Below are 230,686 nucleotides of genomic sequence, written 5' to 3'. Positions count from 1 at the left end.
CTTTGTCTGCCAACATGCTCAGGGCTTGCGAAATCCGGTATTCGTGGGTTTTGTGTAGCGCGGGTTCGTTGGTGATGATACCGCTGGCTTTGAGCTGACGGTCGACCAGGCTCTGCAGATTGCCCATATGCGGCTTGACCGCGAGCCCGAGGATAAAGAACAGGACGGCGAAAATCATGAGCCTGCCCATGTTGATGAACCAGTCGGCATGGTAGAAGCCCGCGATGGTCTCGCGCAGCGCGTTGATGGAGTAGGTGAACGGGAAGTAGGGGTACATGTCGCGGAAGAATTTCGGCATCATTTCGATGGGGTACATGCCCGACGAGCCCGGGATCTGAACGATGACCAGCGCCACGCACAGCGCCTTGCCGACATGCATGAACGAAGTCGAGAGCGCGTAGGTGATACTGACGTATACCATTGAGGCGAGCATTGCGGTGATGATGAAAATCGGCACGTTGTGACATTGCACGCCGATGACCAACTCTCCGAGCACGGTGACGATGGCTTGCACTGAGGCGATCAGTGCGAAAAGAATCCAGCGCCCCCAATAGCGCTGGCCCGGTGTGGGTTCGTTTTCCAGTCCTTCGTCGTCCACCTCCAGCTTCATCAGCACCACCAGCATGAACGCGCCGACCCACAGCGTCAGGTTCGTGAACAGCGGTGCCATGCCGGAACCGTACGTGGTGACCGGATAGACCACTTTCGTGTCGAGAACGGTGGGCGAGAGCATGAAATCCGCGATTTTCGCCGCATCGAGCTTGCCGTTGCCGCCCACGGATTTCGCCAGGATTCCGGAGCTACCGAGCGCGGAGGAGCTGGAAAGAGCCGTGACGTCGGTGGTGAGCGTGGAAAGATGGCTTTGCAGGTTCGCCAGACCTTTGTCGGTGCCGGCAAGGGCTTTGGCCGCCGTGGCGGCGTCTTGGTCAAGCTGGTCCAGCACGAGCGTGGATTGCGTAATCAACGAGCCTTGCGAAGCGAGGTTGGCCGAAGATGTGGCGGCCACCGTCGAAAGGCCGTTGAGGCCGTTGTTCAGCTGAGGCAACGCACCGGTTGCGATGGTTTTTCTGGCGCTCGCAACGTTACCCAACGCCGATTGCGTGGAAGTGTTGATACCATTGGCCGCGGAGACGGTGTTGGAAACCGTCGCGCCGAGATGTTTGCTGGAATTGAGGTCGTTCAAGGCGTTGATGGAATCGCCGAGGCGCTGGTTCTGCGCCTTGAGGTCGGCGACCACGCTTGAACTTCCCGGCACTCCTGCCGCCTCCAAGCGGCTGATAAGACTGCCGGTGTCCTTGTTGATCTGCTGAGCCGTCGACAGTGCCGAACCCACGTCTCCATTGGCTTTCGTGAGCCCTGCCGCGACCGAGTTGATGGCGATATTGGCGTTCGCGCTAGCCTGTGAAAGCAGACTGGAGCTTTGGTCGAGGGTACCGCCGGCGTTGTTGCTGAAATCATTGAGGGCGTTTTGCGTATTGCCGATTGCGGAGGAGACGTCCTTGAGCTGTCTGGAGGTCTGTGCGCCGGCCTTCTGCGTTTTGTCAAGCGTGCTCCGGGCGGTCTTCGTCTTGTCGGGAACGTCGTTGAGGGTCGTCGTCAAATCGGCGATATTGTCGCGTATCTCGGTGACGGATTGCTGTGCCTTGTTGAGGTCGGCGAGGGTGCTGGCGGTGGCTGTATCGGCTTTGGCATTGATATCGGTATCGGTTTTGTTGACAATGCCGGAGACCACTTTGCTTACGGTGGAAACGAAGGTCTCGTTGACCTGGCTGTCGACCGTCGAAGCACCGGTGTCCGTCATGCGGCTGGCCAGCGCGTTGGCCTTTTCGTTGACATAATATTCCAGTGTCGGACGTGCGTTGCGCCCCTCGATGACGCCGGCGACACGGTCGCTAAAGTCTTTCGGGATGACGATGGAGGCGTAGCTTTCCCCGGATTGAACGCGTTGCATGGCCTCGTGTTGGTCGGCGAATTTCCAGCCAAGTTGCTTGTTGCCCTTGAGCTGGCGGACGATCTGGTCGCCCATATTCATCTTTCCGATGGCTTTGGAGTCGGTGCCGCGGTCGTTGTTGACCACGACCACCTTGATGCCGTTCGTGTTGCCGTAGGGGTTCCAGAACCCGGCGATATTGAACCATGCGTAGAGCGGGGGAATGAAGATGAGCCCGAAAAGGACCACCCATGCGGCCGGCACGCGCAACAGGCGCACGATGTCGCGTCGCACGATGGCCAGCACATTGCTCATAGCGGGCTCCTTGAAAGTTGATGACGATTCGGATGCAGGTTTCTGTTTTCTACTGCCGACGGTTGTTGTTATATCTGCCGGTTTTGAACGGGATGAGTTACCGCATCCGATGTATCACCCTATTCGGCCCCCGGAATCTTCTGTCATGAGCGCAATGTGCGTGAATACTGGCAGGATTATTCGGCGGCCAGGGCGATGTCGAGCAGCTGCCGGACGGCGGTGCTCAGATTGGTGATGTGGTGCTTCTTCATATAGGTTTTGAGCGCGTTCTTGCGTGCGCTGTCGAGCCGCACGCGGATCACGCTGTCGGCGCGCGTTTTCCCCACGGCCAGCGGCCGCCCTGGGCGACGGTGGTCGGTGACGGTGTTGATGATACGGTTGCTCAGATTCACTCGTGCGGTCAGCAGCGGATGGCCCGGATAGCGGACTTTGGCGTGACGTAGCTGCTCGTCGGTGTAGCCGCGTTCTGCCTCCTCGGCAGCAGCCCGCAAGTCTGCTGCCACGTCTGGTGGAAAGTCGTCAAAATCAAGTATTCCGTCTTTCATAATTGTCCTTTCTCAAGTCCAGAGATGTACTTCTTCCGCATTGGCATAGCATGTATGATGGCTTCTCCGCCTTTTACCATCATTGTTATCACTTCCAATGGTCGGCCGATGGTGTCAAATCCTAAGTACAATTTTCTGGCTGGACTTTCTTTTGGATCTATTACCATATTCGGGTGTTCAAAAACATGACGCATGTCTTCTTCGCTCACGCCGTGCTTAAAAGCTGAGCGAAGCGGAAATACTTGAATATTGTACCACATAAATCCATCGGATGCTTCTGGACTATTTTCATCGTTTTCAAAAGACACGTCGCTCCTTTCTGTAGACGGGTTTCGGTTCTTGCCTGCATTCGTCGCGGGCCGCTGGTGCGTCAAGCAAACCAAGAACGGTTCTTGAAAGCAAATGGAAAAGAGAGAAATGTGGATAAGGGGATAAGTGGCTGGCTTATCGACGGAATTGTGGACAACATGGTGTATTGGCGCATGGCATTGGAACGTCAAAAGCGGGCACCGACAATATATCGATGCTCGCTTTGCCTTGGAGATTGCGGGAAACTTGGTGAGGCAAACTGCCGTTATGATGTCGTGTTCGGTCTTGGAATAATGCGGCGCTTCGTTTGGTTGCGGGCGCTGCGGCGAGTAGCCTTGTAGAGAATAGGCGATGGCTGTTTGTTGAACGAGATGAGGGGAGCGGGGCGATGAAAGCTGCTTCCGATAGTTTCGATAATTCTGGCAATGTCGGTAATTCCGGTAATTCTGGCAACTCCGATACCGAACGTGTGAACCGATCGACCACAATGCCCGTTTCGCGAGATGCTCGGGGCAAGTCGCCGAAAGCACTTGGCAAGGTCGCCGGTTCCGCCGCGGGTGCTGTGGTGCATTCGGCCACCAGAGCTGCCGAAGGGGTGCGTGGCGCCTCGCATAATCTGGCAAATCAGGCGAGTCAGCACCTGACGCTTATCGGTCGGATTTACGGCGTGCTCGTGCTATTTACCGGATTGGTGGGTGTGCCCTACGTCGGCTTTGCGATTTTCGATAGTGTCCGTGAGCTTCTTGCCGGCAGACTTCAGGTCGATGCGCTGGACCTGACGTTCCTGCTCACTTGTGCACAGGCCGTCGTCTCGCTGGTCAACGCCGCCGCCCTCATCGTGTTCGGCGTCATGCTGCTGCGCAATATGCGCAAACATGCGGCGCAATGGGCCTACGTGTTGATGGGGCTGACCGTGGCTCAGGGCATGCTTTCGTTGGCATTGCAGGGGCTTGGAATCGGTGTCGGGCTTTCGCTGGTTCAGATCGCGATTCTGGTGGCGCTCGCCATCGCGCTCGACCCGGCGCTGATCGGCGAACGTGCGGTGCAGCGCAAACTCAAACGGATGGACGAGCGTGACGAGTACTTTGAAGCCAAAGGCTCTGGCATGCTCGGCCGTGACCCGAGCGGCAAAGGCTACGTCGAACTCAATGTTTTCAACGTGTTCTGGCTTTTCGTGGTCGGTTGCGTCGGCGGGCTGATTGTCGAGGAAATCTACCATCTCATCTTCTTCAACGAGTGGCAGGATCGTGCGGGATTGATTTGGGGGCCGTTCTCGCCGATTTACGGCTTCGGGGTTGTGGTGCTGACGATGTGCCTGAACCGCCTCTGGCACGCCAACGCCGTCCTGATTTTCTTCTCCAGCGCGATTATCGGCGGGCTGTTCGAGGCGTTCGTGGCGTGGTTCATGCAGATTGCGTTCGGCATCATCGCGTGGAACTATTCGAACGACTGGCTGCCGCTTTTTGGCGGGAAGACCAGCGGCAAGTACATGGTTTTCTGGGGGTTGGCGGGCCTGATCTGGTTGCGCGAACTGCTGCCGAGGATCTTGAAATTCATCAATCTCATCCCGTGGAAGTGGCGTTACGCGCTGACGGCCGTTGCGCTGGTATTCATGCTTATCGACATTGCGGTCACGCTGATGGCGCTGGACAGCTGGTATGGCCGTATCGCCGGCCTGCCGCAGACCTCGCCGGTCGCCCGCTTCTTCGGCGAACATTTTGGCGACTCGGTGATGCAGCAGCGTTTCCAGACCATGAGCATCAACCCGAAGTGGTCCGGTAGGGCGTAAGCTTTTTCCGTTCCCGTCCTTGGTTGCGCTGATTCCCTGGTGTTGCCATATTTGATTCGCTGATGCGATTGCAGCGGCCTAAATACGGTATTTTTTCAGTATTTGTATGTTCAAATTGGTTTAAGACTACGTTGGCAGCTTCAACATGCGGAACCTTACTTACGGCGTTGAACCGGTAATAAGTTGACACAGACAAAAGAAAGCCATATGATGCTGTTTTGACACGCGTCAGTGACGCGCGTCAATAGAAATCGCGTGACGCAATACTTTCGCGACAATGAAGTTGGAAGGAGATTCAATGACGGACGAACATGGAAGTTCAACAAGCTCGACAGCGGTCCGCAGCGGAGACGACGGGCCTGCGACGATGAGCCCTTGGCTGTGGCTCATCTACCCCATCGCCAACGGTGCGATGTTCATGGTGTGGGGCGGCGTGATGCAGGTGCTGCTCGGCAAACAGGTGGCGGCCATCGTGCCGGGGGCGGCCGCTTCCGCCGCGGCACTTGGAACGGTGACCTCGATCGCCTCGATTTCGAGCGTGATATCCCAGCCGGTGGTCGGTTGGCTTTCGGACCATACGAAGGTGAAGTTCCTCGGGCGTCGTAATGTATGGATTTTCGGCGCCGGCATCGTGGGCGTGATCGGCCTGATGCTCCAATCGCAGATTCATTCGACGCTGCTGCTCACGATTTCCTGGGCGGCGATGATGTGGCCTCTGAACTCGGTGCAGGCCGCGTTGACCACCGTGCTTCCCAAGCGTGTTCCGGTGAAGAACCGCGGATTCATGTCCGGCCTGCTCGGCAGCACCAACATGGTCGGTTCCTTTATCGGTGTCGCCTTGGCTGGATTGTCGCCGAAGGTCTTCAACGGTTATGTGTTCATCTGCGCCATCTTCCTGGCGATCACGCAGATTTTCGCATGGACCACCAAGGATATCTCGGTGCCGACGGCGAGCGTGAAAACCGACAAGAAAGCCGTCAAGGGCGGCAAACTGCTCCCCGGATTCAAGGAGGCTCGCAACTATTGGTGGACCTTCATCGCTCGTTTCTTCATGGTTTTCGGCTATTTCGTGATCATGTCGTTCCAGCTTTATATTCTTCGTGACCACATCGGCATCGGCGACATCAACAAGGCTTCGGCCTTCATGGTCTCTTTGACCGGATTCTCGACGGTCCTGGGAGTAATAGCGTCCGCGCTTGGCGGGTTCATCGCTGATAAAGTGGGCCATCTTGCGCTGTTCGTCGGCGCTTCGACGTTGATCATGGTGCCTGGCGGCTTTGTGTATTGGCTCGTCCCCAGCAAGACCGGCGCATGGATTGCGACCGCCTTCATCGGTTTGGGATATGGCTCGTATATGGCCGTCGACCAAGCGCTGACCAGCCGCGTGCTCCCCAACGTCGCCAACGCCGGACGTGATTTGGGCATCATGAATATCGCCAATGCCGGTCCGCAGGTCATGGCTCCGGCCGTGACGGGTGCGATCGTAGGTGCGACCGGCAGCTACACCTGGCCGTTTGTCCTGATGATTGTCTTCTGCATTTTGGCCGCTATCACCATTTGTTTCGTCAAGGGCCTTAAGTGACGGACTTTCGTTCGCTTTCACCAGACGATTTCATGAGGAAGGAACATGATGAAACGTATACCCTACAATGACGATTGGCTGTTCGCGCCGCTCGGCTCGATTTTTGAATCCGCCGGAGACCAGAACAAGCAGCGGGTGACATTGCCGCATGACGCCATGCTTGCCGGTGGCCGTTCGAAGGACGGCTCGGACGGCTCGTCCGTCGGCTATTTCTCGTCGGGGGCCTGGCAGTATAAGAAGTCGTTCGAAGTGCCTGAGCAGTGGGCCGACAAACGCGTCGTTTTCGAATTCGAAGGCGTTTATCGAGATGCGATGGTATATATCAACGGCGCATATGCCGGGCAGCATTCCTACGGGTATTCGCGTTTCTACATTCCCGCAAACCCCTATCTCGACTATGGACAGACGAATACCATCACCGTCGAGTGCCGTGCCCATCGGGACTCGCGCTGGTATTCGGGCGCCGGAATGATTCGTCCGGTCAACCTTCTCGTCGGCGACCTCGTTCATATCACCGCTGTCGGCCCGCGCGTCACGCCGTCTGTTTGCGGCGGCGACGGCACCGTCGAAGTCGATACCGATGTGGTCAACGATTCGGTGACGACCCGGACCGTGACGTTGGAGACCTCCATACTGTCCGCGGACGGCAAGGTGTGCAACACGGAACGCACCAAGGCGACCATTCTCGCCGGCGAAACGGCGGGTGTGCACCAGCGCCTTTATGTGGCTGATCCTGCGCTGTGGGATGTGGAGCATCCGAACCTGTATCGGCTGGAAGCCAAGGTCCTTGAAGAGGATGCCGCGCTCGACGAGACGTCGGCCGAGTTCGGGTTCCGCACCCTCGAACTCGACCCGCGCCACGGCCTGCGCATCAACGGGCAGCCGGTGAAGCTGCGCGGTGCCTGCGTGCACCCCGATAGCGGGATTCTGGGCGCCGCGACGTTCGACGCCGCGGAGGAGCGGCGTGTACGTCTGCTCAAAGCCGCCGGTTTCAATGCCATTCGTTCCTCGCATAACCCGCTGTCCCGTGCCATGCTCGAAGCGGCCGATCGGGTCGGCATGCTGGTGATGGACGAGACGTTCGACATGTGGCATTACAGCAAAAACGCCGATGACTACTCCGGTCGTTTCGAGGCGAATTGGCGGCAAGACACGGATGCCATGGTCGTTCGCGACTATAACCATCCGAGCGTCATCCTCTATTCGGTCGGCAACGAGATCCTGGAGAGCGGCGATCGTTTCGGCGCACGTCAGGCAAGATTGCTGGCGGACGAGGTTCGCAGCCTTGACTCCACGCGTTTCGTGACCTCCGCCATCAACGGTGCCATGGCCGCCCGTGACGAGCTGATGAGGATTGTCGCACAATCCGGCAGCGAGAAGCAGGGATTCAACGCGATTCTTTCCACCGACGACGCCACCAACGAGCTGATGGGCCGTCCCGAGGTCGGTGCGGTGATAGAGGAGACCGCCGGCGCGTTGGATGTGGTCGGCCTCAACTATGGGGAGCTCCGCTATCAGAAGGACCACAAGACGCATCCGAACCGTATTTTTGTCGGCTCGGAAACCTTCCCGTCGAAAATCGACAGGCTGTGGGCCTTGGTCAGCGAGTTGCCGTATGTCTTGGGCGATTTCACGTGGACCGGCTGGGATTACTTGGGTGAGACGGGACTCGGCAATCCCAAGTATCCCGGCGAAGAGGCGCCGTTCGCGGCACCGTATCCGGCCTTGACGGGCAATTGCGGCGACATCGACATCATCGGTGTCCGGCAGCCGATTTCGTATTATCGCGAGATTGTTTTCGGGCTGCGCAAAGCTCCTTATATCGCCGTCGAAGACCCCGCTCACGCCGAAAATCCGGCCGTGCCGCAAGGTTGGTCGTGGTCGGACGCGAAAGCCTCTTGGAATTGGGATATCGCGGAGAACACCCCGGTGACCGTCGAGGTGTACGCCGATGCGGACGAGGTGGCGCTCGTCCTCAACGGCGAGGAAAAGGCGCGGGCCAGCGTGGGTGAGGAGAGGAACTATATGGCGAAAGCCGTGATTCCCTACCTGCCGGGAACGCTGAGCGCGATTTCTTACCGTAACGGCGAAAAAGTCGGTGAGACGCAGCTGAAGACCACGGGCAAGCCGGCTGAAGTGCGGCTTTCCGCCTTCGCGCCGGAGCATCGGGAACTTGCCGACGACATCAAGCTGGTCGAAATCTCCGTGCTCGATGCCGATGGGCAGGTCTGCCAAGACGCTGACCTTCACATTTCGGTATCCGTGTTCGACGGGACACTGCAAGGCTTGGGCACCGGCCGGAGCGTGACCGAGGAATCCTTCCTCGCCGATAGCTGCACCACCTATGAAGGCAGGGCTTTGGCGGCTGTAAGGCCGGGCGAGGGCGATTGCCGGATTGCGGTGTCCGCGCCGGGTGTGCCTGAGGCGACGCTGGATCTATCGTGATGCGGCGTTAATCGGAGTTCAATCGAAACCCAATCGAAGCCCCGGTTTTCAAGGCAACTTGAAAGGTGCTTTCGAGCTGATATGCAAGGTATCGGCTTGGAAGCGCCTTTTGGTTTACGCGAGTCCGCTTTTCGTCGTGCCGCGGGTGATGACCGTGAGATTCGGATTCTTGCAGGTCGTGTAATCGCCGGAATTCTCGGGAATCGAAAGAAGTGTGTCGATCAGAGGCAATATCTCGCCTTTGGTGGCAATCGTGCTCAATTGGGGATCGGTCTGCAGCGCGATCGTGGTGTTGTCGACGCCGATGATGGCGAAATCGTCCGGTGCGCTGAGCCCGATCAGATGCCCGGCGCCCAGCATCGCCGCGGCGGTATCGTCGTTATAGCAAGCGATGCCGGCATGTTTTTTCAGCGACCGCATGATGTCGATGTTCAGGTCTGATTGCGGGTTGACGGTGACGGTAACCGGTTTTGGCAACCCCAGCTCGTCGCATTTCGCGAAGAAGCCGGCCTGGCGAGCCTTTTGTATGACGTCGTTTTCTGCGGTGGAGAGGCGCGCATACACCAATTGCGTGATGCCGCACGCGCTGAGATGCTCGGCCTGCAGCTGCCCGATACGCCAGTTCATGCCGCCTTTGCGTGAGGTTTCGGCGGCGACGTCCACGAACGGTGTCTTGGCTTTCTTCAGTACTTTTCTCTGTGCAGGCGTCAAGTGGGTCTCCGCGAGGAAAAGGCGCGGACGCACGGTCTGGACGGTGTATTCCAAATCTTTGGCCGACACCGCGGGAGGCATCATCAGCAATGTCTGCGATTCCTTGGAAAGCCGCTGGGCCAATTGCGACATCATCGCCATGAATTCCACGTTCGGGGAAAGAGGAATGAGCGTCAGAATGACGTTGCTGGATCCGCGTGCCAAGGTCTGTGCCGCAGCGACCGGGCGATATCCGAGATCCTTGGCCGTCTTCTTCACCAATTTGCGGGTTTTTTCGGTGAACTGCTCGCCTTTCCCGTTCAGGATGTAGCTTACGGTCGTTCGCGAGACTCCTGCAGCACGCGCAACGTCGGTACTGGTTACTGTCATGCTGTCCTTTTCGCGAATCGGTGTTTTTCTCAAGTTTATATTACTTCACAGCAAAGAGGACGACGCATAAGACGGCAGTGGCCCGGTCGTGCGCAATCCCCGCTGTAGTCACTCAGAAGTCCCAGTCGTCGTCGTTCGTTTCTTCGGCGGTGTTGGCCGCGGTGGCGCCGGTCGAAGACGAAGGCGAAGTGGCGGCGGTGCCCGTGGAGTTGATGCCGGTGCCGGCGAACAGACTGCCGGATTTGAGCGCAGACATCACGGATTCCATATCGTTGAGCTCGTCGGTGACGGCCGGGTTCGGCTGGCTGATCTCGGCGGGGAACAGGGCGGGATATCCCAAGTAGGAGAGTGCCTTGTTGGCGTTGTAGCTCAGGAACTTCTCGATGTCGTCGTCGAGGCCGAGGTCGGCGTATGGCAAGGTGTAGCTGTAGTCCTCTTCGGCGAAATAGAGGTTGTTGGCCAGGTCGTAAACGTATTGGCGCATATTCTCGCGGGTGCTGTCGTCGAGTTGCTCGAGCTTACGCTGGTAAACGGAGCCGAGGTACGAGCTGGAAGTGACGATATCGCGGTTGATCAGGCGGATGATATCGGCGGATTTCGTCATTGCCCCTCGGCTGGAAAGCCACATCGGCAGGTAGAAGCTGGATTCCACCAGCAGAGCCTCTGCCAACACGGCCGCCGCGAGCCGTTTGAGCGCGCCGAGGTCGGGGGTACTCCCAGCGCCGGAATTGTCGTTGTTAACACTTGAAGAATCTGAAGCCGAAGAGTTTGGTGTCGCAATCTCGTCCGGTGACGAGATGCCCAGCGAATTGGCGGGAGTGCCCGCGTTTTGGTTTGATTGCTCCGCTGCGCCGGAAACAGTGACGTTTGGAATATTCAAATCAGTTGCATATACATCATTGAGCAGTTGCAGCTTTGCCTGCATCGATTCATTCTGCTCGGTCCAGGCAAATGGGGATTGCGTGTCGTTGTTGTCGCTGCTATTGCCGTCGTTATTGCCGAGCGCCGCGATCAGCGCCGAATAAGCTTTCGTATGGATGGATTCGCCGAATGCGATGGCGGTCAAAACGGCCTGCCCGATACCGGTGTGGTCGCTGCCTTTGCCGGCGTCGGTGCTCAGAACGCTCGTCGCGCCGCTGGCCTGTAGCGATTCGACTGCGGCAAGGCCCGCGAAAATGCGGCTCAGCGCAACCCGCTGAGCATCGCCCAGCCCGCGAATATCCTTGGTGTCGTCAGCCAGCGAAACCTGTTCCGGCGTCCACAGGTTCGCGGTCATGGCGTTGAAGGCGTCGCGGTCCGCGTCGGCGTTGGCGCCGGCGAGATTCCAGTTCATAGCGGTGAAGGGCATGGATGTTCCTTACATAGATCAACAAAAGGGGTTCTGCCTTCTAGATTACCGAGGCCCGCTCCCGTATTCGCTGAGCGAAAGATGCAAGAGATGATGTCCGTAGAATAGTGCAGAAATCCTTTTCGAAAATCCTTTTCGGAAATGCGTCAAGTACTCCCGAAACTGTTCCGATCATTTATGAAAGTCTCTTTCGGAATTGTTCTGGAAATGCCTCAAAATCCTTCTACGGACTTGCGAAACTGTTTCAGAATGTTTCAGAAACGATACCAACGCTTCGCATTGTCAACGAACAGCGCGTCTTGTTCGGGTTCGGAAAGCGTTTCGACGCAGCGTGCGAAGCCGTGCACGATGTCACCGTAGGTGCCGTGCAGCTTGTCGACGGGGAAATTCGAGCCGAACATGACGTGATCGGTGCCGAAAGCGTCGAGAATCGTATAGACGATGGGTTTGATGCTTTCCAAGGTCCAGCGGTGGTCGAGCGAGGCCAGCGCCGAGATCTTTATGGCGCAATTATCGCGCTGTGCCAGATTTCGCAGCCCTTTGCTCCACAGCTGCCATCCGGCAAGGTCCCGGTCGGCCCACATACCGGCGTGGTCGATGATGAACAGTGTCTCTGGATTGGCGTCGATGACCTCGCAGGCGCGCGCGAATTGGGTGGGGTAAAGCTGCATGTCGAAACTCATGCCGTATTTTTTGAGCAGCGCGAGTCCCTTGAGCCATTGCGGGTCGTCCATATAGGATTTGTCGACATAGGCATAGAGCGGATGCGGATGGATGTTGAGGTTTTGCCGCACGCCGCGTACGTCGGCGAACGTGGCTTCGCGCTCCAAAAGGCTTTCGATATCGGGGTCGCTCAGGTCGCCGCCGCCGATGATTCTGATTGGCCAGGCCGAGCGTGCGGCCATGGCCTCCACCGCCTCGATCTCGGCGATGGAGTCGTCGGCGTTCGCCTGGATGTGGACCGCGCCTTTCAGCTCTATCGGCGTGCCTTCGGCTTCCTGGGCCAGCTTGTCGGCAGTGAAGTCGCCCATGGTAAACAGCGGGTCCCACGGCCCCTCGAATGTCGCGGGTTTCGAGGGATTGAACCACGAGTAGAGCGAGGCTTTCATCAAGTGGACGTGTGTGTCGATAAAGGGCCGGGGCTTGGTGGCCTGCGCTCGCGTCTCCGGAATGATCGTCGTCAGACGGTCCGTCACGGTTTCGCTGAAAACCGCAGGTTCACCCGCTGGCTCCGGATTTTTTGAGTTGTCGCGTTCATATGAAGTGTTCATTTGACGTCACCCTTGACATGAAAATTGTATTAAATAATAAGGGCCATCGTATTGCTGTTTGCCGAATACGGCCAACGTGCCGATATCGTTGGGAACGTGGCTGCCGTTTCTCTGGTGACCAAGTGGGTGTCAGCTTGTCCTGATTGGACTTTGCCGGAATCAGGACAAGCTGACAGCCGAGTATCTCACAATACGGAACGGGTGTCGTTCTCGTAGGAGTTGCGGCCCTGCCCGGTCGCCGCGGTGGTGCCGCCGTCGACGGGCACGACCAGGCCGGTCAGGTATGCGGCGTCGTCGGAGGCGAGGAACAGCGCGATTCCGGCGCAATCCTCGGGCCGTCCGGTGCGCCCAAGCGCCACGCGCTGCGTGTAGGGCGCCACGCGCTCGGGGTCGCTCCACACTTCTTTGTTGATGTCGGTTTCGATGAAGCCGGGCGCGAAAGCGTTGATGCGCACGCCTTTGGCTCCGTAGTCGAGGGCCACGCAGCGCACGAAGCCGTTCATGGCGTGCTTGGTGGAGTTGTAGGCGGTCTGCCCCCAGTCGCCGTACAGGCCGGAAACGGAGGTGTCGACCACGATGTTGCCGTGCGATTTGATCAGGTGCGGCAAGGCTTCCTTGGTCAGGTAGAAGAGGCCGTCGAGGTTGACGGAGAAGAGCTTGTGCCAGACTTCGTCGGAGACGTGCTCCACCTCGCCGCCCTCGAAGATGCCCGCGTTGGAGACGACCACGTCGAGGTGGCCGAATTCGTCGACGACGGATTGCACGAGTTCCTTGACCTGCGCGTGGTCGGAAACGTCGGTGATGTGGATATGTCCGTTTTTGTAGCCTTTTACGGTGTCTTCGAGCGGATCTTTGCGCAGGCCCACGGCCACTACGGTGGCGCCGTTGTCGAGGAACCCTTGCGTGACGGCCTTGCCGATGCCGGTGCCGCCGCCGGTGACGATGACGACTTTGCCATTGAAATCGTAAGAATTGCTGGTCATGAACACTCCTTCGTTGCTTGACGATGCCGGACTTTCGCGGGCGACGGCTGCCGAGCGCAATCGAGGTGCGCAAAAATCCTGTATATATCCTATTTCACCATATTTGGAACGATGTTTCATATATAGGGACAAATATATGCGCGCGATAATCTGGATATCGGCACTGTTTTTTCTTTAACGGAGAGGAATCGCTATGACATTGGCACCATCATTGAAGATGCCCACGATTACCGCGATCCGCGCCTATTCCATGGGTGGGGCTGCGGCCAAGGTCCACGGGCAGGGCGGCGGAGACTATCACGACCAAGGGCCCGGCCATTGGATCGACGACCACATCGCCACGCCGATGAGCAAATACCCCGAATACGAGCAGTCCCGGCAGAGCTTTGGCCTCAACGTATTGGGCACGCTGGTGGTCGAGGTCGAGGCCAGCGACGGCACCACGGGCTTCGCGATTTCCACGGCCGGGGCCATCGGCTGCTTCATCGTCGAGCATCACCTTTCGCGCTTCGTGGAAGGCAAGCGCGTCGACCAGATCAAGCTGATCCACGACCAGATGCTCAACGCCACGCTCTTCTATTCCGGTGGCGGCGGCGTGGTGATCAACACCGTCTCCTGCGTCGATCTGGCGCTGTGGGACCTCTACGGCAAGGTCCTGAAGATGCCGGTCTACAAGCTGCTCGGCGGCGCGGTACGCGACGAGATCCACTTCTATGCCACGGGTGCACGGCCCGATTTGGCCCAGAAAATGGGCTTCATCGGCGGCAAGATGCCGACCCACTGGAGCTCGGCGTTCGGTGACGAGGGTATTGAAAAAGACATTGCGACGCTCGCCGATATGCGCGAGAAGGTCGGCGACAATTTCTGGCTGATGTATGACTGCTGGATGAGCATGGACGTCAATTACGCCACCAAGTTCGCCCACGCGGCCGCGCCGTACAAGCTCAAGTGGATGGAGGAATGCTTCCCCGCCAGCCAGATCGATTCCTACCGCGAGTTGAAGCGCGTGATGCCGGCGGGCATGCTGATGACCACCGGCGAGCACACCGGCACGCTCGAAGGCTTCAAGGAGCTCTCCGACGCGGGTGTCGACATCCTGCAGCCCGATGTCGGTTGGTGCGGCGGCGTCACGTCGCTGTGCGAAATCGCGGCGGTCGCCAAGGCCCACGGCCAGCTGGTCGTGCCTCACGGCTCGTCCGTCTATTCGCACCACGCCGTGATCACTTTCACCAACACCCCGTTCAGCGAGATGCTGATGACGGCTCCGAAGGCCGACCATATCCGTCCGCAGTTCGACCCGATTTTGATCGGCGAGCCGGTGCCTCATGATGGCATCATCACCGCCGAGGAATTGGACAAGCCCGGTTTCGGTGTCGAACTCAACCGCGACTGCCCGCTCGAGCGTCCGTTCAAGCATTAATCGAATCGTGCCAGCCCATGGCTGCCAAAGATATCGCGCGTATCGCCGTGGTTTCTTTCGGCGGCCATGGGTTTGTGCGAATGGAGAGAAGGAACATCATGGCTACACAGCAATTGAAACATAATCCGTTCAAGGCGGCGATCCGTCAGCCCGGCCCCAAGCAGCTCAAAGGTCTGTGGGTCGCGATGGGATCCCCCACGTCGGCGGAGATCGCCGCGGGCATCGGTTACGACTGGATACTCATCGACGGCGAGCATGGCCCGAACGACCTGACGACGATCGAGGCACAGCTTCGCGCCTGCCAGGGTTACGATACCCCGGCGATTGTGCGTCCGGCGGCGGCCGACCCGGTGCGCATCAAGCAGGTGCTCGACATCGGTGCTCAGTCGCTGTTGATCCCGATGGTCAACAACCGTGAGCAGGCCGAGCTGATGGTCAAGGCCGTCAACTACGCGCCCAAGGGCATCCGCGGCGTCGGCGGTTCCATCGCACGTTCCGGGCGTTGGGGCATGATCCCGAACTACATGCGTGACGCGGCCAGCGAGATCTGCCTGATCGTACAGGTCGAATCGCGCGAGGCGCTCGGCAATATCGAAGAGATCGCCAGCGTTGAGGGCATCGACGGCGTCTTCATCGGACCCGCCGACCTTTCGGCTTCGCTCGGCCATCCCGACGACGCCGCCGCCATCAGCGACGAGGTCCATCACGCCTTTGACGTCATCAAGGCACATGGCAAGGCCGTCGGCTCGCTCGCCTTCGACGCGCCCACCGCCAAGCAGTATTTCGCGTGGGGTGCCGATTTCGTGGCGGTTGCCGGCGATACCGACGTCTATGTGCACGGTCTTGACGCCGCGCTCGCGCAATACAAGTAATGCAACTACGGACGGGCGACTATCGTGGACTCTATGAACGAAGGAACCACGAACGTGCGTGGTGCCCAGACGCTGATCAACGGCATCGCGGTGCTCAAAGCCGTCGCCGCGGGGTCGCGCACACTGCGTGAGCTGACCGAGGCCACCGGGCTGAGCCGGAGCACCACGCATCGCTTGATTCAGGCGCTGCGTGGAGAGCGCATGCTGCGCGACAACGTCGACGGCAGCCTGGCGCTCGGCCCCGCCCTGATCGAGCTCGGCTTCCAGGCGCGCGAGGACACGTCGATCAGCGCCGTCGCCCGTCCGTATTTGCTCGACCTTTCCGACGCCACCCGCGACACCATCCACCTCGCCGTCGAGGACGATGGCGAGACGCTGTATCTCGACAAGGTCAACGGCACACGTTCCGTCGAGATTCGTTCGTGGCCGGGCTGCCGGATGCCGCTGACCTACACGGGCATCGGCAAAGCGCTTCTGCTCGACCAGAGAGACCGTTGGGAGAAGCAGTATATCGACGATCGCAAGCGCATGGAACGCCAGCCGGAGCACAATTATTCCGGGGCGAAGGCCTTCGCCAACGCGATGGCACGCTATGCCAAACGCGGGGTGGCCTACGATCTCGAGGAAAACGAGCCGGGCGTGCGCTGCGTGGCCGCGCCGGTGCGCGACGAATCCGGCACAATCGTATGTGCGATTTCCGTCTCGAGTTTCAAGACCTTCATGCCCTTCGAACGCATGCGCGAGGTCGGCCCGTTGGTGGCCGATGCCGCCGCCTCGATTTCCGCCGAGCTTGGTTGGGCGGGCAAGAAGGGCTAGAGAGGCATCCGACTTGCTTTGCAGGTTGATGTGGTTGCGCCTGGATTGGGGCTCGATTAAGGCTCAGCCAAGCCGAATCCAGCCATACCGAATCGGGATGTACCGAATTGAGATAAACCAAATTGGGCCGCACCAACAGACATTGTGTGGTGATTTGGCGCGACCCGGTTTATCGGTTCGATCCGCGTGGATGGGGATCGGCGTGCCTACTCTATGGCGTTGGCTTTGATGATGCGCCGGTATTCCAGCGCCGAATCCTTCCAGATACGTTCCTGGGTGTCGTAATCGACACGGATGATGCCGAAACGCTTGGTATAACCCAGCGCCCATTCAAAGTTGTCGAGCAGCGACCATGTGAAATATCCGGTGACGCTGGCGCCGGCGTCGATGGCTTCGGCGACGGCCTTCAGATGCGCCCGCATATAAGCCACGCGCTGCGGGTCGTGCACGATCTTGCCGTGTGGGGCCGAGGGGTCGGCCGTAACCGCATCGTCCCAGGCGGAACCGTTTTCGGTAATCATCAGCTCGATGTCGGGGAACCGCTTTCCCAAATCGATAAGCGTTCGCTTGAGCGCCGCCGGCTCCTGATTCCAGCCCATCGCGGTCAATTCGCCTTCGGGGGGCAGGACCTCGACGTCCTCCTGTGCGGGCATGGCGTTCCTTGCGGTTTCGGTTTCGGGATTTTGGCGGCGCCTGACGTGCTTGGTCGAATAATAGTTCAGTCCCAAGGCCGCAATCGGCTGATGGATCGTTTCCAGATCGCCGTCCTCGACGAAGCCCCAATCGGTGATGTCTTTGGTCGCTTCGGCGATTTCCGGATTGTAGCGTCCCTCCAGCATCGGTTCGAGGAACACCTCGTTGGCGATGAGGTCCATCCGTTTTTTCGCGGCGATATCCTCCGGTGCTTGGCTTTGTGCGATATCGACGGAAAGATTGAGTGTCACCGACACCCGCGTATCGTCCCCCAATTGCTCGTGTATGGTTTTGGCGGCCAGCCCATGGGCAAGATTGAGGTGATGAACGGCTTTCAAAGCCTGTTCGTAATCTTGGATTCCCGGGGCGTGCACACCGCTGCCGTAGCCGAGGTATGCGGAGCACCACGGCTCGTTCAGCGTCGTCCACGTATCGACTTGCGTGCCGAACGCATCGGCCAGACAGCCGACATAATCGGCGAAGCGCAACGCGGTATCGCGCCTCGCCCAGCCTCCCTTGTCCTGCAGGTATTGCGGAAGATCCCAGTGATAAAGCGTCACCACGGGCTTGATGTCGGCCTTGCGCAAGGTTTCGAGGAGACGACGGTAATGGTCGATGCCGGCAAGGTTGACCGTTCCGTCTTCGGTGACGATACGTGGCCAGGCGATTGAAAGACGGTAGGCTGTGACCCCGAGTCGCTTCATCAGATCGATGTCCTCGGGGTATCGGTGGTATTCATCGCAGGCGTTGCGCCCCGAAGAGCCGTCGGCGATGGTGCCTGGTCGCTGGCAGAACGTGTCCCAGATGGAGGGCACGCGCCCGTCTTCCTCTGAAGCTCCTTCGACTTGGTAGGACGCCGTTGCGACGCCCCAGGTAAAGTTGTTCGGGAATGTGAAAGCCATGATGCTCCTTGCTGCTGTGTACTGCTGTGTACTGATGCGCTGTTGTGCTGCTGTTGTGCTGCTGTTGTACAGCTACTGTGCCGCTGTCCGGTTTTGTTCCGATATCACCGAGACCGGAATTCGTTTGGGAAGCGGAATGAATATAGTGAACGTCGGTCCCACCACACTTCCTGGGGCCGACGTTCGTTGTATCGTGTCATCTGATGATGAATCGCCTGATGGCTACTTCACTTTCTTGATGAACATGATGATGATTGCTCCGATCATCACACCGGCGATCGCAATCGGGAAGAGGATTGCGTAGCTGTTGGTCGCCACGATGATGGCGCTGACGATAACAGGCGCGATGACCTGGCCCAAGGTATTGGCGAGGTTGAGGATGCCCAGATCCTTGCCAGCCTCATCGCCGCTGGGCAGGACGTCGACGTTCAGCGCCTGATCGACGGCCTTGTACATGCCGTATCCGAAGTTGCCGACGAGCGCGTAGGCCAGCATGCCTTCCTTGGTCGGGAAGAACCACGGGATGGCAAGGCCGACGGCGATGATTGCGGAGCCGATGAACACCAGGATCTTACGCCTGTGCAGCTTGTCGGAAAGCGGGCCGGAGACCAGCGACATGATGATCTGGACCACCATGGCCAGCGCCGCCATCTGCGAAAGCACGCTTGCGGAAACGGTTTTGCTCATATGGCAGTACTTCTGCAGGATATAGAGCTGGTAGCCGCCGATCATCTGCCAACCGAGAATGAACATGAGCCTGCCGCAGAGGGCCAGATAGAAGTCGCGGCAGTTCTTGGTGGGCGGGATGAAGGCTTTGGCGATTTCGGAGAAGTGCAGCTTTTCCGCGTTTCCGGTGCTCTTTGAGGAAAGTTCACGCGGCCAGGCGAGGACTGCGGCCACGCCGGCGAAGATGAACAACGCGACGCCGAGCGTGAAGCCGGTGCCCATGTTGGAGATGAATTTGGCTCCGACGAAGGTACCGAGCGATGAGCCGACGAGATCCGCGCCGCCGTAGAATGCCGAGAAGGTGCCTCGCACGTTTTCGGGAATGCGGTCGGAGAGCACGGCGATTGCCGGGGCGATCATGCAGTTGACGCCGATCTGGACGATGGACCAGCCGGCGACGATGCCGAACAGGGTTGTGCTGGTGGCGGTAATCGCATATCCGCCGCCGGCGATGAACCCACCGACGATGACCCACGGTGTACGTTTGCCGAATCGTGAACGCGTCACGTCGCTGAATGCGCCGAAAACGATATTGGAGACCAGTGCGAACACGCAGCCCACCGAATTCATGGTGCCGAGAATCACCTCGGGCACGCCGATATTCAGTTCGCTGAATCGCTGGGGAAGGAGCACGGCGGAGCCGGCGGTTCCTGCTGTCATCCACAGCAGGCCGAACAGGACGAAGCCGATGCCGAATCGAATCTTGGCTTTCATGTCCAAAGGCTTGCCGGTGTCGGGTGCGAGATTGCTGAGATTCTTTACGGCAACGGTTGCGGTTGCAGCGCCGTCTGTCGTAATCTGGCCTTCATCCGTATCCGGACGAGGCTCGTCATTGAGTTCCATGGTTCTTCCTTTTCTTTGTTGTACCGCTGTAAGGCCCAGATATGTTGCTTTCGTGAGACCTTGACAATTTGGTCGGGGTCCTGTCTGCGCTTCGATTGCGTCAGACGTGACCTGTAGCGTGTGCAGGCGTTGAAACGATACGGTCTCGACGCCTGCACGGGATTGATTTACAGATTGATGGTCAGCCGATGGTGGCCGGCCTTCAGCTCGCAAGGCTCATGGTTGGCCAGTTCCACCGTGCCGGTGGCTCCGACAGGAACCGTGACGTCCATTTCCAGCGTGGTTCCCGCAGCGTTTTCCTCGCCTTGCGCGTCGACCAGTTTCCAGGAAACCGCGGCACGGCCGAACGGCGTGATATGCGAGGTGGAGGCGTGGGTGATGCCGCCACCCATATGCGGGGCGATGCGGAAACGCTTCCAGCCGGCGTCGATGGCTTCGAGGCCGCCGATATGCGAATGCATCCATGTGGCCACCGAGCCCAGCGCGTAATGGTTGAACGAGGTCATGCCTCCCGGGTTGAGCGTGCCGTCGGGTTCCATCGAATCCCAGCGTTCCCACGTCGTGGTGGCTCCGATCTTCACCTGATAGAGCCAGCTCGGGCACTCGGTGGATTCCAGCAGGGAGAAGGCCTCCTCGTCGTGTCCGGTCATGCTCAGCGCAGGAAGGACGAACGGGGTGCCGGCGAAACCGGTGCTCACCTTGCCGCCCGAATCGCGCACGAGCTCGGCCAGCCTGTTGCCGGCCTTCACCCGCCGCACGTCATCGTCGTCCAGCAGGCCGAAGGCGATGGAGAGCGCATAGGCGCATTGCGTGTCGCTGGTCATGGTGCCGTCCATGTTGCTGAACCGGTCGATGAACCCGCGGCGCACGTGTCGGTAGAGCTCGCCGAAGCGTTTGGCGTCGTCGTCCTTGCCTAGGATCTGCGCCATCCGGGTGACCTGGCTGCAGCTGCGGGCGAAGTAGGCGGTGGCCACCAGCTCCTTCTGCGTCATGGCCAGGGACGGGCGGTCCGGCGGGGCGCTCGGGTCGAGCCAATCGCCAAGCTGTCCCAGGACGAATTCGGGCCTGCGGTCCCAGACGCCGTCGGGGGAAAGATAGCCTGCGACCTCGTCGACCCAGTCATGGCTCAGGTCGTAGTTCTCGCGCAGGATCTCGGCGTCGCCGCTGTCCCGGTAAAGCGCCCACGGCACCGCGACCGCCGCATCTCCCCATTCGGAAATGGCCGTCGGATGCGACCAACCTCCCAGCGGCACGAACGGCACGTAGTAGGGGACGGTGCCCCACTTGACCTGTTCGGTTCTTAGGTCGTGCAGCCAGTTGTTCAGGAACGCCTGAACATCATACAAATACGTCGCGGTGGGGGAGAAGAGGCAGATGTCGCCGGTCCAGCCGAGCCGCTCGTCGCGCTGCGGGCAGTCGGTGGGGATGCTCATGAAGTTCGAGCGCATCGACCAGACGATATTGTGGTGCAGCTTGTTGAGCATCTCGTTGGAAGTCTCCAGCTCGCCGGTGCGTTTGAGCTCGGAGTGATAGACGCGGCAATCCATATCGTCCGCGCTCAGCTCGCCGGGCCAGCCGTCGATCTGGACGTAGCGGAAGCCGTGCATCACGAAGCGGGGTTCCCACCAGGCGTTCTGGCCGTTGGAAGTGTAGGAGTCCAGCTGCTGGCCGCGGCGCAGGGTGCGGGTGGCGATGGAGCCGTCGGGTTCCAGCACCTCGACATGGTGCAATGTGACGGTGTCGCCGGACGCGAGGTCATGCAAGTGCAGGCGGATACGTGCGGAACAGTTCTGGCCAAAGTCGACCAGCCAACTGCGCTCGCCGATCTTCTTGACGGACACCGGCTCGTGCTTTTCCTGCGGACGAATCGAGAGGATCTCGGGATTCTCGATCTTCGCTGGGTCGCAGAACGATTCGGCGACCGGCTTCCAGGCGCTGTCGTCGAAACCGTAGGTCGACCATCCGGGCTGCTCGAGACGGGCGTCATAGCATTCGCCTTCGTACATGTCGGAGCTGACGATGGGGCCGAGCGTGGCTTTCCACTGCCTGTCCCACGAATTGGAGCAGATCTTTTCGGTGGTGCCGTCGGCGTATTCGACTTCAAGCTGCGCCAGGACCCCGATACGGTCCCCGTAATAATTGGCATAGCCGCCGTCGAAGCCGATGCGCCCGCGATACCATCCGTCGCCCAGCCAGAAGCCCATGGCGTTGCCGCCGGCGTTGAGCTTGTCGGTCACGTCGTAGGTCCAGCAGGGAATGCGCTTTTCGTACTGCGTCCAGCCCGGGGTCAGCGCGTCCTCGCTGACCTTGCGGCCGTTGATTTCCGCTTCGACGAGTCCCAAGGCCGACAGATAGAGGCGGGCGCTCGTGGGCTTTTCGCGCAGGGTGACATCGGTGCGCACCAGCGGCAGATGGCGGTGGTCGGTTTCGGCTTCGGGCCAGGAAGGTCCGACGTAATCGGCGACATGCTCGGATTCGCGTAGGAGGCCGATCTCGAAGTGCAGCTCGTCGCTCGGCTTACCCAGCGGTGCATGCTGCGAGGAGACGACCTGAACGGTGGCGCTCACCCGCTCCCGCGACACCAGCTGGTTGAATTGCCAAGGCACCAAGACGCTTTGCTTCGCCGGCAGGTACGTGCTTTCGTCGACGGGTTTGCCCCCCGGCACGCGGCGGCGAATCTTCAGAAGAATCTGCGCGCCCTGTGGCGGTTTGTGGTCGTAAACCCAGCTCATTCTCGGCGCGGGAATGCCGATGCCCATCACGTCGCCGGGAAAGTGCTCGATGGTGAGGTCGAGGACGTCGTACCCAACGGCTGCGGCCGTGGGGTCGAGCGTCAGGGTCGTCCCGTCTGTTGATGATGTTGCGTTGTGATTGTCCATTGATGATCCTTCCTTGGGTTCAACGGTCGTAAAGCCTTCGTGTGTCTCCGCTGAAGCGACGTGGCGATGGTCGCTGTCCCTACGACAGAGGCAGATTTCCGTTTATTTCGGCGCTGTCAATAGACGGAAATGAACCGAATACTTAAATAGTAAGACTAGTTTTTGAAATTTTCAAACAATCGTCCCTATATTTGAAATTTCAAAAAAGTAGACAACGTCGATACGGCGACGGTAATAAGATACAGATATCATTCGTTCAACGGTAGAGGGAATCCTGGTGGTCACTACGAAAAGAGTCAGTATTTCGGATATCGCGCGTATCGCCGACGTGTCCATCGGCACGGTATCGAATTATTTGAATTATCCGGATCGGGTGTCGCCGGCGTTGAGCAAGCGGGTTTCCGCGGTGATCGCGGAGCTGGGTTACGAGCCCCGCAAGCCTCCCAGATTGCATATGCAAGGAAGCGGACAGGCCGAGCGTTCCGGTGTCGCTTCATCGTTGGTCGGCTTTGTGATGACGGATATCGAGCACTCGCTGTTCACCCATATTTTCGAAGGTATTCAGGAAGTGTGCGAAGACCGGAATATGCAGGTCCTCGGAGCCAACGCTTTCTCGGACAAAGACAGGCAAAGTGATCTGATCGAGACCTTCATCAGGCTTGACGTCAGCGGCATTCTGTTGAGCACAGTCACCGACCCCGTTGAGGATATCGCCAAGGTTCGGCACGCGCATAAGCCCATAGTGCTGCTTGACCACAGTTCGCCTACGGGGGCGTGCGCCGTTTGCTCGGTGATGGAAAACAACGTGTCGGTAGGGCAATTGGCCGCTCAGGAGCTGATTGAGACGGGCTGCAAAAAGATTCTCTTCGCGGCGCATCTTTTTGACTATGAGTCCATACAGAATCGTCAGCTCGGCGTGCAGCGGGCGGTTGAAGCGGCGAAGTCGGCTGTTCAGTTTTCCACGTTTGATGCGGGTGGACTGCTTTTTGAAGATGGGTATCAGTTGGGTTCGCAGATCAGCGACATGCCTGCCGACGAACGGCCGGATGGGATTGTGACCGGCGGTGACGCGTTGGCTGCCGGGCTTATTGAAAATTTCACTGAACGTGGGATTCAAGTTCCGGATGACATCAGTATCGTCGGTTGCGAAGGCATACGCTTGCCGATGCGTTCCAGAATGCCTTTGACTGTTGTCAATGCCCCGGCCAACGATATGGGCGAGCAGGCCATGACGCATCTTATCGACGAATTGGAAAATCCGGAGACCCACGTTCATATGACCACGTTGGTGGATCCGAAGCTGGTGCGCCGCGCCTCGACCAGACCGAACCCGAACGCGAGCAAGTGAGGGGATTTGCCGTGGTTATTGCCGGCGAGGCATGAAGCCCGAAGCCAGGAAAATTTGTAGGATTATAAGGTAAACGAAACCCGCCGAGACCTCTGTGATCTCGACGGGTTTCTGTGTTTTCTTGCATTGAGATTCGCGCTGACTATGTATCAGTGCGAACGCGGCTTAGAGCATGCAGCTGACGCAGCCCTCGACCTCGGTGCCCTCAAGCGCCTGCTGGCGGATGCGGATGTAGTAGAGGGTCTTGATGCCCTTGCGCCAGGCGTAGATCTGCGCCTTGTTGAGCTCGCGGGTGGTCACGCCGGCGGGGAAGAAGAGCGTGAGGCTCAGGCCTTGGTCGACGTGCTGAGTGGCCTCGGCGTAGGTGTCGACGATCTTCTTCCAGCCGATCTCGTAGGCGTCTTGGAAGTACTCGAGGTTGTCGTTGGTCATGTACGGCGCCGGGTAATAGACGCGGCCGACCTTGCCTTCCTTGCGGATCTCGATCTTCGAGGCGATCGGATGGATCGAGGAGGTGGAGTGGTTGATGTAGGAGATCGAACCGGTCGGCGGGACGGCCTGCAGGTAGGCGTTGTAGATGCCGTCCTTCAGGATCTCGTCGCGCAGGGCCTCCCAATCGGCGACGGTCGGGATGTGGATGCCGAAGCGCTCGAAGAGGTCCTTGACCGTCTGGGTCTTGGGTGCCAGCGTCCGGCTGCCGTCGGTGTACTTGTCGAAGTAGTTGCCCGCTCCCGCTGCCTTGGCGTAGTCGGACTTCTCGAAGCCGACGAAGGCGTGCTTGCGCTCGACGGCGATGGCGTGGCTGGCCTTGTAGGCGTTGTAGGCCACGGTCATGAAGTACATGTCGGTGAAGTCCAGCGCCTCTTCGGAGCCGTAGAACATATGCTCGCGGGCGAGGAAGCCGTGCAGGTTCATCTGGCCCAAGCCGATGGCGTGGCTCTCCTCGTTGCCGCGCTTGATGGACGGCACGGAGTCGACGTGGGTTTGGTCGGAGACGCTGGTGAGCGCGCGAATCGCGGTCTGCACCGGATCGGCCAGGCCGCCGTCCATCGCCTTCGCGATGTTCAAGGAGCCGAGGTTGCAGGAGATGTCCTTGCCGACGTGGTCGTAGCTCAGGTCGTCGTTGTAGGTCGAGGGCTCCTGCACCTGCAGGATCTCGGAGCAGAGGTTCGACATCGTCACACGGCCGTCGATCGGGTTGGCCTTGTTGACCGTGTCCTCGAAGAGGATGTAGGGGTAACCGGACTCGAACTGCACCTCGCCCAAGGTCATGAAGAACTCACGGGCGTCGATGTAGGTCTTGTGGATGCGGTCATCGTTGAGCATTTCGTCATACTTTTCGGTGACGGAAATATCTGCAAACGGCTTGCCATAGACGCGCTCGACGTCGTAGGGGGAGAAGAGGGCCATCTTCTCCTTGCGCTTGGCCAGCTCGAAGGTGATGTCGGGGATCACGACGCCCAGGGAGAGCGATTTGATGCGGGTCTTCTCGTCGGCGTTCTCGCGCTTGGTGTCGAGGAAGCGCAGGATATCGGGGTGGTGCGCGTTGAGGTACACCGCGCCGGCGCCCTGACGCGCGCCGAGCTGGTTGGCGTAGGAGAAGGAGTCCTCCAAAAGCTTCATGACCGGCACGACACCGCTGGACTGGTGCTCGATGTGCTTGATCGGGGCGCCCTGCTCACGCAGGTTGGTCAGCAGCAGGGCCACGCCGCCGCCGCGCTTCGAGAGCTGCAGGGCGGAGTTGATGCCGCGGGAGATGGACTCCATGTTGTCCTCGATGCGCACGAGGAAGCAGGAGACGGGCTCGCCGCGCTGGGCCTTGCCCAGGTTGAGGAAGGTCGGGGTGGCGGGCTGGAAGCGGCCGGAGAGGATCTCGTCGACGTACTTGACGGCGGCCTTCTCGTCGCCGTCGGCCAGCTCGAGCGCCACGGCGGCGCAGCGCTGCGGGAAGTCCTCGAGGTACTGCTTGCCGTCGAAGGTCTTCAGCGCGTAGGAACGATAGAACTTGAAAGCGCCCAGGAAAGTCTCGAACTCGAAGCCGAAGTCCTCGACGTGCTTGTAGAAGGAGTCGAGGAACTCGGGGGTGTACTTGTCGAAGACAGCCTGCTCGTAATAAAGGTTGTCCTCGAGGTACTTGAGGCGCTCGGCGGTGGAGCCGAACTGCTTGGTGTTCTGCGCGACGTGGGAGTTGACGTAGGCGCGCTCGGCTTCCTTGTCCTTGCCGAACTGGATCTTGCCGTCCTCGTCGTAAAGGTTGAGCATGGCGTTGAGCGAATGGTAATCATGCTCCGGATCGAAACCGGTGTCTTCGACGGTGTTGTCCATGCTCAGCGCGGAATCGTTGAGTCCCATAGTGTTCCTATCTTCTTGGATCGTCGTGAAACGGCGATGGTATTCGGTGTCAAATTCAATTTTTATGGCCGCCATTCCAAGTAACGGAAGGGATGGCGGCGCAAAACTTTTATCACTGCTTAAGGCTGTGGCTGCGGCTGCGGTGTTATCGCCGCTTTATTGCTGCTGCTGGCCTTGCCCGCTCTGCCTGTTCTTCGCGTCGAGGAAGAAGTCGCGGATGCCCTCGCGCACCTGACGCTGGTCGTCCGGGGTGCCCAAAAGCTCGAAATTATACATGAACGGCACGTGGCATTTCTTGGAGATGATGTCGCCGGCGGCGCAGAAGGCCGTGGCGAAGTTTCTGTTGCCCGAGGAAATGACCCCGCGGATGAAACTGCGGTTCTTGTGCCCGTTCAGGAACTTGCGAATCTGCGGAAGCAGGGCCTTGGCGATGTTGCCGCCGCCGTAGGTCGGCACGATCAGGACGTACGGTTCGCGTACCTGCAGCGGTGCCTCTTTTGGACGCAGCGGAATGCGATAGACGTTGATGCCCTCGTCGGGGAAACCGCAGCTTTCAATGAAGCGCGCGGTGTTGTTCGAAACCGACGAGAAATAGACCACGGCGCCGATATGCTCGCCTTTGGCCTTGGCTTCCGGCTCGCTGGGCGTGACGCATTCGTCGTCGTACGGCTCGGTTGCTGCGTTCGCGGTTCCTGTGACGGGTTCTGCGTGTGTGGTGGCGTCATCGATACTCGCGTCCGCCATCGTCGCCTTCTCTCTATGTTCTGTGTGGTTGGTCTGGTTGGTCCGGTCCATCGTCGAACTAGGCGAGAACGGTCTGTTGGGTCTTAGCGTCGGCGGAGATCTTGACTGCGCCAGCTGCGAGCTGCTTGATGAGGTCTGGGCGGTAGCCGCTCCAGGAGGCGTCGGGCGTGATGACGACGGGTGCCTGACGGAAGCCGGCCTGGGTGATCTGCTCAAGGGTGGAGGGGTTTTCGGTCAGGTCGACGGTCTCGAACGCAATGCCCTGGCGCTTGAGCTGGCGCTTGGTCGCCTCGCACTGCGGGCAGCGTGGTTTGGTGAAAACGGTAACGGTCATCGTAACCTCCGAATCGATGTCTTGTAAGCTTTCAAGTGACCAGACTACATGGATGTAGTTCCAAACTGAACCCCAACTTCTAGTAGCGTGTCGTTAGAAAAACCACTAGATATAGTGCTTTGACAATAAACGCAAGGGTTGTGCGATAGTGATCTTACGGGTGTCGAATTTGCGGTGTGCGATATGTCACAAAATTGGGTATTTTGTCCCCAATGTCGCCTTTGAAATGTGGATAAAAGTGGACAATTCGGTGGATTAACAACGCGCTAGGATTTGACCCTGTTGTTTCGTCTGGGGGTTTGGTCGATTTACTCTTGTTCCGTTTCAATCCATTCCGGTGCGATGGAATCGGCGATGGTCATGAATTCCGTCGCGCCCACGATGGCATGGTCGAGTTTGCAGATCATCATGATGGCAGCTTCCTGGGCTTTCGCGGGTAATAGCGCGACGCAGGCAAACCAATCCTGGGTTGGAGTGGCGAATGTGTATTGAAGCATGCCGATTTCTAAATTTGCGTCACCGTCAGGAATCGGACGTGTTGCGATTTCGGCGTTACGGACCATGGGAAGGCTGCGCATGGCGGTGCGGTAATACTCGTCCAATCGTTTGTCGAGACCGTTCCCGGGCCATGGTCTGTCGAATATGATGCCCGAGATATAGGCGGTGTCGCGGAATCTGAATAGCGCGCCGTGCGCCATCCACGAGACGATCGGATCAGGTTCCTTGTTGCCGTCGTCGCTGTCGTTGGTTTGATTGGCTCGTGGAATGCCGCTGGTGTTCCAACGCACATAATTGTCCGGGATCTCAATGGTCGCAGCGCCATCGAAGATGGTCTCTTTTCTCATGGTTCTCCTAAATTGTGGTTTTGGGTGCGGGCGACAGCAGGTTGCGTTAGTCGCCGAAGGTGTTCATGTCGGGGTTGATGTTTTGCGAGGCTTTGAAGTGCCCGACTTGTTGGCTGGTGTGGCTGTTGCGTATGGTGATGTCCATGTCCCATGGGCCGGTGTGGCCTGTCATGTAAAATTTGGAACCATAACCGATAGGCACAAGTAGGAAGATACCGGAGCTGGATTTGGGGCTGAGATGCCTGTCGGTCCATACGGTCATGGCGGTTCCGTCTTGGTTGATCTGGTAGCGGTAGTCGGGATTGCTTTTTCGGAAAGTTCGTTCCCCGTTTGCAATCCATTCGTTGTTCTTTTTAATTTTGGTTTGTCGTTGTTTTTCTGTGGTGATAATGATGACGTCGCCGTTTTTGGTGGCGTAAGCGTCGGTGAAGTCTCCTGAGTCCTTGAGGTCTTTGGCTGCTTTGCGGGATCCGCGCGCGTCATTGCTGTATCCGAAGCTACGCATGGATTGTGCTGGGTAGGTGATTTTCTCGGTCTTGGGTTGTGGCTTCGGAGCGGGTGTTGTGTCGGTTTTGGGTGTGGTGCCGCATGCGGTGGCGAAGAGCATGGTGAGGAGGGCCATCAGGAGCGTGGTGGCTGCCCGCAGGCGGCTCTTTTGTTGTGGGTGACGTGGTGCCATGGAGTTTGCTCCTTTCAGAATGCGGGGACGGGAAGTGGAATGAATGGCGGAATGAATGGTGGAATTACTGGAGCGGGCGTGCGACCGGGAACTGGTTCACGCACAGGCTGTCGTTGCCAATCAGGCAGATGCAGGACTGGGACTTTTACAGGGGCTTGCACCGGCTGCGGTTTGCGGAAGTGGTGCCAATGTGTATTTTTGGTCGCTTTGAGTCCTAACTCAGTGGAGACGGTGCCGCTTTCTACGGATTGTGAAACGCCGGCTGATATGGAGATTGATCTGTGGCTAGGATCAAATGTTCGTGAGTATTTCTGTGTTTTCCCATTATGTTGTCTAGTGGCATTCCGTGTGATGCTTCCATCTTTATTGAAAACGGGAGGTGCCATTTTCCACTCTCCGTATCCCTGCTGCTTCAACTGCGGATTGTCGGGCTGCTTGTTGGTTGTTGAATTCGTTGAATTGGCTCGTTACGTGGGTTTTGAGCGTGCGTAAGCCCGACAGGCGTCGACGCATTCGTTCGCAGTCGGCGTTGAGTTGGGCCGTTTTACGGTCAAGCCTTGCGATTGTTGTGCGAATGGTATCGGAGTAAGGCATTCAACTCCCTTGTTAATACACCGGGTTTTTGTTATCATTATATGATAGCTGTGATAAAAAAATGTTGTCTAGTATCGCCATTGAGTGGTTCGTAATGTTTATTCCGTTTGTGTTGAGACGGCCATGAGGCGGCTGCTGGCCGAGGACATCAAAGGCTCCTTCGCGTAAGTGGGTCGCTGTCGGTGAGGACTATTGGCGACTTCCGACCTGTGCTTCCTGCGTCATTTGTCGTCGCGCAGCTGTTCGACGATGGCGCGTGTGGATTGGATGATGTCGCGGATGGTGGCGGTTTGGGTCTTTTCGCCTTGATGCTCTTTGCCGTTGAGCAGTCGCATGCCGCTGGTGACCAACCCCTCGGTGAGGGCGATGCCAACCTGCGGCCTGGTGGATCGCAGCTGCTTCCACGCGGCGGTCATGGGCGCATTGACGCGTTGGTGGAGGCTGGGCTGGTTGGGCTCAAGGGAGGGCGTGCCGGAAGTCTGGATTGAATGGCCGCAGAAGATGTCGGTCGCCGAAGTCGCTTTTTCGTCTGCTTTGTTTGCCGTGTTGTTGTCCGAGGTGTCGGGATTGTCGTCGCTGTCAGCGCTCTTGGATTTCGTGCTCGGCCCCGGCTTTGTTTCCGGGTTTTCGTTGTTTTCGGCCTTGCGCCCGTCGTCGTCACGTCCCTGCCAAAGATCTTTGTCGTCGCGATAGGTCTCGGCGTCGCTCAACGGTATCTGCGTCATCCAATCATGACCCTGCAAAATGGACTGTTCGAGATTGATCTTGACCCACTGCACGATGATTTCCGCGGGATCGGTGACGCCGCCCAGCCCCTTTTCCAGCGCCGCGACCCACTGCGGCATATGCCTTGCCATGAGCTGACGGCGCAGGTCCTTCATGTCTTTGACGTATCGATAGATCGAGTTGCGGGCGATGCCGGCCCCGCGGCTGACGTTGGCTGGTGTGAGGGCTTCGCCGCCCTGCTCGCGCATGATTTTTTCCGCCGAATCGAGCAGCGCGTTCATGGTGTGACGGCGATGTTCCTCAAGATTGGCCTCATTGATGCGTGGCATATCGTCCTCTCGTTTTTCTGTAGCGTTGCTGCTGGCGGCATCGTTATATTCCATATTATCGGGGCACCTTGTCCGCACTGCGTTACCCCTTGGTTTCTGGGCTTCCGGCTAAAACGAGGCTGCGGATTTGCGCGGCGTGCGGTCAAGGCGTATAGTCGCTCGAGGTTTGCGACATAGTGTCGCAAAAATACGCATCTACTGATGATTTGTCATAATAGTCATGTCGCATACCGGCACTGGCAGTAGGGGAAGATTACTGATGACTCAACAAGATAACGGGAAGGTCCGCAGTCCGAAGGACGCGGTCGCCGCCGCCAAGCCGCCGTGGAACGCGCTGTGGGTGCTGGCGCTCGCGCTGGCGATGATCGTGCTCGACGGCTCCATCGTCAACGTCTCCATTCCGGTGATGATCCGCGAGATCGGCCTGAACCTGACCGATGCGCAGTGGGTTACCTCGCTGTACAACATCATTCTCGCTGCGCTGCTGCTGCCGTTCGGCAAGCTCGGAGATATGAAGGGACGTAAGCTCACGCTGCAGGTCGGCGTGGTCGTCTTCGTCACCGGTTCGGTTCTGGCCGCCTCGTCCAACGGGGCAACGCTCCTGCTGAGCGCCCGTGCGGTGCAGGCCGTCGGCGGTGCGCTGGTGATGCCGTCGACGCTTTCCATCGTTTCGGCCTCGTTCCGGGGCAAGAACCGTGCCATCGCCTTCGGTGTCTGGGGTTCGGTGATGAGCGCGGCCGCGGCCATCGGCCCGTTCCTCTGTGGCCTCTTTACCCAGACCATCGGCTGGCGCTGGATCTTCCTCGTCAACGTGCCGCTGGGTGTCATCGTCTTCATCTCGGCCATCTTCTTCGTGCCGAAAACCGGCGGCAAGGCCGGAGCCTCCGCGCTCGGTGCCGCCGCACAGAAACTGGCCGCGTCCGATTCCTCCAAGTCTGCCGCCAAACCCGACGGCTTCGACCCGCTGGGCGTCGTGCTTTCCGCGTTGGGTTCCGCCTTCCTGCTTTTCGGCCTGATTGAAGGTCAGACCTACGGCTGGTGGCACCCCAAGGGCGACTTTGCCGTGTTCGGCTTCAAGTGGGGCGCGAGCTGGCCGGTTTCGGTCATCCCGATCTGCATCGTGCTCGGCGTCGTCTTCTTCGCGCTCTTCATCTACACCGAAAACAGCCGCGCCCGCCGTGCACTGCCGGTGATGCTTGACCTGTCGCTCTTTAAAATCCCGACCTTCGCCATGGGCAACATCGCCGCGGGCGCGATTCAGGCCGGCGAATTCGTGATCATGTTCGTGTTGCCGCTCTACCTTATTAATGTGCGTGGCCTCGATATGATCCCGACCGGTGCGCTTTTGGCTGTCATGGGCCTCGGCGCCATCGTCTCCGGCGGTCTCGCGCGTCCGGTCACCGCGAAAATCGGTGCGCCGCACACCGTGCAGCTCGGCCTGATCGTCGAGATTTTGAGCGTGGTCATCTTGATGGCGATGATGCGGCCGGGCCTGCCGGTCGCATGGATGCTCGTGCCGTTCGTGCTCTACGGTCTTGGACTCGGCTTTGCCGCCGCCCAACTCACCAGCCTTGTACTTTCCGAAGTGCCCGTAGCCCAGTCGGGAGAAGGGTCCGCGACGCAGTCGACCATCCGTCAGCTCGGCACCGGCATCGGTGCGGCGCTCGCCGGCCTGGTGCTTTCGGTGATGGTTACGAATATCGCGCCGTCCGCGCTTTCCGGCGTACGCGGGTTGCCTTCACAGTTGGTTTCCGGCCTCACCAAGTCGCTCGACGCCTCGGCAGGCTCAGCCATCGTCGGCATCCGCGCCCAGGGCACCCACGGCAAGCTCGGTGCCCTCGGCCCGCAGGTGGTCGACGCGATGACCTCCGCCTTCACCCGCGCCGGCCAATGGACGCTGGTTGCCGCCATCGTCCTGCTCGCCATCGGCCTGATCGCCTCGGTCTGGGTCGCCCGTGCCGCTAAGCGTGACAAAGTGAAGTAGAGACAAGCAGAACAAATCGTCTGAAAACGGGGCATTGAAACACAAAGTGGCCGGCCATGGCCGTTCTGTTTTTCATGCCCCGCTTTAGGTCTTGGACGTCATATGTTGTGGTGTGGGCGCGGGAAATGATATTGAGCTGAGTTTTTTCAATTAAAGCAGGCGCACGATGAAACCAAAGGTGGTCTGTCGCGTAACTCGTCAGTCAAAGTAAATACGCTGGTAGCGCAGAGAGTTGTGCTGCAGGCTGATTCCTGCGGTCTTGTTTCGTGGTGTCGAAAATCGTTGCGCGGCTGGTGTGATGACGGCTGGCGAGTAATCTCGGTATGCCGAAAAGGCTGCTATTGCGCCAAATACCGTTCGAAAATATCGATATGGTCGTATCAATTAGACACGCTCGCCGAAACCTCTGATTTTCAGGTATGACAAACGTCACAGCGAATCGGCTTGCGCTGATGCGGCATCAACCGATAACCTGCCAATGAAAAGAAATTTAGGCCGTCGTAAGTCTGTGGCCGGTATTGCGTCAAGGGCGATTTTCGCTCGCGCGATACCGGCCTTTTGCATTCCCTGTGAGGTTAAAGCGGCCAGAATACGCATTCCCGTTGGGTTCCATCTCGGTGTCATATGGCATTTGCCGGCTCGCTGTCGGCGTCGAACGGATTTGAACCCGACGAACTTCGCAACGGCAAGGCGCAAAGCCGGTTCCAGCACGTATTCTGGCGCATGATTCCAAGCGCAACAAGACGGCTCCACCCTCTAACTCGCAAAGGATTGCCATGTCTTCTGTTGTCTATGCAATGCATCGCGCTGAATCCGCCGACGCCGGCGAGCAGACGCGGCCGGGGCGTCCGTCGAAGCGCGACGTGACGCTCGTCTTCATCGGCCTGATGGTCACCATGCTCATGTCTTCATTGAGCCAGACCGTGCTCTCCACCGCTATGCCGACCATCGTCGGCGACCTCGGCGGCGTCGACCGCATGACCTGGGTCATCACGGGCTATGGGCTCGCGCTCACCGTGATGATGCCGGTCTATGGCCGCATCAGCGACCTCTTCGGCCGCAAGCCGCTGCTCTTGATCGCCATCGCGCTGTTCATGTGCGGTTCCGCCGTGGGCGGTCTGGCCGGCAGCATGAACCTGTTGGTCACCGCCCGCGTCATCCAGGGTCTTGGCGGCGGCGGCCTTATGATCCTCTCCCAGTCCGCCATTGCCGACGTGGTGCCCGCCCGTGAGCGCGGCAAGTACATGGGCGTGATGGGCGCGGTCTTCGCGGTTTCCTCGGTGGCCGGCCCCCTGATCGGCGGCTGGCTCACCAGCGGCCCGGGCTGGCGCTGGGCCTTCTGGATCAACCTTCCGCTGGGCGTCCTGGCGCTCGCGGCGGTGTCCGTCTTCCTGCATCTGCCGAAGCCAAGCCGTGAAAATCAGTCCCATATCGATTACTTTGGCATGGCCCTGATTGCCGCGATCACCGTCATCGTCGTGCTGGTCTGCACCAACGCCAGCAAGCCGCACACCTGGAACTGGGCCGAGGTCATCGTCTCGCTCGCCGTGCTGATCGCCGCTTTCATCGCCGTGGAGCTCAAGGTCAAGGAACCGGTTATGCCGATGAATCTCTTCCGCAACTCCAACTTCGACGTCGCCACGCTCGGCGCCCTCTTAATCGGCGTGGCCATGTTCGGCGTGCTGAGCTACCTGCCGACCTATATCCAGATGACCACCGGCGTCACCGCCACCCAGGCCGGCCTGCTGATGTCGCCGATGATGGCCTCCGTGCTCGTCACCTCGATCGCGTCCGGCGCCCTCGTTTCCAAGACGGGCAAGTACAAGGTCTTCCCGATCGTCGGCACCTCCATCATGGCGGTTGGCTTGGTGCTGCTCTCCACGCTGAAGCCGGATTCGCCGATCTGGATGCTCTGCCTCTACACGGTGGTCTTCGGCTTGGGTTTGGGCCTCGGCCAGCAGATTCTCATGCTCATCGTGCAGGATGCCTTCCCGGCCTCCATCGTCGGCACCGCGACCGCCTCGTTCAACTACTTCAAGCAGGTCGGCGCCACCATCGGCACGGCCATCGTCGGCGGCATCTTCACCTCGAGGCTTACCGGTTTCGTGCACGATAATCTCGCGACCGCGATGGCTCACATGGCCGCTGCTGGTGCCGCTGGCTCGGCGACCGCCGGCGCAGGTGCTGCCGGTGCTGCTGGTGCGGGTTCGGCCAAGGGCCTGGCCGCCATGCAAGGTGCCGCTTCGCACCTGAGTGCCAGCAACCTCACCCCGAGCGGTGTCAACGCTCTGCCCGACATGCTGCGCACCCCGATCGTCGATGCTTACAACAGCGCGTTGCTGCCCATCTTCCTGTGGATGGTCCCGTTCATGGTCGCCGCTGTGCTTGTCTTCTTCTTCGTGCGCCAAAAGGAGCTCTCCACCACCATCGAGCGGTGATCCGGACGATATAGGTCAGCGACGCTCGCACTTTGGCGTGGTTGCAAAACCGGTTTTCGCGGTATTCCGCCGATTCGCCTTTTGTAACCACGCTAAAGTGCGAGCGTGCAATGTCAATTAACCTGCTCTGCCGATTTTTCTTAAGGATTGTCGGCAGGGTTTCGTATCTTGGCCTATCGCCATTGCATAATGTGGGTTCTAACTTTGTTACAGGTAACAGGAAAACTGATGCAGATTGACTAATAGAACTTATGCAAATTGATCAATAGAGTTGATGACAATTGTAAAATTTGAGAGCTGAATGGCATATATCGCAACGGTTTAGCGATATTTACTGGATTCAAGTGGATTTTGATTTCCACGTTTTTAAAAATAACATTGTTGTTGTTTGTTTTTCGGAGAAATCCTATACTTGTGAATGAATTGACCCCGGAGTTTCATGATGTTTCGCATGAGTGACTTTCACGGGGCCTTGCACTTGCTAGTATAGAATGTATGACGGATGAAACGCAAATTACGCTCATGGATTTGCGTCGCTGGTTCTCTGCTGAGCGGATGCGACGCTACGAAGACGCTGCGTTGGATCCGGTGGCCTTGTACGTGTGGAATACGCGTCTGTCGAAGGCTTATCTTGAAGATATTGCTCATGTTGAAGTGTTGCTGCGCAACTTTATCTCTCGGAGGTTGGCCAAAGCGTGTGGCCAATCAAATTGGTATGACGCTGCGGCCTACTTTGGTTTCGACTACGAGTTTCAGAAAGCGGTAGGTCGAGTCAAACGACGTATTGGTTATGACGGGCATGAAGTCACTGCGAATAGAGTGGTTGCTGGTTTGTCTTTAGATTCGTGGCGTTTTCTACTGGTTCGCAAATTGGAGCCTACAGTTTGGAAAGCATTGCGTGATCCAGCAAATGGTGGGATGCCGTATTATCGTTCTCGGCGCCGCAAGGAATTTGAGATTCATGTTATGCGTTTACTTGCTATGCGTAATCGGTGTAGTCATCAAGAGCCCCTAGTCAGCGCCAATGTCAAGACTGAGAACGTCTATCTTGACGAGCAATATACAAATGTCATATGGCTTGCGAACGTGATTGATCCGAAGGCGGCTCGTTGGATTCAGCAGAAGTCGCGTGTCGCCGAGTTGCGCCGTGGCCGTCCAAGTTGTGCATGACTCTCGTTTATGAAATGAGTTTAGAATTGCTGCTTTTAGTACGGAAGATGTGTATGGTTCTGAAATCGTTGGAATTCCGCCATGTCAAAGACTTTTGGCAGGGATTTTTCGCGTTCTGGCTTGGAGTGTCCGGCCACGGCGGGTTACCTTGAAATCGTCGGAATGATTGCCGGCGGATCGGCTGAACTCACTCAATGTTCATGAGTGATTCTGCGGTTGCTCACGTCTGTTGCGCTTGGATTCTGTAAGCTGAAGATAGATAGTTTGCAGAATTCCGCGCAGATTGTGCAGTCGCTTGGTGAACAAATGATTTGGGGCGGTTCGGTGATGGTTTCTGCTTCAAACGGGAAAGGCGGGGTAATGGCGGTTGAGATGCGGCTGGGCGGTCAGATTCGCGAGCATCGTGAGGCGATGGGTCTGTCGCAGGATGATCTGGCTGGCAGGATCTTTGTTTCGCGTCAGACGGTTTCGAACTGGGAGACCGGCCGCACCTACCCGGACGTGCAGAACCTCCTGCTGCTCGGCAATCTTTTCGGCATCACACTGGACGAACTGGTCAAAGGAGATGTGGAAACTATGAACGAAGAAATCAAGCGCAACGGCACACGCATACTGACGCTGTTCATTGTGGGGTGCGTGTTTATCGCGGCGGGGCTCGTGATGACGGTGCTGATGGTCGTCAAAGGCCAAGGCCCTGCCCAGGCATGGCGATGGTTCGCGCCCATTAGCATGGTGCTCTATTTGTGCGGCCTTATTGCGGTCGGCTGGTGCTACAAGTTGCAACGTGATATCGATGTGCTGACATATAAGGAGCTGCGCCAATATCTGGCGGGGGATGAGGTCGATCGTTCGTCGCGCAAGGGCAAGCCGCTAAGTACCAAGCAGATTGTTGTCATTGCGATTATTTGCGCTTTCGTCGGCGCCGTAATGGGTCTGTTCTCGTACAAGTTTCTGTGATTGTGCACTCGCACTAACTCTTGGCTGCCAAAGATAATATGTACGTATTCGCCTCTCTCTTTTGGTAACCATGGGTTAGTGTAAGTTAACCTTTGCCAATAAGGAGAAATAATTCGTGATTTGACGGCTTGCGCGAGAATAGTCAACGTCGACCAAGATTGTTATTCGGAATCATTTTATGCCTTATAAGTTATCAAATCCTTGAAATTTCAGCGTTTTACAGCTATAGAATCCCTGATTTCAAAAAGTTGAGCCAAAAAGACTCAAGTTTTTTCGGAAAATCGGGAATATAATTTGAGATTAAAAGTTGAGTGTAGTAGGCTCAGGTTTTGGAAGCGTAACAGGTGCGAACCTGGATGCGGGCCGCGAGCGACGAAACGAACGTCGCGCCGCGACGCCGGACCCGAGCGAACAGATGTGAAACGTAACGAATAAGGAGAAACGAATATGGGACGTGCAGTAGGTATTGATCTGGGTACCACAAACTCTTGCATCGCAACGCTCGAAGGCGGCGAGCCCACGGTCATCGTGAACGCCGAGGGCGCTCGCACCACCCCGTCGGTGGTCGCGTTCAGCAAGTCCGGCGAGATTCTCGTCGGCGAGGTCGCCAAGCGTCAGGCCGTGACCAACGTCGATCGCACCATTAGCTCGGTCAAGCGCCACATGGGCACCGACTGGTCGGTGGATATCGACGGCAAGAAGTGGACTCCGCAGGAGATTTCCGCGCAGGTGCTGATGAAGCTCAAGCGCGATGCCGAGGCTTACTTGGGCGAGCCGGTGACCGATGCGGTCATCACCTGCCCTGCATACTTCAACGACGCACAGCGTCAGGCCACCAAGGACGCGGGCAAGATCGCGGGCCTGAACGTGCTGCGTATCATCAACGAGCCGACGGCTGCGGCTCTGGCTTACGGCCTTGAAAAGGGCAAGGAAGACGAGCGCATCCTGGTCTTCGACCTTGGCGGCGGCACTTTCGATGTGTCCCTGCTGGAGATCGGCAAGGATGACGACGGCTTCGCCACCATTCAGGTGCAGGCCACGAACGGCGACAACAAGCTCGGCGGCGACGATTGGGATCAGAAGATCATCGATTGGCTCGTCGGCGAAGTCAAGAACAAGTACGGCGTCGACCTGTCCAAGGACAAGATCGCGCTGCAGCGCCTGAAGGAAGCCGCTGAGCAGGCCAAGAAGGAGCTCTCCAGCTCCACCGAGACCTCGATCTCGATGCAGTATCTGGCCATGACCCCCGACGGCACGCCTGTCCACCTGGATGAGACGCTGACCCGTGCACACTTCGAGGAAATGACTTCCGATCTGCTCGGCCGTTGCCGCACGCCGTTCAACAACGTGCTGCACGATGCGAATATCTCGGTCTCCGACATCGACCATGTGGTCCTCGTCGGCGGCTCGACCCGTATGCCCGCCGTGAAGGAACTCGTGAAGGAGCTCACCGGTGGCAAGGCAGCGAGCCAGTCCGTCAACCCGGATGAGGTCGTGGCGGTCGGCGCCGCGGTGCAGTCCGGCGTCATCAAGGGCGACCGCAAGGACGTCCTGCTGATTGACGTCACCCCGCTTTCGCTGGGCATCGAAACCAAGGGCGGCATCATGACCAAGCTCATCGACCGCAACACCGCCATCCCGACCAAGCGCAGCGAGGTCTTCTCCACGGCCGAGGACAACCAGCCCTCCGTGCTGATTCAGGTCTATCAGGGTGAGCGCGAGTTCGCCCGTGATAACAAGCCTTTGGGCACCTTCGAGCTGACCGGCATCGCTCCGGCTCCTCGTGGCGTCCCGCAGATCGAGGTCACCTTCGATATCGACGCGAACGGCATCGTGCACGTCTCCGCCAAGGACAAGGGCACCGGCAAGGAGCAGTCCATGACCATTACCGGCGGATCCGCCCTCCCCAAGGACGAGATCGACCGCATGGTCAAGGAAGCCGAAGCCCACGAGGCCGACGACAAGAAGCGCAAGGAAGACGCCGAGACCCGCAACACCGCCGAATCCTTCGCCTACTCGATGGAGAAGATGGTCAACGACAACAAGGCCAAGCTCTCCGATGACGTGGTCAAGGAAGTCACCGACGATGTCAACGCTTTGAAGGAAGCGCTGAAGGGCGACGACATCGACAAGATCAAGTCCGCTCAGGAGAAGCTGACCACTTCCTCGCAGAAGATCGGTCAGGCGCTCTATGCGCAGCAGGGTGCCGAAGGTGCCGCTGGTGCCGCAGGTGCTGGCGCTGCTGCGGGCGCTGCCGGCGCGGCTGGCTCCAGCTCGTCCTCGTCCGATGACGACGACGTGGTGGACGCCGAAGTCGTGGACGATGACGACGACAAGAAGGACAACAAGTAATCGTGTCCGGGTTCGATAAGGACGACTATCTGAAGGATCTGCCGGATCCCGACGACGCATGGCTCAGCCGTTTGGCTGGGTTCGATGCGTCGGACGCGGGATTCGGCGGTCCGGCGGATGGGGCCGGTCCGGGCGAACCCGAGCGTACTCACGCCGGAACGACCGGCGAAAAGGCGGGTGAAACAATGAGCTCCGAACAGTCGAATAGCAAGGCCGACGACGAAGCGAAGCAGGATCCACAGGATACTGCCGCCTCAGCTGCCAAGAACGACAATACGAACGTGAACGACGGTTCCGCGCAAACGGCTGCCAGCCAGTCTACTGACAATGGTCAAGCCAGCGCCGCCAACGGTGCAACCGAAAGCGATAACGCAAACGGCGATGCAGATAAGTCGGATAAGACCGGTAGTGCTGACGATGCAACCGATGGCAAGAGCGACAAGGATGGCGAGAACACGCTGACCCCGCTCGGACAGGCGAAGAAGGAGGCCGCGGATTATCTCGAGGCGCTCCAACGCGAGCGTGCCGAGTTCGTCAACTTCCGTAACCGTTCCAAGAAAGAGCAGGAGATCTTCCGCCAGCACGGCATCATCGACGTGTTGACCGCGTTGCTCCCGGCACTCGACGATATTGACCGCATCCGTGAGCATAGCGATATGGACGATTCGTTCACCGCCGTGGCCAACAAGATCGACAAGACGTTCGAGAAGTTCGGCGTGGAGAAGTTCGGCAAGAAGGGCGAGACCTTCGATCCGACCAAGCACGAGGCGATACTTCACAAACCGGATGCCGACGCGACCGAAGAGACTGTGGACACCGTCGTAGAGGCGGGCTATCGCATCGGCGACCGCGTGATTCGGGCCGCCCGTGTGGTGGTGGCTTCCCCCAAGGCCTAGCGGGTTTGAGGCAACGATGTAATGCGACAAGTGCGATTCCCCGCGTGGCCGGAGGGTCGCACTTATCGTTTGGTGAGGTCGTTGCAGACAATGTACCGGCTCAGGGCCCGAAAAGGAGGGCAATGATATGGCTGAAAATGAATGGCTAGATAAAGATTTTTACAAGGTGCTCGGCGTCTCCAAGGACGCGACGAGCGAGGAGATTACCAAGGCGTACCGCAAGCTTGCGCGCAAGTACCATCCCGATCTCAACAAAACCAAAGAGGCCGAGGAGAAGTTCAAGGACATCTCGGAGGCTTACGATGTGCTCAACAACGCCGACCAGCGGCGCAAGTATGACGCGATCCGCCAGTTCGCGGGAGGCGGCGCACGGTTCGCCGGCGGGAGCGGACAAGGCGGATTCGGTGGCGGTGCCTCCGACTTCTCCGACATCTTCGGCTCGATGTTCGGCGGCGGTGCGGGCGGCCCCGGCGGGGTTCGCTTCTCCACCTCCGGTGGCGGTCCGACCAACCTCAACGACATCTTCTCGATGTTCGGTAATGCTGCCGGCCAGGGTGCCGGCGGTTACGCGGGCTCGGGCATGCCCTACGGCGCGGGCGGCGGGTCGAGCACCTACCGCGAACCGCAGCGTCCGGTGCGCGGCGAGGACCGCAACTCGAAGATTACGCTGACCTTCCGTCAGGCTGTGAAGGGCGCGACCGTTTCGCTCAAGGCAGGCGGACGTAAGTTCAAGACCCACATTCCGGCCGGCGTCAAGGAAGGCCAGAAGATTCGGCTCCCTGGCAAGGGTAAGCTCGGTTCCAACGGCGGGTCCGCAGGTGATATGTACCTGCAGATTCATGTGAAGAACGACACGAAATTCAGCCTCGATGGCAACGATATCGTGATGCCGCTTCCGGTCACCATCGGTGAAGCGGTGGCTGGTGCCCGCGTCAAGGCGCTGGACTTCGACGGCAACGAGGTCACGTTCCGTGTGCCGGCGGGCACATCGAGCGGTGCCGAGGTGCGTGTCGGCGGCAAGGGTGTTCCTGGCCGTGATGGTGACTTGGTCGGACGCGTCGAAATCCGCGTGCCGAGCAGGCCCAGCATGGCGCAGAAGCACGATGCCAAGGAATTCGACAGAAATTCCGGCGAGTTCATCGACGAGGTGGCCAAAGAACGCGAATGATTCGCGTCGCGTAGGCACGAAAAGCGTAAAGGCCGGGTAAGGGAGTAATGGTATTCGGCTTTGAACGTTGTGGTAATTGGTTTGGCGGTTGGCCCGTTGTGGGTCGGCCGCCAAACCTGATAATAAAAAACCGAGTCAACGGTTAGATATGAACGAGTCGTTGGTCTGGTACGGATGCCGGTTGCGATATGTTTTGACATATCGTTTTGGCAGGTGGCGATAATCGTCGTCTCGCCGAGGTCTGGCGTTGGGTTGTCTGATTGGTCTATTCGCGACCGTCTGGAAAGTTTGCGGGTAGGCCAATCAAGCAGTTTTGAGTTGGATAGGCAATGCGTATGGTATTGATGGATATTGAAGTCAATGCCATACGGAATGAATAAAGTGGTAGACAAAGATGAGCGGAGGTGAATGCGATGGCCCGGATAACTCAAGAAGTGCGGGCGCTGTACGGGTTGTGCGCCGTTGCGTTGGTCGAGCACCGTGCCGATCTGGACGGTGCCGATGACGTCGGGTTTGATATCGACCTGCCCGTCTTCAGCGTCGGTCGTGCCGCGCAGCTGGCGGACATCCACCCCCAAACTCTGCGCCAATACGACCGTCAAGGGCTCATCGTCCCGCAGCGTACGGAAGGTGGCGCCCGCCGCTATTCCCTGCGCGATGTGCACAAGCTCGCCGAGGCCCAGCAGATGAGCCAGGAAGACGGCATCAACCTCGCCGGCATCTCGCGGATTCTTGAGCTGCAGGAGGAGAACCGCCAGTTGCGGCGCGAGGTGAAGCGTCTCGAACGCCCGCGCGGTTCCAGCATTTTCGCGGCCGATTCCGACGGCGACATCACCGAGATCCAGCGCTCGCGTCAGGCTCGTCGCTGGCGTCACGACGTTCAAGCCCGTACCCGCGAGCTTCCGGGGCGGCCGTATTATGCCAACGATGCCACCAGCGATGCCACCAATCCATATGCGTCAGGTGCGCAATCGGATGAAGCCGGATCCGGATCCGTTGCGTCGCAAGAGCAACCGACCCACAAGCCTCGCCACGCCGCGAAGCCTGATGGCGAGCCGTATGCCGACCCGTTCGTCGACCCTCGTTCGCTGGTCGTCTGGGGCCACTATTTCGACTGAGTGATTCCGTGGATTCCGTGAAGAGGTTCTTCGAGCGGTTGTAGACGAGGCTTCGGCATAGTAACCGAAACCGGCCAGTTTGGTCTTTTCTGCCGTATTTTGGCCTGTGTGATTGTGTAATAGGTTGCGTAATGAGCTGGGTAATGGGTGATATGGCTAAAGCGAGTGCTTATGGCATGATAGAGATATACAAAATATAAGACGATGCTGATAGCATGTATCACAGTTATGTATGTATAAATCAGTCGGCATAAACGGATAGAACAAGGTGGCATTTTCATTGGCTTTGCGGCAACAACATGATGGGGCGAGTTCAGACCGAATGCTGAAGGCCGTGCTGTGGGATATGGACGGCACGTTGATCGACTCGGAGCCTTACTGGCATGCCGTCGAGATGGACATCGCCCGAGAACACGGCGGCTACTGGAGCGAGGATATCGGCTGGACCTGCTCGGGCAAGCCGGTTCCGCAGGTCGCGCAACTGATGGTCGACAAAGGCACGCAATTGCCGGCCAGTGAAGTGGCGCGGTTGATGATCGAAGGCGTGGCGCGCAAGGAAGCGGAACATATGCCTTGGATCGCAGGGGTCGAAGATGTGCTGCGCTCGCTGATTGCCGCCGGAATTCCGTCGGTTCTGGTCACGGCATCGCCGCGGCGCATGGCCGAGAATCTGGTGCGTCAGGCACCCGTTGGCGCGTTCGTCGGCTATGTATGCAGCGACGACGATCTGCCGAAAAAGCCTAACCCCGCGCCGTATCTTGCCGCCGCAAAGGTCGTGGGCATTGAGGTTCCGGAAGAGATACTCGCAGTCAACGGGATGGAGGCTCGGTCTGGCAGCGACACCGATAGTGACAATGGTGCTTCAAATCGTGTATCGGATTCCGACAGTATCGGCAAATTCGGTAATCAGAGCGATTCCGCTGCTGAGCGTTCAGCAGGATCTACGGGTGATACGCGCTTGGTTGCTTTCCGCCAGGAAATGGCAAAGTGCATCGCCATTGAGGATTCGATGACCGGTATCGAGGCGGCCGTCGCCTCGGGCGCGACGACCATCGCCCAAATGGGCTTCATCAAGACGGACACGTCCGCCGGCCCCCAGTTCGCCTCCCTCAACAGTTACGACGGTCTCACCGCCGAAATTCTCGAAGAATACGTCGAGCAGCGCCTCGCAACTATAAAGCAATAAAGTTTCGGCGCCCCCCCTGAAAACCCTTGTAGACACTGGCAAACTGGCAAGAAAAAGGGCTTCTGGGGAAATCCCGAAAACCCTAAGAGTGGAGCTGATGGTAATCGCATAATCTGTTGATATTTCAACGATTACCGGTCTTATTGAATTCTTGTGTACCTGTATGTGTACCTAAAACGTATTTTCGGGGTCTGAAAGTCGTCAGTGCGGTTGCTACGGCATCTCCTGCTCGGCTTGTTGAAGACGTTCATATACCGGTTTAACGAGTGCGCGCTGATTGCTGTGCGATGATAAGAATGATTCGACTTTGCTCAGGTTGGTACGGAAGAGCAATGCTTGCTCCGGTGTGACTGCATCGAGTTTGCTGTGCTCTGCAAGCGTATTGTCGATGAGTTTGGTGGTATCGCCATTCGACGGTTGACCCGTCAATAAAATATTCCCGTCTCGATCGACGATATCTATATTGTCTACACATCCGGTGGCAGCAAGCTGACGTAGGGTTTGCGGAATGAGACGTATAGCCTCATCGTGAGCTTCCGGTCTGGTCCAACGTCCGTTCCCGGTTTCTTCGACCTGGCCGATGTATCTCGTGATGATGCCCATGAGCGACAGGGCTTGGGGCACGGCTAGTGCGACGAGTTTCGTCCTGTAACCTGAATCGTGAAAAGCCTTCAATGTGGGGATATTCGCCTGCGCGTGCCTGAATGTGGTCTCAACGATAGTATCAGCGTGCCGATTCATCAGGTAGCCGAGGCTCATCTCTACCCAAGTATTGACAGCGGGCTGTGTCAGCTCAGGCATTTTTGTCGGTTGCCGGCGCAGGATGTCATAATAGTCGGGGTGAAACACACGAAGGTCATCGCCATTGACTTCCGTCGCGCCCGTACGCTGACCAATAATCGCTATAGCTTTGGTCTTTCCTGCTCCGGGTTGTGCTCCGACCATATACAGCGTAGGAGCGCCTTCAGTCTCGGGCTCGCCGAGTTTGAACGGGATGATTTGTGAAGTGAAAATATGCTGGAGCTGACTGGCTGTCAGCATATATGCGCTCAACGTGTAGAAGCGACGACCCGACTATCGGTATGTCGCGTCGTAGTCAGCGGATGAATCGAATGATCCTTTTGCACTTGGATCAATGTGCTCTGCTCTTTGGCGAGGCTTGCGAACTGGCTGGTAGCGGTAAGGATTGTTTGTTGATCGTTTGGATTGATGTTCTTGACCAATGAATAGACAGCGGAAATCCTGCTTTTCAGCGAGTCTTGTTGTTGCAGGTCGCTGGTATGGTTCAGCCGGTACAGGTACGTGCCCACGAGCTTGTTGGACGTTTCGCGCATGACGTCGTAGATCATGGGATCGCTTGTCGTGCTCATAGTGCCTGCTGCCTTTCTGCTGATAGGAGTTCTCAAAATCTGTATAACAGACTTTACCATGTATTGTTCCCTGTGAGGGTAATAAATTTCGTTTTTCGACGGATTTGAACCATTGGCAGAGCGATTCTCAAGCACTGTATTGGGCATACATTTGCAAAAAAATCTCCGAGAAATCCCGGAAACCTTGCTTGTGGAGCTGATGGTAATCGAAACCACGACCTCTTCGATGCGAACGAAGCGCTCTACCAACTGAGCTACAGCCCCATGCCTTTGAGTTCGTCACTCAAGACAACGTTACATATTCTAGTACAACCCGGTCCCAAGTACAATTCGGCGGGTTGTGAGCGAAACTTCGGATGGGGCGAAAGTGATAAATGATGGTAATTTCTTGAATGCGAATTGCAATAACCTTTATGTGAGCGGTAACATAGGTGCTGTAAATTGGAAATGTAACAATAATACGGTCGGTCACCGGTGACGCGAATAGGTGCGTCTGAGGTGATTGCGGTTGAAAGGAATAGCAATGACTACATTAGACGATTTCGGACCCGAGGTTCGTGCCGAAGTCAAGCAGGTGCGCGAGGTCGTCGCCACCCTGCATGAGCAGCTCTTGAAGTGGAACCTTGTGGTATGGACTGCGGGCAACGTCTCCCAGCGCCTGCGCACTGCCGATCTGATGGTGATCAAGCCCTCCGGAATGCGCTATGAGAGCCTGACGCCGGAATCGATGGTGGTCTGCGATCTGAACGGCGACCCGGTCGACGGCCTGGCTGCGCCGAGCTCCGACACCAAGTCCCACGCCTATATCTATCGCAATATGCCTGACGTCTATGGCGTCGTGCACACTCACTCCACCTATGCGACCGCCTGGGCGGCCACCGGCCAGAACATTCCGTGCGGCCTGACGATGATGGGCGACGAGTTCGGCGGCCCAGTTCCGGTCGGCCCGTTCAAGCTCATCGGCAGCGAGGCCATCGGCGAGGGCGTGGTCGAGACGCTCAAGAAGTACCCGCATTCGCCGGCTGTTCTGATGCAGAACCACGGTCCGTTCACCATCGGCAAGGACGCTGAGGCCGCCGTCAAGGCTGCCGCGATGACCGAAGAGGTGGCGCACACCATGTGGGCCGCCAAGCAGCTCGGCGATATCATCCCGATTGCGCAGGAAGACATCGATAAGCTTAACGACCGCTACCAGAACGTCTACGGCCAGCACTGACGACACGGAGCGTCAAAAGGCCCCCAGAAGACTCGATGTACTTTTGTACACCTTCGCCTTCCGGGGGCCTTTTGCCTCACGCGTGTCGTCAGTGCTGGCCCGGGGAACTGTGTGGGGTTTCGACGTACCAGCAGTACGCCTTCGTCGACGGTAATGTGATGTCGTACGCGTATTTTCCGAGTGAAATGTTTAAGGCCCTCGGAAGACTCGATGTACTTTTGTACACCTTCGCCTTCTGGGGGGGGGCTTGCCTCACGCATATTTTCCGGGTGTTGCTGTTGGTGAAACGTCGTAAGCATTGGTAACAAGAAATAGCAATTGGGCGCTCCCCGAGTATTCAGGGAGCGCCCAATCGGCTTTTCGGCTGTCATCTATCGCCCGTGATTGGTCAGGCGGCCGACGGCAGCCGAAAAATCACATGTCCTCGACGACCAGATAGGTCATGTCGAGCGGACCGTGGACGCCGACGACCAGGACCATCTCGATATCGCCGGTCGACGAAGTGCCGGTGATGAAGTTGAGGTTCGAGGTCTTGATCTCGCCGGACTTGATGCGTGGCTCATAATAGTCCATCGCCTGGCGGGTTCTCGCCACGATCCTCGACTTGCGGATGATGCTCAGATAATGCACCGGCAGGAAGTGGAAGGCGCGGCCCTGGCCCGGAGTGGTCGGCGCGGTGATGGTGCAGGATTCGGCGCACAGGAAATCGGCGAAACCGATGGCCGCCTCCGAGTGGTTCGCCGTGTCGATGTTGGCCTTGCGGCCGGCACCCGGCACCCAGAACGACGGTTTCGGGTCAAGCCCGTCGCGCCAATCCTCGAGTCCGAAGGCTTTGTAGTTCTCGTCGTAGGTGGGCAGCATGAGCTTGCCGTCGGCCTTGGCCGCGATGAACTTGTCGAGCGCGGCGGGCAGTCCGGCCTTGTCGGTCGTCTGGAAATCGACGTGGACGGCAGGCGCGTTTTTGCGGGCGATCTCGAGCAGCTCGTCGACGCTGTGGCCCGAAAGTGTGCTTTCGGGAAGGTCGTTGACCGGCTCAAGAGGATGATCTTTGAGCTGGTGGCGCGGGCGTCCGCTTTTCTCGGCGAGATAGTTGAGGAATGTCTCACGATCGGTCATGATGTTCAGTCCTTCTTCCCATTGTCGGCGGAATTTGCAGCGGCTTCGGTTTTTGCCGGAGCGATACCATGGCGCACAGCGTTCTCATGGCTCGTGTGGCTGTCGTGGTCGGCGTAATGGCCGACTCCGGCCTCCTCGATGGAGCCGAGCGCCACGGGAACGGTCGCGTCGCTCAATGGCGTGGCCTGCTCGTGGCCGACCTTGCGCGCGGAAACGCTGTTGTCATAAGCGCCGAAAGCCTTGGGAGCGTTCGGGTTCTTGGCGAGGACGCCAGCCTGGGCCTTGCGGAAGGCTTCCTCACCGCCGGCTTCGGCGATCTGCGACTTCTTGCGTTTGTTATACCAGGTGCGGAAGTTCTTGGAGTGCGCCGGCGGTTCCGGCAGATCGCGGACCTTGGTCCACCCGCCGAAGACGAACGGCATCCATTCCTCATGCTTGCCGTTCTCGTCGAGGTTCTTGGCGGTGTCCGGCACGCGCGAACCCGTGGCTGGGTCCTTGATGCCCTTCTTGGCGATGGTGTTCATCGCAACGTGGTCGAAGGTCAGCGCGGTGCGGAAGAGCGAGGAATGACCGGTACCAATGCCGACGACCTTCATCACGGTGTCGGCGATCAGGTCGCCCATATGCTTGTCGTTCATCATGACTTCGCGATGCTTTAAGAGCAGCTCGTGCAGCGGAATCTTGACGGGGCAGGTCGCGGTGCAGGCCGAGCAGAGGCTGCAGGCATACGGCAGATCGTGGAATTCCGCGTAGTCGCCTTGCAGCAGCGGGGAGAGCACGGCACCGATCGGTCCCGGATAGATGGAGCCATAACCCTTGCCGCCGATGTTGCGGTAAATCGGGCAGACGTTGAGGCAGGAGGCGCAGCGGATGCACTGCAGGATCGGCTCGAACTCGGTGCCGAGCGCGTTGGAACGCCCGTTGTCGACGATGACCACGTAGAAGTCCTCGGGGCCGTCGGCCTCGTCGGGAAGCTTGGGGGAGACGAAGCTGCAATACGAGGTGAGCTTCGTACCTACTGCGGAGCGCACGAGCATGTTGTCCATCGTCTCGGCCTCTTTCAGGGTCGGTACGAGCCTTTCCATACCCATGACGACGACCTGCGTGGGCGCGATGGCCATGGAGAGGTCGGCGTTGCCTTCGTTGGTGACGATGTTGACCATGCCTTGGTCGGCGACGGCGAAGTTGCAGCCGGTGATGGACATGTCGGATTCAAGGAAGCGTTCACGCAGCACCTTGCGGGAGAACCGCGCCTCATGCTGTGGGTCGTTGTCGCCCTTGTAACCAAGCTTTTGGAAGAGCTTCTGCACCTGGTCGCGGTTCTTGTGCAGCGCCGGGAAGACGAGGTGGGAAGGTTCGTCCCAATCGTCGAGTTCCAAAATGAACTCGGCCAGATCGGTTTCGGTGACCTTGACGCCGTCGATTTTCAGCAGTGCCTTGTCGAGTCCGATCTCGGAGGTGACCATGGACTTCGGCTTGACGATGTTGTGCGCCTTCTTTTTCTTGACCAGATCGGTGATGAAGTCACGTGCCTCGACATCGGTCTGTGCGAAGAAGACATGGCCGCCGTGCTTTTCGACGTTGTCGGAAAATTCCTCAAGATAGTCGGGCAGATATCGAATGACCTGCTGGCGGATCTGCTCGCTCAGATCGCGCCATCCCTCCCAGTTGCCGAGTTCGGCACGAGCGGTCTCGCGCTTGACCCACTGCGCATCCTGTGCGTTGGAGATGGCGCGGTGTGCGAATTTGTCTGTCGTGCTCTGGTGAACACGGTTGACGAAGTTTTTGTCGCCATATTGCAGCATCGTGCCGGTAGATTTTCCGGTGCGCTTGAACATGGTGTCATCCATTTGTGTGGTGCTCATACCAGAGCCTCCTCATGTGCGTTGGAATGCTGCAAAGTCTGTTCGTCGATGGCCTTGCGTTCGGCTGCGTCGACGTACTTCACGCGGCTCATGTCGACATTGCTGTTGAGCACTTCCGCCAGATGCATGATGGTGATCTTTTTGCCGAGCCTATTGAAACGGCCGCCGATGTTCATCAGGCAACCTGGGTCGCAGGAAATCAGGACCTCGGCTCCGGTGCTTTCGACGTCTGAGACCTTCTCGTTGACCATTTCCTGGGAAACCGAAGGCACTTTCATGGAGAACATGCCGCCGAAACCGCAGCAGTTCTCGATATGCGGAAGTTCCTTGACTTTGAGGCCCTTGACGTGGTCCATAAGAATATAAGGGCTCTCGCGCTCGCCGAGTAGACGGGTCATATGGCAGGAACGGTGGTAGGTGGCCACGGCGTCGAGTTCCGCGCCGGCGTCGAGCACGCCGAGCACGCGATAGAGGAACTGCGAGAACTCGTAGGTCTTGTTGGCCATTTCGTGGGCCTTGGCCTTGTATTCGTCGTCGCCGGCGGGCAGGTGGAACTGCAGCTCCTTCAACATATTGACGCAGGAACCGGCGGGGCCGACGATGTAATCGGCGTCGACGCTCATCAGGGCATCGATCTCGTTGTGCATCACCTTCGTGGATTCTTTGACGTATCCGCTGTTGAACGTAATTTGCCCGCAGCAGATTTGCTGCATCGGCATGTAAGTTTCGCAGCCGAACCTTTCAAGAACTTCGACCATGGCTTTCCCGACATTGGGAAATATCAGATCGACCAGGCAGGTGGAGAAAATCACTACCTTCATCTTTACTCCTTCAAGTTGGCCTTGAGATGTTATTGCTGTCAGGCTTTTGTCGATGGCTTCTTTGCGTGAACATCTAACGTTTCATTCTCCATCAAAATTAGCCTTCAATATATAACGATATATGTCTGAAATCACGAAAAGCCGAAAAAGAGCATAAAAAAGAATTTGTCAATGTGATATTCCTCACATTTTATGGTTGGGCTAGCGTTTTTTTCGAGATTTTGTTGCAACAAAGAGGGTAATAATGCTTGAAAATAGAAGATTGATCAATCTCTGAAAGGATGGTTTGCTGAGATGCTTTTCTAGGATTAATTGGTTGTATTTATCTATAGAATTGTTCTTTGCCTCACATTATTGAGGTTGGTCCAAGGTATTTCTTCAATCTTTGTTGGCAAATCAATGAGTGTTGCCCAGACGGTAATAACGTTTGACATCTATTTTATGAAATAGAAATTATCGGAATTGAACTTTAGATAGAGACTCTAGTATGCTTTTGCTCGTGATTCGTTTCACGCGGGAATGATGGACGACCGGAGCCCGAAGAAACGAGTGCGCGCGAGCCTGGCTGACTTCAGTCGGCGGATTCGCTTTCTTCAAGCGTTGCGTCAGCGCTCTCTTTGATGCCGTCGTTGGAGTCGCTTCCATTGTTTTTCTTGCCGAATTTGGCCTTCGCAAGCCCGATGATCGTGGGAAGAAGCGAAATAACGAGAATGGCGATGATGACCAGCTCGAAATTGTCCTGAACGATGGGGATGCCGCCGAAGAAGTAGCCGAGCAGGGTGAACAGCGTCGACCAAGTGAAGCCGCCGAGCATCGAGAACGGGGTGAACCTGCGCCAGCGCATGCCGGAAAGTCCGGAAATGAACGGCATAAACGTGCGGATGAACGGGAAGAAGCGGCCGAGGAAGACCGCGAGCGGGCCCCACTTGTCGATCATCGCTTCGGTTTTGGCGAGGCGTTCGGGGGTCATGGCCTTGACCTTGCCGCTTTCGATGATCTTGCGTCCGAAGAAATGGCCGATGAAGTAGTTGCACTGGTCGCCTACAATCGGCGCGATCCAGACCACCGGCAGCAGCGCGAACAAGGGAAGCGCGGATTTGCCGGTCACGGCGTCCGGGGCGGCGAAGAAACCGGCCGCGAACAGCAGGGAGTCGCCTGGAAGGAACGGGAAGAAGACCACGCCGGTTTCGATGAAGACAATAAGGAAGATGAAGCCCAGGGTGGGAGCCACGCCCATCGAGATCCAGCCGGCGATGATGGTTCGAGGGTCTTTCAGAAGCTCAATGAGGAAGTGAATGAAACCCATGGTGTCCCGTCTGTCGTCTTGATATGCGTCTGCGCAGCACTATGTATTACTGGCGCTGCCTGCGGAACACAACGTTACCAGCAGTAGTGCCGCCTGCCCCGTGATTGGCTGAACTGTCCAGCGAACCTGCACAACCGCACGCTGTTGTTGGGTTTGCGCAGGTTCGCTGATACCGCTAAAGACGTGCTCCGCGTTCGCGATATTCCAAGGAACCGGTAGGACCGACGATGCTAAAGGAACCGTTGCGATAGGTGAGCTTGGTGGTGGCTGTGTTTTCCTGGTTCGTCAGATCCGCATCGTGGTCGGTCGCCCACAAAAATTCACGGATGCTGTGGCCGGAGCTGACGACGAGGACGTTGTGCTGGTGCTTCTCGACGGCGGTATCGGCGATTTTGGTGAGCGCTCTGGTCATGCGATCCTGTATTTGCGTGGAGAATTCGGCCCGTACGCTCTGATCGATCGGAGACGAGCATAGGTCAAGCTGATCCAGCTGCGCGATTGCGTCCTGCAGGTCGAGGTGGGCCTTCATCCCCCGATCGGCGAAAACCGCTTCCTGCGTCTTGTAACCCATGTGGACCGCAGCGGCCTTGAACGTGTCTGTGGCGTTTCGTCCCTCGAAGCTACCGAAATTGGCCTCGCGCAGGTCGGGATCGACATGAATCTCGACATCCTCGTTCCCCGATTCGTCAAGAGCGCCCCGTGCCGTGGCGTAATGGCGTGACAAATTGCCGGCGTACGCGGCGTCGAATTTGATCCCCCTCAGCCCGCGTCCGAAATTGCGGATGATCTCGTAGCCTTCTTCGGTGATCGGGAAATCGGACCAGCCTTGCATGATGTCCATGACATTGGAGGTCGTCTGCGTGTGCCTGGCGAGATAAATGGTCACGGTTTCCGTTCCGTCGGTTTGTTGATTGCTCATGACTTCCTTGCCTTTCGCTTCTCGTCGTAGAAAGTTTCTGCCCGCTTATGTGTTGAGGATGGACAGCGGCATAAACGTGATGGTGTCGCCGCTATTGCTCTCCAAGCGAATAATATCCGATATGTGCGATGACAACTTTGAAAGCGCACATCGAAGCGAGCGGAATTTGACTTTCTCCTTCCGAGGGTATACCTTGTTTGTAGTTGAAACGTTTCGATAAATATCGTATCGTTTCCTAGAGACTTGATGAAGAGCGGCGAGGAGGTCGGCGATGACTGGGATCAAAGACGTGGCCAAAGCCGCGGGCGTTTCCGTTTCCACGGTCTCCTATGTGCTCTCGGGCAAGCGCTCGATTTCTTCAAAAACCACCGATGCGGTCTTGGCTGCGATAGACAAGCTGGGCTATGTTCCCAATGCCAGTGCAAGAAAGTTGCGTGGAGAACCGAATCGTATCATCGCCATCGCTCCTGGCTGTCGCGAGGCAAAGCGGCCCAGGATCAGTGTCTATTTCATGCAGATGGCGTTGAAGGCCAAGGAACGTGGGTATGATGTCCTGTTGCTTACAGGTGAAAATCCCGTTAACGATATCCGTCGTGTCACGCAAAGCGGCATAGCGGATGGCGTCGTACTGCTCGATGTGGATGAATACGACAAGCGTGCCTTATACGCCAAAAGTTTCGGGAAGCCATGTGTCGCTATCGGTTATCCCGTGGATCACGATGATTGCGCATGCGTCGATATCGATTTCGCGCAGATGGGGCGTTTGGTGGCGCGCAAGTTGCATGATTACGGCCATAAGCGCGTATCGTTTCTTCGCAGCATTGAAAATCTGGACATGCCGATTTCAGGTTACCGGCTCCTGTTCAGGCGTTCTTTCCTGGACAGCGCCAAGGATTTTGGCATTGAGGTCAATGAGCCGGCGTTGACCAATTACAAGACTTTCAATCCCCGTCAATTCGTAGACGAGTGCTTGCTGGGGAAGAACGGTTCGACCGCGATTGTCAATCAGTCGGATTCGATCATCCTCAACAAAGTATTGGATGTTCTGCACAAGGACAAGATTTCGGTACCCGAAGATATATCAGTGATATCGTGCGGTACTTTCCTGTCCTCGATGCCGGTGAGCCAAGGTATTTCCGAGATGCCGATCACTCCTGAATTGCTTTGCGAAGAAGCTTTGGAGGTTCTTCTCGATGCAATAGAAAGGAACGACGACATCAGGGGAATGGTGAGGCTGTCTCCTCCGACGTTCGTTGACAGGGGTTCTTTCGGGCCTGTTTCCAAGACCGGAACGGGGGTGATTGATGCATAAACCACATGCATGAAATGATGATGGACGTTTGATGAGACCTTTTCCTTTGTAAAAAAGAGACAAAACAATCGTTGAAATAGTAGAGGGTTCTCATAGTAGGCGTCGAAACGTTTCGAAAAAACCAGTACATATTGTAAAGGAGCAATAATGAAAATCATTAAGGCAATCGCAGCACTCAGTGCCGCCGCGTTATCGATAACGGCCTTAAGCGCTTGCGGAGGCAGCAACGCTCAGGAAGACAATTCGAAACCGGACAGCATTTCCTTCTGGTACTACGAAAATCCGGCCTCGGCGGAGACGGCCGATTGGCGAGAAGCAGTGAAGCGTTTTACTAAAGACACTGGCATCAAAGTAAAGATCGAGACGAAGTCATTCACCCAAATTGCCCAGAATGCCAGTCAGTTCCTCAATTCCGAACAGGCTCCGGATGTTATGGAGTCCAACCGCGGCAACGGCAGCGCCGGCATGCTTTCGTCGATGGGTCTGCTGTCTGACCTCGGACCGTATGTCAAAAAATACGGCTGGGACAAGGTCATCACCAAGGCTGACGCCAATGTGGCCAAATATGACGACAAAGGCGTGATGGACGGTGACAAGTGGGTCGGTTTGCCGACATATGCCGAATTCCAGCGTGTGTTCTACAACACCGATCTGTTCGCTAAATACAATATCAAGGTGCCGACCACGATGAGCGAGTTCGAAGATGCGTGCGCAAAATTCAAGGCTGCCGGCATCACTCCTATCGCTGCCGATGCTGGTGAATTCGGGGTCATGTGGTTGTGGTGGTCTTTGGTCAATACCAAAACGGACCAGAAATTCATCGATAACTGGCAGCTGTACAAGAACGACGTCAATTGGAAGTCCGAGCCTCTTACCTATGCCACCAACAAGATCAACGAGTGGCTTGACAAGGGATATATCTCGAGGAATGCTACGGGTCTGAAGAAGGAAGACACCAACGTTTCCTTCATCAAGGGCGAGTACCCCATCTATCAGACCGGTACATGGATCGAAAGCCGCTTCAACGAGCAAATCAAATTCAACTGGGACGGCGCCGCGTTGCCGGGGATAAAGATGCTGCAGGGTTGCACTGGCAACATCCTGACCATTCCCGAGAAGGCCAAGCATAAGGATTGGGCTGCGAAGCTTCTGAACTACACCATCTCCAAGGATTTGCAGACCGAAATCGGCAATGCCGGCGGTGTCCCGCTCAATGCTGACATGAAGAAGGTCACCAACGAGAAGAACCGGAAGATGATCAAGGAATATCTGAACTTCTCGAAGCAGGGCAAGCTTGCGTACTATCCTGATTATCCTGCCACGAACCTGACCGATGCGATGTCCTCGGAGTTCCAGGAGCTCGTCAACGGGACCAAGAACCCCCAGCAGACGCTGCAGGCCATGCAGAAGGCATATACCACCGGCGTGCAGGATATGGGGGTTAAGGACAAGTAACGATCCGCTGATTGTTCTTTCTTTCCTCTACTGTTTCTAGCCGGTCCATGGGATGCCATGGGTGCCACCACGTGTGGGAACCCATGGACCGGCTTCAAATCGTCATCTCGTCTTGATGGCATTGGCAAGGCAAGATGATTCAACGCTTAGCTATCCGTTTTTAATTCCAAGGAGGCATATATGTCTCAACGCAAGAAGACCAAAAGGGTCTCATACTCCAGATTGCCTGGCGACAAGTCCTCAAAATTCATTCCGTATCTGCTTTTGGGGCTTATCAGTCTGACTGTCATCATCGTCGTGCCGGCGATATGGAATGTCGTCCTCAGCTTTACCCGTTGGCGTGGTGTCGGGCCGGTTCGTTTTATCGGTGGCAGCAATTGGGCGAGGTTGTTCAGGGACGAAATGTTTTGGAAGTCGTTCCGCAACTCGTTCTGGATCATCGTCGCCATTGTGATTATTCCGACCATTCTGGGTCTGTTGATCTCGTCTCTTCTGACCGATGTCATTCAAAAGAAATTCGGTTCCAAGATAGCTTCGCTCATCCGTGCCTTGTACTACCTTCCGCAACTGCTGCCTGTCGCCGTCGCTTCGATCATCATGGGATGGATATTCCGTCCTGACGACGGAGCATTCAACGCGTTGCTGACGAAGATCGGTTTGGCGTCCCTGCAAAGCAACTGGCTTGGCAGCCCCAAGAGCGCACTGCCCAGCTTGATGGCCATCCTCATCTGGATTCAGCTCGGTTACCCGATTGTCATCTTCATGTCGGGCTTGCAGCGCGTCGACCCGGAGCTTTACGAAGCCGCGGGGCTTGACGGCGCGAATTGGTGGCAGAAATTCAGGGTGGTCACCTTGCCGTCGATCATGCCGGAATTGTTGGTGGTCATCCTCACCGCGACCATCGGCGCTCTGAAGACGTTCGGCCCGGTCTATCTGCTGACCAAAGGCGGGCCTGGCACCACGACCATCGTGCCTTCGTACTATTCGTACAATCAATTCTTCCAGATTCACCAAGTCGGATATGGTGCCGCCATTTCCACTTCCCTGACCGTCGTCATCATCGTTTTCTCGGTGGTGTTCACGATTATCCAAGGTCACGTCGAAAAGAACATGGATTAGGAAAGGGGTCGAAATGTCAGCAACATCAATTCAACCTGTTTCGGAATCGCATTCAAAGCGTAAGAACGTAAAAGCCAAGCACATCAGGACTTGGGGCGATTGGCTTGCCTTGATAGTGCTCGTTGCCGGGGCCATCGTCATGTTGAGCCCCTTGGTCATCCTGACGATGAACGCCTTCAAGAGCATCAGCGACTACAATGCCACCGGCCCTCTCACTTTGCCGTCCCACCCCACAATGAGCGGCATAATCCTGTTCTGGAACAACAGTCGATTTCCGATCAAGTTCCTCAACAGCTTGGTCATCTCTCTGGTGGTGGCCGTGCTCGGGGTCGCGCTTTCCGTTCTCAATTCCTTTGCTCTGGGCATCGGGCGGGTAAAGGGCAACCGCTGGATCGTTTTGCTCATCATGCTTGCCAATATGATGCCGCAGGAGGCCCTGCTGTATCCCCTGTACACCATGTTCAAGAAGTGCGGGCTGTACAACACCCAGCTATCGATGATCATCATCTTTACTGTAATACAGAGCGCTTACGGGACGTACCTGCTCTCGGCGGTGTACGGAACGTTCCCGGAGGCGATTCTCGAGGCGGCCACTCTCGATGGGGCTTCGAGATGGCAGACCCTCACCCGAGTCGTACTGCCGATTTCCTGGTCCACGATCAGCGTGCTGTTCGTCTTCTTCTTTGTGTGGACTTGGAACGAATACATGATTCCGATGGCGTTCCTTATGGATGACAGCGTGCAGACGGTGCCGCTCGCTCTTGCCACGTTGCAGGGCCAGAACACCATGGATGCGACGACCTTGGCTTCGGCGTCGTTGCTGAGCGTCATTCCCACCATTGTCTTCTATATCATCTTCCAGCGCAAGCTCAACCAAGGCATTGTCGCCGGCGCGGTGAAGTAGACGATTGGATGTAATTGAGCTTAATTTCGCCGGATTGAAGTCGCTGGAAGTGGTTAAACAGCTCAATCTGGCGGAATCGGGCTTCTTTGGGTTTGGCGTTATTTGTGGCAGTGAGAATAATAGTTAATAAAACGGAAAGGCAAGTTCAATGAACGTTGTACAGGCAGAAGCGGCCCGAGGATTTGGAGGCTATGGGCTCGGCATGATGGATGGGCTCTCTGTGGCGTCGCGCGGGCGCTCGCGGTGCATCAATGCGGAGAATCCGACCGGCGGCAAGGGGGTCGCGGCGCAGACCGCCAGCAAACTCGGCCCCTCGCGCAAAGGGACTCCCTGCCTCGGCACTGTGCCGGCCGGCGAATCGGTGACGCTGATGGACGTCGACGGCCCGGGCGTGATTCGCCATATCTGGATGACCGTAACCGACAAGACCTCGCCCACCGGCCCGAACGTGCTGCGCAACCTCGTTCTCGAGTTCTATTGGGACGGTGAGGAAAGCCCGTCCATTCTCTGCCCGATTGGCGACTTCTTCTGCTGCGGCCATGCCCAGGGCTGCCTTGTCAATTCCATGCCCGTCATAGTCGCGCCCAACCGCGGTTTCAACTGCTACTTCGCCATGCCTTTCGAGCACGCGAAAATCGTGTTGCGCAGCGACCATAACGAGGACGTGCCTTCCTTCTTCTATCAGATCGATTACACCGAATACGACGCACTGCCGGACGACGCGATGCGTTTCCACGCCCGATGGCATCGCGAGCGGGTCACGCAGGAACAGCATGACTATACGATTCTCGACGGCGTACGCGGCCAGGGCACCTATATCGGCACCTACATCGCGTTGACGGCACTGGAAAGCCGTTGGTGGGGCGAAGGCGAGGTCAAGTTCTACCTTGACGGCGACACCGATTACCCGACCGTGACCTCCACCGGCACCGAGGATTATTTCGGCGGGGCTTGGAGCTTCGGGGCGTTCGGCGACGGCAGCGACAACGCCGGCACGGGAAGTTGCGGTGAATTCCGCGAGCAGACCTATTGTGCCCCGTTCGTCGGCTTCCCGTTCCGCTCGCAGAGTCTGGTCGGCCGCGAAAGCGACTATTGGGATCAGGCGACGCCCGTTACCCGCGGCCTCTACCGCTGGCACATCCCCGATCCGATTTATTTCGACCGTGATCTGCGCGTGACCCTTCAGCAGATCGGCACCGACGAGGCCGGGCTTTTCGAGCGCTCGGACGATGTGGCCAGCGTCGCTTATTGGTACCAGCGCGAACCGCACACCCCATTCCCGTCGATCGGCGACCGCCATTTCCGCCAGCCGCGGTGAGCTTGTGAGATTGACGCGACCTATATATAGGTGTCACTAACAGCGTCAAGCTTCTCATTCTTCAAAGAGTTTTTATTAATGCTCGCACGGTGTTTTGCGAGCTGTTTCATTACTGCGTTTGGAGTATGCTTTCCAACAGTAAAGGTGTATTGGTTGTCTATGCGATGGTGAGATTTAGACGGCCGGATGTGCACAGAGCCTGCGGGCCATGGGCGATGTCGTCAGGCGACATCCGGCAGGCGAGATGATGTTGGAGGAAGCGTTGGACAGTAACGAGATTCGGAAACTGGATTTGCAAGATGACCCGCTCGATGCTCGCCGTTACCCCATCGACCCGTGGAGATTCACCGAATACGGTGAGCCGAGCGCCGAAAGCGCGACGCTGTTTTCTCTCTCCAACGGCACCATCGGTGTGCGCGGCGAGGCCAATGCGCCGCGAAATCTCGGCTCCGGAACGTTCCTGAGCGGTTTCCATGAGACGTTTGCCATCCGTCATGCAGAGGAAGCCTACGGTTTCGCCCGCGTGGGGCAGGTCGTGCAAGGGGTGCCCGATACGGTCGATTTCAAGTTCTGTGTCGACGGCAAGGAGCTAGGCAAGGCGCAGCAGGTCTCGCAGAGCCTCGATTTCAAGGACGGCACCGCGACGCGTTCGTATGTGTATGACATTGATGATGGGGTAAGCCTCGAAGTCGATATCGTCACCATGGTCTGCCTGTTCCGTGCCGACCTTATGGCCACGGCGCTGACGTTCAAGGCCCGCGGACGTGCCCTGAACGTCCACGTCGAAGGCAAGATGAACACTGACCAGCCGGTGGTTTCGCGAGACGTCGATCCGCGCAAGGCCGACCTGATTGCCGACGGTGGCCTGCGCAAGCTCGAGGTCGATGCCATTTCGCGAGGCGTGGCCGACGAGAGTTTCGGCGCTTTCCATTGCCTGCATTCCGAGCTGACGATGGGCGTCGGCTTCTGCCAGCAGATTGACGGCGAGATGGTCCCTGCCGTCTTCGACGTCGCCGTGCCAGACGGCGGCGAGAAGCGGGTGCTGCGTTACGCCGCTTACAATACATATCGGATAAATCCTATCGGAATCGATGAGGGCCTGCAGGTCTCCACCATCGAAACCCAGAATTCCGTCGAACTCATCAGGCTCTGCGCGCAAACCCTGAACTGGGCCGTCGCGCAAGGCTTCGAAGCGCTGCAGGAGCAACAGCGTGCATGGCTGAGCCGTTTCTGGCAGGAGTCGGACGTCGAAATCGATGACGGTGGAGATGGGCGGCTTCGGCAGACCTTGCGCTGGGAGCTTTTCGAGCTCGCGCAAGCGACGGCCACCGTCCCCAACGGCGTGTCGGCGAAGGGGCTGAGCGGTACCGGCTATTCCGGCCATTATTTCTGGGACACTGAAACCTATATCGCCCCCTTCCTGATTTATACCAACCCGGCGCGGGCCCGCGACATTCTGTCCTACCGTTTCCGCATGTTGCCGGCGGCCCGCAAGCGCGCCCGGATCATGAGCATGGAAGGCGGGCTCTTCCCGTGGCGCGGCATCAACGGCGAGGAGGCCTCGGCCTTCTTCGAGGCCGGAACCGCCCAGTACCATATCGACGCGGACATCGCCTACGCCGTCTGCCAGTATGTCGCGGTGACCGGCGACCATGAGTTTTTGGCGAGCGAAGGCATCGACATTCTGGTCGAGACCGCGAGGATGTGGGCGAGCCTGGGCTATATGGGCTGGGACGGCACCTTCCATATCAACAACGTCACCGGGCCGGACGAATACACCGCCCTGGTGGACGACAACTATTACACCAACGTCATGGCGCAATTCAACCTGCGCAAGGCCGCGGACGCCTTGGAATCGCTGGAAGGCGAGGAACTCAACGCCGTGGTCCAGCGCCTTTCGATCAAGCCCGGCGAATCGATGCGCTGGCGCGAGATTGCCGAACTGATGAAATTGCCGTATGACAAAAAGCTCGGCATCCATCTTCAGGACGACGACATCATGCGCCGCGAGACCTGGGATTTCGAGCACGACACCGAGCGCCCGCTGCTCCTGCACTATCATCCGATGGTGATCTATCGCCGTCGCGTCTTGAAACAGACGGACACGGTATTGGCGCTTTACCTGCTTTCCTCGCAATTCGGGCTCGATGTCAAACGGCGCGATTTCGACTTCTACGACCCGCTGACCACCGGCGATTCCTCGCTTTCCGCGGCTTCCCAGTGCATCCTCGCCGCTGAGGTCGGGTATGGTGACCTGGCGATGCAGTACTTCCTCGAGTCCCTCTACGCCGACGTGGCCAACCTGCACAGCAACACGTCCGACGGCATTCATCTGGCTTCGGCCGGCGGTGTGTGGATGTCGGCGGTCGCCGGCTTCGGCGGCCTGCGCGATTCCGGCGGCGAAGAGTTTTCGATCGACCCGCACCTGCCCAGGGATTGGGGGAGCCTCACCTACAGGCTCACCGTCCACGGCTCGCGTCTGGTCGTCAATGTCACCCACGGCGAAGTCTCGGTCCGCCGCCTTTCCGGCGACCCGGTGACCCTCAAGGTCAAAGGCGAGTTGCGCACGGTCTGAGCCCATTCTCTGAAATGAATGTTGTGTGCAAGGCGAAGATGGATTATAATGTGTCATACACGTGGTATGTGGTCCGATTCAATGGTGAGGAGCGTGGCATGATGCGTAACAACAAAAAGATTTTGGGTGCGATGTCCGCGTCCGTGGCCATGATGGCGTGCTTGGCATTGGCCGGACCGTCCACCGCCTACGCTGCGGAAGCGAAAGACGAGGCGCCGGTCACCATACAGGTGGACAATATCCATATTGAGGTACAGCGTCATGCCGATCATTCGGTTACGGCCATGTTCTCCAATCCGACGTGTGCTGATAGCCATCCGATGAAGGGCAAAATGACTCTTTACGATGATCAGAAGCCGGATAGTGAGCCTCAGACGACGGAATTCCAGACGGGACTACTTGGTTGTGGTGGCGGGACCGCGGTACAGATGTTTGACAATAACGGGAAATCTGATCCGCCACGGGTGTCGATTGCTCTTGAAGACGGAACGGATGGAAGTAATGTGCTTCCATCCATTCCTAAGATGGAGGGAAGTACGACGATTACTTTTGAAGGTGGAACGGATGGAAGCGGCGTGCCATTCCTTCCTAAGATGGAAGGAACAGTAACGGAGCACATCGATTGACCTTGAAGACGAAATGGTCGGGAGTGGAGACTTACGAATATAGCTTCATTCACGAAATCCTGATAAACGCGAAGAGATGGTGAAGTAACGATTTGCCGTCTGTGGTTGCATCCGCAGGCGGCAAATCGTATGTTATTGGTGTATCGGTGGTTTTGTTCTGCCCTTACTCGTCTAAATGCGCGAACACGTTGTTCTTGACGGCCCTGCCTGGGCGGTTATCGGCGCACGTTCTCCCTCATGAAACGATGCTTTTGAAAGAGTTGAAACTTTTGTCGCGAATATAATTAAATGATTTGACATAATGCGGTTCCGTGACCTACGATGTAAGTGAAACGAATTAACCAATGTCGTCTGCAACGACGGCACGTGTGCAAAGGAGCAACCTATGGGGTTGTGGGATGTAGACAAAATTCCGTACGTCGGACACGACAAGGGAGTCAAGGAAGAGCTTGGTTTCCATTATTATGACGCCGACCGTGTGGTGGCGGGCAAGAAGATGAAGGACTGGCTGCGCTTCGCCGTGGCTTGGTGGCACACCTTCGACCAGCAGCTCGTCGATCCGTTCGGCGACGGCACCGCCCATCGTCCGTATTACAAGTACAGCGATCCGATGGACCAGTCGCTCGCCAAGGTCGATTACGCCTTCGAGCTTTTCCAGAAGCTCGGCGTCGAGTACTTCGCCTTCCATGACCGCGACCTGGCGCCGGAAGGCGACACCCTGCGCGAGACCAACGCTAACCTCGATCGTGTCGTCGACAAGATCGAAGAGAACATGAAGGCCACCGGCATCAAGCTGCTGTGGAACACCTCATCGCTCTTCACCAACCCGCGCTTCGTCGACGGCGCCTCAACTTCGCCGTTCGCCGACATCTTCGCCTATTCCGGCGCTCAGCTCAAGCACAGCCTCGAGATCGGCAAGCGTCTCGGCGCCGAGAACTACGTCTTCTGGGGCGGCCGTGAAGGCTACGAAAACCTCTGGAACACCGACATGGCCCGCGAAAAGGACCACATGGCCAAGTTCTTCCACATGTGCGTGGACTACGCCAAGGAAATCGGCATGAACGCGCAGTTCCTGATCGAGCCGAAGGCCAAGGAACCCTGCATGCTGCAGTATGACTTCGATGCCTCCACCGCCATCTCCTTCCTGCAGAAGTACGACCTGATGGGTACGTTCCGCCTGAACCTCGAGGGCAACCACGCCAACCTCGCCACCCACACCTATCAGCACGAGATCCGTGTGGCGCGCGACGCGGGGGTGCTCGGTTCGCTGGACGCCAACCAGGGCGACAAGCTCATCGGCTGGGATATGGACGAGTTCCCGACCGACCTCTACGAGACCACCGCAGTGATGTGGGAGGTCCTCGCCGAAGGCCAGATCGGCCCTCACGGCGGCCTGAACTTCGACGCCAAGCCGCGCCGCAGCTCCTTCGAGGCCGAGGATCTGTTCCGTACCCACATCGCGGGCATGGATTCCTTCGCCGCCGGCCTTCTGGTCGCCGCGAAGATGCACGAGGACAAGTACATCGAGGATCTCGTCTCGAAGCGCTACAGCTCCTTCGACTCCGGCATCGGCAAGAGCGTCGAGGACGGCAAGGCCACACTGGCCACGCTCGAGGACTATGCGATTGACAGGCCGCAGAGCGAGCTTATCGCCTCCACGCACTCCGATCACCTCGAGAGCGTCAAGGCCACGATCAACAACTACATGATCGAGGCCCTGAGCGAGTAAGACTGGCAGCAGCAGGCTCGTTTCATCATTTCATATTCCTCTCTCAACGGATTTGGCCGGTCGCTTTCAATGGGTGACCGGCCAAATCCGTATCGACGATTGACTTCGGAAGGCTGCGGGCGGCCGTAGCCACAGGAACGGCTGGGAATTTCTGTGATGAATAGACTCTTTGGGCATACGCTATTGGCTGCCTGGAATTTTGTTGACAATCAAGGCGGCTCTGGCGGTTCGGTAAGGAACGGATTGTATAAAACTGGCGCGTATTGAAAAGAACCGGTTGCCAAACGAAATCCAGCGACCGGTTCTTTTTAAGCAAAAGCCTACTTTTTAATTCATGAAATTGCGCTCGACCCAGGCGGCCCAGAGGCTTGGCCAGACTTGGGCGCTCGGTTCGATTTGCGCGTCATTGCCGGCTGCGGCCGTCTCGGCGGTGGCGAGAGCCAGGCTGTGCGGGCCCTGTGGGAAGATATGCGCTTCGACGGATACTCCCGCTTCGACGCAGGCGTTGATGAAGAGCAGCGAGTTCTGCACCGGCACCACCGCGTCGGTGACGGTCTGCCAGATGAAGGTCGGCGCGGTCTTTGCGTCGACGTGCTTCTCGCAGGAGATCTCGTCGAGCATCGCCTGGTCGCTCTTCTTGTCGCCCAAGAGCTTGGTTATGGTGCCTTCGTGGCGGTACTTGCCGGCCGTCAGGACCGGGTAACCCAGCGCCAGGCCGTTGGCGCGCACCTCGTCGGGATCATAGCCGTTTTCGCGCATCACATCGTCGCCGGTGGTCGTGGCCATCGACGCGGCGAGCTGGCCGCCGCAGGAGAAGCCGATGACGGTGACGGCCTCGGGGTCGACATGCCACTCTTCGGCGTTGGCACGGATCATCTTCATGGCTTCGGCACCCTCAAGCATCTGCACCGGGTACTGCGAAGGCGCGATGGAGTAGCGCAGCACGAATGCCTGTACGCCGGCGTCAAGTGCCATCATCGCGATGGGTTCGGCTTCGCGGTCGGTCACCTTGTTGAATCCTCCGCCGGGGAAAATGAGCACGGCCGGGCGGCGACGATCGGGATCGATTTCCTTGGAATTGTCGATGATATAGCCGGTGAGTGTGGCGACGCTCCCGTCAATGCCTTTGATGGTTTTGGTAACGTACTGCATAAATGTCCCTTCTTCCGTGCCCGGCGCCGCGTACGCTGGTATCTCAATAACGTATGCGCGGTGCCGAACCCCACTCAGAATTCTAAGAAGCTTGCGGGACGGCGTTTGATGGCGGAAGTCGTATCGCGTCACCATGGTGATGGATACTTGAGGTATGGAATCGAGCGATATGGAATCTGCGGAACAGGCAACCGGCGAACGCGACGCGACGCAAGATGGCGTGATGATTGAGATACCGCGCGGCACCGTCGTGCTGGCGGCCACGCCGATCGGCAACGTGGGCGATGCCTCGGGCCGTCTCAAGGCGCTGATCGAGCGGGCCGACATCGTCGCGGCGGAGGACACACGCCGTCTCTACGACTTGGCCAACCGCCTCGGCGTGCGCGTCGGCGGCCGCGTCGTCGCCAACCACGACCACAACGAGCGGGCCAAGGCCGACGGCCTCTTAGACGAGGTGGAGCGCGGGGCGACCGTGCTGGTGGTTTCGGATGCGGGCATGCCCACCGTCAACGACCCGGGCGTGGCCATCGTGCGCCGCGCCATCGAGCGCGACCTGCCGGTGACCTGCGCGCCCGGCCCCTCCGCCGTGCTCGACGCGCTCGCGCTTTCCGGCCTGCCGACCGACCGCTTCTGCTACGAGGGCTTCGTGCCGCGCAAGCGAGGCGAGCGCATGAACCGTTTCCGCTCGCTGGCGGCCGAGCGCCGCACGATCGTCTTTTACGAGACCCTGCACCGCATCGCCGAGACGATGGACGACCTGCTGGAGATGTTCGGGCCGGACCGCCCGATGGCGCTGTGCCGCGAGCTGACCAAGGACTATGAGCAGATTCGCCGCGGTACTATCGCCGAGATCCACCAGTCGGTTGTCGACGATCCGCCGCGCGGTGAGATCGTCCTGGTCATCGCTGGGGCGAGCGAGGACGAGGCGCTGAAGGCGGGGGAGGCCGCGGCGGCCGTGCTGAGCGTCGATGATCTGGCCGCGTTGGCCCTCGAGCGTGCCGCCAAAACCGACGAACGCATCAAGGACGCGATCGCCGAAGTGGTCAAAGAGCATCCGCTTTCCGACGGATCTCTTTCCAATCGAAAGGCCGTCTATGCCGCTACGCTGAAACTCAAATAGGTCCCAAGTCCAAAAGGGTACAGAAGAGGAATCTTTGCCTCGGTCGGCTTACCTGTCCGAGTGATGCGGGCTGGCCTGTGAATCCGCCTTGAAATGACGACGGATCAAGTCTATGGTTATGCCGGCCGCAAGCAGCAGAAGAACATAAGGTATTACGGAATGGTGTGCTTGGGACGCAGGGGTGAGCAGGCCGCCGTGTACGGCGCATCGGGGGCGGTCGGCCGTTGCGATGACATTGCCGCCGCCATTGCCGTCATTGTTGCCGTTGGTGTTGCCATCGCCGGATTGTGAATCGGGTTCGCAGTCTTTGCTGTGGGTTTGCGGCTTGCCGATATTGGGATCGGGTTTATTCTGCCCGACTTGCGTTGCGGACGGATTGTTGTATGACGGCGTTGTTGCCGAGAGGCTTTGATCTGATACCGCTGGCAGCGAGCCCGCCTCCATGGCATTGGCCGAGCTCGGCGCAACCATGAGCATGACAGCGATAAGAATGCCGGCGATGGCTGCCTTCCGTCTTGTTTTCGTATGTGCTCCTTCGTCAAATCACGCCTACGCTGCGCGTGGATAGCATCGTCCTGCACGCCATCTATTGATTACTTCAGCTGTAAATACAAAGTATTATTTTAGATAATTCCGGTACGATTTGTCAATTTGAGTGGTATGAGGGCGCACCACGTTGACAAGCTGAGCTCGTGGCATCCATGGGCGTAAAGCAGATGAAAGACAAGAGAAGAGGGGCCGTATCTTGGGCGATGTCGAAAATTTATAACGTTGGAAATCTATCGGTGAAATACACGTGGAATTTGGTTGCAACGGTGATGAACAGTGACAAGTCGCTTGCCGGCTACGGCTCGACTACCAGAGCCGGGTGACGAAGGAAGGAAAGGCCGGTAGCCGTTGAACGGTGGTGCTGATTTCATCATTCAACGGCTACCGGCCTTCGCGTATGAGCTGTCGCTCAGCACCGTGCGCCCCAGATGCAGAGGTTGTTGCCGACCGCGGAGAAGGTCATGGCCGGCTTGCCGTCGGATTCCCGGGGCAGCGTGACGAAAACGCCGGTGTAGGTGAGCGTGCCGAGTGTGATGCGCATCGAGCCGTTGCCACAGATCTCGCCGGTTTCGGTTTCGTCGCGAGCATCGAGCGCGTGTCCGTCGCCCGAAAGCCGCCACAGGCCGCAGGTTACGGTACCGTCCGCCGAAGCTACGGATACATCGTCGTCAATCAAACCTGCCGATATCAACGTTTGCAGATTAGTCGCGCTGACACGTCCATCTGGCCGAAGCCGGATATGTACGGGGGTATTGACGCCGTGCCAGCGGCCATCGGCGTTGCGCGTACCGTCGAAATACGTGTCTTGACGCAGGCAGACAAGCTCATAATCACCGGAGATATCCGCGATTTCGGCGGGTGTGTGCGGCGCGATGCCGAGCGATCCTTGATATTCGTAAGGTGCGGCGACCAGCCAGCCGTCAGCGGTGGTGTAGAGCTCGCGTACCCGGGTCTCGTAGTCGTTGTCGTCACGGCCGATGAAACGGGTGTGGTAGACCATGAACATTCGCCCGTCCTCGCGCGCCAACGCGGAGTTGTGGCCCTGCGAGATTTCCACGCCACCCCAATCGGGGAGTATGGCTTTGCCTTCCGGTGCCGCCTTCGCGGGGTTTGCCGATGGAGACTTGGCGGATCCTCCGTTCCAGGCCACCGAGGCGAGCAGCCGCACGCCGGTTTTGCCGGTCCAATTGTCGGCGATTTCGCCGTGTGAGACCGCGGGGTTGCCGGCCTGGTCGACGTAGGGACCGGTCAGCTCGCGCGAACGGAAGACGCGGATTTGGTAGCCGCCGGTGCGTCCCAAGCCCCCGTAGGAGAGCATGAGATACCACCAGCCGTTGGCATGCAGGAAATACGAGCCCTCGCCGGAATTGCCGTATCCGCCCCCGATTTTGATGCCGTAATAGGGGTCGCTCGCGTCTTTGACGAGCGGGTAGGTGGTCTCGTAGTCGCGCAAACCGGTTTCCGGATCGAGCCGGATCATCCACAGGCCGCCGAACCACGAGCCGAAGCTCATCCACATGTCGCCGCGTTCGTCGGTCACCGGCGCCGCGTCGATGGCGTTGATATGCGAGTCCTTGAGGGATTGGTAGCGGGCGAGCGGCCCGGTCGCTTCTTTGCCGAGCACCCGCGGCACGTCGGTTTTTCTGACGTTTTCGGGTTTGAACCCGGAGTAAATCACCGGGCCCACGTATTGCCAGTCGTCTTCGAGATGATCGGCGGTCAGAAGCACGATGACCGACTGGTAGTTCTCGCCGTTGACGGAGAGATACATGCACCACTTGCCCATTGTCGGGTTGAAGATGACGTCCGGAGCCCAGGTATTGCCGGAAAGCGGCGATCCGTTCAAGCCCACCTGTGGCCACTGCTTCCAGATAGGCCCGAGCAGTGTCTCGAAATCGTCGGTGAGATTGTTGTTCAGCGGTTCCCAGTTGACCAGATCGGTGCTGCGGGCGAAGCGTCGGTGCGTGCCGAAAATATAGTAGACCCCGTTTTCTTCGGCGATGGCGGGGTCGTGGATCGGCACGTGTCCGGCGGGCAGCGAAAATTCGTAAAAACCTTCGGGCGTGCGCGGGATGCGGACCGGCAGCCGCCGTGTGGTAATCGTTGAAATGGCCATACATACCTCCTTGAAAAATCTCTCTATGCTTCAGGTCGGCAGGTATGCCAGCGAACGCTGACGATTCTGCGTTCCTGTTTCATACCCGCCGACCTGAAGCATCGGGCTCAATAGCTACTTCTTCGAGCCCCAGACGCAGATGTTGTCGCCGAGCGCCGAGAACGTCATGACGGGCTTGCCGTCCTTGTCTCGCGGCAGCCTGTCGAACGCGCCGACGTAGGTGATGCCGTCGAGTGTGATCTCCAGCTCGTTGCTGCCCGCCTTGGTTTTCCAGGTGCCTTTGCGCTCCCCGGTCACCTTGCCGCTCGCGGTGAGCGTGATGTCGGTGCCTTTGTTGACGCCTTTGTAGTCGGTGCTGGTCTTGTCGCCGAGCTTCTTCGGCCCTTTGAAATAGGTGTTCGGGTTCTGCATCGCGAATTCGTAGGTGCCGGCCAGCTCGCTGGTCTTATAGCCCTTGGCCTTCGCCTTAGTGCCGGTGTATTCGTAAGGCGCTGCGGTGAGCCAGCCGTCGGCGGTCGGCAGCAGTTGCCGGGTGCGGATCTCGTGGACCTCGCCGCGGTCGGAGAAGCGGGTGTGATAGATGAGATAGACGGTGCCGTCGCTGTCGACGAGCGCGGAATTGTGGCCTTGCGAGACCTCGATGTCGCCGTTGTCGGTGCCGCTCCACTGGTTCGAGGCCATCAGGCGCACGCCGGTGTCGCCTTCCCAGTTGTTGGCGTCGGCGCTGGTCGAGACGGCGGGGTTGCCGTTTTCATCGATGTACGGGCCGGTGATGGACTTCGAGCGGAACATGCGGATCTGGTAGCCGCCGGTCTGCTCGAGGTGGCCGTAGGAGGTGAAGAGGTACCACCAGCCGTTGGTGTTGAGCAGGTAGGATCCCTCACCGGAGTTGCCGTAGCCGCCGCCGAGCTTGACGCCGTAATAGCCGTCGGACTTGTCGGTGACCGTTTCGTAGGTCTTCGTGTAGTCGCGCAGGCCGGTTTTGCCGTCGAGCTTCAGCATCCACATGCCGCCGAACCACGAGCCGAAGGTCATCCACATATCGCCGTTGTCGTCGGCCTTGACGCTGGGGTCGATGGCGTTGATCTCGGTGTCGTCGGCGGAGAGGTAGCGGCCGAGGTCGGCGTTCTCGCCGAGTACCTTCGGCACGTCGGTCTTGTCCTTGTCGGCGTCGTTGAAGCCGGAGTAGACCACCGGGCCGACGTAGGTCCAGTCGCCCTCGATGTCGTCGGCGGTGAGCAGGACGATGACCGACTGGTAGTTGGCCCCGTTCAGGGAGAGGTACATGCACCATTTCTTCATCGTCGGGTTCCACACCACGTCCGGCGCCCACATGTTGCCTTTGACGTCGGGATTCGAGGACTGCTTGGGCCACGCCTTCCAGATATCGTCGAAAATCGTTTCGTAGTCGGTGCTGAGGTTGTTCTTGAAATAATGCCAGTTGACGAGGTCATCGCTTTTCGCCCACGCGCGGTGGGAGCCAAAGACGTAATACTTGCCGTTCGCCTTGACGACGGACGGGTCGTGCACCGAGACTCGGCTGATGTGCTTGCCCGCCGAATTGCGGGTTTCCCCGGTTTGGGCGGTGCCGTTGGAGGCGTCGCCGGCGGAGTTGCCCGCGCATCCCGCGAGCGTGCCGATGAGGGTCAACGCCGCCAACGTTGCAGCCAACGTGCGTCGCAGTGTCGTCATTGCCATGATTTGCCTCGCTTCTTTCCGGAAATTGCGGCGTTGCGTTTCTATAACGATGTAATATTTTATAAATATTGTACATCGTTGTAAAGCCGAATGCGGAGACAGGGCGTCGAAGATGGAAAAACATCAGGAATGTATGCAGGAGTATTCCTTGCTGTGCTATACAAGGAAACCCACCGACCGTGAACATGCCAACAATGCCGACATCGCGTTGAGCATGCATCTGGCGCTGCGCTCGCCGGCGACGGGCAGGTGGGAGGCGCTCAACGGCAACTATGGCATATTCTTTGCCGCAGGCGTGCCGCGCGTGGGTGTGCCGCGACAGGCGAGAGGCGCGGCAACCGCCTCACGCCATTTGCGCGAGGAGGACGGGCCTTCCGGTTACGCGCCCAGTGGTGCTGTGGGACTTGACGCGCTGATGCCGGACGTCGATATCACCCTCAAAAGCCTCAAAGACCCGTATCTGTTCCGCTGGCCGGACATGGGCTACGGCATCGCGGCCACCCGTACGGCCCGCGGCGGCAAAGCCGACGGGTCCGAACGTTGTGCGTTCCTGCTGGCCCGGAGTCCGGACTTGTTGAGCTATGAGCAGCTGGGCATGGTGACGTTGGATACCGACGAGGGCGTGCACCGCCCGCAGGTGACGGCACTCGCCGAAACCGGGGGATACATGATTTCCTGGCACAATGATGCCGGTGCGTTGCGTACGGCGCATGTCGACAATCTGCTGGAAGCGTTTGACGGCGTGGTCGCGATGGACGAAACCGCAGCTGACGGCAACGCGTGCGCTGGCGCGGAACGCGACGACAGCGGTTGCGAAATGGCTGACTGGCGCAATGAACAGGTCGGGTCGGCCGATATCCCGGACTGCGTGCCCGGCAATGTCATTGACATCGATGAAAACGACGCCATCGCCCTGCTCAACCGCTTCGGACGCGTCTACAACACCGGCGTCGCTAGTCCTGCGCTGACGTTTGCGCTCTCCGCTTCCGCTTCTGCCGTCGACGCCGCGCTTCAACGTTTCGGGCACGAGACCGTCGATCTGCTTTATTCCGACGGTTCTTGCGTTTGTCGCAACGTCGATTGGGACGAGGCGCAGCTTGAGGATTTCAGGCGCAACGTGCTCGCCGGAAACTTCAAGGCCGGCGATGTGGTGAGCATCGACGGTATCGTGCGTCAGGAGACCTATCCGGTGCCGTTCGCCCGTGAACGCGCCGATCCGTCGGTATTCGCCTACGATTTCAACGGAGAACGGCTGTTCCTCTTCATCGCCACCGACGACACCGGCGGCAATTGCATCGACCCGAATAATGGCCGCACCCACATGCCCCTGCGTGTGGGGCACACCATCGCCGAGCTCTCGGACGCGGCCGGTGGGCGGAGCCGTGAGATCGACCTTTTGAAGTGTGGTGACCGCAACAGCGAGGGGCGGGTGATGACAGGCTGCTTCTGGGCACCGGAACTGCACATCATCGGCGGCCGGCTCTCGATTCTCTTTATGCCGTGTTTCGACGGCCCGGAGCACAATCCCGACGGTACGCCCAACGACCGTGCGGGCAAGCCCGATATGTGGACGGGCTGCTGCCACATCATGCAGCTACGTCAAGATGCCGACGGCCGCGATCTCGACCCGCGCGAACCTGCCAACTGGGATGCTCCCGAGCCGATTTACGGCCCGAAGGGCGAGGCGTTGAATCCGGTGCAGCGCATCAGCCTCGACATGACGGTGTTCACCGATTCCGGGCATTGGTACTACGCCTGGCAGCAGATCGGCAGCGTCTGGATCGCCACGTTCGATCCTGAGCGACCGGCGCATCTGACCAGTTCGCCGCGACAGATCGTGTTCCCGGAATTCGCCTGGGACAATGCCATCGCCGAAGGCCCCAACGTCATCGAGCACGATGGGACACTGTTCCTTATTTATTCCGGCTCCCTGGTCGGCATCGACTACACCACCGGTCTGGCCACCGCTCCGGCCGGCAAGGACGCCGATCTGCTGGATCCGCGAACGTGGACCAAGCTGGATTACCCGTTGCAGAAGTCCAGCATATACAACGATGAATGGCAACTGGGAACTGGTCACGGCATGTGGTCGAGTGACGAGGACGGCAATCCGTTGTATGTCTTCCACGCCGCCGAGTATGCTGACGGGCAATACGGTGGTCGCGACGCGCAGGTGCGCCGTGTACACTGGAATGCTGAAAGGATGCCGATTCTCGACATGCAGGCGAGCGAAGAACTTGATTGCTCCTCGAGATGTGTATCGATGAAGATAGAAATGATGTAATTCGTATATAGTCATCGACATGTTCATTGACAAGCAGGAGTAATGAAGAATATGAAATCATCCGGAAGTGATGCCAGAAGCCATAAAGGTCCTGAACAGAAGGTTGTGACCATGCGCGAGGTCGCAAAAGCTGCAGGGGTCTCGATCAAAACCGTTTCCAACGTTGTCAACGACTACCAATTCGTCTCGGACGCCACGCGCGAGAAGGTCAACAAGGCCATCGACGAGCTCGGTTATGTGGTCAATGCCTCGGCGCGCAACCTGCGGCGAGGCCAGACCGGTGTCATCTCGCTGATCATTCCCGATCTCCAGCTGCCGTATTTCGCCCAGCTCTCCTCGCTGGTCATCGGCGAGGCCAAGAAGCTGGGGCTGCAGGTCATCGTGGAGCCCACGCTCTATTCGCGCGAAGGCGAGATCGAGGCGCTGCACGGCAAGCGGCTTTCCATGCTTGACGGCGTGATTTTCAGCCCTTTGGAGCTTGGGCAGGACGATGTGGGCCAGCTCGATGTCGACTATCCGCTGGTGCTTATCGGCGAGCGTATCTTCACCGATTCGGTGGATCATATCGCCACCGAGAACGTCGAAGGCGCCAAGCGCGCCACGGCGTATCTCATCCAGACCGGGTGCCGCAGGGTCGCCGTGCTGGGCGTGCATCCCGGCGAGAAGGTCGGCTCGGCGGGCCTGCGTTTCCAAGGTTATAAAGAAGCCTTGGAAGAGAACGGCATCGAATTCGACGAGCGGCTGGTCGCCCCGTCCAGGATGTGGCATCGTGTCGACGGGGTGGACGCCATGAACCGTCTGCTCGATAGCGGCGTCAAGTTGGACGGCGTCGTCGCGTTGAACGATATGCTCGCTTCCGGTGCCATGCATGCCATCCAGATGCGCGGCTTGAGGATCCCGGATGACGTGTCGGTGATCGGGTTCGACAATTCGGACGATTCGCAATATCTCTCGCCGTCCCTGACTTCCATCACCCCGGGGCTTGAGGCCGTCGCGCGTCTTTCGGTGCGGGTTTTGAAGAACCGCATCGACGGCGTCAGCCCATTGGGCACGGCGAATGGCGGCACCGTTTTCCGTAAGGTCTCGTCGACGCTGGTGGTCCGCGATTCCACGCGCCGGGTCGACCGCTGAAATTGTCGCGCAAGACAACAGGGAGGCGTCCTGGCGCCGATTCCCTGTTGCGGCGTTTTGGGTCAGAGAGGGTGAGAGCGGCAGAGCTGTTTGCCTGCTTTGATGTTTTCGTCTCCTGATTTGGCATTATGGTATTTTCTGATTTGGCGCCATTGCTGAGATGTAACGCCGATCGCTGAGGTCTCGTTTTGAAGGACGCAATAGCGTAGATAGATAGGCCGCGCCACTCCGATTTGTTTCAACGTTGTAAATCTGCTATATTCAACGTTGTAAATTATAGTTGAGACGGATTCGAGAGTGAACATGGTCGTTTATGACAATCCTATCGTTCTGCAGCGTGCGGATCCATGGGTCCTGAAGAGCGATGAAACCTATTACTTCACGGGTTCGCATCCCCGTTACGCCACCATCGGCATCCGCAAGGCCAAGACCATCGCCGGGTTGCAGAAGGCACCGGAGACCGTAATCTGGCACAAGCACGAATCCGGCCCGATGAGCAGATACATCTGGGCGCCCGAACTGCATCGCATCAACGGCGCTTGGTACATCTACTTCGCGGCCGCCGAGGTCGATTTTGACGCCGCCGATCTGCCGACGCATCGCATGTATGTGCTGGAGAGCAAGGCCGACGACCCCACCGCCGACGAGTGGACGGAAAAGGGCCAAATCGTAACGCCTGTCGATTCCTTCTCGTTGGATGCCACCACCGAGGTCATCGATGGGGTCCAGTATCTGGTCTGGGCGCAAAAGGACCCGCAGATTCCCGGCAATTCCAATCTGTATATCGCCCGCATGAAGAATCCGTGGACGCTCGATACCGATCCGGTGATGTTGAGCCGCCCCGAATACGACTGGGAGTGCGTCGATTTTCTTGTCAATGAAGGGCCGGCGTTCCTGTTGCACGACGACAAGGTCTATATCACCTATTCGGCGTCGGGCACCGGCGTGCCGTACGCCGTGGGTCTGTTGACCGCCGACCGTGGCAGCGACCTGCTCGACCCGTCGAGCTGGAGCAAGGCCAGCGAGCCGGTGTTCAAGACCTGCGAGGCCAACGGCCAGTACGGTCCCGGCCATAATTGCTTCACCAGATCCGAGGACGGTACCGAGGACCTGATGATTTATCACGCACGCAACTACACGCATATCGAGGGCGACCCGCTGTTCGATCCGAATCGTCATGCGCGTGTGGGCGTGGTGCGGTGGACCGCGAATGGCCCCGACTTCGGCACCCCGCAGCCGGACACATTGTGGACGCCGGCCACCACCGATATTCTTCCCGATGACGGAGGGCCTCTGGCAGGTTCCCGAGCCAAGCGGGCATAAGGCTTCGCCGGCGCGTATGGGTATGGACGTGCCCAGCAAAGTCAAAGTCATAATTGAAAAGGTGAGATGTCAACAAACCGGATCGAGGCCGTAACAGGTTCCGTATCTGTTTGTAATTTTTGTAACGGAGCATGTGTCGTTTGTACAACGTTGAAAATTGCGCTATACTGACATTACATCGTTGCAAAGGCGTTGATGCTCGTGGTAACCGACAAAGGTGTTGAATCCATTGCACGTACTGCGGGAGAGGATAGGGACACGGTACGTCCTTATCCCGGCAACGTTGCGAATATCTTGGGTAATCCCAAGAGAAGGAAAAGGAGAAATCCATGAAAATCAAAAAGACGCTCGTAGCGGCCGTCGCCATGGCGATGGTTGCCGGTCTCGGATTGGCTGGTTGCGGTTCTTCCAGCAATGCCAAGACCGAGAAAACGGCCGACGGAAAAGTGAAGATCACCATGTGGCACGGTTTCTCCGAGGCCGATGGAAAGACGCTCGAGAAGATCGTCAAGAACTTCAACAAGTCGCAGAACAAGTATGAGATCGATGCCCAGCTGCAGCCTTGGAGCACCATCGGCGAGACGATGGTCACCAAGATCACCTCCGGCGATGGCCCCGACATCGTGACCACCGGCGCCGACAACGGACAGGGCTGGTCGATCGACGGAACGTTCCAGTGCGTCACGGACTTCTACAATGACGCGAAGTATGACACCAAGAACTACATCCCGAACGTCGTCAAGCAGATCACCTTCAACGTCAACGGCAAGACCGAGAAGTGCGGCGTCCCGATGGGCTATGCGCCGACCGCCGTCTGGTACAACACCAAGATGTGGCAGGCCGCTGGCTTGACCGAGAACGACTACCCGAAGACTTGGGACCAGCTGCTCGAAACCGCCAAGAAGCTGACCATTCCGGGCAAGCAGTACGGCATGGCCCTCTCCGATTCCGGCTGGGCCCCGTTCCTGAAGGGCAACGGCTCCGGCATCTACACCACCAAGGGCAAGGTCTCCATCAACACCCCGGAGAACAAGGCGTTCCTCGAGAAGATGCGTGATTTCTACAAGGCTGGCTACAGCCTCAAGGGCATGGACGACACCAAGGCCCGTGAATCCTTCGAGTCCGGCCAGTCCGCGATGGTCATCGTCGGACCTTGGGAAGACCAGGCCGCGACCGACAAGCACATCGAGCACGATCTGTTCCCGGTTCCTGACGGCAACGGCACCTATGTCTATCCTGACGGCACCAAGGGCTCCAACACCGGTTCCACCGGTCTGTATTGGTGGGTGACTTCGCAGGTCAAGGATTCCCCGAAGAAGCAGGGCATCTATGACTTCATGAAGTACTACAACAGCAAGGAAAACCAGATCATGTGGTCGCTCGGCTCGGCTTATCCGCCGAACAACACGCTGGTCAAGGATTCCGACCTCTCCAAGCGTCCGCTCATCGCCAAGATCGCGAAGAACACGAACCACTCCTATATCGGCATTGCCGGCCTCAAGGGCGGCTTCGGCGATATCTCCGCTTCGGTCGACGCGCTGACCAACAACACGGCCCGCAAGGACACCGACATCTCCCAGCTGCTCAACACGGCTCAGGGCAAGATCAAGGGCTACCTCGACGAATACGCCGAGGACTGACCCCAGCAATATAACTGAATAGCCGGCCTGCCTGAAGGTCGGCACCGGTTCCGGCTGGGCGCCCGCCACAAGTGCGAGCGTCCAGCCGGAAACCGAAATTTTGCAGTATTCGGAAGGGAAATCATGGACAGAGCAGTCGCCCGCAATGGCGGGGACGTGACGGCGAAAGAGAACAAAAAAGCGCTCTCGCGCCGTAACTTCCTCAAGGGCATCGCATTTGTTGCCCCAGCGTTAATCATTCTTGCAGTATTCGTCTTTTATCCGGCGGTGCAGACGTTCCTGACGTCGTTGACCACCGACCGTATCAATTCCAAGGGCATGTTCGTCGGGTTGCGCAACTACGTCAAGTTGTTCGGCAACGCCGACTTCCGTACGGACGTCATCAACACCTTGTTCTATGCAGTGCTTTACGCCCCGCTTGTGGTGATTGTGGCCCTGCTCTTTGCATTGCTGCTCAACCGTAAGGATCTGAAGTTCGTCGGATTCTTCCGCACGTTCATGTTCCTGCCCTACGTCATTTCGATGACCGTCGCGGCCATCGCATGGGACTTCATCCTTTCACCGTCGCTCGGCCTGGTGCCGTATTGGGTCGGCAAGATTACCGGCATCCAGCACATGGATTTGCTCGGCACCAGTTCCACGGCCATGATCACCATCGTGCTGATCACCGTTTGGAAGAATTTCGGCTACTTCATGGTCATCTTCCTGGCTGGCCTGCAGGGCATCTCGCAGGAACTCTATGAGGCCGCCGCGCTCGATGGCGTCAACGCCTGGCAGAAGTTCCGCTATATCACCGTTCCTGCGCTGCGCCCGACGTTTGTCTACATCATGATCTTCGGCCTCATCGGTTCCTTCCAGGTCTTCGATCAGGTCTTCATCATGACTTCCGGCGGCCCTGACCGCGCCACCGAGACCATCGTCTATCGTATCTACACTGAAGCGTTCGGCAACGGCAAACTTGGCTACGCGTCCGCGCTGTCGTACGTGCTGCTCATTATGACGCTTATCGTCGGCCTGTGCGTGCTGGTCAACAACGCACGTCATGAGAAGGAGGAAATCGCATGAGTAACGCCACTGATACTCCTGTTTCTGGTCTGTCGCTGTCCGCGGAAGCGATGGTGCGCAATGAAAAGGCCAACGCCGAAAACGCACGTCTGCGCAAGAGGGCAAGGTTCCGTCGCCGTTTTGGGCTCTTCTGGAGCTATGTCGCGCTGGCGCTGATCACGTTCCTGATGATCTTCCCGCTGCTCGTGGTCGTTCTCGTATCCTTCACGCCGAAGGACATCACCGAGACCTGGCCGCCAAAACTCATTCCGAGCGCGTTCACGTTGGCCAATTACACGTCGCTGTTCCAGAGGCTCCCGATCGGCCGCGAAATGATCAACGCCGCGGTCTTCGCCTGCGCGGTAACCATCTTCTCGGTCTTCTTCGATTCGCTCGCCGCCTATGGCCTCTCGCGTATCGATTTCAAGGGACGCACGGTCCTGCTCGACATCCTCATCGCCACGATGATGATTCCTGCCATGGCCCTGCTGATCCCGGTCTACAAGCTGCTGGCCAGCATGGGTCTGGTCAATAGCTACTGGGGCATCATCATTCCTCGTATGGCCGATGTGGGCGGCATCTTCCTGCTGCGGCAGTTCTTCATCTCCATTCCAAAAGACCTGGATAACGCGGCGCGTATCGATGGCGCCGGCGAACTGCGCATCTTCTTCCAGATCATCCTGCCGAACTCGGTTCCGGCCCTGCTCACGATCACGATGTTCAACCTGATGGGCAACTGGAACGATCTGCTCTGGCCGTTGATCATGACGTCGCGTCCCGAGACCCGCACGATCACCGTCGGTCTCGCCATGCTGACCGGCCATGGCTCGTCCGTGACCCCGTATGGCGTGGTGATGGCAGGTGCGTTGATTTCCGCGCTGCCGTTGGTCATCGTGTTCTTCTTCATCCAGAAGAGGTTCGTCGAGGGCATCGCCATGACAGGCATGAAGTAAACAGTCCTTGGGCGACGTTGTGAATCCTGTTCCCCTCCTTTCACAGCGTCGCGTAAGACAATCGCTGCTTGACGCAGCTTGAAGTTCGGGTCGTTTCACGCTTTTGTGGGACGGCCCGAACCTGTATGTCACGTATGTTGAAAGTAATACGGTTTTAAAGAAATGTGGATGTGATGATTGACGACGACGGCTCATCGAATGCAGAAAGGCTCAAACGTAAAATGACCGAAGACACGGCCGTGCTTGGCGACCCGTATGGCTACCTGTTGGTCCATTTCAGGGAGGACCCGGATGGATACGCCGAGAGGATCTACTTTGACCTTTCCCGAGGCGACGACCCCACCCACTGGATTCCGCTCAACGGCGGCGAGCCGATACTGACTTCCGGCATCGGCACCACCGGTGTGCGCGACCCACATGTCATTCGCAACCCGGAAACCAGTAAGTATTACATCATCGCCACCGATCTGCGTGTCTTCGGCGGCAGACCGGAGGATGGCGCGAACTGGTACGACTGGTCGCACCACGGCAGCACCAGTCTCATCATCTGGGAGTCCGACGATTTGGTGCATTGGCGGGGGCCAAGACCGCTGGATGTCTCACGGCCGCTGCACTATGCGGCCGAGGGGGAATATGGTCGGGGGTGCTTCGGCGGCAATGGCAGCGTTGACGCCGACGACAGGCGCGATGACGATAATGTCGGCTTCGGAGAAAACGGTGACGGCATTGATGGTAGCGATGCCAATGTCCGAGAGAGCGCGGGCAGGAACGGCAATGGCCGTAAGAGTGCTGACGTTGCCACAAGTGACTGCTTGGAGCTGGGGATGGCCTGGGCCTGTGAGTGCCTGTGGGTGCCGGATTATTACCCGGAGACTCATGCAGGTGGGCGTGGCGCGTTCGTGATGTATTGGTCGTCCAAGATTTTCGGTCCCGACGACCCGGAGCATCGTGCCGAGGATGTGCATGACACTGTTTTGTGGGGTGCCACGACGGACTTCACGCAGGATACCTTCGAATTCGGCGGCAGGTTCATCGACACTGGCGGCGACTCCATCGACACGACGATGATTCAGCGTGTGCAGCCAAACGGCGGGCTGCGCACCTACCGCATCACCAAGGACAACACGTTCGGCCGCGGTATCTGGATGGATGCCACGGATGCGAGGCGCTGGTGGAGGCCGGGCACCGCTTGGCGGACCATCCAGACCAATATTGGCGACAACTACGACGCCGGCAACGGCGAGGAAGGGCCGGCCGTCTTCGCCGACCACACCCTGGGCAGCGACCGCTGGTATCTGCTGGTCGACGTCATTCCCTCGACCGGCTACCGGCCTATGGTCTCCGATGACCTCGAGCAAGGTTGGAAACCGCTGGATGCCGCCGATTTCAGCCTCTCTGCGCATACCAAGCATGGCGGGGTGCTTTCGCTGGACCGCAGCGCCTACGAGCGCTTGCGTGCAGCATTGTGGAGGTAGAAAAGGTTCTGGCGGGTTGCGATGACTGACGTTTTCGCCTCCGCCAGAACAAATCAAGCAGCAAACCAATAGCAAGCGATTGATTTGGCTCTGTCGGCAACGGGAGACGAAAGGTTCCTGTCGCCGCGGCAGACCAGCAAGGTCAACGATGAAAAACCGATGATGAAGGGACTGACGATGACAACGAATGAAATGCGTGATTCGGCAAAGGGGCAGCTTAAGGCGCTGCGGCCTCCGATGGGGTGGAACAGCTGGGATTCCTACGGCACCACCGTCACCGAGGACGAGCTGATGGCCAACGCCCGATTCATGGCCGAGCATTTGAAGAGCGTGGGATGGGACACGGTGGTCATCGACATCGACTGGTACGACCCGACTGCTCGTGCCCATGGCTACAACGCCGACGCGCCGCTGATTCTCGACGGGTATGGCCGGCAGATGCCCGATCCGGTGCGTTTCCCCAGTGCCGCCGATGGCAAGGGATTCGGCCCGCTCGCCGCCAAGGTGCACGAGCTGGGGCTGAAGCTCGGCATCCATGTGATGCGCGGCATCCCCAGGCTGGCGGTTGAGCGCAATCTGCCGGTCAAGGGTACGCAATATACCGCTCGCGATGTGGTCGACAAGGATCATGTGTGTGTATGGAATCCGGATAATTACGGACTGAACCAGGACCATCCCGGTGCACAGGCTTTCTACGACGCGCAGATTGACCAGTTCGCCGACTGGGGCATCGACTTCCTCAAGGTCGACGACATGCAGACGCCGTTCCACGCCGACGAAATCGCCGCTTACCACCGGGCCATCGCCAAGGCCGAGGCCAGCCACCCGGGTCATGAGATTTCGCTTTCGCTTTCGCCTGGTGGCTGGGTTGCGCCCACGTATGTGGATTTCCTGCGCAGCAATGCCCAGATGTGGCGTATCTCCGACGATCTGTGGGACCGCTGGGACGATGTGTACCAGCAGTTCTCGCGCCTCGCCCGCTGGGCGCCGCTGCAGCGGGCCGGCCATTTCGCCGACGCCGACATGCTGCCGCTCGGCCATATCGGGCTTCGCGCCGAACGCGGGGATGACCGCGATAGCCGGCTGACCCGCAACGAACGCCGGACCCTGATGGCGCTCTGGGCGATGGGGCGCTCGCCGCTGATGGTGGGCGGCGACCTGCCCACGAGCACTCCGGAGACCATAGCGTTGCTGGCCAATCCGGCGATGCGGGAGGCCACGGACGGCTCGGGCAACAATCGCGAGCTGGTACGCGAACGTATTTACGGGACGTGGGGCGACGAAAGCTCCTACCGCGGCGATCTCATCGTGTGGGCCGCGGACGCCGAGGACTGGGCCGATGGCACCGCTTCGGCGCACCGGGGCGGCCACTATGCCGCGATGTTCTGGACGGGCGACGACGACTATGAGTTGCAGGGCAACATTGAGCTGAAGGCTCTGGTGGGGCTTGCCGATGCCGAGAAGCCGTGGAAGGTAGCCGATCTCTTCGCCGGTGTCGCCGATGGCGACGCGGAAATCCCGACCGCCCGCGTCGCTGGTACGGGCGCCGATCGCGTACTCAAGGGCACGATCGCCCCGCACGGCGTCCTCTGGTTCGCGCTGGACAAGTAAGGCACTTCTCAGCTGTGAAGTGCAACACTGAAGGTTCTCACCGGCCACCCCTGCAGTCGGTGAGAACCTTGTTTTGAAGAAAATCTGAAGGGCGCCTACTCCTAAACAGGATTTTGCGGCATAGTTGATGTCATTTAGCTGGCTGCTATTATTTTTCGGTATGTCGGCAACAGCATCTGTTCGTAGCGTTGGGTGAGAATACGCTTGTGGTATTCTCGGTATTCGTCATCGGCGACATGTATGCCTGCATACTCGTTCGGCAGACTGTCAAACAGCGCATCGAGTCGTGTCTGATCATAGCTGTTTACGAATCTTACCAATGCATTGTTGCATTCCTCGTCCTGCAGCGAAGCGATGTATTTGAGCGGGGCTATGTGGTGGCCTCTGTCGTCGAGATAGCAGGATCGCACGTCCAGAATGTCTTGATTGAGCAGGTTTTCATTGTGCAGATGCTCGTGAATCTGCTTGGGCGTGCGTTTGTTGTACAGAGAGCTGCCGTTGTCATAGACCGGGGCGAGGCTTGTGTGTTCACCGTTAATGAGGATGCCCCAGTTCGTGTTGTTGCGATCGACATTACGGATGAACGAGTCGATGATGAACATGTCCCAGAATCGTTCGATGGCACCGGGTATCCGGTTGAGCCATGGATGACGGTAAATGGTGGCTCGTACGTCAGCTAGCACGACATTGCGTCCATCTGAAGGGCTTCCGGAGAATCCGGCTTCGTCGTCTGACATGGAGTTTTTGAGTTCGCGGAATTCGACGAGTCGGCCGTGGTTTGCCTCGAAATCCTTGCAGGCGCAAACCAGTTTTCCTTCTCGAATGCCGAGCTTTGTCTCGTGTACGTCGATACCGTGCATTGCATAAATCTGCGAACCTAAAAATTCGGAAAGTGGAGCCGAGGTATAGGACGGCACCGAACCGGTCAGCTCTTTGGTGGGTCCGGGGAATTTGAGCATCCAATCGTCGCCGTTCCAGCTCACGCCGACTTTGCGGCCCGCGTCGCCGCCGTAGAACCGTCCTGAATCAGGGCATGGTTCGAAATTCACCAGTTCCAGCATGTACATCTCCATACCAATTGAAAAGCGATAATCCGTGTTTTGTTTTTCTATTCTAGCGGAGTTGAAACGTTCAAGCCGTATACGTTTTTGTTTATTTTGCAATATAATTGCTGATTAGGTTTGGAATTGTACAGAGTGGTGGGGTTTATGGCGTTTGTGATTCACTTGATTAAGATAATCATTGCTGTTGCGATCGTGTACATAGTTGTAGAAACTGCGGCTTCCGTATGTGGCGTTGGTCTTCGTGGGCTTTCCGAGGTCGTTGAGAATAAGAGGCCCTATTACCCTAAGCTGGCTTCTTGCTTAAGCTTTTTTAAAAGTCCTGATTTTTTCTTGCTGCTTACTGCAGCACTTATTGTGTGGTTTTTACGTGATAAACCGATTTCTGTATTCATATCTTTTGGAAGTGATAAAAAATCTAATGAACAGCTGTTTTTACAGGCAATTACTGCGGATCTTGGTTTGACTGCGCTGTTGTCCCTTGCCATTACTTTTTTTGGATCGATTAAAAATAGATATGAAGATAATAAATATTTAGGCAGTAATATTAATCTTGTATATTTACAAACATACTGGCCTTTTAGATTAGCGAGGAGTCAGTTTTTTGGTTTGTCCATATTGTTCCTCTATTTTATTCCCATGGGTGTGGCCGCGTTACGTGCCATCTATGGTGATGATCAGAAGTGTTTTACTCAGTTCTCTCAAGATTCATGGCCCTTTGATATATGGCTCTCGCTCTATTGCGTAGGTTTGTTGGTTCTTATATTTTCGGTGTATATGGCATTGACATTTGATGGTTCGACCGACTGGGTATCTTACAAAGGGCAAAAGCTTATCGAACAAAAAACTACTCATACATTTCATGGTTATTTAAATGAGGATATTAGAAATGCTCGTAATGCCGATCCGATTGGACAGCTTGAATCAGACATTGGCCAATTGGATGATAACCAGTCCAAGATTACCTATATTAAATATGCGTTTGGAGACTGGTTGGGTTTGGACACTGAGGAACCTATCTACGCGGCATTGCATCTTACTGATAGCGGGAAACGCAATAAGCTGAATGACTTCACTCGAAGCGTAGTAGATCTCGATAAACGACTGCTCAACGTGGCTTTATATTTAAAGCGAAAATGGAGGTTCTTGTATAACGCTGGTTTGGAGGCTTCGCCTGATTTCATTGAAGTGCTTGCCAGCCAGAGATATGAAGATAAAGGGCTTCTTGACAAGATATCGGCTTTGTGGCCCGACTTGTATGCAAAGTATTTTAACGATACCCGTGTGGATTTATCGGAATCAATGTCTCTTTGGCCCGAAGATGAAAACGAACCGAAACTTGACGTGGTACAAGCGATGATTGAACAGTGCTACGGTAATTTGGTTTGCCGTAATGGTGATAAGGATGGTTCCGAAGCATGGCTGTCCAAGATGCTGCAAGGGCCTTTCGAGGGAAAGACATCCGAGGATAAAACTACGCAAAGTGTCGTACAGAAAAATACCGGGGATTATCTTTTTAAGCAGGCTGTATCTCTTCTCCCGCAAATGCTTGGAGATTCCAAAGTTGAAGAGATATGGGACAATCAGCGGCAACAGGAGTATTGGCTTGAAAGTATATGCCCGAATCCAACACTGAATCAATCGAGGAATCGAGCCGTACTTGATGAATTGTGGTCTTTTATCTCTTCGCCTGATTTGAGCCGGATTCCTGAATGGTCGTTGAAAAGCGTTTATGACCTATTGCCGTTTGAGAAAAAGCTTAGCCATCTATTATGGATTGGCGCGTATCGCAGTTCTGATGAACAGCGGGAATTGCAAGTTGCTCAACATTATGACGTGTATAGAAATGGACTACAAAAGGATAATCCACTAATTGACGGTGGAACATGCAAGCTGAAAGGTGGTAGGAAAATAACCAAGACAGATTTGAAGTCTGCTGTTTGGAATGATTTAGAACATGCTTCACATTCCATCGATTCATGGTGTTCCCAAGATGAAATAGGCAAAGTTGTTGACGGTCTCTTTGATTCTTCGATTACTGAGGAATTCCTGGATTGCTATGGGAATAGGCGGTATAGTTCGCTTTATTTGTTGGCGTTGAAATCCTGCTTGCAAAGTGAATGGGAAGTCTGTCAGCAGTTGGATGGGCTCTTTGCTGAAAGTGAATCATTGAGTATTGGTAGGCTAACGCGGAAGGGAATCGAATTGTACAAGCAAAAATATCCCGAAGTGATGCCGGAAGTGATTAAAAGGCTGGAATTTTTTGAAAGTGAGGAATAAATACTAATGAGTTTCTTGCGTTAAGCCTTTCACTAGACTGAAATCATGAGCAAGAAACATCGGGATCGTAGTTGGGCGCCGGCTCCGGAGGCGTTGCCGGACGGGGTGCATGTGGTCGACGACCACACGCATGTGGCGAGTGTGGTGCCCTTCGCCCGCGAGATGAACCGGCAAGCGATCGAGCGTGACCAGCCGCCGGTGCCGGTTTACAACGTCGACGAGATTCTGGGGCAGGCGCAGGCCGTCGGGGTCGAGGGCGTCATTGACGTCGGCTGCGAACTGCCGAATTTGAAGGTCGCGGTGCAAATGGCGCTCGACCATCCCGGCGTTGTTCACGCCGGCCTGGCGATCCACCCGAACGAGGCGGTGTTGCACGGACATCGGGGCGTGCCGGGGCCGGACGGGCTGCCGATCAAGTACCAGCCGTGGCACGATGTGAGTTTCGAGGATGCGCTCGCGGAAGTTCATCGTTTGGCCGTGAAATACCCGCAGCAGGTGGTGGCCATCGGCGAGACCGGCATGGACCTCTTCCGCACGGGGGCTGCGGCGATGGAAATCCAGCGCGAAGCCTTCCGTGCCCATATCGCGTTGGCCAAGGAGCTCAACCTGCCGATGCAGATTCACGACCGCGATGCCCATAAGGAGGTCATCGAAACGCTGCTCAGAGACGGCAGCCCGGAGCGCACCGTCTTCCACAGCTGGTCCGGCGACACCGAACTTGCGCAGATCGCCCGCGAGCAGGGCTGGTATCTGAGCTTCTCCGGCGCATCCAGCTTCAAAGGCAACGAGGAGATCCGCAGATCTGCCGCCGTGGTGGGCCTCGATCACATCATGGTCGAAACCGATGCTCCCTACCTCACCCCGATGCCGTATCGCGGCCGCACGAACGCTCCATATATGATTCCTTATACCTTGAAAGCGCTTGCGGACGCCCTTGATTTGCCGGTAGGTGAAGTCGCAGAGGCGACGCGTCGGACGACGAGGGCTGTGTACGGCGTGTAAAGCTCGGTCCCGACGATTTTTACGGTAATTTGATGAAAAATATATAATCCCCGATATTCGTATGCACTGAATGTAATTTTGAAGGTTTCGACATCGCCTTTTCCAGGGTCGATTTTGGTTTATTGAGATTACGAGGCTAAACTGTCGCTTTGGTTTTATAAACGAGGGCGCCCGCAAGCCGGGCTTTGAGAAGAAATGGTATGCGGGAAGGTTTCGTTTTTCCGCTTTGGAGGGCAGGTCATGGCGCAATCGCAGGATCGTGGGTCAAAGCAGCCTCAAAATCGAAGAATTCGGCGTCGCAATGACGGCAAAACCGAAAAAAATTCGGCGGAAAAGAAGGCCGTCCGCAAGCTGGAACATGAGACCGATGAGGTGAGTAAAGTCGCCTCAAAGGCGCAGAAACAAGCGGTCACTGCCGAGCAGAAGGCACTCAGAGCCGAAAAGCGTGCCGTGAGCGCGGAGAAGAAAGCGTTGCTTCGCGCCGACACCTTTACCAACGCACCCAAGGTCGCGCGTGACACGTTGACCCGCGAGGAACGTCAGGCCATCGCCAAGCACGAGCAGGAAGAGCAGGAAGAGGCCAAAAAGCTGACCGAAGCCTCGTCGCGCGGCCCTCTCGGTCGCTGGTGGCGCAAGATGCAGTCCAGCCCCGACAAGGTCACGCTGGGCATGGCCATCGTCGCGCTCGGCGTGGTCTACGGCGACATCGGCACGTCCCCGCTCTACACTTCGCAGACCTTCCTCGCCGGGCAGGGCGGTCTCGGCAACATCGACAGGCCTGCGGTACTTGGCCTGCTTTCGCTGGTTTTCTGGTCGATCACGCTGATCACCACCGTCAAATACGTGCTCGTCGCCATGCGCATCGACAACAAGGGTGAGGGCGGCATTTTCGCGCTGTTCTCGCTGATTCGTCACCACGGCAAGTGGCTGGTCATCCCCGCGATGCTGGGCGGGGCGGCGTTCCTGGCGGATTCTGTGCTGACCCCGGCCGTCTCGATCTCCTCGGCAGTGGAAGGCCTGAAGACCATTCCGCTCTTCGAGCCGGTGTTCCGCGAAAACGGCAACCTTTCACTGATGATCACCGTAGCGATCATCGTCATCCTCTTCTGCGTCCAGTCTCGCGGCACCGAGCGTATCGGCAAGGTCTTCGGCTCGGTGGTCATGGTCTGGTTCGCCTTCCTCGCGCTGACCGGCATCGCCAACCTGAGTGGCGACTGGTCCATCTTCGAGGCCATCAACCCGATTTACGGCATTCAATTCCTCTTCAGCAAACACAACGTGGCAGGGCTGGCCATCATGGGCACGGTCTTCCTTTCGACCACCGGTGCCGAGGCGCTCTACTCCGACATGGGCCACGTCGGCCGCGGCAACATCTACTTCACCTGGCCGTTCATTTTCGTGGCTCTGGTCTTCAACTACTTCGGCCAAGGCGCGTGGATGCTGCGCCATCAAGGCGACAAGGCGCTGATCGCCGCCGGCGCGGGCGTCAACCCGTTCTTCCAGATGATGAGCCCGAACGTGCGTTACGTCGGCGTCATTCTCTCGGTCGCGGCCGGCGTCATCGCCTCGCAGGCCCTGATCACCGGCGCGTTCTCCATGGTCAGCGAAGCCACTGGCTTGAACTGGATGCCACATCTTCAGGTGCGTTACCCGGCCCGTACGCGCGGCCAGCTCTATATCCCGGTGGTCAACGTCGTGCTGTGTGTGGCGACGCTTTCCGTGCTCGCCCTGTTCAAGGACTCCGAGCACATTTCCGCCGCCTACGGCCTCGCGCTCACCGTCACGATGATTACGACGACGATTCTCCTGACCGTTTATATCTGGTACAAGCACCATCGCGTGCTCGCCGGAATCTTCTTCGTCGTGTTCATCGCCATCCAGACACTGTTCTTCGTCGCTTCCATGGCGAAGTTCCTGCACGGCGGCTGGTTCACCATGCTCCTGACGGCCTGCATCCTTCTGATCATGGTCACTTGGAACGACGGAACCAGGATCGAGCGTTCGCAGCGTCGGCATATGAAGCCCCGTGATTTCAAGCCTGCGCTCGACAAGTTGCATGACGATTTCCGTATTCCCTATTTCGCCGACAACCTTGTCTATCTGACCAGCGATTGGGAGATGCACCGGCTTGACACCGATATCTTCTTCTCGATTTTCGCCGACCACCCCAAGCGTGCGCGCGCCTGGTGGGCCGTGTCGGTGGTGACGACCGACGAGCCGTTCACGCGCGAGTATTCGGTGGAGGATTTTGGTACCGACTACATTTTCCGTGTGCGGATCAAGCTCGGCTTCAAGGTCTCGCAGTCCATTCCGGCCTATATCCATCAGGTCATGCACGACTTGTCCGCTTCCGGCGAGCTGCCGGAGCAGAAGTCGGTCTATCCGAAGGTCGACGCCGATCCCGACATCGGCACGGTGCGTTACGTGCTGGTGCACAAGGCTTTGATGCCGGAGTCCAAGCTGACGGCCCGCGAGGCTCTGAGCCTCAAGATGAAGTATGCCATCCGTCATGTGGCCGGCTCTCCGGTCAAGTGGTTCGGCCTGGCCCCCTATAACCCGGTGGTCGAAGTCCAGCCGCTCTTCCTCTCCACCCGACGTCCCCCGCGGCTCAAGCGCGAGCCTCTGCGTTCCGGCAAGCGCCGCGTTGAATCGCGTGATTCTGCGGCGAGCCGAAAAGATGCCAAGGAGGGGGCGGATCGTAGTCGTTCCAAGGCTCGCGGTGGTGCCGGTGCGATAAGTGTTTCCAGAAAGTCTGCAGACGCTATCGGCGTTGTCGAACTCGCCAAAGGCCGTAAAGGTCTCGGCAATCTCGCCAAATCCGTCAAGCTGCAGAAACTGCAGGATGCACAAGGCAATGCGGGCGCGAAGGAAAGCAAGGCCGCGGCTTCGGCGGAAGGAACCGGGCGGAAAGCCGTTGCCGACGAGCGCGGGAAAGTCGATACCGGTGAGCAGACCACAGTCATGCCGCGTCCCGACATCAAGTCCGGCAAGTCCGGAAAGTAGCCGTAAGTCGATATCCAATCGGATATGAATATGCAGGCGCATCATTCGTTGAGTATGTTGATGCGTCTGTGTGGTATCCGCCATTCAGCGTATTTCGTAAGGTTACGCTACCATGATATGTACAACGATGTAAAAAATTGTTAAGGAGAAAAATGGCACAGACGTCATCTGCCAATTCGGCTCGGTTGATTGTTGATGATGATTTCGAAGTAGGGCAGGTCGACAACCGCCTGTTTGGATCATTTGTCGAGCACCTTGGCCGTTGCGTATATACCGGCATTTACGAGCCGGGGCATTCTACGGCCGACGCCGATGGATTCCGGCAAGATGTGATTGACCTCGTGCGCGAACTTGGGGCGACCACGATCCGTTATCCGGGCGGCAATTTCGTGTCCGGTTATCGTTGGGAGGATGGCGTAGGTTCCAAGGACCGGCGTCCTCGTCGTCTTGATATGGCGTGGCATTCCACGGAAACCAACCAGTTCGGTCTTCATGAGATGGCCAAGTGGCTTGAAAAAGCCGGCGGCAACGAGCTGATGGAGGCCGTGAACCTTGGCACGCGTGGTCTCGAGGACGCGATGGACCTGCTCGAATATGCCAATATTCCCGGAGGGACGGAGCTTTCGGAGGCGCGTCGCGCCAACGGTGCCGACAAACCGTTCGACATCCGTATGTGGTGCTTGGGCAATGAGATGGACGGTCCGTGGCAGCTCGGTCACAAGTCGGCCGAAGACTACGGCACGTTGGCCGCTTCGGTGGCCCGCGGCATGCGGCAGATGGACCCTGACCTCGAGCTGGTGGTCTGTGGTTCTTCGGCGCATAATATGCCTACGTTCGGCATGTGGGAAGAGACGGTGCTTTCCAAGTGCTACGACTTGGTCAACTTCGTCTCCTGCCACGCCTATTACCAGCCTTACGATGGCGACATGGCCAGTTTCCTGGCTTCCGGCGTTGATATGGACGGCTTCATTCATGACGTCGTCGCTGCCATCGATGCCACCAAGGCGAGGCTCAAGAGCAAGCATGACGTGTTCATCTCCTTCGATGAATGGAACATTTGGTATCAGGACGCCGAGCCGAGCAAGAACCCTGAAGGCATCGGCAACTGGCCGGTCGCTCCGCGCTTGCTTGAGGATATCTACTCTGTGGCGGATGCCGTGGTCTTTGGCGATTTGATGATTACGCTTTTGAAGAATGTGGACCGAGTTCATGCCGCGAGTTTGGCTCAGCTGGTCAACGTCATCGCGCCGATTATGACGGAGCCCGGTGGCCCGGCTTGGCGACAGACCACGTTCTATCCGTTCTCGATTACGGCTGGTCTTGCCAAGGGCGGCACGGTGCTCGAGCCGAAGCTGGACTCCTCGCAGATCTCCACGCCGAAGTATGGCGAGGTCGATGGCGTCAACGCTGTGGCCGTCCGCGGCGCCGATGGTTCGGTGTCCGTCTTTGCGGTCAACAGGTCGCTGAATACTCCGGCCGAGTTCGAAGTGCGTATCCCTGAAGACATGCGAGCGAAGTCGGACCGTTTGAGTGTCAAGGCGCAAACCCTGCACGACGATGACATCGACGCTAAGAACACGCTGGAACATCAGACCCGCGTCACCCCGCATGCCAACGATACCGTTTCCTTCGATGCACAATCCGGGACGGTGAAGCTTACTTTGCCGGCGGTTTCATGGACGGCTATTCGCGTGAAATGATGTGACGATAGAGAAATCCTCAAACCGCCTGTTCGCTGTTGTTTTTAAGCGGAAGGCGGTTTTATGTTGCTCTTTGTGCTGCATGTACAAAGTGACGAACTGGTTGATGGCGCTCAAGATGGTTGCAAAGTAATAGCGTCGGCATGCGTCTTGAGCAAAAGAGCCGCTGCTCTATATTGGGCGGCAACGCAATTGCGCGTCGTCGTTGTACCTGGAATAATCGCTTCGCTGATGAAATAGATAATTATTTTTACGGCGTGTTGCAAAGGAACAAGCCGTTAAGTACAACCTTGTATTTCAAAGGAGTTTGCAAGAGAAGTAGCAGCGGTGTATGTTAATAAATACAACAAGTACAAGGTTGTATTAACCTCAAGGATTTTAGAGAGTTGGCTAATATTGCCTGTAAAGACAACGTTGTACTATTTGGCGAATTGAAAGAGGAGATCATGCCTGAAGGTGCCGCAACCAACAAAGCGCGACTTATCGTTGATGATGAATTTGAGATTGCCCCTATCGACGATAGGCTGTTTGGCTCGTTTGTCGAGCATCTTGGACGCTGCGTCTATACGGGTATATACGAGCCGGGTCATCCCAGCGCCGATGCCGACGGTTTCCGCCAGGATGTGATTGATCTGGTGCGTGAGTTGGGGGCAACCACCATCCGCTACCCGGGCGGGAATTTCGTTTCTGGCTATCGTTGGGAAGATGGTGTCGGTCCGAAGGATCGTCGTCCCCGTCGCCTTGACACCGCTTGGCATTCCACGGAAACCAACCAGTTCGGTCTTCATGAGATGGCCAAGTGGCTAAGCAAGGTTGATGGGAACGAGCTGATGGAAGCGGTGAATCTGGGAACGCGCGACCTCGGCAACGCGATGGATTTGCTGGAATACGCCAACGTTCCGGGAGGGACGGAGCTTTCGGAGGCACGCCGCGCCAACGGTGCCGACAAGCCGTTCGACATCCGTATGTGGTGCCTGGGCAATGAGATGGACGGCCCGTGGCAGCTGGGGCATAAAACGGCCGAAGAATACGGTCGTCTTGCGGCGGAGGTCGCTGCGGGTATGCGGCAGATCGATCCCGATCTTGATCTCGTGGTCTGCGGTTCGTCCACGCACGATATGCAGACATACGGTTCATGGGAAGAGACCGTTCTCGATGCCACATACGATTTGGTCGATTTCGTGTCCTGCCATGCGTATTCACGCCCTTGGAATGGCGATATGCAAAGCTTCATGGCCTCCGGCGCCGATATGGAGGCGTTTATTCATGAGATTGCCTCCATCGTCCGATCGGTGAAGGCCCGCCATAAGACTTCGCATCAGGTCTATCTGTCCTTTGATGAGTGGAACGTCTGGTATAAGGCCAACGATCCGGCCAATAACCCATCGGGAATCGGCAATTGGCCTACCGCTCCGAGGCTTTTGGAGCAGATCTACTCCGTAACGGACGCGGCAGTGGTCGGGGACCTGCTGATTTCGTTGATGCGCAATGCGGACACCGTTCATTCGGCTTCTCTGGCCCAGTTGGTCAACGTCATCGCGCCCATCATGACCGAGCCCGGCGGCCCGGCTTGGCGCCAGACCATTTTCTATCCTTTCTCGCTTTCCGCGCGCTTCGCCAAGAACGGCACGGCCCTCCAGACCGTACTGGACGGTCCGTCCATCGACACGCAAGCGTATGGCGAGGTGAGCGCAATCGGGCATACGGCCGTGCGCTGTGAAGATGGGTCATTGGCCATCTTCCTAGTGAACCGTTCATTGCATGACAATACGAAACTCGAGATTGCGCTGCCGGCCCGTCGTCGGTTCTCCAAGGCCGAATCGTGGACACTGCACGACGATGACGGCTCGGCCTGCAACACGCTCGAGCAGCCCGATCGAGTGACCCCACAGGTCACCGACAACGTCGCCATTGATGGCGACACGATATCTGTGAATCTTGCGCCTGTATCTTGGACGTTGATTCATGTTTGTTGATTATCCAATTGTGCCAGTGTTGGCGCAACGATAAGGAGGAAAAAATGAGAAGTATCAACAAGGCATTGGGCCTCGTCCTTGCGGGCGCCATGGCCCTGTCTGTTGGAGCATGCGGTTCGGGTTCTGACAGCGGCTCGAAGGCGGCCGGCAGCGACGCGCATGCCAATGATTCCGCCAAGTGCATCAATAAGGTAAAGAATCCCAAGGCCGAAAAGGTGACTCTTTGGTCTTGGTATCCCCAGGTCGAGAAGCTGATCGACCATTTCAACGAAACCCATAACGACGTGCAGGTCTGCTGGACAAGCTCCGATCAGTCCGCCAAGGCGTATTCGCGCTTCAGCACCGCCATCAAGGCCAAGTCCGGAGCCGCGGACATCGTGCAGCTCGAATATGCCATGATGCCGCAGTACGCTTCAGGCGTTGAGAAGCATCTCGTAGACCTGAACAAGTACGGGGTCGGCAAAATCAAGAACAACTACACTCCAGGTGCTTGGAAGGACGTCCAGTTGGGCGGCAACAAGAGCGTCTATGGTGTGCCGGTGGATATCGGCCCGGTCGTGATGTATTACCGCAAGGACATCTTCGACAAGTACGGCGTGAAGATTCCGACGACTTGGGACGAGTACGAGAAGGCCGGCCTTGAGCTCAAGGCCAAGGGCTATCAGGGCCACATCGGCAACTGGCAGCCTAACGGCACCCTGTTCAACTACGCCTATTACGATCAGGCCGGCGGCAAGGTCTTCAAGTATTCCGCGAACGACCCCGAAAAGGTCGGCATCGATGTCAATTCCGCTTCGGTCAAGAAGGTCGTCACCTTCTGGCAGAAGATGGCCAAGGAAGGTATCGTCGCCACCGATGATACGGATACCGCGGCTTGGAACAAGAAGAACGTCGACGGCTCTTATGCCACCATCATCCATGCTTCGTGGATGGTCGGCTACCTCAATGGGCTTTCCGGTGTCCAGGACGGTTCGATCTGGCAGGTCGCAAAGGCCCCGGGTTGGACTGCGAACGACCCGGCCATCAACTGCGGCGGTTCGGCCCTTACGGTGACCGATCAGGCCAAGGACACCAAGCAGGCCGCCAAGGTCGCCATGGAGTTCTTCGGTGACGATCAGGCCCAGGACATCGCCGTCAACGATTCCGGTCTGTATCCGACCTGGCAGAAGAAGCTGCAGTCTCAGGCGTTCCTGAACCGTGGTGAGAAGTTCTTCAACAACCAGCAGATCAACAAGATCATCGCCCCGGTTGCCCAGAACTACAAGGGCTATCAGTTCCTGCCCTTCCAGACCTATGCCAATGATGAGCAGACCAAGACTTTGGCCTCGATTCTGCGCGATGGCGCCAATGTGAGCACCAAGCTTGATGCTTGGGAGAAGACACTGAGCACCTATGCCAAGCAGCAGGGCTTCACGGTCGAGTAACAAGTGATTTTAGGGAGAGGCGGGTTCCGGCCCGCCTCCCCCTCAATGAGGAGAAGCTCATGTCGAAAAAGAAAAATAATGTTGTGCCGCATGGTACCAAGTCGTTGTCGACGACAAAGGCGAACCGCTGGGGCTGGATATTCACTGCCCCGTTCGGCATCGTGTTTATCCTGTTCCTTGTCGTTCCGCTTGTCTATGCGTTCTTTGTTTCGCTATACAGCTATACGCAGGTCCGTGGTACGGTATTCACCGGGCTTGCCAACTATAAAAGGGTGTTCACCGATCCTATTTTCCTGAATGGTCTGAAATTGGTTGTGCTCTACACCATCGTGATGGTGCCCATTCAGCTTTTGTTCGCGCTTCTGCTGGCGCTCGTGCTCGACAGTGTGAAGTCCAAATTCGCATCGGTTTCCCGCCTGCTTTACTTCTTGCCGTATGCCATTCCTGTGGTTATCGGCGCGCTTATGTGGGGCTTCCTGTATTCAAAGGATATGGGGCCTTTCACTTCGTTCTTCCAACTGTTCGGCATGAAAGCGCCTGATTTCCTTGCTCCGGGCAGCATCTTCGGTTCGCTGGTCAACATGGTCACCTGGCAATGGACCGGCTATTATATGGTCATTCTCTATTCTGCGTTGCAGTCGATTCCGACGGATCTTTACGAGTCCGCCCGAATCGATGGGGCTTCGGAAGTCAAGATAGCTTTGAAGATCAAGGTCCCGATGATCACCAGCTCGATGGTCATGGTCACCATCTTCGCGTTGATCGGCACGTTGCAGTTCTACACCGAGCCGATGGTCTTGAGAAACAACGCGAACTCCGCGATACCACCTGAATATACGCCGAACATGTATGCGCAGGCTTTGGAATTCAACTACAACCAAATGAACTATGCCGCGACGGTCTCGTTCGCACTCGGCCTTCTGGTGGTCATCTTCAGCGTGGTGTTCATGGTATTGACGCGCAAGCAGTCTGGATTGGAGGACTGAGCGATGAAACAGAATCAGAATATCGATAAAGGTCAGAAGATCAACAGGGGGCATCAGATCACCGCCAAGGTCTTCATGGTGATCTGCATTCTCTACTTCATTCTGCCGGTCTGGTGGCTTATCGTCGCCGCCACCAAGAACAACGCCGGGTTGTTCATGGGCACTGGCGGCCCGATGTGGTTCGACAAGCATTTCGCTTTGTGGGACAACATCAAGGAACTCACCACTTACCAGGATGGCATCTACTGGCGTTGGCTGTTCAATTCGCTGCTCTACGCTTTGGTCGGCGGTGTCGGTGCGACGGCATTGTCGGTTATGGCGGGTTATGGGTTCGCCAAATTCCGTTTCCGTGGCCGCAAGGTGTACTTCAACATCGTTCTCGGCGCGTTGATGATTCCGACCACGGCATTGGTCATTCCCACGTTCATCATCATGACGAAGATCGGAATGAACGATACGATCTGGGCGGTTATCCTGCCTTCCTTGCTTTCTCCGTTCGGCACGTACCTGATGCGCGTGTACTGCACGTCTTCTCTGCCTGACGAGATGATGGAAGCGGCGCGAGTCGACGGTGCCGGCGAGATGAGGACCTTCTTCCAGGTTTCGCTGCCGATCATGACCCCGGCCATCACCACGGTTTTCCTGCTTTCCGTGGTCAATTGCTGGAACAACTACTTCCTGCCTCAGGTCGTGCTCGCCAATACCAAGCTCTTCCCGATTACAGTGGGTCTGACCCAATGGCAGGCCAAGTCCAACGCCGGTGCGGGTGTGGAGCAGGTGTGGAATCTCATCACCTGCGGCGCCTTCATCTCAGTGATTCCGCTGGTTCTGGCGTTCCTCTTCCTGCAGCGCTATTGGGTAGGCGGCATTACCGCCGGAGCTGTGAAGCAGTAGTAAGAAGGTAAGACAGTAAAGAATCTGAGTGGCGTATTTGGCAGGTTTCTGTTGAACGTCATATCTGACACTATGCCGTGTTTGTGCAGCTTCAGCTGCGCGGACACGGCTTTCTTTATGAAATCTTGCCTCAGGGGTGGCTGTATGCTTGACTACGATGTTATCTAGCTAATATGTATTTGTATATTTAGACGATGTTTGTCTGAATAATGTGGCAGTGAAAAGGATTGTTTATGCGTTCCAGAGTGACGATTAAAGATGTGGCAAAGGAGGCAGGAGTCTCCATCAAAACCGTCTCCAATGCGCTCAATGGAACAGGAAGCATGCGTCCCTCCACGCGCGAACGTGTTTTGAAAGCGATGCACAATCTGGGCTATACCGTCAACGTTTCGGCAAGGTCGCTGAAAACAGGAAGTTCAAAACTCATCGGGTTGGCTGTATTCGACTTTTTGCAACCCTTCTCTTCCTACCTTGCCAATCAGATTATCGACGTTGCCCGTGAACGTGGCTATGGGGTCATTGTCAGCACCTACGCATCCGGGGGACCGGGTATTCCTTCCATCATCGAGGAGACTTATCGGCTTGGTGCGGATGGATGGATTTTCTTCACCGATACCGCATTGGCGGATGAAGCCGCGATTCTTTCCCAGCCTTATCCGACGGTGCTGGCCGGCGATTACAGCGCATACGGCAAAGCGGATTTGGTGACGATGCCCAATGTCGATGCATTGGAAAAGACGACGGGTGACCTGCTTGATCGGGGTTATCGTTCCGTGGCGTTGGTCGGAGCTCCTGCCGATCGGGACTGGAAACGGCTGCTTGATGCGAAGGAAGGTACTCAAGAGCTCAGAATCCAAGGTTATGCTCGTGCGTTTGAACGGCGGGGCCTTGAAGTCGACTGGTCGAAAGTCATATCGGTTTATCCGCTCAACAGTGTTTCGGGCGTACAGGCCGGGGACAAATTGTTGGAAGGCGAGCGTCCCGATGCCGTGGTCTGTCTGGATGATGCGTTGGCGTTCGGCATGATGAATGAGCTGCAGAGGCATGGATGCAGAATCCCCGAGGATATCGCGGTAGTCGGATTCGATAATGTTCCGGAAGGGGCTTTTTCGACGCCTCGGTTGACCACGATAGATCCCCATACGGATGAATATGCCCGTAAGGCGGTTGAAATGCTTATCGAACGCATTGAGGGTTATAGTGGTGCTCCGCGCACGTTCGTTTCCGATTTCTCTCTGATTGAACGAGATTCGACCAAAGCCTAGCGACTGTTTGGTGTTTTGTGGTTTTGCCTGTGAAAAAGGCCGAGTGCTTAAGCGTTTTTTAACGGCCTCTACAATAGAAGCCATGACCGGATATATTCCTACACTTGCGCAGGCGGACGAGCTGCATCACAAGATCGCACCTTCCAAAGCAGCCTACGACCTTATCCATACCCATTGCGTCATCATCGCGACGATCACCCGCCAGCTGGTGCGGCGGCAGAACGCGCTGTTCGTGCGGCGCTGTACGTTGCCCAAGGACGCGCCGGAACTCATCGGGAAATCTCTGGATGATGCTTCTGATGCTTACGACGGCAATGACAGTGGTATTCAAGCTGACGCTTCTGTCGGAGGCAACAATGGTGGCACCAACGCCAAAACGGATGCCAAGAGTGGCGACGAAATACATGTCACCCCTGCGCTGATGGCCCAGAAACGCAATAACGGCAGTCTTTTAGGCACCATCAAAGCAACCGTGCCGCCAACAGACGGGGTGAGTGGCGGCACCGTGCCGCCACGTCTGCTTGACGAGAACCTCGCCGTGGTGGGGGCCATGCTCCATGACATCGGCACCTACCTCGTGCTCAAACATGACGGGTCGGACGGCGGAAAGCTGCAATTCGACGGGCCGAACTATATCCTGCACGGGTTGCGTGGATACGACTGGCTAACTAGCCAAGGCGTGGACGAATCCATCGCGCAATTCGCTCGCAACCATACGGGAGTAGGGCTGACGCGTGAGCAGGTCGTCGCGCAAGGGCTGCCGTTGCCTCCGGCCGACTACGTGCCGATGAACCTGGAGCAAGAGGTGGTGATGGTGGCCGACAAATACAACAGCAAGTCCATCCCGCCGCGCTTCCTTACCGCCGAGGCCTACGCGCGCAAGGCCCGGCGCTTTGGCGTCGACAACGAGCAGGCGTGGCTTGACCTCGTCAAGAAGTATGGAGTTCCCGACATCCCCGCGCTCGCCAAAAAGTTCGATATGAAGCTGGACGCATAGCTGATCGCTGCTTTTGAGCTACGGAAAGTGCGCTTTCGCCCATTTTGTGATTATCTCTGCATAAAGATGCAAGGTGCAAAGAAAATCACAAAAATGAGCTGATTTCTGTGATTATCTCTGTAGATCGGCAGAGATAATCACGATTTTGGGCCTATTTTTGTGATTATCTCTGTATCTTCATTCGGGATATGGCTGACTCAGAACGAGTAGACCTTGTCGGCCTTGGCTTCATAATCCGTTTCGCTGGTGTATTCGTCTGCCTCAGCGTCGGAATCGGTGTCTTCAGCTGTGCTGTTGCTGGCGGTTTCGGCACTTTCCGCGCCAAAGCCGGGAACCAGAACGATGACGCAGCGCTTCGGGTCCTGAGCGTGCGCGATACGCGAAAGCAGGCCGAGGATGGCTTCGCGGTCATCGCCTTTCAGGCCGCCGACCGGGTCGTCGGCGAGAATGACGGTGGCCTCACAGCAGATAGCCCGCGCGATGGCCAGTCGACGCTGATCGACTGGTTTGAGGTCGGTCGCTTTCACCCCGGTGGCCGCTTCACCGAAATCGACATACTTCAGTACATCACGCGCCACGACGGGAATCGGCTTAAGGAACGTGCGTCCGGAAGCGCGCATGGTGAAGGTCAGATTGGTCAGCGCGTCAAGGTCGCCACGCAGGCTGTAACGCTGAGTGATCAGGCCAATGCGGTGTCCGCGGATTTCGTTGGTCTCAAGCTCCAGAAGGCTTTGGCTTTTCACCATGACCTGGCCGCTATCCGGCCGGTAGAAGCCGGCGGAAACCGCCAGAAGCGCCCGACGTTGCTCGTCGTCGGCCTTGGTGATGGCGTAGAGCGAGCCGGCAAAGAAGCCCCAATCGATGTTGTCCAAAACGTTTCGACCGGATTTGCGATTGGTGAAGGTGACATGATCGAGTGCGAAGGTCGGATTCGGCTTCAGCAGGATGTCGGCTTCGGCGATGGTCTCTTTGTCGAGTCGCGAAGAAAGCGCGGTGGCCGGTTCGATGGCGGGGGACTTTGCAACGTGTACGTTCAACTCGTCCTCAGCCTGCACGGCCAATCCGAGGGTTTCGTTGACACGGTGCGCGTTCGAAGCCGCTGCGCCGTCGGCAATGGCCTTGTCGTCGATGCTCTCTTCGGCTTTCGCGTCCGCCGTGGAAGAATCCTCGTCGTGTATGTCGTTATTCGCGTCGTCACCGTCGTCACCGTCGTCACTGTCGGCAACGTCGTCAGGACCTTGGCCGGAAGCTGCCAGGCTGCCGAGGTCAAGGGCATCATCGTCATCGTCGAAAACGACATCATAGTCGACCGCCGAAGTGTCCTTTGCGTTTTCGCCCTGATTGTCCTGTTCTTTATCATTCGGCTCGTTGTTCATGGCTGTGTCTTTCGAATCGGTGTTCTTACTCATGCTTGAGCCTCCGTGTTGTTATTAGACAGGGTGTCTCGTACGTCGAAGATATGGGAAGTGCCAGCGAAAACAGCCCGGAAGAAGGCGATGACAGCCAGTGCGGCAACGATGGCGATGGAGTACCACATGGCCATCCAGCACGCGGATACGGCAGGTGTGGCGATTCCTCCGGCCAACGCACGCCCCAACGGTTTGGCGGACAGCGCCCCGGCGATCCCGCCGATCAACAGTCCCGGAACCATAGGCATCAAGGTCTCCAAAGAGAACTGCCAGCCCACACGGGCGCGGGTGACGCCGATGATCATGTCCATCCTGATCTCTTCGGTGCGTCGACGCAGCGCGAGCCCTACGAGCAGCAGCAAAACGACGCCGCCGCCTGCGTAGAGGCCGATACGAACTTTGCCCATCACGTTGTTCAGCGAATCCAACGGTTTGAGCTTGTTGTTGTAGCGGTCGAGCGTCGGCGAGCTGATTTCATAGCCCTTCGGCAGCTTCATCGATTTGGCCGCTCGTGCGAAGGCCTTGTATTGGTCGACGTTTTCGAGTTTGAATCCGACGTCATAACGTGGGTTCAGCCAGCCTTTGGGGTTTTCGCTGAAGAGTTTGTTCGCGGTCAGGACCATCGGTTCGGCGTAGATGGCGTTGTCGCGGTTGTCCTTGGCCAGTTTCGCGTCGCTGCCGTGCCCGGCCGGCGCGGGGTCGGTGTACGTGTAGATGCCACGCACTTTGAGTTGGTAGGTGTCTGTTGTCTCGGGATTGCCGAGCTTGAACGTGCTGCCTACATGCAGGTTGTTCTTGCGGGCGAAGGCAACGGATACCAGCACGTTCTTGCCGTCTTTGGCTTGGTAGTCCAAGGATTTTCCTTGGGTTACCTTGAAAGCGCCCCAAGGGTTGATGGTGACGCCGTCTTTGTCGAAGTATCCGTAAAGCGTGGTTTCACCGCCGGTTTTCTTGGTGCTTGCGTCGTTTTGACCCGGTATAGCCTTGATCGAGCCGGTCTGGCGCATCGGCAGCGACATCCCGATGGAGAATTGCGGCTGTTGCACGCCGATCTGTTGCAACGACATCGCGTACGTACCGTAGTCGTCGAAGGACATGTACTTCTTCACGCTTGCAACGTCGTCACCCTTGAGCGTGCTCTCCATCGCGGCGTTTGGACGGATAACGGCGACAGGCGCCTGTGCCTGATACGCATCGCCATGCGCTTTGCCGGACGCGCTGGATACGGCAGAGGCGAATACGACGCCGAATATCATGATTCCGGCGACAAGGAGCATCATGATGCTGCGCCATGTATGACGTATCACCGAAGACCAAGCATTGGTTAGCACGAACATCTATTTCTCCTGTGTTTGAGGCCTGTAGTTTGCCGCGTTGAAAGCTATCCTGCCGAGCGTGACATTCAGACACCGCATGTTTCCCGCCATTTGGGCTTGCACCCTTTCGATGCTAGGCCGCAGCATGGGCAACAGACACCAGTATATGTGACGAAACTTGAATGAAGCGAACAAAACCTAGAGAAATGATGAAAGTTTTCTGGGAATTTCCGTTTTGAAGTGACACGAAGACTTGATTCGCTTCGCGATACCGGGAAGGAAGTATTTGGTCCATCTGTTTTTCTGTTGTTGTGATTTTGGTACATGTTGGGGCATCTGCGGATAAAACCTCGGCCCGGCAGGTAGGATGGCCGGTAATGAATACGAAATGGAAACAACGCTTGGGCCATGCCGCATTGCCGATATGTTCGGTTGCCGGCGTGCTGGCTGCATTCGGCATCGTCCTGGCATGGTTTCCCAAAACCGGGGACATGTGGAACCTGCCGTTGCAGGAGATCGATGCGCCGGCCCATTACTATTTCATTCGCAAGCTGCTGCGTGAAGGTCTCGGTGCCGCGACCCGGCTATGGCCGAACGACGCTTACTACCCGCCGTTGTTCCACATTCTTGCGGCCTCGCTCGTTTCACTCGGCAATCTTCTGCATATCAAAATCAATATCTACACTGCCTTCAACACCGTCTGGCTGGTGACTTCCGGGCTTGTCTGGCCGGCCGGGGTGTCGCTGTGGGCCAGCTATTTCACGCGAAAGGTCGATGGCAGATTCGTCGAAGGATGGCGCGGCCTCGAATCTTCCGTTCACATCGCTTTGAGACCCGTGAAGGGTAAAGGGAAATCAACGAAACGGGGGTTGCGTCATTCGTCTTCGCCTAGCGGTGTGGCAACGGCAGCCGAAACCCTTTCCGCCGGTGGCAGCGAAGACGACGGTTGGGATGAGATCGTCGATTCCGGTTCGGCTTCTTGTAGGCCTTTCTCGTGCGCGATGATGCTGATTGTGCCCTTGCTCGCGGTCGCTTCGGCCAGCCATCCGTTCCAGATGCTGGTCTCCGGCCCGCTGATCGCGTTCGGTTTGGCCACCACGCTCCTGCCGTTCTGGCTGTATGCGACGCTGTGTCTTTTCGACGCCATCGCAGAGCGCTACCGTATCTCACGGTGGTTGGTCGCGACCGTATTGCTCGGTCTGCTCTGCATCTTCGCGCACCCGCGCATCGCCTTCACCTGGCTGCTGTTGATGGCACCGTTCATGCTCATGCGCCTGCCGTGGAAAGCCATTGCCGGCCTGTTTGCTGCCGTTGTGGTCTGTGCGGTCGCATTCTTCTTCTATATGATCGGGCACTATCATTCGTCCCGCTATTTCGACCCGTCCAGCTGGTTCCATACCTACAAGCCCAACCGCACCGTGCCGGATGCCTTGCGCGTCTTGTTCACCGACAATGTAGGCGGTGCCGCCGGATGGTTCATGGCCGTGGTGGTCGCGGCCGCACTGGTGGCGGCGCTCGCTGTTGTATTGCGTTATGTCAAATCGAGACTTGTGATTATCAAATTCGACGGCCGCGCAGACGGTGAAGAGGTCGGTGACGGTTCGGCAGATGCCAACGTCTCCGCCGGTATTTCAGCCGATAATCCTCTCTGCGATGCCGAAAAATCGGTTGTTGCCCAATCTGGGAACGGCAAAGATGACATGTCCGCCGCTGGATTGGCTGGATCTGATGTCTTAACGGATGCCGGATGTGATTCCGACACGGTTGATTCCCGTGGCCACAGGTTCCCTCCGCGATCCACTGCCCCTGCGCACATGATGGCCAAAGACGCCGTGTCGCTGGTTCTCGCGTTTGTGCTGGTCGGGCTCGTGTATGTCTGCTCGACCTCGTTGACCGGATGGTTCCCGAATATCGTGGCCGCCGCATGGTATCGCGCCGAGACCCGGCCGCTGACGATGATTCCGTTCGCCGTCATCCCGCTGTTGGTCTTTGCGGCATGTGCGGTGTCCTGCTCGTGCGGAGGTGACGACAGCGGGACCGATGGCACTGCCGATACCCCGCATGATTCCGGTTCGGGCGCGAAGGTCTTGCAACGTGCTGCCGGTCGGGTCTCCGCAGGCTGGCTTTCACGCAACGGCGGGAAGGCGGTGTCGATCATGGTGTTGGCGGCGCTCGCGATTTCCTGCCAGTTCGGCAATGTGCCGCGCCAGGTCTTGGGGCAGTCATTGGCTTCCAATACCACGTTGGCGGGCAAACCCGAAAACGAACAGCTTACGCGCGCCAAATATGACGTGCTGAAGCAAACCGTCAAACTGACCGGTAACGCCTCGTTGATCATCTCCGATCCGCTCAACGGTTCGATGTACGGCTCGGCGATGTTCGACGCCAATATGCTCTATCCGATCTACAACGCGATGCATGAAAAGAACGGTGCGATCTTCGCGGCCACCGAATCGGCGTTCGAATCGGGAGACCCTGCGAAGCTGACCGCCACGACCTGCCCCGTCGACGGCAAGGTGCCGAAATACTTCCTGGCGATGGGCCCGCAGGCGCCGAGTCTGCAGATGTTCACGTTCCGCCAGCAGTACGATACGTTCCATCGTCAGGACCTGATCGACGGCTATGTGAAGGCTGGTACGCTCGTCAAGGTGCGTGATTTCAGCTCTTACGGTCCTTATGCCAAAAATTGGGCGCTTTACAGCATCAAGTGCGGGCAGTAAACGCGAAAGTAGGCAAGATAGTGAATCCCGTCACCCGATTCGGTTCGGGTTCAGAGTTCCTTTATATACAATGAGAATGTTGATGTTCGAAATGTAAGGAGACGGCATTATGGCTACATCGGTGAGCGACGCGAAAGTACTGATTATCGTACGCAACTGGGGAATCGAGGAGACCGAGATGACCCGGCCGCTGCGCGATCTGCGGGCCGCTGGGGCGCAGGTGACGTTGGCTGCCTCGGAGCTCGCGCCGATCGAGACCGTGCGGCACGACCGGTATGTCGGCGAAATCGTCGAGCCTGATACCACGTATGCTCAGGTTTCCGCCGACGATTTCGACATGCTCGTCGTGCCCGGTGGCACCTGCAACGTCGACCGTCTGCGTGTCGACCCGGCGGCGCAGAAGCTCGCGCAGGACTTTGCGGCCGCGGGCAAGCCGATCGCCTCGGTCTGCCATGGTGCGTGGCTTCTGGTCAACGCCGACATGCTCAAAGGCAAGACGCTGACCGCCTGCCGCTATATCGCCGCGGACCTCGAGAACGCGGGTGGCACGTACGTCGACGAGGAAGTTCACGTCGACGACGCCGAGGGCTGGAAGCTCATCACGTCGCGCAAACCTGCGGACCTTGATGCGTTTGTCGGCGCGATCAAGGATGCGCTCGGAAACTGAGCGCGGCCTGTCGCGACGGATCTCAGAATCATCGGAATGCCGACATTTCAAGAATCGCTGATGGCTTGAGTTGAATCGGTTCGTGATCCCGAGACGGTTCGTGATATTGAATTGACTTCGGATATCAAACGGCTGTGATGACGAATATGTAGCGTCATCATAGCCGTTGTTGCTATGTGCGGGAGCGATCGCAAGCGACTCTGTTCGCAGACACAGCCTAGAACGGCGTGGCCTAGAACAGCGCGCGGAGGATATCAACGAACTCGATGACGAGGGCGACGAGCAGCACGCCGAAGGCCATGACTGCACCGTTCGCCGTTCCCGCAGCGATATCGGAGGTGGCGGCCTGACCGGCGGCGAGGATGGCGGCGGCGATGGAGGTGCCGACCGCGCCCGCGAACTGCTGGGCGGTGTTGAAGATGGCGTTGCCCATGCTTTGCTCTTTTCCGCTCAGATGCGAGAGACCGGTGGTCATGATGTTGGCCGAGCTGATGCCGATGCCCAACATGTAAAGCAGATAGATGGCGGCCGCGGCCACGCTGGTGAGATTATGGCCGAAGGTGAAGAAGCATGTCATTGCCGCAATGGCCGCTACGCCGCCGAAGATGAGTGTCGGTTTCGCGCCCACGATGTCGAGGATGTGCCCGCCAAGTGGGGCGAAAGCTGCGCCGAGCACCGCGCCGGGAAGCAGGGTGAGACCGGCGACGAGTGCGGAGGAATGGTCGGCCAGCTGCAGGTAGTTCGGCAGAATGAACGAGAGGCCGAGCGAGACGACCTGCTGGAGGAAGAACGCGATGACGAAGCCGGAGAAGCGCAGATTGCGCAGGGTGCGGATATCGATGATCGGGGCCGTAATCTTCAACTGACGGGTGCAGAAGAGCACGAGCGCGACGAGCCCGACGACGATGGCGCCGCCGACCTGGATGCTCAGAATCGGCTTGGTGGTCATGGAGCTGAAGCCATAGATCAGGCCACCGAAGGTCAGCGCGATGAGGACGATGCTCGGAATATCGAAGGAGACCTTGCGGATTTCGCTGATTTGCTCGATGCAGGTGATGCCGAGAATCAGTGAGATGATGACGACGGGCATGAGGCATGCGAAGATGACGCGCCAGCTGGTGTTGGAGACAATGACGCCACCGAAGGTCGGGCCGATGGCCGGGGCGACGGCGGTCAGCAGCGTGCCGAAGCCCATCATCAGGCCGATGCGCTGCGGCGGCACCGTTTCCAGGATGATGTTGAACATCAGTGGCAGTGCGATGCCGGCGCCGATGCCTTGGATGACGCGGCCGGTGACCAGAAGTGCGAAGTTCGGTGTGACGATTTCGAGGATCAGGCCGGCGAGGAACGACAGGTTCGCCACGAGGAAGAGCGACTTGGTACGGAAACGCGCCTTGAGCATGGCGCTTAGGGGCACGACGATGGCGATGGTCAGGAGGTTGGCCGTCGTCACCCACTGCACGGTTTCTGTGTTGATGCCGAATTCCTTCATGAGCGTCGGGAACGTGACGTTCATGGCGGTTTCGACGGTTACGCCGCTCAACGAGAGCAGCCCGGCGGCGATGATGGCGCCGAAGACTTTGCCGGGGATTTTTGAGGGCTGCGCTTGCGACCGAGCGGTGTTCGCAGGCGCTGTTGTTGTTGATGTATGTGATGTCATGGATAGTGGCTTTCTTGAATGTATCGGATATTTGGTGTCTATGCCGTCTAAAGTGCCAATTTCATTGATCTTGGTGCACCAAGATGGCTGTTTTTTGATGATTGAGCCGTTAATTTACATTTTTTGGGCTGCTTGGTGCACCAAGATGCCTGTTTTTTGGAGAAATGTGGGTCATTCTTCCAAAATGGGGCTACTTGGTGCACCAAGATGCCCGAAAATTGAACTTATGACGGATACATATGAAGTTGCATGATTTCGGTTGTATTCGGCAGTGATCATTCTGTTGAATATCGGCAAGCCCATTCGATTAGCGAGGAGGCGCTGATTCGATCTCGTTGTCGTCGTTTTGTTGGTGGGCAAAGAAGGCCAGTGCGGCCTTGAAATCCGTGATTTGTGTAGGTGAGAAGCGGCGCTCGAACTCGCGTTGTTCATGGTCGATGTAATTGTGGATGGCCTCGACGTCACGCGTGGCGCGGGCAGTGAGACGGACGGTCTTGCGCCGAGCGTCGTCCGGGGCCTGCTCGCGGGTGAGCAGGCCCCGTGCCTCCATGCGTTGCAGGGTTACGGTGACGGTGGAGCGCTGGATATGGAACTCCTCCTCGATGGCGTGCTGGGCCACCTGCCCGCCCGGTTGCGAGCTCATGAAGTTGATGACGGCCATTTGCACTTCCGTAAGCCCGTATCTTGCGGCGAATCTTCCGAGTTCCTGCCCCATACTGCTCGAGGCTTGCTGCAACAGACGCCCGTAGTTCTCCGGACGCCCATCTGGCGTATCGGTCATTTTCGCTTACCTTCTCGACAGCCGAGCGCATGCAAGAAAACAAACTCGGCAAAATAATTCGTTAGCTAACTAACAAATACTATCGGAGGTCGAGACATTGGGAAGCGAATCCTGTGGTCGTGGCACGCCCAAAGTGGGGTATTGAAAAGCGCAATGGCGGACAATGACGGTTCTGGTTTGAAATGCGCTCGTTTGGGCGTGCAGGTTCGCTGAGTCTCTATTGCTTCATCCACTTGTCGCCGCGGGCGCGCAGGCCGTTGAACAGCGAACGGCCGCCGATGAAGACGACGTTGAAGACGGCCCAGAGCAGCACCATGCGCACGGTGGCGTTGGGGTTGTAGGCGCCGTCGATGAAGTTCAGGACCAGCACCAGCGGCAGGTAGACGACGGTGACGATCGAGCAGGTGATGGCGAGATATTGGTAGTCGCCCGCACCGATCAGGATGCCGTCGAGCGCCCACATCCAGCCGGCGAGGGGCAGGAAAATCGCCACGACGATGGTTCCGATGACGATGAGGTGTTGGATGGCGGCGTTGGGGCTGAACATCGGGGCGGCGAACAGACCGAAGACGATCAGGGCGATTCCGATGCCGATGCCGCCGTAGAACCCGGCCCGTGCCGAAATCCGCGTCATTTCGCGGGCGCGGCCATAGCGCTTTGCGCCGATCTCGGTGGCGATGAGCGCCTGGCCGGAGATGCCGATGGCGTCGAGCATGTTCAGCACGAAGTTCCAGCTCGAGTTGACGGCCTGGTAGCCGGCGAGGACCTCGGTGCCCATGTGGGTGGCGAGCACGACGGTGGCCACCAGGCAGATGCGCAGGGCCAGCGTGCGGATAAAGAGCGGCAGGCCGTCGGCGGCGGTGGAGGTGATGCCGGCGAGGCGTGGCGCCAGTGTTGCTCCGGCGTCGTGCGCCCATTTCAGAGAGGGGATGACCAGATAGATACCCATGAACCATTGCGCGATGAGCGTCGCCAGCCCGGAGCCCATGATCCCTAGGCCCAACCCAAAGACGAAAAGAAAATCGAGCAGGGTGTTGACTATTGCGCCCGCAACGGCGGCGACCAGCGTGATGCGTACTTTCTTGAGCCCTCGGAAGATGCCGTTGGCCGCATAGACCAGCAACATGCCGGGCAGTCCGAAAATGACGGCCTGCAGATAAATCGTCGCGTTGTCGAGTACGTCGCCGCGCGCTCCCATCAACGCGCACAGGGGTCGCGCTCCGAGGAAGAACGCCGCCGAAATGACGACGCCGATGATCAGCGCCAGCCACAGTCCGTCGACGCCGGTCTCAAGCCCCTCGCGTTTACGCCCAGCGCCCATGAGCTGGCCGACGCGCGAGGTGGTGCCGTAGGCGAGGAAGTTGCACAGCCCGGCTACGGTCAAAAGCACCGTCGAGCCGATGGAAAGCCCGGCCAGCGCGGTGTCGCCGATGTGGCCCACGATGGCCGTGTCGATCAGGACGAAAAGCGGGTCGGCGATGAGCTGGCCGAAAGTGGGAATGGCCAACGCCAGTATCTGTCGGTTGACGCGTCTGCGTTCGTCTCGGTCGTAGGTCGGGGCGTCGGTTGCCGATGGTTCGCGCAGCGCTGCCTTGCCTGTATTTTGGATATCGGCTGTCGTGTCTCCTGCCTTCTGGCAGGTCGGATCGTTCTTGCTTGTCGCTGGCGTTTTGGTCACGGTGCTTTATTCTCTGGATTCTTGATTTTGAGCGTTTCGGTTGCCATTGTAACGGCGCGGATGCTGGAGCACCAGCATTATATTGTGTTTTTGGTCATAGGCCGGCAAGACGGCGCTGAGGTTCGGCTTCCGAGCTTGTGCCGATAACCGCTTTGCGCTGTTTTCGGAGATTAAAAAAGGGCCGCACAACGGCAGACGTCGCGTAGCCCTTCACTCGGATTATTGAGTAATCTGCTATTGGCCGCTCCTTTTCAACTGGGGTTGAAGCACCTGCGTCATCGGTACCGCCGTGGCTACGACGATACCGGTCGGGCTTTATGCGCCCTTACGCATTTTCTTCCCTTCCATTCTCGAGTAAGTAAGAATGTGGCAATTGATATGCAAATGCCGTATTTCCCCCAGACTGAAAGAATACTTGGCGTATTGGACGGTTAAATGGAGTATTTAACCGGTGGTCGATAAGCGATTTAGCCAATATGAAATATCGTTTTACGGCGATTCATGCCTCAACAATATGCGCTGAATTGAGGGTGGGAGATCTGAAAGCAGATTCAAAGTTCGGATTGCTTTGTGGTTTTTAGGGACGTTAACCAGGTGCTTTGCTGTACTTCTTTTTCTATGTGGGTACACTTCGGTATAGCGTGATAGCGCGGTTGTTCGGTGCAGTGTGGTAGTCCTTATTATTATGTTGTGCCACACGCTACAGTGATTGTTCGCTGTATGCTGTGGGTAGTATGTCAAACGTAACCTCGAAACGTGAAGGAGCGGTTATGGCGACTGGTAAGAAACTTGTCATCGTGGAATCCCCGACCAAGGCGAAGAAAATCGGCGGATATCTCGGCAAGGACTATACGGTCATGGCTTCTGTCGGCCATATCCGCGACTTGGCGCAACCCAGCCAGGTGCCGGCCAGCAAGAAGGAGAAGTTCGGCCGCTTCGGCGTGGACGTCGACGACGGCTTCGAACCGTATTACATCGTCGGGCCGGAGAAGAAGAAAACCGTCGCGCAGCTCAAAAACGCGCTGAAGGACGCCAGCGAACTCTACCTCGCGACTGATGAGGATCGCGAGGGCGAGGCCATCGCGTGGCACTTGGTGCAGACGCTCAAGCCGAAGGTGCCGGTGCACCGCATGGTCTTCCACGAGATCACGCCTACCGCCATTCGTGCCGCCGTGGGCAAGACCCGCGACGTGGACGCCAACATGGTCGACGCCCAGGAGACGCGCCGTGTGCTCGACAGACTTTACGGCTATGAGCTTTCGCCGGTGCTCTGGCGCAAGGTCGGCCCAGGACTTTCTGCGGGGCGCGTGCAATCCGTGGCCACCAGGCTTATCGTGGAGCGCGAACGGGAACGCATGGCGTTCGTGCGCTCGCCGTACTGGGATGTCATCGCCGAGCTTTCTGCCCCGGATGCGCAGGGCGAGAACGTCGATTTCGAATCGCGTATGGTCTCGCTGGGCGGTTCTCGCTTGGCCAATTCCCGCGATTTCACCTCCACCGGTGAATTGACTGCCGGCGCAAAGAAAGACAATGTCTGCCAGCTTGACGAGGCCCAGACCAAGGCCATCGCCGCCGCGCTCGAGCACGCGCCGTTCACCGTGGTCTCGATGGAATCCAAGCCGTACCACCGCCGTCCGGTGCCGCCGTTCACCACCTCGACCATGCAGCAGGCCGCCGGCAACCGGCTCTCGATGAGCTCGCGCCAGACCATGCGGGCGGCGCAGGGCCTCTACGAAAACGGCTTCATCACGTATATGCGTACCGATTCCGTCACGCTTTCGCAGGAGGCCATCGCCGCCGCGCGCCAGTCCGTCACCAAGAACTTCGGCGCCGAATACCTTTCGGACAAACCCAAGCAGTACGCCACCAAGACGGCCGGTGCGCAGGAAGCGCACGAATGCATCCGTCCGGCTGGCTCGACGTTCCGTGATCCGTCCGAACTGGCCACGAAGGTGCCGCCGGACCAGCTCAAGCTCTATACCCTGATCTGGCAGCGTACGCTGGCCTCGCAGATGGCCGATGCCAAGGGATTCACCGCCACCGTGCGGCTTTCGGCATCTGCCGGCGATCGCGGCGAGGCCATCTTCCAGGCTTCTGGTACCGTCATCGAATTCCCTGGATTCCTCAAGGCCTCCGGCTGGCCGCGTCGTTCTTCGGGGTCCGCTTCCTCTTCGTCCGCCGCAGTCAAGGCCAAGGATTCCAAGGCAACCGCCAAATCGGGCAAGTCCGAAGACAATGAGGCACTGCCGCCGATGGAAACCGGCGAGGTGCTCAACGCCACATCGGTCACCGCCGACGGCCACGAAACCCAGCCTCCCGCCCGCTACACCGAGGCGTCGCTGGTCAAGACGCTTGAAGCCAAGGAGATCGGCCGGCCGTCGACCTATGCCAGCATCATTTCCACCATCATCGACCGTGGCTACGTCTACGAGCGCGGCCGCGCGTTGATTCCCTCCTGGCTCGCCTTCGCGGTGACCAAGTTGCTCGAGACGAACTTCCCGAAGTACGTGGACTACCAGTTCACCGCCGATATGGAGAACGGGCTCGACAAGATCGCGCAGGGCAAGGAGACCAGTAAGGAATGGCTCACACGCTTCTACTTCGGCGACGGCGAGGACACCGCGAAATCCACCGATGACGCGCACGCCGGCCTGCAGCAGCAAGTCGCGCAGCTCGGCGACATCGACGCCCGCGCCATCAACACCATCGAGATCGGCGACGGTCTGCAGGTGCGTGTCGGACGGTATGGCCCGTATCTTGAGGATACGAAGAACCTCGACGCCGAGGGCAACCCCAAGCGCGCCTCGATTCCCGAGACAATGGCGCCCGATGAGCTGACCGTCGAGGCCGGGCACGAGCTGATCAAGAACAACGCCGGCGGACCGCGCGTATTGGGGAAGGATCCGGCGACCGGCGGCACCGTCGAAGTGCGCAGCGGCCGGTTCGGGCCGTATGTCGCGCTGATTTCTCCCGAGGCCGAAGCGGAAATGAAGGCCGAACGCGAAGCCAAGGCGGCTGCGGCGAAGGCCGCAAAAGCCGGTAATGCCGCCGATTCCGTCGAAGCGGCCGATGGCAAGGGCTCCAAGTCGTCCAAGCCCGCTGCCAAGACCCGTGCCAGGAAAACCGCCAAATCCGCAGTGCCCAAGCCCAAGATGGCGTCGCTGTTCAAGACGATGAGCCCGGATACGGTCACGCTTGAACAGGCGCTGAAGTTGCTGAGCCTGCCGCGCGAAGTCGGCAAGTACGACGAGACGGATGCCAAAACCGGTGAAACCAGCGAGGCCGTCGTCACCGCGAGCAACGGACGTTACGGCCCCTACCTCACCAAGAAGAGTGCGGACGGCAAGTCCGAGACGCGTTCGCTCGGCAGTGAGGACGAACTGTTCACCGTCGATCTCGACAAGGCCAAGGAACTGTTCGCCCAGCCAAAGTACGGTCGCGGCCGCGGCAGGGGAGCGGCCAAACCGCCGCTGCGCGAGCTCGGCGCCGACCCGGAGAACGGCAAGAACGTGACCATCAAGGACGGTTTCTACGGCGCTTACATCACCGACGGTGAGACCAACCGCACGCTGCCGAAGCAGTACACCCCGGAGTCCATCGACCCGGCCACCGCCTTCCAGCTGCTTGCCGAAAAACGAGCTGCCGGTCCGACGAAGCGTCGCGGCCGCCGTAAGACAACGACTCGCAAGACGAGTACGCGCAAGTCGTCGTCTGCCAAAAAGACGACGGTGCGTAAGAGCACCAGGAAGACCACGACCCGCAAGACGGCTGCCAAGAAGTAAGCTTAGGGTCTGCTGATTTGCTGATCTGTCGCGTATCCCGTTCCTGTTGGCTCAGGACGGGATACGTTGTTATAGAGCGGATTGGCTGGCGTGGGGCAGCTGGTGGAATCAGCAATGTCGGCAAGCGCTGAACCCATACCGGCAATCGGACGAATGTGGATGATTGGCCGAATATTTGGCTGATAGCCGATAGATGTGGATAGGCGATGACTGTCGGCACCCCTGAATGTGGATAACTAACCGGCGTCGGCCGCGACACGCCTCAAATGTGGATAACCCCTATCATCCGACCACAGTGCTCTATTTTGTCACGGTAATCTCGCGTTTTGTGCTTCTATGGAATCAAAGGCGATTCGAGTCGAAGGAAAGGAGCGGAACGTGGCGTATTCACCCTCGTTGAGCGTCGGCAAACGAAGGCCTGTTGATGGGCGTAACTCAGCCAGTAAGAGCAGATTCGCAAAGACGAATCAGTGGATTTCCAACGGTGCCAATGCGCCCAACCTGTCTGATCGTGCTGGTGCTCGCGGCACCTCTCGTCCTCCCGCTTCTCCGCTACAATTGGCGGTATTGCAGGAGGAAAGGAGGTGCAACATGCAATGTGACGACCTTTTTGAGATGGACGGCGTTCGGCTTGGCTATACCGAAGATACCGTTACGATTACCGAAGTCGATTATGGCCGCAAGGCGGTCTTCGACAACAAGGGAAATGTTCTTTCTTCGAATTTCCCCGATGATTTCATGCCATTTCTCTTGAATTATTACAAGTTGAATTATGACTTGGTACAAGGCTCCCGCGAAGACGATAGGGAGTTCGGCGATGACTGAAAAATTTATTATTAAAGGTTACGAGATTTCATTCAACGTCCACGATGGAGACCACGGGGTTCACGTGCATGTTTCGCAAGGACGCGACAGGGATATGGCGAAGTTTGTGCTGGGCGCGGACGGCGATGTGGTGCTGGCGCACAATAGGGGAAAGATTCCGCCGAAAATTCTGAAGAAGATTCGCAATGATTTGGCTCGTCGGCATGCTTTTATCGTCAGTGCTTGGGACAGAACATTCGGAGATCATCATTTCGACCGCTGATAGAATCCGATGCGCGCATAAGATGGATATTGAAAGCAGGTTGAACTGGAGATCTGGATTTGTTCGGAATAAAGAATATAGGGCTCTGACGTAACGACTGAGCGTTCTGACAGATTGTTTTAAGTAGGATCGAGGATTATGAGCGGGGTGTTTATTTCGTTTGAGGGTGTCGACGGCGTGGGGAAGACCACGCAGGTCGAGCGTCTGAAGCGTTACGTCGAGGAGATGGGACGCGAGGTCGTGGTCACCCGTGAGCCGGGCGGCACGAAGCTTGGTGTGGATTTGCGGCAGCTGCTGCTGCACGGTGGCGATATCGCGCCGCGTACCGAAGCATTGCTGTTCGCCGCCGACCGTGCCCAGCATGTCGCCGAAGTCATCCGACCGGCACTCGCTCGTGGGGCCGTGGTCATTTCCGACCGCTATATCGACTCGTCGCTGGCCTATCAGGCAGGTGGACGGGAGCTGACGCAAGAGGAAGTGCGCAAGCTGAGTCTGTGGGCGACGAACAACCTGCTGCCGGAACGCACCTATCTGCTGGATATGGACCCTGCGGTTTCGCACGACCGTCTTGAGCACAGCGAAGATCGCATGGAATCGGCCGGCGACGGGTTTCAGCAGCGTACGCGACAGGCGTTCTTGGACCTGGCGGTGGCTGAGCGGTCGCGGTTCAAGGTCATTGATGCTTCGAAGCCGATCGATGAAGTGTGGCGGCAGATTCGCGGCGATGCCGATGAGCTGCTGGCGGATTGGTCGTGTGGGTTGTAAGACAGGTAAGCAGGCTTAGTTATTGTCGTGTAATGCATGATTTATGGTTTGCGATCTGCAGGTGATTGACCAAGCTGATTCGGTGCGCGACGATTTGTCGTGTAGCGGCTATCGTGCAGACGATTACGTCGACTTCGGACAGGGCATATGGGAGATTGGCGTCATGCTCTCGTCATCAGCTATCGGCGGCAGGCAATAGTGTGGTGATGGCGCAACAGGTGAAAAACGGAGGAACAATGAGCGTATGGGACTCGATCGTCGGCCAGGATCAGGTCGTGGGGCAGCTGCGTGCCATTGCGTCCGGCGACCCCAAGGCCATCGCCCAGTCGTGGCTGATTTGCGGGCCTCCCGGATCCGGCCGTTCCAACGTGGCGCGCGCTTTCGCCGCGGCTTTGGAGAGCCCGAGCCATGGCTTGGGTGATGAGCTGGAGCGTTCCAGCGAGCAGGTGCTGGCCGGCACGCATCCCGATGTCACCGTATTGGCGACGAACAAGGTGACCATCGGCATCGACGAGGTCCGCGACCTGATCGAGACCTCCGAGCAGACCCCCAGCATCGCGCCGTGGCGCGTCATCATCATCGAAGACGTCGACCGCATGCTCGAACGCACCACCAACGTGCTGTTGAAAGAGGTCGAGGAACCGAGCCCCCACACCATCTGGCTCCTCTGCGCGCCAAGCGCCGAAGACGTGCTGCCGACCATCCGTTCGCGCACGCGTATCGTCAACCTTGCTGTGCCTTCGACGCAATCTGTGGCAAAGTTCCTGGAAACGCAGGAGAACATCGAACCCAAACTGGCCGAGCAATGCGCGCGTCTGGCCGAAGGGCATATCGGCGTGGCCAAGCTCTATGCCACCAACGAGCGCGTGAGGGGCGACCGCGCCGAACTGGTCTCAGGTGTGCTCAATATGGGCAAGGCCTCGGATGCCGTGCTGCTCGCCGGCCAACTCATCGACAATGCCAAGGCCCAGGCGCAAAACGACGTCGAAGAGAAGGCGGGAGCGCAGGAAGCCGAATTCCGGCGCATCAACGGCCTGGGTGAAAAGGACCGAATTCCGCCGCAGCTTCGCGGCGCCTTCAACCAGATCGGCAAAAAGGCCGATATCAAGCGCCGGGCCACCAGACGCAGCCGCGATGTGCTCGACCGTGACCTCAATACCGTCGCCAGCATCTACCGTGACGTCGCGGTGATTCAGAACAATGCGGTGGATTCAGCCGGTCTTATTAACAAGGAGAAACGTTCGTCCCTGGTCAACCTCGCCGAGCGCCTGACCCGCCAGAGCGTGGTCGATCGTCTCGAATCGATATCCGTGGCCCGTCGCCGGCTTAACGGCAACGGCAACCAGACCCTGCTTTTCGAAGCCCTGTTCTGCGCGTTGCTGGTGTGAGATCTACGTATATTGTATTACTTGTATTCCGTCATGTCGCTGAAACGCCGAGGACTGTTTGGCTGAGGATTGTGGGTAAGGAACGCGTGAGCCGCACTTCCCGCGCCTGACTGTTTATGATCAGCGCGGGTCGGCCATGTCGCTGGTGCCGATGCGAGGCGAAGATGTCGATTCCCGGCGGATCACTTGCGGGGCAAAGGCCGTATGCGAAGGAAGATGGCGTTTGCCGCTGCGTTTCAACTCGATAAGCCGCAGGGCCTCCTGCGCCATCTCCTCGTATGGCGGCCGCAACGACGTAATCGAAGGCCGGCATGACGTCGCGAGCAAGGTGTCGCCATAGCCGATGACATTGACCTCATCGGGAACCGAGATTCCCAGTTGCCGCAACGCCATGATGGCTCCGGCCGCCACTTCATCCGATCCGCAAAGTATGGCGTTTGGCCGATCGCGGTTGTCGTCTTGAAAAGTCTTGAGAATGTCGTCGTATCCGCGTTGCAACGTGCATTCGCCGAAGGTGATCCATCGCGGTTCGTGCAGATAGCCGGTGATCTGATCGGAATACTGGAATGTCACCAAGGCGTCGGTTGCGTTGTCGGTGTCGATTTGAGGGTTCAGAAACATGATCGAAGTGCCGTTGTGATCGGTGAGATGGGTGATCGCTTCCTGCATTGCCGTCGCTACGTCGACCCCGATCCAGTTGATGTGGGTAGAGGTGCTTTTCCCGGAGATCTGAATGATCGGCGTCTTTTCTTCGGCAAGCTGGGCCAAGGCGGGTGAAAGGTCCATTCGGGGCCCGGGGACGATGACAATCCCGTCGACTCCACGCTCGAGCAACATCTGAAGTCGCTCTTCAAGTTCGTCTTCCTTCTTGCCGGTGCTTATCAGAAGATACTTGCCGGATTCGCGCGCCTTGGACTCCAGTTCGGTGACCAGGTTCGCTGAGAACGAATCGATGGGTTGGGCGATAACGGCTGCGATGATATTGGTGATATCGCTGCGCAGGCTGCTCGCGGCAGGATTCGCGGAATAATGCAGTTTTTGTGCAGCGTCGCGTACTCTGCGGGCGATGTCGTCGTCTTTTTTCCGGCGTCCTGAAAGCACCCTGGAAACAGTGGCTGTCGAAACATTCGCCAATGCTGCGACTTCGGTTATTGAATTGTTCGGATTGATGTGTTCCGAGCCTCTGCCTCGCGGTCTCATGCTTTCTCCCCACAACAATCCGATAGTACGGTGACGATTCTATGCTTGGGCAATACCAAAGCCGTCGTCATCATCGATTTCAATTATAATTTTTTTCTCCTTATCTGTTAATTGTGTCCATGACTGTTCTACACAATACATGCAGACGAGCGAAAGAATAGAGAAATGTTCAATCTTTCGCCCGCCTGCATTGCTGTTTTCGCTATTCGGCCTGTGTGAGTATTTCGATGAGCTTATCGGCCTGTTGCTCTGCTTCGTCGCCGTTGACGGTAATTTCCACGGTGTCTCCCTGCTTGATGCCGAGGGCCATTATTGAAAGGATGCTGGCCGCGTTGACGGGTTCGCCGGGTTTCTTCGCGATGGTCACCGTGCAACCCGATTCGCCGACCGCTTGGGTAAACGACGAAGCCGGGCGGGCGTGGATTCCTACTGGATCGGTGATGGTCGTGGTGCGTTGTGCTGTTGCCATGAAAACTCCTTTGGTTGTCTGCATGCGTTGAGGCTTGTACGCATGAGCATGAGTATAGCAGCTTGAAGCCACCCTAAAGCTGATTTTCAGAAAACGTTTACCGTCTTTACAAAGCTGTTTTTATAGTGTATTATCAAAATTCAGAAACAGTTTACTGAAAATGCATCGTAGCTGGCAATGATGATTGTTGGCTGTTTTGTACTCAAAGGAGCGAAGATGAAGATTGAAGGTTCCGGTATCGGCAGAGGCGCTGCAGTCGGATCGGTTTTGCGTTTTTCGGCTCCGTTGCCACAACCTTCCGACCAGCCTCGCGAGAGTTCAGTAAGCGAAGAGGCCGAGCTTTCCAGAGTCGCGGTTTCGTTGAAAGCGGTGAACGATAATCTCAAAGCTCGTGCCAAGAACGCTGCGCAAGGTGATGACGGAGCCAAGAAAGCGGCTCCGATTCTCGAGGCTTTGGCCCAAATGACCGCAGACCCAGCCCTCGCCGAATCGATTAATCAGCATATTCGCGAAGGATTGAGCGCCGAGCGTGCCACTTTCGAGGGTTTTGCGGGATTCGAGACGACGCTCACGGCTCTCGGCGGGTATATGGCCGAGCGTGCCGCTGATCTGCATGATGTGGGTCAGCGCGTCATCGCCGATCTGATGGGCGTTGCGGCCCCGGGAGTTCCGGAAAGCGACAAGCCGTTCGTCTTGGTGGCGCAGGATCTTTCCCCTGCAGATACCGCTGCACTTGATTTGACCAAGGTCCTGGCCATTGTCACCAGCCAGGGAGGGCCGACGAGCCACACCGCGATTCTGGCGCGTGCCCGTGGCATTGTCGCCGTCGTCTCTGCGACGGGAGCCGATGATTTGGCAAACGGCACCACCGTGGTGGTGGACGCCCGGCACGGTGAGGTCATCTGCGACCCGACCGACGAGCAGATCGCCCAGGCCGAAGCCGTCAAGGCTCGAGTGGCCCAGGCCAAACAGCTTCGTGGCAAGGCCGGTTCCTTCAAGGACGGCCACCCCGTCCCGCTGTTGGCCAATGTGGGCAAGCCCGAGGATGCCGATCCCGCGTTTGAGTACGGTGCGGAAGGCGTGGGTCTGTTCCGTACGGAATTTCTTTTCCTCGGCAATGAGGAGGCTCCGGGCGTCGAGGAGCAGACCAAGGCGTATGCGCAGCTGCTCAGCCGCTTTCCCGGCAAAAAGGTCGTCATCCGCTTGCTTGACGCGGGTGCCGACAAGCCGTTGCCGTTCCTCACTGCCGAAGATGAACCGAACCCGGCGTTGGGCCTGCGTGGCCTGCGTACGTTGCGTGTCCATCAGAAGGTCCTCAACGATCAGCTCGATGCTTTGGCTGCCGCCGACGCCCAGACCGATGCCGATCTGTGGGTCATGGTCCCCATGGTCACCGACGAGCAGGAAGCCGAGTATTTTGTCAGGCTCGGCAAGTCCAAAGGCCTGAAAAAGGTCGGTATCATGGCTGAGGTCCCCTCCATCGCCTTCATGGCCGAAGAAGTCTCCAAAGTGGCTGATTTCGTCTCCATCGGCACCAACGATCTGACGCAATATACGCTCGCTGCCGACCGTACGCTTGGTTCCGTTTCCAACTATCAGACGGCATGGCATCCGGCGGTGCTGCGTGCCATCAAGATGATAGCCGACGCGGGAAACGCCAACGGCATGCCGGTAGGCGTGTGCGGTGAGGCCGCCGCCGATCCGGAGCTTGCGGTGGTGCTTGCCGCCATCGGTGTCAACTCGCTGTCGATGACCCCGGTCGCATTGGACGATGTTCGTGCCCAGCTCGCCGATACGACTTGGTCGCAGGCTCAGGAGAAAGCCGACAAGGCGCTTCGAGGCGATTTCTATCACTCGATTATGGCTCAGTGACGGCCAACCATACGAAAACATCGCGGAGCAACGGTAATTTTAGTGGTCGCTTCGCAACAAAGAAAGGAAAGATCGTGGCCAATAACGATGCAACAAGCGATATCGACGGTTTCCTGCCTGATTCCTCGTTCCTATTGGATGTGCCGGCTAAGGATTGGAAGGATGCCATCCGTCTGGCGGGCAAAGGGTTGGTGGCTTCGGGCTTCACTACCGATGCCTACACCGACGAGATGATCGCCACCGTGGAGAAGATGGGCCCCTATATCGTCATTGCCCCCGGCATGGCGCTGGCTCATTCCCGTCCGTCCGACGCGGTGCTTCACACCGGTCTGAGCTGGGTGAGGCTTTCCACGCCGGTCGAATTCGGCAGCAAGGCCAATGATCCGGTCGGTCTCGTCATCGGGCTTGCAGGCCATGACGAGAATGAGCATATCAAAGTCATGTCCGCAGTTGCGGGCGCGCTTTCCAAGCCCGAAAAAGTCAAGGAACTCGCCACCGCTGCGACTGCCGACGAGATCAGGGAAATCCTCAATCGCTGAATCATTTTTGCAATAGGTCAATAAATTGGTCGTCCATCCCGTTTCCGTCTTTGCGAGGTTGCGCGATGGCGTAGGAAAGGAAAAAGATTATGGATATTTTGTGCGTCTGTGGGCATGGAATCGGCACTTCGGTGCTGCTGAAGGTCAATGTCGAATCCGTCGCGTCCGATCTCGACATGGATGTCAACGTCACCACCGCTGACATCGGCGCAGCCAAGGGCACCGCCGATGCAAGCGACCTGGTCATGACTTCGCCCCAGCTGGCTCCTCAGCTTGACGGTGTTACCACGCCGATCGAGACCGTCAACAACTTCATGGACACCGACGAGATCAAGGCGATTCTCGAGAAGTACGACGACTGATTGTCTTATCGACCGGTTTCGGGGCTTTGCGCCCCGGAATCGACGCGATGAAGAAGAGAACAACAAAACAAGAAAGAGAGTATAAGGACAATGAATGTTCTTGCTACCATTTTTAACTTTATAAGCCAGCAGATACTCAACGTGCCGGCTTATATCATCGGTCTGGTCGCGGCTGTCGGCCTGATCGCCCTGAAGAAGAACGTGGGCCAGATTATCTCCGGCGCATTGAAGGCCGCGATGGGCTACCTGATTCTTCAGGCCGGTGCCAGCGTGGTTTCCGGTTCGCTGAACCCATTCGGCCAGCTGATTTTGAAGGCGACCGGCGCTCACGGCGCCATCGCCACCAATGAGGTCATCGTGGCGCAGGCGGCGAAGGACTTCGGTGCGTCCTCGGCCTATATCGTCGTTATCAGCTTCGTGCTGATGCTGCTGCTGGCGCGCTTCACCCCGCTGAAGTACGTCTTCCTGACCGGCCATCACATGGTCTTCATGTCTACTCTGCTGGCTCTGGTGCTTTCCTTCGGCTTCGGTGCGAAGAACTCCTGGCTGGTCGTCGGCCTGGGCGCCATCCTCATGGCCGTCATCATGGTGGCCACCCCTTCCTTCGCGCAGCCGTTCATGAACCGCATCACCGGCAGCGATCAGATTGCCATCGGCCATTTCGGCACGCTGAGCTATGTAGTCTCCGGCGCGCTGGGCACGGTTGTCGGCAAGAAGTCCAAGTCCACTGAGGACATCAACTTCTCCAAGAACACCAGCTTCCTTCGTGATTCCATGGTGTCCACCACCGTGCTCATGATCGTTCTCTACCTCGTTTTCGCGGTGATCGGCGCATTCGCGCTGCCGGCCAAGGTCGCGTTCAGCGTCTTCCCGTCCGCGCCCAAGGACTACGGTGCCTACTTCATGGCCGCTTTCGGCCAGGCTCTGCAGTTCGGCATCGGCATCGCCATCATCCTTTACGGCGTCCGACTGATTCTCGGTGAACTTGTCCCGGCTTTCCAGGGCATCGCCAAGAAGGTCGTGCCCGGCGCCAAGCCCGCGCTGGACATCCCGATCGTCTTCCCCTATGGCTCCAACGCCTCGCTCATCGGCTTCCTTTCTTCCTTCGTGGGTGGCTTGGTTGCTCTGGCGGTTATCGCCGTCTGGCTTGGACCCATGTGGGGCCTGGCGCTCATCCTCCCTGTCCCTCACTTCTTCGGCGGTGGTGGCGCCGGCGTGTTCGGCAATGCCACTGGCGGTCGTAAGGGCGCCATTCTCGGTGGCTTCGTCACCGGCATCATCATCACGATTCTTCCTGCCATGCTCATGACCGTTATGGGCAGCTATGGCCTGAAGAACGCCACGTTCAGCGATTCCGACTTCTGCTGGTACGGCCTGATCGCCGGCAAGCTCTCGAGCTTCGGCCCGGTGGCCGGCACGATCAGTCTGCTGATCGTCGCCGCTGTGATCTTCGGCCTCGCTTGCCTGTGGCAGGTGAAGGTCGTCAACAAGGGCTGGGTCCCCGGCGCTGCGCACGCCGCCTTCATCGAGAGTGTCAAGAAGCAGGAAGACGCCGAGCGTGAAGCGGAACGTGCAGCCGAGAAGGCCGCCAAGAAGGCTGCCAAGGCCGCTGCTGCTGCCAAGGCCTGAGTAATCACTCAAGCCAGATGATTGCCGCTGGTTTGCGAATATCAGGGTAGCGGTATGTCAGTGTGATGATGGGTTCGGCCAACGTGTGCAATACGTAGTCGAGCCCATCTTATTATTCCCGTCATGATCCTCACCATGATCGTTGCGGGCGCAAGAGGAGAGAAACGAAATGGCAATGACTGATGGCAATATCGCAGCCGGAACGTTGGTTTTGCTGCGGCATGGGCAGACGGTGTGGTCGCAAACGGGCCAATACACCGGTCGGACGGATATTCCGTTGACAGCGCAAGGCGAACAGCAGGCGAGAGACGCCGGAGAACGGTTGCGCGCCCGGCTGCCCGAAGGCTTCGAGAGCGACTATGTGTTCTGCAGTCCGCTGGCGAGGGCACGCAGGACGGCTGAACTCGCTGGTTTCCCGGATTACCGGGAATGCCCTGACATCATGGAATGGAACTACGGTCTTGCCGAAGGACGTTCTCCGAAGCAGATCGACGAGTTGCTTGGTCACCATTGGGATCTGATGGAGGATGGAGTCTCCAAGCTGCCATCCAGCTTCGCCGGCGATTGGACCGACCGTCTGCCGGACGGCACCGAGATCTGCGTACACAACCACGGAGGCGAGAGCATCGAAGACATCGCCGAGCGCGCGCGTAAGGTCGTCGAACGCGTCGACCCGATGATTCGTGAAGGCCACAATGTCCTGTTGGTCGCTCACGGACATATCCTGCGTATGTTGGCGACCCAGTGGCTGGGCGTCGAGCCGATCGTCGCGAACCAGCTGCGTCTTGGCACGGCCGCCTTTTCGCTCTTCGGCGTCTATAAGGGGCGTCGCGTGCTGCGCAACTGGAATCTATGACGCTTGCGTCCAAAGGCTTTACGGTCGTGAGACTTTGGATGTTGTTGTTTTTCCCGGCCCTCCCTGCCGAGGGTCGGGTTTTTGATATTTCGAGTGAACGTTCGTCACAAGCCCGAGGGATACTTGAAGTATGAAGATTTCAGCAGATTTTACGACCATTCCCAATGATTTCACCGGGGCGGCGGCACCTGAATACAAGGTCGACGGCACGCCGATCATCTCGTTGCCGTTCTATATCGACGAGCTCAGCCAAGGCATGCAGTACCTGCACTGGCAGGTGACCGATCCGGATTCGATCCCCGTCTGCGGCTTCGAATGGATCCACTGGTCGGCGGCCAACGTACCGGTCGACGCGCTGATGTTCGATTTCAACGATTCCCACGCCCTTGAAATTCCGCCCGATTTCTCGCGCACGCTGCCGACGATGATTCCCGAGGCCGCGCAAGGACGCACAAGCGCCGCCAGCAAGTTCGTCGGTTCGAGCAATCCTGCGGTGACGATGCGCTACAACGGCCCGACCCCGCCCGACAAGCCGCACGGCTACGTCCTGCACGTCTGGGCCACGGCCAATCCGCTGCCGGATATGCGTCAGGGCTTCTGGCTCAACGATTTGTATCATAAGATTCTCGATTACAGCGGCCCGATTGACGACGCCGAGATCACGCTTATCGGCAATCCGGCGAAATAAAAGCGCCCACGTGGGTTGGAATCTGCTGGCCGTCCTCCGGTTTCACGCCTGCGAATATCAAGGTTCTCGATTCCGAGGTGCCATCCTCCCCAAACCAGCCATTATTGTGATGTTGGTGCCACCAAGTCCCCTGTTTTTCGAAGATTAACCCCGAAATTGCCATTTTTCGGGCATCTTGGTGCACCAAGATGCCCGTTTTTTACGAATATGGCCTCCATTCTGCGTATTTTGGGTATCTTGGTGGCACCAACAGACGTTCAAAATGAGGAATAAGCGGATGGAGGCCAAGGGTCTGTGCGTGCAGATGCGTACAGTCGACCCGAACAGAGCAGTGGGGTTGGTTCTGACCCAAGATGATCTTCATGTGCGAGCAGGCATCTATCATGAAAACAGTATTGGCATCCAGTCGTTATGATTAGTAATCAGCACTTGGTCATTTCATTTCAGGAGAGGAAACAATTATGGCATGCACCACCATTCTGGTCGGCAAGGACGCGAGCTATGACGGCTCGACCATCATCGCGCGCAACGAGGATTCGGCGAACGGGGAGTTCAACCCCAAGCGTTTCGTCGTTGTCAAGCCCGAGGACCAGCCGCGGCATTACCGCAGCGTATTGAGCCACGTTGAGGTCGAGTTGCCCGACAACCCGATGCAATATACCTCCATGCCCAATGCCGACACCAAGGAAGGCATCTGGGGCGAGGCCGGCGTCAACGAGGCGAATGTGGCCATGAGCGCCACCGAGACGCTGACCACCAACGAGCGCGTGCTCGGTGCCGATCCGTTCGTGGAATTCACGAAAGCCCAAGGCAAAGAGGGCGAGGAGGGCTACGTGCCCGAGGTCGCTGGAGGCATCGGCGAGGAAGACTTCCTGACCATCGTGCTGCCCTACATCAAGACGGCCCGCGAAGGTGTCGAACGCCTGGGCGCGTTGCTGGAGCAGTACGGCACCTACGAGATGAACGGCGTCGCCTTCAGCGATTCCAATGAGATCTGGTGGTTGGAGACCGTCGGCGGCCACCACTGGATCGCCAAGCGCGTGCCGGACGAGGCCTACGTGACGATGCCGAATCAGCTGGGCATCGACGAGTTCGACCTCGAGGACGCCTTGGGCGAGCAGGAGAACTGCATGTGCTCGGCCGACCTGAACGAGTTCATCGAGGCCAACCATCTCGACCTCGCCGTCGAGGCGACCACGCCGTTCAACCCGCGCGACGCTTTCGGCTCGCACTCCGATTCCGACCACGTCTACAACACCCCGCGTGCCTGGTACATGCAGCGGACCCTCAACCCCTACGACGAGGTCTGGGACGGCCCCGAGGCCGACCATACCCCGGAGTCCGACGACATCCCGTGGGCCCGCCAGCCGGAGCGCAAGATCACCATCGAGGACGTCAAGTACGTGCTGAGCTCGCACTACCAGGGCACGCCCTACGATCCGTACGGCCACCGCGGCGACGAGCACACCCGCCACATGTACCGCACCATCGGCATCAACCGCCAGTCGCAGCTTTCCGTGATGCAGATCCGCCCGTACCGCCCGCAGTCCGACCGCGCGATCCAGTGGGTCTCCTACGGCTCCAACCCGTTCAACACGTTGGTGCCGTTCTATCCGAACGTCGACGCCACGCCGGCCTATCTCGAGGCCACCACCACGCGCGTGACGAGCGAGAACTTCTACTGGGCCAACCGCATCATCGCGGCGCTGTGCAATTCCGCCTTCTCCGACACCGCCAACGCCATCGAGCGCTACCAGGAGCTGACTGGCGGCATGGCGCACCGTATGGTCGCCGCCACCGATGAGCAGGTCGCGCGTCTGGGCGGCGACCAGGAGGCCAGCGCCGAATCGATGGCTCAGGCCGAGCTCAACGCCGGCAATCCGGACGGCGACGTCGAGCCGATGGAGCCCGACCAAGTCATCGCCGCGACCCGCAACGCCGAGGTGCGCGAGATCCTGCGCGCCGCCAACCAGTCGATGGCCGACCAGGTCAAGAAGGAGACCGACGTGCTGCTCGACACGGTGCTCTACACGGTCTCGATGAAGATGGCCAACGGCTTCAATAGGTCTGATAACTGACGAACTGAGCACAAAGGTCGGTCGATACGAAACTAGGAACGGCGGTATTCCGTGTTTTAGATTTCATGTCGGCCGACTTTTGTGCTATGCGGCGACGTCTGCTGATAGGCTTGGGATATTGGCCGCGGTGATATCGGACGTTGGCTTGCGCGCAGATTTAAGCGCATGTGCCGATAAGGCTCCGCGGGATTTTAGAGTATTTCCAACGTGTTGAAAGCAGGTATGGCATGGCATTGATCGATCAATTCACGACCCAGTATGGTTTGGTCCAGAAAATCGACGCGTTCGGTTACCTCGATCATCTGCGCGACCACGCCGACGAGCCGCGCAAGCATGGGCAGGTCATTCTTGTCACCGCCGACACCCCGCTGAAGGCTTCGCGCGGCGAAGGCAAGACCACCACCACCATCGCGCTGATCGACGCGTTGCGCGCTCGTGGCATTGACGCGACCGCCGTGCTGCGTCAGCCGAGCATGGGCATCACCGCGGCTGGCTCCAAGGGCGGGGCCTCGGGCGGTGGCAAGTCCTCGCTCTCACACCCCGAGCTGATCGACTGGGGCCTGTGCGGCGAGATGGCGGCCATCGAGAACGCGCAGAACCTGCTGGTCTCCTTCGCGGAGAAGGCCGTGGACGACGGGCGGATCGACACGATTCTGGTGCCGCGCGTCTCCGAAGTGCCGTCGCGCTCGCTGCGCCAGATCGCCGTGGACCGCAACAAAGGCAACGTGCCTGAACGGGTGGTGCTGACCCCGACCTGCGAGCTGATGCAGATCGTCGTGCTCTCGCGCTCCATGGACGAGATTTCGCAGCGTGTTTCAAAGATGGTGGCGGGCACCAAGGACGGCAAGCCCGTCACTTTCGGCGAGTTCATTGACCTCTGGCGCATCACCGGCATTCTTGGCGACGCGGTGAAGCCAGCCAAAACCGAGACGGTCAACGGCTCGCCGGTTTACGTGCACTGTGGTCCGTTCGCCAACGTGTCGCTGGGCATTCCCAGCCTGATTTCGGTCGAGATGGCGTGCGCGCTGCACGATGTCGTCGTCGTCGAGGCCGGCTATGGCGCCGACGCCGGAGCCCAGAAGTGGCTCGACATCGCCTGCCGCGAGTTCGGTGCCCAGTGGCCGGCCGCCGCGGTGGTGGTCACCCGCGCCTCGACCTGGCGCGACGACCCGGCGCTTTCCTGGCGCTACCCCTTCCATGTCCATCGCCTTGAAAGCCTTGGCATTCCGACCTTCCCGCTGGTCAACCTCTGGGACGGCGAGGACGACCAGATCGCCTCCCTGCGCGACACCGCCAAGTCGCTCAACTTCCGTGAGCCCATCATCGGCAATCTCTTCCGTGATGGTGGCGAGGCGCTGGCCCCGCAGCTTGATGCGTTCGTCGGTGCGCTCGAAGACGCGAATGGTTCCAAGAATATTACCAACGCGTCGGCTCCGGCCGATGCAGCCGATCCGGAAGCCGCCAACAACCGTGCCAGTCACAAGGGCATGGGCTTGGTCGAGGACGTGAAGTGGATTGCTGGCAACGCGTACGGCGTCCCTGCTGACCGCGTGCTGTTCAAGGAAGGTTTCGCCGATTCCCTTGCCTCCGCGACCGAACTGTGCAACGGCGTCGGCACGAGCGTCGACGACCTCGCGGTGGTGGCGGTGAAATCCCCGGCCACGATGACCGACGACGATTCCGCCGCAGCCGACGAGCGCACCGTGACACTCAAAAAAGTCGAGCCGCATTTCGGTGCCGGCGTGGTGCAGGTCAATCTCACCACCTCGCTCACGACCCCGATGCCCAAAATCGTCTGAGACCGCTATATGGCTGAAAGCCAGGGCGAGGACGACGGCCATCGCGAAATCATGCTCATCGGCCTGTCCGTATTCATATTGATACGAGTTTGTATTCCCGTTTGAACGTGTTTAGTTGAAACCGATGATACGTTCCGAGATACGGTAGCCCATGCGGATGATCCAGCGGCCGAGCGAACCGGGCAGGTTGATGGCGCGGGAAGGCAACTGGCGACGTACGTCGCGTGCGATCTGAGGCGAAACCGCGCGCTGGTTGTCCCAGAGTTCCCGCTTGATCTGGTAGTTTGCGGGCTGGCGCGAAAGGATGAGGAACACGCTAGCGACGACACTTTCGATGGAGAGGAAGTGGATCATATAGCGGTAAAGCCCGTCGGGCACGTTCTTGCGCTCGGGGGTGGCGGCGACCATCGCGCGGTTGACGCGCACCAGCTGGTCCACGCGCCGGATCATGACGTCGGTCTGCACGCTCTGGCCGTCGCGCCCGATGAAGTAGTGGTAGAGCGGCGTGCTGACGTACATGAGCGTTCGCACCCACGGGAACGGCTGGTAGGCGTAGATGAAATCGACGTAGAACGTGTGCTCGGGCAGCTGGGTCTGGGCCTGCCGCAGCACGTCAGAGCGGAAAATGAGCGCGTGCATGATCATGTATTGCGCGATGCCGAAATGTTTGAGATCGTCCCAGACCAAGCGCTTGTCCGCGGCCATGACGCTGTCGAATTTGACGACGTGTTTGCGTCGCTTGCCGACTTTGTCGTAGACGTAATCGGTGACGAACATGTCGATCGGTTCGCTGGCGTTGTGTTGCCGACGCATTACGTTCATAAGCTGCTTCAGTGAGGCTGCACCCACCCAATCGTCGGCGTCGACGACTTTGAGATACATGCCTTCGGCGTTGGCGATGCCGGTATTGACCGCGCCGCCATGACCCTTGTTTTTCTGATGGATGACGTGAACGATGCCGGGTTTCGCCGCCGCAAGCCGATCCGCAAGTTCCGGCGTGCCGTCGGATGAACCGTCGTCGACGATCAGCACTTCGATGTCGTCGTTGTCGTCAATGGCTGTCAACGACGAAACACAACGCTCAAGGTAGGCGCTCATATTGAATGCGGGCACAACGAAAGTAAGCGTTTTCAAGCTAGTTTGCGGCATGATTCCTCATTATCGGAATTCGCCGCGTTGGTGCGGCGGACACCAGCTAATTTACCATGTAAACCCGTCAATGGCGGGGTTGCGTGCGTGAGCTGCATTACTTTCGGCGGTATATCGCGCGAAACTGTCGTCAGACGGACTATTTTCTATTGCCTGATTTGTTTGGTTTGTTTGGTTTGGCTGCGTTATTTGTATTATTTGCGTATTTCGGGGTCTTTGGTATTTGTGGCGTTGCTCTTTTCGCTGTTTCCGGTGCTGTCGCCTTTGCTGCCTTTGCCGTCTCCGTCGCCTTTGCCGGCGCCCGCGTCGTCGCCCAAATCGTCGTTCAGGTCGTTCTCGAATTGCAGCTTCGGCTTGGCTTCGAGGCGCGAGAGGCCGTGCCAGGCGAGGTTGACGATGTGTGCAGCGAGCTGCTCCTTGTCGATCTTCTTCTGGTTCGCGGCCCAATACTGGCCGGTGAAGACGGTCATGCCCACGAGCATCTGCGCGTAATACGGAACGCCTTTTGCCGGCAGCTTATGCTGTTTGAACGCCTTCGTAAGGATTTCCTCGACGCGCAGGCTGACGTCGCCCAGCAGCGAACTGAACGAACCGGCCGGGTCGGTGGTGGGGGAGTCGCGCACGAGCACGTTGAAGCCCTCGGAATTTTCCTCGATATAGGTGAGCAGTGCCAGGGCCGTGCGCTCCACGATCTGGCGCGGATGAGTGTCGCCGGCGGAAAGCGCGTTGATCAGCGTGCTCGTCAGCTTCTGCATCTCGCGGTCGACGATGACGGCGTAAAGGCCTTCCTTGCCCCCGAAATGTTCGTAGACGATGGGTTTCGAGACCTTCGCGGCGGCCGCGATTTCCTCCACGCTCACCGCTTCGTAGCCTTTGGCGGCAAAAAGCCCGCGCCCGACGGTGATGAGCTGTTCGCGACGTTGGTACGAAGTCATTCTGGAAGCATTTGACATAGTTATATTGTAGGTGAGGCTCGCGCCCAAAATGGAATTGTTGATCGATGATTACTTTGCTTGATAAAAGATGTTTTTGTTTCTGGTTTGAGTGTGTTCTTCCACATTCAGACTCACCCTAACCCATGGTTATTGAACGATACCATGAAAATTTGTACAGTTTCTTTTGGAAACCATGGGTTCGGACGCGCGCTTTGCGTCGGGTCTCGCCAATAATCTTGAAGCATGACTCTTATGATCAATCCGATGATTATCGTTGCGGCGCTGGTTGTCGTCGCCGTCGTGCTTATTGCCGTGGCTGCATTGGTGGCGCATGCGCACAAGAACAACGGCGCAAATGCGCAGAACGCCAATGTTGCCGCCGATGCAAAAAGCACGGAAGCCGACTCGTCAGATGATGCCGACAACAAGGAATCAAGCAAAGCCGTTAAGAATACCGAAAAAGCCGGCAAATTCGGCAAAGCCAAGGAAGAGAAAAGCTCCGATAAATCTCCGGAGGGCGGAACGCCAAGCGCCGAGGACGAGTCGGAGCAGAACCCCCAAACCAAGAACGCAACCAAGCCGGGATCGCGTGCCGAATCTTCTCATAACGGAAAAAACAAAGAAACTGACGCGAAGCCAGATGTCGAGACTCCTGAGCCCAAAGCCTCACGTGCCGTCCGCCTCAAGGAGAAACTGAGCAAGTCGTCGAACCCGTTCGGTCGGGTACTCTTTAATATTCTCGCCAAAGACCAGCTTTCCGAGTCCGATTGGGAGGACGTCGAAGACACACTGTTGCTGGCCGATGTCGGCAGCGTCGCCAGCGAGAAGCTGGTGGACGAGTTGCGCAACGACGCCCGGATCACCGGTACTTCGGACCCGAAGGCCGTGCGCGAGGCGCTGCGTTCCAAGCTGATCGACCTGGTCAATGCCCAATCCGACCGCGCGCTCGAGGCCGACAAGCCCGACGCCAAGAAGCCGAGTGTCATCATCATGGTCGGCGTCAACGGCACCGGCAAGACCACAACCGCCGGCAAGCTCGCGCGCCTGTTCGTCTCGGAAGGCAAGTCCGTGATGCTCGCCGCAGCCGACACCTTCCGCGCCGCCGCCGCCGACCAGCTTGAGACCTGGGGGCAGAAGGTCGGCGTGCCCGTCGTCCGCAGCGCCAAAGAGGGCGGGGATCCAGCCTCGGTCGCTTTCGACGCCTCCAAACAGGCCAAGGAGAACGGTACCGACGTGCTGATCATCGACACCGCCGGCCGTCTGCAGAACAAGGCCAACCTGATGGACGAGCTGGGCAAGATTCGCCGCGTGACCGAAAAGAACCTGCCCGTGAGCGAGGTGTTGCTCGTGCTCGACGCGGTCACCGGCCAGAACGGCATGGCCCAGGCCAAGGTGTTCGCGCAGGCCATCGGCATCACCGGCGTCGTGCTCTCCAAGCTTGACGGCTCGGCCAAGGGCGGCATCGTCATCTCCGTGCAGCAGGAGCTGGGCGTTCCGGTCAAGCTCGTCGGCCTAGGCGAAGGCCCCGACGACCTCGCGCCCTTCGACCCGGAAGGCTTCGTCGACGGCATTCTCGCCTGAGGCAAGTCAGCACAATTTGTACGAGACGGTAAACTTCAGCCGCGCATCAGCCAGCCATGGTTGGTGCGCGGTTTCGTATCGTCGGGCAGATAGTGTGATTTTCTCTGTACGGAACGGATTGTGCGGAGTTAATCACGGTTTTGGGCGTGGTTGTGTGATTTGTTTTGTGGGTGTGCAGAGTTAATCACGGTTTGGGGCGTGGTTGTGTGATTTGTGTTGTGGGTGTGCTGGGTTAATCACAGTTTTGGGCCTCATTGTGTGATTAACTCTGTATCGGGCATGGATATGCAGAGCTAATCACAGTATTGGGGTTTATTCTGTGATTAGCTCTGTATCCGATGCGAATGTGCGGAGATAATCACAGTTTGAGGCGCAATTTTGTGATTGTCTCTGCATGGAACCCGGCAATCCTGTCTGATACGTAACCATCATGTTTCGGCGATGATGCGTGCTTTACATCGCCGTAATCTCGTGTCAAACTTCCCCTTACGTTGACCGTGTTGTATGTCTCCATACGATTCGCGCATCAGACCAGGTACGCGTTTGGGGTTGGTGAGGGGACACGACATGGATACAGGAAATGCCGCATGGATGTTGATCGCGGCGTCGCTCGTCTTTCTGATGACGCCCGCGGTGGCGTTCTTCTACGGAGGCATGGTGCGCCGCAAGGCCGTGCTGAACATGCTGATGCTCTCGGCGGGTGCGCTTGCGGTGAGCACTATCATCTGGGCCTTGTGGGGTTGGTCGATCGCTTGGGGCGGCAAGGATATCGGCGGCATCTTCGGCGAACCGTCCACCGGCTTCCTGCTCGGCGACACGATGAAGGCCGGCAAAGACGGCGTTTTCACCACCACTGGCCTGACCCCCAATGGCAACAACTACCCGGTGAGCATCGACGTCGCCTTCCAGCTCGCCTTCGCCATGATCGCCGTCGCGCTCATTTCCGGGGCGCTTGCGGAACGTATCAAATACAGCACGTGGATGATTTTCGTCGCCATCTGGGTGACGCTGGACTACGCGCCCATGGCCCACATGGTCTGGAACGGCGGCCTGCTCTCGCCCGACGGTCTGATCTCCAGGCTCATCGGTGCGCCGGTCCACGATTTCGCGGGCGGCACGGTCGTCCACATCAACGCGGCCGTGGCGGCTCTGGTCATCGTCCTGCTGATCGGCAAGCGCAAGGACTTCGGCAAAGTCCCGATCCGTCCGCATAACGTCCCCTTCGTCATGCTCGGTGCGTTCCTGCTCTGGTTCGGCTGGTTCGGCTTCAACTCGGGTTCGGCCTTCGCGGCCAACGGCGTCGCCGGTTATGCGTGGGTCAGTACCTCGCTGGCCGCCGCTGCGGCAATGCTGAGCTGGGGCTTTACCGAGAAGATTCGCACGGGCCACTACACGGCGGTCGGCGCGGCCTCAGGCATGGTGGCCGGCTTGGTCGGCATCACGCCTGCCGCCGATGTGGTTTCGCCGCTCTGGGCCATGGCGATCGGCGCGATTGTCGGTGTGCTGACCTGCCTGGCGTGCGGGCTCAAGTTCCGTTTCGGTTACGACGATTCACTGGATGTGGTCGGCGTACACGGCGTCGGCGGCTTAGCCGGTACCATCCTCATCGGCTTCTTTGCGCAGGGTGCGGGGCTTTTCGCGGGCGGTAGCTGGCGTCAGCTTGCGGTGCAGGTGGTAGTGGCGCTCGCCGCGGTCGTGTACTCCGCCGTGGTCACGTTCGTCATCGCTTTCGCGCTCGAAAAGACCGTCGGCTGGAGGGTGGACGGGGACCAGGAACTGGCCGGCGTCGACCTTGCCGACCAAGGCGAGAGCGCGTACGATTTGGCAAGTACGAGCAAGGGTGGAACGCTTATGGATCTGGCGGTTCGTTATCCCAGCTATTCCAAGGTGCATGGCAACTCTGAGAATGTCAGGTCGGTCGTTGCCAAGCCGACGGCGGTGGCAATCGCGAAGGAGACTGAACAATGAGACCAATTGTTGAAGGACGTCTCGTCCGTTGCTGCCGAGCCAACCCGATACCGGCAAGCCAGGAGATGGAACGATGAAACTGATTACCGCGATTATTCAACCAGCGAAGTTTGAGGAAGTCCGGGACGCCCTTGCGGCCGCGGGCGTCGAGGGCATGACGGTCAGCGAAGTCAACGGTTGCGGCGAGCAGCACGGCTATACCGAGGTCTATCGCGGCGCGAGTTATTCGGTCAACCTCATCCCCAAGATCCGTGTGGAGGTGGCGGTGCGCGACGCCGACGCCGAAACATTGGTCAACATCATCGTGAAAACCGCCCGGACAGGCACCATCGGCGACGGCAAGGTGTGGGTCGTCCCGCTGGATTCGGTGGTCCGCGTGCGTACCGGCGAGCGTGACGGCGACGCCATCTGACAGGTTGTTAGGCAGTCGGATCTGAGCTGTAAGCGTTCGAGTGCAACGAATGCGTTGAAAGGCAGATTTACAGGGTTGTTTTTCTGCTTTTCGACGCACGCAGTTTCGGTCTTGCGTTGATAAGCAGATTTGCTACCGACTTTTTCTGCTTTTCAACGCATAGTTGGATTATTGTCAGTCCCTTCTGTCTGCAACGTACCATCGTCGAAGCTGCTACCCAGTTCGATAAGAATAATGCGGACATGTAGAAAACGTTTGACATGCGGATTTATTGATGTGGTTATACTCACATTGGTGGCATGTGGTATGTCACATTCGTGGCTTGTTCGGCACCGTCGCGGATGAAGCTGTGATATAAAGTCGTTTTTCATTGTGATGCGAACAACGCTGGAATTCCAACGATTTCAGAAAGCGCAAGAGAAAGTTCATTGCGCGAAATTATAAAAGTTGATAAATATTACTCTAATTATTTAGACAAATAATTATTCTATGTGTGAACCTTTTTGTCAGCTTGGTATGGCATCTTTGTCTCTCGTTGTCTAAAAACGGGATGCGTTTCCGCTGGAAGGCGACAGTGGTCGATGAAGCTATGTAGACCGTTTGACGTCTTTGCTTGGCCATCGATGCACAGCAGAAAATTTTATATCGATAGGTACCAGAGAACTTAGCAAGAAGTACGACAACAAGTACAACAATTTCGATGTCACGCGGACTACCGCACTAGAGGTGATTGTGGTGAAAAGCAACGATGGATACACAAGGCAGCAAGGCCTCGACGTGTCAGAGCGCGGGCAAGGCGTGAAGCGCCGCCGTGCCGCAAAGGCCGCGACGTGCGTTTTTGCCGTGCTGATCGTGTTGGCGACGCTGCTGGCGACCTTTAATGGCACGGTTGTGCAAACCACGGCCAGCGCCGCGTCAACGACGACCACCGATCCCTGCACAAGTGCCCAGTATGCAAAGGATTGGCGTGCCACCGAGTGCCCGACCGACCCGGATGGCGCTTCCCGCACGCCAATGCTGTACCGTTTGCTCGCGGCCAACAACAAAATCGATACGTTGCGTGACGAATTGCGTATGGATTTTGTGGTGCGTGTGGCACATGACGAGGTGAAACCGACAGCAGGCACGACTCCTGAGAGCATCGGTATGAAGATTCGTTACGACTTTGGTGACGGCAATAAAACGGATAGTACCGGTACGATTTATCCGGATTATACCCGCATGATGAAGTATATGAACACCTATGTTGATTCCTCGACTTCTGATTCGACGGCTATTACAAACGCTAATCATTGGGCAGATAACTATGATGAGTATTTCACCATCCCCAAAATCATGCATGCCGGCCTTTATGACTATGTGACCGTTTCCGTTCAGGGAGACATGAACATCAGGGACGAGTCGAAGCCTTTTTGGACCAGTCAAGACAAGAAAGGCAGTCCTGGCTATAACAACGGGCGTTCTTGGAGGCAGCACGTTTGGGTCGAGGTCGGTCCGTTGGCCACCGGAAGCAACAACAGTGTGGATAACACCCTGTCAAAGAATAAATGGGATTGGGGCGGTGGCGACAGCACAACGTCAGATCACGCCACCACGTTACTTTCACAATCGTCTCTGGCTGGAGACATGTCTGATTCGGAGACCATCACGGCTTATCCGGGAACCTGTTCGCCGACTGGCGATGTCTCGGACTTCAAAACGGTACATGGCTGCGATATACCCAACGCTTGGGTTGGTTTTGACAGTGATTGGCCGACTCTATGGTCAACCAGGCAGGCTAATTGGGGCATGTCGACTGATAGGGGCGTTGCTGGTCCAACTACAGTTCGTGGCAATAAGCCACCGCTGACGAAGCCTGGTGTGGCACCGCCGAACTCCTTCTTCGTCGGATGGTACAACCCCGCGCTCGGTGTTGATGTCAACGAGGCTTGCTATCAGGTGACCGGGTTCAAATATCAGTGGATCGGGTTGAAGAACAACAAGTGGGTGCCGGTCGATTCGCTTACGCCGGAGGCGCTGACGGTTTCCAATATGCCGGTGTTAGGATCGAAAAAATCAAGCAATGACTACCAACCAGGCGGTTTGAACTCCTCAGGTGCTGTGAGCAATCTAGATGCAAGAAGCACGACCGCGTCGATGGCCTTCAACAGCACCACGAATTATTACGGTGTCGCGCCCGCGGGCCAGCTCATCGTGCCCGGCGCTGGCGATGGCAGCAAGGCTCAGTACGCCGACGGCAGCATCGACTTCAAGATGGCCAAGGAAAAGCAGAACCTTGACGGCTATTTCAAGCTCGTGACCTGGCCGGTGGTCAATCAGGCGTGCAAGGCGACCGATCCGTTGCGTAATCCTGACCCGAAAACCGAGGGCATCACCGACGACATGGCCAAGAATGACCCGAGCGGGGTTCAGGCGCAGATCGACAAGGGTTGGACCATCGACACGGCTTACTACGACTTCGATATCGTGCGTCCGGCAGCTCCGGTGGTCAATCCGTTCCCGGGCTATTCCGATCCCAAGAAGCGTACGGTGACGGGAACCGGCACGAAGGGTTATAACGTCACGGTATTCGCTGAGGATCCGAAGAATCCCATTGATTCGGAAGATGCGAACAATATCAAGACCAGAGGTCGTGAGGTCGGCACGGTACCAGTGGGCGATGACGGAACATGGACTATTGACGACCCTCTTGCCATTAATCCGGACCAGCAGGACCAGGTACGCTACCATGCCTGGCAGGCCGATAACACCCCGGTTCACGTCACATCGGACTTCTCCAATATCGAGGCGGCTCGTTTCCAGCTCAGCATGAATTCGAACCCATCGGTCAAGGAGGTATATGCTCCTCATAGCTCGGTGGCTGCCAGCGGGGCGAATGCGGGTAAGACAAGCCTGCCTGACGGCGCGAAAGTCATCATTAAGGGTGACATTACCTCAGCGAACCATATAAACGACAAGTTCAGCCTCTTCGCCGTCCCGCAGGACACGATCATGACCGCTTCGGACACCACTGGCGAGAACGGAAGCACCACCGGTTCGCCCGACGACAACCCCAGCAATCCCGTGATCGTCGACGGCAACAACAGCGTGGCGCCCAACGGGCTGCACATCCCCAACGCCAAGTACCAGCTCAACTGCGAGAATTTCAACGATTCTTCAGGAGACAAGGAAACGACCGTCGACAAATTGCAGGACGTGAAACAGATTGACGGCACCGGTACCACTACCAGTGATGGTAAGCCTGATCCCAAGAACCCGGCGCGCTATCAGGCCAATTGGTCATGTCTTGTTGATCCGTCGGTCTTCCCGACCAAGGCCAATCCGAAGGGCAACGTGCTGTACAAGGTCTACGCGGTCCTTCAGGATACCGTGGGCGGCAAGCCTGCCATCGGCCGTGTCGTCAACAGGATCATCGACATGGTGCCGCCAATCGTCAAGGTGACTTCGGTCAACCGATCTATTGGTGTGAACGGAACTGTGGAGATGCCCGAGGATGCTACGTCGCCGGATATTCCGGATTCCGCCAACATAGCCGGTAAGTCCGGGTCCAAAGTGACGGTGATTTGGCAGGATGGGTCGCGTTCCTCCACGCAGAGTGAGAAGGATGGTACTTGGCATGTTGATGTGCCGAAAGGCACATGGCCTGGTGAGTTCCATGTCACAGCGGCCGACCGGGCGGGTCAGCTGCAGAGCACGTATAACACGAACTATACTGACGACAAGCTGGATATCAAAAACAACCAGTCCGACTTGGTGAAGGCCGTGCTCAAAGAGCCGCTGCCCATCACCGAGCTGCCATTTACCGGTGGCGCGCGCTGGTTCGGGACGATGCTGCTGCTCGCAGGCGTTACGGCGCTGCTGATTGCCGCCTGCGTCTCGCTGGTGTGGTTCCGGTCTCGCGGCCAGAGCGCTCGGCACGTGAGGTGAGTTGCGGCTTGTCTGAGTTGCTGTGAGGCCGATATCCTGGCAGTTTGCGTTGCAGAGCAATGCTAGAGTCTGGCGGCTATCGGCTTCATGGCGACAATCGAGATGGCAAATAGGCGGGTTGAATCCGCTGTTCGATAATTAGACAAATAAATAATAAAAGTCTCATAAATGAAAAATGTCGCTGAACTCATAAACCAATGCAGCGATAACCAAAGATTTGGTCCATGACCGCCGCCTTGCGGCTTGAGCGCGTGGACCGCTATGGAATGAAAAAGAAACCAATAAGAAAGGGTATCCTTCCATGTTGTTTGATAAGACGATTCGCCGTGCGGCGGGGGTCGCACTTACGGCGGCCACGCTGCTCGCGCTGGCACCGTTCGGCGTCGCTAACGCGGCCGGACAGGTCGATATCTCGACCAAAGACGATCCACGCATCACCATGCCGACCGCGAAGCAGGAGACCATCGCCATCCACGGCGACAGCGCTTCGATGACCGGCCACAGCTTCGCCGCCGTCAAGATCGGCGACTATGCCTACGCCAGCGCCAACGGCGCAAAGCTCAGCGAGATCGGCGTCGAGACCAACGCTGAGGTCAAGGACCTCGCGCAGTCTGCTCTGGACAGCGTCATCAAGCCCGCTGACCAGGACGCCAAGTACAAGGGCAACCCGGTCGGCGAGGTGGCCTCCAAGTGGCTCGGCTACGCGCCCACCTCCACCACCGCCTCCAGCGATGACAAGGTCTCCAACAGCGGTGCCAAGGCCGATGCTTGGGGCCGCGACGGTAACCTGCGTAAGTTCGTCACCAACTTGGCCAAGGCCGAGCATGGCACCACCCACTTCTCCGATTTGGTGAAGAAGGCGACTGCGACCAAGCCGGAAGACGTGCAGACCGACAGCGATACTTCCAAGTCGACCGTCACCATTTCGGGTCTTGCTCCTGGCCTTTACGTGGTCGAGGACGTGACCGGGGAGGCGACGAGCGCCAGCACCAAGTCCGGCGCCAACTCCAACTCCATCCCAATGCTCGTGGGCACCGGCATCACCATCGATGCAAACACCAAGTACACCCAGATGGCAGACATGAGCGATCCGCTGGGCAGCATCGAGATGAAGAGCTACAACCCGACCATCGACAAGAAGATTGTGTCCACCGACGCCTCGATCGGCGGAACCGTCAAGTACGAGCTCACCGGCCAGGTGCCGCTGACCACCGGCTTCGACCACTTCATCTACACGATGGTCGATAAGCCTGGCAAGGGCCTGACCTACAAGCAGGGCAGCGAAAAGGTGACCATCAACGGCCATGACGTGGATGCCCAGACCGGCACCGCCAAGGGCTACACGGTCAAGACCGGTGATTCCAGCGCCGCTGGCCGCACGGGCGACACCGACTTCATCGACTTCGATCTTTCCTCCATCATCATGAGCAAGGATTATACCTGGCAGGATCCGATCGTGGTCACCTATGAGATGACCGTCAACGACAACGCCGATGAGAACGACGGCCTATCCAACGGCGTCTCGCTCTCCTATTCCAACGACGTCAACGACCAGACCAAGAATGCGGCCGCCACCGCCGGTGACGGCGGTGCCGTGAACTCCGGTGCTGCGAACGGTTCCGTGGCCTCCGTTTCGCCGACCGACGGCGGAACGGGCGCGAAGATCCACTTCCGCCACTTCAGCCTGCTGAACGCCGACAAGCTCAACGGCACCGCGCTCACCGGCGCCACGTTCACCATCAAGTCTGTGTCTCAGGGTGCGTCCGCCCAGGACGACAGCGAGAACATCTCCTTCCGCAAGCTCGCCGACGGCTCCTACAAGAAGGTCGTCGCCCCGCAGGAAGGCGACACCACGGTGTCCACCACGCTGTCCACAAGCAGCAAGGGCAAGATTACTGTCACTGGCCTCGGCGAAGGCGTCTATGAGATTGCGCAGACCAAGGAGGCGACGGATTACTCCCACTCCTTCCTGCCTGATTTCCAGGTCAAGCTTTCCGTGGATAAGACCACTCCGCGTCCGTCCGATGCCAAGGTGACCAGTGACGTCCAGTTCCAGGTCAAGGTTTCCAAGGGCGATTTCTGGGGCCTGACCAGCAAGGACGCGACGACTCTGTTCACCGACGGCATCCACGACGGCAAGGATGTGAACTGGACTCCGGATGCGAGCATCATTGAGAGCGCCAACAACACCAACGCCATCGTGGTGCGCAACGTCACCTCGATCTCGCAGCTGCCGATGACCGGTGGCGCGGGCGCGATTCTCGGTCTGCTCGTCGTCGTCGCGCTGATGGCGCTCACCGCGCTGCTCATCACCGCACGTCGCAAGATTCGCCAGTAAGCGGTAAGCGCTTTTGGCGAGAACCGTTTGGCGTGCATTGTGCGCTTGACTGACATGCATCGTGCATTTGGCATGCACATGCCGTACGTTGACGTCGATACATGTCAAGTGATTCGCTGATTTGTGGGAGGCGGAACTCGGAGACGGGTCCGCCTCCTGCGTTTTGATGAAAGTATTACGAATATTTATTTGGGTAGTTCTGTCGATAGTTTCGGTATCTATTTCGATATCGCAGCGAATATTTTCCCGATAATTTACGAATATCGTTCTAATGCTTTTTCTATATAGCGTCGACAGCATTTTTCAACGTTTCGGATAGCGCTCCGAAAGCTTTCCGAAAGTTTTGCAGGTACTTTTACCTGATATTTCGCGGGTTAGTTACCTGATATTTCTGCGGGTGCTTTATCCGATATTCCTATGGGTACAGATACCCAATATTTTCACCAATACTTTTTATTCGCCGAATGGTCCAGGTTCCGAAAGGAAGACAACGATGGTAGTAGAACCCGACAACGTTCTGCCGCTGAGATTGCAGATGTTCGAGACGATCATCGACGGCAGCGAGGCGCGTATCAGCCCGTGGCGTCGCAGGCTCGCCGTCATCATCGACGTGCTGATCGTCTGCTGCCTGGTGGCGCTGGTCGTGGCCATCTCGTGGTTCCCGACCATCTGGCTGGTGCACGCTTATCGCGAGAACCAGGAGGTCAACGCCGCCGTTAACCGCATCGCGAAGTGGCCGCAGGGCAAGACCATCGACGAATACCACCGCGCGCAGGCCTACAACAGGAAGATCGCCGATTCGGGGCAGACGACGTTGGGGGAGTTCGCCGATCCCTTCGCCGACGTGGGTGGCGCGGGCGCTTCCGGAACGTCTGGTTCCGGCAATTCCAGCTCCGGTTCCGGCGCGTCCGGTGCCAAGAAATCCAAAGCCGCTACCAAATCTAAGCCGCAGAGCGCGAAAGACGCGGAATACCAGTCGCTTCTAAACGACGGCACCGGCATTATGGGCACCATACGCATCCCCAAGGTCTCGGTGAACCTGCCGATCTATCATGGCACTTCCGACGATGTGCTGCTCAAAGGTGTGGGGCACCTGTACGGCACGAGCCTGCCGGTAGGTGGCAAATCCACCAACGCCGTCTTAAGCGGCCACCGCGGCCTGAGCACGGCGCTGCTGTTCACGCGTATCGACGAGCTGCGCCCCGGCGATGTGTTTTATGTGCAGACCCTGAACCGCACTATGGGCTACCGCGTGGTCGGCCGTCACGTCATCGACCCGAGCGATACCCATTTATATAAGGTCGTGCCCGGCCGCGATTTGGTGACGCTCATGACCTGCACGCCCTATGGTGTCAACACCCAGCGCCTGGTCATCACCGGCACCCGCCAACCCATCCCGGACCCGATTCCCGACCCGAATAACGCCAAAGGAGATCCCGTGATTCTGGCAATATTGACCACCATCGCCATTCTCGTTTTCGGCCTCATCGCCGCGATCCTAAGCCGTGTGCTCCGCCCCGCGCGTCGCCCGTCCCCGGTTCGCCACGCCTCGCTTATCGGCCTGCCGTCGCGTTGGCGCGGCCGCCGCCGTTTCCGCAAGCCAACCCACGCTCGTCACACCGCCCACTCCCAAGAAATCATGTACTGATTTTTTTTAAAATAGACTGTGTGCTTTATGGTTTTGTCTTCTGCGTGGGCTGTCAGCTTCGGTTGGCGGCCCACACAGCTTTCCAAAGGCATAACATGACCACTTCGTTTTAATAACAGAGCAATAACATAGAGCCGTTTTCGGCAGTGTCGTAGATATGACGAAACCCCTTGAAAATCAAGGGGTTTCAGGATGGCGGAGAATACGAGATTCGAACTCGTGAGGCTGTTACACCAACACGCTTTCCAAGCGTGCGCCATAGACCACTAGGCGAATTCTCCAGCATGCACATTGCCAAGCCTGCAAGCAGACTTCACAACACACAACTTAAATAAGATACCATGAGCCCGCGAGCTTCGCAAGCAATTTTCGGCATCGGCGTGGCGGTTGAAGCTGCTGTAGCAAATCCTTGACGGTGTCAAGCTGCCTGATTGCAGGAATAATCAGCTTCATATGGGCAAACGAAACGGCGCGTCCTGGAACGATAACCGCTTCCGGGGACGTGCCGTTGTTGACGTTGCTGATGCTGTTGAAGGTTACTGAAAACTCAGTTGAGCTCGTCTTCCTTGAACTTGATGTCGAAGTTGCGCTCATAGTGCAGGAACATCGTGGCGCCGTAACGGTCGACGTCGCGGTGGGTGAAGAGCATGCGGATCGCGAACGCGGTCTGAGCGTCGTAAGGCAGGGACTTGAAAGCCGCGTGCGCATCCCAGTTCGGCGGCGCGATGGCCTTGTCGGGAACGTAGGCATAGCCGTAACCGTCCTCGTCGATATAGCCCATAAAAGGCAAATCCCAGGCGTTATGGTCCGTCAGTTCCTTCTTGAAATCCTCGACTTTGGCAAGGGCGTCGTCCCCGATGCCGAATTTGCGGGCCACCTTGTTGGCCTCTGCGGTCTTCTCAGCTGCGGTTTCGCCGTACAGCGCCGGATCGACGACGATGGTTTTGTCATCTGCCATGATGCATTCCTTCCTATCGACTTTCTTGCCAATAGACAACGGGTTATTGCGTTTGATGGGATGTTACAGTGAACAGCCTTTTTGTGCGAATAACTCATTCATATCTTTCCGACACTTTGCCGTGCCGACTCATTCAGTGTAGCACATGACCAATGGCACGAAGTTCTGAATTTTGTAGAATTTCTCACGATAACGCTTCTTTGATAGAATTCCGACAAAATTTATTTAGTTGATGAATTACTGGTAAATAAATGTCTTGAACTTAACATTTAAAATGTTCTGTTAGACCTATGAAATCGAAACGAACGATCAAGTAATTTGAGGGATATGGGATGGTGGTTGTCGTCAATGGGCGTTAGATAGTGGCGCAAGCCAGTTCGGTATGCTCGATTTTCTTGGATTGTTGCGATTCTGGACAAAGCGAGGCAAGCGTTGCGATTTTAGCTAGGCGGATCGCACCGATCGTTGCACGTTTTCGAGAGAGACATGTGTTGTTCGGAATGGTGATTTCCACTAAATAACAATAAACTGTTATGATTTCGCTAATATTTTGGGCGGAACTTCCGCGATTCCCTTTATTGGCATTACGATTACAGTAGATTGAACAGATTTGCTCGGTTACCAGCAGCGATGTCCGTTTCATCGGGCGAAGAATGAAGAGAGTAAAAGATGGCGAACATGTCGAACCAAGAGTTGCGGCAGGGCGCAAGTAGAGCATCCGCGGGCAAGTTGGATTCTCAATTGACGCGGACCGGTTTGAAAGGCGGGAAGATGAAGGACAAGCTAGTGGCAGCGGCTACCAAACTTGCGGCTGTGGTGGCGGTGCCCGCGTTGGGGCTGGCATTGACTGCGGTGCCGGCGCAGGCGGCGCAGGACACCAATCTGAGCGGTTTCGACCAGGCTGGTATCGGATCTGCGGCTTCGAATAGTCAGCTTGGCGGGCAGGGCAGCGGCTTCGGCGCCAAAACCATCGGCAACCAAAAGACGTTGCCGGCCGTCGATGCGCCGAAAGACGCCATGCCGGACAACCCAAGCCAGAAGCTGCCCGACAAGGTCAGCGCCGCCGTGCCAGACGACGCGACCGTGGTTTCGAAGGATCTGGCCGTGACCAAGGACGGACAGGTCAAGAATGTGGAGACCGGCAAGCCCGTGACCGATCCGAAGGTGGTCGGGACGAAAGACAAGCCCGCTGATCCGCTGGCAAAGACCGATGGCAAGCGATTCATCCCGGTCGAAGCCGATAAGGTGAAGCAGGCCGTTGAAAAGAACGGCGGCGATGCCAATGCGACGGATACGGCTAACAGCGGCAGCAGTACGAATGGCAACAATGGTGCGAATGGTGGCAGCAGCAGCAACAGCAACGCCGATTCCTCTGCCTCGTCCTCCAAAGTGAGCGGCGCCTCGGACATTACGAGGAGAAAGGCCGACAAGGTCGTTAAGACCGGGAAGAAAGCGAAAGCGACGAGCGGCAGCGTTCGCAACGTTGCGCTGCAGAACAACCAATACGGCGCCTATTGGGGGCATTATAACGGTACTCCGGCGTTCTTCGAGGCCGGTGGCAATCTCTTCGCCCAGCAGGCCAAGGGCGTGATCGACGTCTCGCAATGGCAAGGCACCATCAATTGGCAGGCCGTTAAAAACTCCGGCGTAGAGGGCGCGATTATTCGTCTGAGCTTTGGCTGGGGCAACGGATATGATAGTCAGGCTCGGCGCAATATCAACGAATGCAAGCGGTTGGGCATTCCGTTCGGCGTTTATATCTATTCGTATGCGTACGACGGCAACACCGGTGCAGCTGAAGGCAATGACACGGCTTCGCTGTTGCGTAACGCGGGCGTGAATCCGGGAGATTTAAGCTATCCCGTATTTTATGATCTGGAGGGCTATGCGCCTTGGTCAGGACATTACCATCCCAATGATTCCGGTACCTATGACGGCATCGTCAACAATTGGTGGTGGCGTATGCAGGCCAATGGTTACAACAATCTGTCCGTATATTCATACACCGCGTATCTTAACGGGCCTCTCAATTCGTACAATATTCGCAGCAGCACTCGCTGGGTCGCGAGCTACGGCGCCCGCACCGGCTTCGGCTATTCCACCAACGACCGAGGCTGGCAGTACGCCGACAACGGCAGTATCGGCGGCATCAGCGGCAGTGTGGATATCAACGCCTTCGGCAACTACAACTATTCCAACAGCGGTATGGGGATGTCTGCCGTTGCGCCACAGATGAGCGGTTATCAGGCTGCAGCATTGCCGAATGATACGTATTATATTAGTTCGTCAGCCAGGGATTCAGCCGGTCTTGATATTCCTAATGGTTCAAGTCTTTCAGGAACGAAAATCCAGCTTTATGATGCCATCGGTTCGAAAGCGCAGCAATATAAATTGACTCGGCATCGTGATGATGGTTCATATGAAATCCAGAATGTCAATTCCGGCAAAGTGTTGGATATCAGTGGCGCGCAGGCCTACGCCGGTGCTCCTGTCCAACAATGGGATGCGAATGGGAGCGACGCTCAACGTTGGTATCTGCGTAATGCAGGGAAAGGCGGAATGTATATCCAATCGAAGCTTGGTAACTTCGTACTTGATTTGCCAAATGCCAGTACGAGAAGTGGTACTAAGCTGCAACTCTGGGATCCGAATCTGACTCGGGCACAGCAGTTTATTTTCAGCACGATTTCATCAGTTTCCGGAGGCAATAAACGTATTCGTTCGCTTGCGGGCAATGTGGTTCTCGATGTACCCGGTGCCGCGTTGTATGATACTGCGAGGCTGCAGGTTTATGATTGGAACAATACGGATGCGCAGAAATATACCTTCAACTGGGTGGGTAATGGCATCTACGAAATCAGGAATTCCAATTCTGGCAAAGCCGTTGATTTGGGTAACGCAAATACTGCAAACGGCGCGATGATTGACCAGTATGCGGCTAACGGAACCTGTGCCCAGCACTGGGCGCTTCGAGAACAGTCCAGCGGACAATACGCTTTCTATACCACTTGCGCCGCCGATAAGGCGATAGATATTCCTGGCGGCAATGCTACCAGGAGCCAGAAGGTGCAGCTTTATGATGGCAATGGCACTTACGCGCAGCGCTGGGCCATCGAGACTGTCAAGACACGGCGTCAGATGATTGATGAACTTGCGGCCGCACATCGTTCCGATTTGACGGATGGCACCTATGTGATCGGCTCCAAGTACAACAATTGGATGGTACTCGATGTCAGCGGTGCGGCTTGGTGGGACAGCGCTCGCGTGCAGCTCTATTCCAACAACGGAACGGGCGCACAGCGTTGGCGCGTCAGCCACGATGGCGCTGGATATATCACGTTTACCAACGTCTCGTCGGGTAAAGTTCTTGACATCAATAGCGCCCAAGATCGTCCTGGCGTGAGTATGCAGCAGTATTCATCCAACGGGACCTATGCACAGAAATGGATTGCGGTCAAGGACGGCAATGCTTTCAAACTGGTCTCCGCGTTGGATTCGGGACTCGTCTTGGACATTTATGGTGCTGGTATGTTCAACGGGAATACGGTGCAGACATATAACGATAATGGGACGGTCGTCCAGCGTTGGGTCGCCTTGCATCGGTGAGAAATGAAATATGCGGGGATTCGATAGATAGCAAAAGGGTCCAGACATTATTGTTCTGGGCCCTTTGCTATCTTTAGAAACTTTTATTTATCCAGAGCTTTGCGATATTCCTCCGATTCAGAGATGAATTCTTGATTCATCTTTTCTCTGCTGTGATTGGGGACGAGCAGATTATCGTAGTTCCTTTGGTGTATTGGCAGGCGTGGAATCGGCGGATACTGTGCTGTAATGGTTGATAAAGTGACGTGTCCTGCACATGTAGGCGAATTTATTGCTGTCGCTGATGAACAGCTTGCGCTCGTTTTTGGCGATGACGTCCAGAATGATGCCGGTTATAAAGAGCAGGAGTCCTGCTATCACCAGCATCACAGCTCCGATTAATGTCGGGAAGCGCGCAACCATACCTGTATGCCAGAAATCGATCATGACACTCAGCATGAAACCCAAGCCGACAAGAGCGACGACCAGCCCACAGCCTCCGAAGAACGGAAGAGGCTTGTATTCACGAATCATCTGGAAAATCGTATTGAGCACTTTGATGCCGTCGCCGACCGTGTCGAGTTTGCTCACCGATCCTGCGGGGCGGTCCCGGTATTGAATCGGCATTTCGTAGATACGCAGGTTGTTGTTGAGGCTGTGAATCGTCATTTCGGTTTCGATTTCAAAGCCGTGGGAGAGCACCGGATAGGTTTTCACGAATGTGAACGAGAACGCCCGATAGCCGGTCATGATGTCATGTACATGCGAACCGAAAAGGAAATTGATGGAACCGCGCACCAGTCGGTTGCCGAAGTTATGGAATGGGCGTTTGTTTTCCTCGAAATAGGTGGAACTCAGCCGATCTCCGATGACCATGTCGTAGCCGTCGACGATTTTCTGAACCATTTCCGGTGCGGATTCTGCCGGATAGGTGTCGTCGCCGTCCGCCATCACGTACACGTCGGCGTCGATGTCCTCAAACATCGCGCGGATAACGTTGCCTTTGCCTTGACGCGGTTCCTTGCGGACGATGGCACCTTCACTGCTGGCGATCTGGGCGGTTTTATCGGTCGAATTGTTGTCGTAGACATAGATTGCCGCATCGGGCAAAGCTCTATGAAAATCGCGTACCACCTTGCCTATGGTCACTTCTTCGTTATAGCAGGGGAGAAGCACGGCGATACGCGGTTGTTTGTTTTGCGGCATAAACGTAACTATAGCTGATAGACCGAATAGGAAGGCGTCTGTAGTTTCGCAAAGCCAAAAGCAACCAACACTATTTATATTATGATCTTTAGGTTACTGTTCATCGAGAATAGGATGTATCAGCTCAGTGCCGTATAACACGTCCTATGACCTTGAAGAATTCGCGTCTTTTCGACCCTATCGGAAGAATCGGATCCAGTATTCTGCGCAGACCGCTGTTTTTCTTTACCGCACGGGGTTTGCCGGACTTCTTTTTCCGAGTCTTTGGACGGTCGGAGACAACCACTTTTTTGATGAGCTGTTCATAGAATGGGGTTTCCCTTGCATATTCCCAATAGAGATAGGCGAAATCGCAGTCAGGGTCGTTCCAAGGTTTGATAAAACCGGCGTAATGAATGATCTTCGGGTCTTTCCGAGACTGCATATACGCGTCATACGCGTTGTTGGGTGCGGATACGAATAGCTCGGAGACACGGCCGGCGCAGTCGTGCAGCACATTCCATTGCCAGGGCAGATATGTCATTCGCCCTTCGCACTGCACATTGAGCACGTCCTGATCGTTATAGATGTAATCCGGATTTGTGGCCAGTGTGAGCCACTGCTCGACGGAATGATACTGACGCATCGCTTTGGTGTTCAAAATCAGAACACCGGCCTGGAAGTAGGCGTATGGGTCGTGCATCTTGAGCGTCTCGGTTGCGTATTGGGGGCGTTTGCCGTTCTTGACGTTGAGGTTGCTCAGGAAATCGATGTCATGAGCTGCGGCGAGAAGGTTGTCACCGATTTCGGTATCGTAAAGCTCTGCGATATCGCCGGTGACGATAATGTCGGCATCAAGATAGAGGACCTTGTCATAGAAGGGCAGAATACCCTGAATGACGAAGCGATAATAGGTTTCGATGCTGATGTGAGGGTTGTTGGTACTCAGATGATACCGTGATATTTCACGGTCGACGTCGACAAAACGCAATGTCATGTTCTCGAAGCGTTCGAAGAACATCTGCATACGTCGCTGGCTGATTGGCGTGATGTCGCGCTGGAGCACTACCACATCGTAATGCCTGTCTTTCGAGGCGTTGGACATGGCAGAATAGATGGCCGTTGCCAGTTGCGGAACATATTTCTCATTCGCTGCGAAAACCACCGGCACGAGTGGCTTGCCGACTTCGGCAATCGGAGCCAAGGGTTGGTCTGGTTCGGGATGGGTGAAATGCACGCATTGCAGTTCTTTCATCTTCCAATCAGTGCCGACCCGCTTGTGGTGCAGCAGGTAGATGTTCAGCAGACGTTCCGCCAGATGCCCGGGAGTCCGCAGCGCCTCCTTGCTGTATTTCGACATGTCCGTCTCGCGCTCGAACTCTTCGAGGATGGGGAAGATCCATTCGCAGTAATCGAAGAAGATTTCCTTCTTCATGATGAACATGTTGCAGAAGCAGGAACTATTGCCGTTCAGGAATGTGTCGGCATCTTTCAGATACTCCGGCTGCAACTTGCCGATGATGTCCCGCATCCTTTTCAGATCGTCATCATGCAGCTGAGTGGCGGCGTGCCATACGGCCGTGGGTGTTTTGTGTTGGTCGATGATCCTGCGCAAATCGCCGAAAGGCGTGGTGATGACGTCATAGCCCGGAACGATGCGTTGGATGGTTTCGTCGTTGATGCCATACTTGTTCAGTGCAGCTTGGTCGATGTAGCTGTCCATGACCTCGCCGTAGGCGTTCTCTTCGTGTTTTACGTCGCTGAAATCGAAGTACCGGCGGTAATGGCAGAAACCGTAGTAATCAGCATCAACGTTTTTCCATGCCCAATACTGGGTGGTCAGCTCACAGTACATGGGGTTTTTCTCGGAGATGTTCTCGCCTTCATCATCGTGGTGGGCCATCTCTTCGAAATGTTCAGGAGCGTGTGCCGCACCGACCTGCACGAGCTGCATGCACTCGCCCTGCGGTGCATTGACGTGCTTGTGCGAGGAAATGAAAATCCTTATGCGGGGCTGATTTTCCTGAGCCTTCGAATCCATATGCCTTTTGCCTTTACCGTTCCAAAGTAATTATCTGTAGAGTGATTATAGCGAGTGGTTGCTAGAAATGGCGATAGCTGAAATTCCGGAAAAGAAAAGATTTTATCAATTTTATGCTCTAACCAATTCTCATGACAAACGGTGCTCTTAAAATAAGTCGTCAGTATCATTGCTTGAAGAGTGTCAGCCGACAAAAGGAATATTCGTGACCGAGTTGATCAAACGCCTCCAGAAGAGGTACCACTATGCGATTGTGATATTCAAGGAGTTGGTGAAAACCGATTTCCAGCTGCGTTATCAGGGTTCGTTCCTCGGTGTTCTATGGTCGGTCCTTAAGCCGCTGATGTTGTTCTGCGTGATGTATGTGGTGTTCGTCAAGTTCCTCAAATTCACGGATGGTACCCCGACTTACACCATTTCTTTGCTTTGTGGCAACTGTCTGTGGGGCTTCTTCAGCGAGGCGACTTCGATGGGTATGCGTTCCGTGGTCGACCGTGGTGATCTGCTGCGCAAGATTCATTTCCCGAACTACATTATCGTCGCTGCCACCACCATGGGCTCCATGATTTCCCTGGGGATTAACATGGTCGTGGTCATCGTTTTCGGCTTCTTCACACATGCCCATTACACCTGGCGCGTCTTGCTCGTGCCCTTGAGCATCATTCAGCTTTATCTGCTCGCCCTTGGCGTGGCGTTATTGCTGGGGACGATGTACGTTTATTATCGTGATATCGCCCATATCTGGGAGGTCGCGCTGCAGGCGCTTTTCTATGCCACACCGGTTATCTATCCGATTTCCATGGTTACCCAAAATCCGCATTTCGCGTGGGCCGCGAAACTTTTGATGCTCAATCCGAGCACGCAGGCCATCATGGACATTCGTCACAACCTGCTTTCGCCTGAATACGTCGACACCGTTTGGTCGATTGTCAACACGACTTGGATCGATCTGATTCCCTACGTTCTTTCCGTCATTATCATTTGGCTCGGTATTCACGAATTCCGCAAGCACAGCAGCAAGTTTGCAGAGGTACTTTAGCATGACAGCAAAAAATTTTATGGATAAGAACGGCACTGCCAAAGACGAAGCCATCAGGTCACGTGGTGAATCACCCGTCGTCCTTTCGGTGAAAAACGTCTCGAAATCGTTCAGGCTGCCTACCGAACAGGCTACGGGCATCAAGATGGCGTTCCTCAATTGGACCAAAGGCATCAAGGGATACACCGAGCAGAAGGTACTCAAGGACATCAGCTTCGACGTCCATCAAGGTGATTTCTTCGGCATCGTAGGCAGAAACGGTTCCGGCAAATCGACGTTGCTCAAAATCATTTCCGGTATCTATGTGCCAGAACAAGGAACTGTGGATGTCACGGGCAAACTGGTCCCGTTCATTGAGCTTGGTGTCGGTTTCAACCCAGAACTGACAGGGCGCGAGAACGTCTACCTCAATGGGGCGCTGCTTGGCTTTACTCATGCCGAAATCGACGCCATGTATGACGATATCGTGCAGTTTGCCGAGCTTGAGGATTTCATGGACCAGAAGCTCAAGAACTATTCCTCCGGTATGCAGGTGCGTTTGGCTTTTTCCGTGGCCATTAAAGCGCAAGGCGATATTCTGGTGCTCGATGAAGTACTGGCGGTCGGTGACGAAGCGTTCCAGCGCAAGTGCGATAACTTCTTCGCCGAGGTTAAACAAGATCCGACAAAAACGGTCATCCTTGTCACCCATAGTATGGAATCGGTCAAGAAATACTGTAATGATGCCATTCTCATCAAAGACGGCAAAATCATCGCCAGCGGCAACAAAAATGATGTGGCTGACCGCTACACACTGGAAAACCTCAAACGTAAGGATAAAGAAAAGCAGGTCGGCGAAAGCGGTGGAAAGGCAGAGGCGTATGAGACGGGCCTCAACAAGCGCGTGCCGATTTTAAGCGTCAATCCAGTTTCCAACCAGGTGGTCGACGGCGCCGAGCCGTTCAAATTCGAAATCGAGTATCAGTTCGATGAAGTGGGAACGGACTTCTATATGGCGATTGCCATGTATGACGTCAAGCGAGGCGGAGTAGTCTACGATACCGGATCGAAACGCCTGAAAATGAAGGAATACGGCCACGTCAAGGTGCGCTATGAGATTCCGCTGGACCCGTTCAACAACGGCCAGTTCAGAATCGTGACTTCGTTGCGTACTCCCAATCCGCTTCATGACGATACCACTGATATGGTGGCGTTCACCAGCGATGAGAATTCCTGTTTCTTCAATATCAGCAACAAGCGCAACAGAGACTATGCTTTGCTCAGCGATCGGGCGATGCAGGTCAAGGAACTGGATACGGTGAAGTGCCCGCGGGAAGATTGATTCGTTTCGGAGTTCGGAGAAGGCCTTTGACTGTGCCGGAGGCCTTCTCCGAACTGTTCTCAGGCGAGATATCCTTCAGGATCTTTTATCGAGGTTTTCAGCGATTCCAGAACGGCTTGATTCTTGAACAGCTTACGTGAGACATGATCGAAATGAGAGACCATGTCGTCGGGGAGATTGTAGATGTCGCCGTATTCCCGTTCGAGAATCGTTTCTGGATGCTGGGGCGCGAGCACGTTCGAACCTTCGAACGACAGGTCTTTGAGCGGAAAGACAACGGTTGACGAATAGGCACACAGATTGTCGTCCGGTGTCCAGTTGTCCATTCCGTACATGATGATGTCTGCCTTGTCTTCAGAGATGACATGCTGTTGCAACGCCTGTTGCCGGTAATCTTCGAAGATTCCCTCAACTTGCGCGCTATGCCCATCGCCGGCTGCCACGTAGCCGTGCTCTTTCCATTGCTCAAAGAACGGAAGAGCTTTAAGGGCGTCAATAAGGCTTTCTCTCAACGCGCTTCGTTTCGAGTACTGTTCTGCGGCGTCGCCTTCGGCATAGTCGTAAATGAACAGGTCAAGGAAGCAGGGATTGTTGGGGTCGTTGTACATGAAACGAATCTGTCGGCAGAAAGCGTATGGATCATAGTTCAGCGAGACTTTGAAGCGTTTGCTGTATTGGGGATTCGTGTCAATCAGCTCGGTGAGCTTTTGGATTTGATCGCGTGTCATGCCCAGGTCCATGTCGTCGTCCCAAGGGATGAAACCTTGATGTCGTACGGCACCGATCAAAGTGCCGCAATTGATCCAGTAATCGATGGAGTTTTTGCGGCAGAGAGCATCAAAATCCTTGAGCAGTTGAGCGCCGCCGAGCTGAAGCAGACGCAGAGAGCCGGTGGCGTGAAACATATTCTTGAAAATCCGCTTCTTCGCGACGAGTTCATCCTCGCCGTCACGTCGAAGAGCGGTCCATAGAAGCTGTTCGATATGGGCATCATAAGTTTTTAACAGGTCGATTTGGGATTGCAGCAATTCGTGATCTTGACGCAGGATTTCCGAGTTGTCATACTGAATTCTGACTTTTGCAGACATGTCTTTGACGTTGGATTCGAGATTCTCGGTCTCGCGCCGTAATATGGAAACGCTTTCCGAGAGCTCGCGTACCGCCCTTTTGGAAGAAGGCAGATGGTCGACGAACCTGGATTCATTTGTCATGATAGAAAAATACCTTCCTGCGCGAGACTCAATCGTCTTAATGATATAAGACTACGTGGATGCTATGTATGCACCGTTGCGGCCGTTTGCTTGTTGGTCATCATTGCAACCTTTGTCTTATTATAGCAGCGGCTATGGCTGAGGTTTTTATGTCGTCTTGGCCTGTTGGCCCGTTCGATGTATGCAGCGCACGGAGAGCTTTAGCCTAAAAGGAATGCTTCGTCTATACGGGTATGTTGATATTCTTAACAAGGTAATGAATACGCGATAAGCGTCGGCCTGTAACTATCGAGGAATCTTGGCAAAACCTAAACAGACACGCAGACTGAACGTCGAGGTGCTTCGCATTTTCGCGATGCTGCTCATTGTTGCATGTCACGGAATCTTGCATATCCCTTGGATGCTCAATGTAGACAAAGGCTTGGCGTTCAAGCCCGGCTGGAGATACGCCCTATCGTATCTGGTGGTGCAATACGGACAGGTCGGAGTCGCCATTTTCTTCGTGATTTCCGGGTATTTCCTGGTCAGGAAGCGATTCAACTGGACGCGAATCTTCAAGACATGGTTCCAGATGTTCTGCTATGGGATCCTCGTTTTTGCTATCATCTTCATCTGCGCATTGAACATGCGACTGCCGGGCGGAATCAGCGATTCTTTCCATGGCGACAACCTCATCACCACACTGGTTTGGACCTTTTTACCATTTTTCTTCGGCAGTTATTGGTTCATTACTGCTTACATCTGTATGCTACTGCTGTCGCCATTCCTCAACGCGTTGTTCGACAATCTTTCCGAACGCTATATTGACGCCCTTATCGGATTGCTTGCGATATTCGGTATCTGGATGCTGTTCTTCGACCGGGGCAAGGCATGGGACAATGTCACTTATGCCGTGTTGGGGTATCTGATAGGTGGTTGGATCCGCAACTATGCCGACAAGCACTCCAAAATACTGCGAACGAGAAATCTTGTGTTCCTGATTATCCTTTTCACCATATGTATGGCGGTTTTCAATCATGTTTCCGCCAGTGGTGTGCATGTTGTGCAGGTTCTTGGTTGGCAAAACCAGATTAAAGACGGAATCCAAGTCCTGCCGATGATTATCGGTGCGGCGATTTTCATCCTGGTCAATCGGATTGATATGTCGCATATGCCGCATGGCCTGGAAACGTTCACGCTGAAGCTTGCTGCCTCCTCATTCGGTGTTTACCTGCTGCATGAGAACATGTTCTTATATCGCCTGATCTGGCCGACAGTTGCGGGTATGTTCCCCGTTCCACACTCCAGCTTGTCGAAAATTGCGATTTTTGTGGCCTGTGTGCTTATCGTCTACGCGGCCGCATCCTTGGTCGCGTTCCTGTTGGACACCCTTATCGTGCATCCTTTGGAACGTACAATCAGGATATTGCAACGTTGATCATCCGAGTTATGGATGTTTCCCGGTCCCATGCTTCGTAACAGGCAAATGATGGTTTGCGGTCTTAAGCATGAGTTCGGGTACACGTAACTAATCGTATGGTTTTATCCGGGGTTACTCGGATTCTGATGTATCTTTCTGTTCCTTAGATGATAAGGCTGGCCTGGAGTCGGATTTTCCGGCAACTGCTATGAGCCCGATAGCCAGAGGGGCCAGCATCAGGGCATGGAACATGTAACGAGTTGGATTATCTTGGTTGTCCAACGTGGACAACGATACCGGGTATACCAATAAGCTCGCTGTGGATATCCAATAAGGAAGAAGTCTCATCCAATCATTCAGCATGGTGAATTTGCGGCGTCTCCACAGGTAGTACAGGGTGAAAAACGGAATAATCGAAGTCCAAGTGGATACGTAGAACAGCGTATTCACGACTGGGATTGCAAGCGTCGCCTGATACATTTGATCTACGGTCTTGCTTCTTTTGCCTGCAGACAAAATATGGTCCACTTTTCCAAAGGTGTCTTTGTTGGCGCTTGTCTGGGTAATGGGACGCATGAACATCGGCACAGGGGTCTTGTTTTTCTGCTCATCGGGAGATTTGCATTGAATCGGTCCGTTGAAGGTGAACCAACCTGATTCAAGGGCAACGAATGCGCTGAAGTAGGTGAGAGGATGCCTCAGCCCGATTGAGGACCAAGCCTTAAGGAAGTCCGTTATATTGGATTTTTCGCTGCGCAGTTGGAACCCTGTTACCGGGTCGGTGATGTATGGGTTGTAATTATAGGCAACCTGACCCCAATCATACATGAGATAGGATTCCACTTGTCGCTTCTCTTGAGGCGTCACATCCTCCGGGAATTCGTGGGCGGTCCTGCCGAGCATTTGAATGGGCATGGCAATGGCCGCCTGGGAGGAACCAGGAATGACACGAAGAGGGCCGTAGGCGTATTTCGGGATGAGAACCCCGACGATGACAACCGTACAAGTGGCGAAAACAACGGCCACGATTTTCAAAAGAGCGCGGTAATGGCCGAAGATAAGGGCGATAAGACAAACCGCGACGATTGCCATCCCCAATTTCTGGGTCAACGATGCGAGCAGGCAGGCAATCAAAAAGCCTAAATCGAACAAGGGACGCTTGAGAGCCGTAAGGTCCGTATCGACCAGTTTTACGAACATGAGCACCCACACCATCATGGCCGCTGCGTTGGTCACGTCTTTGGTAATGGTCATGGACATCATCGGGAAAACCGGGAAGAGGCAAAGGAAAGCCGTCAGGAACGCCAACAGGCCGTTTCGGATCTTTTTGCCTTTGAGATAGGCAAGGAGCTCCGCGAAGACGAGTGCGAATACGATGGTTTGGCAAATGACATAAGCAGCGAGACCCAAATCAATGGAATGCAACACATCGCGTCCGAATTTTGCGAACCAGCCATATAGGAAGGTATCGAAGAACGGGTGATGGTCCCAAACGGTGCCGGCGGGTTTGCCGAATGCGGAGACGCCCAGAGCCTGGGCGATCTGATCTCCGGTATCCCAATAGATGTTGTAGGGAAGCAGGAGCAGCACGTAAGGTGACCAACAACAGAGGATTCGAAGAGCGTCCCTGCATACGGCTACGGGGTGTTCCCTATGCTCGAACCTGAGGAGTGAAAGCCTCCCGTTCACGAGATTCGAAACACGGCTGATCGGCTTTTTATACCACGCTGAGCTATCGTGTTTCTTAGTGCCGTTGATCCATACATAAAGTATGTTGAACAGACACCAGAAAAAGATGCTGAACAAAGCGATTTGCAGATAGAAATAAACGGTGGTAAACGGAATCGCCGCTGTGGTCGCCGCATTGGTGCCGCAAGTGAACACGAAGCCCAACATTATCGGAAAGGCGATTCCGGAATACCAGGTTGTGCTCTGTGACGTATCCAATCGTTCGGTCTCTTCGATTGCGGCTGTGCCGGTTCTGTGCTGCATGTTGCTTGTTCTCTATCTCCAATAAACTGTGCGCGGGATAATGTTGATTTTACCATGACGGGTTTTCGGCCTACGATTCCGGGTTTCTCTGTTACCGAGCCCGGAGTACTGCTCTGTTTATGAAGCATATGTCGATGACCGTTTCGGCCTTGACGGATGATGGTTGGCCAATGGTCAGGGACGCAAAGGTATACTCTCTCTAAGGTTATATAAAAATCATAGTTCATTTTGGTGAGTGCACCATCCAAGAACATATCCAAGCTGGGAGGGAAACAGTGGCCGAACGCCAGAAGAACGAGAAACGGCTCGAGCGGCCTCGCAGACTTCGGTTTGTCTATATGCTCAATATCCTTTCATGCTTTGCCGTCGTGATTCTGCACACCACGTTGCCGGTTTTCACGCCTCAGCCCAACAGGACTTGGACGGAGATGGTGGTGTTGCAGGCTTTTGCCATTTTCGCCGTTCCGATTTTCTTCATGATCAGCGGTATGAACCTTCTGGGCTATCGTGAGCGTTACTCGACCAAGACCTTTTTCCGCAAGCGTCTCTGGCGTGTGGGTCGGGCGCTGCTGCTGGGCAGTGTGTTTTGTTACATTCTGTTTGCGGTTTTTCCGTACGCTTTTTATGGGGCCGATAAATATGCCGGCACCGCGGGAATAGTGGATTTTGTCAAGAGGTTCCTGACCAACGATATCAATGACGTCTATTGGTTCTTCTATTCGATCATCTATCTCTATGTTCTGACTCCTCTTCTGTCGTATGTGATGCAGCACAAGCGTGCCACGCAATATCTTCTGGCGTTGCTGCTGGCGGTCGGAATATGCATTCCATTTGCGGAGCGGTTGGGGATGTCTGCAAAATATTTTGACACCTTGTTCGGTTGGCCGCTGTTCGCTTCGGTGTCGTTGCTCTATTTCGTCGGCGGGTACTACTTCCACCGTTACTGGGAACCCATCAAACATCAAGTGCCCGTCGCCTTGGCTATATTGGTTCTTTCGGTCTGTGCGATGGCGTTTCTGGGGTTGTGGGCAAACGGGTATCATAAGCCTTCCGGACTTTCGGCACATTATGATAACTATTATGTGGGCATGAGCTCGCCGTTCTGTGTATTGCAGGCCTTCTCGCTTTTCCTGCTTGCACAGTCGTTGGAACCTTGGTTGCAGCATTTTGGTGCCGGAGTGATGAAGGTGCTGAAGTTGCTTTCCTCGGCATCGCTTGGAGTCTATCTTTTCCATATTCTGCTCATTGACTGGGTAGGCGCGAGTATGGAACCCAATTCAGCTGCGTTCCTCGGTCGCCATCCTCTGTTCTATGCGGTGTGTGTTTATGCCATTACAGTGATTGCGGTCATGGTCGGCAAACAGCTGATTGCCGTATGTAAGAAACCGCTATATCACGCTTTGCGTCTTGACCGGAAGTGATTCGTCGGATTTGCGGGATTTGTTTTCTGCGGTTCTGTTGGCTTGAGTTCTGCGGAATACAAAAGCGGATATATTTGGATTATTGTTTTGTCGGTTTATAGAAAGTCGGAAAATGGATATCGTAAAACGACTTGTGCACCGTTGGCCGTTGATGCTGATTGCGCTTGTCTGCGGTGTGCTGGCTGCGATGGTGGATGCGCTCAAAGACGAGGACAAGCTCGTTTTTTCCTTGATTTACCTCTTTCACGCGTTGATCTATACCTTGGCGTTCTGTGTGCTGGCGAAAATCGGGGAGAGCGTCCTTGCCTGGCTTGGCAGGGACCGTGAAATCAGTGCTTCAAGTGTGGGTTCGAAAGGAAAGCGTTGGTTCACCTATGAATCGACGGCAACGCAGCTGTGCCTCGTAGCCGCGGTGATGTTCTTGTGCTGGGTGCCGTATCTGGTGATCACCTATCCCGGAGTGCTTTGGTATGATACGCAGCAGCAGTTGCTGCAGTGGTTCAAGCTGCCGAACCTGTTTAACGACGGTTCTCATCTTTCGGACCATCATCCGGTGTTGGATACCGCGATTTACGGGTTGTTCGTCGATCTCGGCAATCTGCTGGGCAGCGGAGATTTCGGGCTGTTTCTGTTGTCCCTTCTTCAAGCCCTGGTCATGGCATTCTCTCTTTCCGCAGTTGTGCTCTATTGTCGTCATATCGGCCTGACCCGCCGTTTCTGCGTCGCCATCCTGGCGTTCTTTGCGTTGTTCCCCATTGTTCCGGTCTACACAATCACTCTTGCCAAAGATTCGCTGTTTCTTCCGTTCTGCATATGGTTCTCGCTGGTGTTCATTGAAACTGCGCGCAGCAAAGGTCAAGTGCTGAAACGTCCATTGATACTGGCGATTTTTATCGCAAGCGCACTGTTGATGGCTTTCACGAAGAAGACCGGTGTCTATATCGTTCTGCTTTCCTGCGTTCTGCTGCTGTTCTTCTTGCCCCGCAAAGGGCGGATGCGTACCGGTTGCGTGGCGTTGGTGACCTTGCTGGTCATGGCGTTGTTCAATGGCGTTGTGCTTCCCGCGGCTCATATCGCTCCGAGCGGTAAGCAGGAGATGTTGGCCAATGCATTTCAGCAATCGGCGCTGGTCATGAAACGGAGGGGCAACGAAATACCTAAAGATGATCGAAAAGTATTGGATGCCATGCTCGGTCACAACGCAGGGGATCGGTATGCTTGGGGCACTGTGGATCCCGTAAAGGGTTTTTCATGGAGTGCTAGACAGAACGATGATTTGTCTGCCTATCTCAAAGTCTGGGCCAAGGAAGCATTCCAGTTCCCGGGAACCTACCTCGAGGCGTATCTGTCTCTGCAACGAGGATGGATCGGTGTGCCTGATGCCCGAGACGGGAATAATACCGGCGATTTGCTGATGACGGTTCAGGCTCAGGATGTCGGTCATGTTTTCAAAGGCTCTGAAAAATTCGGATTGAGCGCTCTGGGGCATGGAGGTCTGAGAGTAAAGCTGGAAAATGCCGTCAGATGGTTCGCCGGTTCGCCTTTCGGCATGCTGATATTCGCAAGGGCGTTCTGGGCATTATGGCTTGTCGTTTTTGTGCTCTATGAATGTTTGAGAAGGGAAAACGGCCATGTCGCCTGGCTTTTGGTTTATCTGGTGACGTTCCTGACGTTGTGGATTTCACCGATTTCGGCCAATAACGAGGCTATGCGTTATTTGATTACCATGGTGTTCCTCGCTCCGTTGGCCTTGGCTGCGACAATCGCTCCGAATTCGTCGGCTACTCGCGATGCCGAAGCTTGCGCGTAGTGACCTTGAGTACCTCACGGCGCTTGGAACCGATGGGAGCCAGGGCGTCGGCGTATTTGCGCAGGGGGCTGTCTTCAGCGATGGCACGCTCGTGATGTTCCAACGGTTTCGGCGGTTTCAGCCCGCTTAACATGGCCACCATCTGAATCTCAAACGGTGTCTGTGCGGCGTATTGCCAATAAAGCGGGCCAAAATCGCACCATGGGTTCTTCCAGGGCTTGTCGAAACCGGCGTAATGGACGATTTTTGGGTCGCGCCGCGAACGCAGGTAGTCTTGATATGCCTGAGCCGGAGCGAATGCGAAGACGCCGTTGACTCGATCTGCGCAGTTATGCATTACGTTCCATGAGTAGTCAAGATACTTGACCTGACGTTCGCAAGCGACGTTGAGAATATCCTGATCGTTATAGATAAAGTCCGGGTCGGAGGCGATTCCCAGCCATTCTTTGACCGTGTGAATTTCACGCATGCGTTCCAGGTTCATGACCAGTACGCCGGCTTGGAAATAACCGTACGGGTCGTGCATATGCAGCTTGCGTTGCACATATTGCGCTCGCTCCCCGTTCTTCATATTGAGATTGCCCAAAAAATCAAGGTCGTGGACCGCGCCTATCGCTGCGTCGCCGAGATCAGTGTCGTAGAGTTCGGTGATGTCGCCGTTGACCACCAGATCGCTGTCGAGATAGATGATTTTGGAATAGAACGGAAGGATCTGCTGGATGATAAAGCGATAGTAGGTCTCGATGCTGATGTGCTCGTTGTGGGTGGTCAGCTCGTAACCGGAAATGATTTGACTGACGTTAAAGAAGCGCAGGTGGGCATGGGGGAAGGCCCGGAAGAAATCGGCCATGCTTTGCCGGTTCTCTTTGCTGATATCCCTTTGAAGAACGATGATGTCGTAATAGCGTTCGGGGTCGGCGTTCTTGAGCATCGAATAGATGGTGGTGGTGAGCATCGGTACGTAGTTGTTGTCAGCGGCGAAGACGACAGGGACGGTGAGACGTGGGTTCCTGTCCAAAGGCTCAAGTTCCGTCTTATAGAGCTCTGGGTGGGTGAAATGCACGCATTGCAGGGTTTTGATTTTCCAATGCTTGCCGATACGCTGCTGATGCGCCAGGAATATGTTGAGCAGTCGCTCGGAAAGATGACCGACTGTTCTCAGCGTTTGGGTATCGGCACGGCTGAAGTCACTGGTGCTTGTGAATTCGTCGAGCAGCGGGAACAACCATTCGTTGTAGGCGAAGAAGATGTCTTTGCGCATGATGAACATGTTGCAGAATGCGGCTTTATGGCCGTTCAGGACATGTGAGGCGTCCTGCCGGTAATCGGGGTGCCGGCGGCAGAGGATCTCCATCATATGCTCAAGGTCCTCGATGCGCAGGTGCTTGTCCGCGGCCCAATGCTCCTTGAGGTTCGAGAAGCCTCCGATGAGTCTCACGTCGTTGATCGGGGAGGTGATGACGTCCCAACCTTTGACGCTGGCGGCAATGGAGTCGTCATTCAATCCGTATTTTTCGATTGTGCGTTTATCGATGAAATCGTCGATAATCTCGCCATAGTCGTTCTGCTCGTGATGGATGCCCGAAAAATCGAAATAACGGCGATAGTGGCAGAATCCGTAGTAATCGGCCTTGGCGTTTTTCCAAGCCCAGTACTGCGCCGTAAGCTCGCAGTACATCGGGTTTTTGTCCGAGATGTTCTCACCCTCATTATCGTGCAAAGTATCAGGAAACAGATTTTCCGTATTGGCTGCACCGACCTGAATAGGGATGATACTAGCGCCGTCTGGGAAAACGGCCTGTTTGTGTGCCGACACGAAAAGCCGTATATGTTCATTGTTTTGCTCGGTGGAGTTCATGGTTTCATAGTCTAGCGCTGACCGTGGGTATGTTGAAACCGTTGGTATCGGCGACGGATTATGGCAGTGAGCTTGGCTTGTGCCGAACCGGTTACTTCAGAGGAACGTCCATGAAATTGGTGTCGCGCAGATAGTTCTTGCCGACACTGATGTCGTACTGGATGAATCGGTAGTCTTCGAGGAGCGTTCTGGTACTTTGCGGGAGCTTGTGGATGTCCATTTTCTTGCCGTTGTCGTCCAGATAGACGTTGTCTTCATTGGCGTTTCCTGAAGCTGCTGGCACCGACATCGCAGGTACCGCAGCGTGCATGTCCGTCAGGAATGCGAGGTACGGGGATACTTTGGCGTTCATGTGTTCGCTTGCCTGCGCCATGAAATAATTCGATGAGGTGTAGTTGCTTTGAGAGGCTTTTTCGTGGCTCGAGGCGCTGGCTGCGTTGGACCAGATGAAGTAGTCGGTCTCATGCAGGGCAAGGGCGTTGGAAGGATTTTTTTCCGCTGTTTCGTAAATACCTGGGAGATGGTCGCCGTAGAAGATCACGGTGATGGGTCTGTCCATCTGGTCGAGTTTGTTGAGGAAATCAGCTGTGGCACTATCGGTGTAGCTAACGCCTTTAGCGTAGGTTTCGATGTTTTTACGCTCGTCATCGGTGATGCCGGTAGAAGTATCTGCATCCTTGAACTCGTTGTCGTTGTACCAGTTGTCGTACGGTGAATGATTCTGCATGGTCGCCACTTGTACGAATTGCTTGGAATCGTCATGGTACTGACCGAGTTTATCCACAATGGCGTTGTAGGTGGAGGTGTCGGAGGCATACCAAGAGGAATCAATCGGGTTGATATCGGTAAGCTTGTATTTGCCGTCCATCGCCCAGAACTTGGAGAATTTGAATTTTCGGTAATCGTCGGCGCGCGAATACATGTTTCGGTAATAGGTATGCAGCGCGAAGGAGCCGTCTGCCGGCCGTTTCGCATTCCAAATCTGATTGAAAGAAGGCGCCCATTTCTGCTTGGGGACAAGCTGCTGATAGGGGACCGATAGCGAGGAATCGTAGTTCGCCAGGCTCAGGCCGGTAAGCGCCTGATATTCGATGTTTGCAGTGCCCCCGCCATAACCGGCAGAAAGCATAAGCCCTGAGGTCGTTTGGGATTTGATGTCGCGAATGTTCGGCATGGGGTCTTGATTGAACGAAATTCCGGGAACGCGTGTCGGATCGGAATAGGACTCCGAGAGAATCATGATGACGGTGTTATCGGTCAGATTCGTCGAACGCTGACGATTGATTCTGCTTGCCTCAGACTGATATTTTTCCGAAAGCGCAAGCATGGTCGTCTTGTTGTAACCATGTGGTTTGTCCATTGTATTGGTGTGCACAAGCCGAAGAAAAGCCATAGGGGCGCCGTTACTGCGTGCGTCACCTATACTGTTCCATATTTGCGGATCGTCGGCGATGCCATCGGCCAGCTGTTGGCCCCATGAGTTTTTGTTCCCCAGAGAATACACAAACGAGAACAAAAAGCCTGCGATAACGATTAGTGATATAAATCTTGTGACAATGCGCTTGAGATTGGATTTTGCCATAAGGGCCGGTTTCCTCCACGAGCACCGGATAAGTCCCTTGCGTCCATCCGTGCATTGGAGAAGTATACAAAACAGGATTATGGCAACGAGTCCGCAGACACCGCCGATGGCTATTGAAATGCCGTTGGGAGGAATGAAGGAGACGATTTGTTTTGTGTTGCCTCCTGAAATGAAGTTGAGGTCGGCCGGGATAATCGGTTCGTTGCGCAATTGGACTTTGAAATGGTTGGCTATGGCATAGACGATGATCACGCTACTGAAGATCGCCACACAAATCCAGAAACGGTTGATTATGAGCAGTAAGACGATGAAGATCAAGCTCAGTACCATAAAATTGAGCAGGAATTTGAAATCGTGATCGGTCCACATTTGGGTGACAAAATGAAGCAGTTGCCCGCGTAAACTGTCGTTGAACATGGTCTCGGGATCTATTTGCGCTCCTGTCGGATATTCAGGTTTGGCCAATACACCCCATTGTGCAAACAGGGTCGAGCAGAATATCAGCGAGATAGAGATGATGATATAAACAAACCAATTGAGCTGTGGCTTTTGGTATCGGTTAGAGCGAATACCATGGTGCGCTGGACCTGTGAAGACAGGTTTTTCCATCTCACGCATGGCCGAGTTCCTTCTGACCGTTTTTTTGTGATGCGCTTCGCTCATAAAAATTGGTAATCCTGCAATGTTCGATGGAAACTGCAAACGCGGCAGTTTAATTATGCTTTTCGTAATAAGATTATAATAAGGTACTTAACAAATATCTGAGTAGTGACTATTTCCGTCCTGCGTCCGATATGAATCCGCTTGGTTTTCGCTGACGGTCAGTTGGCTTGCTTATTCGCTGATTCTTTGTTTTTTGACGTTTTGAAGGCAGGCGACGGCCGAAAAGAATACCGATAATCGGAATTCTGCGTAGGGCATAGCCGGCGAGCGTTCCAATGGCGAATATCACGATGACGATCAGGAGATTGAGAATCATCGGCGTGGCGATGCCTGATTTCCTGATGATTTTGAGGATGATGAGAATCAGCATCATATGCAAGTAGTAAGTGCTCAGTGTATTCGCGCCTGCAATCGTGATGAGCTTCGTCATCGGTTTCGGCAGGGTTTTGATTTCCACCAGCAGAATGAAAAGGGAGACGGCCATGAACAGAGTCGAGAAGGTCATGTAGCCGTTGGTGAGACCGAAACCGAGCGAAATCTTGTTGGCGCGCTGGTAAAGCCATAAGCACAAGGCCATGAGCCAACCGAGTATGAAAACCACAACGAGCGCAAGATTTGCAAGCCAGTGTCGTTTACCGGTGATTTTGGTGAGGAAAGCCGAGATGTCTTCGACGAAGCCTCCGAGCAGGAAATAGATAAGCGCAAAGGAATATTTGCCGAAGATATTGAAGTCGACCAGATAGCCGAACGGTTCCGCAATTGTAGTGTGCGTGTAAAAGCCTATTGCATCGACGAGATTGTTTCCATCGTTGGCAACGAGTGTCAGAATGATGAGAATAACGGTGAGCCAGCCGAGATAATGGCGCCCTTTCTGACTATCGTATGCCTGCTTGAGCATGGGGAAGACCAAGTAGATGGCGATCAGTGCGTTCATGAACCAGAAGTAACCCAACGGTGAATCGGTCCAGGGCGTTCCCAACAGATAGCCGGGTACGTTCTTCCAACTGATGGGTGTGCGGTTGTTAAGCCAGGAGATAATGGGAAGGCTGACGATTTCCCAAACCAGGAGCACAACGAGTGTCTGTACGATACGGTGCTTGTGCTTGCCGAAATCGAAGCGTGCGTGCAGCAGCAGATAGCCGTTGACCATGAAGAAGAGCGGAACGCCGATGGCAGCGATTAGTATGCCGAATTCGTTGGCGGGGGTGAAGGCGATGAAATTGGTGTAATAGCAGTAGTGAATGAGGACGACAAGAAAAATCGCCAGTGATTTGATGATATCGAGACCGATGATGCGGGGTCGTTGGTGCTGTTTCGTCGTCATTATTTCCAATATAGCTGGCGTGTTTAACAATCCGTTATCCGATTATCACTGTTTGCTGAATCGTGTTCGTCTGTTTGCACTGTCTCATCGCAGATTCGGAGAATACGAAAGCGAGGGCTGGGAGACAGTGAAGAAAAAGTGAAAGAACAAAACCTAAGTTCACACAAACCAATATCGCCTTCTCACTATCTTCACGTTCGTTTGCGCCCAGTTCACAAAATGATTTCTAGACTCAGGAACTGTTAGGCAATCAATGCCGATATCGGTGAGGGTAACGAGCGGTGATGTCTGGTTGATGCACATCAACAGGTCGCCGCGAAGGCTTGGCTTGTTGAATTCGCCGTGGGTTGGCGTGCGCATGGCCGCCAGCAGTTCTGTTGAGGCATTGATGGCCGTTTGGCTTGAAACGCAGGAAAGGTGATGAGTGCTGATGGTGCACATGGGGTATGGCGAGACCTGGGCGAAGGTCATTCTCATGGGTGAGCATTCCGTGGTCTACGGATATCCCGCCGTCGCCGCGCCTCTGCTTTCGTTGAAGATGCGCGCTTGGGTCACACCGGTGGTATCGGCACAAAATAATGCTGAGACTTTTACTGCTGTTTCGGATTATGGTACGGCGGATCACGGTACGGCAGATTACGCTACGGCAAATCACGCTACGGCAGATTACGGTACGGCAAATCACGGTACTTCAGATCACGCTGCTTCGGATTACGGTACTTCAAAAACCTCGGATTCGTCTCTTGCAGGCGCACGATCTTCGCGCACAGCCATCAGTGATTTCCGCCATTCTGTAGGTGCGGTTGACGCTGCGTCTGCGAATCCGTCTGTCGCTTCCGGTTCTCCGAATCCCCTTTGTGGCACTCTCAAAGCCTTGAACTACGAAGGCTCGCTTTCCGATGCAGGAAGCCGTTTCGGCGGCTTGGAACGTGCGGTGAAGGTCGCCACACAATTCGCCGGTTACCCTGGCCTCGCCTTCAACGTGGTCACGGACAGTTCGTTCCCCGCTGGGCGTGGCATGGGTTCGTCGGCCGCCAGCGCGGGCGCCGTGATTCGTGCGATCCTTGACGCCTGTGATGTCAAGACGAGCGAGCAGCAGATCTTGCGGCTGACCAATGAGGCTGAAATCATTACGCACGGCAATCCGTCCGGGCTCGACGCCGCGACGACGTGCTCTCGTGATCTGGTCGCGTTTGAATCCGGCGATATCGAGAAAATGCGTGTCGATATGCCGGCTTACCTGGTGATCGCGGATTCCGGTATCGCCGGGAGCACGCGTGAGGCCGTGGGCAACGTCCATCAAGAGGATGAGCGGGATCACGCGCATGTCAAGTCCGTCATGGATGAGCTTGGCGAACTCGCACGTGCGAGCGAAACCGATCTCGAGCTGGGAACGGTGGCACTGTTGGGCGAGCGCATGAACCGTGCGCACGGATTGCTCAATGAGCTCAACGTCAGCCATCCCTTGGTCAATCATCTGGTCGATGCGGCTCGTGCGGCCGGGGCCAGCGGTGCGAAAATGACCGGTGGCGGCTTGGGCGGCTGCCTGATTGCTTTGGCCGCCGACGAGCAAACCGCCAACGCCGTCAAAGCGACATTGCTGCGCGAAGGCGCTCGCGAAGTCTGGATCCATTCGTTGTCGGAGGCGCAGGCAGATGATGGGGCAGATGCCGACTCAACTGCACGGCCCGCTGTCGTATCGCTTGCCTAGTTGTGGGTGGTGCAGAAGTTTCTGCCAAGAGGCGGACGACAACGATATTCCGATTTTGACTCGGTAAGCAAAGACATTGGTAATTACGCCGTAATTTCATCGATACAGAGAAAATCACACTTTGCGACGATTTTTCGTGATTATCGATGTACTTTTTGCCATCATGCAGAGAAAATCACGTTTTGGAGCTGGTTTCTGTGATTTCTTCGGTGGGCATGCAGACGAAATCACGTTTTTGGGTCGGTTTCTGTGATTTCCGTTGTATTTTCGGCGGACACGCAGAGAAAATCACGTTTCAGAAATGTGCAGGTGATGTTCTGATGGGCTTGGATTTCGTGCAACGCGCTTGCGGTGTGCGCGATGTGGCAGACGTATTAGGCAGGAGTAAGTGGAAGGCTCTGTGTCCCGTTCGTCGCATACGGACGCGAATTCTGCTGGTTTGGTAGATAGTCCCGCATTTGTATGCCTTGATTGGCTGCGGCGGGATAGACTTTGAGATTGTGAAGATCGGTGTAACGGATATGGCGAAAACGCGGGAACTGCAGGAACAGGAGTCGGAGCGTTCCGTTTCGCATAGGCAACTGCCGGTGAGTCAAGCCGCGTCGAAAAAGGCCACTGCCGTCGCCAACGCCAATATCGCGCTGATCAAATATTGGGGTAAGGCCGACGAACGTCTGATTATTCCCCGTGCCTCAAGTCTTTCGCTGACCCTTGAGGGCCTGTCCACGTGGACCACGGTCGAATTTGGACGGCCAGGAACGCAACCCGATGATCAGCCGGGTGGCCAAACGATTACTGATTGCCTGACCATCGATGGCAAAGTACAGCTTGGCTCATCGCTGACCCGCGTTTCTAAATTCCTTGACATTGTGCGGCAGAAGGCCGGTATCGGCCTGCCTGCACGTGTGACTTCCGCCAACACCGTACCGTTCGGAGCCGGCCTGGCCAGCTCGGCGTCGGCGTTTGCGGCGCTCGCGGCAGCGGCTTCAAAGGCGGCCGGACTTGATCTGACGCCTCGTGAGCTTTCCCGTCTGGCCCGTCGCGGTTCGGGGTCGGCCTGTCGCTCGATTTTCGGTGGTCTGGTGAAATGGAATGCCGGGCATGACGACGAGAGTTCGTACGCCGAACCCGTTGATTCTGGCGATATGGACTTGGCTATTATCGTCGTGCTGATATCCAGCGCCAAAAAGCCGATTTCCAGCCGTGAGGCCATGCGACGTACCATCGCCACCTCGCCGCTCTATGACGCGTGGATCGATTCGTGCGGCAAGGATCTGGACGATGCGTTGTCGGCGATCGCAAGCGGCGACGTGCAGCACCTGGGCGAGATCACCGAGGCCAACGCGCTTGGTATGCACGCGGCGATGATGGCAAGCCGGCCCTCGGTTTTCTATTGGCTGCCGCAGACCGTGGCCGCGCTGAATTCCGTCGCTGCGATTCGTCGCGATGCCGGCTTGGGTGCGTGGTCGACGATGGATGCCGGCCCGAACGTCAAGGTGCTCACCGTCGGCCGCGACGCCGAGCGCGTGGCCGACGAGCTGCGCAACCGCCTGCCCGGCTGCGAGATTGCGGTCCATCGGCCTGGTGCCGGCGTGCGGTTCATGCGATGAATCGGTGGTAATCGCGCCGTCTGCCGCTCGCTTGGCGGGCGCAGGTAGTTAAATGGTTGCTTGTGAAAAAGCTTATTGAACAACTGGTGAAATTTGGCCTGGTCGGCGTCATCGCCTTCGTGATCGACGAAGGCATCATGAACATCCTGATTTTCGTGCACGTCAACAACGTGGTGGCGAGCACCATTTCGTTCCTGATTTCGCTGGTCTTCAACTACTGGGCAAGCATGAAGTACGTCTTCAAGCACCGCGACGACATGGCGCGCTGGATGGAGGCGCTGATTTTCCTGGTCTCGTCCGTCATCGGCCTCGGCATCAATGAATGGATTATCTGGATGAGCACTTTGGGCATGCCAGCCAACGCCATCATGACCCAGCACGGCATGTATATCCTGCGCTCCAATATCGGCAAGATCGTCGCCACCGTGGTGGTCGCCATCTGGAACTTCATCATCCGAAAGTGGTTGCTCGACGACCGTTCCAGCCAGAATGGCAAGGTTACCAGTCAAGCCGAGTCCGGGAATTCGGAATCCGGTAATAGCAATGGCTCCGGCGCGTCCTCCACGGGCAACGCCTCCGCAACGGTTTCTGCAGGTTCGGTCGCGGCTTGTGCTCCCAAGCGCAAAACGTTCGCGCAAAAACTGGGCGAGTGGTCGATAGCCCACACTCCCAAGGGCTGGCAGTGAGGATTTGCTGTTGTGAGGTTCATGTGGTGATAGAAGATGCGTCTTTTCCAGCATTAACAAGGGTACAGGTGCTGGAAAAGACGCATTTAGCGTGTCTAATTAGGTCTTTTCCAGCATAAATGTGCGTGGAGTGCTGGAAAAGACGTGTTTAGTGACGTATCTAGCGGTGTAAGCACATGGCAGACATGTGGCTGTGGCTGCAAGGTGAGGCTGCGGTCGCGTGTGTGGTGTGTGGGCAGGTGAACCCTTATACCTCAACCTGCGTGAGCATCGGGGTTTCGGTGCTTTGCTTGATCTGCCTGAACCCGAGGAAGGAAAGGGCCAGCGAGCTCAGCGCGAGCGCGGTGACGACCAGGAAACCGCCATGCGAACCCATCCGATCGATGAACACGCCGGCGATGGCCGAACCTGCGGATCCGCCGATGGAGTTCATGGCGCTGGTCCACGCCATACCTTCGGTGAAGCGGGTCGGCGGCACGAGGTGGAGCATCAGCTGGTTGCCGTTGATCCACGTCGGGGCCTGGCACACGCCGATGATCAGGTAGATGACCATGATGGTCCAGATATTGTGGGCGAACATGAACGAGGCGATGCCGAGGTTGACCACGATCAGGCAGAAGTAGAAACGCTTCCACAGCGGGATCGTCCAGTTTTTCGCGCCGTAGAAAATCGCGCCGATCATCGACGAGAACGAGAAGCAGGCGAAAATGAAGCCGGTGTACTGCTTCATGTTCTGTTCGGTGGCGAACGAGATGATCGAAATCGAGGCCGCGGACTGGAAGGCGCCGAGGCCGAACCAAGTGACGCACATCGCGATCAGGCCCGGTCCCCAGATGGACTGACCGGATTTCAGGATGCCGGCCTTCTTTTCCGCGGCTTCCTCGCGCCCGCGTATCTGTGCGGCCTTCAGCGCCTCACGCTGACGGTATTCCTTGCGCGAGATACCGGCCTTGCGCGCCAAGACGGTCTGCGACGGCGGTTCGGTGGAAAGTTCGGTCAGGAACATCAGCGCGCCGACGATGACGCACATGCCGGTCACCGAAAACGCGAGCACGCCGGAAATCACGGCCAGGGTCGAGGCCAGGGGATTGCCGATGACCCACATCGCCTCGTCGAAGACGCCGGAAAGCGAGAGTGCCCGGTCGGTGCGCACGCGGTCGCCGCGCAGCAGATGCGTCCAGCGGCTGCGGGACATGGCGCCCCACGGCGGTATGGCCGACATAAAGGGTACAAGAACGAAGAGAATCCAGGAAGGCACACGTGCTGTAATACATGAAACCAGTGCCGTCGCCGCCACAACCCAGACGATGATGGTGGGAATCGAGACCTGCCGCTGGCCGAACTTGTCGACCAACTTGCCGAGCACCGGGCTCATGATCGCCAGCGCGATGGCCTGCACCGCGCTCAGCGCCCCGGCGAGCGTGTAGTTGCCGTAATAATGCTGCACGGAGATGGTGATGGTCATGCCGACCATCGGGAAGGGCATGCAAGCGATGACCGAGCCGATGGCGAAGCGCGCGGTGTGCGGCATACGCAGGAGTTCGGCATAGCCGCCGAACAGGCGGTGTGAGGCGTCTTTGAGACCGGAGACAGGTATAAAGCGCATGGCTTTAGGAATTCCTTTCAGGGTGTATAGGGAGTCTTGCGGTTGCTGGCAGCAGAGAACCCGATTGTGCCGCGAGTATTCCGTGTGTCTTGTTCGCGGGAGTCGGTTGGTGATTCAGGGCGATGAGAATAACCCTTTACTGTGCTCTCAGCCTCGTTACTTTACCGGTCATACACCACGACACGCGGTGAATTGCGCGGTAAACGAAGAATAAAACGTAAATCTTTTGCGAACGTACGCAGAACGCGGTTTGGGTGTTCGAAACCAGACGCTGAGGGTGCCGTGAATTGTGAATATTGCCGATTTTCAGGTATCTTGGTGCACCAAGTTGCCCGATATCGGTCAATTGGGCCTCCATTCTTCATTATTGAGGTATCTTGGTGCACCAAGTACCTGGAAAATGGATGATTTCACTTGAATTCTTCAAATTTTGGTGGGCTTGGTGCCACCAAGACGGCGAAAAGATGCAGTATCGGCCTCGTTCTGATTCGGGGATGTGCCAGAAATGTGTTGGATGTGGTGGGAGGATGGGGCGGATTGACCTCGTTGCGCGATGCGTGCAGATACGCTGGTATTTTAAAAGTAAGCAAGTAACCGGAGCCAATGAAAGGCCATCTATGTCGTCATCATCGTCGTCAACCGAGAAGCAGACCACGTTGCATTTCGTCCGTCACGGCAAGGTCGAGAATCCCGGTCACCTGCTTTACGAACGTCTTCCCGGCTTCCACCTTTCGGGGCTGGGATTGCGTATGGCCCAGGCCAGCGGACGTTACATTGCGGCAAACGCGCAGATGAACCAGGCGGTGGCGCTCTATTCCTCGCCTCTGGATCGTACGCGCGAAACGGCGCAGGCGATTCTGGCCGAGCTCAATCCGGTACGGGTTTCGCGCGGGGAGGCGGAACTTGGTATCGAAACCGACCCGCGGCTCATCGAGGCTGGCAACGATTTCCGCGGCCTTCGTATCGGCTATGGCAAGGCCGCGCTGTGGCGGCCGCGAAGCCTGAAGCTGCTGCGTAACCTTTGGCGGCCGAGCTGGGGAGAGAGCTATCGGCACATCGCCGCGAGGGTCAGCGATTTCGCGCAGGAAGCGGTGCGGAACCACCCAGGCGAGCAGGTGATTATCGTCAGTCACGAATCGCCGATTTTCAGTTATCGGCATATGCTGGAAACCGGTCATCCCGAACACAATATGTTGCTTCGTCACACCGCGCTCGCCTCGATCACCTCGATTACCTACGACAGTGCGACCGGCAAAATGCTCGACATCTCCTATGTCGACCCGGCCAAGGATGTGAAGTGAGGCGCGTCGGCGTTGTCATAGGCGCGGATGGATTACGATAGAGTGAGAACAAGAACCGGCAATTGGCAGTAAAGGCAAAGGAGCGAATATGGCGGTTGATATTGAGGGTGGCATCATCAAAGATGGCGAATTGGCTCGTTTGGCTTTGATGCCCGGTGTGCGGGATGCGGCGCAGGCTGGTGTCGATCTCATTGCGCTTTGGCCGCTGGACACGGCTCAGAAGCTCAGCAACGACGCGAAATATGCCGAGGATCTGCAGGTTCTGGTCTGCCGGGCCGTCGCCGAGGTCATTACTGGCGAGGAAATCCCCATGGCCGACGCCGAATTCGTCTATGAAGGCGCGGTCAGCATTCCCGGACGTCCGCAGTCGATGGTCGACGCGCTGATTGACGTCAACGACGCGTACGAGCAGATGGAGGACTATTCCCGCACTGGCGACACAACGCTCGTGATGGCCGGCGCTGGCGATCTCAATGTCGGTTGGGACGAAAAGACGGTGAAGGCCGTCGCCGCCGCGCTCGAAGAGATCGAGCAGGCCGCGGGTGCCAGTGCCGTGTCGGGCGAAGACGGGCAGGGCAGCGAGCAGGAAGACGATTCCACTCCGCACGGTCCCGACGTCGAGTCCGTCGCCCAGCGTCTTGCGGTGGTATTGGCTGCAATCAGCGGCCTGTTTGGTCTGGTCGAAAGCGCTGATGATACTTCAGACGACGCAGATGCCGCGGCGCGCAATGCGACTCCGATCATGCTCTATATCAACGAATTGTGCGAGCGCATGTCGATTCCGCGCATGTACCTGACCAGCGGGCAGTTCAAGGATTTGGTGGCGAAATATCGTGCGACGGCAGGTTCCGGTGATGGCGATGGCTCGCTCGACGTGGTGGCCGGGTTCGTCGCTCCGCTTGCCAAGGCCGAGTGGGAAAAGCACCACAATGACGTCATCTACGATCCGGTGGCCGTGGCGAAGGCCGAAAAGGAAAAGGAAGAGAAGATCAAGAAGGCCAAGCTGGCCGAGAAATTCAAGGATATTCCGGAGGACAAGAACAAGCCGCCGGTGGAGCTGTAGGCTTGGGCTTGGCCGATAAACCAACCCGAAGGGGTTGCGGGCTCCGGTTGGCCCGGACGGTTGGATATATGAAACGTGCGTTACCGACAACATCGCGGTAACGCACGTTTCATATGAGCATCAACGCTCGATCTTTACTCGGCCGCTTTTCAATTCGTGCCGGCAGGGTTCATATCGGTCGGTCCCATGTATCCTTGCGCCGGTTCCCCGCCTGAGCCCGGCAACTCCGTCTTGCCGTCATGGCCGCCGCCGGGACGCGTGTTCGCATCGAATGGCGGCTCCTTGAGAGTTGCATCTTTGAAGTCTCTGGTTGAATCTGTCATCATTGCTCTTTCCTTCTGGTCCGTCGCACACGTCGTAGTGCGCCGATTTGGCTCCAACAAGTGCCGGACGTATACAGGCTCGTGCTACCTATTGTAATAGGGCATACGGCAAATTTCTACGTGAGAATTTTGTTTTTTCGTATAGTGATTTTTTATTGCCACAATAGTTGTGGATTTGATGTTGACGCATTTGTATTGATGCATTGCAGACAATGTCGTTTGGGGGCTCAAAATCGTTTTCAGGAAGCGATGTCAATCCATCTGTCCGTTAATGCGGAAGGCCCTCCGCACGCATAGAACGAAGGGCCTTCCGCATAACAACGATTTACCAACGGCTGCGATTTATCGATTGGAATCGTAACCATTGCCGACATTGCCGTTGCCGTTGCCGTCGTTGTTCAGGTTTTCGTTTCCGAATCCCGAGGCGTGTGGTTGGTCGTATGGGGCTTGGCTTTGGCTCTGCTGGCCTGCACCATATTGAGGTTGGGCAGGGGTGCCGGCCTGCTGGTTGGCGTTTTGTTCATACGGATTGCCTGCGAAAGCTCCCGGTGTTGCCGCCTGATCGTATTGAGCATTCATCGGCATCCCCTGAGCCATAGGGGCACCCTGATCCATCGGCGGCATGTACTGGCCTTGGACGCTGGCTTGCAAAGGCTGGTTTTCGTCGAAGCGTGCACCCTGCGGGTTGGGGCCCTGCACCATGAAGACGATGCCGACGATGAATCCGGCCAGCATGCAGAGCAGGAAAATGATCGCTCCTACGATCACCCCGCCCACGGCACCGGCACCGACTGTTCGGAGCAGGGCCTCGCTTGAATCCATGACCGAGCCGACCGACAATCCTGCGGCGATGGCCGTGAAGAAGAAGACAATGGCTCCGCCGATGACCAGACCGTAAGGAAACAGGATCCACCAGCCGGATTTGTTGGTATCGTGCAGGCGTCGGATGTCTACGGCGAGGGTCGGCAGGAATACCGCCAGGTTCCAGATGGTGTCGAGGAAGGTGTCGTTCTTGTGGAACAGCGCCTGATCGATGATGTTCAGCACGATGGCGACGATGAACAGGAACAGCTGCGCCCACCAGAACTCGCTGCGGCTGGCGCGGCCGGAGAACTTGACGTATTTGAGGAAGAAACGCTTGACGGCATCGACGAACGAGCACCCGTAATAGGGCATGTTCAGCGGAACGGCCATTGAAGCGGCGAAATCGTTGGGATTCGGCCCTCCGTATGGCTGGGGCTGGTCCGGGGCGCCGGCTGGGAATGCCGGAGCGCCGCCTTGGTCTGTTGGCTGGTTGCCTGCATATTGGGGCGGAACGTTACCCTGCTCCGCCTGCGGGGCGCTGTATTGGTATTGCGGTGCCGAACCGGTTTGGGAGGTTCCGGAACCGGGCAGAGGAGGAAGGTTGCCGGCGAAATTCTGAGATTCGCCGGGCTGTGGCATTGCGGGTTGCTGCATCGTCGGTTGGACGAAGTTATCGCTTGATGGCTGGTCCGTCTGATATTGATATTGCGGTGCCGATGAAGTCGCAGCGGGGTTAAAGGAAGTGTTCGAAGGACTGTTTTCGCTATAGCCATTATACGGATTCTGATCCGCTGAAGCATTGCCTCCGTTTTGTTCAGAGCTTGTGTCGTTCATCGATTTCCTTTCGTTGAAGATCACTTTCAATATGCATTCACAGCTGGCGGATACCCACAGCATTCAGGAACATCGTGAATATATGGCCTCATACATATTCTCAGTCTAGCCCAGAGTATCGAGGTGGATACTTTACAGTCATTTTTGTTAAACAACCGGGATTTGTCCGGTTTTACAGGGTTTTTTATCAGGTTTCGCTGTCATCCAGTGAGATCGCGCCATCTTCGTCGGCCGGGCCGAGCAGCAGGCGTTCGGCCAGCGAGACAAGGCCGAGCAGAATGCCGGTCAGTGCGACCACGACGATGGCGGCGGAGAAAATCAGAGTCGTCTGGAAGGAGTTGAACGCGCCCTGCAGCCATACGCCGAGGCCGTTGGTCGCGCCCAGATATTCGGCAGTGACCGCCGTGCCGAAAACGTAGGCGGCGCTGATGCGGATGCCGGAGAAGACCTGGCGCGCGGCGACGCGAAGTTTCACGTGGAACAATGTCCACGGCTTTGTCGCCCCGCAGGTCAGCGCCACGTCCTGGTAGAAGCGAGGTACGGCGGCCAGTCCGCGCGAGGTGTCGACGGCGATGGAGAACAGGCCGAAAATGGCTACCAGCGTAATTTTGCCGACCGGGCTGAAACCGAACCAGATCATGAACAGCGGCGCGATGGTGATGATCGGGATGGTCTGCGCGGCCACGAGCAGCGGATAGATGGCACGGTTGGCGGTTTTTGAGGCATAAAGGCCGATACCGATGGCGATGCCGGCGATGACGGCGATCGCGAAGCCGGCCAGAGCCTCAACGGTGGTCACGGCCGTCGCCGCCATCAGATCGGGCCATGTGGCAATCATCGACGAGACGATGGCGGCGGGGGAGGCCAGCGTCGTCTCATTGACGAGGTGTGCGCTCGCCGCGGCCTGCCAGAGCACGAGAACCGCGCCGATGGTCACGGTCGGAGGCAGGACTTTGCGCCACCAGTGTTGTGCGGCATGGTGTTGGTGATGTGCCACAGAGTCCATGATCATGTCTCCTTCATTTGTCTTCATAGTATCTTGGTGCCACCAAGATGGCTGTTTTTCGTCAATTGGGGGTTAATTCTTCGATATTTGGCGTGCTTGGTGCACCAAGACCCCCATTTTTGAGCAAATTGCTCTGATTTCTTCGATAATCGGGGTACTTGGTGGCACCAACGCCGTTGAATTCAGAGAATTTGGGGCACAATCTATGGAATAGAGGGTGCTCGGTGGCACCAACATCGTTATTCGGGCGCGCAAATTTTGTATTGTCGCTTGCAATGAGCTGTGAGCATGCATTATGAGCAGTTTCTGGGTTGTGCAGGAAGGAACTTGCTCGATGGCGTGAGCTTTTTGAGTATCGGCTCCTTCATTCCACGCACTTGCTGGTTGCGATCCCAGTGCTCCCGAAGTTCTGCAGAGGCTATCTCATTGCACATACTTGTTGGTCGAAAGCTCGGTGGCCTGAGGCGCATAGGGAAGTTTCTTCTCGTGCAAGCCGGTGTAGGTGCCGGCGTGGTATTGGAAGTCCAGATACTTTTGGCCGTCTGCGGTGTTGACGGTGCCGGTGAGCTTCTGATTAGGCTTGCCGGAGGTCGTCTCGTCGCCCATGCCGTTGCCGCTCCAATAGCCTTCGCGCACCACTTTTTCCATGGAGGCGCGGGCGAGTTTCGGGTCGAGGTGCGAGGTCTTGGTTTGGCTGACGAGGATGTCGGCGGCTTTGTTCGGGTGGGCCAGTGCGTAGTCGTATCCGCGTCGTGCGGCCTTGAGGAACTTCTTGAGATTGGCGGTGTTCTGGGGATTCTTCAGCCAGGAGTTCTTCACCGCGAAGCCGAGCTGGTCGGGGTTGCCGGGCACGCCCCACTTGTCGGCGGCGAAGCAGTTCAGGGCCGGCCCGTTGAGCTGTGACTCCACTTCCTCCCAGTTGGCGTAGAAACCGGCGAAATCGCCTTTGCCGCTGGTGAGTGTGCGGAAGGTGTTGGTGCCTGCCGTTGCGGTTTTGAAGTCGCCGGAACCGCCGGAGTAGCGAATCATCTGACGTACCGAAGCGCTCTGCTCGGCCGAACCGAAGGTGACGAAGGTCTTGCCTGCGAAGTCTTTGGGCGTCTTGATGTCGGTGCGGCTCTTCAGGCTGCACCAGCGGGCGATGGGCTTCTGCGTCAGGTCGAAGACGAGTTTCAGATCGGCACCGTGTGCGTCGGCGTTGGCGAGGTCGGTCAGTTTGGAGAAGCCGATATCGGCCACCCCGTTCTGCACACTGGTCTCCGCGCCGGCCTGGGCGGTCGGCAGGATCTTCACATTGATGCCGGCGTCCTTGAAATAACCGAGCTGCTGGGCCACATACAGGCCGACATGGTTGGTGTTCGGTGTCCAGTCGAGCATGAAGGTCAGGGTCGGCTTGCCGTTGGAGCCGGCCGTGCTGCCGCTGTTGCCGGACGCGTTGCCGCAGGCTGCCGACGAAAGTCCGAGCGCGAACGTCGCGATGATTGCCAAGATTGTTCTGACTGCCGTACTCGCCTGCTTGCCTTCGCGTCGGTTTTGATTCGTTCGTTGCCGGAAGTTGCGATCGGGTGTGGCCGTGTTATGGCCGACACTTATAGAAGTATGGCGCCGAAGCTCTGCCCGCTTCAGGATATTGCCGAAAAACCGCGAAAAACCTCTGTTGTTGCTCACCGTGAATCACCTTGCCTGTGTATTGCGGCCCGAGGCGACGCATGCGGAAAGGTGAGGAGTCCGCGCGACGAATCAGACCGATGCCGGGTGTGGAACGGAGCATATCGCGATGCCGTTTTCATACCCTTGCGTGTACTGGATTATCGTCTTGGCGCAGCTGCTGCCACCAACCGCGCGAACAATGCTCAGTATAGCCGCAAGGGTTCGCAAGAGGTCCACGACATATAATTCGTGATAACCAAAGCTATTGCTGATGGCTGAATGAAACGATTTATGAAGTTCATGTGACGGCTCAATTTCTCTTTAATGTGCGTCGTGTGCCATTATTGTTGCTCAAGTTGTTGCGCTGTTGGAGTTTCGAGCAAACCTGCTGTTGCCAGTCGCAAGAACGTTTTTATGGGGTCGAAGTGGGTTTTTGAAAACCTGGCGGACGAGGTGTTTGCCTGTAGATTTTTTAAGACAGTGCGCCCTGTTTAGTTTTTACCCGACAGAATGTTGTATAACGTTTGTCCTAAAAGTATGGCAATATTATCGTGTTAGATAGGCATATGCTGCGAAGGTGTGGTAAGTACTTCCACGGGGGAAGTGGTTGAAAGTTGTGGCACCGATACAGGGGCATATAATACGATGAAGATGTATTACTGGAGGTAAGCGGTGCGTAGTAAAGTCTGGCGTGTTGTTATGGCGTCGGTATGCGTCGCCGCAGGCCTTTTCAGCGTGGTCCCGGCAGGTGCGGCATCTCCGACAAAGTCGGCCTCGGCTCCGGTTTCTTCGAGTGTTGCGCAAGATAAAGGGCACAGTGCGGGTCCTTCCAGTGTTTCCGCTGCGAATTCCGGCTCATCACCTTCTCTGCGTTCAGACAAGGCGGCTGTATCCGGCGAATCCGTGGGCACGACGAATACGAAGGTGTCTGCGCCGTCAAATCTGGCTGGTAATCCAAGGAATGGCACAGCCGCGTCTTCTCCAGAAGGGGCTGCGTCAACGTCGGCTAAGGGGAGCGGCAAGGTCTCGACGCAAGGTACGGGAGATACGTGTCTGACGGTTTCGTTTGACGGCAAGGGCGCTATGGGAGTGCCGGCCAGCGTCACCGGTCGCATCGATGGCGCCGGCATGTGCCTTGTGCAGATTCCCGAGTCCACGGGCATGACGCCCGCCAGCTCGGACCAGTCGTTCCGCGGATGGTCCGCGAGCGCCTCCGCCACCACGGCGGATACCGCCTATGACCCGGGCAGCCACCAGTACAATCCCTCGACGCTGACGGGCAACACGCTCACGTTGTACGCCGTCTGGCGCACCACGCCCGCACCCACCGACGTCAAGGCCGCCTACCATCACGCCAGCGACACCGTGACCGTCTCCGGCAACGCCGACGACCTCGACGACCATTACGGCACCGTGACCGTCTGCGCCGACGTCGCGGCGGACTCCACCTCCTGCAAGCCCAGCGGCATCCGGGTGAGTGCGGTCTTCCCCGACCCGAGCGATTCCGGCAAGCTCGCCGTCACGGCCACCGCCAACCGGCTCAGCACCACCGATCTGACCTGGGCGGGCGCGCTGGTCTGCCCGGTCGACACCCCGTTCCCGAAATTCAATGCCGGCAATCCCGACAACGCCAAATGCTCGAATATCGAGATACTGACCAACGGCGGCAGCGGCGGCTTCGGCACCAACGTGGACGGCTTCTCCATCGGCGGGCGTTACAACACCAATGACCACACGTATACGACCATCGACAGCGATTTCAAGAACGGCTCCGGCTCTTACGACCTTTGGATGTTCACCCGCAGCCGCAACTGGGAGGTCATCAGCACGCCGCAGCGCGTGGCCCACGGCTACCAATACACCGCCCCGCAGTCCTTGTCGGATTCGGGTTCCAAGGCGAGTGCGAAGTCCGCTTCCCGCGCCTCGTCTTCGGCCGCCGCGACGCCATTCTCGTCCGGTGCCGTCTCGACGCGCTCCGGCCCCATCGTTTCCAAAGCCCAGGAGGTGAGGGTCCAGGGCGCGGGAAGCCAGCCATGGAGCGTCACCTTCTCGGCGACCGATTTCATCGGCTGGTACCCCCGCGACGCCTCTTATTATCTCTCCTCGTTCCTCACGCTCGGCGGCGGCTACCACACCACCGTCGCCACCTCGAAGGTGACCAGGAAGTCGGACGTGCTGCCATGGGTGCAGGTCAATCTCGACAGCAACAGCGCCAACGGAGGGCCCGCCGCGTCTCTCTCGCCCCTCTACGGGTTCGTCGACGGCGGCAGTGGCAGTTCCACGCTCACCTTGCCCGGCGCGGCCGCCATGCCCGCGGTCGCCGGGAAGATCCTGCTCGGCTGGAGCGCTGACCCGAAGGCCGGATCGTCGTCCGGCAATATCTACGCGACGGGCAAACAGGCGATCCGATCCACCGACGGCGCCGCCTCGCCTTCCGGCCATGGCACCGTCCTCACCCTCTATGCGATATGGGGCGACCCACCCAAGCCCTACGATATGGAAATCCACTACCATCGCTCCACCGACACGGTGGACGTGACCGGCAAGGTGGACACCGGCAACGATTCCGATGGCGTCATTTCCGTGTGCATGACCAGCGAGGGCGGTTCGAACGCCTGCGAGAACGATTCGGGCGTCAGGGTCGACAAGATGAAGGTCGACCCTGACGACCGCGGCAGGATCGCCATCACCGGCACGGCCGACAGCCTCACGACCGGTGTGCAGGGCACTTGGGTGCAGGCATTGGTCTGCCCGGCCGGCTCGCCGTTCCCGAATTTCCCCAACTACGGCGAGACCAGCAATCCGGACAATCCGCTGTGTTCGAACATCGAGATGCTCACCGAAAACAGCAACGACGGCAAATTGCACAGCATGGGCATAACCGACAAGCGCAACGGATTCAGGATCGGCGGCCATTTCGATCCTGGTTCCAGGGTTGAAGACCAGGAGTGGACCACTTCCGACAGCGATTTCAAGAACGGTCACGGTCTTTATGACATCTGGATCTATCGTCGTGATCAGCACTTCGAGTACAAGGACAAGCCAATCAAGCTGATTTCCAAATATGGCTATCCCGAACACAGCGAGGAGACGTCCGGCACCGACAACATGTACGTCCAGCTGCATGGCAAGGGCGTGCAGGACTGGAAGATCTCCTACCCGCGGGAGACCTTCATCGCCAAATTCCATATCGGTTCTGAACATCATCTGATCGTGCGTCTGAACGTCGGCGGTATCGCCTCCGATCCAGCCAATCTGGATGGTACGTTGCCTTGGCTCAAGGCGACTTTCGACGCGAATGCGGCTCACAACGGTTCCGGCACCCCGCCTGGCGAGCTCAGGGCGCTGATCGACTACGACGAGAAGAACGGGCTGATCACGCTGCCTGGCCAGGGCGATATGCAACTGACGCAACTCGACAAGTTCGACCTCCTCGGATGGAACAGGGATTCGGGCGCTAAGGGAGCAGGCAAGGACGACAAACGGCCGAAGCATGATGTGGCCAACGACCTGTGGACCGATGCCGACGCTTACTTCGACCAGAGCGGCACCGCCACGGAGACTGACGTCACCCTATATGCCATCTGGTTCAGGCGGGGTTCCGTCCTTCCCTTCACCGGCAGGTCGCCGCGGATGCTGGTGCTGCTGGCGGCGTTGCTTGGCATCTCACTGATGGTGCTTGCCGTCACGCATGTGCTGCGCGATCGCTTCACCAAGAGCCGCTGAATTTATGGCGAGTCCTGTGTGCTTCGGACGTTCTGAATGGTTTGGCTTTCCGGCCGCGTAATGTCAGGTGTACAGGTTGTTCGAATGGCGCAAGCTCTTTCGTGGTCGGGCTGGTTGCGATAATCTAGAGACATGAGTGAAAACAACAGCAACGAACTCCGCATCGCCGTCGTCGGCGCCGGCCCTGCGGGAGTCTATTCATCCGACATCTTCCTGCGCGAGCTGAAGAAGAAGGCCGCCGACCTCGGGCTGCCCGACCATGCGCGTATCGACCTGTTCGAGAAGCTGCCGGTGCCGTTCGGCCTGGTGCGCTACGGCGTCGCCCCCGACCACCCGGCCATCAAGTACATCGCTGACGCGCTCGAAAAAACGCTCGACAATCCCGATATCCACCTATACTGCGACGTGGAATTTGGCCGCGATTTGACGCTTGACGACCTGATGCCGCGCTACGACGCGGTGCTCTTCGCCACGGGTGCGGTGGCCGACCGGCCGCTGACCATCCCCGGAGCCGACCTCGACGGCGTGCACGGTGCCGCGCGGTTTGTGGAGTGGTACGACGGCTATCCGACCGGCGCTCGCACTTGGCCGCTGGATGCGCAGAAAGTCGCGGTCATCGGCGGCGGTAACGTGGCGATGGACGTTTCGCGCGAACTGATGCGCCGCGCCGATGACTTGAAGGCCCGCACCGATATCCCCGACAATGTCTACGAAGGCATCAAGGGCAACGCGGCCCGCGAGTTGCACCTCTTTATCCGCCGAGGCGTCGCGCAGGCCAAGTTCAGCGTGCAGGAGCTGCGCGAGCTCGAGAAGCTGCCGGGCGTACAGATCATCATCAACGAGGACGACTTCGACCTCGACGAGGCCACCATCGAGCAGGCCGGCAAGGACAAGCTCACCCGCCAGATGGTCGAAGAACTCTACGCCATCCGCGATATGGCCGAGGATATGCAAGACGACGGCGGCGTCGATTTCGAAGGCAACCCCGCTACCAAGAAGTATTACATGCACTTCAACTCCGCGCCTACCGAGGTTCTGGGCGAGGGCGGCAAGGTGGTCGGCCTGCACGTCGAGCACACCGAGACCGGCGCGGACGGCGTGATGCGCCACACCGGCGAATTCACCGACTATCCGGTTGAGGCTGTCTATCACGCCATCGGCTACAAGCCGGCGAGCGTGCCGGGCGTGGCCTACGACGAGCAGCGCAGCGTGCTGGCCAACGAAGACGGCCGCATCCTCGCCGAGCCCGCGTTCACGGCCGAAACCGGCAAGAGCACCGTTCGCCCGCGCCTTTACGCCACGGGCTGGGCCAAGCGTGGGCCGGTCGGGCTCATCGGTTCCACCAAGTCCGACGCGTTGCTGATCGTCGGCAACATGCTCGAAGACCTCTCCAAGGTCGAAGACGCCGACGGGGCCGGCAAAGGCTGCATCGCCGCCGACCGCGACCCCGAGTCCATCGACCGCCTGCTCGCCTCGCGTGGCGTCAAGCCCATCGACTTCGCCGGCTGGAAGAAGGTCGACACCTACGAGCGTGCCGAGGGTGCGAAGGAAGGCCGCGAGCACAAGAAGGTCATCGACCCCGAACAGCTGCGTGCGCTCGCGTTGGGCTGAGCGCGGCGACTACTCACCGGCGAAGGGCGGCTGCAGCACTAGTGTGCTGAGGTTGCGGGCTATTCGCTGATCGTATCGGCGTCAGGTTTCCACGTGAAGCTTGGCGCCGTTCGCGTGCTCGCTCCTATATGGAGAAATGATGGATGCGATGAAAATCAGCATTTTACCCATGTTTTCGTGAGTTTGCTCGCATGTTCGATTGAACATGCGATGAAAATCAGCATTTCGGTGCCGTTTTCTTGATTTTCATCGCAGCTTCGAAATTGTGAATGCTGCGCGAATCAGCACGCGTTCAGCGAAAATACAGGCTGATTCGTTAGGCTTTGGTGTATGGGCGGCAAGATTAAAGTACACGGCCACTTGAACGGTCTTAAAACCACATTGCTTTTCGCGGTGATGTGGGCCATCATCATGCTTATTTGGTGGCTTACCGGTGCCAGCCGTGACACGCTCATTTATTACATTTTCATCGGGCTGGCTTCGACCTTCATCTCCTATTGGTTCTCCGACCGCATATCCATTGCTTCGATGGGCGCACAGCAGGTCTCGGAGCAGCAGGCGCCCGAGCTTTACCGCATTGTGCGCGAACTTTCCGCACGCGCCGGCAAGCCGATGCCGCGCATTTACATCGCGCCGACCATGAGCCCGAACGCGTTCGCCACCGGCCGAAACGAGCGTCATGCCGCCGTATGTTGCACGCAGGGCATTCTACAGATTCTGAACGAGCGAGAGTTGCGCGGTGTACTCGGCCACGAGCTGATGCACGTCTATAACCACGACATCCTCACCTCCGCCGTGGCCAGTGCGATGGCGACGGTAATCACGTATCTGGGTTACATGCTGATGTTCTTCGGCGGCGGGCGAGATAACGACGACCGCGATTCCGGGATTTTCGGGCTGCTTGGCGTGGCGCTTAGCTCAATTCTCGCGCCCATCGGAGCTTCGCTCATCCAGCTGGCGATTTCCCGAACCCGCGAATACGACGCGGATGAAGACGGCAGCAAACTCACCGGCGACCCGGCAGCGCTTGCCTCGGCCCTCAATAAGATCACGTCCGGAGCGGCCGCCAACCCGATGCCGCAGACCGCCGGCACCCAGTCCGCCGCCGCGATGATGATTGCCAACCCCTTCTCCGACGAGGGCTTCAGCCGTCTCTTCTCCACGCATCCACCGACCCAGGATCGTATCAATCGCCTGATGCAGATGGCTCAGGAAATGCAGGGTGTAGGTGCCGGGCCACGGGGCGACCGGCTGGGTTCAGAGGGCCCGGCGCAGGTCGCTTATTAAACGCGTCGCTCGTCGTTGCCAATCGGTACTCGAAGTCATCGATGAGTCTTATGGCGCGTGCCTTCGCGCCTGTGTGCTAAACTTTCCTTTTGTATGTGCTTGTGAACGCAGGTACATTACTGCGGATGTAGTTCATCGGTAGAATGGAAGCTTCCCAAGCTTCAGAGGCGGGTTCGACTCCCGTCATCCGCTCTTTCAATTCCTTGATTTTCGACGTTTCCAAGCCCTTTATCGCCTCTATGCTCAGCCGATGCAACTCCGAAGCAGCAACCAAAAGTTTCAGCCTCCACTGGCGTTGTCTATGTGGTTGCGGTTTTGTATCTCTGAGACATGCGGAATGGGCCGATTCCCTAACGTGATGGGCCAGAGGGAGTCTTTCGTATTTCCTCGTAATCAGTTCTGCAGTTCCGCCAGATTCACCGTGTGCGTCTCGCCGCGATAACTGATGCGCAGTTCGTCGCCGGCCAAAATAGCGCCGGGCAGGGCAATCGACCCGTCGTCGTTCACGCTTTCCAACTCACGGTCGCCGAGATAGGCGGAGACGAACACATAGTGTCCGGGTTCGATGATGCGCATCTGCATGGGAATGCGCGTTTTGGGGTAGAGCAGATTGGTGTTCGGCTCAGGGGCGGCCAGTTCCAGCGCGAATCCCTCGGCGCCGATCAGACCGGTGAGCCCGACGTCGGTTCGGTAGAACAGGGATCGCTGCGGCGAACCCAGCATGGCTACCGGGTTCGTGGTGGGTCTGTCGATAGTTTCTTCGCTTCGGTTGCCTGATTCGTGGGTTGAATGGGGATCTGCGGCTTGGATATTGTCGTTCGCGCCAGAGTCGGCTTGACCTGCTGTGTCTGAATTTTGTATTTCGGAAAGATGATTTCCGCCGTTATCGCTCTCACTCCAGCCGGACTCGAAGGAACCGTCAGCTGCGTGCTGTGCTGCCGTCTCGGCAAACCCGCCGATTAGGTTGATATTGGCAGTGGCGAGTTCCTGCCCGAAGTCCGGCATCGCGAAGCCGCCCTCGGCCAGATGCAAGGCCCGCCCAGAATCGACGACGTGGACGCGGATGTGCCACGGCATCAGCGGCACGATGAAATTACGGATCGTGACGTCGCTCCACGGCTCCCAGCGCGAATAGACGTAATCGCCGTGCACCGCGTAATCGGCGTAACCAAAGGCCGTGCGCCAATGATATTCCGACTCGGAAACCGCCAAAGTATTGTCGCATGCCATCTGCTTGAGCACGGTCGCGGCTTTCGGCGTCGAGAAGCCGAAGGTCGTGGAATAGACGTACTTCTCGTATTTCGCGTCGGTGTGGTTGTGCTCCGGGGCGTGCTGGCCAGCGGTGAACGCCTGCACCTCCAAGCCCGTGCGGCTGTGTGCCACCAACATGCGCGGCTCGGGTTGCAGCAGCAGCGGTTCGAATTTGAAATCGTCGCTTTCGCGTGTGGTCCAGAAGGGAGCGGACTCGGGGATACAAAGGAAAATAAAGGTTTTCAAGGCCCAGTAGGCGGACGCCGGACCGTTGTAGCCCTCGGCCATATTCATATTCGGATAGGCGTAACCGATGGGAATCAGTCCGTCGGATTGGAAAATGTTCTGCCTGAACCACCAACGCAGGTTGCCCAGCAGTAGATGCTTGACGTCGCCGAGCGACCATCCGGTCGGCAGATCGATTCCGGCGAAGGCCGCCGCGCCCCAGAACGCGGCCTGAGCGAACCGGTAGTCGAGGCTGCGTCCGAACGGCAGGCAGGCGCCGTCGGCGGCGAACCAGTTGGCGTAGCTGGGCACGAACGCGGTCGCGCGTTGCCGAAGCAATGTATAGCGTTTCGCTTCAGCGGCGCTGGGTTTGCAGATACCGGCATCGCAAGAAGTTGTCGTATCGAAAGTCTTGTTGCTTGTCCGGCCGGCGGTTTTTACGGAAATGTTATCGGCACTATTCTCGTCGAGAATGTCGTTGTCGGTGTCGGCATTCACTTCTGCAGATTTGGCGGTCCCGAATTTCCGGGAATCGCAGGTGGTACGTCCGCCGCACTCACTGCAATGATTGCGATTGTGCCAGTCGCGTTCGGCAAGTCCCGCGTTCATCAGCGTAAAGAACTGATAGGCGAACGGGATATAGTTGTCGATCTGGTCAACGTACCCGTCAAACGACCATCCGTGATCGAGATAGTGCGAGGCGGTGATGTCGAAATCGGCTGCTATCTTCGCGTCGTATTCGGTGTGCCCCGTGTGTACGAACCATGTGTTGACCATCTGCCGGAACCAGAGCCAGTTGGTTTTCGGCAGCTCGTGATGGTTGATCTGGTCGAGCCAGGTGAGGATGTTGGCTTGTTGCGCGGCACTCAGATGGTCCCAGAAATCCTGTCGCGTCTCGAAGAGGAAGGCCGTGATCGCACCCATTTCCACGAAAAGCTGGTCGTAATCGTCCAGCGGATTGCCCCAGAAATCGGGGTCGTCGGGGGTGGTGCCATGCACGATGCCGGCGCACGAAAGCTGCCACCAGCGCGGGAATCGAGCGATATTGCCCCGGTTGGCGAACAGCGGTCCGAGTCCCCAGAGCAACCGGCAGAAGCCCTCGATGGAAGTGCGGTCCTGGCTGTAGACGGCCCCGCTGTCGCTCATGCGGAATCGCCCGTATCTGCCTCCGCTTTCCACCAGTCGCATGGCCGGCGCGAGGATATCGACCAGCGCTTCAACGCAATCCGCCTTGGTACGCAGTGGGTTTGTGGCAACATCTTCATTGAATGGCTTCGTTTTCATGGTGCTTCTTTCCGCAGTATGCCTACCATGGTCTGTCGTTCGTCGGGCATCGCGCAAGCCGGTGGCGTGCGCTGCGGGATTTTATCGAGGACGAGCCAATGATTTGAACGCCGTTTTATTTTCAGAAAGCATGGCAAATTCTGGCAACAATGCGCCTTGGTGCCGTCGTCGAGCCGCGGCTATAAGCCTGACGATTTCCCGATATCCGGGTGCTCGCCATCTCGTTATTCACGTGTTCAAGCGCATTCCCTCATTACTCGTGCGCGATCGAAGCTAGCGAAGGGTTGACTTTGCCGGTGCTGGCGCGTACGACATACGAGGATTCCAGCATGATCGGCCTGCGGTCGTTGGTTTGCTTGACGTGGTGGATCAGGCTCAGCACCTCCGTGACCGCTTTCGTGCCCAGTTCCTTTCGAGGCAGACGGACTGTCGAAAGCGCGGGGGAGACCAGCGAGCTGAATTGCACGTCGTCGATGCCGACCACCGAAACTTGGCCGGGAACGTCGATGTTGCGCGAATGCAGGGCCGCGATGAATCCGATGGCCATGATGTCGTTATAGGCGATGACGGTGTCGGTCGGGTTGTTCAAAAACACTTCTCCCGTGCGGAATCCGCCGCTGAAAGTCGGCGCGTTCGAAGGGATGCGGCGCAGTTTCAGATGGTGGCGTGAGCAGATCGACGAAAGCGTGCGCCAACGTACTCCGTCCTGCCATGAGGATTCCGGGCCGCTCAGGTACGTGAAATTGCGGTGGCCCAGGGTTGCGAGGTGCTCGACGGCTTGCCCCAGTCCGGTCTGCACGTCGCCGATCACCGATTGGATGCCGCGGATGGAGCGGTTCAGCGTCACCAGCGGTTTGGTCTGGGCGAGTTTGCGTATGCCGGCGTCGGAGAGGCGGGACGAGGCGAGGATCAGCCCGTCGATATGTTGGATGGCGGTATGGATGGAAGTGCGCTCGATGACCGCGTTTTCCTCGGAATCCAGCACCAAAAGCCCAAAGCCGTTGGAAAGGCATTCGTGTTGGGCCGCACGTGTGTATTCGGCGAAAACCGGGTTGCTCAGGTCTGCCACCACGATGCCGAGCATGCCGTTCAGGTGGTCGTCGTTGGTATGCGCCCTGATGGCCGTGGCCCGATAGCCGATGCGGTCGGCGATGTCGTAGATTCGCTGGGCCGTGGCCTCGTTGACCCGTCCTGGACGTGCGAAAGCCCTGGAAACCGTTGAAGGGGCGACACCGGCGGCCTTGGCCACATCGCGGATGGTGATGTTCGGTTTTGGCGCGTTTGGTTTGTCGGGATTGCCGTTGTCCTGCCGTTGGCTGTTATCGGTTATGTTCATTGTGCTCCTTTGCTCGGTCAAGTATAACCCGCGTTTGGCAAGTAATGGCAACAGAGCGCACCGCCAATACGTCTCCCGTAGACTGAGGAGTCGATAAAAGGGTGTTCAGCATCGTGGCGGACTTCTGGTTTGCAGCGGATTAAAGGATGGTGCCTATGGTTGGCCAAACAGATACATCAGAAACGGTTCTGTCTCCGGATCGTTTGTTGCCGGCGGAAGGCTTGCCGCTGCGCGTTGCTCGCGAACTGTACGAGTCCGTGGAGGATCTGCCCATCATTTCCCCGCATGGCCATATTCCGATCGAATGGTTCGCCGAGGACAAGCACTTCGCCAATCCCACCGACCTGTTCATCACCCCGGACCACTACGTGACGCGGGTCTTGCACGGTCAGGGTGTGCCTTTGAGCCGGTTGGGCGTGGGCCAGTCCGAGTTCACCGATCGGCAGGCACGCGACGCCTTTCTCACCTTTGGCAAGTATTGGGACGCCTTTGCCGGCACCCCTATGCGCTATTGGTTCGAGGATTCGTTGGCGAGGGTGTTCGGCATCGATAAGAAGTTCGGCAGCGAGACCGCCGGGGCGATTTACGACGAGCTTGACGAAATGCTCAAGGCCCCGGAATTCAGCACGCGCTCGCTCGCCAATCGTTTCAATATGGACTTCGTTTCCACTACTGACGACCCGGTGAGGGATTTGGGGCTTCATGATAAGGTCAACGCCGACCCCGATTTCAAACCGTTCGTTTCTCCGGCGTTCCGTCCGGACAAGTATCTTGAGCCGGCTCGTTCCGATTGGCCGCGATTGGTGGACGCTTTGGGACGCAGCGCCGGAATCGACGCTTCCACCTATGAGGGATTCACCGAGGCGATGCGTCACAGAAGGCGGTATTTCAAGGATCACGGTGGGGTCTTAAGCGACCATTCCCATGCCGACTTGCGCTCGGAACGTCTTTCCGACAAGGAAGCACAACGGCTGTTCGGCGAGGCCTACGCGGGGCATATCGAAGCCGGAGACGCCGCCCGTCTGCGCTCGCATCTGTTCAACGACCAGGCCATGCTCGCGCAGGAAGACGGACTGGTGATGACCGTGCATCCGGCCATCGCCCGCAACTACGATGCCAAGGCTTTCGCCAGTTACGGCGCGGATGTCGGCGGCGATATCCCGGTTCGGGCCGAGTTCGTCGAAGCGCTGCGCCCGCTGTTGAACGAGTACGGCGACAATGCCGATTTCCATTTCGTCGCCTTCACCGATGACGAGACCGTTTATTCCCGTGAATTGGCGCCGCTTGCAGGCTTCTACCCGTCGTTCTATATCGGGGCGCCGTGGTGGTTCATCGACGCGCCGGATTCGATTTCGCGCTATTTCCATGCCGTCGTTCCGTATGCCGGATTTACGAAGCTTTCCGGGTTCATCGACGACACCCGCGCGATCTGCTCGATTCCTTCTCGCCACGACATGAACCGCAGGGTCACCGCAAGTTTTGTTTCCTCTCTGGTCTGTGACCGCCGCATCTCCATGGACGAAGGGCTTGCAATCATGCACGATCAAGTATCCACCCAGCCAAAGCGAGTGTTCAAGATCGGGAGCTGAGCAGTAAGTCGAGCAACACCAAACAGCGTAATGCGTGACTGCGCATCAAGAAAAGGGGCAGCAATGAAACCAGATAGCGTTTCCATTCCTCAAATCAGCCGTGAACAGAACGGTCGTCCGGCCGCGCCGGAAAAGATCATTCACCTGGGGATAGGCAATTTCACGCGTGCGCACCAGGCAATCTATACCGAACATGCGCCGGATGCCGCTGCATGGGGCATCGCCGGTTTCACCGGTCGCGGGCCGCGGATGTCCGACTTGCTTGAGGCCCAGGAGTGCGTATACACCTTGATTACTTCCGGAAGGCGTGGCGACCAATTCGAGGTCATCTCCTCGATTTCCTCCATGCACAGCGGCTCGGACACGGCGGCGTTGCGCGCCCGGTTCACCGATTCGGATATTGCCATCGTCACTTCCACGGTCACCGAGGCGGGGTATAAACGTACCCACACTGGCGATTTGGATATCGCTGATCCCGATGTCGCGGCGGATCTGCGGGCGTTGAAAGCCGACCCGCTGGCAGACGGGCTCAAAACCGTGCCGGTGCGCATGGTCGCAGGCTTCCTGGCTCGCAGGTGTGCGGCGGCCGGCCCGATCACGGTATTGCCTTGCGATAACCTGGCAGGCAATGGTGCCGCGTTCCGCAAAGTCGTCGAACAGGCCATTGCGGAGGTCGATCCGTCATTGCTTGACTGGACGCGTTTGAACGTCTCATGGGCGACCTCGATGGTCGACCGCATCACCCCTGCCACGACGCCTGGTGACATCGAACTGGTCGAACGCGTGAAGGGCTGGCACGATGCGGCACCGGTACGTACCGAGCCGTTCCGTGAATGGGTGATTGCCGGGGATTTCCCGGCCGGACGGCCGGCCTGGGACGAAGCGGGCGCCGTCATCACCGACGACGTCACGCCGTATGAGGAACGCAAGCTGTGGATGCTCAACGGTTCTCATTCGACCTTGGCCTATTGCGGCTCGCTGTTTGGCTATGAGACAGTCGCCGATGCCGTCGCGGATCCGACTCTGCGCTCCTGGATCAACGAGTGGTGGGATTTGGCCGGGCAGTATATCAGCGTGCCCACCGCCGAATATCGCAAGCAATTGCTCGAACGTTTCGAGAACCCGAACATCCGTCATTTGTTGATGCAGATTGCCTCCGATGGAAGCGAGAAGCTGCCGGTTCGCATTGTCCCTGCGGCCCGAAAGGCACTGAAGGACGGGAATTCGATCGTGCCCGCCGCCCGTGCCATCGCGGCGTGGATATTGTTCCTCACGCGTTTCAGCGACCGTCTGGCCGACGTCAATAAAAGCAAGGTCGTTGCATGCGCGAAGGCCTGCAAGACCGCGGACGGCGGCATCGATAAGAGAGGCGTGAAATATGTGGTCTCCTATCTCGATCGCGCTCTCGGTGCCTCCTCATTGTTCGTCGATGAGGTGGTCAACCAGTTGAGCGAGGTGAGCAAGGTCGCAGCGGTTCGTTAGGCTTCGCGATTTGGCTGGGTGGGTGATGACCGGTTCATCGGAATCGGCGTAAACGTTTAGGCTGCCAAAATTTAATAATGTAATACATAACAACGCGTGGCTACGGACGCCGCAAGTTGTGCAATAGAAAGGAATCGATATGGCTATTGAAAAGGCCGAGGTATTCGTGACGAGCCCGGGGCGTAATTTCGTCGTCCTCAAACTCACCACGACCGACGGAATTGTAGGTCTCGGCGATGCGACGCTCAACGGGCGCGAACTCGTTGCCGCGGAGTACCTGAAGACCATCGTTCCTGCCCTGATCGGCAAGAACGAGGACAACATCGAGGACATGTGGCAGTACCTCTACAAGGGCGCCTACTGGAAGCGCGGACCGGTGACCATGGCCGCCATCTCCGCCGTCGACGTCGCTCTTTGGGACATCAAGGGCAAGAAGCTCGGGGTGCCGGTCTACGACCTCTTAGGCGGGGCCTCCCGCAAGGGTATCCTCACCTATGCGCACGCCTCCGGCACCGACCTGCCGAGCCTGTTCGACTCCATCGACATGTATCGCGACATGGGCTTCAAGGCCACGCGCATCCAGTACGCGCTGCCCGGCATCCCCTCGACCTACGGCGTGGCGGCCTCGGCCAACGCGCAGACCGGCAATGGCGAGAAGGGCATGCGCTACGACTACGAGCCCGCCCGCCGCACCAGCGTGCCGGTCGAGGAGGTGTGGGACGCCCGCACGTACCTCAACACCATCCCCGGCGTCTTCGAGGAGGTGCGCAACAAGTACGGCAAGGACCTGATCCTGCTGCACGACTCGCACCATCGACTGCGTCCGATCGAGGCCGCCCGCTTCGGCAAGCTCCTCGAGCCCTACGACCTCTTCTGGATGGAGGACACCACCCCCGCCGAGGAGAACCAGCAGTTCCTGCGCATCGTGCGCGAGCACACCACCACCCCGATCGCCATCGGCGAGATCATCAACTCCTGGACCGACTACATCACTCTGATCGAGGAGCAGCTCATCGACTACGTGCGTTCGGCGGTCACCCACACCGGCGGCCTCACGCACATGAAGAAGCTCATGGCCTTCGCCGAGCTCTTCGGCGTGAAGTCCGGCTTCCATGGCCCCACCGACGTCTCGCCCGTGGGCATGGCGGCGAACCTGCACTTGGACCTCGCGATCCCGAACTTCGGCATCCAGGAGTACATGAAGCACAGCGACGAGACCCTCGAGGTCTTCCACACGTCGTACACCTTCAAGGACGGCTACCTGCATCCGGGCGACAAGCCGGGCCTCGGCGTCGACTTCGACGAGAAGCTCGCGGCCAAGTATCCCTACCAGCCGGCTCCGCTGCCGGTCGATCGCCTCCTTGACGGCACCATGCACGAGTGGTGATTTCTGCGCGTACCGACGTGCTCTGACCGGCATGTACATTGTTCGACACGCTCCGGGCCGAACCGTGAAGCAGACAGCCCAGTGGGCTGTCTGTAGGTTCGGTGAGCGCGATGTATCGAGCGCGAAGGCAAAATCTTTGATTTTGCAGGCCGAGTCTTTACGGTCGAACAACGCACATGCCGGTCAGAGCGCTCTACGTTGAGTGGGTTTGGTAAGCGAATATGATGAGGCGCCGCCTCCCTCTGGATGGGGAGCCGGCGTTTCGTGCTGTCAGCGGCTAGAAAATGCGCTCGTCGTGGTCGTCGGCGGGGTGCGGGGTGTAGGTGATCTTGAAATCATCGTCGGCCGGGGCGACGCTGACGTTGATCGGCGAATCCGAGAGGTGGAAGGTCACGGTGCCGTAGGCGGGGACGGTGACGTGACGCCAAGCTGCGCCTTCGCCGGCGAAGGTGAGGGCCGCTTCGATCGGTTTTTCGGTCGGGTTGTAGAGGAACCCGGCGAAGCCGCGACCGCCTGGCTCGATGAACGCGACGGAACCCAGCCCGCCGTGCCGTCCGTCGCCGGTGTGGCTGGTCGAAGCCACGCGCCGCGAGCCCGGCCGCACGTCCTGCCCGAAGTTACGCAACATGAAGTACTCGAGGTTGCGCTTGACCTTGCCGGTCTTCGAATCGATGGTGATGACCCCGCGACGGCCGCGCGTCTTGGCGTAGCTCGGGAATCCCTGCTCGTCCAGCGCGATGTTCCACAGATTGATCAGCCCGACATTGTTGCGCACCAGGCCGGTGCCGATCTCGCCGAACATCACGTGGCTGGCCTCGTCCGCCGTCTCGTCGAGCATGCAGCGGCGCTCGCTCATGCAGGCCTTCCAGCCCGGGAACTGGCGGGTGCCGTTGAGCACCCACTTGGGCAGGCCGGAGTAGGTGTGGAAGGCGACGCCGGCGAAGCATTGGGCCTGGGCCGGGGTCATGTAGTCGCTCACCGGGCGCTGGAAGAAGCGCAGCCCGTCGTCGCCGAAGTAGATCTCGACGTCCGGGAACGTCTCGTCCAGGCAGGGACGCAGGTATTCGCTGCCCCACTTCGTCAGTTCCTCCGGCGTCCAGATGGACATGGGCCATTGCGGGGAGTTGCTCGGCTCGTTCTGCATGGTCACCGAGGCGATGGGAATGCCGTAGCTGGCGTAGGCGGCGATGAATTTGACGAAATACTGCGCGTAGACGTAATCGATGGTGTCTTGCCTGCGGTAGCCGTTGCCGCAGAACTCCCCGAGACGCAGCCTGCCGTCGCCTTCGAACTTGCGGTTGGTCTTCATCCAGGCTGGTGGGCTCCACGGCGAGGCCATTACCTTGACGGCCGGGTTGATGGCCATGATCTCCTGTAGCACCGGGATGACGTTTTTCAGGTCCTTGGTGGCGTCCGCAGCGCCGGGTTCGCCAGAACCGATAGAGAAGTAGTCGAGGTTGCCGTCGGTCCCGACGCCTTCCGGGAGATCGTCATAGCTGTAATACTTTTGGCTGGAGAAATCGCAGGAGCCGATGGAGATGCGCACCGACGAAAAACCGCCTTGAGACGGGCTGAACATCTCCTCGAGAATGGCGTGGCGCTGTTCGGCGTTCATGCTGTGCATCAAAAGAGAGGCGCTGGAATCGGTGATGGCCGCGCCCGCGCCTTCCCACATCTGGTATTGGCGCGTCGGGTCGACGACCACGGTGGTGGCGTCGCCGGGTTCGCTAGTGGGTCTGCGCATTATAAGCGGTTCTCGCCGTTGCGTTAGGTCACCGCTTGTCGCGGTCCAATACTCATATGGCCATGGATTGCCGATTTTGTTTGTCGTGTTCACTGGATGCCTTGCTTTCGTATTATTGCATGCCGTTTATGCTCATTAGTCTAAACGTCTTTGACTTTGGCAAAGAATCTCTTTGCGGTCTCTTGCCTTCCGATTCGTGAACACCATGCCGCATTTGACTCTCATTGCGTGTTTCAGCGTAGAAAGCAGCATATTGCAAAAGGTGGCAACAGACCTTTGCCGATTTCATGTCTACTTATAGTGAAGGTATCAGGCGGAGATAATAACACAAGGGTTGTTATGCACCTGAAATAGTAACGAAGCTATAAAGGAGAAAAATGAGAGTGAAGAATGCATTTCGTGCAGTGTCTGTTTCGCTTGCAGTTGGATTGTTGCTTTCTGGATGTGGTTCTGCCCAAAAGGCAAGTTCGACTACGCAGATTACCGTTTGGTCGTGGCCTCCGATCATTAAGCAGATGGTCGGACCCTTCGAAAAAGCGAATCCGAATATCAAAGTTAAACTGCAGAATGTCGGCACAAATACGAAGGAATACACGGCTATTAATAATGCGCTTCAAGCGGGTTCCGGAGCGCCTGACGTGGCAGGAATTGAATATTATGCCTTGCCGGAATATGCATTGCGTGGGGCGCTTTCGAATTTGAAGCAATTCGGTGCTGATAAATTCCATGCCGATTATACGACTGGTTCATGGAACCAGGTAAGTTTCAATGATGGCGTGTGGGGTATGCCTTGCGACGGTGCTCCGCTGCTTTATATGTATAACAAAGAAGTCTATGATAAGGCCGGTGTGACAGAGGCTCCAAAGACCTGGGAGGAGTTCTACCAAGCCGCTAAGAAGCTTAAGGCTGCGGGTTCATATATCCTCAGCGATGGCGGAGACGGGGGAATGTATGATTCTCTTCTTTGGCAGGCAGGTGCCAAACCCTACAGCATCTCTAAAGACGGAAAGAAACTGAGCATCGATCTGACAAAAGATTCGAAGGCGCAAAAGGTACTTAATTACTGGCAGCGTATGCTCGATGAACAATTGCTTGACACCAAGACAAAAGCATGGTCCGACGAGTGGACGAGAAGTTTCGGTGACGGCAGTGTCGCCAGTGCCATTCAAGGTTCTTGGATGATGGGAACCATCGCTTCGAATCCGCAGGCGAAAGGCAAGTGGAGGATTGCTGAAGTCCCTCAGTGGAACGAGGGCGATCACATCAACTCTGAAAATGGCGGTACAAGCTATGCCGTTCTCAAGTCCAGCAAACATCAGGAAGCCGCATGGAAATTCGTTGAATTCGTCTCTCACAGCAAGCAGGCTCAACATGTCGAATTGATCAGCGATCAGAATCATACCCCGACCCTGAACCCTCTGCTTAAGAGCGAAAAATACATCAAGGAAGGTTACCCCGCGCTTAAGGGTGTGTTCGGCGATCAGAACATTCCTGAAGAGATAGCCAAAGCGTCTTCGCATGTCGTGCGAGGATATCAGAACCTGCCATATGAAGTGTATGCTCGCAGCGTCTTCCCTGATACCGCAGGTGCCGCTTATACCGGTACCGAAACCCTGGCCAAGGGCATTGGGCAATGGCAGGATCAGCTGGTGAAGTACGGAGTGAAGCAGGGGTTCTCGGTAAACGGAAAGTAGCTTCGTTTTTGGTGTGACGTTGTCTGTGTACCTATTTGGCCAGTCATACTGTACGGGAGGATTTTCATGACTGATTATATTGGTTTGATGCCTGACGCTTTGATGACCCCTGATGGCAAGAGGGTGGGAACGACGGCACAATGGCCCAGACAACGTCAGCTACTGCTCGATTTGCTTTCGCGTTGTTTCTATGGGACGATGCCTGAGCCTCCGAAGGAGATTCACGAAGGCACGGTTCCTGTGCCTGCGGCGATGCGCGCTGCGTTGCTTTCATGCTCGGAGAGTACCGATGCGAGTTGCTTTCATCTGACCATGGGGCCGGATGATATGGTTCGCATCGATGTGGTAGTAGCTTATGACAAGGCTGCAGGTGCCAAGCCCGTTCCGGTTTTGGTTCCCTGTCCGTCAAGTCTGTTTTCTCTGCAGTCGTCAAGTGTGGACGACCTGAAAGTTTTGGTTGAAGGGGTCTTGCGCGTCGGTGCCTGCTTCGTTGGAGTGTGTACGGATATATCTGCGCCGGATGATTCTTCGAAATTCGACAGTTGTATTCTACGACGTGCCTATCCGGACTGTTCCTGGCGCATGCTGGCCATGTGGGCATGGCAGATAAGCCGTGTCATAGACTGGATTTCACGCTATGATCAGTTCGATGTCCGACATCCTGTGGCGTTAGGGCATTCCCGCTATGGCAAGGCCGTGTTATGTGCTGCTGCGTTTGACGATCGCATTGTCGCCGCTGCTCCGTGTGCTTCCGGCATCGGGGGCATGGGTGCGTTACGCTTTGACGGGAATCGTTTTGGGGTCGGTTGCGGCGATAAGCATGAACATATTGAAGATATGTTGTCGCTCCGCAAGTTCCCTCATTGGCTTCTGCCATCAGCTGTCGGATTTGGCAGACGACGCTTTGAAAATGCTGATCAATCATTGATGAAGCGTCTTGGTCCTTGGCTTATGCAACCGGTTTGTGAGGATTCGGATAGGTCGTATCCCTCCGCGTTTGACCCCTCTCAGGTCTTTATCGACGCCAATCTTATAGGTGCGTGTGTTGCTCCAAGACCTCTTTTCCTTGCTGAAGCGCTTGATGATGAGTTCTGCAGTATGTTCGGCACTCAGCTGGCGTGGGAGGCTACCGCAGATGTGTACCGATTCCTCGGTGTCCCTCAGCGGTGTGCCATCCACTACCGGGAGGGCGGCCATGCGCTGACTGAACGAGATTTGGCGACTTCGTTGTGCTTTATGTTGAATCGACATGACGGGAATTCTGCTTCTGATTGGCATGATGCTGTCAGGGGCAACTGTCTGTCATGATTTTATTTTAAGAAAATACCCTTTTAAGTGGTGAGGAAAGATGATGCCTAAGACGGCAGTATTAGAGGTCCCAACCAACAAGCACCACGCCGATTGGCGTGGATGGAAGTTTTTGTGGCCGTTTGTGTTGGTGTTCCTGTTTGTGTTCATTATACCGATTATCTATGCGATTTACCTGTCGTTCTTTGAAGCGAAGATGATTGGCGGCACGGTATTCATAGGTTTTTCGAATTATATCCAGTTGTTCCACGATGGGCAGTTTTGGAGTGCGGTCTGGCGAGTGGTCAGATTCACTGCCGTTCAGGTTCCAATCATGCTGTTTTTGGCGGCGTTGCTTGCCTTGGCTCTTGATTCGTTGAAGCTTCATGGGATGAAGTTCTTCCGCATATCGACATTCTTGCCATATGCGGTTCCGGCTGTGGTCTCCACAATGGTCTGGGGATTTATGTACGGTGCCAAGTACGGGCTGGTCGGAAGCCTGAATGCATGGATGAACATGCATCTGGATATGTTGTCTCCGAATCTGCTGTTGACTTCAATCGGCAATATCATGACTTGGGAATTCACCGGCTACAACATGCTTATTTTCTATTCCTCGCTTTCTACAATCCCACGCAGCCTTTACGAGGCGGCCGCGATTGACGGTGCGTCGGAATGGTGGATTATCAAGAGCGTCAAACTGCCGGAGCTTCGAGGATCTTTGGCGATTACCGTGATATTCAGCATTATCGGTACGTTCCAGCTCTTCAATGAGCCGAGCATCATGCAAAGCATGGTTCCTGGTAACGTCATCACGACGTATTGGACTCCGAATATGTACGCATACAACCTGAGCTTCAGCGGTAATCAGAGCAACTATGCGGCAGCCTTGGCAATCGTGATGGCAATCATCACTATGGTGTCGGCGTATGCAGTGCAGCTGGGCAGTATGAAGGAGCAGATGAAATGAGCATGGCGGATGAGCGGATCAAATCCGATAAAAGATTGTCGACCAAAGAACTCAGGGCAAGAGAGCGTGAGGCAAAGAAGAAGGAGAAGGCCCGGCAAAAGCTTGTTGCCGAGGACGAGGCAGCTGAGCGCAGGCGTTCGGCCGAACACGGGTTCTCGAATCCAGCGAATCCGAAGCGGAGCCTGTTGCTGACTTTGGTGTGCGGCATTTTCGCCGTATACTGTCTTTTCCCGTTTTTGTATTTGATTATCAATGCGACGAAAACCCAGGGAGATTTTACTTCAACGTTCGGTTTGGGGTTTGGTCATACGTTTGCGTTGTGGGACAATCTCAGGGAGGTGTTCACTTATCAGGATGGTATCTTCGCGCGCTGGCTTCTCAATACTGTGATGTATGTGATAGTCGGTGCTGGCGGAGCCACACTGTTGGCGATTATGGGTGGATACGCGTTGGCAAAGTTCCGTTTCCCGGGCAGAAAAGCCGTGTTCGCGGTTATCATCGGTTCAATCAGCGTGCCTGGTATTGCGTTGGCCGTTCCTCAGTTTCTGTTATTTGCGAAGCTTAGCCTCACTAATACGCCATGGGCAATGCTCATACCAAGCCTGATCAGTCCGTTTGGTCTGTATCTTATGTGGATTTTCTCGGAACAGGCCGTACCGACCGAGCTGTTGGAAGCGGCACGCGTGGATGGCGCGGGTGAGGCTCGTACGTTCTTCACTATCGCGTTGCCTCTGTTGGCGCCAGGTATCGTCACTACGGCTTTGTTTACCATCGTGGCGACATGGAATAACTATTTCCTTCCTTTGATTATGCTGAAGGATTCTAATTGGTACCCATTGACTATCGGGCTCAATCAATGGAAGGACCAGGCTTCGACGGCAGGAGGTCACGCCATCCAGAATCTGGTGATTACCGGGAGTTTGGTCACCATCATTCCGTTGGTGGTTGCATTCCTGCTTTTGCAGAAATATTGGCAATCCGGTCTGGCCGCCGGTGCTGTTAAGGAATAGCGCAAGTAGCGTGGGTTCGAAGCCCACGCTGCTTTAATGTTGTTGAAATGGCCATAATGGGAATGCGGAATTCGTTGATAAACAGATCAAGTTTGTTGAGGTAAAGCCTGACAATGGTATGTCATGTGAATAGCGGTTGGATTTGGACGGCCAGCACGGATGTGGCTTGGCAGAAGTCGAAAGCGGTTTTCGCGGATTTCAGAAAGGTTTTCCTTCTTGACGCACTTCCAGCGAGTTGCAAGGTCAGGGTGTGCGCCGATTCACGCTATAAGTTATATGTCAATGGACGGTTCGTTGAAGCTGGTCCGGAAAAAACGGATCTGAATGTTCGCCGGTACGATGAAATCGATATCGCCCCGCGACTGCAGATCGGCAGAAATGTCATCGCCGCGATCGTACTGCATTATCCTCTGGAAGGCCCGGGAAATTACAGTGTAAGTACCACTCCAACACCAGGCTTTTACTTGAAGGGTCGGATTGCCTCCGCAACAGGTACCACGTGCGTTTTGGATACGGATGCCTCATGGCGCTCGCGGATAGAAGTTGGGCGAACCATCGTAAGCGAAAATCCTTTCTTTTCCCCATTGCAGATTATGGAAAGTTGTACCCCCGAGAACGATTCGATGAATTGGCTGTTGGACCGCAGGCAGAATACTGCGGGTTGGGCGCAATCGTATGAATACGCGGAGGATGAATTATCTGCACTTCTGTTGCCGGAAAAGCTCCGGCCCCGCAGGATTCCTTTCCTTTTGGAAATCCTGCAGAAGTTCGTGCAATCAGATCGTTTGCCGTTACGGATTGGGAAAAACACCGAGAAGGAATTCGTTTTTGATGCCGGTGAGCTTATGACAGGGTTTGTCGATCTCGGTATTGCTGGGGGTTCTGGCGCTGAAATCAGCATTTTATATTCTGAAGGATTCGCGAAATCGGTGCCTGAACATCCAAAGACCTTTGAAGAGCGTCCGATAAAAGGTGACAGAACCGATTGCGAGCACGGCGTATTGGCCGGCTATCAGGATTGTTATTATCCGATTGGTGCAGGCTCGCAATCCTGTCCTGAAACATATGAGCCGTTCTGGTTCCGTACCTTCAGATTTGTGCGGATAAAAGTGAAGACAGGCGACAGCCCGGTTGACATATTGAGGTTTGATTACCGATTGACGCAATATCCGCTTGAAGTGCAAACATCCGTTGATACGGGAGTCGGTGTGTTGGGCGACATCTGGGACATGTCTTTGCGTACCCTGCATAGGTGCATGCACGAGACATATGAGGACTGTCCTTTTTATGAGCAATTGCAGTATGTGATGGATACTCGCAGTGAGGCTCTGTATACGTATTCGGTTGCAGCCGATGACAGTCTTGCGCTACAGGCAATTGACGCGTTTTCCCATTCCGTTGGCGACGATGGGTTGCTTAATGCGTGTTGGCCCAGCAGAACGGAAAATGTCATTCCCGGGTTCTCCATATATTACATTGCGCTTTTATATGATCATATGATGTATTTTGGCAATCGGGTTTTACTGCGTCGCAATATGCGCGTTGTCGATCGTATCCTTGGGTTCTTCCATAAGAACTTGGATGAAAACGGGCTGGTCGCAAGAATAGGGAATATGGGTACGGACGGCTCTCATTGGTCATTTGTTGATTGGGCGCCTGAGTGGGATTCGACTCGTGGCGTGCCGCCGGCCTTTGCATCGGGACCATTGACGCAGGAAAGTCTGATGTATGTCTGGGGCTTACAGCTGGCTTCACGGATTGACGATTATTTGGGAATCGATGATAAGGCACGACAATATCGTCAATGGGCAAAGGATACGCAACGAGCGGTCAATGCCCATTGCGTCAATGCGTCCGGTCTTTACACCGACGGGCCGGGATCTTCCGATGTGAGCCAGCATTGTCAGGTCTTTGCTGCATTGACGGATACCTGTGATGTTGAGCGCGCCAGGAAATGTCTGGAAACAACTTTGGACTTTCCGCATCGTTACGCGCAAAGTTCCGTTGCGATGTCCTTATATCTTTTTGAGGCATTGGAAAAGGTGGGTTTGTATTCACGTACCAAGCGACTTTGGAAACCATGGAAGGATATGCTTGCGAATCATCTGACCACCTGTGCCGAAAGCAATGATGAGCCTCGTAGCGATTGCCATGGATGGTCTGCTCTTGCGTTGCATGAGTTTCCGTCTGCCATATTGGGGGTTAAGCCCGGTGCCCCCGGTTTCCGAACCGTCCTGATTGCGCCTCATTGGCTGGGTTTGAATGATGCAAGCGGAAGTGTGGCTACGAATATGGGCCTCGTTCATGTTTCATGGTCGATTCGGGTCGAGGGGCGTACCAAAGTGGCCGACGTGCGTTGCGTCGTACCTAGAGGCATGAAGGTCATTTTCCGGCAACCCAGAGATCCCGAGGTTCAGAAAACCGTATTCAGGTATCAGCATTCGGATTCTGGACGGTTGCCTCTGGACGATTGATACTCTCCTGTTCAATGATGTTTCTTTCTGTGATCATGAAGTTGCTGTTATATGGTTTACGGTTCTTATGGCGATTCTTGATGACTGTTGTATCGCGAGATTATTGTTACCCGGATTTTGCCTTCACGTCAATCACGCGCGGCATAATGGAGATATGACTGAAAACGCAACTGATTCACGACCTGAACTGCCCAAAGACGTTCGTGTTCGCTTCTGCCCGTCGCCCACCGGCACCCCGCACGTCGGCATGGTGCGCACCGCCCTGTTCAACTGGGCCGAGGCGCGTCACACGCACGGCACCTTCGTCTTCCGTATCGAAGACACGGACAACGAGCGCGATTCCGAGGAAAGCTACAACCAGATCATCGAGGCCCTGAACTGGCTTCACATCGATTGGGACGAGGGCATCAACGTCGGTGGTCCTGACGGCCCGTACCGCCAGTCCGAGCGCGGCGATATCTATAAGGATGTCGCCCAGAAGCTACTCGACGCCGGCTTCGCCTACGAATCCTATTCCACCGCCGACGAGATCGAGGCGCGCAACGTCGCCGCAGGCCGTCCCAAGGCGTTCGGCTACGACGGCTACGACCGTAACCTGACCGAGGAGCAGAAGGCCGCCTTCCGCGCTGAGGGCCGTAAGCCCGCGCTGCGCGTGAAGATGCCCGACGAGGACATCGCCTTCGACGACCTCATCCGCGGCCACATCGAGTTCAAGTCCGGCTCCGTGCCCGATTACGTCATCGTGCGTCCCAACGGCGACCCGCTCTACACGCTCACCAACCCGGTCGATGACGCGCTCATGCGCATCAACGTCGTGCTGCGTGGCGAGGACCTGCTGAGCTCCACGCCGCGTCAGGTCGTGCTCTACCGCTACCTCATCAAGCTCGGCATTGCCAAAGAAATGCCGAGCTTCGGCCACATGCCCTACGTCATGGGCAAGGGCAAGAAAAAGCTCTCCAAGCGCGACCCGGAGTCCAACCTCTTCCTGCATCGCGACAACGGCTTCATTCCCGAGGGGCTGCTCAACTACCTGGCGCTGCTCGGCTGGTCGATCGCGCCCGACCGCGACGTGTTCAGCATGGACGAGATGGTCGAGAAGTTCGACATCCGCGACGTCAAGGCCAACCCGGCCCACTTCGACATCGACAAGGCCATCTCCATCAACGCCGAGCACATCCGTATGCTTGGAGCCCAGGACTTCCTCAACCGTTCCGTGCCCTACCTGCACCGCGACGGCGTGGTTTCCGCCGATTCGTGGGATAAACTGACCGACCGTGAGCGCACGATCCTGACGGCCGCTGCGCCGCTGGTTCAGCCGCGTGTGCGTCTGCTGGGCGAGGTCGCCGGCATGGCAGGCAGCCTTCTAAGCGAGGCCGAATACATCGAGCCCGCCGACGACGCTCGGAAGACACTCAAGGATTCCGCCCCCGAAGTACTCGACAAGGCCATCGCCGCGCTTTCCGATGTCGCCGAGGCCGATTGGAAGACCGACAACCTCCACGAAACGCTCAACAAGGCGCTGGTCGAGGACGGCGGTTTCAAGCCGCGCCTGGCGTTCGGCCCGGTGCGCGTGGCCATGTCCGGCCGCCGCGTCTCCCCGCCGCTCTTCGAATCCATGGAGATCGTCGGCAAGCCGTTGACGCTCGCCCGTCTCAAGGGCCTCAAGCAGCACCTGTAAAGCCGTGTCGCTTGCGACTTCCCGCTAGGAAGCCGACCACAAAAGTCCGTTTACCAGCGTCAATCTGCTAAATGCGCATTGTTGCTGCTGGTAAACGGACTTTTAACGTGTTTAAGGTGCGGTTTCCAGCATCAATCTGTTTGGCGTCCATGTTGTTGCTGGTAAACGGACTTTTGCGTGCGGTTATGTGCTGTTTGCCAGCATCAAGCCCAGGTCTCAGGACTGGCGGTTTCACCATGTCGTATGTCGTATGCCGTATGTCGTATGCCCGGAAACGGCCGCCTGCGTTCGGCTTCAGGCGAAGTCAACACGCCGGGTTGCGCATGGCCCAGGTTTTCGCTAGACTATTCATTTGTTGCCTTGGGAAGGGCAGCGATAAGTTAAGCCTCCATCGTCTAGCGGTCTAGGACTACGCCCTCTCACGGCGCCAACACCGGTTCAAATCCGGTTGGAGGTACGAAGTGCTATAGTTGCTAATCGGCTACAGCACCAAGCCAATTGGGGTATGGTGTAATTGGCAACACGGCTGATTCTGGTTCAGTTGTTCTTGGTTCGAGTCCAGGTACCCCAGCAAAGATGCAGAAGCCTCGCAGCTTAACGGTTGTGGGGCTTTTTCCGTACCTACGGTTATCGCTCTACGCCTGCGCTTCGCCGTCGCCTTGCTGGGGATATCGGGGATATCGGAGGTGCCATAGACCCGGCGTGTCGCCAAGGCTGCCACGCGGTGCAGGGCGTCGGGTTGTCAGGTCGGGTTCGGCGCGGTAAGTTGGTTATGCAATGCGGGATGGCGTGATGTCATGGGCGACATCACGACGTAACGCTTCAAACAGGCAAAAGGATAGGTAATGGCTGGATTAACGCTTGCGGACAGAGCCGCTTCGGATCTTTCGAAACCTCGTATTCGTCCTGTCGACCCCGACGATATGCGGCCCGTTTCCGTCTCCGCCCGCCTTGGCCGCCTGCAGTTCCACGATTCCGGCAAGTTCCGCGTCCTGGTGTTGGCGGATATCCAGGACGGGCCGAAAGTGAACAAAGACACCATCAAGCTCATCGAGGCGGCGCTCGACAGCTCCCGTCCCGACATCGTCATTTTCTCCGGCAACCAGATCGCCGGTTACGACCAGGCCTATGCCAAAACCTTCCGCAAGCGCACGTGGACACCGCAGAAATGGCCGATGGGCGCGGCGGCGACCAGCCAGCGCGACACCGAACTTGAGCACACCCGCGAGCTCGTGCGCCAAGAGATTTCGCAGTTCCTCTCCCCGCTGATCGAGCGTAGGATTCCGTGGGCGGTCACCTACGGCAACCATGATTTTCAGTGCGGGCTTTCCTGCGCGGAGCTCGACGAGATCTATCGCGAATTCCCGGGTTGCCTCAATCCCGAGCCTCCAATCAAGCGTTCGGACCGTCCCCGCAAGCAGCCCGGCAGCGGCTTGCCGGACCAATACATCTACCCTTGCGAGGCAGGCACATTCCTTTTGCCTGTCAGTGAAGACCGTAAAAGCGATAGCGTGCTTGGCCTCGTGGTCTTCAACTCCGGCGATTACGGCAAGCTTGGCGGCTATGGCGCGCCGAGCCAGCGTGCGCTCGATTTCCTCAAGGTCGCCCCGTCGCTGATTGGTGCCAAATCGATGGTATTCCAGCATATCCCTGTACCGCAGTATTACGATTTACTGAAAGAGGTCCCGGCCACCGCCGCACACGCCGTAGAGGGCTATCGCACGTTTGCCGGCCACAATTACGTCATTGACGAGAATAAGACACTGCCCGGCAGCTTCCTCGGCGAGGGCATCAGCTGCCCCGATACCGACACCGGCGAATTCGACATTTTGAAGTCGGGCGACGGCTATTTCGCGCTGCTCGCCGGCCATGACCACCGCAACCGTTTCGTCGGTACCACCGACGGGCTGACGCTGGTTGCCACACCGACCTGCGGCTTCGGCTCCTACGGCCCGGCCCCGGCTCAGCGCGCCGCGCGTCTGCTCGAATTCGACATCCGACACCCCTACGAGCCGCGCACCCAGCTGCTCGAGTTCGGCGATCTGGTCGGCAAGGCGAGTTCCGGCAAAGCCTACACGTACGCCCTCAACGGCACTCCCGACGCTGCGAAAGAAGGGACGAACCTCCTTCGTCGCCCGCGCTTGCTTGCCCAGATCCTGCGCAAGATGCATCTGAAGAAGTGAGCCGAGAAGCCGGCAGTCAGCCGCGCTGCTGCGGGTTGAGCCGAGAAGCCGCCGGTTGAGGCGGAATATACGAAAATCCGGATAACCGACATTCCAATCGATTATCCGGGTTTCGCATTGAACGTGTGTTGGGTGTCGGCTATCTTCCGGCGCTGGCCTTCATCAGCGCGTTGGTGAGGTATTTGCCGCCGGCCATCACGTACGGGGCGTAACGGCGGCCCGGCGAAGGGCCCATGCGTCCGGACGGCCCGGAGATGGAGATTGCGGCGATGACCTGGCCGGAGGAATTGCGGATCGGCGCGGAAACCGAGCAGACGCCTTCCTCGCGTTCGTTGACCGAATCGGCCCAGCCGCGGCGGCGCACGGTCGCCAGCGTGGAAGTGGTGAATTTGGCGTGGCGCAGGCCCTGATGCAGCCGTTCGGAATCCTCCCAGGCGACGAGGATCTGCGCGGCGCTGCCGGCCTGCATCGAAAGCATGGCACCCACGGGGATGGAATCGTGCAGCCCGCTGGCCCGTTCGACGGCGGCGATGCAGACGCGTTGGTCGCCCTGGCGGCGGTAGATCTGCGCGGATTCGCCGGTGCGGTCCAGAAGCGTCTGGAGGATCGGCCCGGCGGCGGTGAGCAGTCGGTCTTCGCCGGCGGCCGTGGCCAGTTCGGCGAAACGCGAGCCCAGGATGAAGCGACCGTGCTGGTCGCGCAGCACAAAGCGGTGGCGTTCCAGCGCGATGGCCAGGCGATGCGCGGTAGGCCGTGCCAAACCGGTGGCCGCGACGAGTTGTCCTAATGTGGAAGGCCCGCTTTCGAGGGCCTCGAGAATCTTGACGGTCTTATCGAGGACCCCGACCCCGGAATGAATCTCGTCATGAATCGCAGCATGATTCGAATTTTGAGTGGTATTGCCGGTTGCTTGGGGCGCGCGTAAGGTCCGCGCCGCTTGGGGATCCTTCGATAATGAGTCCATACATGAATATTATACAGTGGGGTCTATCACTGTATCCATCTCAAAATATGAAACAAAGTTGTCCATATTGTTGACAGACGCCGATACTCAGAATTATCGCAGCCGAAAAAATCCGCGCGGTTGTCATCGAACTATAGACGGGGTCGCGGCCCCAAAATCGACGAAGGAGGTCGTATGGCAAGCACATTGGCCGAAAAAGTATGGGCCGATCATCTGGTGTACCAGGGCAAAGACGGTGCCCCGGACCTGCTCTACATCGACCTCATGCTCATGCACGAGGTCACCAGTCCACAGGCGTTCGAGGGCCTGCGACTGGCCGGGCGCAAACCGCGCCATACCGACCTGCTCATCGCCACCGAAGACCACAACACGCCCACGGTCGATATCGACAAGCCCAATCCCGACAAGACCTCCGCCAAGCAGCTTTCGACGCTGGAACGCAACTGCAAGGAATTCGGCGTGCTGCTGCATCCGCTGGGCGACGCCGACCAGGGCATCGTCCACGCGTTCGCGCCGAACCTGGGGCTCACCCAGCCGGGCATGACCATCGTCTGCGGCGATTCCCACACCTCCACGCACGGCGCGTTCGGGGCGCTCGCCTTCGGCATCGGCACCTCCGAGGTCGAGCATGTCATGGCCACGCAGACCTTGTCGTTGAAGCCGTTCAAGACCATGGCCGTCAACGTCGAGGGCACGTTGCCGCGCGGTGTCACCGCGAAAGACATTATTTTGGCGATCATTGCGAAAATCGGCATCGGCGGCGGGCAGGGGCACGTCATCGAATACCGCGGTTCGGCGATTCGCGCACTCTCCATGGAGGCGCGCATGACCATCTGCAACATGTCGATCGAGGGCGGTGCCCGAGCAGGCATGATCGCCCCCGACGAGACCACGTTCGAGTACTTGAAGGGCCGTCCCTACGCGCCGACCGGCGAGATGTGGGATAAGGCCGTGGCCTATTGGAAGACGCTGCGCACGGATGATGATGCGACGTTCGATAAAGAAGTCACCATCAACGCCTCCGACTTGGCTCCTTACGTCACCTGGGGCACGAACCCCGGCCAGGGTGCGCCGATCAACACCGATGTGCCTGATCCGGCTGACATTGCCGATGCCGACCAGCGGCAGGCCACACAATCCGCCTTGGAATATATGGGGCTGAAGCCTGGAACCCCGATCAAGTCGATTCCGGTGGACACTGTCTTCATCGGCTCCTGCACCAACGGCCGCATCGAGGACCTGCGCGCCGCCGCCTCGGTGATGAAAGGCCATCACAAGGCCGATTCCATCCACCGCGTGCTCGTGGTGCCGGCCTCGTCGCGAGCCCGCCTGCAGGCCGAGGACGAAGGGCTTGACCAGATCTTCAAGGACTTCGGCGCGGAATGGCGCAACGCCGGCTGTTCGATGTGCTTGGGGATGAACCCTGACAAGCTGGTGCCGGGCGAACGCTCGATCTCGACCTCCAACCGCAACTTCGAAGGTCGTCAGGGCAAGGGCGGTCGCACGCACCTGGCCAGCCCTCTGGTCGCCGCCGCCACCGCCATCCGCGGCACGATCTCCAGCCCCGCCGACCTGTAGCGGGCAACTGCGTCTGCTCGGTCGGCTCCCTATCCTGCACATTCCGTACTTTCGTGTGCGAAAAGTGCGAATTAGTCAAGTAATTCGCACTTTTCAACCCGGCGAGTGAAAAAAGTGCGGATTGGGCCGGATAATTCGCACTTATTTCATCGGCGTGTGCGAAATGTGCGATATGGGACGGGTGAAGTTTGGCGATGTTATCGGGCGAGCGACATCGGTATGTGAAGACATTGATAGAAAAGGAAAATATTATGGAGAAACTTACGAAGGTTACCGGCGTCGGCGTCCCGCTTCGGCGTTCGAACGTCGACACCGATCAGATCATTCCCGCGGTCTTTTTGAAGAGGGTGACCAAGACAGGCTTCGAGGACGCGCTGTTTTATGCGTGGCGTCGCGATCCGGAGTTCATTCTGAACAAGCCTGAATACCAAGGCAAGGGCAGGATTCTGGTCGCCGGCCCCGATTTCGGCATCGGTTCGTCGCGCGAGCACGCCGTGTGGGCGCTGCGTGACTACGGGTTCCGCGTCATCATCAGTCCACGTTTCGCGGACATCTTCTACGGCAATACCGCCAAGAACGGCGTACTGGCCGCGATCATGCCGCAGGAGAGCGTCGAATTGCTCTGGAAGCTCTTGGAGGAGGAACCAGGCCGCGACATGACTGTCGATCTGGGGGAGCGCACCGTGACCTGCGGCGACGTCACCCTGCCCTTCGACGTCAACGATTACACGCGCTGGCGCCTGATGAACGGTTACGACGACATCGATCTGACGCTGCAGCACGAGGACGCCATCGCCGCCTACGAGGCGATGCGCGCCGAGCGTTTCCCCTTCAAGCCCAAGACCCTCCCTGAGCGTCATGCCCCCGAGCGCCCGGTCCGGTCCGCCCGTCCGGTTGAGGATGATGGATTGTGGGCCGGACCCATTGGTGCTTAAAGCTCAATTTTGTTAAGTGGCGGGATTGATCATCCCGCCATATTCTTTTGATTAACATGTTTTGATTTTCGTGCACGAAAATGTATACTGAAATTGAAGGAGGCGAGCGTGGACGTCGAGGTCTTGGACAGAGTATCTGAAAATCATCCGGATGTGACCAAGAAGAATGTCGAATACGCGTTTAAGAGATATCGACATCTGACACCCCGTTTTTCCAAAGAGCCTACGCAGTATATGGCAGTTGGCTTCGACGATACTGGGCGTGCGCTCGAAATGCTAGCTTTTATTGATTATCGGGAAAGGGAAGAAGGATCCGGCGACGGACACAACAATCGACACGAAACGTATATTGTGTTTCACGCGATGCAGTGTACGAAGAAATTTCTCAGTGAAATGAACGTCGGCAAATGGGAAACGCAGTATATTTTGGGAGGAAATCAGCATGGTATATCACGACAAAAACGGGAACGTCATTTCCATGGATTCCATTGATTCTTGGGCGAATGATGCGCAACGAGGCATATATGTGGGCAGAGCGGGGCGAACGAAAACGAGAAGGCGATACGGCCGTCCCCGTCTATATAAAGAGCCGATGCGAACTGTCGGTATAAGGCTCAGCGAGGCTCAGCTTCAAGCTGTTGAAGGTGTGGCGAAAAGCGAAGGTAAGAGAAGAACGGAGGTTATTCGCGATCTTATTGCGCTTGGTCTGAAAACGGTGGGATGTTCCGGAAAGGGTGTTGCGGCCGGGCATATCTAAAAGATTGTCTATCGTCGTTCGGCCTCGGGCGCATTTCGACCTTGCTTCACCGAGCCGCCACAACCGCTGTGGCACACTGGGTATGAACATCTAATTAGTGTGCTCCGCGTAGCATAGTGGTGACAACGAAAGAGGTTGGCTTTGGCAAGTAACGCAGATACCACAAAAGACGTCCTGCACGTCGAAGGCGGCAAACCGCTCAATGGCACCATCAAGGTGCGCGGCGCCAAGAATTTCGTAAGCAAGGCCATGGTGGCCGCACTGCTCGCGCCAGGCGTCTCCGTGCTGAAGAACGTTCCCGAGATTCGCGATGTGCACGTGGTTTCCGATTTGCTGCGTCTGCACGGCGCGACCGTCGATTGGAACGACGACAAGGGCACGTTGAAGATCGACGCGACCAACGTCCGCCTCGCAGACGTGGCCGACGTGGACACGCTCTCCGGTTCCTCGCGCATTCCGATTCTCTTCTCCGGCCCGTTGCTGCACCGCTTGGGCGAGGCGTTTATCCCGCAGCTCGGCGGGTGCAATATCGGCGGCCGGCCGATCGACTTCCATTTGGAGACCCTGCGTCGGCTTGGCGCGAACGTCGACAAGGAACATGCCGACGGCATCCATATCACCGCGCCCGACGGCCTGCACGGCGCGAAGATCCACCTGCCCTATCCGTCCGTCGGCGCCACCGAGCAGACCCTGCTCGCCGCCGTCCAGGCCGAGGGCAAGACCGAGCTTTCCGGCGCGGCCACCGAGCCCGAGATCATGGACTTGGTCGCCGTGCTGCAGAAAATGGGCGCGATCATCTCCGTCGACGTCGACCGCACTTTCCGCATCGAAGGCGTCAAGGAGCTCAAGGGCTTCACCCACACCGCGCTGACCGACCGCATCGAGGCCGCGAGTTGGGCTTCGGCCGCGCTGGCCACCCATGGCGACATCTTCGTGAAAGGTGCCACACAGCCCGAGATGATGACTTTCTTGAACGTCTACCGCAAGATAGGCGGCGAGTTCGACGTCACCGACGAGGGCATCCGTTTCTGGCATCCGGGCGGGGACTTGAAGCCTGTGGCCATCGAGACCGACGTGCACCCCGGCTTCATGACCGATTGGCAGCAGCCGCTCGTCGTGGCTCTGACCCAGGCCAACGGCCTCTCGATCGTGCACGAGACCGTCTACGAGAACCGTTTCGGCTTCACCAAGCCGCTGGTGAAGATGGGCGCGACCATCCAGCTCTACCGCGAATGCCTCGGCAGCCTGCCGTGTCGCTTCCAGCAGCGCAATTACAAGCATTCCGCCGTCATCTTCGGGCCCACGCCGCTCGAGGGGCGCGATATCGATGTGCCCGACCTGCGCGGCGGCTTCAGCCACCTCATCGCGGCGCTCGCGGCCAAGGGCCCGTCGAACGTGCAGGGCATCAGCCTGATCGACCGCGGTTACGCCGACTTCCGCGGCAAGCTCGCCGCCCTCGGCGCCGATATCGACTGAGGCTAAACAGGGCTTCGTAACGTTTCGTAATCTCCTCGCCGGATGTTCCGACGGGGAGATTTTCGATATTGTTTCGGCGGAATTTCATCGGTAATTTTACGACAGAATTTAGCAATATCGTCGCGAAATTGTGTAGAGAATATATCTGCTGTTGCTCTTTTCAAAAGATGAAGAAGCTATCACGAGATACGATATTATGCAAGTCAACATCGGTGAGTGCGGTATCTATCCCCATGTTGTTCACAGAGTTATCCCCATAGTGTGGATAACTCTGTGCATTGTCCCCAGTGACACGCCCAAAATGTGGATAACTTATTTTTCTATCCACACAGAAAAGTCCGTGCGTGTCGCAATGTGAGGTCGAAACCGAAACGAACATTCTTGCTGTGATGTTGTAGAGCTTTCGGAGGAAGAGCCCTCGAAACGCAGATTTTTTACGGCAGCTTGGTTAAGCTTGACGGCATGGCTGACGGAAATTCCTGGGACTCGACGCGTTCGAACCGCGACTTCAATTCACGTAAAGATACCTTCAACGGCGACACTTCCGCGAGCAATGTGACGTTGTTCGACCGTGTTCCTCCGCACGACGACGACGCGGAAATGGCCGTATTGGGCGGGATGCTGATGAGCAAGGACGCCATCGGCGAGGTCTCGCAGATGATCGACGTCACCGATTTCTACCAGCCCAAGCATCAGACCATCTACGAAGCGATCATCACGCTGTTTTCGGCCTCGGAGCCCGTCGACGCGGTGCTGGTCGCCAACACGCTCTTAAAAGACGGCAACCTCGAAAAGGTGGGCGGTGCCGATTACCTGCACAGCCTGGTGGCCGCCGTGCCGACCGCGGCCAACGCTACGTATTACGCCGAGATCGTCCACCAGCGGGCCATCCTGCGTAATGTCATCGCCGCCGGCACGAAAATCGCACAGCTCGGCTATTCCGCGGAAGGTTCGCAGGCCGAAGATGTGGTGAATTTGGCCCAGTCCGAGGTCTACGAGATGAGCGTCGGCAAGGTGCGGCAGGATTACGAGGCCATCGGTCCGGTGGTCCACGATGCGCTCGACCAGCTCGACGCCTTGCAGAACGGCACCATTGAGAAGGGTGTGCCCACCGGTTTCAAGGGCATCGACGACGAGACGCAGGGACTGCAGCCCGGCCAGATGATCGTGGTCGCCGGCCGCCCGGCAATGGGCAAGTCGACGCTGGGCGTGGATTTCGCGCGTTCGGCCGCGCTGCACAATAACCTGACCACCGTCATCTTCTCGCTTGAAATGAGCAAAACCGAGCTGGCCCAGCGTATCATCTCCGCCGAAACCGGCATCCCGCTGGTCGCCCTGCGCCGCGCGGACAACGACAGTTTGACCCCGGAGCGCTGGAACACGTTGAACGACTTCTGGACCGCCATGCAGAACGCGCCGCTCTTCCTCGACGACAGCCCGAACATGAGCCTGATGGAGATTCGCGCGAAATGCCGTCGCCTGAAGCAGACCAACGACCTGAAGCTGGTCATCATCGATTACCTGCAGCTGATGAGCTCGGGCAAGCAGGAGGAGAGCCGCCAGCAGGAGGTCTCCGGCTTCTCGCGTGCGCTGAAGCTGCTCGCCAAGGAGCTTGAGGTGCCGGTGGTCGCGCTTTCTCAGCTCAACCGCGGCCCCGAGATGCGTAACGACAAGAAGCCGCAGCTCGCCGACTTGCGTGAATCCGGCTCCATCGAGCAGGACGCCGACGTGGTTTTCCTGGTCCACCGCCCCGACTTCTACAACGAGGAGGACCGGCCAGGCGAGGCCGACATCATCCTGGCCAAGCACCGTAACGGCAAAACCGGCACATTCCCGCTGGCCTTCCAGGGCGAATACTCCCGCTTCCACGATATGCCGCAGGATTTCAACCAGGGGATCTGATGGTCGCTATACCACACAAAGCTTTTCGGCCAATCGTCGGTTCAGCGGGTACGGTTATAGAAGGTCGATGAATCATGAATATTCGTGACAACAGCAGCGCAGATGCGCTTGCCGACGGTAAGGAACACGACATGTCCAACGAAACTTCAACGCTGCACAAGCCTTGGACAGCATTCGCCACGCCCACCATCGGCAAGGCCGTCCGTGGGCTTTCGCGCCTGCTCCACCACGGCGGCAGCGCGTTGCCTGGCGAAGTCGTGGAGAAAATCGACCCGACTTTTTTGGCGCGTACGCTTGGTCAGTTGCCTTACGGCGTCGTTCTGGTTTCGGGAACCAACGGCAAGACCACGACCACCCGCATGATCGCCTCGATCCTGAACGACCTCAATCTCAAGGTGTTCACCAACCCCACCGGCTCCAACTTCACCCGTGGCGTCGTTTCGGCGCTCTTGACCGAAGTTTCGGCTGGGGGCAAGCTTGATGCCGACATCGCGGTGCTGGAGCTCGATGAGGCGTATGCGGTACATTTCGTGCAGCAGGTCAAGCCGCGGTATTCCTTGCTTCTGAATGTCATGCGCGACCAGCTCGACCGCTTCGGCGAGATCGACAATACGGCCCGGCTCCTAAGCCACGTCGCTGCCAGTACGACCGGAACCGTGGTCTTGAACCGTGAGGACCGACGAATCGCAGCGCTCGCCCACGTGGTGCCGCAGGGCACGCAGGTCCGTTATTTCGGGCTTTCCGACGAGCTGCGCAAACTGTTCCCCTCCGACGATGACATGCATGCCGGGGATTTGTCTGCGGCGCAGAAAGCCGCGGCGAATGTGCAGGGTGTCAACACGGCATTGGCCAGTGCCGTTGCCACTGCTGGCGCAGGTACCAGCGCACATGTCGAAAGTGACGTAGTCGAGGAATCTTCCGGTCGTGGGGCTGATTGTGCAAGTCAAGACGGGGCGTCCGCAGTAAGGACGGCAGTGGCTTCTGACGAGCCAGCCAGCCAACAGGCAGGCGGTCCAAACCCGCATGATACCTTCGATTCGTCAGGCAACAGGATTATCCCCAAGCTCGACGCGCGGGAGACGGTTTCCGCTTCCTTGGCTTTGGCGGATTCGTTGGCTTCCCAGCGTCTCGCGGATGTGGTGCTCAGCCGTGTGGGCGACCACGAGGCGGAATTCGTGATGGACGACGCCGAATTCGAGACCACGGTCCAGCTCGAGGGCGTCTATAATCTCTTCAACGCGGCTGCGGCGCTCGCGGTCGTCCGTGCGGTCACCGAGCAGATCAAGAACGCGGACACCACCTTGCCCAGGGCCCGCGACGAACGCCTGATGCGCGCCCTTTCACGCGTCACCCCGGCTTTCGGGCGCGGCGAAGTCATCGAGGTCGACGGCGCTCCGGTCGAGCTGCTGTTGGTCAAGAACCCGATGGGTTTCAGGATGTCGCTTTCGAGTTTCGCACCTGTCGGTCACGATACGATGATCGTCATCAATGACGAATATGCCGACGGGCGCGATATGAGTTGGCTCTGGGATGTCGATTTCACTTCGCTGCGCGATACCGGTGTGAAGATGGTATCGGGCGTACGCGCGTGGGATATGGCGTTGCGGCTGGAATATGAAGGTGTCACGGTCGGGCAGACCGATACGAACGTCGAGGAGGCCGTGCGCAAATTCGTCACGACCGATCCCGGCACGCCGAAACATATCTATTGCACGTATACCGCGATGCTCAAGGTGCGCTCGGAGCTCGGCAAATACGCCGAAGTCGCCGACGCCGGGGTGGGGAAGTGAACGTGATGGCTGATAAACAGACCGAAAATCAGACCGAAAACCGGAACGAACATATGCGGCCCTCGCACGCTTCTTCGCAGGATTCGCAAGAGCCACAGGCTGCCCGTCCGATTGACGTGATGTCCATCTATCCCAAGGATATGAACATCTACGGCGACTGGGGCAATGTGCTCACCATCAAGCGCCGGCTTGCGCTGTATGGCTACGAGCCGGTCATCCACGCCTATAACCAAGGTGACCCGTGGCCGGAGCATGTCGATATGATTCTCGGCGGCGGCGGGCAGGACAGCGGGCAGGAAAAGATTTCCGATGACTTCTTCAAACGGGCGGACACTTTGCGTGCCTTGGCGCAACAGGACGTGCCGATGCTGATGATCTGCGGCATGTATCAGCTCTTCGGCGAGTATTTCGAGACCATCGACGGCACGAAACTTGACGGCATCGGCATTTTCGGCGTCTATACCGAAGGCCGCGAGAAGCGTATGATCGGCAATCTGCTGGAGCATTCCGACCAGTTCGGCGATGTCATCGGCTACGAGAACCATTCCGGCCAGACGTTCCTGCGTGACGGCGTGACACCGTTCGGCCGCGTCGACCACGAGGGTTGCGGCAACAATGGTGAGGATCATAGTGAAGGCGCCCGTGTCCGCAACGTCATCGGCACTTACATGCACGGCCCGTTGTTGCCCAAGAACCCCAAGGTTTCCGACTTCCTCATCAACGCCGCTGCCACGCATCGTTATGGCGAGTTCCGGCCGCAGCAAAGCGACGCGCAAAAAGCCGAACTCGCCCATATCGACGCTCTGGCTGCCAGCGCCCGTCGCGTCGCCGCAACGCGCCCGCGATAGCAAAGAAATCGCACAGCCGTAGCGACGAGGCGATATCAGGGTTTGAGAATCGTGATGGAGTCGGCGGCTGCCATGAACTGGTTCCATCGGATTTCGGCATCTTCAGCTGTACATTTCATCGTTATGCCATTCATATGCCCGCGAATCGGTAAGGTGATTAACAAGACGTACCATATTCCCGTCTCAATCGTCAGGCTATATGCCATCGCAAGCAACGGCTCGCCGTTTTTGTCGTGGCGGATGGTGGTTTTGACGTCAGTCGGGTTTTTATAGGTTGTATATACTGCTTTTTCAAGGCTTTTGGTGGCTTGGGCTAAATCGGAAGGCCATGCTGTATTGGCTGCATCCGAGCAAACAATGCGTGTGTCGGGTTTGTTCGGATTATAAAAGTACATGCGCGAAGAGACAATGCGCGTTGCGTGTAATAAGCTGCGCCATATCCGAAGTTTGTTTTTGAGCTGGCCGATGTCGCCTCTTTGCCGAAACGATGTTTTTTGCGGTGAACCACACTCGAAATCGTCCGGTATCTCCATGGTTGCAGCATCATTGAAAATACTGACTGATTTACTCATATTTGATTGCACTCCTGTTTGTCGTTGTTGGTACTGGCTTCTTTGCTGAAGCTGCTTTGACGTCGTCCTTGATTGTTCAGAAAGCTGTTTTGCTTCTGGGAGACGTAAGAGAGCAGTTCGCGTAGGCGGTTGAGATTTTCTTAGGCTGCGTTGAGTCGATCCGACAAGTCGGAGATATATCGATTCGCTTGGCTTATACCGACGTACAAACTGTTCGAATTCGGCATTGTAGCCTCCTAAAAAATAACCATCATTACTGATATTTGGTATTTTATGTAATTATATAGTCAATGTCGTTGTATTTGTTTTTAGAGGGTAACCGGTTTTACAGGCACGGCATCAATCTGAAAGGCTGTGCTTGCCGCATTCGTAATGTTCCATCGAGGCGGTTGGGCCGACGATGCTGAACTCATCGTTTTCGTAGTGTAACTTGGCAGTACACCGGATGGTCCTATTTCCACTGCTGGGATATTCTTTGCAAATAGGCTAGATTAGTAGTACGGGTGTCACTACTAGTGAAAGAGGAATCATGGCTGATTACAAACTGGGCGACGGGCTGCGCACCGTGTTTCTGGCCGGCATCGGAGCAATGGCGACTACCGCTGAAAAAGGGCAGGAAATCGTCGACGCGCTGGTCAAGAAGGGCGAGCTGACGGTGGAGCAGGGCAGGACGCTCAACACCGAGCTCAAGCACAAGGCGCAGGAAGTCAAAGACGATATGAAAGAGCAGAACGCCAAAGCCAAGGACGAGGCCGAGGGCAGCAAGCCGGACGCCGACAAGTCCGATGAAGGCGACGAAAAAGCCGAATAAATCCTATAGCTGTAGATTTTGATTTCAGGTGACGATGGACGATAAGGTTTCCAATGCCGCGCTGAAAGGCCATTATGCCCAAAATGACTCCGAAGAAACGACTAGCGCCGACAATCTCGGTAATTTCGGCAAATCTGAAAAAAGTGCCGGGACGGAAGAACCTCAGCCAAAAGGGTCTGAGCCTAAGGGATCTCCGTCAGAAAAAACTACGTTGAAAGAGACCCAGCCGGGGGAGTCTCAGCTCAGCAAATCTCAGCCGGAAGAGCCCCGGTCTAGGAAGGCCGAGCCCGAGGAGTTCCATCCCCAAGGGCCCGATTCGAAAAAAGCCTCTGAAGATACGTCTGTGTCAGCGCCCAGCTCAGCCGCCTCGACAGCCTCGGCCAGTTTGGCTGACTCGGTCGCCTCAGCCGCTGACGACGACGAAATCAACCTTTTCGGTCGGCGCGAATCGTTTGCGCAACGCTACCACCTGACCCGTCGTGGCAATGTCAAACGTCTCGGCCAGATCGTCAAGATCATGGGCCAGTTCGACGTCACCAAAGGGATTACGCCCCGTAAGATGCGGCTGATGCTGGAGGCGCTCGGTCCGACTTTCGTCAAAGCCGGCCAGATGCTTTCGATGCGTTCGGAGATTCTGCCGCAGCAGTATTGCGATGAACTGGCGAAATTGCGCGCCGATGCCGATCCGATGCCATATCAGACGGTTGTTGAAACGCTGGAGCAGGAATACGGGCGTCCGGTGGACGAGATTTTCGCCGATATCGATCCCAAGCCGTTGGGTTCCGCTTCCTTGGCCCAGGTGCATCGCGCCACCCTCGTCACCGGCGAGGACGTTGCGGTGAAGGTGCAGCGGCCGGGCGTGCGGCAGACGATGGCGCAGGACGTCTCCATCATGCGTTCGATCGCCAAGGCCGCCACGCGCTTCATGGGCTCCAGCATGCAGGTGGTCGACCTCGGCGGTGTGGTCGAAGAGCTTTGGGACACGTTCGAGGATGAGACGGACTTCCTGATAGAAGCGCGGCATCTCGCGGAATTCAAGCGTTTCTGCGAACCGTACCGCTATATGGACTGCCCGAAACCGTATATGGACCTGTGCACCCAGCACGTCGTGGTGATGGATTATATCGACGGCATTTCGTTGAACCATACCGGCAAACTCATCGAGGAAGGCTACGATTTGAAGGAAATCGGCACCAAACTGGTCGACAACTATGCGGCGCAGATCCTCGACAACGGCTTCTTCCATGCCGACCCGCACCCGGGCAACGTCATCATTTCCGGAGGTAAGATCATTCTGATCGATCTGGGGATGGTCGGCCGTCTCGACCGCAAAACGCGTCAGGTGCTGCGGCAGATGATTTTCGCCGTGGGCAAGCAGGATTCGCCGGCGCTCGCCGACGGGTTGCTGCGGTTTGCCGACGTCCAACCTGATTCCGAGGATTATCCGCAGCTGTTGAGCGATCTCGACGTGATCGTGGAGGAATATGGCAAGGTCGATCTCGCCGATCTCAACATCGCCGAGTTCGCGATGGCGCTGACCAATCTTGCGCAACGTCACGGCATCGAGGTCCCTTCGACCATTACGACGATGAGCCGCGCGATGGTCACGCTCGAAGGCACTCTGGACGAGTTCATTCCCGACGTCAACATGATTCAGATCATCACCGACCATGCCACCACCAGCAAACGCTTGGACGAGGTCGCCGTCGACGAGATCAAGTCGCTTGGCATCGAAGGCAACAAAGCGCTGCACGGGTCGCTCGATGCGCTTGCGGAGAGCAAGGTCGCCATGCGTATGCTCACCCGCGGCCAGCTGCGGATGAACATGGAGATCGTCGGCAGTGAGGAGCCGCTGAAGCAGATTTCCGACATGATCAATCGCCTGACCATGGCGCTGATCGTGGTCGGCCTGTTCGTCGGTTCGTCCATCGTCTACTACGCCGGCATGAAACCCATCGTTTTCGGCATCCCCGTGGTCGGTTTCATGGGTTATGTCGTCGCGTTCATCCTCGGCGCCTGGATCGTCTTCGACATCTATTTCAAAGGCCGCAAAGCGAAGAAAGCCGCCAAAGGCAAGTAGCGGCGGACGTGTTCGCGTCGAGTCAACTGTTACGGACTTGTCGGATTCAGCGGGCGTATCCACCATGTGGGGGTTATAGGCCAGAATATTTGGCCTATAACCCCCACATCTTCAGATACAAGGAAAGCCTTTGGCGAAACGTTGTTCGGAAAGGCTTTCTAAAACGGATAAGTCCGGCTGAGCCCTGGCTCAGTCGATCAGGCCGTAGAGACGGTCGCCAGCGTCGCCGAGGCCCGGGACGATATAGCCGTGCTCGTTGAGCCTCTCATCGACGCCGCACACCACGACCTTGAAGTCGATGGATGGGTCGAGCGTCTCTTCGACGTGCTTCAAGCCAGGGGTCGCCGCCAAGATGTTGATCGAGGTGATGTCCTTGGCGCCGCGCTCGGCCAGATAGTGCGTGGCTGCGACGGTGGTGCCGCCGGTGGCGAGCATCGGGTCCAGGAGGAAGCACTGACGGCCGGTGAGGTCATCGGGCAGGCGGTTGGCGTAGGTGATGATGTCGAGGGTGTCCTCGTCGCGCTTCATGCCGAGGAATCCGACTTCGGCGGTGGGCAGCAGGCGGGTCATGCCATCGAGCATTCCCAAGCCGGCGCGTAGGATCGGGACGACCATGGGGCGCGGGCTGGCGAGGTGCTTGCCGGTCATCTTGGCGATCGGCGTCTCGATATCGCGGTCGACCACGTCGAGGTTGCGCGTGGCTTCGTAGGCCTCGAGCGTCACCAGTTCGCTGATGAGCTCGCGGAAGATGTTGGAGGGTGTGTTCTTATCCCGCAGAACGGTGAGCTTGTGCTCGACCAGCGGGTGATCCAAAACATGTACTTGCATACTTCCAAGGATATGCCTTGCCGTGTCTTTTTGAAAATCGAAAACCGAAATTGTGCATATCGGCACAAATATCTCAGTAAACGCAGTAAAACAGTGAATCCGGTAATTGACCGGGACCGCTGATAAATGCGTTGTTTCCAGCGGTAAGTGAGGTATATGTGCTGGAAAAGACGCATTTAACGTTACTGGATGCGTTGTTTCCAGCACATATACCCCCTATGCTGCTGGTAACGACGCATTTTGCAATGTTTGTACTTCATATAAGTCGGATTAGTGTCGCTATTCAGGGGGTATAGGCCAGAATCAAATTCAGCGTGGAAATGGTAATAATGAAAAGTAAAACGCTGAACCGCGAAAGCGCCTGTCGGCGCGAACGCCGCTCGCAGCGGCAAAAAATGAAGCCCGGGGCTTAAGCACGGTCCAGCGCAACTTCCAAGTATAACGGGTCGTCCTCCGTTTACACGCCGAGCGCGTAAAGTACGGATTCCGGTCGGCTGTAGGCCAGCGAATTACTCGAGTTTTCCTTGACGCCAGAGGCCGGCCCCGTGGCGGAAATCTGCGGAAGTGGTCATGAGGTTGCTGCCGGTGTGCAGCAAGCGTGCAGCCACAGTGCGCGGGTCGTTCGATGCCGGGCCGGCCGAGCTCGCCGGGCCTTTGCCTGCCCGGTAGCGCGTTTCGGCGTCGTTCAGAGCGGAATTGTAGCGGTTGGCTGTGGTGCCGTTGCGATTGCTGTCGCCGTATTCGGTGTGATTATTTTCATGGTGATTTCCGCGGTCGGTCGTGTCGGCACTGTTGCCGGAGGGATTGAGATTGTCGGGATTCTCGGTCGCCGTATGCCCGTTGGTTTGGTTTCCGGTATGGCCTGTTTCTGCGTTCTTGTTTCGGCTGTTTCCGCCATTGCCGTGATTTTGCTGGTCGGCGCCGCTTTTGTCGGCAGCCTCGTCGGCAACTTGCTGAGCTTCTTGAGCGGCTTCGGCAGCTTCGATCTCACGCTGCAGGTCGCGCAGATGCGCTTCGCGTCGGGCGGCCTGAGCGGCCTCGACTTTGCGCGCCCTGCCGGTCAGCATTTTCGCACGTATCGCGAGGCCCTTGGCAATCACGTCGATAAAGGCCGAGGCACGTTCCAACGCGACTGCGAAATCACCGGTGAACGCCCCGGAAAGTATGGAATCCGCGGTATGTACGATGTCTTCCGCGCTGGGCGGTGTGTCGACGCCGGCGATGGCCGAGGCTGCGGTGTCCTCGGGTTCGGCGATGCGATACAGGCTTGCCAGCGATCGCTGGTTGCGGCGCATCCAGGTGCGCAGCAGATACAGTCGCCATAGGATGCCGGGCAGGGAATCGGGTTCCGATCTGCTCCACAACTCGGCGATGATATCGACGCCTTCGCGGTCGACCAGGGTGAGCACGCGCTGCACGATCTTCGGGTCCTGTGTATGGTGCACGCGGTCGAGCATGGCCTGCGCCGAGGCGTGGCTCATCTCGTTGATCTCCTCCGGATCCATGCCGCCGGCCATCTTCTCGGTCAACGCCGGGTCGAGTTGGGCTGGACGGGCTGGGCGTGAGGAACCCGTCCGCGCGGGCGCGAAGCCCGGATGGGCGGAATTGACGGAGCCGGAACTGTAATGCACTGTGTTAGTAGACAACTGGAGCCATTCTTTGGATATCGATGATGCGCGGGCCTTCCGCGTCTTTCACGATGAACAATGCTACCGCATTACCGGTCGGCATATAAGGCGATTTGGCGATGAGCTGCTTGGCCAGTGATTTCGAGGCGCACATGGGGCGCAGATGCTCGAAAATGTCGCCGATGACGGGCCGGTGCATACAGATCGCGGTAGTTCGGCTGTATTGCTTTGGTGCGTTCATCGGCGTGGCTGCCGCCTTCTGTTTCGCGGTTAAGTCAATCGCAGCATTGTCGGTCTCGTCGTGTTGGCCGGATGGCTGCGAGCTTTGTGCCAACGGTTGTGGATTCGCGGTATTCGTGTCCGAACGTGGTATCACTTTGGAAGAGCTTTCGATTTTGCCGGCGTTTGCCGCGTCACTGGCGGGGTTGCCGGCGGTATTCGCTGACGGAAGATCGGCATCACCGGTGTCGCTGATCTTGACCACGGCCTTGGTGCCGGCTTGCACCGCACATTTCGCAGCGCTTAGGCCATCGGTTTCGGCAAACAGATCATCGATGACCTCGCGGACGCATTGCCAGGTCGCATTGGGGTCGGCCGCAAAGGCGTCTTCGGTCAGCGCCGGAAGTTGTGTGATCTCAAGTCCCGTATGCCAGGCGTATGGTTCCAGCGTCTCCATGCAGCGCAGCCAAGGGGACGAAGCGAGTTTTTGCGGGGCGTAGCAGCCCAATTCTTGGTTGAGCGCAAAACTTGCCGCAGCGCCGCGGGGAATGATGGGGCGGTCGGCGTCGGTGCCGTTCCACTTTTTGCGGGCCACGGCCTTGCTGTGACGCACGATGATCAGTTTCTGGGCCTTAAGCGCACCCTCCTGGATGCGGTCGACGAATTGGTCGAGGATATCGCGGTCAAGCGGATGCGAAAGCAGCTTTCGGGCCTGAGGGATGGTCAGCCATCTCACCTCGTCGATTTCGCTGGTTTTTGCGTGCTTGATGGTGCCAACGACCTGTTTTCGGCTTTTCGCGGTTTCCGGCGCAATCGGATGGGCCATCCAATAGACGACATGCTTGGTGTAGATTGTTGCGGTTTTGGATCCTGTTTTGGTGTGTTTCGATTTTTTGCCTTCGGCGTTGAGCGGATACTCGACTTCACCGATGCTCGGGCCCAAGGCCACCGGCACTCCGGTTTCCTCTTCCATCTCGCGTATTGCCGCGTGACGGCTGGATTCGTGTTCCTCGAGCTTGCCTTTCGGCCAGCTCCAATCGTCGTATTTCGGACGATGTACCAAGCAGACTTCCAGTTGCGTGATGATGGCGCGGAAGTGGATCTCCGCTTCGCTCAAAGGCAGTCTGTGCTTCTGCCGCTTGCGTTTGCTGGTGCTGTGAGAGGCACGTGCCTCGGCGAATTTGCTTGCTTTTTCGGCTCGTTCGTCGAGGCTTTTGGCCTTACCGGTGGCAATCCAACGGTAAGGTATCCCTCCCGCCGATTCAACGACATGTGATGGTTTGAGCTCGGAGGTCATCTACCGCCTACTTCTTGATCTTACTTGCGACCACGTTGATGGGTCTTGATCAGCAGCTCCTGGCAATCGACCAGAGGCTTACCGTCCAAATCGTGCGAATGGCGGATATAGGTGCCGTCCGGCTGCATGTGCCAGGACGAGGTGGTATCGGCCATCTGCAGATCGACGTAATCGATCAGCGAAGCGACTTCCTCGGGGTCGGTGATGCGTACCAGTGCCTCCACGCGGCGGTCGAGATTGCGGTGCATCAGGTCGGCCGAACCGATCCAGACTTCCGGCCCGGCTGCCGGCCCCTCGCCGATCTGCGGGCCGGCGGAATTGGCGAAGGCGTAGATACGGCTGTGTTCGAGGAAACGCCCGAGGATGGAATGCACCCGGATGTTCTCGCTCAGGCCCGGGGCACCAGGTTTGAGCGCGCAGATGCCACGTACCACGATGTCGATTTTGACCCCGGCTTGACTGGCGCGATAGAGCGCGTCAATGGTCTTTTCGTCGACGATGGAGTTGACCTTGATCTTGATCCATGCTTCATGACCGGCTCGTGCCGCGTCCTCCTCGCGGCGGATACGCTGGATGAGGCCGCTGCGGCACGTGCGCGGGGCGACCAGCAGACGATGGAAGCTGGAGCGCGGCGCGTAACCGGAAAGCTGGTTGAACAGGCGGGTCAAGTCTTGCCCGACCACCGGATCGCAGGTCAGCAGGCCGAGATCGGTATACTGGCGGGCGGTTTTCGGGTTGTAGTTGCCCGTGCCGACGTGGCAGTAGCGACGCAGACCGTCCGCCTCTTGACGCACGACCAGCGAAAGCTTGCAGTGGGTCTTCAGCCCAACGATGCCATAGACGACGTGGACGCCGGCGCGTTCGAGCTTGCGGGCCCACGCGATGTTGGCATCCTCATCGAAACGTGCTTTGATCTCGACCAGTGCCAAGACCTGTTTGCCGGCCTGTGCGGCATCGACCAGCGCGTCGATGATCGGCGAATTGCTGGAAGTCCGGTAGAGCGTCTGCTTGATGGCCAGGACCCTCGGGTCGGCCGCGGCCTGGGCCAGGAAGGCCTGCACCGAAGTGGAGAACGAATCGTAGGGGTGGTGCAGCAGGATGTCGCGCTCGCGGATGGCGGCGAAGATGTCCTGTGCGCGGCTGGATTCGACCGTGGCGATCTGGCGGTTGGTGGTGGGGATGAACGGCTTGTTCTTAAGATCCGGGCGGTCGATGTCCTGCAGCTCGAACATGAGCTTCATATCCAGCGGTGCAGGCAGGCGGAAGATCTCCTCTTCGTTGACGCGCAGACGGCGTGCCAGAAGCTGGGAGAGGAACGGGCTGGTGGCGTCGCTGATTTCGAGGCGGATCGGCGGCCCGAAACGACGGCGCAGCAGTTCCTTCTCCATGGCGTTCAAGAGGTTTTCGGCGTCGTCCTCTTCCACGTCGATATCCTCGTTGCGGGTGACGCGGAAGGAACGCGCCTCCTTGATGATCATGCCGGGAAAGAGCGATTCGAGGTGGGCGATGATGAGGTTCTCCATGGTGATGAAGCCGTAGCGCTCCTCGCGGCTCTCCTCGTCGGTCAGGTCGTCGACGGGCACGAGACGGTTCAGGTTGTCGGGCACCTTGACGCGCGCGAAATGCGTCTTGCCGCTGTTCGGATTCTCCACCAGAATGGCCAGGTTCAGGGAACCGCCGGAAATATAGGGGAATGGATGGGCGGGGTCGAACGCGAGCGGCGTCAGGACCGGGAAGACCTGCTGGCGGTAATAGCGCGAAAGCCGTTCCTGTTCGGCGCTGGTGAGCCTGTCCCAGCTCAACAACACGATGTGCTCGCGGGCCAGTTCAGGCAGGATGTGCTTGACGGCCTCGTTGGCGTGCTCGGCCTGCAGTTCGTGCGCGGTCTCGCTGATGGAGCGTAGCTGCTGGCGTGGGCTCAGGCCCGAGGCGCTCGTCACGGCTATGCCGGTATCGATGCGGCGTTTGAGCCCGGCCACGCGCACCATGAAATATTCGTCGAGGTTCGAGGCGAAAATACCGGCAAAGTTGGCGCGTTCCAAGAGTGGGACTTCAGGGTCCTCCGCCATCTCAAGGACGCGTTTGTTGAATTTGAGCCAGCTCAGCTCACGGTCGAAATAGCGGTCCGGGGGCAGGGGCTGTTCCTCCGGCAGCGCTTTGCGCTTGTCGGACTTCTCGGTTTCGGCGATGTGCTCGGCTATCTGGCTGCGGAGCAATGCCTTCGAGGGTGCGTCAAAAATCTGTGCCATATCCTTACTCTAAGCACTGCCGTAGAGCTATGGAACCTCCAAAACGTAAAATTCACCATATTGTGAATAACTCATTTCGTTATCCTCGCTATCAAGCCCGAAATGTGCATAATTTTGGACGTTAACCCTCGACACGCCTCAAATGTGGATAACCCCAATCATTCGACCACAGTACCCGTTTTGGCTTGCTTCACAGCGTATAGCAGGGTTTGCTTGAAATGGAATGCAACGGAAGATGGAAAGGCGATGATTGATGAACTTGCGAAACATATCAAAAATGATAATATCAAAATTGATAATTCAATAGGTTACGCTATGGGGAATTTTCAAGTTGAGTTCTATGCGTTGCCCAATGGTAAAGAGCCGATGCAAAAGCTGCTGAATTCAGTTGACGAAAAAATGGCGCGAAAATTATTGGATGACATCGATATGTTGAGGGTGTATGGCAACAGTTTGCGTGAACCGTACTCGAAACGTGTCTCTGGTGGCATTTTCGAGTTACGTGTTCGACAGTCGACGAATGATGTTCGTGCGCTGTATTTTTTCATGAAAGGGCGTCGAATCATCATTACCAATGGGTTTGTGAAAAAGCAGAATAAGCTGCCACTTGTTGAGTTATCTAGGGCGAAACGATATCGCAAAGATTGGTCGGAAAGGAAGGCGTAAATAACTTATGGATGATTTGGATAGGTATATTGCCGAGCGTAAAAGCCGAGATCCGAAATTTGCGGAAGAGTATGAGCGTAGTAGGCCTGAGCATGAAGCTGCGATAGCGATTATGGGTGCTCGGATTGAAGCTCATATGACTCAGGCTGAAGTGGCGAAAAGATGCGGTATGAGACCTTCGAACTACTCGCGTATCGAAAGGGGCAACTCCATTCCGACGGTCAGGACGCTTGCCCAAATCGCCAAGGGGCTGGGCCGCAAGCTCAAGATCGAGTTCGTGTGATGCCGTGGCTTCATCGCATGCTCGTAGTCTGTGCCATCTACACTAAACAACTATGACTGACGACTCCAAAGAGCAGAATGTACCGGCGGATGGCTCGCAAGAAAATTCGTCACGCAATCAGGCCAGGATCGAGATTCCAGCGCCTCCTCAAGCGCAGGCGGGAATGCCGGTTTCCACTCAAGGCGCAGCTCCGACTCCGACTCCAACTCCAATTCAGTCCGAGCCTGTGAGTTTCGTCGCGTTTGGCAGTGAAAATGCCACGTCTGATGATGACAAGGCCTCGACGAACAGCGTTTTCGTTGCCGGCGCGGGTTCGAGCAACTCCGATGTCGAGTTTTCTTCCGCGATCTCGGACGCAGATGTTTCCGCGCAGGAGGACGAGATTGAAAAGGGGCTTGCCCGGATCGACCCGCTGACCGTCCATCCGCGTGTGTCCAGTTGCGTGCTTGCCGTGGCGCTTGCTCTGCTCTGCTTTGCGGCGGCGGCCGCGATTTACTGGTTCGGCGTGCACACTTTGGAAGGCCAGAGCTTCGACGAACTCGTATGGCGCAGCTTCAACACCAGCGCTCCAAGCTGGATTATCGCCGTTTCGAATGTGCTCAACCGAGGCGTGGTGATTGTGGCGATCAGCTTGTCGATTGCGGTGATCGCCTTCATCGTCGCAGCGGTTCGCAGGCGTTGGTGGCTTTTGGGGCAGATGGCCGTATTCGGCGTCGTCGCCTTTGGCGCCGCGTGGCTCAAGCGTCTGCTGCCCCGGCCGATGATCATTCGCGTCCTTTCTACGCATGAAAACAGCGCTCCGTCGGGGCATACGTTGCTTGCCGTGGGGTCGGTGCTGGTCTTGCTCGTCGCGGTTCCGCGCGTCTGGCGCGCACTGGTTGCGTTGCTCGGCGGAGCGTATAGCATCCTCGTTGCGGCATCGCTGATCGTCGGGCGTTGGCATCGGCCCTCAGACGTATTGATGTCGCTGTTGATCGGCGGCGGACTGATGATGCTGGCGCTCGCCCTCACGCGCAAATCCGGGATGGACAGCCCGGGAAGCCGTATGTCGTCGGCCAGCGTACAGATTGTCGGCAGCATTATGATCACTTTCGGTCTCGTCTCCTGCGCCTATGCCGGCTATATGCTTTGGCAGATCTATCCCGGGCTCGGCATGATGGCGATGTGGGCCAAGAACGGCGCGTGCGCACTGAGCATGGCCGCCATCCTCGGCGTGGGTTGCCTGATGTTCGGCCTCACGCTCGCCGTCCGCCAGCTCACCGCCTCTCCGTTGACGCGTCTCGGGCTGGTCGGTGCGCCTCCGGCTCCGCCACAGAAATAATCGCGTCTTTTGCTGGTGTTTCCCGCGTCTTTGGGGCAATGAGAATCAGTTGGTTGTTGTCCCTCGTCCCGGGGCGGTCTCTATTTGTGTCTTTTTACTTGCTTGCTCGAGCCTGGCAGGTAAAAAGACACAAATAGACCGTCTAAATGTTGCTTTTTACTTAGACAAACCGAGCAAGCAAGTAAAAAGACTCATTTAGATGCCGGGGTGGTGGCCACATGGCCGCTTTGGCGAGCAGACAAAGAATTGTCCCGGTTTGATTATTATTGCGCGGATTCTTCACGTCCGAACCTTCTGCACATCGGCGTAAGAATCAATGCGCCGATGGCTAGGCAGACTCCGGTGCCGACCACAATCGGCGTGATGGCCACGCGGTCGAACAGTAGGCCGTAGGTCATCTGTCCCAACGGGGAAGCGCACAGACAGACCGCGTTGACAAGCGCCATGATCTTGCCCATCAGTTCGTCGGGAATCAGCGTCATCAGGGTCGGGCTGATGATGATGTTGGTGAAATCGATGGCCAGGGTGAGCAGGCAGAAGGCGGCGATGAATGTGACCAGTTTCGCGGACCGTGCTACCGGGAATGCGAAGACCACGGCGATCGGCACGAAACAGAGGGCGGCCGCGGCGATGGTTGTGGGCATATGTCGCATGAGGAGCTTGGCGGCCAGTGCCGTGGTCAGTAGGGTGTCGAGCAGGGAGACCACGCTCATGATCCCGTCGCAATAGCCGTAGACGTCGGCTCCGAAATGTAGCGCGGTGCGAATGATGTACGGAGAGCCGACGGAGGAGACACCGTTGAGGAAGAAATTCAGGGCGGCGATGACGACGCAGAGTTCCAGCAGGGTCGGGTTGGCCTTGACAAACGCGGCGGCGTCACGGGTATCGGCAAGAAAGACCGAAAGAATATGGCGCCGGACAGGTGGATTATTGTGGGCTCGTTGCAATGGTGGCGCTGCTGGTGCCGTTGACGCTGCTGAATCGCCTGTTCTCGTCTCGATTGTCGGAGCGAGGCATCCGTTTTCTGCGGCAGTTGCGAGAGCCTCGGTTATGTGTGCTTTTCTGCGGTTTGATGCGGATTGGTCTGGATGCGCTGTGGCTCTATCGGCGCGGCGTACCGGATTCAGCTCGATAAAGCATTCCAGGCTGGCGGTGACGAAAAAGCAGACGGTGGTGCCGGCCATCATGGTGCGAATGCCGATCAGCGCGTACAGCGCACCGCCGGCAAAGGTCGGGATAATCTGCATGACGGCGTTGACCTGGCTGGAGATCGCCTGAGCGCGGCGCAAGAGTACGGTGTCCGTGCGGCCGAGCATTTGGGGGATAGCGGCGCTGACGGTGGGGGATTCGAGCGCATCGAGCACGGACAAGGCGATGAGCAGCACCGCGATCGAGGCGATGGTGTGGACTTGCATGAAGCCGAAGCTGAGCGTCGCGGCGAGCACCACGCAGCCGCTGACGGCGTCGAGCGCGACCATCATGGTGCGGCGGTTGACGCGGTCGGCGATGACCCCGCCGAACGGCATCAAGGCAATGGTCGGCACAATGGAGATGGAGAGGAGCGTTGCGAAGACGGTGGCCGAGCCGGTTTCGTCGAGCACCCACATCGACATCGCGAAGCGCAGCATGGTGTTGCCGAAAAGCGAGAGGCCTTGCCCGGCGATGAGCAGGACGAAGTTGCCGGAACGCAGCGGCGACGGCGCCGGTTTGCCTGGCTGCTGGGATTCGTCGCTGCTGCCGATCTCGCCTGTCTGCTGTGGCCTTGTCTGTACGCGAGCGTTTGGGCAGGTCGGGTTTCCGAGTGCTGTTTTGCTTGTGGTCTGTTGGGTTCCGGTGTCGGCAATGGTTGTCATGGTTCTTCCTTCATTGCGTGTTGATTAATTGATACCGACCGACGGTATGTAAAATAAACAATGCTAATCGTAGATATTGGTTGCTGTTGCCTGCTGTGTATTTTTAATCTGTCGCAGAAGCTTAAAAGGATGCGACTGTTAATCGCTGTGTCCTTTTGGTTTTGTTTCTGCGGTTTGAGCGTTGGCATTGTTGATTTCAGCAGCTGCCTCAGCGGTGGAATCCTCGGCATCGGGGCCTTGGATCTGCGCGTAGAAATCGGCGAACTGCTCGGTCATGTCGCGGGTGATCGCCGGTACGCCGAGCGAAACGCAGATGGTGGCCAGGCATTGCGAGCGGTGCAGCAAAACGCTCCGGGTACCGGGGTAGAAATTCGGCAGGAACCAGAGATTCATCAGCAGCGTGAGCAGTTCGGCGGCCTCCTGCGGATAATCCGTGATGATCGAGCCGTCCTCAATGCCGCAATCGATGAGCGTGCGCATGTCGTTCGGCAGGATGCACGTCCAGGTGTAGAGACTTTCGGCCATTTCCTGCGGATCCTTGATGGTTGAGAGCGTGCCCTTGAGCCGCTCGATGTGTTCGGTGTCGGTGATGTTGGAAAGAATGAGCTCGCGAATTTTCTGCAGGCCGTTCAGGTCCTTGCATTCCAGAACCGCGGCGTAGCGGTCGAGGGCCTTTTGGTTGTCTGCGGCGCTGACAGCCTCGAGGATGTCCAGTTTGGATTTGAAATGGTGGTATATCGCACCTTTGGAGAGGTCGCCGAGCTCGTCGATGATGTCCTGCACCGAGGTGTTTTCGTAGCCTTTGGCGGCGAACAGCTTCTGCGCCGCGTCGAGTATGCGGCGTCTGGTCACCTCGGGATGTGCGTTGCGTGCCATCTGCGTCTCCTTAGTACTGGATTACCGGCCCGCCGGTAGAGCGGAATACGAAGGACGGATTCATCCAACGATTCTTCGATTCTCGCAGAGTCTTCGACTAAACCGATGAAAGCTTGTTGCTCTTATTATACATACCGTCGGTCGGTATCAGTACGGCGTGTTGGGATGAGGACGGAAATTCGTGTAGCTGATGTGTTCGATGCCGGTGATATGGATTTTGCAATTGCGGCATGAGCCCAATGCGGTAAGTGTCTGGTATCGTTCGTGGCAACCGTGGTTTGCCTCTTCGCATGAGCGTGTTGCGGTATGAGTTCGCAGCCCTGAGGCACAATAGGGTCATGACTTCCAAAGGAAAACCTTCTCCGCGTTCAGCGGTCAAGCCGCTGAGCGATGCGCAGGTGGAGCTGTTGGGGCGTCGCCATCACCTGGTCGATCCGACACAGTATTTCCCGACCGGCCCGCGCAAAGCGAACACCGCCGAGATCGAGGCGCAGAATCCCAAGGGTACCAAGCGCTTGCTCGATGCCGTCTCCGCTGTGCTTCGCG

162 protein-coding genes, 5 tRNA genes and 3 pseudogenes (2 of these 170 cut by a window edge) are annotated in these 230,686 nt (G+C 57.1%); 106 read left to right on the top strand and 64 right to left on the bottom strand.

Annotated features, from left to right (window positions below):
• From OZX75_RS06750 to OZX75_RS06740, 3 genes are all read right to left on the bottom strand, one after another.
• Positions 1 to 2,245: the 5' portion of a YhgE/Pip domain-containing protein gene (locus OZX75_RS06750; protein ID WP_277145889.1), read on the bottom strand. The gene continues 359 nt to the left of window position 1, outside the view; 2,245 of the gene's 2,604 nt are visible here — the first part of the coding sequence; it begins with the start codon at positions 2,243 to 2,245; its stop codon lies beyond the left edge, outside the window.
• A gap of 176 nt (positions 2,246 to 2,421) precedes the next feature.
• Positions 2,422 to 2,748, bottom strand: coding sequence for a YlcI/YnfO family protein (locus OZX75_RS06745; protein WP_277145888.1), 327 nt, complete (start codon positions 2,746 to 2,748; stop codon positions 2,422 to 2,424).
• Between the two features lie 38 nt (positions 2,749 to 2,786).
• Positions 2,787 to 3,098 carry a toxin gene (locus OZX75_RS06740; protein WP_277145887.1) on the bottom strand — a complete coding sequence of 104 codons (312 nt, stop codon included), beginning with the start codon at positions 3,096 to 3,098 and terminating at the stop codon, positions 2,787 to 2,789.
• A 488-nt stretch (positions 3,099 to 3,586) separates the two neighbouring features.
• On the opposite strand from OZX75_RS06740, the gene OZX75_RS06735 reads away from it, so the two are divergent.
• From OZX75_RS06735 to OZX75_RS06725, 3 genes are all read left to right on the top strand, one after another.
• A complete protein-coding gene (locus OZX75_RS06735) occupies positions 3,587 to 4,888 on the top strand; it encodes a putative ABC transporter permease (RefSeq protein ID WP_525930288.1) in 1,302 nt (433 codons plus the stop codon).
• A gap of 298 nt (positions 4,889 to 5,186) precedes the next feature.
• Positions 5,187 to 6,470 (top strand): MFS transporter, encoded by a 1,284-nt coding sequence (locus OZX75_RS06730; RefSeq protein WP_277145884.1) that lies wholly within the window; start codon positions 5,187 to 5,189, stop codon positions 6,468 to 6,470.
• A 45-nt stretch (positions 6,471 to 6,515) separates the two neighbouring features.
• Positions 6,516 to 8,915, top strand: a complete 2,400-nt coding sequence (locus tag OZX75_RS06725) for a glycoside hydrolase family 2 TIM barrel-domain containing protein (RefSeq protein WP_277145883.1) — start codon at positions 6,516 to 6,518, stop codon at positions 8,913 to 8,915.
• Between the two features lie 114 nt (positions 8,916 to 9,029).
• Here OZX75_RS06725 and OZX75_RS06720 read toward each other — a convergent pair whose 3' ends face one another.
• From OZX75_RS06720 to budC, 4 genes are all read right to left on the bottom strand, one after another.
• Positions 9,030 to 9,995, bottom strand: a complete 966-nt coding sequence (locus tag OZX75_RS06720) for a LacI family DNA-binding transcriptional regulator (RefSeq protein WP_277145882.1) — start codon at positions 9,993 to 9,995, stop codon at positions 9,030 to 9,032.
• A 112-nt stretch (positions 9,996 to 10,107) separates the two neighbouring features.
• A complete protein-coding gene (locus OZX75_RS06715) occupies positions 10,108 to 11,343 on the bottom strand; it encodes a ribonucleotide-diphosphate reductase subunit beta (protein WP_277145880.1) in 1,236 nt (411 codons plus the stop codon).
• A 254-nt stretch (positions 11,344 to 11,597) separates the two neighbouring features.
• A complete protein-coding gene (locus OZX75_RS06710) occupies positions 11,598 to 12,614 on the bottom strand; it encodes an amidohydrolase family protein (protein WP_277145879.1) in 1,017 nt (338 codons plus the stop codon).
• 185 nt (positions 12,615 to 12,799) lie between these two features.
• Positions 12,800 to 13,597, bottom strand: coding sequence for a meso-2,3-butanediol dehydrogenase (budC, locus tag OZX75_RS06705; RefSeq protein WP_277145878.1), 798 nt, complete (start codon positions 13,595 to 13,597; stop codon positions 12,800 to 12,802).
• Positions 13,598 to 13,790: 193 nt separating this feature from the next.
• Here budC and rhmD point away from each other — a divergent pair, with 193 nt between their 5' ends.
• From rhmD to OZX75_RS06690, 3 genes are all read left to right on the top strand, one after another.
• Entirely contained in the window at positions 13,791 to 15,017 is a 1,227-nt protein-coding gene (rhmD, locus tag OZX75_RS06700; protein WP_277145877.1) for an L-rhamnonate dehydratase, read from the top strand.
• Positions 15,018 to 15,115: 98 nt separating this feature from the next.
• Positions 15,116 to 15,889 carry an HpcH/HpaI aldolase family protein gene (locus OZX75_RS06695; RefSeq protein WP_277145876.1) on the top strand — a complete coding sequence of 258 codons (774 nt, stop codon included), beginning with the start codon at positions 15,116 to 15,118 and terminating at the stop codon, positions 15,887 to 15,889.
• A gap of 33 nt (positions 15,890 to 15,922) precedes the next feature.
• Positions 15,923 to 16,705, top strand: coding sequence for an IclR family transcriptional regulator (locus OZX75_RS06690; RefSeq protein ID WP_277145875.1), 783 nt, complete (start codon positions 15,923 to 15,925; stop codon positions 16,703 to 16,705).
• A gap of 206 nt (positions 16,706 to 16,911) precedes the next feature.
• Here OZX75_RS06690 and OZX75_RS06685 read toward each other — a convergent pair whose 3' ends face one another.
• From OZX75_RS06685 to OZX75_RS06675, 3 genes are all read right to left on the bottom strand, one after another.
• Entirely contained in the window at positions 16,912 to 18,300 is a 1,389-nt protein-coding gene (locus tag OZX75_RS06685) for a GH1 family beta-glucosidase (RefSeq protein WP_277145874.1), read from the bottom strand.
• Between the two features lie 222 nt (positions 18,301 to 18,522).
• The gene (locus tag OZX75_RS06680) at positions 18,523 to 19,869 is read right to left on the bottom strand and encodes an MFS transporter (protein ID WP_277145873.1); all 1,347 of its coding nucleotides are present in this window, start codon (positions 19,867 to 19,869) and stop codon (positions 18,523 to 18,525) included.
• A gap of 167 nt (positions 19,870 to 20,036) precedes the next feature.
• Positions 20,037 to 22,748 (bottom strand): family 78 glycoside hydrolase catalytic domain, encoded by a 2,712-nt coding sequence (locus OZX75_RS06675; protein ID WP_277145872.1) that lies wholly within the window; start codon positions 22,746 to 22,748, stop codon positions 20,037 to 20,039.
• Between the two features lie 277 nt (positions 22,749 to 23,025).
• Here OZX75_RS06675 and OZX75_RS06670 point away from each other — a divergent pair, with 277 nt between their 5' ends.
• Positions 23,026 to 24,096 carry a LacI family DNA-binding transcriptional regulator gene (locus OZX75_RS06670; protein ID WP_277145871.1) on the top strand — a complete coding sequence of 357 codons (1,071 nt, stop codon included), beginning with the start codon at positions 23,026 to 23,028 and terminating at the stop codon, positions 24,094 to 24,096.
• Between the two features lie 165 nt (positions 24,097 to 24,261).
• Here OZX75_RS06670 and nrdE read toward each other — a convergent pair whose 3' ends face one another.
• From nrdE to OZX75_RS06640, 6 genes are all read right to left on the bottom strand, one after another.
• Positions 24,262 to 26,421: a class 1b ribonucleoside-diphosphate reductase subunit alpha gene (gene nrdE / locus OZX75_RS06665; protein ID WP_277147484.1), complete on the bottom strand. Its 2,160-nt coding sequence runs from the start codon at positions 26,419 to 26,421 to the stop codon at positions 24,262 to 24,264.
• 183 nt (positions 26,422 to 26,604) lie between these two features.
• On the bottom strand, positions 26,605 to 27,192 hold the full coding sequence (gene nrdI / locus OZX75_RS06660) for a class Ib ribonucleoside-diphosphate reductase assembly flavoprotein NrdI (RefSeq protein ID WP_277145870.1): 588 nt from the start codon (positions 27,190 to 27,192) through the stop codon (positions 26,605 to 26,607).
• A 58-nt stretch (positions 27,193 to 27,250) separates the two neighbouring features.
• The gene (gene nrdH / locus OZX75_RS06655; RefSeq protein ID WP_277145869.1) at positions 27,251 to 27,526 is read right to left on the bottom strand and encodes a glutaredoxin-like protein NrdH; all 276 of its coding nucleotides are present in this window, start codon (positions 27,524 to 27,526) and stop codon (positions 27,251 to 27,253) included.
• A gap of 308 nt (positions 27,527 to 27,834) precedes the next feature.
• Positions 27,835 to 28,371: a hypothetical protein gene (locus OZX75_RS06650; RefSeq protein WP_277145868.1), complete on the bottom strand. Its 537-nt coding sequence runs from the start codon at positions 28,369 to 28,371 to the stop codon at positions 27,835 to 27,837.
• A gap of 46 nt (positions 28,372 to 28,417) precedes the next feature.
• Positions 28,418 to 29,050 (bottom strand): hypothetical protein, encoded by a 633-nt coding sequence (locus tag OZX75_RS06645; RefSeq protein ID WP_277145867.1) that lies wholly within the window; start codon positions 29,048 to 29,050, stop codon positions 28,418 to 28,420.
• 815 nt (positions 29,051 to 29,865) lie between these two features.
• A complete protein-coding gene (locus OZX75_RS06640) occupies positions 29,866 to 30,753 on the bottom strand; it encodes a TetR/AcrR family transcriptional regulator (RefSeq protein WP_277145866.1) in 888 nt (295 codons plus the stop codon).
• 205 nt (positions 30,754 to 30,958) lie between these two features.
• On the opposite strand from OZX75_RS06640, the gene OZX75_RS06635 reads away from it, so the two are divergent.
• The 9 genes and pseudogenes from OZX75_RS06635 (at position 30,959) to OZX75_RS06595 (ending at position 43,968) form a co-directional block, all read left to right on the top strand.
• On the top strand, positions 30,959 to 32,683 hold the full coding sequence (locus OZX75_RS06635; protein ID WP_277145865.1) for an MFS transporter: 1,725 nt from the start codon (positions 30,959 to 30,961) through the stop codon (positions 32,681 to 32,683).
• A 776-nt stretch (positions 32,684 to 33,459) separates the two neighbouring features.
• Positions 33,460 to 35,121: an MDR family MFS transporter gene (locus tag OZX75_RS06630; protein ID WP_277145864.1), complete on the top strand. Its 1,662-nt coding sequence runs from the start codon at positions 33,460 to 33,462 to the stop codon at positions 35,119 to 35,121.
• 495 nt (positions 35,122 to 35,616) lie between these two features.
• Positions 35,617 to 36,291, top strand: a complete 675-nt coding sequence (locus OZX75_RS06625; RefSeq protein WP_277145863.1) for a hypothetical protein — start codon at positions 35,617 to 35,619, stop codon at positions 36,289 to 36,291.
• A gap of 264 nt (positions 36,292 to 36,555) precedes the next feature.
• Positions 36,556 to 37,248, top strand: coding sequence for a helix-turn-helix domain-containing protein (locus tag OZX75_RS06620; protein ID WP_277145862.1), 693 nt, complete (start codon positions 36,556 to 36,558; stop codon positions 37,246 to 37,248).
• 447 nt (positions 37,249 to 37,695) lie between these two features.
• Complete coding sequence (gene dnaK, locus OZX75_RS06615; protein WP_277145861.1) at positions 37,696 to 39,600, top strand: molecular chaperone DnaK; 1,905 nt, start codon at positions 37,696 to 37,698, stop codon at positions 39,598 to 39,600.
• A gap of 2 nt (positions 39,601 to 39,602) precedes the next feature.
• Positions 39,603 to 40,496 (top strand): nucleotide exchange factor GrpE, encoded by an 894-nt coding sequence (gene grpE, locus OZX75_RS06610; RefSeq protein WP_525930236.1) that lies wholly within the window; start codon positions 39,603 to 39,605, stop codon positions 40,494 to 40,496.
• Between the two features lie 127 nt (positions 40,497 to 40,623).
• Complete coding sequence (locus OZX75_RS06605) at positions 40,624 to 41,664, top strand: DnaJ C-terminal domain-containing protein (RefSeq protein ID WP_277145860.1); 1,041 nt, start codon at positions 40,624 to 40,626, stop codon at positions 41,662 to 41,664.
• A 413-nt stretch (positions 41,665 to 42,077) separates the two neighbouring features.
• Positions 42,078 to 42,641, top strand: a pseudogene (locus tag OZX75_RS06600) (heat shock protein transcriptional repressor HspR); the annotation flags it as partial.
• Between the two features lie 409 nt (positions 42,642 to 43,050).
• Positions 43,051 to 43,968 (top strand): HAD family hydrolase, encoded by a 918-nt coding sequence (locus OZX75_RS06595; protein ID WP_277145859.1) that lies wholly within the window; start codon positions 43,051 to 43,053, stop codon positions 43,966 to 43,968.
• A 213-nt stretch (positions 43,969 to 44,181) separates the two neighbouring features.
• Here the strand turns inward: OZX75_RS06595 and OZX75_RS06590 are convergent, their stop codons facing one another.
• From OZX75_RS06590 to OZX75_RS06580, 3 genes are all read right to left on the bottom strand, one after another.
• Positions 44,182 to 45,009, bottom strand: coding sequence for a zeta toxin family protein (locus OZX75_RS06590; protein ID WP_277145858.1), 828 nt, complete (start codon positions 45,007 to 45,009; stop codon positions 44,182 to 44,184).
• 8 nt (positions 45,010 to 45,017) lie between these two features.
• Positions 45,018 to 45,338 carry a hypothetical protein gene (locus OZX75_RS06585; protein ID WP_277145857.1) on the bottom strand — a complete coding sequence of 107 codons (321 nt, stop codon included), beginning with the start codon at positions 45,336 to 45,338 and terminating at the stop codon, positions 45,018 to 45,020.
• A gap of 191 nt (positions 45,339 to 45,529) precedes the next feature.
• Positions 45,530 to 45,602 (bottom strand) — tRNA-Ala (locus OZX75_RS06580).
• Positions 45,603 to 45,861: 259 nt separating this feature from the next.
• Between OZX75_RS06580 and OZX75_RS06575 the strand changes: the two genes are divergently transcribed.
• Positions 45,862 to 46,554 carry an L-ribulose-5-phosphate 4-epimerase gene (locus OZX75_RS06575; RefSeq protein ID WP_277145856.1) on the top strand — a complete coding sequence of 231 codons (693 nt, stop codon included), beginning with the start codon at positions 45,862 to 45,864 and terminating at the stop codon, positions 46,552 to 46,554.
• A gap of 414 nt (positions 46,555 to 46,968) precedes the next feature.
• Here the strand turns inward: OZX75_RS06575 and OZX75_RS06570 are convergent, their stop codons facing one another.
• The 5 genes from OZX75_RS06570 to OZX75_RS06550 form a co-directional block, all read right to left on the bottom strand.
• A complete protein-coding gene (locus tag OZX75_RS06570; protein WP_277145854.1) occupies positions 46,969 to 47,670 on the bottom strand; it encodes a LutC/YkgG family protein in 702 nt (233 codons plus the stop codon).
• A gap of 5 nt (positions 47,671 to 47,675) precedes the next feature.
• A complete protein-coding gene (locus tag OZX75_RS06565; protein ID WP_277145853.1) occupies positions 47,676 to 49,535 on the bottom strand; it encodes a LutB/LldF family L-lactate oxidation iron-sulfur protein in 1,860 nt (619 codons plus the stop codon).
• Positions 49,532 to 50,356 (bottom strand): (Fe-S)-binding protein, encoded by an 825-nt coding sequence (locus tag OZX75_RS06560; RefSeq protein WP_277145852.1) that lies wholly within the window; start codon positions 50,354 to 50,356, stop codon positions 49,532 to 49,534. Before OZX75_RS06560 ends, OZX75_RS06565 begins: the two co-directional genes overlap by 4 nt.
• 571 nt (positions 50,357 to 50,927) lie before the next feature.
• A complete protein-coding gene (locus OZX75_RS06555; protein ID WP_277145851.1) occupies positions 50,928 to 51,662 on the bottom strand; it encodes a DedA family protein in 735 nt (244 codons plus the stop codon).
• 175 nt (positions 51,663 to 51,837) lie between these two features.
• Positions 51,838 to 52,581, bottom strand: a complete 744-nt coding sequence (locus tag OZX75_RS06550) for a histidine phosphatase family protein (RefSeq protein ID WP_277145850.1) — start codon at positions 52,579 to 52,581, stop codon at positions 51,838 to 51,840.
• Positions 52,582 to 52,852: 271 nt separating this feature from the next.
• Between OZX75_RS06550 and OZX75_RS06545 the strand changes: the two genes are divergently transcribed.
• The 8 genes from OZX75_RS06545 to xylA all read left to right on the top strand — a co-directional run bounded on the left by OZX75_RS06545 (position 52,853) and on the right by xylA (position 63,619).
• Positions 52,853 to 53,893 carry a LacI family DNA-binding transcriptional regulator gene (locus OZX75_RS06545; RefSeq protein ID WP_277145849.1) on the top strand — a complete coding sequence of 347 codons (1,041 nt, stop codon included), beginning with the start codon at positions 52,853 to 52,855 and terminating at the stop codon, positions 53,891 to 53,893.
• Positions 53,894 to 54,040: 147 nt separating this feature from the next.
• Complete coding sequence (locus OZX75_RS06540) at positions 54,041 to 55,348, top strand: ABC transporter substrate-binding protein (protein ID WP_277145848.1); 1,308 nt, start codon at positions 54,041 to 54,043, stop codon at positions 55,346 to 55,348.
• A 180-nt stretch (positions 55,349 to 55,528) separates the two neighbouring features.
• On the top strand, positions 55,529 to 56,467 hold the full coding sequence (locus tag OZX75_RS06535) for a carbohydrate ABC transporter permease (RefSeq protein ID WP_277145847.1): 939 nt from the start codon (positions 55,529 to 55,531) through the stop codon (positions 56,465 to 56,467).
• Positions 56,468 to 56,480: 13 nt separating this feature from the next.
• Positions 56,481 to 57,371: a carbohydrate ABC transporter permease gene (locus OZX75_RS06530; RefSeq protein WP_277145846.1), complete on the top strand. Its 891-nt coding sequence runs from the start codon at positions 56,481 to 56,483 to the stop codon at positions 57,369 to 57,371.
• 202 nt (positions 57,372 to 57,573) lie between these two features.
• On the top strand, positions 57,574 to 58,689 hold the full coding sequence (locus OZX75_RS06525; RefSeq protein WP_525930287.1) for a DUF2961 domain-containing protein: 1,116 nt from the start codon (positions 57,574 to 57,576) through the stop codon (positions 58,687 to 58,689).
• A gap of 208 nt (positions 58,690 to 58,897) precedes the next feature.
• The gene (locus OZX75_RS06520) at positions 58,898 to 61,264 is read left to right on the top strand and encodes a glycoside hydrolase family 65 protein (protein WP_277145844.1); all 2,367 of its coding nucleotides are present in this window, start codon (positions 58,898 to 58,900) and stop codon (positions 61,262 to 61,264) included.
• Between the two features lie 98 nt (positions 61,265 to 61,362).
• Positions 61,363 to 61,890, top strand: coding sequence for a hypothetical protein (locus OZX75_RS06515; RefSeq protein WP_277145843.1), 528 nt, complete (start codon positions 61,363 to 61,365; stop codon positions 61,888 to 61,890).
• Between the two features lie 385 nt (positions 61,891 to 62,275).
• Positions 62,276 to 63,619, top strand: coding sequence for a xylose isomerase (gene xylA / locus OZX75_RS06510; RefSeq protein ID WP_277145842.1), 1,344 nt, complete (start codon positions 62,276 to 62,278; stop codon positions 63,617 to 63,619).
• 327 nt (positions 63,620 to 63,946) lie between these two features.
• On the opposite strand, the gene OZX75_RS06505 is transcribed toward xylA, so the two are convergent.
• On the bottom strand, positions 63,947 to 64,771 hold the full coding sequence (locus tag OZX75_RS06505; protein WP_277145841.1) for an alpha/beta hydrolase: 825 nt from the start codon (positions 64,769 to 64,771) through the stop codon (positions 63,947 to 63,949).
• 169 nt (positions 64,772 to 64,940) lie between these two features.
• Between OZX75_RS06505 and rsmI the strand changes: the two genes are divergently transcribed.
• A complete protein-coding gene (rsmI, locus tag OZX75_RS06500) occupies positions 64,941 to 65,891 on the top strand; it encodes a 16S rRNA (cytidine(1402)-2'-O)-methyltransferase (RefSeq protein ID WP_525930286.1) in 951 nt (316 codons plus the stop codon).
• Positions 65,892 to 65,939: 48 nt separating this feature from the next.
• On the opposite strand, the gene OZX75_RS06495 is transcribed toward rsmI, so the two are convergent.
• The 3 genes from OZX75_RS06495 to OZX75_RS06485 all read right to left on the bottom strand — a co-directional run bounded on the left by OZX75_RS06495 (position 65,940) and on the right by OZX75_RS06485 (position 70,254).
• On the bottom strand, positions 65,940 to 66,368 hold the full coding sequence (locus OZX75_RS06495; RefSeq protein WP_277145840.1) for a hypothetical protein: 429 nt from the start codon (positions 66,366 to 66,368) through the stop codon (positions 65,940 to 65,942).
• 481 nt (positions 66,369 to 66,849) lie between these two features.
• The gene (locus OZX75_RS06490) at positions 66,850 to 68,556 is read right to left on the bottom strand and encodes a glycoside hydrolase family 43 protein (RefSeq protein WP_277145839.1); all 1,707 of its coding nucleotides are present in this window, start codon (positions 68,554 to 68,556) and stop codon (positions 66,850 to 66,852) included.
• A gap of 114 nt (positions 68,557 to 68,670) precedes the next feature.
• Positions 68,671 to 70,254 carry a glycoside hydrolase family 43 protein gene (locus OZX75_RS06485; RefSeq protein WP_277145838.1) on the bottom strand — a complete coding sequence of 528 codons (1,584 nt, stop codon included), beginning with the start codon at positions 70,252 to 70,254 and terminating at the stop codon, positions 68,671 to 68,673.
• Positions 70,255 to 70,366: 112 nt separating this feature from the next.
• On the opposite strand from OZX75_RS06485, the gene OZX75_RS06480 reads away from it, so the two are divergent.
• The 8 genes from OZX75_RS06480 to OZX75_RS06445 all read left to right on the top strand — a co-directional run bounded on the left by OZX75_RS06480 (position 70,367) and on the right by OZX75_RS06445 (position 81,715).
• On the top strand, positions 70,367 to 72,538 hold the full coding sequence (locus tag OZX75_RS06480; RefSeq protein WP_277145837.1) for a family 43 glycosylhydrolase: 2,172 nt from the start codon (positions 70,367 to 70,369) through the stop codon (positions 72,536 to 72,538).
• 51 nt (positions 72,539 to 72,589) lie between these two features.
• A complete protein-coding gene (locus OZX75_RS06475) occupies positions 72,590 to 73,669 on the top strand; it encodes a LacI family DNA-binding transcriptional regulator (RefSeq protein WP_277147479.1) in 1,080 nt (359 codons plus the stop codon).
• 303 nt (positions 73,670 to 73,972) lie between these two features.
• Positions 73,973 to 74,992, top strand: coding sequence for a glycoside hydrolase family 43 protein (locus tag OZX75_RS06470; RefSeq protein ID WP_277145836.1), 1,020 nt, complete (start codon positions 73,973 to 73,975; stop codon positions 74,990 to 74,992).
• 329 nt (positions 74,993 to 75,321) lie between these two features.
• Positions 75,322 to 76,632 carry an ABC transporter substrate-binding protein gene (locus OZX75_RS06465; RefSeq protein WP_277145835.1) on the top strand — a complete coding sequence of 437 codons (1,311 nt, stop codon included), beginning with the start codon at positions 75,322 to 75,324 and terminating at the stop codon, positions 76,630 to 76,632.
• Between the two features lie 123 nt (positions 76,633 to 76,755).
• The gene (locus tag OZX75_RS06460; RefSeq protein WP_277145834.1) at positions 76,756 to 77,697 is read left to right on the top strand and encodes a carbohydrate ABC transporter permease; all 942 of its coding nucleotides are present in this window, start codon (positions 76,756 to 76,758) and stop codon (positions 77,695 to 77,697) included.
• Complete coding sequence (locus OZX75_RS06455; RefSeq protein WP_277145833.1) at positions 77,694 to 78,629, top strand: carbohydrate ABC transporter permease; 936 nt, start codon at positions 77,694 to 77,696, stop codon at positions 78,627 to 78,629. Before OZX75_RS06460 ends, OZX75_RS06455 begins: the two co-directional genes overlap by 4 nt.
• A gap of 170 nt (positions 78,630 to 78,799) precedes the next feature.
• Positions 78,800 to 80,104, top strand: a complete 1,305-nt coding sequence (locus tag OZX75_RS06450) for a glycoside hydrolase family 43 protein (RefSeq protein ID WP_525930235.1) — start codon at positions 78,800 to 78,802, stop codon at positions 80,102 to 80,104.
• 237 nt (positions 80,105 to 80,341) lie between these two features.
• The gene (locus OZX75_RS06445) at positions 80,342 to 81,715 is read left to right on the top strand and encodes a glycoside hydrolase family 27 protein (RefSeq protein ID WP_348519498.1); all 1,374 of its coding nucleotides are present in this window, start codon (positions 80,342 to 80,344) and stop codon (positions 81,713 to 81,715) included.
• 134 nt (positions 81,716 to 81,849) lie between these two features.
• On the opposite strand, the gene OZX75_RS06440 is transcribed toward OZX75_RS06445, so the two are convergent.
• Complete coding sequence (locus OZX75_RS06440; RefSeq protein ID WP_277145831.1) at positions 81,850 to 82,776, bottom strand: HipA domain-containing protein; 927 nt, start codon at positions 82,774 to 82,776, stop codon at positions 81,850 to 81,852.
• Between the two features lie 147 nt (positions 82,777 to 82,923).
• On the opposite strand from OZX75_RS06440, the gene OZX75_RS06435 reads away from it, so the two are divergent.
• The 10 genes from OZX75_RS06435 (at position 82,924) to OZX75_RS06390 (ending at position 98,303) form a co-directional block, all read left to right on the top strand.
• Entirely contained in the window at positions 82,924 to 85,056 is a 2,133-nt protein-coding gene (locus OZX75_RS06435; protein WP_277145830.1) for a hypothetical protein, read from the top strand.
• A 45-nt stretch (positions 85,057 to 85,101) separates the two neighbouring features.
• On the top strand, positions 85,102 to 86,058 hold the full coding sequence (locus OZX75_RS06430; RefSeq protein WP_277145829.1) for a TatD family hydrolase: 957 nt from the start codon (positions 85,102 to 85,104) through the stop codon (positions 86,056 to 86,058).
• A gap of 240 nt (positions 86,059 to 86,298) precedes the next feature.
• Positions 86,299 to 89,061 carry a KUP/HAK/KT family potassium transporter gene (locus OZX75_RS06425; protein ID WP_348519485.1) on the top strand — a complete coding sequence of 921 codons (2,763 nt, stop codon included), beginning with the start codon at positions 86,299 to 86,301 and terminating at the stop codon, positions 89,059 to 89,061.
• 152 nt (positions 89,062 to 89,213) lie between these two features.
• Positions 89,214 to 90,761 carry an arabinosylfuranosidase ArfA gene (gene arfA / locus OZX75_RS06420; protein ID WP_277145828.1) on the top strand — a complete coding sequence of 516 codons (1,548 nt, stop codon included), beginning with the start codon at positions 89,214 to 89,216 and terminating at the stop codon, positions 90,759 to 90,761.
• A 446-nt stretch (positions 90,762 to 91,207) separates the two neighbouring features.
• Entirely contained in the window at positions 91,208 to 92,737 is a 1,530-nt protein-coding gene (gene arfA / locus OZX75_RS06415; protein WP_277145827.1) for an arabinosylfuranosidase ArfA, read from the top strand.
• A 44-nt stretch (positions 92,738 to 92,781) separates the two neighbouring features.
• On the top strand, positions 92,782 to 94,161 hold the full coding sequence (locus OZX75_RS06410; RefSeq protein WP_277145826.1) for an ABC transporter substrate-binding protein: 1,380 nt from the start codon (positions 92,782 to 92,784) through the stop codon (positions 94,159 to 94,161).
• Between the two features lie 59 nt (positions 94,162 to 94,220).
• Positions 94,221 to 95,147 (top strand): carbohydrate ABC transporter permease, encoded by a 927-nt coding sequence (locus OZX75_RS06405; RefSeq protein ID WP_277145825.1) that lies wholly within the window; start codon positions 94,221 to 94,223, stop codon positions 95,145 to 95,147.
• A gap of 3 nt (positions 95,148 to 95,150) precedes the next feature.
• Positions 95,151 to 96,041, top strand: coding sequence for a carbohydrate ABC transporter permease (locus tag OZX75_RS06400; protein ID WP_277145824.1), 891 nt, complete (start codon positions 95,151 to 95,153; stop codon positions 96,039 to 96,041).
• Positions 96,042 to 96,274: 233 nt separating this feature from the next.
• Positions 96,275 to 97,306: a LacI family DNA-binding transcriptional regulator gene (locus OZX75_RS06395; protein ID WP_277145823.1), complete on the top strand. Its 1,032-nt coding sequence runs from the start codon at positions 96,275 to 96,277 to the stop codon at positions 97,304 to 97,306.
• Positions 97,307 to 97,388: 82 nt separating this feature from the next.
• Complete coding sequence (locus OZX75_RS06390) at positions 97,389 to 98,303, top strand: HD domain-containing protein (protein WP_277145822.1); 915 nt, start codon at positions 97,389 to 97,391, stop codon at positions 98,301 to 98,303.
• A gap of 197 nt (positions 98,304 to 98,500) precedes the next feature.
• Here OZX75_RS06390 and OZX75_RS06385 read toward each other — a convergent pair whose 3' ends face one another.
• Together OZX75_RS06385 and OZX75_RS06380 are read right to left on the bottom strand one after the other, a co-directional pair.
• Positions 98,501 to 99,712 (bottom strand): ATP-binding cassette domain-containing protein, encoded by a 1,212-nt coding sequence (locus OZX75_RS06385; RefSeq protein ID WP_277145821.1) that lies wholly within the window; start codon positions 99,710 to 99,712, stop codon positions 98,501 to 98,503.
• Positions 99,709 to 100,992, bottom strand: coding sequence for an FtsX-like permease family protein (locus OZX75_RS06380; RefSeq protein WP_277145820.1), 1,284 nt, complete (start codon positions 100,990 to 100,992; stop codon positions 99,709 to 99,711). Before OZX75_RS06380 ends, OZX75_RS06385 begins: the two co-directional genes overlap by 4 nt.
• Positions 100,993 to 101,339: 347 nt before the next feature.
• On the opposite strand from OZX75_RS06380, the gene OZX75_RS06375 reads away from it, so the two are divergent.
• Positions 101,340 to 103,748 carry a DUF6541 family protein gene (locus tag OZX75_RS06375; protein WP_348519484.1) on the top strand — a complete coding sequence of 803 codons (2,409 nt, stop codon included), beginning with the start codon at positions 101,340 to 101,342 and terminating at the stop codon, positions 103,746 to 103,748.
• A 109-nt stretch (positions 103,749 to 103,857) separates the two neighbouring features.
• Positions 103,858 to 104,415 (top strand): type 1 glutamine amidotransferase domain-containing protein, encoded by a 558-nt coding sequence (locus OZX75_RS06370; protein WP_277145818.1) that lies wholly within the window; start codon positions 103,858 to 103,860, stop codon positions 104,413 to 104,415.
• A gap of 232 nt (positions 104,416 to 104,647) precedes the next feature.
• Here the strand turns inward: OZX75_RS06370 and OZX75_RS06365 are convergent, their stop codons facing one another.
• From OZX75_RS06365 to OZX75_RS06355, 3 genes are all read right to left on the bottom strand, one after another.
• Complete coding sequence (locus OZX75_RS06365) at positions 104,648 to 106,075, bottom strand: MFS transporter (protein WP_277145817.1); 1,428 nt, start codon at positions 106,073 to 106,075, stop codon at positions 104,648 to 104,650.
• Positions 106,076 to 106,382: 307 nt separating this feature from the next.
• On the bottom strand, positions 106,383 to 106,856 hold the full coding sequence (locus OZX75_RS06360; RefSeq protein ID WP_277145816.1) for a MarR family winged helix-turn-helix transcriptional regulator: 474 nt from the start codon (positions 106,854 to 106,856) through the stop codon (positions 106,383 to 106,385).
• A 217-nt stretch (positions 106,857 to 107,073) separates the two neighbouring features.
• Entirely contained in the window at positions 107,074 to 108,534 is a 1,461-nt protein-coding gene (locus tag OZX75_RS06355) for an MATE family efflux transporter (protein WP_525930234.1), read from the bottom strand.
• Between the two features lie 770 nt (positions 108,535 to 109,304).
• On the opposite strand from OZX75_RS06355, the gene topA reads away from it, so the two are divergent.
• The 6 genes from topA (at position 109,305) to OZX75_RS06325 (ending at position 115,556) form a co-directional block, all read left to right on the top strand.
• Positions 109,305 to 112,316: a type I DNA topoisomerase gene (gene topA, locus OZX75_RS06350; RefSeq protein WP_277145815.1), complete on the top strand. Its 3,012-nt coding sequence runs from the start codon at positions 109,305 to 109,307 to the stop codon at positions 112,314 to 112,316.
• Positions 112,317 to 112,694: 378 nt separating this feature from the next.
• Positions 112,695 to 113,141: a hypothetical protein gene (locus OZX75_RS06345; protein ID WP_277145814.1), complete on the top strand. Its 447-nt coding sequence runs from the start codon at positions 112,695 to 112,697 to the stop codon at positions 113,139 to 113,141.
• On the top strand, positions 113,134 to 113,403 hold the full coding sequence (locus OZX75_RS06340; RefSeq protein ID WP_277145813.1) for a DUF4160 domain-containing protein: 270 nt from the start codon (positions 113,134 to 113,136) through the stop codon (positions 113,401 to 113,403). Before OZX75_RS06345 ends, OZX75_RS06340 begins: the two co-directional genes overlap by 8 nt.
• A gap of 138 nt (positions 113,404 to 113,541) precedes the next feature.
• The gene (gene tmk / locus OZX75_RS06335) at positions 113,542 to 114,168 is read left to right on the top strand and encodes a dTMP kinase (RefSeq protein WP_277145812.1); all 627 of its coding nucleotides are present in this window, start codon (positions 113,542 to 113,544) and stop codon (positions 114,166 to 114,168) included.
• Positions 114,169 to 114,211: 43 nt separating this feature from the next.
• The gene (locus OZX75_RS06330; protein WP_277145811.1) at positions 114,212 to 114,367 is read left to right on the top strand and encodes a hypothetical protein; all 156 of its coding nucleotides are present in this window, start codon (positions 114,212 to 114,214) and stop codon (positions 114,365 to 114,367) included.
• Between the two features lie 37 nt (positions 114,368 to 114,404).
• The gene (locus OZX75_RS06325; RefSeq protein ID WP_277145810.1) at positions 114,405 to 115,556 is read left to right on the top strand and encodes a DNA polymerase III subunit delta'; all 1,152 of its coding nucleotides are present in this window, start codon (positions 114,405 to 114,407) and stop codon (positions 115,554 to 115,556) included.
• 120 nt (positions 115,557 to 115,676) lie between these two features.
• Here the strand turns inward: OZX75_RS06325 and OZX75_RS06320 are convergent, their stop codons facing one another.
• Both OZX75_RS06320 and OZX75_RS06315 read right to left on the bottom strand, forming a co-directional pair.
• The gene (locus tag OZX75_RS06320) at positions 115,677 to 116,756 is read right to left on the bottom strand and encodes a LacI family DNA-binding transcriptional regulator (RefSeq protein ID WP_525930233.1); all 1,080 of its coding nucleotides are present in this window, start codon (positions 116,754 to 116,756) and stop codon (positions 115,677 to 115,679) included.
• A gap of 202 nt (positions 116,757 to 116,958) precedes the next feature.
• Positions 116,959 to 117,225, bottom strand: coding sequence for an HPr family phosphocarrier protein (locus OZX75_RS06315; protein WP_277145808.1), 267 nt, complete (start codon positions 117,223 to 117,225; stop codon positions 116,959 to 116,961).
• A gap of 216 nt (positions 117,226 to 117,441) precedes the next feature.
• Between OZX75_RS06315 and ptsP the strand changes: the two genes are divergently transcribed.
• The 8 genes from ptsP (at position 117,442) to OZX75_RS06275 (ending at position 127,048) form a co-directional block, all read left to right on the top strand.
• A complete protein-coding gene (gene ptsP, locus OZX75_RS06310; protein ID WP_277145807.1) occupies positions 117,442 to 119,097 on the top strand; it encodes a phosphoenolpyruvate--protein phosphotransferase in 1,656 nt (551 codons plus the stop codon).
• A gap of 74 nt (positions 119,098 to 119,171) precedes the next feature.
• A complete protein-coding gene (locus tag OZX75_RS06305; protein WP_277145806.1) occupies positions 119,172 to 119,636 on the top strand; it encodes a PTS sugar transporter subunit IIA in 465 nt (154 codons plus the stop codon).
• An 89-nt stretch (positions 119,637 to 119,725) separates the two neighbouring features.
• Entirely contained in the window at positions 119,726 to 119,998 is a 273-nt protein-coding gene (locus OZX75_RS06300; RefSeq protein WP_277145805.1) for a PTS sugar transporter subunit IIB, read from the top strand.
• A 90-nt stretch (positions 119,999 to 120,088) separates the two neighbouring features.
• Complete coding sequence (gene ulaA / locus OZX75_RS06295; RefSeq protein WP_277145804.1) at positions 120,089 to 121,627, top strand: PTS ascorbate transporter subunit IIC; 1,539 nt, start codon at positions 120,089 to 120,091, stop codon at positions 121,625 to 121,627.
• A 169-nt stretch (positions 121,628 to 121,796) separates the two neighbouring features.
• Complete coding sequence (locus OZX75_RS06290) at positions 121,797 to 122,483, top strand: histidine phosphatase family protein (protein ID WP_525930232.1); 687 nt, start codon at positions 121,797 to 121,799, stop codon at positions 122,481 to 122,483.
• A gap of 130 nt (positions 122,484 to 122,613) precedes the next feature.
• Positions 122,614 to 123,171: a YbhB/YbcL family Raf kinase inhibitor-like protein gene (locus tag OZX75_RS06285; RefSeq protein ID WP_277145803.1), complete on the top strand. Its 558-nt coding sequence runs from the start codon at positions 122,614 to 122,616 to the stop codon at positions 123,169 to 123,171.
• A gap of 461 nt (positions 123,172 to 123,632) precedes the next feature.
• Positions 123,633 to 125,249 (top strand): C69 family dipeptidase, encoded by a 1,617-nt coding sequence (locus OZX75_RS06280; RefSeq protein WP_277145802.1) that lies wholly within the window; start codon positions 123,633 to 123,635, stop codon positions 125,247 to 125,249.
• Between the two features lie 227 nt (positions 125,250 to 125,476).
• Positions 125,477 to 127,048, top strand: a complete 1,572-nt coding sequence (locus tag OZX75_RS06275) for a formate--tetrahydrofolate ligase (protein ID WP_277145801.1) — start codon at positions 125,477 to 125,479, stop codon at positions 127,046 to 127,048.
• Between the two features lie 111 nt (positions 127,049 to 127,159).
• Here OZX75_RS06275 and OZX75_RS06270 read toward each other — a convergent pair whose 3' ends face one another.
• Both OZX75_RS06270 and OZX75_RS06265 read right to left on the bottom strand, forming a co-directional pair.
• Positions 127,160 to 128,197, bottom strand: a complete 1,038-nt coding sequence (locus OZX75_RS06270) for a glycosyltransferase family 2 protein (protein ID WP_277145800.1) — start codon at positions 128,195 to 128,197, stop codon at positions 127,160 to 127,162.
• Between the two features lie 194 nt (positions 128,198 to 128,391).
• Entirely contained in the window at positions 128,392 to 129,132 is a 741-nt protein-coding gene (locus tag OZX75_RS06265; RefSeq protein WP_277145799.1) for a TetR/AcrR family transcriptional regulator, read from the bottom strand.
• A 264-nt stretch (positions 129,133 to 129,396) separates the two neighbouring features.
• On the opposite strand from OZX75_RS06265, the gene ftsY reads away from it, so the two are divergent.
• The 6 genes and pseudogenes from ftsY (at position 129,397) to OZX75_RS06235 (ending at position 141,006) form a co-directional block, all read left to right on the top strand.
• A complete protein-coding gene (gene ftsY / locus OZX75_RS06260) occupies positions 129,397 to 130,713 on the top strand; it encodes a signal recognition particle-docking protein FtsY (RefSeq protein WP_277147469.1) in 1,317 nt (438 codons plus the stop codon).
• 567 nt (positions 130,714 to 131,280) lie between these two features.
• Positions 131,281 to 132,549 (top strand): annotated as a pseudogene (locus OZX75_RS06255) (ammonium transporter); the annotation flags it as partial.
• A 205-nt stretch (positions 132,550 to 132,754) separates the two neighbouring features.
• Complete coding sequence (locus OZX75_RS06250) at positions 132,755 to 133,093, top strand: P-II family nitrogen regulator (protein WP_277145798.1); 339 nt, start codon at positions 132,755 to 132,757, stop codon at positions 133,091 to 133,093.
• A 735-nt stretch (positions 133,094 to 133,828) separates the two neighbouring features.
• Positions 133,829 to 137,020 (top strand): hypothetical protein, encoded by a 3,192-nt coding sequence (locus OZX75_RS06245; protein ID WP_277145797.1) that lies wholly within the window; start codon positions 133,829 to 133,831, stop codon positions 137,018 to 137,020.
• A gap of 301 nt (positions 137,021 to 137,321) precedes the next feature.
• Entirely contained in the window at positions 137,322 to 139,358 is a 2,037-nt protein-coding gene (locus OZX75_RS06240; RefSeq protein ID WP_277145796.1) for an isopeptide-forming domain-containing fimbrial protein, read from the top strand.
• 493 nt (positions 139,359 to 139,851) lie between these two features.
• Entirely contained in the window at positions 139,852 to 141,006 is a 1,155-nt protein-coding gene (locus OZX75_RS06235; protein ID WP_277145795.1) for a class C sortase, read from the top strand.
• A gap of 193 nt (positions 141,007 to 141,199) precedes the next feature.
• Here OZX75_RS06235 and OZX75_RS06230 read toward each other — a convergent pair.
• Both OZX75_RS06230 and OZX75_RS06225 read right to left on the bottom strand, forming a co-directional pair.
• A tRNA-Ser gene (locus OZX75_RS06230) sits at positions 141,200 to 141,287 on the bottom strand.
• A 266-nt stretch (positions 141,288 to 141,553) separates the two neighbouring features.
• Entirely contained in the window at positions 141,554 to 141,964 is a 411-nt protein-coding gene (locus OZX75_RS06225; protein ID WP_277145794.1) for a glycerophosphodiester phosphodiesterase, read from the bottom strand.
• A gap of 771 nt (positions 141,965 to 142,735) precedes the next feature.
• Between OZX75_RS06225 and OZX75_RS06220 the strand changes: the two genes are divergently transcribed.
• Complete coding sequence (locus tag OZX75_RS06220; protein ID WP_277145793.1) at positions 142,736 to 145,570, top strand: RICIN domain-containing protein; 2,835 nt, start codon at positions 142,736 to 142,738, stop codon at positions 145,568 to 145,570.
• 171 nt (positions 145,571 to 145,741) lie between these two features.
• Here OZX75_RS06220 and OZX75_RS06215 read toward each other — a convergent pair whose 3' ends face one another.
• Together OZX75_RS06215 and OZX75_RS06210 are read right to left on the bottom strand one after the other, a co-directional pair.
• A complete protein-coding gene (locus tag OZX75_RS06215; protein WP_277145792.1) occupies positions 145,742 to 146,755 on the bottom strand; it encodes a glycosyltransferase in 1,014 nt (337 codons plus the stop codon).
• Between the two features lie 124 nt (positions 146,756 to 146,879).
• Positions 146,880 to 148,775: a DUF4422 domain-containing protein gene (locus tag OZX75_RS06210; RefSeq protein WP_277145791.1), complete on the bottom strand. Its 1,896-nt coding sequence runs from the start codon at positions 148,773 to 148,775 to the stop codon at positions 146,880 to 146,882.
• Between the two features lie 205 nt (positions 148,776 to 148,980).
• Here OZX75_RS06210 and OZX75_RS06205 point away from each other — a divergent pair, with 205 nt between their 5' ends.
• Positions 148,981 to 149,814: an ABC transporter permease gene (locus OZX75_RS06205; protein WP_280925181.1), complete on the top strand. Its 834-nt coding sequence runs from the start codon at positions 148,981 to 148,983 to the stop codon at positions 149,812 to 149,814.
• Positions 149,815 to 149,833: 19 nt separating this feature from the next.
• Positions 149,834 to 151,135, top strand: a complete 1,302-nt coding sequence (locus OZX75_RS06200) for an ABC transporter ATP-binding protein (RefSeq protein ID WP_277147465.1) — start codon at positions 149,834 to 149,836, stop codon at positions 151,133 to 151,135.
• 59 nt (positions 151,136 to 151,194) lie between these two features.
• Here OZX75_RS06200 and OZX75_RS06195 read toward each other — a convergent pair whose 3' ends face one another.
• Positions 151,195 to 152,223: a LicD family protein gene (locus tag OZX75_RS06195; RefSeq protein ID WP_277145790.1), complete on the bottom strand. Its 1,029-nt coding sequence runs from the start codon at positions 152,221 to 152,223 to the stop codon at positions 151,195 to 151,197.
• 421 nt (positions 152,224 to 152,644) lie between these two features.
• On the opposite strand from OZX75_RS06195, the gene OZX75_RS06190 reads away from it, so the two are divergent.
• The gene (locus tag OZX75_RS06190; protein WP_277145789.1) at positions 152,645 to 153,763 is read left to right on the top strand and encodes an acyltransferase family protein; all 1,119 of its coding nucleotides are present in this window, start codon (positions 152,645 to 152,647) and stop codon (positions 153,761 to 153,763) included.
• 114 nt (positions 153,764 to 153,877) lie between these two features.
• Here OZX75_RS06190 and OZX75_RS06185 read toward each other — a convergent pair whose 3' ends face one another.
• A complete protein-coding gene (locus OZX75_RS06185; RefSeq protein ID WP_277145788.1) occupies positions 153,878 to 155,737 on the bottom strand; it encodes a DUF6020 family protein in 1,860 nt (619 codons plus the stop codon).
• 338 nt (positions 155,738 to 156,075) lie between these two features.
• Here OZX75_RS06185 and OZX75_RS06180 point away from each other — a divergent pair, with 338 nt between their 5' ends.
• Together OZX75_RS06180 and OZX75_RS06175 are read left to right on the top strand one after the other, a co-directional pair.
• Positions 156,076 to 157,158 (top strand): acyltransferase, encoded by a 1,083-nt coding sequence (locus OZX75_RS06180; protein WP_277145787.1) that lies wholly within the window; start codon positions 156,076 to 156,078, stop codon positions 157,156 to 157,158.
• Positions 157,159 to 157,270: 112 nt separating this feature from the next.
• Entirely contained in the window at positions 157,271 to 158,968 is a 1,698-nt protein-coding gene (locus tag OZX75_RS06175) for a DUF6020 family protein (RefSeq protein ID WP_277145786.1), read from the top strand.
• On the opposite strand, the gene OZX75_RS06170 is transcribed toward OZX75_RS06175, so the two are convergent.
• The 4 genes from OZX75_RS06170 to OZX75_RS06155 all read right to left on the bottom strand — a co-directional run bounded on the left by OZX75_RS06170 (position 158,940) and on the right by OZX75_RS06155 (position 164,836).
• Positions 158,940 to 160,826: a DUF4422 domain-containing protein gene (locus tag OZX75_RS06170; RefSeq protein WP_277145785.1), complete on the bottom strand. Its 1,887-nt coding sequence runs from the start codon at positions 160,824 to 160,826 to the stop codon at positions 158,940 to 158,942. The two genes, OZX75_RS06175 and OZX75_RS06170, sit on opposite strands and share 29 nt — an antisense overlap.
• A gap of 91 nt (positions 160,827 to 160,917) precedes the next feature.
• On the bottom strand, positions 160,918 to 163,026 hold the full coding sequence (locus OZX75_RS06165) for an LTA synthase family protein (protein WP_277145784.1): 2,109 nt from the start codon (positions 163,024 to 163,026) through the stop codon (positions 160,918 to 160,920).
• Between the two features lie 154 nt (positions 163,027 to 163,180).
• On the bottom strand, positions 163,181 to 164,395 hold the full coding sequence (locus OZX75_RS06160; protein ID WP_277145783.1) for an acyltransferase: 1,215 nt from the start codon (positions 164,393 to 164,395) through the stop codon (positions 163,181 to 163,183).
• Between the two features lie 159 nt (positions 164,396 to 164,554).
• A complete protein-coding gene (locus tag OZX75_RS06155) occupies positions 164,555 to 164,836 on the bottom strand; it encodes a hypothetical protein (RefSeq protein ID WP_277145782.1) in 282 nt (93 codons plus the stop codon).
• Between OZX75_RS06155 and mvk the strand changes: the two genes are divergently transcribed.
• The 3 genes from mvk to OZX75_RS06140 all read left to right on the top strand — a co-directional run bounded on the left by mvk (position 164,826) and on the right by OZX75_RS06140 (position 168,402).
• A complete protein-coding gene (gene mvk, locus OZX75_RS06150; protein ID WP_277145781.1) occupies positions 164,826 to 166,106 on the top strand; it encodes a mevalonate kinase in 1,281 nt (426 codons plus the stop codon). The two genes, OZX75_RS06155 and mvk, sit on opposite strands and share 11 nt — an antisense overlap.
• 500 nt (positions 166,107 to 166,606) lie before the next feature.
• Positions 166,607 to 167,716, top strand: coding sequence for a diphosphomevalonate decarboxylase (mvaD, locus tag OZX75_RS06145; protein ID WP_277145780.1), 1,110 nt, complete (start codon positions 166,607 to 166,609; stop codon positions 167,714 to 167,716).
• A 62-nt stretch (positions 167,717 to 167,778) separates the two neighbouring features.
• A complete protein-coding gene (locus tag OZX75_RS06140) occupies positions 167,779 to 168,402 on the top strand; it encodes a GtrA family protein (protein ID WP_277145779.1) in 624 nt (207 codons plus the stop codon).
• 247 nt (positions 168,403 to 168,649) lie between these two features.
• Here the strand turns inward: OZX75_RS06140 and OZX75_RS06135 are convergent, their stop codons facing one another.
• Positions 168,650 to 170,008, bottom strand: a complete 1,359-nt coding sequence (locus OZX75_RS06135) for an MFS transporter (RefSeq protein WP_277145778.1) — start codon at positions 170,006 to 170,008, stop codon at positions 168,650 to 168,652.
• A 617-nt stretch (positions 170,009 to 170,625) separates the two neighbouring features.
• On the opposite strand from OZX75_RS06135, the gene OZX75_RS06130 reads away from it, so the two are divergent.
• A complete protein-coding gene (locus tag OZX75_RS06130; protein WP_277145777.1) occupies positions 170,626 to 171,309 on the top strand; it encodes a histidine phosphatase family protein in 684 nt (227 codons plus the stop codon).
• 88 nt (positions 171,310 to 171,397) lie between these two features.
• On the top strand, positions 171,398 to 172,372 hold the full coding sequence (locus tag OZX75_RS06125) for a hypothetical protein (protein ID WP_277145776.1): 975 nt from the start codon (positions 171,398 to 171,400) through the stop codon (positions 172,370 to 172,372).
• A 149-nt stretch (positions 172,373 to 172,521) separates the two neighbouring features.
• Here the strand turns inward: OZX75_RS06125 and OZX75_RS06120 are convergent, their stop codons facing one another.
• The 4 genes from OZX75_RS06120 to OZX75_RS06105 all read right to left on the bottom strand — a co-directional run bounded on the left by OZX75_RS06120 (position 172,522) and on the right by OZX75_RS06105 (position 176,827).
• Positions 172,522 to 172,698 (bottom strand): hypothetical protein, encoded by a 177-nt coding sequence (locus OZX75_RS06120; RefSeq protein ID WP_277145775.1) that lies wholly within the window; start codon positions 172,696 to 172,698, stop codon positions 172,522 to 172,524.
• Positions 172,699 to 173,037: 339 nt separating this feature from the next.
• Positions 173,038 to 174,153, bottom strand: coding sequence for a DUF805 domain-containing protein (locus OZX75_RS06115; RefSeq protein WP_277145774.1), 1,116 nt, complete (start codon positions 174,151 to 174,153; stop codon positions 173,038 to 173,040).
• Between the two features lie 367 nt (positions 174,154 to 174,520).
• Positions 174,521 to 175,339, bottom strand: coding sequence for an ABC transporter permease (locus OZX75_RS06110; protein ID WP_277145773.1), 819 nt, complete (start codon positions 175,337 to 175,339; stop codon positions 174,521 to 174,523).
• 423 nt (positions 175,340 to 175,762) lie between these two features.
• The gene (locus OZX75_RS06105; protein ID WP_277145772.1) at positions 175,763 to 176,827 is read right to left on the bottom strand and encodes an ABC transporter substrate-binding protein; all 1,065 of its coding nucleotides are present in this window, start codon (positions 176,825 to 176,827) and stop codon (positions 175,763 to 175,765) included.
• An 861-nt stretch (positions 176,828 to 177,688) separates the two neighbouring features.
• Between OZX75_RS06105 and OZX75_RS06100 the strand changes: the two genes are divergently transcribed.
• The 4 genes from OZX75_RS06100 (at position 177,689) to OZX75_RS06085 (ending at position 183,805) form a co-directional block, all read left to right on the top strand.
• Entirely contained in the window at positions 177,689 to 180,715 is a 3,027-nt protein-coding gene (locus tag OZX75_RS06100) for a hypothetical protein (protein ID WP_277145771.1), read from the top strand.
• Between the two features lie 132 nt (positions 180,716 to 180,847).
• Positions 180,848 to 182,326 carry an FAD-dependent oxidoreductase gene (locus OZX75_RS06095; RefSeq protein WP_277145770.1) on the top strand — a complete coding sequence of 493 codons (1,479 nt, stop codon included), beginning with the start codon at positions 180,848 to 180,850 and terminating at the stop codon, positions 182,324 to 182,326.
• A 330-nt stretch (positions 182,327 to 182,656) separates the two neighbouring features.
• Positions 182,657 to 183,613, top strand: a complete 957-nt coding sequence (htpX, locus tag OZX75_RS06090) for a zinc metalloprotease HtpX (RefSeq protein WP_277145769.1) — start codon at positions 182,657 to 182,659, stop codon at positions 183,611 to 183,613.
• Between the two features lie 121 nt (positions 183,614 to 183,734).
• A tRNA-Gly gene (locus OZX75_RS06085) sits at positions 183,735 to 183,805 on the top strand.
• Positions 183,806 to 184,006: 201 nt separating this feature from the next.
• Here OZX75_RS06085 and OZX75_RS06080 read toward each other — a convergent pair.
• The gene (locus OZX75_RS06080) at positions 184,007 to 186,373 is read right to left on the bottom strand and encodes a DUF2264 domain-containing protein (RefSeq protein ID WP_277145768.1); all 2,367 of its coding nucleotides are present in this window, start codon (positions 186,371 to 186,373) and stop codon (positions 184,007 to 184,009) included.
• A 253-nt stretch (positions 186,374 to 186,626) separates the two neighbouring features.
• Positions 186,627 to 187,709 carry a LacI family DNA-binding transcriptional regulator gene (locus OZX75_RS06075; RefSeq protein ID WP_277145767.1) on the bottom strand — a complete coding sequence of 361 codons (1,083 nt, stop codon included), beginning with the start codon at positions 187,707 to 187,709 and terminating at the stop codon, positions 186,627 to 186,629.
• A 155-nt stretch (positions 187,710 to 187,864) separates the two neighbouring features.
• Between OZX75_RS06075 and uxaC the strand changes: the two genes are divergently transcribed.
• From uxaC to manD, 3 genes are all read left to right on the top strand, one after another.
• Positions 187,865 to 189,298 carry a glucuronate isomerase gene (uxaC, locus tag OZX75_RS06070; RefSeq protein ID WP_277145766.1) on the top strand — a complete coding sequence of 478 codons (1,434 nt, stop codon included), beginning with the start codon at positions 187,865 to 187,867 and terminating at the stop codon, positions 189,296 to 189,298.
• Positions 189,299 to 189,361: 63 nt separating this feature from the next.
• Positions 189,362 to 190,780 carry a mannitol dehydrogenase family protein gene (locus OZX75_RS06065; protein WP_277145765.1) on the top strand — a complete coding sequence of 473 codons (1,419 nt, stop codon included), beginning with the start codon at positions 189,362 to 189,364 and terminating at the stop codon, positions 190,778 to 190,780.
• 139 nt (positions 190,781 to 190,919) lie between these two features.
• Positions 190,920 to 192,167, top strand: coding sequence for a D-mannonate dehydratase ManD (manD, locus tag OZX75_RS06060; protein WP_277145764.1), 1,248 nt, complete (start codon positions 190,920 to 190,922; stop codon positions 192,165 to 192,167).
• 277 nt (positions 192,168 to 192,444) lie between these two features.
• Here the strand turns inward: manD and OZX75_RS06055 are convergent, their stop codons facing one another.
• Positions 192,445 to 193,911, bottom strand: coding sequence for a glycoside hydrolase family 30 protein (locus OZX75_RS06055; RefSeq protein WP_277145763.1), 1,467 nt, complete (start codon positions 193,909 to 193,911; stop codon positions 192,445 to 192,447).
• Between the two features lie 377 nt (positions 193,912 to 194,288).
• On the opposite strand from OZX75_RS06055, the gene OZX75_RS06050 reads away from it, so the two are divergent.
• From OZX75_RS06050 to OZX75_RS06010, 9 genes are all read left to right on the top strand, one after another.
• Positions 194,289 to 195,605 carry an ABC transporter substrate-binding protein gene (locus OZX75_RS06050; RefSeq protein WP_277145762.1) on the top strand — a complete coding sequence of 439 codons (1,317 nt, stop codon included), beginning with the start codon at positions 194,289 to 194,291 and terminating at the stop codon, positions 195,603 to 195,605.
• A 66-nt stretch (positions 195,606 to 195,671) separates the two neighbouring features.
• Positions 195,672 to 196,913: a glucuronyl esterase domain-containing protein gene (locus OZX75_RS06045; protein ID WP_277145761.1), complete on the top strand. Its 1,242-nt coding sequence runs from the start codon at positions 195,672 to 195,674 to the stop codon at positions 196,911 to 196,913.
• A 40-nt stretch (positions 196,914 to 196,953) separates the two neighbouring features.
• On the top strand, positions 196,954 to 197,862 hold the full coding sequence (locus OZX75_RS06040) for a carbohydrate ABC transporter permease (RefSeq protein WP_277145760.1): 909 nt from the start codon (positions 196,954 to 196,956) through the stop codon (positions 197,860 to 197,862).
• Between the two features lie 2 nt (positions 197,863 to 197,864).
• The gene (locus OZX75_RS06035) at positions 197,865 to 198,872 is read left to right on the top strand and encodes a carbohydrate ABC transporter permease (RefSeq protein WP_277147463.1); all 1,008 of its coding nucleotides are present in this window, start codon (positions 197,865 to 197,867) and stop codon (positions 198,870 to 198,872) included.
• Positions 198,873 to 198,985: 113 nt separating this feature from the next.
• Positions 198,986 to 201,346, top strand: coding sequence for an alpha-L-rhamnosidase-related protein (locus OZX75_RS06030; RefSeq protein ID WP_277145759.1), 2,361 nt, complete (start codon positions 198,986 to 198,988; stop codon positions 201,344 to 201,346).
• A 154-nt stretch (positions 201,347 to 201,500) separates the two neighbouring features.
• Positions 201,501 to 203,024, top strand: coding sequence for a glutamate--tRNA ligase (gltX, locus tag OZX75_RS06025; protein WP_277145758.1), 1,524 nt, complete (start codon positions 201,501 to 201,503; stop codon positions 203,022 to 203,024).
• A gap of 384 nt (positions 203,025 to 203,408) precedes the next feature.
• Positions 203,409 to 203,481 (top strand) — tRNA-Glu (locus tag OZX75_RS06020).
• A gap of 42 nt (positions 203,482 to 203,523) precedes the next feature.
• Positions 203,524 to 203,595 (top strand) — tRNA-Gln (locus OZX75_RS06015).
• Positions 203,596 to 203,869: 274 nt separating this feature from the next.
• Positions 203,870 to 205,207 carry a metallophosphoesterase gene (locus tag OZX75_RS06010; protein WP_277145757.1) on the top strand — a complete coding sequence of 446 codons (1,338 nt, stop codon included), beginning with the start codon at positions 203,870 to 203,872 and terminating at the stop codon, positions 205,205 to 205,207.
• Between the two features lie 139 nt (positions 205,208 to 205,346).
• Here OZX75_RS06010 and OZX75_RS06005 read toward each other — a convergent pair whose 3' ends face one another.
• Complete coding sequence (locus OZX75_RS06005; RefSeq protein ID WP_277145756.1) at positions 205,347 to 206,171, bottom strand: IclR family transcriptional regulator; 825 nt, start codon at positions 206,169 to 206,171, stop codon at positions 205,347 to 205,349.
• A gap of 174 nt (positions 206,172 to 206,345) precedes the next feature.
• Between OZX75_RS06005 and leuC the strand changes: the two genes are divergently transcribed.
• The 7 genes from leuC (at position 206,346) to OZX75_RS05970 (ending at position 215,457) form a co-directional block, all read left to right on the top strand.
• Positions 206,346 to 207,749, top strand: a complete 1,404-nt coding sequence (gene leuC / locus OZX75_RS06000; protein WP_277145755.1) for a 3-isopropylmalate dehydratase large subunit — start codon at positions 206,346 to 206,348, stop codon at positions 207,747 to 207,749.
• Positions 207,750 to 208,000: 251 nt separating this feature from the next.
• The gene (gene leuD / locus OZX75_RS05995; RefSeq protein WP_277145754.1) at positions 208,001 to 208,684 is read left to right on the top strand and encodes a 3-isopropylmalate dehydratase small subunit; all 684 of its coding nucleotides are present in this window, start codon (positions 208,001 to 208,003) and stop codon (positions 208,682 to 208,684) included.
• A 108-nt stretch (positions 208,685 to 208,792) separates the two neighbouring features.
• Positions 208,793 to 209,176: a hypothetical protein gene (locus OZX75_RS05990; RefSeq protein ID WP_277145753.1), complete on the top strand. Its 384-nt coding sequence runs from the start codon at positions 208,793 to 208,795 to the stop codon at positions 209,174 to 209,176.
• 406 nt (positions 209,177 to 209,582) lie between these two features.
• The gene (gene murA / locus OZX75_RS05985) at positions 209,583 to 210,917 is read left to right on the top strand and encodes a UDP-N-acetylglucosamine 1-carboxyvinyltransferase (protein ID WP_277145752.1); all 1,335 of its coding nucleotides are present in this window, start codon (positions 209,583 to 209,585) and stop codon (positions 210,915 to 210,917) included.
• Positions 210,918 to 211,379: 462 nt separating this feature from the next.
• Positions 211,380 to 212,819: a replicative DNA helicase gene (gene dnaB / locus OZX75_RS05980; protein WP_277145751.1), complete on the top strand. Its 1,440-nt coding sequence runs from the start codon at positions 211,380 to 211,382 to the stop codon at positions 212,817 to 212,819.
• A gap of 131 nt (positions 212,820 to 212,950) precedes the next feature.
• Positions 212,951 to 214,609: a Mur ligase family protein gene (locus OZX75_RS05975; RefSeq protein ID WP_277147461.1), complete on the top strand. Its 1,659-nt coding sequence runs from the start codon at positions 212,951 to 212,953 to the stop codon at positions 214,607 to 214,609.
• A 119-nt stretch (positions 214,610 to 214,728) separates the two neighbouring features.
• A complete protein-coding gene (locus OZX75_RS05970) occupies positions 214,729 to 215,457 on the top strand; it encodes a type 1 glutamine amidotransferase (protein WP_525930285.1) in 729 nt (242 codons plus the stop codon).
• Positions 215,458 to 215,492: 35 nt separating this feature from the next.
• Here the strand turns inward: OZX75_RS05970 and OZX75_RS05965 are convergent, their stop codons facing one another.
• The gene (locus tag OZX75_RS05965; RefSeq protein ID WP_277145750.1) at positions 215,493 to 216,029 is read right to left on the bottom strand and encodes a hypothetical protein; all 537 of its coding nucleotides are present in this window, start codon (positions 216,027 to 216,029) and stop codon (positions 215,493 to 215,495) included.
• 529 nt (positions 216,030 to 216,558) lie between these two features.
• On the opposite strand from OZX75_RS05965, the gene OZX75_RS05960 reads away from it, so the two are divergent.
• Together OZX75_RS05960 and OZX75_RS05955 are read left to right on the top strand one after the other, a co-directional pair.
• Positions 216,559 to 216,840, top strand: a complete 282-nt coding sequence (locus OZX75_RS05960; protein ID WP_277145749.1) for a phasin family protein — start codon at positions 216,559 to 216,561, stop codon at positions 216,838 to 216,840.
• A gap of 424 nt (positions 216,841 to 217,264) precedes the next feature.
• The gene (locus tag OZX75_RS05955; RefSeq protein WP_525930284.1) at positions 217,265 to 218,920 is read left to right on the top strand and encodes an ABC1 kinase family protein; all 1,656 of its coding nucleotides are present in this window, start codon (positions 217,265 to 217,267) and stop codon (positions 218,918 to 218,920) included.
• A 189-nt stretch (positions 218,921 to 219,109) separates the two neighbouring features.
• On the opposite strand, the gene upp is transcribed toward OZX75_RS05955, so the two are convergent.
• The 4 genes and pseudogenes from upp to OZX75_RS05935 form a co-directional block, all read right to left on the bottom strand.
• Positions 219,110 to 219,748: a uracil phosphoribosyltransferase gene (upp, locus tag OZX75_RS05950; protein WP_277145748.1), complete on the bottom strand. Its 639-nt coding sequence runs from the start codon at positions 219,746 to 219,748 to the stop codon at positions 219,110 to 219,112.
• 1,049 nt (positions 219,749 to 220,797) lie between these two features.
• Positions 220,798 to 221,379: pseudogene (locus tag OZX75_RS05945) on the bottom strand (hypothetical protein); the annotation flags it as partial.
• 4 nt (positions 221,380 to 221,383) lie between these two features.
• Positions 221,384 to 222,892 carry an NUDIX hydrolase gene (locus OZX75_RS05940; RefSeq protein WP_277145747.1) on the bottom strand — a complete coding sequence of 503 codons (1,509 nt, stop codon included), beginning with the start codon at positions 222,890 to 222,892 and terminating at the stop codon, positions 221,384 to 221,386.
• Positions 222,893 to 222,912: 20 nt separating this feature from the next.
• On the bottom strand, positions 222,913 to 225,141 hold the full coding sequence (locus OZX75_RS05935) for an RNA degradosome polyphosphate kinase (protein ID WP_277145746.1): 2,229 nt from the start codon (positions 225,139 to 225,141) through the stop codon (positions 222,913 to 222,915).
• A 246-nt stretch (positions 225,142 to 225,387) separates the two neighbouring features.
• Here OZX75_RS05935 and OZX75_RS05930 point away from each other — a divergent pair, with 246 nt between their 5' ends.
• From OZX75_RS05930 to OZX75_RS05920, 3 genes are all read left to right on the top strand, one after another.
• The gene (locus OZX75_RS05930) at positions 225,388 to 225,807 is read left to right on the top strand and encodes a type II toxin-antitoxin system RelE/ParE family toxin (RefSeq protein WP_277145745.1); all 420 of its coding nucleotides are present in this window, start codon (positions 225,388 to 225,390) and stop codon (positions 225,805 to 225,807) included.
• 7 nt (positions 225,808 to 225,814) lie between these two features.
• On the top strand, positions 225,815 to 226,090 hold the full coding sequence (gene relB, locus OZX75_RS08680; protein ID WP_277160206.1) for a type II toxin-antitoxin system RelB family anti-toxin: 276 nt from the start codon (positions 225,815 to 225,817) through the stop codon (positions 226,088 to 226,090).
• Positions 226,091 to 226,436: 346 nt separating this feature from the next.
• Positions 226,437 to 227,411: a phosphatase PAP2 family protein gene (locus OZX75_RS05920; protein WP_525930283.1), complete on the top strand. Its 975-nt coding sequence runs from the start codon at positions 226,437 to 226,439 to the stop codon at positions 227,409 to 227,411.
• 263 nt (positions 227,412 to 227,674) lie between these two features.
• Here the strand turns inward: OZX75_RS05920 and OZX75_RS05915 are convergent, their stop codons facing one another.
• Positions 227,675 to 229,264: an MFS transporter gene (locus OZX75_RS05915; protein ID WP_277145742.1), complete on the bottom strand. Its 1,590-nt coding sequence runs from the start codon at positions 229,262 to 229,264 to the stop codon at positions 227,675 to 227,677.
• A 138-nt stretch (positions 229,265 to 229,402) separates the two neighbouring features.
• Positions 229,403 to 230,140, bottom strand: a complete 738-nt coding sequence (locus OZX75_RS05910) for a TetR/AcrR family transcriptional regulator (protein ID WP_277145741.1) — start codon at positions 230,138 to 230,140, stop codon at positions 229,403 to 229,405.
• A 338-nt stretch (positions 230,141 to 230,478) separates the two neighbouring features.
• Between OZX75_RS05910 and OZX75_RS05905 the strand changes: the two genes are divergently transcribed.
• Positions 230,479 to 230,686 carry the start of a lysophospholipid acyltransferase family protein gene (locus tag OZX75_RS05905; RefSeq protein ID WP_277145740.1) on the top strand. Its footprint extends 680 nt past the window's final position, so the window shows 208 of its 888 coding nt (coding positions 1-208); it begins with the start codon at positions 230,479 to 230,481; the stop codon falls past the right edge of the window.

The organism is Bifidobacterium sp. ESL0800 (genome assembly GCF_029395355.1).
In the GTDB taxonomy this organism is placed as follows: Bacteria; Actinomycetota; Actinomycetes; order Actinomycetales; family Bifidobacteriaceae; genus Bifidobacterium.
This window is presented reverse-complemented; position numbering and strand designations above follow the sequence as displayed.

Coding starts and splice junctions, on each gene's coding strand:
- OZX75_RS06735 (WP_525930288.1), top strand. CDS start 3,587: ATGCCCGTTTCGCGAGATGCTCGGGGCAAGTCGCCGAAAGCACTTGGC.
- OZX75_RS06730 (WP_277145884.1), top strand. CDS start 5,187: ATGACGGACGAACATGGAAGTTCAACAAGCTCGACAGCGGTCCGCAGC.
- OZX75_RS06725 (WP_277145883.1), top strand. CDS start 6,516: ATGATGAAACGTATACCCTACAATGACGATTGGCTGTTCGCGCCGCTC.
- OZX75_RS06720 (WP_277145882.1), bottom strand. CDS start 9,995: ATGACAGTAACCAGTACCGACGTTGCGCGTGCTGCAGGAGTCTCGCGA.
- OZX75_RS06715 (WP_277145880.1), bottom strand. CDS start 11,343: ATGCCCTTCACCGCTATGAACTGGAATCTCGCCGGCGCCAACGCCGAC.
- OZX75_RS06710 (WP_277145879.1), bottom strand. CDS start 12,614: ATGAACACTTCATATGAACGCGACAACTCAAAAAATCCGGAGCCAGCG.
- budC (WP_277145878.1), bottom strand. CDS start 13,597: ATGACCAGCAATTCTTACGATTTCAATGGCAAAGTCGTCATCGTCACC.
- rhmD (WP_277145877.1), top strand. CDS start 13,791: ATGACATTGGCACCATCATTGAAGATGCCCACGATTACCGCGATCCGC.
- OZX75_RS06695 (WP_277145876.1), top strand. CDS start 15,116: ATGGCTACACAGCAATTGAAACATAATCCGTTCAAGGCGGCGATCCGT.
- OZX75_RS06690 (WP_277145875.1), top strand. CDS start 15,923: ATGAACGAAGGAACCACGAACGTGCGTGGTGCCCAGACGCTGATCAAC.
- OZX75_RS06685 (WP_277145874.1), bottom strand. CDS start 18,300: ATGGCTTTCACATTCCCGAACAACTTTACCTGGGGCGTCGCAACGGCG.
- OZX75_RS06680 (WP_277145873.1), bottom strand. CDS start 19,869: ATGGAACTCAATGACGAGCCTCGTCCGGATACGGATGAAGGCCAGATT.
- OZX75_RS06675 (WP_277145872.1), bottom strand. CDS start 22,748: ATGGACAATCACAACGCAACATCATCAACAGACGGGACGACCCTGACG.
- nrdE (WP_277147484.1), bottom strand. CDS start 26,421: ATGGACAACACCGTCGAAGACACCGGTTTCGATCCGGAGCATGATTAC.
- nrdI (WP_277145870.1), bottom strand. CDS start 27,192: ATGGCGGACGCGAGTATCGATGACGCCACCACACACGCAGAACCCGTC.
- nrdH (WP_277145869.1), bottom strand. CDS start 27,526: ATGACCGTTACCGTTTTCACCAAACCACGCTGCCCGCAGTGCGAGGCG.
- OZX75_RS06650 (WP_277145868.1), bottom strand. CDS start 28,371: ATGAGAAAAGAGACCATCTTCGATGGCGCTGCGACCATTGAGATCCCG.
- OZX75_RS06645 (WP_277145867.1), bottom strand. CDS start 29,050: ATGGCACCACGTCACCCACAACAAAAGAGCCGCCTGCGGGCAGCCACC.
- OZX75_RS06640 (WP_277145866.1), bottom strand. CDS start 30,753: ATGGAATATAACGATGCCGCCAGCAGCAACGCTACAGAAAAACGAGAG.
- OZX75_RS06635 (WP_277145865.1), top strand. CDS start 30,959: ATGACTCAACAAGATAACGGGAAGGTCCGCAGTCCGAAGGACGCGGTC.
- OZX75_RS06630 (WP_277145864.1), top strand. CDS start 33,460: ATGTCTTCTGTTGTCTATGCAATGCATCGCGCTGAATCCGCCGACGCC.
- OZX75_RS06625 (WP_277145863.1), top strand. CDS start 35,617: ATGACGGATGAAACGCAAATTACGCTCATGGATTTGCGTCGCTGGTTC.
- dnaK (WP_277145861.1), top strand. CDS start 37,696: ATGGGACGTGCAGTAGGTATTGATCTGGGTACCACAAACTCTTGCATC.
- OZX75_RS06605 (WP_277145860.1), top strand. CDS start 40,624: ATGGCTGAAAATGAATGGCTAGATAAAGATTTTTACAAGGTGCTCGGC.
- OZX75_RS06590 (WP_277145858.1), bottom strand. CDS start 45,009: ATGCTGACAGCCAGTCAGCTCCAGCATATTTTCACTTCACAAATCATC.
- OZX75_RS06585 (WP_277145857.1), bottom strand. CDS start 45,338: ATGAGCACGACAAGCGATCCCATGATCTACGACGTCATGCGCGAAACG.
- OZX75_RS06575 (WP_277145856.1), top strand. CDS start 45,862: ATGACTACATTAGACGATTTCGGACCCGAGGTTCGTGCCGAAGTCAAG.
- OZX75_RS06570 (WP_277145854.1), bottom strand. CDS start 47,670: ATGACCGATCGTGAGACATTCCTCAACTATCTCGCCGAGAAAAGCGGA.
- OZX75_RS06565 (WP_277145853.1), bottom strand. CDS start 49,535: ATGAGCACCACACAAATGGATGACACCATGTTCAAGCGCACCGGAAAA.
- OZX75_RS06560 (WP_277145852.1), bottom strand. CDS start 50,356: ATGAAGGTAGTGATTTTCTCCACCTGCCTGGTCGATCTGATATTTCCC.
- OZX75_RS06555 (WP_277145851.1), bottom strand. CDS start 51,662: ATGGGTTTCATTCACTTCCTCATTGAGCTTCTGAAAGACCCTCGAACC.
- OZX75_RS06550 (WP_277145850.1), bottom strand. CDS start 52,581: ATGAGCAATCAACAAACCGACGGAACGGAAACCGTGACCATTTATCTC.
- OZX75_RS06545 (WP_277145849.1), top strand. CDS start 52,853: ATGACTGGGATCAAAGACGTGGCCAAAGCCGCGGGCGTTTCCGTTTCC.
- OZX75_RS06540 (WP_277145848.1), top strand. CDS start 54,041: ATGAAAATCATTAAGGCAATCGCAGCACTCAGTGCCGCCGCGTTATCG.
- OZX75_RS06535 (WP_277145847.1), top strand. CDS start 55,529: ATGTCTCAACGCAAGAAGACCAAAAGGGTCTCATACTCCAGATTGCCT.
- OZX75_RS06530 (WP_277145846.1), top strand. CDS start 56,481: ATGTCAGCAACATCAATTCAACCTGTTTCGGAATCGCATTCAAAGCGT.
- OZX75_RS06525 (WP_525930287.1), top strand. CDS start 57,574: ATGATGGATGGGCTCTCTGTGGCGTCGCGCGGGCGCTCGCGGTGCATC.
- OZX75_RS06520 (WP_277145844.1), top strand. CDS start 58,898: ATGGGCGATGTCGTCAGGCGACATCCGGCAGGCGAGATGATGTTGGAG.
- OZX75_RS06515 (WP_277145843.1), top strand. CDS start 61,363: ATGATGCGTAACAACAAAAAGATTTTGGGTGCGATGTCCGCGTCCGTG.
- xylA (WP_277145842.1), top strand. CDS start 62,276: ATGGGGTTGTGGGATGTAGACAAAATTCCGTACGTCGGACACGACAAG.
- OZX75_RS06505 (WP_277145841.1), bottom strand. CDS start 64,771: ATGCAGTACGTTACCAAAACCATCAAAGGCATTGACGGGAGCGTCGCC.
- rsmI (WP_525930286.1), top strand. CDS start 64,941: ATGGAATCTGCGGAACAGGCAACCGGCGAACGCGACGCGACGCAAGAT.
- OZX75_RS06495 (WP_277145840.1), bottom strand. CDS start 66,368: ATGCTCATGGTTGCGCCGAGCTCGGCCAATGCCATGGAGGCGGGCTCG.
- OZX75_RS06490 (WP_277145839.1), bottom strand. CDS start 68,556: ATGGCCATTTCAACGATTACCACACGGCGGCTGCCGGTCCGCATCCCG.
- OZX75_RS06485 (WP_277145838.1), bottom strand. CDS start 70,254: ATGGCAATGACGACACTGCGACGCACGTTGGCTGCAACGTTGGCGGCG.
- OZX75_RS06480 (WP_277145837.1), top strand. CDS start 70,367: ATGGAAAAACATCAGGAATGTATGCAGGAGTATTCCTTGCTGTGCTAT.
- OZX75_RS06475 (WP_277147479.1), top strand. CDS start 72,590: ATGAAATCATCCGGAAGTGATGCCAGAAGCCATAAAGGTCCTGAACAG.
- OZX75_RS06470 (WP_277145836.1), top strand. CDS start 73,973: ATGGTCGTTTATGACAATCCTATCGTTCTGCAGCGTGCGGATCCATGG.
- OZX75_RS06465 (WP_277145835.1), top strand. CDS start 75,322: ATGAAAATCAAAAAGACGCTCGTAGCGGCCGTCGCCATGGCGATGGTT.
- OZX75_RS06460 (WP_277145834.1), top strand. CDS start 76,756: ATGGACAGAGCAGTCGCCCGCAATGGCGGGGACGTGACGGCGAAAGAG.
- OZX75_RS06455 (WP_277145833.1), top strand. CDS start 77,694: ATGAGTAACGCCACTGATACTCCTGTTTCTGGTCTGTCGCTGTCCGCG.
- OZX75_RS06445 (WP_348519498.1), top strand. CDS start 80,342: ATGGGGTGGAACAGCTGGGATTCCTACGGCACCACCGTCACCGAGGAC.
- OZX75_RS06440 (WP_277145831.1), bottom strand. CDS start 82,776: ATGCTGGAACTGGTGAATTTCGAACCATGCCCTGATTCAGGACGGTTC.
- OZX75_RS06435 (WP_277145830.1), top strand. CDS start 82,924: ATGGCGTTTGTGATTCACTTGATTAAGATAATCATTGCTGTTGCGATC.
- OZX75_RS06430 (WP_277145829.1), top strand. CDS start 85,102: ATGAGCAAGAAACATCGGGATCGTAGTTGGGCGCCGGCTCCGGAGGCG.
- OZX75_RS06425 (WP_348519485.1), top strand. CDS start 86,299: ATGGCGCAATCGCAGGATCGTGGGTCAAAGCAGCCTCAAAATCGAAGA.
- arfA (WP_277145828.1), top strand. CDS start 89,214: ATGGCACAGACGTCATCTGCCAATTCGGCTCGGTTGATTGTTGATGAT.
- arfA (WP_277145827.1), top strand. CDS start 91,208: ATGCCTGAAGGTGCCGCAACCAACAAAGCGCGACTTATCGTTGATGAT.
- OZX75_RS06410 (WP_277145826.1), top strand. CDS start 92,782: ATGAGAAGTATCAACAAGGCATTGGGCCTCGTCCTTGCGGGCGCCATG.
- OZX75_RS06405 (WP_277145825.1), top strand. CDS start 94,221: ATGTCGAAAAAGAAAAATAATGTTGTGCCGCATGGTACCAAGTCGTTG.
- OZX75_RS06400 (WP_277145824.1), top strand. CDS start 95,151: ATGAAACAGAATCAGAATATCGATAAAGGTCAGAAGATCAACAGGGGG.
- OZX75_RS06395 (WP_277145823.1), top strand. CDS start 96,275: ATGCGTTCCAGAGTGACGATTAAAGATGTGGCAAAGGAGGCAGGAGTC.
- OZX75_RS06390 (WP_277145822.1), top strand. CDS start 97,389: ATGACCGGATATATTCCTACACTTGCGCAGGCGGACGAGCTGCATCAC.
- OZX75_RS06385 (WP_277145821.1), bottom strand. CDS start 99,712: ATGAGTAAGAACACCGATTCGAAAGACACAGCCATGAACAACGAGCCG.
- OZX75_RS06380 (WP_277145820.1), bottom strand. CDS start 100,992: ATGATGCTCCTTGTCGCCGGAATCATGATATTCGGCGTCGTATTCGCC.
- OZX75_RS06370 (WP_277145818.1), top strand. CDS start 103,858: ATGGCTACATCGGTGAGCGACGCGAAAGTACTGATTATCGTACGCAAC.
- OZX75_RS06365 (WP_277145817.1), bottom strand. CDS start 106,075: ATGACATCACATACATCAACAACAACAGCGCCTGCGAACACCGCTCGG.
- OZX75_RS06360 (WP_277145816.1), bottom strand. CDS start 106,856: ATGACCGATACGCCAGATGGGCGTCCGGAGAACTACGGGCGTCTGTTG.
- topA (WP_277145815.1), top strand. CDS start 109,305: ATGGCGACTGGTAAGAAACTTGTCATCGTGGAATCCCCGACCAAGGCG.
- OZX75_RS06340 (WP_277145813.1), top strand. CDS start 113,134: ATGACTGAAAAATTTATTATTAAAGGTTACGAGATTTCATTCAACGTC.
- tmk (WP_277145812.1), top strand. CDS start 113,542: ATGAGCGGGGTGTTTATTTCGTTTGAGGGTGTCGACGGCGTGGGGAAG.
- OZX75_RS06330 (WP_277145811.1), top strand. CDS start 114,212: ATGGTTTGCGATCTGCAGGTGATTGACCAAGCTGATTCGGTGCGCGAC.
- OZX75_RS06325 (WP_277145810.1), top strand. CDS start 114,405: ATGAGCGTATGGGACTCGATCGTCGGCCAGGATCAGGTCGTGGGGCAG.
- OZX75_RS06320 (WP_525930233.1), bottom strand. CDS start 116,756: ATGAGACCGCGAGGCAGAGGCTCGGAACACATCAATCCGAACAATTCA.
- OZX75_RS06315 (WP_277145808.1), bottom strand. CDS start 117,225: ATGGCAACAGCACAACGCACCACGACCATCACCGATCCAGTAGGAATC.
- ptsP (WP_277145807.1), top strand. CDS start 117,442: ATGAAGATTGAAGGTTCCGGTATCGGCAGAGGCGCTGCAGTCGGATCG.
- OZX75_RS06300 (WP_277145805.1), top strand. CDS start 119,726: ATGGATATTTTGTGCGTCTGTGGGCATGGAATCGGCACTTCGGTGCTG.
- ulaA (WP_277145804.1), top strand. CDS start 120,089: ATGAATGTTCTTGCTACCATTTTTAACTTTATAAGCCAGCAGATACTC.
- OZX75_RS06290 (WP_525930232.1), top strand. CDS start 121,797: ATGGCAATGACTGATGGCAATATCGCAGCCGGAACGTTGGTTTTGCTG.
- OZX75_RS06285 (WP_277145803.1), top strand. CDS start 122,614: ATGAAGATTTCAGCAGATTTTACGACCATTCCCAATGATTTCACCGGG.
- OZX75_RS06280 (WP_277145802.1), top strand. CDS start 123,633: ATGGCATGCACCACCATTCTGGTCGGCAAGGACGCGAGCTATGACGGC.
- OZX75_RS06275 (WP_277145801.1), top strand. CDS start 125,477: ATGGCATTGATCGATCAATTCACGACCCAGTATGGTTTGGTCCAGAAA.
- OZX75_RS06270 (WP_277145800.1), bottom strand. CDS start 128,197: ATGCCGCAAACTAGCTTGAAAACGCTTACTTTCGTTGTGCCCGCATTC.
- OZX75_RS06265 (WP_277145799.1), bottom strand. CDS start 129,132: ATGACTTCGTACCAACGTCGCGAACAGCTCATCACCGTCGGGCGCGGG.
- ftsY (WP_277147469.1), top strand. CDS start 129,397: ATGATTATCGTTGCGGCGCTGGTTGTCGTCGCCGTCGTGCTTATTGCC.
- OZX75_RS06250 (WP_277145798.1), top strand. CDS start 132,755: ATGAAACTGATTACCGCGATTATTCAACCAGCGAAGTTTGAGGAAGTC.
- OZX75_RS06240 (WP_277145796.1), top strand. CDS start 137,322: ATGTTGTTTGATAAGACGATTCGCCGTGCGGCGGGGGTCGCACTTACG.
- OZX75_RS06235 (WP_277145795.1), top strand. CDS start 139,852: ATGGTAGTAGAACCCGACAACGTTCTGCCGCTGAGATTGCAGATGTTC.
- OZX75_RS06225 (WP_277145794.1), bottom strand. CDS start 141,964: ATGGCAGATGACAAAACCATCGTCGTCGATCCGGCGCTGTACGGCGAA.
- OZX75_RS06220 (WP_277145793.1), top strand. CDS start 142,736: ATGAAGGACAAGCTAGTGGCAGCGGCTACCAAACTTGCGGCTGTGGTG.
- OZX75_RS06215 (WP_277145792.1), bottom strand. CDS start 146,755: ATGCCGCAAAACAAACAACCGCGTATCGCCGTGCTTCTCCCCTGCTAT.
- OZX75_RS06210 (WP_277145791.1), bottom strand. CDS start 148,775: ATGGATTCGAAGGCTCAGGAAAATCAGCCCCGCATAAGGATTTTCATT.
- OZX75_RS06200 (WP_277147465.1), top strand. CDS start 149,834: ATGGATAAGAACGGCACTGCCAAAGACGAAGCCATCAGGTCACGTGGT.
- OZX75_RS06195 (WP_277145790.1), bottom strand. CDS start 152,223: ATGTCTGCAAAAGTCAGAATTCAGTATGACAACTCGGAAATCCTGCGT.
- OZX75_RS06185 (WP_277145788.1), bottom strand. CDS start 155,737: ATGCAGCACAGAACCGGCACAGCCGCAATCGAAGAGACCGAACGATTG.
- OZX75_RS06180 (WP_277145787.1), top strand. CDS start 156,076: ATGCTCAATATCCTTTCATGCTTTGCCGTCGTGATTCTGCACACCACG.
- OZX75_RS06175 (WP_277145786.1), top strand. CDS start 157,271: ATGGATATCGTAAAACGACTTGTGCACCGTTGGCCGTTGATGCTGATT.
- OZX75_RS06170 (WP_277145785.1), bottom strand. CDS start 160,826: ATGAACTCCACCGAGCAAAACAATGAACATATACGGCTTTTCGTGTCG.
- OZX75_RS06165 (WP_277145784.1), bottom strand. CDS start 163,026: ATGCGTGAGATGGAAAAACCTGTCTTCACAGGTCCAGCGCACCATGGT.
- OZX75_RS06160 (WP_277145783.1), bottom strand. CDS start 164,395: ATGACGACGAAACAGCACCAACGACCCCGCATCATCGGTCTCGATATC.
- mvk (WP_277145781.1), top strand. CDS start 164,826: ATGGTGCACATGGGGTATGGCGAGACCTGGGCGAAGGTCATTCTCATG.
- OZX75_RS06155 (WP_277145782.1), bottom strand. CDS start 164,836: ATGTGCACCATCAGCACTCATCACCTTTCCTGCGTTTCAAGCCAAACG.
- OZX75_RS06135 (WP_277145778.1), bottom strand. CDS start 170,008: ATGCGCTTTATACCTGTCTCCGGTCTCAAAGACGCCTCACACCGCCTG.
- OZX75_RS06130 (WP_277145777.1), top strand. CDS start 170,626: ATGTCGTCATCATCGTCGTCAACCGAGAAGCAGACCACGTTGCATTTC.
- OZX75_RS06125 (WP_277145776.1), top strand. CDS start 171,398: ATGGCGGTTGATATTGAGGGTGGCATCATCAAAGATGGCGAATTGGCT.
- OZX75_RS06120 (WP_277145775.1), bottom strand. CDS start 172,698: ATGATGACAGATTCAACCAGAGACTTCAAAGATGCAACTCTCAAGGAG.
- OZX75_RS06115 (WP_277145774.1), bottom strand. CDS start 174,153: ATGCAGCAACCCGCAATGCCACAGCCCGGCGAATCTCAGAATTTCGCC.
- OZX75_RS06110 (WP_277145773.1), bottom strand. CDS start 175,339: ATGGACTCTGTGGCACATCACCAACACCATGCCGCACAACACTGGTGG.
- OZX75_RS06100 (WP_277145771.1), top strand. CDS start 177,689: ATGGCGTCGGTATGCGTCGCCGCAGGCCTTTTCAGCGTGGTCCCGGCA.
- OZX75_RS06095 (WP_277145770.1), top strand. CDS start 180,848: ATGAGTGAAAACAACAGCAACGAACTCCGCATCGCCGTCGTCGGCGCC.
- htpX (WP_277145769.1), top strand. CDS start 182,657: ATGGGCGGCAAGATTAAAGTACACGGCCACTTGAACGGTCTTAAAACC.
- OZX75_RS06080 (WP_277145768.1), bottom strand. CDS start 186,373: ATGAAAACGAAGCCATTCAATGAAGATGTTGCCACAAACCCACTGCGT.
- OZX75_RS06075 (WP_277145767.1), bottom strand. CDS start 187,709: ATGAACATAACCGATAACAGCCAACGGCAGGACAACGGCAATCCCGAC.
- uxaC (WP_277145766.1), top strand. CDS start 187,865: ATGGTTGGCCAAACAGATACATCAGAAACGGTTCTGTCTCCGGATCGT.
- OZX75_RS06065 (WP_277145765.1), top strand. CDS start 189,362: ATGAAACCAGATAGCGTTTCCATTCCTCAAATCAGCCGTGAACAGAAC.
- manD (WP_277145764.1), top strand. CDS start 190,920: ATGGCTATTGAAAAGGCCGAGGTATTCGTGACGAGCCCGGGGCGTAAT.
- OZX75_RS06055 (WP_277145763.1), bottom strand. CDS start 193,911: ATGCGCAGACCCACTAGCGAACCCGGCGACGCCACCACCGTGGTCGTC.
- OZX75_RS06050 (WP_277145762.1), top strand. CDS start 194,289: ATGAGAGTGAAGAATGCATTTCGTGCAGTGTCTGTTTCGCTTGCAGTT.
- OZX75_RS06045 (WP_277145761.1), top strand. CDS start 195,672: ATGACTGATTATATTGGTTTGATGCCTGACGCTTTGATGACCCCTGAT.
- OZX75_RS06040 (WP_277145760.1), top strand. CDS start 196,954: ATGATGCCTAAGACGGCAGTATTAGAGGTCCCAACCAACAAGCACCAC.
- OZX75_RS06035 (WP_277147463.1), top strand. CDS start 197,865: ATGGCGGATGAGCGGATCAAATCCGATAAAAGATTGTCGACCAAAGAA.
- OZX75_RS06030 (WP_277145759.1), top strand. CDS start 198,986: ATGGTATGTCATGTGAATAGCGGTTGGATTTGGACGGCCAGCACGGAT.
- gltX (WP_277145758.1), top strand. CDS start 201,501: ATGACTGAAAACGCAACTGATTCACGACCTGAACTGCCCAAAGACGTT.
- OZX75_RS06010 (WP_277145757.1), top strand. CDS start 203,870: ATGGCTGGATTAACGCTTGCGGACAGAGCCGCTTCGGATCTTTCGAAA.
- OZX75_RS06005 (WP_277145756.1), bottom strand. CDS start 206,171: ATGGACTCATTATCGAAGGATCCCCAAGCGGCGCGGACCTTACGCGCG.
- leuC (WP_277145755.1), top strand. CDS start 206,346: ATGGCAAGCACATTGGCCGAAAAAGTATGGGCCGATCATCTGGTGTAC.
- leuD (WP_277145754.1), top strand. CDS start 208,001: ATGGAGAAACTTACGAAGGTTACCGGCGTCGGCGTCCCGCTTCGGCGT.
- dnaB (WP_277145751.1), top strand. CDS start 211,380: ATGGCTGACGGAAATTCCTGGGACTCGACGCGTTCGAACCGCGACTTC.
- OZX75_RS05975 (WP_277147461.1), top strand. CDS start 212,951: ATGTCCAACGAAACTTCAACGCTGCACAAGCCTTGGACAGCATTCGCC.
- OZX75_RS05970 (WP_525930285.1), top strand. CDS start 214,729: ATGTCCATCTATCCCAAGGATATGAACATCTACGGCGACTGGGGCAAT.
- OZX75_RS05965 (WP_277145750.1), bottom strand. CDS start 216,029: ATGAGTAAATCAGTCAGTATTTTCAATGATGCTGCAACCATGGAGATA.
- OZX75_RS05960 (WP_277145749.1), top strand. CDS start 216,559: ATGGCTGATTACAAACTGGGCGACGGGCTGCGCACCGTGTTTCTGGCC.
- upp (WP_277145748.1), bottom strand. CDS start 219,748: ATGCAAGTACATGTTTTGGATCACCCGCTGGTCGAGCACAAGCTCACC.
- OZX75_RS05940 (WP_277145747.1), bottom strand. CDS start 222,892: ATGACCTCCGAGCTCAAACCATCACATGTCGTTGAATCGGCGGGAGGG.
- OZX75_RS05935 (WP_277145746.1), bottom strand. CDS start 225,141: ATGGCACAGATTTTTGACGCACCCTCGAAGGCATTGCTCCGCAGCCAG.
- OZX75_RS05930 (WP_277145745.1), top strand. CDS start 225,388: ATGATTGATGAACTTGCGAAACATATCAAAAATGATAATATCAAAATT.
- relB (WP_277160206.1), top strand. CDS start 225,815: ATGGATGATTTGGATAGGTATATTGCCGAGCGTAAAAGCCGAGATCCG.
- OZX75_RS05915 (WP_277145742.1), bottom strand. CDS start 229,264: ATGACAACCATTGCCGACACCGGAACCCAACAGACCACAAGCAAAACA.
- OZX75_RS05910 (WP_277145741.1), bottom strand. CDS start 230,140: ATGGCACGCAACGCACATCCCGAGGTGACCAGACGCCGCATACTCGAC.